General features: G+C 39.8%; 233 protein-coding genes, 5 tRNA genes and 1 pseudogene (2 of these 239 cut by a window edge). 154 read left to right on the forward strand and 85 right to left on the reverse strand.

Translation table 11 applies throughout. The annotated features are described in order from the left end of the window. The 3 genes from CVT08_RS03085 to CVT08_RS03095 form a co-directional block, all read left to right on the forward strand. A protein-coding gene (locus tag CVT08_RS03085; RefSeq protein ID WP_107856427.1) for a sensor histidine kinase crosses the window boundary here: on the forward strand, nt 1-279 show its 3' end. 1,071 nt of this gene lie to the left of the window's left edge; the window shows 279 of its 1,350 coding nt (coding positions 1,072-1,350); the start codon falls outside the window, past its left edge; its stop codon occupies nt 277-279. A gap of 119 nt (nt 280-398) precedes the next feature. After that, on the forward strand, nt 399-560 hold the full coding sequence (locus CVT08_RS03090; RefSeq protein WP_159071004.1) for a hypothetical protein: 162 nt from the start codon (nt 399-401) through the stop codon (nt 558-560). Nucleotides 561-861: 301 nt separating this feature from the next. Next, a complete protein-coding gene (locus tag CVT08_RS03095) occupies nt 862-4,503 on the forward strand; it encodes a S6 family peptidase (RefSeq protein WP_107856428.1) in 3,642 nt (1,213 codons plus the stop codon). 109 nt (nt 4,504-4,612) lie between these two features. Here CVT08_RS03095 and CVT08_RS03100 read toward each other — a convergent pair. The 5 genes from CVT08_RS03100 to aspS form a co-directional block, all read right to left on the reverse strand. After that, nucleotides 4,613-4,689: transfer RNA gene (locus CVT08_RS03100), tRNA-Ile, on the reverse strand. 123 nt (nt 4,690-4,812) lie between these two features. Then, nucleotides 4,813-5,331: an inorganic diphosphatase gene (ppa, locus tag CVT08_RS03105; RefSeq protein ID WP_107856429.1), complete on the reverse strand. Its 519-nt coding sequence runs from the start codon at nt 5,329-5,331 to the stop codon at nt 4,813-4,815. 69 nt (nt 5,332-5,400) lie between these two features. Next, nucleotides 5,401-5,739, reverse strand: a complete 339-nt coding sequence (locus tag CVT08_RS03110; RefSeq protein WP_107856430.1) for a NirD/YgiW/YdeI family stress tolerance protein — start codon at nt 5,737-5,739, stop codon at nt 5,401-5,403. A gap of 105 nt (nt 5,740-5,844) precedes the next feature. Continuing rightward, complete coding sequence (locus CVT08_RS03115; protein WP_107856461.1) at nt 5,845-6,414, reverse strand: adenylate kinase; 570 nt, start codon at nt 6,412-6,414, stop codon at nt 5,845-5,847. A 254-nt stretch (nt 6,415-6,668) separates the two neighbouring features. Then, entirely contained in the window at nt 6,669-8,426 is a 1,758-nt protein-coding gene (gene aspS, locus CVT08_RS03120) for an aspartate--tRNA ligase (protein ID WP_107856431.1), read from the reverse strand. 92 nt (nt 8,427-8,518) lie between these two features. Here aspS and CVT08_RS03125 point away from each other — a divergent pair, with 92 nt between their 5' ends. The 13 genes from CVT08_RS03125 to mrdA all read left to right on the forward strand — a co-directional run bounded on the left by CVT08_RS03125 (nt 8,519) and on the right by mrdA (nt 20,119). Beyond that, the gene (locus CVT08_RS03125) at nt 8,519-9,394 is read left to right on the forward strand and encodes an NAD(+) kinase (protein ID WP_107856432.1); all 876 of its coding nucleotides are present in this window, start codon (nt 8,519-8,521) and stop codon (nt 9,392-9,394) included. Further along, nucleotides 9,387-10,907 carry an AAA family ATPase gene (locus CVT08_RS03130; RefSeq protein WP_196381023.1) on the forward strand — a complete coding sequence of 507 codons (1,521 nt, stop codon included), beginning with the start codon at nt 9,387-9,389 and terminating at the stop codon, nt 10,905-10,907. The genes CVT08_RS03125 and CVT08_RS03130 overlap by 8 nt, the downstream gene beginning before the upstream one ends. Before the next feature lie 88 nt (nt 10,908-10,995). After that, nucleotides 10,996-12,252, forward strand: coding sequence for a diguanylate cyclase (locus CVT08_RS03135; RefSeq protein ID WP_107856433.1), 1,257 nt, complete (start codon nt 10,996-10,998; stop codon nt 12,250-12,252). Continuing rightward, entirely contained in the window at nt 12,249-13,034 is a 786-nt protein-coding gene (locus CVT08_RS03140) for a TatD family hydrolase (RefSeq protein WP_107856434.1), read from the forward strand. Before CVT08_RS03135 ends, CVT08_RS03140 begins: the two co-directional genes overlap by 4 nt. Nucleotides 13,035-13,099: 65 nt before the next feature. Next, nucleotides 13,100-14,311 (forward strand): lytic transglycosylase domain-containing protein, encoded by a 1,212-nt coding sequence (locus tag CVT08_RS03145; RefSeq protein WP_107856435.1) that lies wholly within the window; start codon nt 13,100-13,102, stop codon nt 14,309-14,311. Further along, the gene (locus CVT08_RS03150; RefSeq protein WP_009294185.1) at nt 14,298-15,158 is read left to right on the forward strand and encodes a septal ring lytic transglycosylase RlpA family protein; all 861 of its coding nucleotides are present in this window, start codon (nt 14,298-14,300) and stop codon (nt 15,156-15,158) included. The genes CVT08_RS03145 and CVT08_RS03150 overlap by 14 nt, the downstream gene beginning before the upstream one ends. 15 nt (nt 15,159-15,173) lie before the next feature. Next, a complete protein-coding gene (gene hisB, locus CVT08_RS03155) occupies nt 15,174-15,749 on the forward strand; it encodes an imidazoleglycerol-phosphate dehydratase HisB (RefSeq protein ID WP_196381033.1) in 576 nt (191 codons plus the stop codon). Continuing rightward, complete coding sequence (locus CVT08_RS03160; protein WP_004317467.1) at nt 15,746-16,234, forward strand: KdsC family phosphatase; 489 nt, start codon at nt 15,746-15,748, stop codon at nt 16,232-16,234. The genes hisB and CVT08_RS03160 overlap by 4 nt, the downstream gene beginning before the upstream one ends. Further along, nucleotides 16,225-16,752: an LPS export ABC transporter periplasmic protein LptC gene (gene lptC, locus CVT08_RS03165; RefSeq protein ID WP_107856437.1), complete on the forward strand. Its 528-nt coding sequence runs from the start codon at nt 16,225-16,227 to the stop codon at nt 16,750-16,752. Before CVT08_RS03160 ends, lptC begins: the two co-directional genes overlap by 10 nt. Beyond that, nucleotides 16,725-17,201: a lipopolysaccharide transport periplasmic protein LptA gene (lptA, locus tag CVT08_RS03170; protein WP_107856438.1), complete on the forward strand. Its 477-nt coding sequence runs from the start codon at nt 16,725-16,727 to the stop codon at nt 17,199-17,201. The genes lptC and lptA overlap by 28 nt, the downstream gene beginning before the upstream one ends. Further along, on the forward strand, nt 17,198-17,809 hold the full coding sequence (gene yihA / locus CVT08_RS03175; protein ID WP_004317590.1) for a ribosome biogenesis GTP-binding protein YihA/YsxC: 612 nt from the start codon (nt 17,198-17,200) through the stop codon (nt 17,807-17,809). Before lptA ends, yihA begins: the two co-directional genes overlap by 4 nt. A 1-nt stretch (nt 17,810) precedes the next feature. Beyond that, on the forward strand, nt 17,811-18,302 hold the full coding sequence (locus tag CVT08_RS03180) for a hypothetical protein (RefSeq protein WP_009294180.1): 492 nt from the start codon (nt 17,811-17,813) through the stop codon (nt 18,300-18,302). Then, entirely contained in the window at nt 18,299-20,119 is a 1,821-nt protein-coding gene (gene mrdA, locus CVT08_RS03185) for a penicillin-binding protein 2 (RefSeq protein WP_107856439.1), read from the forward strand. Before CVT08_RS03180 ends, mrdA begins: the two co-directional genes overlap by 4 nt. Before the next feature lie 228 nt (nt 20,120-20,347). Here the strand turns inward: mrdA and rpsR are convergent, their stop codons facing one another. The 6 genes from rpsR to CVT08_RS03215 form a co-directional block, all read right to left on the reverse strand. Then, a complete protein-coding gene (gene rpsR, locus CVT08_RS03190) occupies nt 20,348-20,608 on the reverse strand; it encodes a 30S ribosomal protein S18 (RefSeq protein WP_087582546.1) in 261 nt (86 codons plus the stop codon). Nucleotides 20,609-20,624: 16 nt separating this feature from the next. Beyond that, entirely contained in the window at nt 20,625-21,152 is a 528-nt protein-coding gene (locus CVT08_RS03195; RefSeq protein WP_021087759.1) for a single-stranded DNA-binding protein, read from the reverse strand. A gap of 13 nt (nt 21,153-21,165) precedes the next feature. After that, nucleotides 21,166-21,585, reverse strand: coding sequence for a 30S ribosomal protein S6 (gene rpsF, locus CVT08_RS03200; protein WP_004317779.1), 420 nt, complete (start codon nt 21,583-21,585; stop codon nt 21,166-21,168). Between the two features lie 77 nt (nt 21,586-21,662). Beyond that, nucleotides 21,663-22,661, reverse strand: coding sequence for a DNA polymerase III subunit delta (holA, locus tag CVT08_RS03205; RefSeq protein WP_107856440.1), 999 nt, complete (start codon nt 22,659-22,661; stop codon nt 21,663-21,665). After that, entirely contained in the window at nt 22,654-24,573 is a 1,920-nt protein-coding gene (locus CVT08_RS03210) for an RNB domain-containing ribonuclease (RefSeq protein WP_107856441.1), read from the reverse strand. The genes holA and CVT08_RS03210 overlap by 8 nt, the downstream gene beginning before the upstream one ends. Beyond that, complete coding sequence (locus tag CVT08_RS03215; RefSeq protein WP_012140069.1) at nt 24,570-25,388, reverse strand: HDOD domain-containing protein; 819 nt, start codon at nt 25,386-25,388, stop codon at nt 24,570-24,572. Before CVT08_RS03215 ends, CVT08_RS03210 begins: the two co-directional genes overlap by 4 nt. Nucleotides 25,389-25,535: 147 nt before the next feature. Here CVT08_RS03215 and ilvC point away from each other — a divergent pair, with 147 nt between their 5' ends. Genes ilvC through ruvX form a run of 4 tightly spaced genes read left to right on the forward strand, consistent with a single transcriptional unit; the run spans nt 25,536 to nt 29,157 of the window. Further along, complete coding sequence (gene ilvC / locus CVT08_RS03220) at nt 25,536-26,558, forward strand: ketol-acid reductoisomerase (protein WP_103602629.1); 1,023 nt, start codon at nt 25,536-25,538, stop codon at nt 26,556-26,558. 3 nt (nt 26,559-26,561) lie between these two features. Then, nucleotides 26,562-28,010 (forward strand): divergent polysaccharide deacetylase family protein, encoded by a 1,449-nt coding sequence (locus CVT08_RS03225; protein ID WP_107856442.1) that lies wholly within the window; start codon nt 26,562-26,564, stop codon nt 28,008-28,010. Then, a complete protein-coding gene (dprA, locus tag CVT08_RS03230; protein ID WP_107856443.1) occupies nt 28,007-28,777 on the forward strand; it encodes a DNA-processing protein DprA in 771 nt (256 codons plus the stop codon). Before CVT08_RS03225 ends, dprA begins: the two co-directional genes overlap by 4 nt. Beyond that, nucleotides 28,774-29,157 carry a Holliday junction resolvase RuvX gene (ruvX, locus tag CVT08_RS03235; RefSeq protein ID WP_107856444.1) on the forward strand — a complete coding sequence of 128 codons (384 nt, stop codon included), beginning with the start codon at nt 28,774-28,776 and terminating at the stop codon, nt 29,155-29,157. Before dprA ends, ruvX begins: the two co-directional genes overlap by 4 nt. Here ruvX and CVT08_RS03240 read toward each other — a convergent pair. The 6 genes from CVT08_RS03240 to CVT08_RS03265 form a co-directional block, all read right to left on the reverse strand. After that, nucleotides 29,152-29,946, reverse strand: coding sequence for a hypothetical protein (locus CVT08_RS03240; RefSeq protein ID WP_103598631.1), 795 nt, complete (start codon nt 29,944-29,946; stop codon nt 29,152-29,154). The two genes, ruvX and CVT08_RS03240, sit on opposite strands and share 6 nt — an antisense overlap. Continuing rightward, a complete protein-coding gene (gene queA / locus CVT08_RS03245; protein WP_196381034.1) occupies nt 29,943-30,965 on the reverse strand; it encodes a tRNA preQ1(34) S-adenosylmethionine ribosyltransferase-isomerase QueA in 1,023 nt (340 codons plus the stop codon). The genes CVT08_RS03240 and queA overlap by 4 nt, the downstream gene beginning before the upstream one ends. Continuing rightward, nucleotides 30,958-31,731, reverse strand: coding sequence for a twin-arginine translocase subunit TatC (tatC, locus tag CVT08_RS03250; RefSeq protein WP_107856445.1), 774 nt, complete (start codon nt 31,729-31,731; stop codon nt 30,958-30,960). Before tatC ends, queA begins: the two co-directional genes overlap by 8 nt. Continuing rightward, nucleotides 31,731-32,129, reverse strand: a complete 399-nt coding sequence (tatB, locus tag CVT08_RS03255) for a Sec-independent protein translocase protein TatB (RefSeq protein WP_012140063.1) — start codon at nt 32,127-32,129, stop codon at nt 31,731-31,733. The genes tatC and tatB overlap by 1 nt, the downstream gene beginning before the upstream one ends. Before the next feature lie 67 nt (nt 32,130-32,196). Further along, nucleotides 32,197-33,243, reverse strand: a complete 1,047-nt coding sequence (hemW, locus tag CVT08_RS03260; RefSeq protein WP_107856446.1) for a radical SAM family heme chaperone HemW — start codon at nt 33,241-33,243, stop codon at nt 32,197-32,199. A gap of 55 nt (nt 33,244-33,298) precedes the next feature. Beyond that, nucleotides 33,299-34,183 carry a helix-turn-helix domain-containing protein gene (locus tag CVT08_RS03265; RefSeq protein WP_107856447.1) on the reverse strand — a complete coding sequence of 295 codons (885 nt, stop codon included), beginning with the start codon at nt 34,181-34,183 and terminating at the stop codon, nt 33,299-33,301. 108 nt (nt 34,184-34,291) lie between these two features. Here CVT08_RS03265 and CVT08_RS03270 point away from each other — a divergent pair, with 108 nt between their 5' ends. The 12 genes from CVT08_RS03270 to cmoA all read left to right on the forward strand — a co-directional run bounded on the left by CVT08_RS03270 (nt 34,292) and on the right by cmoA (nt 46,487). Then, entirely contained in the window at nt 34,292-36,238 is a 1,947-nt protein-coding gene (locus CVT08_RS03270; RefSeq protein ID WP_107856448.1) for a TonB-dependent receptor domain-containing protein, read from the forward strand. Nucleotide 36,239: 1 nt separating this feature from the next. Further along, a complete protein-coding gene (locus CVT08_RS03275; protein ID WP_107856449.1) occupies nt 36,240-37,331 on the forward strand; it encodes a PepSY-associated TM helix domain-containing protein in 1,092 nt (363 codons plus the stop codon). 63 nt (nt 37,332-37,394) lie between these two features. Beyond that, nucleotides 37,395-37,859 carry an RNA pyrophosphohydrolase gene (locus CVT08_RS03280; RefSeq protein WP_107856450.1) on the forward strand — a complete coding sequence of 155 codons (465 nt, stop codon included), beginning with the start codon at nt 37,395-37,397 and terminating at the stop codon, nt 37,857-37,859. Beyond that, entirely contained in the window at nt 37,859-39,058 is a 1,200-nt protein-coding gene (locus CVT08_RS03285) for an aspartate kinase (RefSeq protein WP_021087776.1), read from the forward strand. Before CVT08_RS03280 ends, CVT08_RS03285 begins: the two co-directional genes overlap by 1 nt. Further along, nucleotides 39,058-39,597 carry a HobA family DNA replication regulator gene (locus tag CVT08_RS03290; RefSeq protein WP_107856451.1) on the forward strand — a complete coding sequence of 180 codons (540 nt, stop codon included), beginning with the start codon at nt 39,058-39,060 and terminating at the stop codon, nt 39,595-39,597. The genes CVT08_RS03285 and CVT08_RS03290 overlap by 1 nt, the downstream gene beginning before the upstream one ends. Next, on the forward strand, nt 39,598-40,218 hold the full coding sequence (locus CVT08_RS03295) for a DNA polymerase III subunit delta' (protein ID WP_107856452.1): 621 nt from the start codon (nt 39,598-39,600) through the stop codon (nt 40,216-40,218). Beyond that, nucleotides 40,215-41,354, forward strand: coding sequence for a dihydropteroate synthase (folP, locus tag CVT08_RS03300; RefSeq protein ID WP_107856453.1), 1,140 nt, complete (start codon nt 40,215-40,217; stop codon nt 41,352-41,354). The genes CVT08_RS03295 and folP overlap by 4 nt, the downstream gene beginning before the upstream one ends. Nucleotides 41,355-41,378: 24 nt before the next feature. Then, nucleotides 41,379-42,239: an NADAR family protein gene (locus CVT08_RS03305; RefSeq protein ID WP_107856454.1), complete on the forward strand. Its 861-nt coding sequence runs from the start codon at nt 41,379-41,381 to the stop codon at nt 42,237-42,239. 41 nt (nt 42,240-42,280) lie between these two features. Then, nucleotides 42,281-44,224, forward strand: a complete 1,944-nt coding sequence (gene ligA / locus CVT08_RS03310; RefSeq protein WP_107856455.1) for an NAD-dependent DNA ligase LigA — start codon at nt 42,281-42,283, stop codon at nt 44,222-44,224. Next, nucleotides 44,214-44,927: a 23S rRNA (cytidine-2'-O)-methyltransferase TlyA gene (gene tlyA / locus CVT08_RS03315; RefSeq protein WP_107856456.1), complete on the forward strand. Its 714-nt coding sequence runs from the start codon at nt 44,214-44,216 to the stop codon at nt 44,925-44,927. Before ligA ends, tlyA begins: the two co-directional genes overlap by 11 nt. Continuing rightward, nucleotides 44,893-45,786, forward strand: a complete 894-nt coding sequence (locus CVT08_RS03320; protein WP_107856457.1) for a bifunctional riboflavin kinase/FAD synthetase — start codon at nt 44,893-44,895, stop codon at nt 45,784-45,786. Before tlyA ends, CVT08_RS03320 begins: the two co-directional genes overlap by 35 nt. After that, the gene (gene cmoA, locus CVT08_RS03325; RefSeq protein WP_107856458.1) at nt 45,783-46,487 is read left to right on the forward strand and encodes a carboxy-S-adenosyl-L-methionine synthase CmoA; all 705 of its coding nucleotides are present in this window, start codon (nt 45,783-45,785) and stop codon (nt 46,485-46,487) included. The genes CVT08_RS03320 and cmoA overlap by 4 nt, the downstream gene beginning before the upstream one ends. Nucleotides 46,488-46,743: 256 nt before the next feature. Here cmoA and fdhF read toward each other — a convergent pair whose 3' ends face one another. Together fdhF and rpsO are read right to left on the reverse strand one after the other, a co-directional pair. After that, nucleotides 46,744-49,020 carry a formate dehydrogenase subunit alpha gene (fdhF, locus tag CVT08_RS03330; protein WP_107856459.1) on the reverse strand — a complete coding sequence of 759 codons (2,277 nt, stop codon included), beginning with the start codon at nt 49,018-49,020 and terminating at the stop codon, nt 46,744-46,746. Nucleotides 49,021-49,380: 360 nt separating this feature from the next. Further along, nucleotides 49,381-49,653, reverse strand: a complete 273-nt coding sequence (gene rpsO, locus CVT08_RS03335; RefSeq protein WP_004317763.1) for a 30S ribosomal protein S15 — start codon at nt 49,651-49,653, stop codon at nt 49,381-49,383. Nucleotides 49,654-49,799: 146 nt separating this feature from the next. On the opposite strand from rpsO, the gene CVT08_RS03340 reads away from it, so the two are divergent. Genes CVT08_RS03340 through CVT08_RS03370 form a run of 7 tightly spaced genes read left to right on the forward strand, consistent with a single transcriptional unit; the run spans nt 49,800 to nt 56,308 of the window. Next, nucleotides 49,800-50,204, forward strand: a complete 405-nt coding sequence (locus CVT08_RS03340) for an Rrf2 family transcriptional regulator (protein WP_004317794.1) — start codon at nt 49,800-49,802, stop codon at nt 50,202-50,204. 2 nt (nt 50,205-50,206) lie between these two features. Next, nucleotides 50,207-52,402: a flagellar biosynthesis protein FlhA gene (gene flhA / locus CVT08_RS03345; RefSeq protein ID WP_107857014.1), complete on the forward strand. Its 2,196-nt coding sequence runs from the start codon at nt 50,207-50,209 to the stop codon at nt 52,400-52,402. A gap of 9 nt (nt 52,403-52,411) precedes the next feature. Beyond that, nucleotides 52,412-53,437, forward strand: a complete 1,026-nt coding sequence (locus CVT08_RS03350; protein ID WP_107857013.1) for a DHH family phosphoesterase — start codon at nt 52,412-52,414, stop codon at nt 53,435-53,437. Then, entirely contained in the window at nt 53,434-53,661 is a 228-nt protein-coding gene (locus CVT08_RS03355) for a hypothetical protein (protein WP_002942640.1), read from the forward strand. Before CVT08_RS03350 ends, CVT08_RS03355 begins: the two co-directional genes overlap by 4 nt. Nucleotides 53,662-53,670: 9 nt before the next feature. After that, nucleotides 53,671-54,081: a tetratricopeptide repeat protein gene (locus tag CVT08_RS03360; RefSeq protein ID WP_002942627.1), complete on the forward strand. Its 411-nt coding sequence runs from the start codon at nt 53,671-53,673 to the stop codon at nt 54,079-54,081. A 17-nt stretch (nt 54,082-54,098) separates the two neighbouring features. Continuing rightward, a complete protein-coding gene (locus CVT08_RS03365; protein ID WP_107857012.1) occupies nt 54,099-55,028 on the forward strand; it encodes an aspartate carbamoyltransferase catalytic subunit in 930 nt (309 codons plus the stop codon). Nucleotides 55,029-55,030: 2 nt separating this feature from the next. Further along, entirely contained in the window at nt 55,031-56,308 is a 1,278-nt protein-coding gene (locus tag CVT08_RS03370; RefSeq protein ID WP_107857011.1) for a dihydroorotase, read from the forward strand. Between the two features lie 87 nt (nt 56,309-56,395). Here the strand turns inward: CVT08_RS03370 and CVT08_RS03375 are convergent, their stop codons facing one another. The 3 genes from CVT08_RS03375 to CVT08_RS03385 all read right to left on the reverse strand — a co-directional run bounded on the left by CVT08_RS03375 (nt 56,396) and on the right by CVT08_RS03385 (nt 57,425). Continuing rightward, nucleotides 56,396-56,746: an Aminoacyl-histidine dipeptidase (Peptidase D) gene (locus CVT08_RS03375; RefSeq protein ID WP_021092313.1), complete on the reverse strand. Its 351-nt coding sequence runs from the start codon at nt 56,744-56,746 to the stop codon at nt 56,396-56,398. 253 nt (nt 56,747-56,999) lie between these two features. Continuing rightward, nucleotides 57,000-57,179 carry a hypothetical protein gene (locus tag CVT08_RS03380; RefSeq protein ID WP_103573280.1) on the reverse strand — a complete coding sequence of 60 codons (180 nt, stop codon included), beginning with the start codon at nt 57,177-57,179 and terminating at the stop codon, nt 57,000-57,002. Beyond that, on the reverse strand, nt 57,180-57,425 hold the full coding sequence (locus CVT08_RS03385) for a DNA-binding protein (RefSeq protein ID WP_009294123.1): 246 nt from the start codon (nt 57,423-57,425) through the stop codon (nt 57,180-57,182). It lies immediately after the preceding gene. Nucleotides 57,426-57,793: 368 nt separating this feature from the next. Here CVT08_RS03385 and CVT08_RS03390 point away from each other — a divergent pair, with 368 nt between their 5' ends. From CVT08_RS03390 to dnaK, 3 genes are read left to right on the forward strand one after another with little or no spacing between them, the layout of a single operon-like run. Further along, nucleotides 57,794-58,588, forward strand: coding sequence for an HrcA family transcriptional regulator (locus CVT08_RS03390; RefSeq protein WP_107856715.1), 795 nt, complete (start codon nt 57,794-57,796; stop codon nt 58,586-58,588). Further along, nucleotides 58,585-59,127, forward strand: a complete 543-nt coding sequence (gene grpE / locus CVT08_RS03395) for a nucleotide exchange factor GrpE (protein WP_107856713.1) — start codon at nt 58,585-58,587, stop codon at nt 59,125-59,127. Before CVT08_RS03390 ends, grpE begins: the two co-directional genes overlap by 4 nt. Before the next feature lie 31 nt (nt 59,128-59,158). After that, nucleotides 59,159-61,030 carry a molecular chaperone DnaK gene (gene dnaK / locus CVT08_RS03400; RefSeq protein WP_103640104.1) on the forward strand — a complete coding sequence of 624 codons (1,872 nt, stop codon included), beginning with the start codon at nt 59,159-59,161 and terminating at the stop codon, nt 61,028-61,030. Nucleotides 61,031-61,172: 142 nt separating this feature from the next. Here dnaK and CVT08_RS03405 read toward each other — a convergent pair whose 3' ends face one another. After that, nucleotides 61,173-61,775: an MBL fold metallo-hydrolase gene (locus CVT08_RS03405; protein WP_107856712.1), complete on the reverse strand. Its 603-nt coding sequence runs from the start codon at nt 61,773-61,775 to the stop codon at nt 61,173-61,175. A 120-nt stretch (nt 61,776-61,895) separates the two neighbouring features. Between CVT08_RS03405 and CVT08_RS03410 the strand changes: the two genes are divergently transcribed. Genes CVT08_RS03410 through kdsB form a run of 6 tightly spaced genes read left to right on the forward strand, consistent with a single transcriptional unit; the run spans nt 61,896 to nt 67,219 of the window. Beyond that, nucleotides 61,896-62,633, forward strand: coding sequence for an NAD+ synthase (locus tag CVT08_RS03410; protein ID WP_107856711.1), 738 nt, complete (start codon nt 61,896-61,898; stop codon nt 62,631-62,633). A 10-nt stretch (nt 62,634-62,643) separates the two neighbouring features. After that, on the forward strand, nt 62,644-63,774 hold the full coding sequence (locus CVT08_RS03415; protein ID WP_107856710.1) for a DegT/DnrJ/EryC1/StrS family aminotransferase: 1,131 nt from the start codon (nt 62,644-62,646) through the stop codon (nt 63,772-63,774). Then, nucleotides 63,767-64,687, forward strand: a complete 921-nt coding sequence (locus tag CVT08_RS03420; RefSeq protein WP_107856709.1) for a tetraacyldisaccharide 4'-kinase — start codon at nt 63,767-63,769, stop codon at nt 64,685-64,687. Before CVT08_RS03415 ends, CVT08_RS03420 begins: the two co-directional genes overlap by 8 nt. A 50-nt stretch (nt 64,688-64,737) precedes the next feature. Then, a complete protein-coding gene (gene cutA / locus CVT08_RS10405) occupies nt 64,738-65,052 on the forward strand; it encodes a divalent-cation tolerance protein CutA (RefSeq protein WP_196381024.1) in 315 nt (104 codons plus the stop codon). Further along, nucleotides 65,049-66,512: a threonine synthase gene (gene thrC, locus CVT08_RS03430; RefSeq protein WP_107856708.1), complete on the forward strand. Its 1,464-nt coding sequence runs from the start codon at nt 65,049-65,051 to the stop codon at nt 66,510-66,512. The genes cutA and thrC overlap by 4 nt, the downstream gene beginning before the upstream one ends. Continuing rightward, nucleotides 66,509-67,219, forward strand: a complete 711-nt coding sequence (gene kdsB / locus CVT08_RS03435) for a 3-deoxy-manno-octulosonate cytidylyltransferase (protein WP_107856707.1) — start codon at nt 66,509-66,511, stop codon at nt 67,217-67,219. The genes thrC and kdsB overlap by 4 nt, the downstream gene beginning before the upstream one ends. A gap of 552 nt (nt 67,220-67,771) precedes the next feature. Here the strand turns inward: kdsB and dsbD are convergent. Then, nucleotides 67,772-69,499, reverse strand: coding sequence for a protein-disulfide reductase DsbD (gene dsbD, locus CVT08_RS03440; protein WP_107856706.1), 1,728 nt, complete (start codon nt 69,497-69,499; stop codon nt 67,772-67,774). Nucleotides 69,500-69,606: 107 nt separating this feature from the next. Here dsbD and ppk2 point away from each other — a divergent pair, with 107 nt between their 5' ends. Further along, a complete protein-coding gene (gene ppk2, locus CVT08_RS03445; RefSeq protein WP_103557913.1) occupies nt 69,607-70,416 on the forward strand; it encodes a polyphosphate kinase 2 in 810 nt (269 codons plus the stop codon). A gap of 52 nt (nt 70,417-70,468) precedes the next feature. Here ppk2 and CVT08_RS03450 read toward each other — a convergent pair whose 3' ends face one another. The 5 genes from CVT08_RS03450 to CVT08_RS03470 all read right to left on the reverse strand — a co-directional run bounded on the left by CVT08_RS03450 (nt 70,469) and on the right by CVT08_RS03470 (nt 74,082). Beyond that, the gene (locus CVT08_RS03450; RefSeq protein ID WP_107856705.1) at nt 70,469-70,900 is read right to left on the reverse strand and encodes a trehalose-6-phosphate synthase; all 432 of its coding nucleotides are present in this window, start codon (nt 70,898-70,900) and stop codon (nt 70,469-70,471) included. Between the two features lie 114 nt (nt 70,901-71,014). Beyond that, entirely contained in the window at nt 71,015-72,298 is a 1,284-nt protein-coding gene (locus CVT08_RS03455; RefSeq protein ID WP_107856704.1) for a major outer membrane protein, read from the reverse strand. Nucleotides 72,299-72,495: 197 nt separating this feature from the next. Next, nucleotides 72,496-73,035 (reverse strand): thioesterase, encoded by a 540-nt coding sequence (locus tag CVT08_RS03460; RefSeq protein WP_107856703.1) that lies wholly within the window; start codon nt 73,033-73,035, stop codon nt 72,496-72,498. An 8-nt stretch (nt 73,036-73,043) separates the two neighbouring features. Next, entirely contained in the window at nt 73,044-73,913 is an 870-nt protein-coding gene (gene cmoB / locus CVT08_RS03465; RefSeq protein ID WP_107856702.1) for a tRNA 5-methoxyuridine(34)/uridine 5-oxyacetic acid(34) synthase CmoB, read from the reverse strand. A gap of 1 nt (nt 73,914) precedes the next feature. Then, complete coding sequence (locus CVT08_RS03470; protein ID WP_002942642.1) at nt 73,915-74,082, reverse strand: hypothetical protein; 168 nt, start codon at nt 74,080-74,082, stop codon at nt 73,915-73,917. 91 nt (nt 74,083-74,173) lie between these two features. Between CVT08_RS03470 and CVT08_RS03475 the strand changes: the two genes are divergently transcribed. The 4 genes from CVT08_RS03475 to CVT08_RS03490 are packed head-to-tail and all read left to right on the forward strand — an operon-like array spanning nt 74,174 to nt 77,129. Then, complete coding sequence (locus CVT08_RS03475; protein WP_107856701.1) at nt 74,174-75,253, forward strand: transglutaminase-like domain-containing protein; 1,080 nt, start codon at nt 74,174-74,176, stop codon at nt 75,251-75,253. Then, a complete protein-coding gene (locus tag CVT08_RS03480; RefSeq protein ID WP_021090140.1) occupies nt 75,250-75,573 on the forward strand; it encodes a hypothetical protein in 324 nt (107 codons plus the stop codon). The genes CVT08_RS03475 and CVT08_RS03480 overlap by 4 nt, the downstream gene beginning before the upstream one ends. Then, nucleotides 75,566-75,823, forward strand: a complete 258-nt coding sequence (locus tag CVT08_RS03485) for a heavy-metal-associated domain-containing protein (protein WP_107856700.1) — start codon at nt 75,566-75,568, stop codon at nt 75,821-75,823. The genes CVT08_RS03480 and CVT08_RS03485 overlap by 8 nt, the downstream gene beginning before the upstream one ends. Before the next feature lie 16 nt (nt 75,824-75,839). Next, nucleotides 75,840-77,129: a M28 family peptidase gene (locus CVT08_RS03490; RefSeq protein WP_107856699.1), complete on the forward strand. Its 1,290-nt coding sequence runs from the start codon at nt 75,840-75,842 to the stop codon at nt 77,127-77,129. Between the two features lie 37 nt (nt 77,130-77,166). On the opposite strand, the gene nth is transcribed toward CVT08_RS03490, so the two are convergent. Beyond that, nucleotides 77,167-77,799, reverse strand: coding sequence for an endonuclease III (gene nth / locus CVT08_RS03495; RefSeq protein ID WP_107856698.1), 633 nt, complete (start codon nt 77,797-77,799; stop codon nt 77,167-77,169). Between the two features lie 94 nt (nt 77,800-77,893). Here nth and CVT08_RS03500 point away from each other — a divergent pair, with 94 nt between their 5' ends. From CVT08_RS03500 to CVT08_RS03530, 7 genes are all read left to right on the forward strand, one after another. Further along, the gene (locus CVT08_RS03500) at nt 77,894-78,712 is read left to right on the forward strand and encodes a peptidylprolyl isomerase (RefSeq protein ID WP_009294116.1); all 819 of its coding nucleotides are present in this window, start codon (nt 77,894-77,896) and stop codon (nt 78,710-78,712) included. Between the two features lie 15 nt (nt 78,713-78,727). Continuing rightward, nucleotides 78,728-79,792 carry a class II fructose-bisphosphate aldolase gene (gene fbaA / locus CVT08_RS03505; protein ID WP_107856697.1) on the forward strand — a complete coding sequence of 355 codons (1,065 nt, stop codon included), beginning with the start codon at nt 78,728-78,730 and terminating at the stop codon, nt 79,790-79,792. A gap of 4 nt (nt 79,793-79,796) precedes the next feature. After that, nucleotides 79,797-81,110, forward strand: coding sequence for a MotA/TolQ/ExbB proton channel family protein (locus tag CVT08_RS03510; protein WP_107856696.1), 1,314 nt, complete (start codon nt 79,797-79,799; stop codon nt 81,108-81,110). Beyond that, a complete protein-coding gene (locus CVT08_RS03515) occupies nt 81,107-82,198 on the forward strand; it encodes an OmpA family protein (protein WP_103639389.1) in 1,092 nt (363 codons plus the stop codon). The genes CVT08_RS03510 and CVT08_RS03515 overlap by 4 nt, the downstream gene beginning before the upstream one ends. Next, entirely contained in the window at nt 82,191-83,042 is an 852-nt protein-coding gene (locus CVT08_RS03520; protein WP_107856695.1) for a pyridoxal-phosphate dependent enzyme, read from the forward strand. The genes CVT08_RS03515 and CVT08_RS03520 overlap by 8 nt, the downstream gene beginning before the upstream one ends. After that, entirely contained in the window at nt 83,039-84,331 is a 1,293-nt protein-coding gene (gene hisD, locus CVT08_RS03525; protein WP_107856694.1) for a histidinol dehydrogenase, read from the forward strand. The genes CVT08_RS03520 and hisD overlap by 4 nt, the downstream gene beginning before the upstream one ends. Nucleotides 84,332-84,470: 139 nt before the next feature. Next, nucleotides 84,471-85,226, forward strand: coding sequence for a flagellin (locus tag CVT08_RS03530; RefSeq protein ID WP_196381025.1), 756 nt, complete (start codon nt 84,471-84,473; stop codon nt 85,224-85,226). 419 nt (nt 85,227-85,645) lie between these two features. On the opposite strand, the gene rpoD is transcribed toward CVT08_RS03530, so the two are convergent. Next, the gene (gene rpoD, locus CVT08_RS03535) at nt 85,646-87,499 is read right to left on the reverse strand and encodes an RNA polymerase sigma factor RpoD (RefSeq protein ID WP_107856692.1); all 1,854 of its coding nucleotides are present in this window, start codon (nt 87,497-87,499) and stop codon (nt 85,646-85,648) included. A gap of 150 nt (nt 87,500-87,649) precedes the next feature. On the opposite strand from rpoD, the gene CVT08_RS03540 reads away from it, so the two are divergent. Together CVT08_RS03540 and flgG are read left to right on the forward strand one after the other, a co-directional pair. Next, on the forward strand, nt 87,650-88,459 hold the full coding sequence (locus tag CVT08_RS03540; RefSeq protein ID WP_103620489.1) for a flagellar hook-basal body protein: 810 nt from the start codon (nt 87,650-87,652) through the stop codon (nt 88,457-88,459). A gap of 15 nt (nt 88,460-88,474) precedes the next feature. Then, nucleotides 88,475-89,263 (forward strand): flagellar basal-body rod protein FlgG, encoded by a 789-nt coding sequence (gene flgG, locus CVT08_RS03545; RefSeq protein WP_002942100.1) that lies wholly within the window; start codon nt 88,475-88,477, stop codon nt 89,261-89,263. A gap of 121 nt (nt 89,264-89,384) precedes the next feature. Here the strand turns inward: flgG and CVT08_RS03550 are convergent, their stop codons facing one another. From CVT08_RS03550 to CVT08_RS03560, 3 genes are all read right to left on the reverse strand, one after another. Continuing rightward, the gene (locus CVT08_RS03550) at nt 89,385-90,128 is read right to left on the reverse strand and encodes a tetratricopeptide repeat protein (protein ID WP_107856691.1); all 744 of its coding nucleotides are present in this window, start codon (nt 90,126-90,128) and stop codon (nt 89,385-89,387) included. Nucleotides 90,129-90,218: 90 nt separating this feature from the next. Then, the gene (locus CVT08_RS03555; protein WP_107805631.1) at nt 90,219-90,659 is read right to left on the reverse strand and encodes a sel1 repeat family protein; all 441 of its coding nucleotides are present in this window, start codon (nt 90,657-90,659) and stop codon (nt 90,219-90,221) included. 9 nt (nt 90,660-90,668) lie between these two features. Further along, complete coding sequence (locus CVT08_RS03560; protein ID WP_107856690.1) at nt 90,669-91,628, reverse strand: tetratricopeptide repeat protein; 960 nt, start codon at nt 91,626-91,628, stop codon at nt 90,669-90,671. 168 nt (nt 91,629-91,796) lie between these two features. Here CVT08_RS03560 and CVT08_RS03565 point away from each other — a divergent pair, with 168 nt between their 5' ends. From CVT08_RS03565 to CVT08_RS03585, 5 genes are all read left to right on the forward strand, one after another. Continuing rightward, the gene (locus CVT08_RS03565; protein ID WP_107856689.1) at nt 91,797-92,648 is read left to right on the forward strand and encodes an MBL fold metallo-hydrolase; all 852 of its coding nucleotides are present in this window, start codon (nt 91,797-91,799) and stop codon (nt 92,646-92,648) included. Nucleotides 92,649-92,742: 94 nt separating this feature from the next. Beyond that, complete coding sequence (locus tag CVT08_RS03570; protein WP_107856688.1) at nt 92,743-93,405, forward strand: AzlC family ABC transporter permease; 663 nt, start codon at nt 92,743-92,745, stop codon at nt 93,403-93,405. Next, nucleotides 93,402-93,737: a branched-chain amino acid transporter permease gene (locus CVT08_RS03575; RefSeq protein WP_107856687.1), complete on the forward strand. Its 336-nt coding sequence runs from the start codon at nt 93,402-93,404 to the stop codon at nt 93,735-93,737. Before CVT08_RS03570 ends, CVT08_RS03575 begins: the two co-directional genes overlap by 4 nt. A 115-nt stretch (nt 93,738-93,852) precedes the next feature. Then, a complete protein-coding gene (locus CVT08_RS03580; RefSeq protein WP_181001033.1) occupies nt 93,853-94,869 on the forward strand; it encodes a type II asparaginase in 1,017 nt (338 codons plus the stop codon). 81 nt (nt 94,870-94,950) lie between these two features. Further along, nucleotides 94,951-95,442 (forward strand): DUF1877 family protein, encoded by a 492-nt coding sequence (locus tag CVT08_RS03585; protein ID WP_107856686.1) that lies wholly within the window; start codon nt 94,951-94,953, stop codon nt 95,440-95,442. A 65-nt stretch (nt 95,443-95,507) separates the two neighbouring features. Here CVT08_RS03585 and CVT08_RS03590 read toward each other — a convergent pair whose 3' ends face one another. Beyond that, on the reverse strand, nt 95,508-95,681 hold the full coding sequence (locus CVT08_RS03590; protein WP_159071001.1) for a hypothetical protein: 174 nt from the start codon (nt 95,679-95,681) through the stop codon (nt 95,508-95,510). Between the two features lie 49 nt (nt 95,682-95,730). On the opposite strand from CVT08_RS03590, the gene CVT08_RS03595 reads away from it, so the two are divergent. From CVT08_RS03595 to glyS, 11 genes are all read left to right on the forward strand, one after another. After that, nucleotides 95,731-96,330, forward strand: a complete 600-nt coding sequence (locus CVT08_RS03595) for a LysE family translocator (protein ID WP_107856685.1) — start codon at nt 95,731-95,733, stop codon at nt 96,328-96,330. A gap of 10 nt (nt 96,331-96,340) precedes the next feature. Beyond that, nucleotides 96,341-97,234, forward strand: coding sequence for a DUF4299 family protein (locus tag CVT08_RS03600; protein ID WP_107856684.1), 894 nt, complete (start codon nt 96,341-96,343; stop codon nt 97,232-97,234). A 97-nt stretch (nt 97,235-97,331) separates the two neighbouring features. After that, entirely contained in the window at nt 97,332-97,817 is a 486-nt protein-coding gene (locus tag CVT08_RS03605) for a 3-isopropylmalate dehydratase small subunit (RefSeq protein WP_107856683.1), read from the forward strand. Between the two features lie 9 nt (nt 97,818-97,826). After that, nucleotides 97,827-98,909 carry a 3-isopropylmalate dehydrogenase gene (gene leuB, locus CVT08_RS03610; RefSeq protein ID WP_107856682.1) on the forward strand — a complete coding sequence of 361 codons (1,083 nt, stop codon included), beginning with the start codon at nt 97,827-97,829 and terminating at the stop codon, nt 98,907-98,909. Beyond that, complete coding sequence (locus CVT08_RS03615; RefSeq protein WP_021089560.1) at nt 98,890-99,135, forward strand: hypothetical protein; 246 nt, start codon at nt 98,890-98,892, stop codon at nt 99,133-99,135. Before leuB ends, CVT08_RS03615 begins: the two co-directional genes overlap by 20 nt. Next, on the forward strand, nt 99,117-99,539 hold the full coding sequence (locus CVT08_RS03620; RefSeq protein WP_196381026.1) for a CiaD-like domain-containing protein: 423 nt from the start codon (nt 99,117-99,119) through the stop codon (nt 99,537-99,539). Before CVT08_RS03615 ends, CVT08_RS03620 begins: the two co-directional genes overlap by 19 nt. Continuing rightward, nucleotides 99,499-100,665, forward strand: a complete 1,167-nt coding sequence (locus CVT08_RS03625; protein ID WP_107856680.1) for a CCA tRNA nucleotidyltransferase — start codon at nt 99,499-99,501, stop codon at nt 100,663-100,665. The genes CVT08_RS03620 and CVT08_RS03625 overlap by 41 nt, the downstream gene beginning before the upstream one ends. Nucleotides 100,666-100,763: 98 nt before the next feature. Further along, nucleotides 100,764-101,243, forward strand: a complete 480-nt coding sequence (locus tag CVT08_RS03630) for a tRNA (cytidine(34)-2'-O)-methyltransferase (RefSeq protein WP_012139996.1) — start codon at nt 100,764-100,766, stop codon at nt 101,241-101,243. After that, nucleotides 101,240-102,634, forward strand: coding sequence for an endonuclease/exonuclease/phosphatase family protein (locus tag CVT08_RS03635; protein ID WP_107856679.1), 1,395 nt, complete (start codon nt 101,240-101,242; stop codon nt 102,632-102,634). The genes CVT08_RS03630 and CVT08_RS03635 overlap by 4 nt, the downstream gene beginning before the upstream one ends. Before the next feature lie 3 nt (nt 102,635-102,637). Further along, the gene (locus CVT08_RS03640; RefSeq protein ID WP_196381027.1) at nt 102,638-102,790 is read left to right on the forward strand and encodes a hypothetical protein; all 153 of its coding nucleotides are present in this window, start codon (nt 102,638-102,640) and stop codon (nt 102,788-102,790) included. Beyond that, the gene (gene glyS, locus CVT08_RS03645) at nt 102,787-104,805 is read left to right on the forward strand and encodes a glycine--tRNA ligase subunit beta (RefSeq protein WP_107856678.1); all 2,019 of its coding nucleotides are present in this window, start codon (nt 102,787-102,789) and stop codon (nt 104,803-104,805) included. The genes CVT08_RS03640 and glyS overlap by 4 nt, the downstream gene beginning before the upstream one ends. A gap of 44 nt (nt 104,806-104,849) precedes the next feature. On the opposite strand, the gene CVT08_RS03650 is transcribed toward glyS, so the two are convergent. From CVT08_RS03650 to alaS, 6 genes are read right to left on the reverse strand one after another with little or no spacing between them, the layout of a single operon-like run. Then, nucleotides 104,850-106,424, reverse strand: coding sequence for a phosphoethanolamine transferase (locus CVT08_RS03650; RefSeq protein ID WP_107860950.1), 1,575 nt, complete (start codon nt 106,422-106,424; stop codon nt 104,850-104,852). A 57-nt stretch (nt 106,425-106,481) separates the two neighbouring features. Beyond that, on the reverse strand, nt 106,482-106,796 hold the full coding sequence (locus tag CVT08_RS03655; protein WP_107856250.1) for a helix-hairpin-helix domain-containing protein: 315 nt from the start codon (nt 106,794-106,796) through the stop codon (nt 106,482-106,484). A gap of 8 nt (nt 106,797-106,804) precedes the next feature. Beyond that, complete coding sequence (locus CVT08_RS03660; RefSeq protein ID WP_103611216.1) at nt 106,805-108,733, reverse strand: transglycosylase domain-containing protein; 1,929 nt, start codon at nt 108,731-108,733, stop codon at nt 106,805-106,807. Continuing rightward, nucleotides 108,730-109,272: a septum formation inhibitor Maf gene (gene maf, locus CVT08_RS03665; protein WP_107856251.1), complete on the reverse strand. Its 543-nt coding sequence runs from the start codon at nt 109,270-109,272 to the stop codon at nt 108,730-108,732. Before maf ends, CVT08_RS03660 begins: the two co-directional genes overlap by 4 nt. Continuing rightward, nucleotides 109,272-109,769: a 3-isopropylmalate dehydratase gene (locus CVT08_RS03670; RefSeq protein WP_107856252.1), complete on the reverse strand. Its 498-nt coding sequence runs from the start codon at nt 109,767-109,769 to the stop codon at nt 109,272-109,274. The genes maf and CVT08_RS03670 overlap by 1 nt, the downstream gene beginning before the upstream one ends. Then, the gene (gene alaS, locus CVT08_RS03675) at nt 109,766-112,324 is read right to left on the reverse strand and encodes an alanine--tRNA ligase (RefSeq protein WP_107856253.1); all 2,559 of its coding nucleotides are present in this window, start codon (nt 112,322-112,324) and stop codon (nt 109,766-109,768) included. The genes CVT08_RS03670 and alaS overlap by 4 nt, the downstream gene beginning before the upstream one ends. A gap of 170 nt (nt 112,325-112,494) precedes the next feature. On the opposite strand from alaS, the gene CVT08_RS03680 reads away from it, so the two are divergent. The 3 genes from CVT08_RS03680 to CVT08_RS03690 are packed head-to-tail and all read left to right on the forward strand — an operon-like array spanning nt 112,495 to nt 114,826. Continuing rightward, nucleotides 112,495-113,364, forward strand: coding sequence for a Gfo/Idh/MocA family protein (locus tag CVT08_RS03680; protein ID WP_012139985.1), 870 nt, complete (start codon nt 112,495-112,497; stop codon nt 113,362-113,364). Further along, the gene (hemH, locus tag CVT08_RS03685) at nt 113,364-114,317 is read left to right on the forward strand and encodes a ferrochelatase (protein WP_107856254.1); all 954 of its coding nucleotides are present in this window, start codon (nt 113,364-113,366) and stop codon (nt 114,315-114,317) included. Before CVT08_RS03680 ends, hemH begins: the two co-directional genes overlap by 1 nt. Nucleotides 114,318-114,364: 47 nt before the next feature. Further along, the gene (locus CVT08_RS03690; RefSeq protein WP_103558542.1) at nt 114,365-114,826 is read left to right on the forward strand and encodes a response regulator; all 462 of its coding nucleotides are present in this window, start codon (nt 114,365-114,367) and stop codon (nt 114,824-114,826) included. A gap of 88 nt (nt 114,827-114,914) precedes the next feature. Here the strand turns inward: CVT08_RS03690 and CVT08_RS03695 are convergent, their stop codons facing one another. From CVT08_RS03695 to sstT, 13 genes are all read right to left on the reverse strand, one after another. Next, entirely contained in the window at nt 114,915-116,747 is a 1,833-nt protein-coding gene (locus tag CVT08_RS03695; protein ID WP_107856255.1) for a peptidoglycan D,D-transpeptidase FtsI family protein, read from the reverse strand. Nucleotides 116,748-116,755: 8 nt separating this feature from the next. After that, the gene (gene fliE / locus CVT08_RS03700; protein WP_021089607.1) at nt 116,756-117,049 is read right to left on the reverse strand and encodes a flagellar hook-basal body complex protein FliE; all 294 of its coding nucleotides are present in this window, start codon (nt 117,047-117,049) and stop codon (nt 116,756-116,758) included. Beyond that, nucleotides 117,049-117,549 (reverse strand): flagellar basal body rod protein FlgC, encoded by a 501-nt coding sequence (gene flgC / locus CVT08_RS03705; protein ID WP_012139981.1) that lies wholly within the window; start codon nt 117,547-117,549, stop codon nt 117,049-117,051. The genes fliE and flgC overlap by 1 nt, the downstream gene beginning before the upstream one ends. Before the next feature lie 8 nt (nt 117,550-117,557). Further along, complete coding sequence (gene flgB, locus CVT08_RS03710; protein WP_107856256.1) at nt 117,558-117,992, reverse strand: flagellar basal body rod protein FlgB; 435 nt, start codon at nt 117,990-117,992, stop codon at nt 117,558-117,560. A gap of 62 nt (nt 117,993-118,054) precedes the next feature. Continuing rightward, nucleotides 118,055-118,651, reverse strand: a complete 597-nt coding sequence (locus CVT08_RS03715; protein ID WP_012139980.1) for a thioredoxin — start codon at nt 118,649-118,651, stop codon at nt 118,055-118,057. 8 nt (nt 118,652-118,659) lie between these two features. Beyond that, the gene (smpB, locus tag CVT08_RS03720; protein ID WP_035170093.1) at nt 118,660-119,112 is read right to left on the reverse strand and encodes an SsrA-binding protein SmpB; all 453 of its coding nucleotides are present in this window, start codon (nt 119,110-119,112) and stop codon (nt 118,660-118,662) included. A 14-nt stretch (nt 119,113-119,126) separates the two neighbouring features. Beyond that, nucleotides 119,127-119,870 carry a 4-(cytidine 5'-diphospho)-2-C-methyl-D-erythritol kinase gene (locus CVT08_RS03725; protein WP_107856257.1) on the reverse strand — a complete coding sequence of 248 codons (744 nt, stop codon included), beginning with the start codon at nt 119,868-119,870 and terminating at the stop codon, nt 119,127-119,129. After that, entirely contained in the window at nt 119,867-120,097 is a 231-nt protein-coding gene (csrA, locus tag CVT08_RS03730; RefSeq protein WP_002941828.1) for a carbon storage regulator CsrA, read from the reverse strand. Before csrA ends, CVT08_RS03725 begins: the two co-directional genes overlap by 4 nt. After that, nucleotides 120,091-120,912, reverse strand: a complete 822-nt coding sequence (gene truB / locus CVT08_RS03735) for a tRNA pseudouridine(55) synthase TruB (protein ID WP_107856258.1) — start codon at nt 120,910-120,912, stop codon at nt 120,091-120,093. The genes csrA and truB overlap by 7 nt, the downstream gene beginning before the upstream one ends. Further along, a complete protein-coding gene (locus CVT08_RS03740) occupies nt 120,909-122,978 on the reverse strand; it encodes an ATP-dependent helicase (protein ID WP_103647644.1) in 2,070 nt (689 codons plus the stop codon). The genes truB and CVT08_RS03740 overlap by 4 nt, the downstream gene beginning before the upstream one ends. A 51-nt stretch (nt 122,979-123,029) precedes the next feature. Beyond that, the gene (locus CVT08_RS03745; RefSeq protein WP_107856259.1) at nt 123,030-123,479 is read right to left on the reverse strand and encodes a hypothetical protein; all 450 of its coding nucleotides are present in this window, start codon (nt 123,477-123,479) and stop codon (nt 123,030-123,032) included. Nucleotide 123,480: 1 nt separating this feature from the next. Then, the gene (locus CVT08_RS03750; protein ID WP_107856260.1) at nt 123,481-125,202 is read right to left on the reverse strand and encodes a M3 family oligoendopeptidase; all 1,722 of its coding nucleotides are present in this window, start codon (nt 125,200-125,202) and stop codon (nt 123,481-123,483) included. An 87-nt stretch (nt 125,203-125,289) separates the two neighbouring features. Then, nucleotides 125,290-126,657, reverse strand: coding sequence for a serine/threonine transporter SstT (sstT, locus tag CVT08_RS03755; RefSeq protein WP_413784345.1), 1,368 nt, complete (start codon nt 126,655-126,657; stop codon nt 125,290-125,292). Between the two features lie 138 nt (nt 126,658-126,795). On the opposite strand from sstT, the gene metK reads away from it, so the two are divergent. Then, nucleotides 126,796-128,001 (forward strand): methionine adenosyltransferase, encoded by a 1,206-nt coding sequence (metK, locus tag CVT08_RS03760; protein ID WP_107856261.1) that lies wholly within the window; start codon nt 126,796-126,798, stop codon nt 127,999-128,001. 42 nt (nt 128,002-128,043) lie between these two features. Here the strand turns inward: metK and CVT08_RS03765 are convergent, their stop codons facing one another. Next, nucleotides 128,044-129,336 carry an apolipoprotein N-acyltransferase gene (locus tag CVT08_RS03765; RefSeq protein WP_196381028.1) on the reverse strand — a complete coding sequence of 431 codons (1,293 nt, stop codon included), beginning with the start codon at nt 129,334-129,336 and terminating at the stop codon, nt 128,044-128,046. Between CVT08_RS03765 and yajC the strand changes: the two genes are divergently transcribed. The 13 genes from yajC (at nt 129,312) to epsC (ending at nt 144,164) form a co-directional block, all read left to right on the forward strand. Then, a complete protein-coding gene (gene yajC / locus CVT08_RS03770) occupies nt 129,312-129,584 on the forward strand; it encodes a preprotein translocase subunit YajC (RefSeq protein WP_107856310.1) in 273 nt (90 codons plus the stop codon). The two genes, CVT08_RS03765 and yajC, sit on opposite strands and share 25 nt — an antisense overlap. Then, the gene (gene secD / locus CVT08_RS03775) at nt 129,584-131,164 is read left to right on the forward strand and encodes a protein translocase subunit SecD (protein ID WP_103558533.1); all 1,581 of its coding nucleotides are present in this window, start codon (nt 129,584-129,586) and stop codon (nt 131,162-131,164) included. Before yajC ends, secD begins: the two co-directional genes overlap by 1 nt. Before the next feature lie 2 nt (nt 131,165-131,166). Further along, complete coding sequence (secF, locus tag CVT08_RS03780) at nt 131,167-132,138, forward strand: protein translocase subunit SecF (RefSeq protein WP_021092267.1); 972 nt, start codon at nt 131,167-131,169, stop codon at nt 132,136-132,138. Between the two features lie 9 nt (nt 132,139-132,147). Then, nucleotides 132,148-132,486 (forward strand): DUF6394 family protein, encoded by a 339-nt coding sequence (locus tag CVT08_RS03785; RefSeq protein ID WP_002942000.1) that lies wholly within the window; start codon nt 132,148-132,150, stop codon nt 132,484-132,486. Nucleotides 132,487-132,494: 8 nt separating this feature from the next. Next, complete coding sequence (gene leuS / locus CVT08_RS03790; protein WP_107856263.1) at nt 132,495-134,960, forward strand: leucine--tRNA ligase; 2,466 nt, start codon at nt 132,495-132,497, stop codon at nt 134,958-134,960. A 3-nt stretch (nt 134,961-134,963) separates the two neighbouring features. Then, nucleotides 134,964-135,503 carry an LPS assembly lipoprotein LptE gene (gene lptE, locus CVT08_RS03795; protein WP_107856264.1) on the forward strand — a complete coding sequence of 180 codons (540 nt, stop codon included), beginning with the start codon at nt 134,964-134,966 and terminating at the stop codon, nt 135,501-135,503. Next, nucleotides 135,484-137,058, forward strand: coding sequence for a GGDEF domain-containing protein (locus tag CVT08_RS03800; protein ID WP_107856265.1), 1,575 nt, complete (start codon nt 135,484-135,486; stop codon nt 137,056-137,058). The genes lptE and CVT08_RS03800 overlap by 20 nt, the downstream gene beginning before the upstream one ends. Further along, nucleotides 137,055-138,257, forward strand: a complete 1,203-nt coding sequence (locus CVT08_RS03805; protein ID WP_107856266.1) for a Mur ligase family protein — start codon at nt 137,055-137,057, stop codon at nt 138,255-138,257. The genes CVT08_RS03800 and CVT08_RS03805 overlap by 4 nt, the downstream gene beginning before the upstream one ends. Continuing rightward, entirely contained in the window at nt 138,238-141,183 is a 2,946-nt protein-coding gene (gene mfd / locus CVT08_RS03810) for a transcription-repair coupling factor (RefSeq protein WP_107856267.1), read from the forward strand. Before CVT08_RS03805 ends, mfd begins: the two co-directional genes overlap by 20 nt. Continuing rightward, on the forward strand, nt 141,180-141,944 hold the full coding sequence (locus CVT08_RS03815; protein WP_107856268.1) for an ATP-binding protein: 765 nt from the start codon (nt 141,180-141,182) through the stop codon (nt 141,942-141,944). Before mfd ends, CVT08_RS03815 begins: the two co-directional genes overlap by 4 nt. Further along, nucleotides 141,941-142,609, forward strand: coding sequence for an endonuclease III domain-containing protein (locus CVT08_RS03820; RefSeq protein WP_107856269.1), 669 nt, complete (start codon nt 141,941-141,943; stop codon nt 142,607-142,609). Before CVT08_RS03815 ends, CVT08_RS03820 begins: the two co-directional genes overlap by 4 nt. Before the next feature lie 93 nt (nt 142,610-142,702). Further along, nucleotides 142,703-143,608, forward strand: a complete 906-nt coding sequence (gene cysK / locus CVT08_RS03825) for a cysteine synthase A (RefSeq protein WP_021087886.1) — start codon at nt 142,703-142,705, stop codon at nt 143,606-143,608. Between the two features lie 4 nt (nt 143,609-143,612). Next, nucleotides 143,613-144,164 carry a serine O-acetyltransferase EpsC gene (gene epsC, locus CVT08_RS03830; RefSeq protein WP_002941946.1) on the forward strand — a complete coding sequence of 184 codons (552 nt, stop codon included), beginning with the start codon at nt 143,613-143,615 and terminating at the stop codon, nt 144,162-144,164. Nucleotides 144,165-144,532: 368 nt separating this feature from the next. On the opposite strand, the gene CVT08_RS03840 is transcribed toward epsC, so the two are convergent. Beyond that, nucleotides 144,533-144,835, reverse strand: coding sequence for a c-type cytochrome (locus CVT08_RS03840; RefSeq protein ID WP_009294052.1), 303 nt, complete (start codon nt 144,833-144,835; stop codon nt 144,533-144,535). Nucleotides 144,836-144,927: 92 nt separating this feature from the next. Between CVT08_RS03840 and gmhB the strand changes: the two genes are divergently transcribed. From gmhB to CVT08_RS03865, 5 genes are read left to right on the forward strand one after another with little or no spacing between them, the layout of a single operon-like run. Further along, nucleotides 144,928-145,443: a D-glycero-beta-D-manno-heptose 1,7-bisphosphate 7-phosphatase gene (gene gmhB / locus CVT08_RS03845; protein ID WP_107856311.1), complete on the forward strand. Its 516-nt coding sequence runs from the start codon at nt 144,928-144,930 to the stop codon at nt 145,441-145,443. Next, complete coding sequence (gene rfaD, locus CVT08_RS03850; protein WP_107856270.1) at nt 145,440-146,429, forward strand: ADP-glyceromanno-heptose 6-epimerase; 990 nt, start codon at nt 145,440-145,442, stop codon at nt 146,427-146,429. Before gmhB ends, rfaD begins: the two co-directional genes overlap by 4 nt. Then, complete coding sequence (rfaE1, locus tag CVT08_RS03855; RefSeq protein WP_107856271.1) at nt 146,422-147,840, forward strand: D-glycero-beta-D-manno-heptose-7-phosphate kinase; 1,419 nt, start codon at nt 146,422-146,424, stop codon at nt 147,838-147,840. The genes rfaD and rfaE1 overlap by 8 nt, the downstream gene beginning before the upstream one ends. Then, entirely contained in the window at nt 147,815-148,384 is a 570-nt protein-coding gene (gmhA, locus tag CVT08_RS03860; RefSeq protein WP_107856272.1) for a D-sedoheptulose 7-phosphate isomerase, read from the forward strand. The genes rfaE1 and gmhA overlap by 26 nt, the downstream gene beginning before the upstream one ends. Nucleotide 148,385: 1 nt before the next feature. Next, nucleotides 148,386-148,781 (forward strand): SseB family protein, encoded by a 396-nt coding sequence (locus CVT08_RS03865; RefSeq protein ID WP_107856273.1) that lies wholly within the window; start codon nt 148,386-148,388, stop codon nt 148,779-148,781. Nucleotides 148,782-149,599: 818 nt separating this feature from the next. Here the strand turns inward: CVT08_RS03865 and tilS are convergent. The 3 genes from tilS to panC are packed head-to-tail and all read right to left on the reverse strand — an operon-like array spanning nt 149,600 to nt 152,717. After that, entirely contained in the window at nt 149,600-150,586 is a 987-nt protein-coding gene (gene tilS / locus CVT08_RS03870) for a tRNA lysidine(34) synthetase TilS (RefSeq protein WP_107856274.1), read from the reverse strand. Beyond that, nucleotides 150,583-151,893: a 30S ribosomal protein S12 methylthiotransferase RimO gene (gene rimO, locus CVT08_RS03875; RefSeq protein ID WP_107856275.1), complete on the reverse strand. Its 1,311-nt coding sequence runs from the start codon at nt 151,891-151,893 to the stop codon at nt 150,583-150,585. The genes tilS and rimO overlap by 4 nt, the downstream gene beginning before the upstream one ends. A gap of 2 nt (nt 151,894-151,895) precedes the next feature. Continuing rightward, nucleotides 151,896-152,717: a pantoate--beta-alanine ligase gene (panC, locus tag CVT08_RS03880; protein WP_107856276.1), complete on the reverse strand. Its 822-nt coding sequence runs from the start codon at nt 152,715-152,717 to the stop codon at nt 151,896-151,898. A gap of 119 nt (nt 152,718-152,836) precedes the next feature. On the opposite strand from panC, the gene prfB reads away from it, so the two are divergent. Then, the gene (gene prfB, locus CVT08_RS03885; RefSeq protein WP_107856277.1) at nt 152,837-153,937 is read left to right on the forward strand and encodes a peptide chain release factor 2; all 1,101 of its coding nucleotides are present in this window, start codon (nt 152,837-152,839) and stop codon (nt 153,935-153,937) included. 396 nt (nt 153,938-154,333) lie between these two features. On the opposite strand, the gene CVT08_RS03890 is transcribed toward prfB, so the two are convergent. After that, nucleotides 154,334-154,885 (reverse strand): tetratricopeptide repeat protein, encoded by a 552-nt coding sequence (locus CVT08_RS03890; protein WP_107856279.1) that lies wholly within the window; start codon nt 154,883-154,885, stop codon nt 154,334-154,336. A 77-nt stretch (nt 154,886-154,962) separates the two neighbouring features. Between CVT08_RS03890 and CVT08_RS03895 the strand changes: the two genes are divergently transcribed. From CVT08_RS03895 to CVT08_RS03920, 6 genes are read left to right on the forward strand one after another with little or no spacing between them, the layout of a single operon-like run. After that, on the forward strand, nt 154,963-155,280 hold the full coding sequence (locus tag CVT08_RS03895; protein ID WP_103620644.1) for a type II secretion system protein: 318 nt from the start codon (nt 154,963-154,965) through the stop codon (nt 155,278-155,280). Next, the gene (locus tag CVT08_RS03900; protein WP_107856280.1) at nt 155,277-156,617 is read left to right on the forward strand and encodes a dihydrolipoyl dehydrogenase family protein; all 1,341 of its coding nucleotides are present in this window, start codon (nt 155,277-155,279) and stop codon (nt 156,615-156,617) included. The genes CVT08_RS03895 and CVT08_RS03900 overlap by 4 nt, the downstream gene beginning before the upstream one ends. Before the next feature lie 10 nt (nt 156,618-156,627). Continuing rightward, nucleotides 156,628-157,287, forward strand: a complete 660-nt coding sequence (locus CVT08_RS03905; protein WP_087582363.1) for a tetratricopeptide repeat protein — start codon at nt 156,628-156,630, stop codon at nt 157,285-157,287. 12 nt (nt 157,288-157,299) lie between these two features. Next, a complete protein-coding gene (locus CVT08_RS03910; protein ID WP_103603107.1) occupies nt 157,300-157,923 on the forward strand; it encodes a tetratricopeptide repeat protein in 624 nt (207 codons plus the stop codon). A gap of 9 nt (nt 157,924-157,932) precedes the next feature. Beyond that, a complete protein-coding gene (locus tag CVT08_RS03915; protein ID WP_107856281.1) occupies nt 157,933-159,309 on the forward strand; it encodes an MBOAT family O-acyltransferase in 1,377 nt (458 codons plus the stop codon). Continuing rightward, nucleotides 159,278-160,345, forward strand: coding sequence for a hypothetical protein (locus CVT08_RS03920; protein WP_107856282.1), 1,068 nt, complete (start codon nt 159,278-159,280; stop codon nt 160,343-160,345). The genes CVT08_RS03915 and CVT08_RS03920 overlap by 32 nt, the downstream gene beginning before the upstream one ends. A gap of 4 nt (nt 160,346-160,349) precedes the next feature. Here CVT08_RS03920 and CVT08_RS03925 read toward each other — a convergent pair whose 3' ends face one another. Genes CVT08_RS03925 through CVT08_RS03955 form a run of 7 tightly spaced genes read right to left on the reverse strand, consistent with a single transcriptional unit; the run spans nt 160,350 to nt 165,201 of the window. After that, on the reverse strand, nt 160,350-160,886 hold the full coding sequence (locus CVT08_RS03925) for a hypothetical protein (RefSeq protein WP_107805056.1): 537 nt from the start codon (nt 160,884-160,886) through the stop codon (nt 160,350-160,352). Then, nucleotides 160,879-161,400 (reverse strand): membrane protein, encoded by a 522-nt coding sequence (locus CVT08_RS03930; RefSeq protein WP_002941847.1) that lies wholly within the window; start codon nt 161,398-161,400, stop codon nt 160,879-160,881. Before CVT08_RS03930 ends, CVT08_RS03925 begins: the two co-directional genes overlap by 8 nt. Continuing rightward, on the reverse strand, nt 161,397-162,401 hold the full coding sequence (locus tag CVT08_RS03935; protein ID WP_107856283.1) for a hypothetical protein: 1,005 nt from the start codon (nt 162,399-162,401) through the stop codon (nt 161,397-161,399). Before CVT08_RS03935 ends, CVT08_RS03930 begins: the two co-directional genes overlap by 4 nt. A 60-nt stretch (nt 162,402-162,461) precedes the next feature. Continuing rightward, on the reverse strand, nt 162,462-162,908 hold the full coding sequence (locus CVT08_RS03940) for a hypothetical protein (RefSeq protein ID WP_107856284.1): 447 nt from the start codon (nt 162,906-162,908) through the stop codon (nt 162,462-162,464). After that, nucleotides 162,898-163,677, reverse strand: coding sequence for a lysophospholipid acyltransferase family protein (locus tag CVT08_RS03945; protein WP_107856285.1), 780 nt, complete (start codon nt 163,675-163,677; stop codon nt 162,898-162,900). Before CVT08_RS03945 ends, CVT08_RS03940 begins: the two co-directional genes overlap by 11 nt. Then, nucleotides 163,658-164,959, reverse strand: coding sequence for a tRNA (N6-isopentenyl adenosine(37)-C2)-methylthiotransferase MiaB (miaB, locus tag CVT08_RS03950; protein WP_107856286.1), 1,302 nt, complete (start codon nt 164,957-164,959; stop codon nt 163,658-163,660). Before miaB ends, CVT08_RS03945 begins: the two co-directional genes overlap by 20 nt. After that, nucleotides 164,959-165,201 (reverse strand): HP0268 family nuclease, encoded by a 243-nt coding sequence (locus tag CVT08_RS03955; protein ID WP_002941786.1) that lies wholly within the window; start codon nt 165,199-165,201, stop codon nt 164,959-164,961. Before CVT08_RS03955 ends, miaB begins: the two co-directional genes overlap by 1 nt. Before the next feature lie 172 nt (nt 165,202-165,373). On the opposite strand from CVT08_RS03955, the gene nusA reads away from it, so the two are divergent. Both nusA and CVT08_RS03965 read left to right on the forward strand, forming a co-directional pair. After that, nucleotides 165,374-166,477 (forward strand): transcription termination factor NusA, encoded by a 1,104-nt coding sequence (nusA, locus tag CVT08_RS03960; RefSeq protein WP_012139939.1) that lies wholly within the window; start codon nt 165,374-165,376, stop codon nt 166,475-166,477. Next, complete coding sequence (locus tag CVT08_RS03965) at nt 166,477-166,956, forward strand: GNAT family N-acetyltransferase (RefSeq protein ID WP_021087887.1); 480 nt, start codon at nt 166,477-166,479, stop codon at nt 166,954-166,956. The genes nusA and CVT08_RS03965 overlap by 1 nt, the downstream gene beginning before the upstream one ends. A 48-nt stretch (nt 166,957-167,004) precedes the next feature. Here CVT08_RS03965 and CVT08_RS03970 read toward each other — a convergent pair whose 3' ends face one another. Continuing rightward, a complete protein-coding gene (locus CVT08_RS03970; protein ID WP_021087918.1) occupies nt 167,005-167,607 on the reverse strand; it encodes an outer membrane beta-barrel protein in 603 nt (200 codons plus the stop codon). 160 nt (nt 167,608-167,767) lie between these two features. On the opposite strand from CVT08_RS03970, the gene CVT08_RS03975 reads away from it, so the two are divergent. Continuing rightward, entirely contained in the window at nt 167,768-167,980 is a 213-nt protein-coding gene (locus CVT08_RS03975) for a transcriptional regulator (RefSeq protein ID WP_002941953.1), read from the forward strand. A gap of 58 nt (nt 167,981-168,038) precedes the next feature. Here CVT08_RS03975 and CVT08_RS03980 read toward each other — a convergent pair whose 3' ends face one another. From CVT08_RS03980 to CVT08_RS03995, 4 genes are all read right to left on the reverse strand, one after another. Continuing rightward, on the reverse strand, nt 168,039-168,509 hold the full coding sequence (locus tag CVT08_RS03980) for a hypothetical protein (RefSeq protein ID WP_107856287.1): 471 nt from the start codon (nt 168,507-168,509) through the stop codon (nt 168,039-168,041). 158 nt (nt 168,510-168,667) lie between these two features. Next, nucleotides 168,668-170,011: a transcription termination factor Rho gene (gene rho / locus CVT08_RS03985; protein ID WP_021092197.1), complete on the reverse strand. Its 1,344-nt coding sequence runs from the start codon at nt 170,009-170,011 to the stop codon at nt 168,668-168,670. A gap of 163 nt (nt 170,012-170,174) precedes the next feature. After that, entirely contained in the window at nt 170,175-171,260 is a 1,086-nt protein-coding gene (locus tag CVT08_RS03990) for a pyridoxal-phosphate dependent enzyme (protein WP_107856288.1), read from the reverse strand. Nucleotides 171,261-171,271: 11 nt separating this feature from the next. Beyond that, nucleotides 171,272-171,655: a RidA family protein gene (locus CVT08_RS03995; protein ID WP_107856289.1), complete on the reverse strand. Its 384-nt coding sequence runs from the start codon at nt 171,653-171,655 to the stop codon at nt 171,272-171,274. Between the two features lie 147 nt (nt 171,656-171,802). On the opposite strand from CVT08_RS03995, the gene CVT08_RS04000 reads away from it, so the two are divergent. The 3 genes from CVT08_RS04000 to ccoS are packed head-to-tail and all read left to right on the forward strand — an operon-like array spanning nt 171,803 to nt 175,067. Then, nucleotides 171,803-172,423: a helix-turn-helix transcriptional regulator gene (locus CVT08_RS04000; RefSeq protein WP_107856290.1), complete on the forward strand. Its 621-nt coding sequence runs from the start codon at nt 171,803-171,805 to the stop codon at nt 172,421-172,423. Then, entirely contained in the window at nt 172,420-174,798 is a 2,379-nt protein-coding gene (locus CVT08_RS04005; RefSeq protein WP_107856291.1) for a heavy metal translocating P-type ATPase, read from the forward strand. The genes CVT08_RS04000 and CVT08_RS04005 overlap by 4 nt, the downstream gene beginning before the upstream one ends. Beyond that, on the forward strand, nt 174,798-175,067 hold the full coding sequence (gene ccoS / locus CVT08_RS04010) for a cbb3-type cytochrome oxidase assembly protein CcoS (RefSeq protein WP_002941816.1): 270 nt from the start codon (nt 174,798-174,800) through the stop codon (nt 175,065-175,067). Before CVT08_RS04005 ends, ccoS begins: the two co-directional genes overlap by 1 nt. On the opposite strand, the gene CVT08_RS04015 is transcribed toward ccoS, so the two are convergent. Beyond that, the gene (locus tag CVT08_RS04015; protein WP_230855954.1) at nt 175,002-175,610 is read right to left on the reverse strand and encodes a LysE/ArgO family amino acid transporter; all 609 of its coding nucleotides are present in this window, start codon (nt 175,608-175,610) and stop codon (nt 175,002-175,004) included. The two genes, ccoS and CVT08_RS04015, sit on opposite strands and share 66 nt — an antisense overlap. A gap of 117 nt (nt 175,611-175,727) precedes the next feature. Between CVT08_RS04015 and CVT08_RS04020 the strand changes: the two genes are divergently transcribed. Next, nucleotides 175,728-177,389: a DNA polymerase III subunit gamma/tau gene (locus tag CVT08_RS04020; RefSeq protein WP_107856293.1), complete on the forward strand. Its 1,662-nt coding sequence runs from the start codon at nt 175,728-175,730 to the stop codon at nt 177,387-177,389. Nucleotides 177,390-178,156: 767 nt separating this feature from the next. On the opposite strand, the gene glnA is transcribed toward CVT08_RS04020, so the two are convergent. Both glnA and CVT08_RS04030 read right to left on the reverse strand, forming a co-directional pair. Continuing rightward, nucleotides 178,157-179,587: a type I glutamate--ammonia ligase gene (glnA, locus tag CVT08_RS04025; RefSeq protein WP_107856294.1), complete on the reverse strand. Its 1,431-nt coding sequence runs from the start codon at nt 179,585-179,587 to the stop codon at nt 178,157-178,159. Between the two features lie 87 nt (nt 179,588-179,674). Next, on the reverse strand, nt 179,675-180,454 hold the full coding sequence (locus tag CVT08_RS04030; RefSeq protein WP_107856295.1) for a histidinol-phosphatase: 780 nt from the start codon (nt 180,452-180,454) through the stop codon (nt 179,675-179,677). Between the two features lie 136 nt (nt 180,455-180,590). On the opposite strand from CVT08_RS04030, the gene CVT08_RS04035 reads away from it, so the two are divergent. From CVT08_RS04035 to CVT08_RS10410, 17 genes are all read left to right on the forward strand, one after another. After that, nucleotides 180,591-181,349: a chemotaxis protein gene (locus tag CVT08_RS04035; protein ID WP_107856296.1), complete on the forward strand. Its 759-nt coding sequence runs from the start codon at nt 180,591-180,593 to the stop codon at nt 181,347-181,349. After that, on the forward strand, nt 181,349-182,608 hold the full coding sequence (locus CVT08_RS04040; protein ID WP_107856297.1) for a peptidase U32 family protein: 1,260 nt from the start codon (nt 181,349-181,351) through the stop codon (nt 182,606-182,608). Before CVT08_RS04035 ends, CVT08_RS04040 begins: the two co-directional genes overlap by 1 nt. Continuing rightward, nucleotides 182,605-183,099 (forward strand): 5-(carboxyamino)imidazole ribonucleotide mutase, encoded by a 495-nt coding sequence (gene purE / locus CVT08_RS04045; RefSeq protein WP_107856298.1) that lies wholly within the window; start codon nt 182,605-182,607, stop codon nt 183,097-183,099. Before CVT08_RS04040 ends, purE begins: the two co-directional genes overlap by 4 nt. An 11-nt stretch (nt 183,100-183,110) precedes the next feature. Further along, nucleotides 183,111-183,584, forward strand: coding sequence for a DUF3972 domain-containing protein (locus CVT08_RS04050; RefSeq protein ID WP_103567334.1), 474 nt, complete (start codon nt 183,111-183,113; stop codon nt 183,582-183,584). Nucleotides 183,585-183,587: 3 nt separating this feature from the next. Beyond that, nucleotides 183,588-184,004 (forward strand): GyrI-like domain-containing protein, encoded by a 417-nt coding sequence (locus CVT08_RS04055; protein ID WP_103573267.1) that lies wholly within the window; start codon nt 183,588-183,590, stop codon nt 184,002-184,004. Between the two features lie 10 nt (nt 184,005-184,014). Next, the gene (gene glyQ / locus CVT08_RS04060) at nt 184,015-184,869 is read left to right on the forward strand and encodes a glycine--tRNA ligase subunit alpha (RefSeq protein ID WP_107856299.1); all 855 of its coding nucleotides are present in this window, start codon (nt 184,015-184,017) and stop codon (nt 184,867-184,869) included. A gap of 12 nt (nt 184,870-184,881) precedes the next feature. Next, nucleotides 184,882-185,604 carry a Nif3-like dinuclear metal center hexameric protein gene (locus CVT08_RS04065; protein ID WP_107856300.1) on the forward strand — a complete coding sequence of 241 codons (723 nt, stop codon included), beginning with the start codon at nt 184,882-184,884 and terminating at the stop codon, nt 185,602-185,604. 17 nt (nt 185,605-185,621) lie between these two features. Continuing rightward, the gene (locus CVT08_RS04070; protein WP_107856301.1) at nt 185,622-186,329 is read left to right on the forward strand and encodes a zinc ribbon domain-containing protein; all 708 of its coding nucleotides are present in this window, start codon (nt 185,622-185,624) and stop codon (nt 186,327-186,329) included. A 9-nt stretch (nt 186,330-186,338) separates the two neighbouring features. Then, nucleotides 186,339-187,475, forward strand: coding sequence for a lipid IV(A) 3-deoxy-D-manno-octulosonic acid transferase (gene waaA, locus CVT08_RS04075; RefSeq protein ID WP_107856302.1), 1,137 nt, complete (start codon nt 186,339-186,341; stop codon nt 187,473-187,475). Then, nucleotides 187,472-188,230, forward strand: a complete 759-nt coding sequence (locus CVT08_RS04080; protein WP_107856303.1) for an RluA family pseudouridine synthase — start codon at nt 187,472-187,474, stop codon at nt 188,228-188,230. The genes waaA and CVT08_RS04080 overlap by 4 nt, the downstream gene beginning before the upstream one ends. A 62-nt stretch (nt 188,231-188,292) precedes the next feature. Continuing rightward, nucleotides 188,293-189,633 (forward strand): signal recognition particle protein, encoded by a 1,341-nt coding sequence (gene ffh, locus CVT08_RS04085; protein WP_107856304.1) that lies wholly within the window; start codon nt 188,293-188,295, stop codon nt 189,631-189,633. Between the two features lie 71 nt (nt 189,634-189,704). Then, a complete protein-coding gene (gene rpsP, locus CVT08_RS04090) occupies nt 189,705-189,932 on the forward strand; it encodes a 30S ribosomal protein S16 (protein WP_009293992.1) in 228 nt (75 codons plus the stop codon). Continuing rightward, complete coding sequence (locus CVT08_RS04095; protein WP_009293991.1) at nt 189,932-190,174, forward strand: KH domain-containing protein; 243 nt, start codon at nt 189,932-189,934, stop codon at nt 190,172-190,174. Before rpsP ends, CVT08_RS04095 begins: the two co-directional genes overlap by 1 nt. After that, nucleotides 190,167-190,697, forward strand: coding sequence for a ribosome maturation factor RimM (gene rimM / locus CVT08_RS04100; RefSeq protein ID WP_107856305.1), 531 nt, complete (start codon nt 190,167-190,169; stop codon nt 190,695-190,697). The genes CVT08_RS04095 and rimM overlap by 8 nt, the downstream gene beginning before the upstream one ends. Further along, nucleotides 190,694-191,386 carry a tRNA (guanosine(37)-N1)-methyltransferase TrmD gene (trmD, locus tag CVT08_RS04105; RefSeq protein WP_107856306.1) on the forward strand — a complete coding sequence of 231 codons (693 nt, stop codon included), beginning with the start codon at nt 190,694-190,696 and terminating at the stop codon, nt 191,384-191,386. Before rimM ends, trmD begins: the two co-directional genes overlap by 4 nt. 8 nt (nt 191,387-191,394) lie before the next feature. Next, nucleotides 191,395-191,751, forward strand: a complete 357-nt coding sequence (gene rplS / locus CVT08_RS04110; RefSeq protein WP_002941851.1) for a 50S ribosomal protein L19 — start codon at nt 191,395-191,397, stop codon at nt 191,749-191,751. Between the two features lie 137 nt (nt 191,752-191,888). Continuing rightward, the gene (locus CVT08_RS10410) at nt 191,889-192,410 is read left to right on the forward strand and encodes a ComEA family DNA-binding protein (protein WP_107856307.1); all 522 of its coding nucleotides are present in this window, start codon (nt 191,889-191,891) and stop codon (nt 192,408-192,410) included. Nucleotides 192,411-192,572: 162 nt separating this feature from the next. Here CVT08_RS10410 and lepB read toward each other — a convergent pair whose 3' ends face one another. Continuing rightward, complete coding sequence (lepB, locus tag CVT08_RS04120) at nt 192,573-193,271, reverse strand: signal peptidase I (RefSeq protein WP_107856308.1); 699 nt, start codon at nt 193,269-193,271, stop codon at nt 192,573-192,575. 155 nt (nt 193,272-193,426) lie between these two features. On the opposite strand from lepB, the gene CVT08_RS04125 reads away from it, so the two are divergent. From CVT08_RS04125 to CVT08_RS04165, 9 genes are all read left to right on the forward strand, one after another. Then, nucleotides 193,427-193,502 (forward strand) — tRNA-Lys (locus CVT08_RS04125). Between the two features lie 14 nt (nt 193,503-193,516). Continuing rightward, nucleotides 193,517-193,592: transfer RNA gene (locus tag CVT08_RS04130), tRNA-Glu, on the forward strand. A gap of 16 nt (nt 193,593-193,608) precedes the next feature. Further along, nucleotides 193,609-193,684, forward strand: a tRNA-Val gene (locus CVT08_RS04135). 11 nt (nt 193,685-193,695) lie between these two features. Beyond that, a tRNA-Asp gene (locus CVT08_RS04140) sits at nt 193,696-193,772 on the forward strand. 563 nt (nt 193,773-194,335) lie between these two features. Continuing rightward, on the forward strand, nt 194,336-195,349 hold the full coding sequence (locus CVT08_RS04145) for a bifunctional 3,4-dihydroxy-2-butanone 4-phosphate synthase/GTP cyclohydrolase II (RefSeq protein ID WP_107856915.1): 1,014 nt from the start codon (nt 194,336-194,338) through the stop codon (nt 195,347-195,349). Between the two features lie 10 nt (nt 195,350-195,359). After that, nucleotides 195,360-196,913: a type I restriction-modification system subunit M gene (locus CVT08_RS04150; protein WP_107856916.1), complete on the forward strand. Its 1,554-nt coding sequence runs from the start codon at nt 195,360-195,362 to the stop codon at nt 196,911-196,913. Then, nucleotides 196,910-197,080 (forward strand): hypothetical protein, encoded by a 171-nt coding sequence (locus CVT08_RS04155; protein ID WP_021085054.1) that lies wholly within the window; start codon nt 196,910-196,912, stop codon nt 197,078-197,080. The genes CVT08_RS04150 and CVT08_RS04155 overlap by 4 nt, the downstream gene beginning before the upstream one ends. Before the next feature lie 10 nt (nt 197,081-197,090). Then, the gene (locus CVT08_RS04160; protein ID WP_107856917.1) at nt 197,091-198,284 is read left to right on the forward strand and encodes a restriction endonuclease subunit S; all 1,194 of its coding nucleotides are present in this window, start codon (nt 197,091-197,093) and stop codon (nt 198,282-198,284) included. A gap of 10 nt (nt 198,285-198,294) precedes the next feature. Then, nucleotides 198,295-201,390 (forward strand): type I restriction endonuclease subunit R, encoded by a 3,096-nt coding sequence (locus CVT08_RS04165; protein WP_107856918.1) that lies wholly within the window; start codon nt 198,295-198,297, stop codon nt 201,388-201,390. A 39-nt stretch (nt 201,391-201,429) separates the two neighbouring features. Here CVT08_RS04165 and CVT08_RS04170 read toward each other — a convergent pair whose 3' ends face one another. Then, nucleotides 201,430-201,888 carry a methylated-DNA--[protein]-cysteine S-methyltransferase gene (locus CVT08_RS04170; RefSeq protein ID WP_021089298.1) on the reverse strand — a complete coding sequence of 153 codons (459 nt, stop codon included), beginning with the start codon at nt 201,886-201,888 and terminating at the stop codon, nt 201,430-201,432. A 122-nt stretch (nt 201,889-202,010) separates the two neighbouring features. Here CVT08_RS04170 and CVT08_RS04175 point away from each other — a divergent pair, with 122 nt between their 5' ends. The 6 genes from CVT08_RS04175 to ilvA are packed head-to-tail and all read left to right on the forward strand — an operon-like array spanning nt 202,011 to nt 210,650. After that, nucleotides 202,011-204,596, forward strand: coding sequence for a bifunctional aconitate hydratase 2/2-methylisocitrate dehydratase (locus CVT08_RS04175; protein WP_107856919.1), 2,586 nt, complete (start codon nt 202,011-202,013; stop codon nt 204,594-204,596). A gap of 36 nt (nt 204,597-204,632) precedes the next feature. Continuing rightward, nucleotides 204,633-205,844 (forward strand): ankyrin repeat domain-containing protein, encoded by a 1,212-nt coding sequence (locus CVT08_RS04180; protein ID WP_107856920.1) that lies wholly within the window; start codon nt 204,633-204,635, stop codon nt 205,842-205,844. Between the two features lie 8 nt (nt 205,845-205,852). Beyond that, nucleotides 205,853-206,599, forward strand: a complete 747-nt coding sequence (locus CVT08_RS04185) for an SDR family NAD(P)-dependent oxidoreductase (RefSeq protein ID WP_107856921.1) — start codon at nt 205,853-205,855, stop codon at nt 206,597-206,599. Between the two features lie 9 nt (nt 206,600-206,608). Continuing rightward, entirely contained in the window at nt 206,609-208,312 is a 1,704-nt protein-coding gene (locus tag CVT08_RS04190; protein WP_103558210.1) for a Na+/H+ antiporter NhaC family protein, read from the forward strand. 2 nt (nt 208,313-208,314) lie between these two features. Further along, nucleotides 208,315-209,424, forward strand: coding sequence for a tRNA (uridine(54)-C5)-methyltransferase TrmA (gene trmA / locus CVT08_RS04195; protein WP_107856922.1), 1,110 nt, complete (start codon nt 208,315-208,317; stop codon nt 209,422-209,424). A gap of 14 nt (nt 209,425-209,438) precedes the next feature. Continuing rightward, nucleotides 209,439-210,650, forward strand: a complete 1,212-nt coding sequence (gene ilvA / locus CVT08_RS04200; protein WP_002942811.1) for a threonine ammonia-lyase — start codon at nt 209,439-209,441, stop codon at nt 210,648-210,650. 42 nt (nt 210,651-210,692) lie between these two features. Here the strand turns inward: ilvA and CVT08_RS04205 are convergent, their stop codons facing one another. Beyond that, nucleotides 210,693-213,884, reverse strand: coding sequence for a S8 family serine peptidase (locus CVT08_RS04205; RefSeq protein ID WP_107856923.1), 3,192 nt, complete (start codon nt 213,882-213,884; stop codon nt 210,693-210,695). 298 nt (nt 213,885-214,182) lie between these two features. Here CVT08_RS04205 and CVT08_RS04210 point away from each other — a divergent pair, with 298 nt between their 5' ends. The 8 genes and pseudogenes from CVT08_RS04210 (at nt 214,183) to CVT08_RS10420 (ending at nt 222,925) form a co-directional block, all read left to right on the forward strand. Further along, a complete protein-coding gene (locus CVT08_RS04210; protein ID WP_107856924.1) occupies nt 214,183-215,016 on the forward strand; it encodes an MBL fold metallo-hydrolase in 834 nt (277 codons plus the stop codon). A gap of 56 nt (nt 215,017-215,072) precedes the next feature. Further along, on the forward strand, nt 215,073-215,768 hold the full coding sequence (locus tag CVT08_RS04215) for a DUF4230 domain-containing protein (RefSeq protein WP_107856925.1): 696 nt from the start codon (nt 215,073-215,075) through the stop codon (nt 215,766-215,768). Between the two features lie 23 nt (nt 215,769-215,791). Continuing rightward, a complete protein-coding gene (locus tag CVT08_RS04220) occupies nt 215,792-216,715 on the forward strand; it encodes a Dyp-type peroxidase (protein ID WP_103611845.1) in 924 nt (307 codons plus the stop codon). Between the two features lie 51 nt (nt 216,716-216,766). After that, nucleotides 216,767-217,189 (forward strand): EamA family transporter, encoded by a 423-nt coding sequence (locus tag CVT08_RS04225; RefSeq protein WP_107856926.1) that lies wholly within the window; start codon nt 216,767-216,769, stop codon nt 217,187-217,189. A gap of 99 nt (nt 217,190-217,288) precedes the next feature. Further along, nucleotides 217,289-217,864, forward strand: coding sequence for a cytochrome C (locus tag CVT08_RS04230; RefSeq protein WP_107856927.1), 576 nt, complete (start codon nt 217,289-217,291; stop codon nt 217,862-217,864). 201 nt (nt 217,865-218,065) lie between these two features. After that, on the forward strand, nt 218,066-220,633 hold the full coding sequence (locus tag CVT08_RS04235; protein ID WP_107856928.1) for a molybdopterin-dependent oxidoreductase: 2,568 nt from the start codon (nt 218,066-218,068) through the stop codon (nt 220,631-220,633). 321 nt (nt 220,634-220,954) lie between these two features. Then, a pseudogene (locus CVT08_RS10415) lies at nt 220,955-221,755 on the forward strand (nitrate- and nitrite sensing domain-containing protein); the annotation flags it as partial. 579 nt (nt 221,756-222,334) lie between these two features. Beyond that, nucleotides 222,335-222,925, forward strand: a complete 591-nt coding sequence (locus CVT08_RS10420; protein WP_269059487.1) for a methyl-accepting chemotaxis protein — start codon at nt 222,335-222,337, stop codon at nt 222,923-222,925. A 343-nt stretch (nt 222,926-223,268) separates the two neighbouring features. Here the strand turns inward: CVT08_RS10420 and modD are convergent, their stop codons facing one another. The 7 genes in view from modD to CVT08_RS04275 are tightly spaced (at most 14 nt apart) and all read right to left on the reverse strand, a layout consistent with a single transcriptional unit that may run on beyond the window. Continuing rightward, on the reverse strand, nt 223,269-224,102 hold the full coding sequence (gene modD / locus CVT08_RS04245) for a ModD protein (RefSeq protein WP_107856929.1): 834 nt from the start codon (nt 224,100-224,102) through the stop codon (nt 223,269-223,271). 1 nt (nt 224,103) lies between these two features. Then, nucleotides 224,104-224,361 carry a hypothetical protein gene (locus CVT08_RS04250; RefSeq protein WP_021088499.1) on the reverse strand — a complete coding sequence of 86 codons (258 nt, stop codon included), beginning with the start codon at nt 224,359-224,361 and terminating at the stop codon, nt 224,104-224,106. A gap of 10 nt (nt 224,362-224,371) precedes the next feature. Then, nucleotides 224,372-225,835, reverse strand: a complete 1,464-nt coding sequence (locus CVT08_RS04255; protein WP_035170309.1) for an alanine/glycine:cation symporter family protein — start codon at nt 225,833-225,835, stop codon at nt 224,372-224,374. A gap of 14 nt (nt 225,836-225,849) precedes the next feature. Continuing rightward, the gene (locus CVT08_RS04260; RefSeq protein ID WP_413784350.1) at nt 225,850-227,940 is read right to left on the reverse strand and encodes a heavy metal translocating P-type ATPase; all 2,091 of its coding nucleotides are present in this window, start codon (nt 227,938-227,940) and stop codon (nt 225,850-225,852) included. Next, entirely contained in the window at nt 227,909-228,229 is a 321-nt protein-coding gene (locus CVT08_RS04265) for a hypothetical protein (RefSeq protein ID WP_012001864.1), read from the reverse strand. Before CVT08_RS04265 ends, CVT08_RS04260 begins: the two co-directional genes overlap by 32 nt. Further along, nucleotides 228,229-228,543 carry a hypothetical protein gene (locus CVT08_RS04270; RefSeq protein ID WP_021090128.1) on the reverse strand — a complete coding sequence of 105 codons (315 nt, stop codon included), beginning with the start codon at nt 228,541-228,543 and terminating at the stop codon, nt 228,229-228,231. Before CVT08_RS04270 ends, CVT08_RS04265 begins: the two co-directional genes overlap by 1 nt. Before the next feature lie 9 nt (nt 228,544-228,552). After that, nucleotides 228,553-228,596: the 3' end of a hypothetical protein gene (locus CVT08_RS04275; RefSeq protein WP_230855955.1), read on the reverse strand. 268 nt of this gene lie beyond the right edge of the window; only the last 44 of its 312 coding nucleotides appear in the window; its start codon lies off the right edge, out of view — the gene reads right to left on this strand; it ends in the stop codon at nt 228,553-228,555.

Below are 228,596 nucleotides of genomic sequence, written 5' to 3' on the forward strand. Positions count from 1 at the left end.
GTTGAGCTAAATTTAAGCCTCACAAAAACGCACGCACTTTTGTCTGTAAAAGACGATGGTGTCGGTATCTCTAAAAAAGATAGCGAGCTAATCTGGAATAAATTTTATCAAGCCGATAGCTCAAGAAACAAGAGTCTAAACACAGGCAGTGGGCTAGGGCTGGCTATCGCTGCGAATATCGCTAAAATTCATGACGCAAAGCTTGGCGTAAAGAGCGAAGCTGGAGCTGGAAGCGAATTCTGGGTAGAATTTGAGCTTGTAAATTTAAAACAAGCATAAATTTAAGCAGTTTGCTAAGATAAAATTTACGCAAGAGTAAAACAAATATAAGAGCGAATTTAAATTTCACACAAAATGGCGTCATCAAAGTTAAATTTATAAACTTTTACAGAAATTTAATGACTAAGTCGCTACAAAAGAGCCCTGAGGGTGTACCTCATATCATAAGCATCAACAAAGACTGTCAAAGATGTGAGATGGATGAAGATAAAATATTAAGATATTTATTTAAAAGCTCGCTTAAAGGGCTTTTGAAAGAATTTGTAAAAGATATTTTGTAAAGTAATGTAAAAGAAATTTTTGGCACGCGAAACTTGCGAAATTTGACTTTTAAAATTTGCAAAAATGGTAGTTGAAGGTAAATTTATGCAAATGTAAATTGCGACCGCAACATAAATTTGAGTGATTATAGCCAAATGCTAGCTTAAAAATCGAGATAAATTTTAAAGCGCAGCGGTAAATTTGCTAAAGTAAATTTATCGTTTAAAAAATAATTAAGATTTTAATCATCAAAAGGTTTAAAAAGGTATATAATGCCTTTTGCGATTTAAATGGAATTTATCTTAAAAATGGAGGTTTATCTTGAAAAATAATCTTAGCATTTCTCTTGTTGTATCAAGCATTTTATGTAGCTGCTTAGATGCTCAGGTCATGGATATAGGGACAAATTTTTATAGAGATTACCTTGATCTTGCGCAAAACAAAGGCATCTTTAAAGCCACAGATACTCCGCTAGAATTTACGCAAAGAAACGGCGCTAAATTTACGTTTAATAAGATCCCAAACAACAACGCAAGAAACAATAAAGGCAACTTCACCTCCATTGGGCGAAATTTTGTGGTGACGGCAAATCACACACTTCTTGCCTCAGCTGCTACAAATTTTAATGAAAACAGAGGTTGGTTTGGCAACACACTCTATGAGTACGCGACAAATTCTACGCAAAAGCTTTATGGTGCAGACACAACGTATCTGCGAACCTCAAAATACATAGTCGAAGGGCAGATCGATCCTTTGGATGTGCCAAATTTGGAGATCTCTAGCCAAGATCAAGCAAAAGATGAGGCTAATGCAAAAAAGATAGAAGATCGTTTTAGGGATATAAAAAATAGCGGTGGAGCTAGCGGTGAGAATATCCTTGCATACGAGGCTGGCACAGGGTCGCTTGCTCTTGAAAAGCCTAAAAGCGATACAGATGGTTTTGCTGAGGTGATGAGTGCTACTGAGTTTGAGAACCAAAATATAGTAAATAATGCACTTGGCGCAAGCGTAAATGAGATAGGAGTAGCGTATTCGGCAGTTTATAAGACTCATTACTCAAGTGTTAGTAAGCCCGGGGTTTATCTATTTATGACTTCAAACAGGGGCTTTAGAAATAGACTTTTGCCAGGAGATAGTGGCTCTGGGTTTTTTGTCTATGACACGGTAGCTCAAAAATGGGTCTTAGTAGGTGTTTTAACCGGAGTTGAGGACAATAAAAACTACGCATCTATCGTCACTGCAAGAGATTTTAACGACTATAAAAAAGAGTATGAAAATTTAGTAAGTGGCGTAAATGTCCTAGGTAGCGCGCTAGTGCAAAATAAAGATAATATATTTAGCAGCGTAAATGGCTCAAACATCACGCTAAACTCTAATCTAGACTTAGGATATGGCGGCATCGTCGTAAATAGCGGAGATCTTACGCTAAATAGCACAAATGGTAGCAAGATAGCAAAATTTGCAGGTTTTGACATAGCTCGTGGTGCTAGCTTAAATTTAAACGTCGTTTCAGACACAAGCGTGCATAAGCTAGGCAAAGGCAGCTTGATAGTAAGCTCAAGTGGCAACAAGCCACTAAGGCTAGGCGAGGGCGTGGTTGAGTTAAGAGCTTTAAATGCCTTTGATAAAATTTATCTAACAAGTGGCAGGGGGCTCTTAAGGCTTGGCGTGAATGAAAATTTAAATGATAAAATTTTCTTTGGCAATGGCGGCGGAGCGCTTGATCTAAATGGCTTTGATCAGACTTTTAACAACATATCAGCCAACTCAAGCGACGCGAAGATAACAAACGAAAACTCACAAAGAGCGACCCTTAAAATAAACGGCGAAAGTGGCAAAGATACGATATTTCACGCAAGCATCGATAAAAATATAGAGTTAAAACATAGCGGGCAGAGCAAGGAGCTTGTTTTTGACGGAGGATTTGACATTTATGGTGCTTTGAGCCTAGAAAACGCCAAGGTTACGCTCCAAGGTCATCCAAAGACGCACGCCATTGGCGATGCTAGCGTTTTAACTCCCCTAGCAAAGAGCAAGATAGCCGCAGCTGGTCTAAGCGAGCCAGCCTATATGGATCTAACTCGCCCATCCACACTCTCTCAGCCTGACTGGGACGAGAGAAAATTTAGTGCAAAAGATGGCATAAAGCTTAAATCATCAGAGCTTACCATAGGCAAAGATGCTAAGCTAAATGGCGACATCACGGCTAAAAACTCGGTCATAAATTTAAGTGGCGAGCTAACTCACTATATCGATAAATTTGATGGCTCAAATACCTATGATGACGGCTTAAAGTATCGCCAGGATATTGATAGTAAAAATTTGCTTGTTAAAGACGTTAAATTTGACAATAAAATCGTCATGGATAGCGATAGTCTGCTAAGAGTAGGAGGTGGCGTTACTAAGCTAAAAGAGCTAGTTATAAATGGCAAAGATATGCCTTTGGCTAAAGATGTGCTCTTAGGCGATGGTAAATTTGAGGTAGAAAATTTAGAGGTTAGTGGTGCACAAAAGCTTGGCTTTGAGCCTAATAGCCTCATAAAAAAGAGCCTAAAGATAAAGAGCTTTGGCAGTGAAAATGAGCCGGTACTTGACTTTAAAAAGGTCTTAACCCTTGGCGCTGGGATGAAATTTGATGTTGATTTTACTGCAGCACTTAAAGGCGGCATGGCACTTGATAAAACATATACTTTAGTAAGCGCGCAAAATATCATAAATGAGGGTGTTATCTTTAACAACGAGCAAAAACTTGGTGATTTGTTTATGACCTACGCCATAAGTGACGGCAAGATAGTGATGAAGCTAAGCGATAAAAAGGGAGAAAATCCGGCCGTTTCGTCCAATGTGGTGCAAGAGAGGGTTTCTAAATTTAGCCAAAGAGAAAATAAAATCCTAAGCATGCTAAAAGGCACGCCTGAATTTGTGCAAGCAATCTCAAGCGGTGATGACGAGGCACTAAGAAAACTAGCGCAAAAAGCAGATAAAGATATGAAAGAAATTTCTACTTCTTCGCTCAAAATGAGCATAAAAGCCTTGCAAAACAGCAACGAGCTGATGAACTCTAGGCTATTTCAGGTCACGCAGCTAAGGGCAAAGGCTGATATCTCGCAGTTTAAGCTAGCTGGACTTGAAAGTGACATCATGCCAAGCGCGAAGATGGCTTACGAAGCAGCAGAAGCTAGCAGGGAGAGAAACAACTTTTGGGCAAATGTAAATGGTGCTTATTTTAAAGATAAAAAAAGCGATGGCGACCTTAAATTTTATGGTACAAATATCGGCTATGACAGAGGTTATGACGAGTTTATCTTAGGTGTAAGCGCTGGAGTAAGCAAGGCTAAATTTAGCTCAGATATATTAAAAGATGATGCTAAAATTTATAGTTTTGGTGCGTATGGGCTTTTTGAAAGAGGAGCTCACGAGATACAAAGTAACTTAAATTTTGCCTTTATAAACTCAAAACGCAGCTTAGATGAGGCGCAAAAAGCTAGCGTAAAAGGCAGAGGCATCCTCTCAAGCAACTACTATAAATATAAAATTTCACTTTCTAAAAGTGGAGAGTTTGAGCAAAGCATAAAGCCACTACTCGCACTAGAGCTTGGCGCTAACGGCATTGATGGATTTAAAAATGACCGATATGATCAAAAGAGCATAAATGACTTTAATGTGGCTGTAGCAGCGGGGGTAGAATATGCTTTAAACAGTGATAAAAACGCCTTTAGCGTGCAATTTTTAGTAAAACAAAGTGTATATAACTCAGAAGATAAATCTTATGTTTCGCTTAATAATTCAAATGAGTATGTTGATTACAAACTTGATAACAATAAACTAAGCTATAAGCTTACTTTAAACTCAGACACCAAACTTAGCGAAAATTTAGTTCTCTCTTCTCAGCTAAGCGGCATGCTTGATAATGATAAAAACTACGGCATAAGTGGTGGTTTGAAGATCGAGTATAAATTTTAAATTTATGTCAAAGTGGATTTAAATTTCACTTTGGCGTTGGCAAAAATAGTTAAATTTAACTAATGTTTGAGATCTAATAAAAATGGTGAAATTTAAACTTGAAAGTAAGTGGTGGGTTCACCAGGACTCGAACCTGGGACCATCCGGTTATGAGCCGGATGCTCTAACCAACTGAGCTATGAACCCACAGTTGAAAGAAAATCGTATTATACAAGAAAAAGCTTATCTAAATATAAAAATAGCCTTTTTAATATGGCGTATAAAAACGAACAAATTTAAAAAGAAAAAGCCCTAAAATAGGGCTTAAAATTATTTATAATTTTTTATCGCAGCGTCTAAAATCTCTTTTGCAGCGTTTGCGTCTTTAAATTCTTTCACCTTTACCCATTTGTTTGGCTCAAGAATTTTATAAGTTTCAAAGAAATTTTTGATCTTATTTAGTGTCGCAGTTGGCAAATCTTTGTAACTTTTTATCGCCTCATACCTTGGATCAATCTTTGTAACTGGCACAGCCAAAAGCTTCTCATCCATGCCTGCTTCATCCTCCATCACTAAAACGCCTATCAAACGGCAAGGGATGACGCTACCAGCTTGGAGTGGATACTCGTTTAGCACCAAAATATCAGCTGGATCGCCGTCGGCTGCAAGTGTGTTTGGCACAAAGCCGTAGTTTGCTGGGTAGAACATCGCTGAGTAAAGCACGCGATCAACTACGACTGCACCGCTATCTTTGTCGATCTCGTATTTGATATTTGAGCCATAAGGTATTTCGATTACGGCATTGATTTTGTCTGGGTTTGAGCCAAATTTGATCTTTGAAACGTCCATATATTCGTCCTTTGTGTTAGAAATTTTCGTGATTTTAGTATTTTTTGCATTAAATACTCGTAAATTTAACTACTTTACAACCTCTACGCTATCTACGTCGATCTTCGTTTTTGTAAGCTCTTTATCCACCTCACCTATTATTCTTAAAGGCATGTCCTCGTTAGCTATTACATTGCCCCACTTGTTATTGTCGATCTCAACAACGATAGTGTCGCCATTTTTATCGGCAAATTCATACTTATCTGATTTGATGTGTGACTTTATCTTGCCCTCAATCACGACTTTGGCGTCATCATTTAGCTTTAAAGCTTCTTTTACACTTATAACATTTTCGCTTGGGCTCTTTGAGATAAAGCCTCCAGCCATTGCGATGCTAGCAGCCAGTGAAGCGATGAAGATTTTTTTCATTTTTATCCTTTTTGAAGGTTGTTAAATTTAAAGGATATTACATTTTTGGTGTTAATAAATGGTAAGTTTTAAGACCTTGCACCTTTTGATGCAAGGTCTGTAAATTTATATAAGTTTAGATAGTAAATTTTTGATGTCAGCTACGATTTCGTCGATGCCACGCTCGCCATTTACCACGTGAAGTAGCTCTTTTTCGCTGTAAAATTTGCGGATAGGCTTTATCGGATCAAGATAGACTTTCATGCGGTTGTTAAAGACTTCGTTGTTATCATCAGCGCCCCTTGCACGGCCAAGCACTCTAGCTCTTGCCACATCTTCGCTAACATCTACTTCGATGACACCTTTTAGAGAAATTTCATCTTGCTCGCTTAAGACTTTGTCAAGCTCGGTCATTTGCTCAACGCTTCTTGGATAGCCGTCGATTATGATGTTTGATTTATTTGAGCTTTTGATAGCTGAGACGATCGCATTTACGACAACGTCAAGTGGGACTAAATTTCCTTTTGAGATAAAGCCGTCTATCAGCTTGCCAAGCTCGCTACCGCTAGCTACTTCAGCTCTTAAAAGATCGCCAGTTGAAAAGTGAGCAAATTTCTCATCATGCTGTGCGATGATCGATGCGTCTGTTGTTTTGCCGCTACCTGGAGCGCCTATGATTAAAAATAAATTCTTCATTTTTTCCCTTTTGTTGCCTTTGTCTTTTGAGCGCTTTTTGCGGAGCTAGTAAAATTTAGCTTGATGAACTAAGTGTTCTATCTGCGCAAAATTTTACGTCGCAACCACAAAAATCATCTCAAACTACTTAGGCAAGTTTTGATTTAATTAGCCGCCAAGTTGGAGGCATCTTTTTATAAATTTAAATTTAGGATGGAATTTTGTCTAAGAAAAATGTTTAAAGACGAAATCCCATCTCTTTTTAAAGGCAAATTTTAAGCCTTTTGCTCTTTTTCTCTTATTCTTAGTCCTAGCTCCCTAAGCTGTTCGTTGCTAGCGTAGCTTGGTGCCTTTGTGAGTGGGCACTGAGCGCGCTGTGTTTTAGGGAAGGCTATGACGTCGCGGATCGAGCTTGCTTTATTTACAAGCATATTTAGTCTGTCAAAGCCGATCGCGATACCACCATGTGGAGGCGCACCAAATGTCAAGGCATCAAGCAAGAAGCCAAATTTCTCACGCTGCTCGGCTTCATTTATGCCAAGAAGCTTAAAGACTTTTTGTTGGATGTCATTTTTGTGAATTCTTATGCTTCCACCTCCAAGCTCAAAGCCGTTTAGGACGACGTCGTGAGCGATAGAGAGGATATCTTCAAGATCAGGCTCGTCTATATTTTTTGGCATTGTAAATGGGTGGTGCATCGCAGAGTAGCTACCATCGTCATTTTGCTCAAACATTGGGAAGTCAAGCACCCATAAAAACTCAAGTCTATCTTGATCGATGATGCCCATTTGCTCTGCTAGGAAAATTCTAAATCGTCCCATATAATCAAGCACGATTTTTTTCTTGCCAGCACCAAAAAATACGACGTCGCCAACCTTTAGCTCACATCTTGAGACGATCTCGTCAAGATCGCTTTGCTCGAAAAATTTGCAAAGCGGGCCTTTTAAGCCATCTTCTTTCATCTGGAAGTAGCCAAGACCTTGTGCGCCAAATTTACGTACAAACTCCTCAAATCTATTCATCTCGCGCTTACTAAAGATGTTGTCACCATTTGGCACTTTTAGCGCTTTTATGCGGTTTTTCTTCTTATCTTTTGCGATAGAGCTAAAAATTTCATTGTTTGATCGCTCGAAAATATCAATCACATCGATCATTTTTAGATCATATCTAAGATCAGGCTTATCTGAGCCGTAAGTCTCAGTCGCCTCTTTGTAGCTCATACGTCTAAATGGCGTTTTGATGTCGTGCCCGCAGGCTTTAAAGATATCTTTTAGCATCGTCTCAGCCATATTTATGATATCTTCTTGCTCGACAAAGCTCATTTCGATATCTATTTGAGTAAATTCTGGTTGGCGATCAGCCCTTAAGTCCTCGTCGCGGAAGCATTTTGCTATCTGAAAATACTTATCAAAGCCAGAACACATCAAAAGTTGTTTAAATAGCTGCGGGCTTTGTGGGAGCGCGTAAAATTGGCCTGGATACACGCGGCTTGGCACTAGGTAGTCTCTCGCACCTTCTGGAGTTGCACGTGTTAAAACTGGAGTTTCAAACTCGATAAAGCCCATTTTATCTAGGCTGTTTCTAGCTGCGATTGCTGCGCGAGAACGCATTTTAAAGATATTTTGCAAGCGTTCGCTTCTAAGGTCTAAAAAGCGATATTTTAGCCTGATGTCCTCATTTACGCTCTCATCGCCTATCATAAATGGTAGTGGCTCGCTTGGATTTTCGATGATGAGCTCGCTTACTATCACCTCTATCTCGCCAGTTTTTAGCTTTGGATTGGTTAGTCCTTCGCCCCTAGCTCTTACTTTTCCTTTTGCTTTTAAGACATATTCATCTCTTACTTTTGCAGCCACGTCGTGTGCTTCTTTGCTGTCAGCAGGGTCACAAACTAGTTGTATAAGCCCGCTAACGTCTCTTAAGTCGATGAAAACAACGCCACCGTGGTCTCTATATGTGTTTGCCCAGCCACAAAGTATTACTTCTTTGCCGATATCAGCTTTGCTAAGATCGGTGCAATAATGACTTCGCATAAAATGCTCCTTTGCAATGTTTTTTAGGCAATTATAATCGCTTTTTTCTTTTGAAAAGCTTTGTTAAAATAAAATATGTTACAATCATTTCTATGAAAAATGAACAAAAATTTAATACCAAAAGTGCCAAAAAAGTGGGACTTGTCGCGAAAGATTATCCTTTATTTAAGCAGGATTTAGCAAAGCTAGAAAAAATTTTAAAAAAGTATAACGCAGAAATTTTGCTTGAAAAAAGCTGCGCAAAACAGGTAGAAAAAAGTGGCTTTGAGCTGATAAAACTAGCCAAAGAGTGCGAATTTCTTATCACGCTTGGCGGTGACGGCACTATCATTTCAACTTGCAGAAAGCTAGCTCACATCTCGCCGCTAATACTTGGCATACACGCTGGCAGGCTCGGCTTTTTGACAGATATCACTATAAATGAGAGTGAGAATTTTTTTAAAGACTTTTTTGATGATAAATTTGAGGTAGAAACGCCTTTTATGTTAGACGTCACACTTCATAAAAATGATGGCAAAACCGAGCAAAAGATAGCATTTAACGACGCAGTCATCGTTAGTAAAAATGGCGGCTCGATGACGCATATCGAGGCACTTTTAAATGAAAAGTATTTTAACTCATATTTTGGCGACGGCGTCATAGTGGCAACTCCTGCTGGAACCACGGCTTATAATATGAGTGCAAATGGCCCGATTATATATCCGCTAAGCGAGGTCTTTGCGCTAACTCCCATCTGTTCGCACTCGCTCACGCAGCGTCCAGTCGTGCTTACCAAAAATCACACGGTTAAATTTAGAACAAAAAGCGACGCCATTTTAGTAATAGACGGTCAAGACCGCTTTGATATGAGTAAAATTTCAGCCGTCAGTATGAGCCTGAGCGACAAAAAAGCGAGGTTGATACGCCACATCGGCAGGGATTATTTTCAAATTTTAAAAGAGAAACTTCACTGGGGTTATAATGATTGATCGAATTTTGATTAAGGATTATCTAAATTTTAAAAATGTCGAGCTAAATTTCAAAGAGGGTCTTAGCGTATTTACGGGCGTTAGCGGCGCTGGCAAGTCGGTGCTAATGGGCGCTATAATGGCTGTTTTTGGGCTAAAAGATAGCGAGGCAAGGCTAATAGAAGCTGACGTGGAGCATAAATTTGAGCTTGATGAGTTTGGCATAGAAAACGAAGAGGTCAATATTTTCAAGCTTTTAAAAGATAAGAGCACGAGGTATTTTATAAACCAACAAGCCATCTCAAAGAGAAATTTAGCCCAAGTGGCGCGCGAGCACATCAAATATCTCTCGGCAAAAGAGGCAAATGAATTTGAAAATGAGAAATTTCTAAATTTGCTTGACAGGCTTGAAATTTCAAAAAATGAGAAATTTAAAGAGATAAAACAAGAATTTGAAGAGGCGTTTTTGGAATTTTCTAAAATTTCACGAGAGTTAGCCACTATAAAAGAGGAAGAGAAAAAGGTCGAGGAGCTAAAGGAGCTTGCTAGCTTTGAGATCGAGAAGATAAGAAGTGTCGGGCCTAAAAAAGGCGAGTTTGAAGAGCTTATGGAGACTAAAAAGAGGCTTAGTAAAAAGGATAAGATAAATGAGGCGTGGGCTAGAGCTGAGCGGATATTTGAGCTAGAGCACAGCGTAAATGAGGCGTTAAGTATCAGTGACCTTGATAGTGGCTTTTTTGAAGATGCGATGAATGAGCTAAGGGTGGCAAGAGATAGCCTAAATATGGAGGAGCTTGACGATATCGACGTGGAGAGCGTGCTTGATAGGATAGAAGCTCTTAATGCCATCATTAGGCGCTATGGCAGCGAAGAAGAGGCGTTAGAAGCGCTTGATAAAAAGGAAAAAGAGCTTGCTAGATATGAAAATTTAAGCTTTGAAAAGAGCGAGCTAGAGAAGAAATTTGAAATTTTAAGCAAAAAGGCAAATGAGCTAGCCAGCACTTTAAGCAAGGCAAGGAGCGTAAATTTAAAAGAGCTTGAGGCAATGATAAATTTATACCTAAAAGAGCTTTATATGCCAGATATCAAGCTAAAGATCGAGGCTAAAAAGCTTGATATCTTGGGAGTTGATGAGGTTTGTTTAAATTTAAATGAGACCTCGCTTAAAAATTTAAGCTCAGGCGAGCTAAACCGCTTAAGGCTAGCCTTCATAGCTGCCTCTAGCGAGATCACAAAAACGGGCGGTGATGTCATCATTTTAGACGAAATAGATGCAAATTTAAGTGGAAAAGAGGCGATGAGTATCGCAAATGTCTTGCTTAAGCTAGCAAATTTTTATCAAATTTTTGCCATTTCGCACCAGCCGCAGCTTAGCTCAAAGGCAAATTCGCACTTTTTAGTAGAGCGTCACGGCGAGAGCTCAGTCGTAAGAGAGCTTGACAAAGAGGAGCGTGTAAATGAGCTTGCGCGTATGATAAGCGGCGAGCATATCAGCGAAGAGGCGATAAATTTCGCCAAAGGACTTTTAAAATAGCTTGAAATTTAAGTTTTAAATTTAAGCTTTGTGATTAGGTTTATTTGTTAAAATCCGAGCTAGTTTAATAAAAAATCGCAGGAATAATATGGAAAGAATTCTAGTAGTTGATGATAATAAGGCACTTGCTAAGCTAATCGTCATGCAGATGGAAAAGAGCATTGAGGATATGGCGATCGACGTTGCGTATGATTTTGCCGAAGCTCAGATGCTTATTAGCGAGCACGGCAAAGATTATTTTATGACTATCTTGGATCTAAATTTACCTGACGCACCAAATGGTGAGATCGTTGATTATGTCCTTGCTCAAGGGCTCTGTGCTATCGTTTTAACTGGTAGCATCGATGATAAGACGAAAGAATTTTTTATAAACAAAGACATAGTTGATTACGTTTATAAGGGCAACATGGATGATATCAACTACATCTTTCAAATGATAAACAGACTAAGCAAAAATAGACAATACAAAGTTCTAGTTGTTGAGGACTCACTGCCTTTTAGAAATATGATAAAAAAAATCTTAACTAGCCTTCAGTTTAAGGTTTTAGCAGCGGCTCACGGCGAAGAGGCGATGAGCTATTTTGCTGATAATCCTGATATAAATTTAATCATAACTGACTATAGAATGCCTGTTAAAGATGGCTTAGAAGTCTTAAAAGAGGTTAGAAAAGAGAAAGATAAAAACCACCTTGGCGTGATCATCATGACCTCGCCTAGCGAAAAGACTGATGCTTCGATATTTTTAAAAAATGGAGCTAGCGACTTTATAGCAAAGCCATTTTCAAAAGAAGAGCTCATTTGCCGTGTGAATAACACCATTGAGGCGATGGAAAATATAAATAAGATAGCAAATTTTGCTAACCGTGACTTTTTAACTGGCGCTTACAATAGAAGATTTTTCTACCAAGATATAGAAGAGTACGTCCAAGCAGCTGAAGAGCTTGATGAACCTTATGCATTTGCTATGCTTGATATAGATCACTTTAAAAAGATAAATGACACATACGGACATGATGGTGGCGATAAGATACTAAAATCACTCGCAAAGATACTAATTGACAATACAAAAGGAAGAGATGTGGTCGCTAGGTTTGGTGGTGAGGAATTTTGTGTTGTTCTTAAAAAGATAGCAAAAGAGGAGGCAATTAAATTTTTTGTAAATTTAAGAGCAAAAGTGGCTGAAAATGAGGTGATCATAAAAGATAAAACCATAAAAGTGACCGTTTCTATCGGGGTTTCTTTTGGGAAAGGTCACTGCGAGATAGATGATATGCTTGAAGCTTGCGACTCAGCGCTTTATGTCGCAAAAGAAAATGGTAGAAACAGGGTAGAAATAGCTTTATGATTATAGATACGCATTGTCATTTGGATAGTAAAGTTTATGATTTTGACCTAGAGCAAATTTTATCTGAAGCTAGAAATTTAGGGCTAAAAGGCTTTATTATCCCTGGAGCTGATATTAATGATTTACCAAAAGCGGCTAAAATAGCGCACGAAAAAAGTGATATTTTCTTTGCCGTTGGAGTTCATCCCTATGATAAAGAGAATTTTAATATTGAAACTTTAAGAGAATTTGCCAAAGACAAAAAGTGCGTGGCTATCGGTGAATGTGGGCTTGACTACTACCGCTTGCCAAAAGATGAAGAAGAAAAGCTAAGAGAAAAGCAAGATCAAAAACGTGTTTTTTTAGCTCAACTTGATTTGGCTGTTGAGTTAAAAAAACCCGTTATCCTCCACATCAGAGAGGCTAATGAGGACTCTTTTAACATTTTAAAAGAGTATGCACCAAAGCTTGAAGCTGGAGCGGTTTTGCATTGTTATAATGCTTCGCCACTTCTTTTGGAGCTTTGTAAATTTGGGAATTTTTACTTTGGCATAGGCGGCGTTTTGACATTTAAAAACGCTAAGAATTTAGTTGAAATTCTGCCAAAAATTCCTTTTGATAGGGTATTGATAGAGACTGACGCTCCATATCTCACACCAGAACCAAATCGTGGTAAGAGAAATGAGCCGGCGTTTACGACATTTGTTGCTAAAAAGATAGCTGAAATTTTAAACCTTGAATTTGAAGTAGTTTGTAAAACGACTTCAGATAATGCCAAAAGGTTATTTAAGTGCTTTGCCTAAATTTTGGGCATTGTGCTTGCTTAAGATGCTAGCATCATTAAGCTTTGACACGAAAAAGGATAGAAATGAAAGCAATGCTTAAGATATTTTTATTATTTGCATGTAGCACCTTGCTACTAGCAAACGCCCCTGAGAAGAGCTCTTATGACACTCAGGTTAAAATTTTAAAAGAGCTAGACATCGATGCTAGCTTTATGAAAACTTCTCACTATGCAAAGATGAGACAAGGCATACAAAACTCACAGGTAAGAACATTTACAGATGCCTTGAAAAATGGCTATATGTATATACCAATGATTAAAGAGCAGATCAAAAAATCAGGCGTACCTGAGTCATTTTTCTACCTAGCGATGATAGAGTCAGGCTTTTCAAATCACACTGTCTCAAACGCTAAAGCTACTGGTATGTGGCAGTTTATGGAGCAAACAGCAAAAATTCACGGCCTAAAAGTAGGACAATACACCGATGAGAGAAAAGATCCGGTTGAATCAACTGTAGCCGCTACAAACTACCTAAGATCACTTAAAAATCAATTTGGCAAATGGTACTTGGCAGCAATGGCATATAACTGTGGCGATGGTGCGTTAAAAAAAGCTATACAAAAAGCTGGCACAGACGATCTTGTAACACTTCTTGATTCTGAGAAAAAATACCTCCCAGCTGAGACTAGAAATTTTATCATTAAAATTTTAAGAGCGGCATATATAGCAAAAGATGCGGACTTTTTGATATCTAAAGAGTCATCTTTGCTAAACATAAATGGTGGATTAAGACTTACGAAAGTAAAAGTGCCAGGCGGTACAAATTTGGCTCAGATAGGCGATAGCATCGGTCTTAGCACAAAAAAGATGAAAAGTAATAACCCACATTTAAAATTTGTATTTACACCTCCAACTTTAAAAGATTATTACGTTTATATCCCTGAAAATAAAAAGCAACTTTTCTCAGATAATTTCAAACCATTTAATGGCAAAAATAACTTCTATGCATACACTGTAAAAAAAGGCGAGACCTTGCTTTCTATCTCTAAAAAGACAGGCGTTAGCCACAGAGCGATCAAGGACTACAACGAGCTTAGCACAAACGCAGTAAGTTATAATCAAAAACTAATAATCCCTTTTTCTACTCAAAACAAATCTCACAACTACGTAGTTCAAACAGGCGATACAATCGCATCTTTATCAAAGAAATTTAATGTAAGTGAAAAAGATATAAAAGATGCAAATTCTTTGGCTAGTTCAAATTTAAATGTCGGAGCAAATATTGTCATACCGTAAGAGCCTAAATTTCTACTTAGGACTAAGTTTTACACTTCTAATCACTGGTTGTTCTTGGAGCGGGGCTCCATTTACTCCAAGTGGCCCAACTAATGTAAGAGGCAACAACTCCGCCTCAGTTCAAAAAGCAACAATGAGACCATACACCATAAATGGCAAAACCTACTACCCAACCGTCGTAAGTGTCGGCGATAAAGCTAGCGGAACGGCAAGCTGGTATGGTCCAAATTTTCACGGCAAAACGACCTCAAATGGCGAAGTTTATAATATGTATAATATGACTGCGGCGCATAAGACTTTGCCGATGAATACAATACTTAAAGTAACAAATTTAAGAAATCAAAAAAGTGTTATCGTGCGTGTAAATGACAGAGGACCTTTTGTGGCTGACAGGGTGCTTGACCTTTCAAAAGCAGCTGCGATGAAGCTTGATGTCATCGGCACTGGCACAGCTCCAGTTAGTATGGAGGTTATCGGCTTTAATGAAGACATCAACGCTGTTACAACCGCTAGCGCACAACCAACAAAACCAACAAGCACTGGCATAAAAGTGCCAAATCCAGTCTCTCCAACGGCCCCTGTTGGCGGCATCGTGATCTCATCAGAGCAACGCGTTGTGGGTGGAGATTTTATGGTACAAATTGGCTCGTTTAAAAACCTTGAAGGCGCAAACAGATACCAAAGAGAGCATAAAAGTATAGATGGTTATAGATCAGTCGTTAAGACATTTACGATAGATGGCTCAACCATTTATAGGGTATTTTTAAATGGTTTTAGAAGCGAGGACGAGGCTAGGGATTACGCAAGAAGCGGTAAATTCCAAGGTGCATTTATAGTAAGAGGTTAGGGCGTGAGAGAGGAAATTTTAGAACTAACTAGAAACACAAAAGAGACGCAAATCTCAATGAAGCTCAAAATTTACGGCTCTGGGGTTGCGAAGATAAGCACAGGCATTGGCTTTTTTGACCATATGCTTGAAGCATTTACAAAGCACTCTTTGCTTGATCTTGAAATTTCATGCAAGGGCGACACGCATGTGGATTTTCACCACAGCGTTGAGGATGTAGGCATAGTTTTGGGCCAGCTTTTAAAAGAGACCTTGTATCCTTTAAGCGGTGTTGAGAGGTTTGGCGAGGCGAGCGTTGTTATGGATGAGGCGGCTGTTTTTTGCGCGCTAGATCTTAGCAACAGAGCTTATCTTGTATATGAAAATTTTAATGAAAATGCCAAAGTTGGCGAGTTTGACACTGAGCTTGTAGAGGAGTTTTTTAGAGCTGTTGCTATAAATTCAGCCATAACTCTTCATCTAAATCAAATTCGTGGCAAAAATACTCATCACATCATCGAAGCAACATTTAAATCATTTGCCGTAGCACTCCGCAGAGCGCTTGCCAAAAACGCAAGGATCGGCACTCCAAGCACTAAGGGCGTTTTATGATAGAAATTATATTTTTAGACGTTGATGGGTGCCTCACTGATGGCAAGATCATCTACAATGCAAACGGCGAAGAGCTTAAATTTTTTGATGTAAAAGATGGCTACGCGATAGAGAGCTGGCTAAAGCTTGGCAAAAAGGTGGCTATCATCACTGGTAGAAAGTCGGCTATCGTTGAGCGAAGGGCTGAGGATCTAAAGATAAACCACGTCTATCAAGGCGTTGGCGATAAATTTGAAGTGGCAAGCGAGATACTAAAATTTGAAGGACTTAGCTTCAAAAACGCAGCAGCTATCGGCGATGACTATAATGACTATAAAATTTTAGACGCAGTTGCATGGAGCTTTAAGCCAAAAGATGCCATTAAAGAGCTTGATGTAAAGACAAAGCTAAAGCACAAAGGTGGCAATGGTGCTGTTAGAGAGATGATCGAGATGATCATAAAATCAGAAAATTTATATGACGAGTGGTCTAAGCGTTGGTTGTAAAAATTTTCTACTTCGTCGTGGCTATTTTTAGTGCTGTGATGATATTTTTAGCAGCTCAAGACCCATACTTAGCAAACGTGCTAAAGGTTGATACAAAGATATCAAATATGCAGGTAAATGACGTGGTTGATTACGAGATAAACTCAACTAAGATAAGCGGAGTTTATGAGAGTGACGAGCTAAACAGATATAGTGACAGGGATGAGTTTTTAGACTTTAAAGCGAGAATTATAAGGGGAAATTTAAGACATTTTCTAAGCTCAGACAAGGCTATCTCGCAAAACGATGAGATAATCTTTCAAAAAAATGCAAACTATGAAAACAACGATAGTTTGAAATTTAAAAGCGATGAAGTTATATATAACACAAAGACAAAAATAGTAAGATCAGAGGCAAATTTCACCATCACTAGAAATGGCGACAAAGCACTAGGCGATAGCGGAAGCTACGATCTTGGTAAAAAACAAACGCAGATAAAAGGGTTAAAGGCATGGGTAGAAGAGAAACAGCGATTTTAGCGATGATTTTGGGCTTTACATTTTTAAATGCAGAGCAGGTTGAAATCACTTCAAACGATTTTTTCGCAGATGAAAACAAGCAGATCAGCGAATTTGTAGGCAATGTAAATATCAAAAAAGGCTCATACGATGAGCTAAAGGCAAACAAAGTCGTTGTGCATTTTGATAAAAAGCGCCAACCAGTAAAATATGTAGCCACAGGCAACGCTAGAGCTAAAATTTTCATGAAAGATAAGCACTATGAAGGCAAGGGCGATACGCTCACATATGAGCCTGCAAAGCAGATATACACAGTAACTGGCAACGGCTATTTGCATGAGGTAGAGACTGATAAAAATGTCTATGGTGACAAGATCGTGGTTAATCAAAAAGATGGCACATATAGCGTAAATAGCGACGAGAAAAAGCCGGTTAAATTTATCTTTCAAATAGAGGATAAAACCAAGTGATAAGAGCCTTGAGCGCTAAATTTATCACTTCAAGCCCAAGCATAAAAGAGGCTCCAAGCTTTGTGACAAGCGAGGTGGTCTTTTTGGGCAGGTCAAATGTGGGTAAAAGCAGCCTCATAAACGCACTTGTCAATCAAAAAAATTTAGCCAAAAGCTCATCAACTCCTGGTAAAACGCAGCTTATAAATTTCTTTGAGGCTGAGTTTTGTGAGGAAAAAGAAGAGAGTGAAAAAGAGAAATTTAAACTCATCTTAGTCGATCTACCAGGCTTTGGCTACGCAAAAGTGGCAAAGTCAAAACATGATGAGTGGCGTAAAAATTTAGATGAGTTTTTGAAATTTAGAAGCGACATCAGACTTTTTATACATCTAATCGATGCCAGGCACTTTGACCTAGACATCGACGTAAACGTGGATTCTTACCTAAAAAGCTTTTTAAGAGCTGATCAAAAAATCTTAAATTTATACACAAAAAGCGACAAGCTAAATCAAAGCCAAAAGAGTGCGATAATGAAATTTGACCCAAGCGGCATTTTGGTCTCAACACTCAGCAAAAGCGGCATCGACAAGGCACGGGAAGCTATCATAAACCACGCTCTTGGTAGGTAAAATGCAAACCATAAGCAGCTTGGACATTAAAATTTTTAAAGGCTTTTGGTGGGCCATTTTTTTGCTATCTTATGAGATCGCAACTACGCAGTTTGGCTTCTTGCCACCACTTATTGGCATCTTTTTTACATATATGATTTTGGAGTATTCAAGAAAACAAAAGCAGTATGATGAGTTTAAGCCTTCATGGTATTTTTCACTCGTTTTCTTGGTCTTTGCCGAGCAAATTCATGGCTTTTATCTCTTTTCAACGATCATTGCGTTTTTGCTATTTTACAACTTCGTGCTAGATTGGCTCTATACGACGATGAAGTGGCGAAACTGCCTACTCATCATCTTTGTCGCCTCTGGCTATGTGCTAACTTTTCTTGTAAATAACCTTTTTGCCTACGTCTTAAATGAGCCAAATTTGACTTTTAGCGCAGAGTATCTATTTTTCATAGCGCTTGAAAGTGTGCTTGCTATCGTGCTTTTTAGGGACAAAGTGCTATGAGGATGCGTATCGTTTTTGGCGTGATCGCTCTTTTTTGGATCATGCTTTTGGGGCGGATTTACCACCTAAGTGTCAATTCAAATACCTACTACAACGAGATCGCCGAGCAAAATGCGATAAAAACTATCTACATCCCGCCAGTTAGAGGCATCATCTTTGATGCGCACGACAAGCCTATGGCGGTCAATCGTCTTGGCTTTTCTATCTATGTAAAGCCGCACCTTAGCGCAAACAAAAAGGTGAAAATTTTAGACGATGAGCTAGCCTACATCGGCTCGCTATTTGGTGATCTAAATGTCACCAAGCTTAAAAATGAATATATAAAAAACGACTCAGCCTACAACCAAGACTTTATAAACGTGGTCGAATTTGTTGATTATGATAAATTTTTGCCATTTTTTGCACCACTTTCTCTTCGTGAAAATTTAGAGATAAGACCCGCATCAAAACGCCACTATCCATACAATGACCTAGCTTCTCACATCATCGGCTATGTCGGCAGGGCAAACCAAAAAGATATGGAAAACGACCCCTTGACAAAGCTTACAAACTATATTGGCAGAAGCGGCGTAGAGCGCTTTTATAACCCGATCTTGCAAGGAATTCAAGGTTTTAAAAAGATCAAGGTAAATGCACTAAATGAAGAGATCGAGCAGGTGAGCTATCAAGCGCCACAAAGTCAAAACATAAAGCTCGCCGTAGATCTTGAACTGCAGCAGTTTGTCGCTGATGTATTTGGTAAAGATGCAGGAAGCGTCATAGTTATGAGCCTAAAAGATGGCGCTATAATCGCAGCAGGAAGCTTTCCTGAGTATGATCTAAATCCTTTTGTGCTTGGAATTTCTCAGGCTGAGTGGGAAGAGCTTGTAAAAAACGTCGATCACCCATTTACAAATAAGCTGATAAACGGCCTCTATCCGCCAGGATCTGTCGTAAAAATGGGTATGGCTCTTGCCTTTTTAGACAATGGCATGAGCAAATATGATAGCTTTTTTTGCAGTGGATCGTATGAGCTTGGAGGGCGTAAATTTCGCTGCTGGAACTCGCATGGTCATGGCACAGTCAATATGAACACTGCCATTAGAGAGAGCTGCGATGACTATTTTTACAAGGGTAGCCAAAAGATCGGCATAGATGCCATTGTGCCGATACTTGAGCGCATGGGCTTTGGTAGAAAAACGGAGGTTGATTTGCCAAATGAGTTTGTAGGGACGCTGCCAAGTAGGGAGTGGAAGATGAGGAAGTATGGCAAGGCGTGGTTTCAAGGCGAGACGCTTATCACCTCTATCGGACAGGGAAATTTTCTAGTCACGCCTATGCAGGTGGCTAAATACACAGCAGGCCTTGCAACTGGGCTAAATGTGACGCCACATTTTTTAAAGAGTATCGATGGCAAGGATGTTGATTTTACGCCAACAGATGATGCTTTTACGCCGTTTGAAAAGTCGCAGCTACCTGCCATTAGGCATGCAATGTACGAGGTGGCAAATCACCCAAGAGGTACGGCAAATAGGCACTTTGTGGGAAGTCTTGTAAAGGTTGCGGCAAAGACCGGAACAGCTCAGGTCGTTGGCATCTCGCAAACTGAAAAGAAACGTATGAAAGAAGAAGATATGGCGTATCTGCAAAGATCTCACGCGTGGATGACGACCTATGCACCTTTTGAGGATCCACAATATGTCATAACGATGGTTGTCGAACACGGCGGTCACGGCGGTAGCGCTGCTGGACCAAAAATCTCTCAAATTTATAACAAGCTAGTTGAAATGGGATATATAAAACTAGATAATGTTCAGGCTGAGAAAGAGAAGAAATAATAAATTCTATCTCTAAAAAAATTACTAAATATGTCTATGTGTATTTGTTTGCTCGCGAAACGTGAAATAGTTCTTAAAAGATAAAAATTATAATTAATGATTAGCTATCTTATGGGTGACATGTATTCTTAATTTTGATATTAATTAAAATGAATATTTAAATTTGTAATGAAGTGATTAAAAATAGTTTTTGAAATTTTAGCCCAAAATAGGGCTAAAATTTATGGATTATAGACCTTCAAAAGGGTTTGAAGCTACGTCTTTGCGATCAACTATGTAAGGTATGATAGCTGCGTGGCGAGCTCTCTTGATCGCTTTTTCTACCATCTCTTGGTATCTTTTTGATGTGCCAGTTAGGCGTCTTGGCATGATTTTAAATCTCTCTGACAAGCAATACTTTAAAAGTGAAGTATCTTTATAGTCTATAAAATCAATCTTTGCTTCTGTAAATTTGCAATATTTGCGTGAATATTTTCTTTTTTCTGCCATTTTTTATCCTTTAAAATTAAAACGGTATTTCTTCATTGTTGAAGCTATCAGCATCAACGTCTATATCAGGAACTTCTGAATAACTCTCTTGCTTTCTTTGTGGCGCAGCTTGTGGTCTAGCTTCTTGTTGGCGGTTATATTGGTTATTTTGATATCCGCCTTGCTGTCCGTAGCCGCCGCTATTTTGGCTATTCATAGAGTATCCGCCTTGTTGCGTTTGGTTATTTGAGCCAAGCATTTCCATGCTTTCAACGGCGATAGAGTGTTTTGAGCGATTTTGTCCGTTATTGTCGGTCCACTGATCAAATTTAAGTCTTCCTTCGATAAGCAGCTTTGATCCCTTGTTGAGATATTGGTTTGCTATCTCTGCACTCTTGCCAAAAAATGATATATCAATAAAGCAAGTCTCATCTCTTCTTTCCCCATTTGAGGTGATTTTGCGTGTCACAGCTATACTAGAATTTCCTATGGCAACGCCGCTAGTAGTATATCTAAGCTCTATATCTCTGGTTAAATTTCCAACTAATACTACTTTATTGAACATTTTTTATCCTTGATTATTCTTCTGTAAATGTTTGCTCGTCTACTTTTTCAGCTCTTGGCTCGCGTGGTGCTCTTGGCTCGCGAGGTTCTTTTTTTATAGTTTGCTTGATACCTTTGCAAAGTCTTTCCCAAGCTGCGATTTCGCGTTTGTTTTCATATTTAACGCTTAAAAATCTTATGATATCTTCTGTGATTCTTACGTTTCTTGTAAGCTCTGCAAGAAGTGCTGGTGGAGCTTTGTAGTAGATAACAAAATATGTTCCACGCTCATATTTTTTGATGGTATAAGCTAGTTTTCTAGTGCCCATCTCAACGACAGTAGCGATCTCGCCGCCGTTTTTTGTTATGACTTCTTTTACGAAATCAACCTTAGCTTTAACTTCCTCTTCCGTCAATGTCGGCTTAAGAATAAATAAAAGCTCGTAATGTTTCATTTTTTCTCCTTATGGATATTTAGCTCACTTTGTGAGCAAGGATTTTGCATTAAGCAAGGGTGGATTTTAGCTTAAATTTACTTAATATTTGCTGTTGATATGAGGTGCTGGAGGTTTAAAATGGTTGATAAAACGAAAATTTCTTTATCCATTTTTGTATTTGTTTTTAGCTCTAGTTCGGCTAAATTTAGCGTTTTAAATATCTCTAAATAGGCATTAAAACTTAGCTTTAAGCTATTTGCTTTTAGTAAATTTGCCACATTTACAGGTGGCTGATAGCCTATCGCTTCGTCTAAATTTAAGCGGCCATTTATCTTTATGTAAGAGTAAATTTTAAACAGCCTAAAAAATGCTTTATAAAGTGAGTTTAGAAGTAAAATTTCATTAAAATTTGGATCTTCTAAATAGGTAAAAAAGTCGTTTTTTATATCTTTTAGAGCCATAAATTTATTGAAAAAATCATCAAAATTTATCCCACCAAGTCCAAAAACAAGCCTTTTTACATCGTCTTGTTCGATGTGGGTGTTTAGGCTCTTTAGTTTTGTAAGTTCGCTTGCTGCAAGGTATAAATTTTCATTATGTGTAAAATAAAGCTCATAAAGTGCGTTTTTGGTTATGTTTAGGCCTATTTTAGCTGAGCTTTTGGCTAGTAAATTTATCGCTTCATCTGGGTTTGATGGCTTGAAAAATCTAGCAAAATTTGCCCCAAAAGCCTTTTGCGTATCAAAAACTAGCTTCATATCGGCCTCATAAAGCTCAAACAAAAAGTAGTTGTCATGGCTTTTTGAGCAAAGCGAGATGAGCTCTTTTAGCTCTTTTGATGGGATCTTTTTGTCGCTTTTTACATAGAGGATATTTTTGCCGCCAAAAAGCGACTGCTCGCTTAGGTGAGAGCTTGCTTGTGTGTAGTTGTACTCGTCAAAATAAAGGCTTAATAAATTTGCATCTTCGCTTGCATAAATGCTTAAAATTTCCTTGCCAAAAAGCTCTATCTGAAACTCATCCGCGCCAAAAAGCAAGAAGTAATTGCTTAAATTTGCATTTGCTAAATTTAGCTCCAAATCTTTTCTATACATCGATCTTTCTTACCACTTTTGCAAAAATTTTAGCGCTCGCGATGTCAGCCTCTGTGATCTTTACGACAAGCTTTTGAAGTAAATTTGCGCTGTATCCAGTGATGAAAATCCTAGCTCCAACAAAATGATCATCAAGCTTAGCGACCAAAACATTTTGGTTTTCACTCACGTAGCAACGCACCTCTTTGTCGATGTTTGCAACTGCCCAGCGTGCAAATTTCCTATCCATAAAGTCGTAGGCCACCTTGTCGGCCTCTCTTTCAAGCTCGCTTAAGGTTGCGCAGGTGCTTTGGATGTTTAAAAGTAAGAAGTTGTAAAGCTTCTCATCTTTTGAAATTTTAGCCTTTAAAAGCCTGTGCAAAATAAGATCAGAATAGCGTCTAATAGGGCTTGTAAAGTGCGTGTATCTATCAAATCCAAGCCCAAAGTGGCCTAAATTTTCACTTGAGTATTCAGCCTTTTTTTGAGACTTGATGATGAGCTTATCTATCTCTTCGCGGTTGCCCAGCTCATCGGCCTTTGCTTGGATCTTTCTTATCAAATTTGCAAGGTCGCTCTCGTAGGTAAAGTCAAGCCCCAAAAGCTGCAAGTCTTCAAGCAAGGTATCTATCTTTTTAAAATCAGGCGATGCGTGGTTTCTAAAAACGCCCTTTGTGATGAGCTTTGCAGCAGCTTTGTTTGCTAAAAGCATGCAGTCTTCAACTAGTCTGTGTGAGTCGGAGTCGCTTTCGAACCTAGTTTGCGAAATTTGACCCTCGTCATCAAGGCTCATTCTAAGCTCTTTTGTCCTAAAGTCAAATGCGTGCAAAAGCCTTTTTTTGCGAAGCTTCGTGGTGAGTTTAAAAAGTGGCTTGATCCATGAAATTTCACACTCTCTTTTGTCTTCTAAAATTTCATCGATCTCATCGTAGTTAAAACGTCTTTTTGAAAGGATGATAGCTTCAAAAAGCTCATCTTTTTTTACCTCGTTGTTTACATCGAGTGAAATTTTAAAACAAAATGCAAGGCGCGGCACGTCTGGCTTTAGCGAGCAGATATTTTCACTAAGCGCTCGCGGCAACATCGGCACTGAGATGTGCGGAAAGTAGATAGAAAAGCCTCTTTTTTTAGCCTCGCTATCAATGGCGCTATACGCGGTCACATACTCGCTTACATCGGCGATTGCTACGTAAATTTCGCGCTTTTTCTCATCAAAATATATGGCATCGTCAAAGTCTTTGGCATCGACTGGATCGATTGTGCAAAACTCTAAATTTCTTAGATCAACCCTGTTTGGATACATGCTAGCATCGACTTCGTCGCCAAATGCCTTTACTTCAAGCTCGCAAGCCTCGCTAAATTTATCATTTTTATTATAAATAGCAAGCGAAATTTTCTCATCGCTTAACGGATCTTCTAAATTTCCTAAAACCTCGACTATTTCGTTGTTTAGGTTATTTATCTTTAGTAGCGTCCCAAGTGGGAGCATCTTTAGGCTTTTTTGAGTTGCTTTTAGGGTTGTGCTTAGCCCAGTTTTTAAATTTACCCCTAAAATGGCCGCCCCAAAGCGTTTTGTATAGACCACGCTTGTCTCATTTGCAAGCTTTAGGCTCATCACTATCTTAGCGCTTTGGCGTTTTTTCTTAAGCGGCAAAAGCTTTGCTAACACGATATCGCCAAGGTGAGAGTTGTTTAAATTTTTATTTTCTACGATGATATCTTGTTTGAAGCGCTTGTCAAATGGCATGATAAAGCCAGTTGCGTTTTGGCTGATGTCTAGCTTGCCACAGACGTAGCCGTTGTTTAAGTAAAATTTATCTTTATGTAAGCTTACGGCACCAAGGTTTAGGAGATTACGTAAGACCTCTTTATCTTCGTTTGATATCTCTTTTTCTTTGATGCCAACGAGAAGTGATGTTAAAAATTCTTTCACAAATTGTCTTTGACTTTGCTAACAGCCATTAAAAATGTATCTCTCTCAAAGCCATATTCGTTTATAAGAAGTGTTGCGTTATTTACGCTCACATCATCAAGCTGGTTAAAGATATTAACCGCTGTTTTTACTACTTTTAGAGCCCTTGCGTACTCTTTTATATGATCAGGTGCTTCTTCTGGAGTGTTTGAGTAGAGGATAGAATTTCCAAGCTCGATCTCTAAATTCCACTGCTCAAAAATTTTAGCCGTGACCTCTTCGTTTGTGATGTCTAGAATTTCAGACTCTAAAAGCGCAAGATCATAGGTAGATGAAATTTGTTTTAACTTTGTTTTAAACTCAGCAACTTGGTTATTTTCTGTGAGTTCATGAGCTAAAACGATCTTGCCAACTTCAAGCATAAATGAAGCAGGAGAGAGAATTTCTAGATTTTTAGGTTTTATCTTAGAGTACCAGTGGTACATCAAAGCATTTTGCATGATTGAGATATTTAAAAAATCTTGTGCGGTAATGTCATATGGCTCTAAATTTATAGAAAAGGTCTTTTTAATGGCACTTGATAGCGCAAAACCGCGGATAGTAGCCATACCAAAAAGTGAAATGGCTCTTGCGATAGTTGTGATCTCTTGAGAAAATCCGTAAAGTGGTGAGTTTGCTGAACGCAAGATATTTGCTGTTAGCATAGGGTCTTTTTCGACCACTTTTGTGAGGTCATTTATCGAGCTATTTTCGTCAGCATGTAGGCGCTGGATCTGTATGACAGTGTCGTCTAGTGGCGGAAGCGCTTTGATTTTTTTAAAAATTGATTCATTCATGTAAAGTGACTCTTTAGGTTAAAAATTTTGTCACATTATAGCAAAAAGCTGCAGCATAAAACTTAAAGATACTTTTTTGCTCTTTTTCAGCAACGTTTTTGTTGCTAAAATGTATAATTTTGCCAAATTTTAACAACAGGAGAAACAATGGCTATAAATGTTTATTATGATAAAGACTGCGATTTAAGCCTTATTCAGAGCAGAAAAGTAGCAATCATCGGCTTTGGCTCACAAGGTCACGCACACGCTGAAAATTTAAGAGACAATGGCGTAAGTGTCGTAATCGGTCTTGCAAAAGGTGGCAAAAGCTGGGCAAAGGCTGAGGCAAAAGGCTTTGAAGTAAAAACTGTAAGCGAAGCTACAAAAGGCGCTGATGTAGTTATGATCCTAACACCAGATGAGCTTCAAGCTGAAATTTATAAAAATGAGATTGAGCCAAATTTAAAAGATCACGCTGCTATCGCATTTGGACATGGTTTTAATGTTCATTTTGGACAGATCAAAGCTCCAGCAAACATAGACGTCATCATGATCGCTCCAAAAGCCCCAGGACACACAGTTAGAAGCGAATTTTTAAGAGGTGGCGGCATACCTGATCTTATCGCTGTTGAGCAAAATGCAAGCGGAAAGGCTAAAGAGATCGCTCTAAGCTATGCTTGCGGTATAGGTGGCGGTAGAACTGGCATCATTGAGACAACATTTAAAGATGAAACTGAAACAGATTTATTTGGCGAGCAAGCTGTGCTTTGCGGTGGTCTTTGCGCACTTGTAAATGCTGGATTTGATACGCTTGTAGAGGCTGGATATGAGCCTGAGATGGCGTATTTTGAGTGCTTACACGAGCTAAAACTAATCGTTGATCTAATGTATCAAGGTGGCATGGCTGATATGCGCTACTCTATCTCAAACACAGCTGAATACGGCGACTATGTAAGCGGCGTAAGAGTAGTTGGCGAAGAGAGCAGAAAAGCTATGAAAGAAGTTTTAAAAGAAATTCAAAATGGTAAATTTGCAAAAGACTTCATCCTAGAGAGAAAAGCAGGATATGTTAGAATGAACGCTGAGCGCGGTATAGCCGAGAGAAGCTTGCTAAATAAAACTGGCAAAAAACTTCGCGCAATGATGCCTTGGATAACTAATGGCAAACTTATAGATCAAAGCAAAAACTAAGCCTTGAGCGAAAAAAAGACTACAAAGAAGCGTCCTGCAAAAAAGAGTGCAGGTCGCTCTCATAATAAAATTTTCATTGGTATCGGTGTTATCGCTGCTATTTTGATAGTAGCACTAATCGCAGCTCTTAGTATCAAAAACAAAGATGTTGAGCAGATAAGTAAAGTAAATGAGCCAAAGAGCGAGAAGCAAATTTCAAAAAAAGCTGAGCAAAAAGTTGCTAGCAAAGATAAAAAACAAGAGTATGAGAAGAGAAAATACCCTCTAAAATTTGATGAAGATGAAAATTTAAGTAAAATTTTTACCGATCCTAAACACAAAAGCGAACTTGCTCTAAAGCCAAAAACTGAGCCAAAAGAGCAAAAAAAGATAACTCCTGAGATAAAACCTGAAGTAAAAGTAGAAGCTAAAAAAGAAGAGCCAAAAAAAGAGCAAAACGATACGAAAAATTTGCTTGCAAATTTATATAAAAATATGCAAAGTAGCGTAGATGCAAGCCATGAAGCAAAGAGCGAAGAAAAACCTGAGCAAAAGGTCGAGCAAGTAATCGAGCCATTTTACGCAGGCAAAAATGAAGTAAAAGCAGATACAAAAACAGAGCAAAATAAAAGCGCTGAAGTAAATTTAAGCATAAAAGAAAATTTAAAGCATAGTGAAATTTTAAAACCAGAACCTGTTAAAAAAAGCGGGATTGAGCCTGGCAAAAAAGATAAGAAGCAAATTTACAGCGAAAAACCGCAAAAAGAGGGCGCGAAAAAAGATGACTTTGCGGTTGTGCCATTTACTCCAAATAGCAGCGTAAAAGGGCGTGCTAAGCTAGTGCTAATAATCGATGATGTGGCGACATTTGAGCATGCTAGCATGATAAAGTCGCTTGGTCTAAAGATAACGCCGTCTATTTTTCCAGCGACAAAAACTCACCCAGATACGCCAAATATCGCTAGGTCGTTTGAGTTTTATATGATACATCTGCCGATGCAGGCAAAGCACTTTGATAGCCCAGAGATAGGCACTCTAACGATAAATGAGAGCTTTGAAAGCATGCATGAAAAGATAAAAAAGATACGCAAAGACTTCCCGCGTGCAAAATATACAAACAACCACACAGGATCACGTTTCACGAGTGATTATGACGCGATGGACAAGGCTTATAGAGCGCTGATAGAGCAGGGTTTTATCTTCGTTGATAGCAAAACTATCGCTCAAACTGCGGTGGCAAGGGCTGCGAAAAAGTATAATCAGCCTTACATTTCACGAGATATATTTTTAGATGATGATCCATCAGCTAGTGCTGTCAGACGTGAGCTTGTGGCTGCTGTAAATTTAGCCAAAAAAAGAGGCTACGCGATCGCCATCGGACATCCAAAGAAAAATACGATCGCAGTGATAAAAGCTAGCAAAAACAACATCTTAAAAGATGTAGAAGTTGTTTATCTAAAAGATATTTTATGAAGCTTGAAATCATCCCAGAGGCGCTAAATAGGCTAAAAAATCCCCCAAAAGAGCTAAATTTCATAGGTGACACCTCGCTTCTTAGCATGCCAAAAGTAGCAGTCGTTGGATCAAGAAAGGCAAGTGTCTATACAAAAGAGTGCGTCACGGCACTTTGCGCAGCGCTAAAAAATGCAAATGTCTGCGTGGTGAGTGGTGGGGCTATCGGTGTGGATATCACAGCTCATAAAGCCGCCATGCCACGAACTATCGGTGTTTTTGCAAATGGACTTGATATCATCTATCCAGCTCAAAATAGGACGTCGATAAAAGAAATTTATGAAAAAGGCTTGGCTCTAAGCGAGTATGACGAGGGCGAGCCACCGATCGCTTATAGGTTTTTAGAGCGAAACCGCATAGTTGTGGGGCTTGCGCAAGCTCTGGTTGTCGCTCAGGCTGATCTAAGAAGCGGCTCTATGCAAAGCGCAAGGCTTGCAAATGAGCTTAAAATCCCTCTCTTTGTCCTGCCGCAGCGCATAAATGAGAGCAATGGGACAAATGCCTTGCTAGCTAGTAAAAAGGCCGAGCTTATCGATGATTACGTCAAATTTGCCTCGCTTTTTGGTGAGGTAAAAGAGCAAGAAAAAACAAGCGATGAGATCTTGAAATTTTGCAAAAACGGAGTTAGCCTTGATGAGGCATTGTCTAAATTTGGCGAGATCATCTACGAGTACGAGCTTGATGGGCTAGTTGAAATTTCAAATTTAAGAGTAAAAAGCGCGCTATGAGAGAGAAATTCATGGCGATCGATGTTGGACTAAAGCGCATAGGGCTTGCTTTTGGCTTTGGCGAGGTCGTGACGCCTCTTGAGCCAGTTCTTAGAAAAAATAGAAATCAAGCCGCAAGAGATGTAAGCCAAAAAGTAAATGAATACGCTCCAAACACGCTAGTGGTAGGCGTTCCGATCGGTGGTAGTAGTGAGGATGAGATGAGAAGGCGCATAGAGCACTTTGTCTCGCTTCTTGACGTGCAGGTTAATATCGTCTATCAAGACGAGGCATTTAGCAGCAGCGAAGCAAGTGAAATTTACACAAACACAAAGCGAGATGGCAGGCTTGATAGCGTCTCAGCTACCATCATCTTAAAGAGATACCTAAAAATTTTATAAATTCCTAGCCACTATCCCCAAAGTCTCGTGCAAACTATCGCTAGTAAATGGCTGTCTAAGCGTAGTCATTTTCTCGCTTTTGATGCTTTTTGCTTCATCCTTGCTGATGATAACAATGTAGAAATTCTTAAGCTTTTGATAAGTTAGCATCTCATCAAGCCTTGCTTTATCGCTTAGATACTCCTTTTGCACAAAGATGATGTCTGGCTTAAAAATAGCATCTTTTATGTGTAAATTTAAACTCTCAAAGCTCTTTTGCTTGCTGAGCTTCAGCCCAGTAAAGCTTAGCTCATGACTTAGCGTTAAAAATAAATTTTCATCATCGCAAGCTATTATCGCATTTTTGCCTAAGAGGCTTGCTATCTCGACGCTTTGCCTTTTAAATGTCCCGCTTTTTGGTAGTGGCACGCTTATGCTTATATTAAAGCCGTCCTCTGCTTTGCTCATCTTGGCATTTAGCTCTTTTAGTAGCTCGCCAGCTTCTTTTACTAGCCTCTCGTTTGGCTTTTGCGGGCATGAAGTGCATCTTATATGTATGTCAAAATGCACCAAACTTAGGCTATAGCTTACTAGAGTAAAGGATATGAGCAATTTTGAGTTGCTAACGCTATTTAGGTAAAATTTGCTTAAATTTTTGATCGCGCCTATTAGCTTGTGTGCTTCAAAGCTTAGATAGCGTGGGTAGTTTGGATTGTAGTTAAAGACGATGGCGTTATCTCTAGTGGTTGCGTCCTTAAAAAGTGCCTCTAAAAAAAGCTCCATTTGCGCGACAAAATCGACATTTTTCATATCACAAGCATCCCATCGCCATAAGAGTAAAATCTATACTTTTCACTAACCGCCGTTTCGTAAATCCTCATCGTCTCTTCAAGCCCTATGAAGCTAGTAACTAGCATTATCAGTGTTGATTTTGGTAGATGAAAATTTGTTAAAAGGTAGTTTTGTCTGATAGGTTTATTGTTTAGGTTTAAAAATAGCTTGCAAAAGCCACTTGGCTGCTTGCTTCTAGCAAATTCTTCAACGCATCTAGTAACTGTCGTGCCAACGCCAAGGATGGGCTTATTTGAGCTTATGATCTCTTGAGCTTTTTCGCTTAGCTCGTAAAACTCAGAGTGCATCTTGTGGTCATTTATGTTTTGGCACTCCACGCCCTTAAATGTCCCAGCGCCCACGTGAAGCGTGATGTAGGCAACCTCGTGCTTTGCCTTTATTCTCTCTAGCATCTGCTCGCTAAAGTGCAGACTAGCTGTCGGAGCTGCGACTGCGCCGCTATTTTTGGCAAATATGCTCTGATACCAGCTCTCATCGTCCTTTGTATCGGCTCTTTTTATGTATGGCGGAAGCGGGACATGACCGATCTTTTCAAGTTCGCTAAAAAGTCGCGCCGTATCTAAAATAACGCCATTTTTTGTGAAATTTACCACCCTTGAGCCATCATCATTTAGCTCAAGCACATTTACCTTTATATCATCAGCGAAATTTAAAACGCTACCGACACTTACTCTGCCCCTTATATAGACGCTAAATTTATTATCGCCAAGTGGTTGATTTAGCATCACTTCGCAGGCTCCGCCACTTTGTTTATGTCCTAAAATGCGGGCCTTAACTACCTTTGTATTGTTAAAAATGACCGCCGCGTCCTCTGGGATGAGGCTGGCTAGATCTTTAAATTTGAAGTGTTTTATCTCTTTTGTTTTTTTAAGATAAACAAGCAGCCTTGCCTCTTCTTTGGGCAAAACTGGCTCTTTTGCGATGAGCTTTTCTGGCAAAAAGTAGTCGTAGCTTGAGATATCGTTTATATCACTCATCGTCACTATCGGCGTCATTTTGCTCTTTGACGTCCTCTTTTTTCTCATCTTCGTCCTCATCGCTTTTGCCAGCTTTTTTAGCTACGATGATAGAAATTCCATAAAGTCCGATGAGTGGCACTGCCATTAAAATTTGGCTTATAACATCTGGTGGCGTGACGATAGCTGCAAAGATAAAGATGACGACTACTGCGTATCTAAAGTACTCTTTTAGCATTTTGTCATCAACAAGTCCTATCTTTGCCAAGAAAAATGTAATGACTGGCAGCTCAAATGAAATTCCAAAGCCGATCAGTAGTTTTGTAAAAAAGCCAACGTACTCGCCGATGCTTGGCAGTGCTGTAAAGAGCTGGCCGCCAAAATTTACCAAAAATGTAAAGCCAAGCGGGATGACCACATAGTAGCAAAACGCCGCCCCGCACGCAAACATGAATGAAGCAGAGAGGACAAATGGGATCACATATTTTTTTTCATTATCATAAAGTCCAGGTGCGACAAATAGCCAAAACTGCCAAAAAATGATAGGCAAAGCAAGCACCAGGCCAGCAAAAAATGCGACCTTCATCGCAGTGAAAAATGGCTCTTGAATTTGCGTAAAGATGATGTTTGAGCCAGCTGGCAAGACCTGCTTTAACGGCTCGCTCATCCATGCAAGCAGTGGATTCCAAAATGTAAAACAGATGCCAAAACAGACAAAAACGCTTACTATGCTTATAAAAAGCCTCTTTCTAAGTTCGATCAAATGGGGTCTTAGCTCTTCAAACATCACGCCTCTTTTTTATCGTTTAAGATCGCATCTTTAACTAAATTTGTTGGATTTTGTATATTTTCTACCGTTTTTTTGGTGTCGCTTACGACGTTTTGTATGCTTTCAGTGACATCGCTTGCACTTTTTTTGATCTCGTCAAGCTCTTCAAATGTGAGCTTTTTACGCACGCTTTGCGCACTTTGAGTTATGCTCTCTTTGTATTTTTGAGCGTCTTCTTTGAGCTCGGCTATCTTCATCTCTTGATCAAATGTTGATTTTGCGTCGTTTATACCTTTTTTAAACATCTTTAGAAATTTGGCGATCTGCACCATAGCGCTTGGCAGCTTGTCAGGGCCCAAAACTAGCACAGCGATCACAGCAATGACCAAAATCTCAGAAAAACTCATTCCAAACATTTTTGCCTCTGTTAAATTTTATTTAAGCTTTGTATTTTATCTTGACTTTGCTCAAATTTTTATAAATTTAGCCCTCGATAAAGAGTGCGATCTCGTCGCTTAATAAGAAATTTGGGTTGTAAAATTTGCCCTCTTTAAAGAGCAGCTTTTCATTTTCTACAAGTAAATTTGCCCTTTTTTTCTGAGCTTCATTTAAGCGCCCAGCCTCCACGCCTACGATGCTTCTAAGCCCTAAAAATATATGCTCTCTTGCTAGCTCGCTTGGGCTTAAAATTTCTCTTTCTCTATGTGTTGGCTGCGTGATATAGGCGTCTATGCTACTTTTGGCGTAGTATCTGGTGGCGTCCTTAAAGCCCACGCTAAAAGCCCCAACGCCAAGGTAGTTTTTGCCCTGCCAGTAGCCAAGATTGTGCTTGCAAATTTCTCCGAAATTTGAAATTTCATACTGCTTAAAGCCAGCCCTCCCGATCTGCTCTATCATAAATTTAGCCAAAGTGTCGCTATCTTTTTTATAGCTTTTTTTGCCAGAAAATGGGGTGTTTTCTTCAAGTGTGAGCGAGTAGGCGCTTAGATGCGTGATAGCAAGGCTTTTTAGATTTTCAGTCTCAGCCAAAAGACGCTTTTTGGTATCAAATTTAGTGTCATAGATGAGGTCTAAATTTATGCTCTTAAAGCCAGCTGCATGGGCATTTTCAACTGCTTTAAAAATTTGCTCCCTGCTGTGGATGCGCCCTAGAAATTTAAGCTTATCTTCAAAAAAGCTTTGAGCGCCAAAGCTTATGCGGTTTGCGCCTAAATTTTTTACATGCTTTAGCCAGGCTAAATTTGCTGAATTTGGATTTGCTTCAAAGGTGATCTCAGTTTTGGGCGTGCAAAGTGGAGCTAAAATGCTAAAAATTTCATCATAAAGCTTAGCATTTACCGCACTTGGTGTGCCGCCGCCAAAAAAAATGGTTGAAATTTCTTTTACATTTTGGCTTTTTAGCTGGAAATTTAGATCAAAGCAAAGCGCTTTAAAATAGGCGCCAACCTTGCTAAATTCGTCGTCGCTTGAGCCAAAGGCGCAGTAAGGACACTTGCTCTGGCAAAATGGCACGTGGATATAAACTTGCAAATTTCTCTCTTTTTTAAATTTTGGCGATTATAAGAAATTTGGCATTTAGCGCAGTTTAAAAGTAGCTTTTTTGCCTTATTAGCTCGCTTGGTAAAAAGCCAAAAGTGCCTTTAAAAATTTTTGCAAAATGCGCTGCATTTGTGTAGCCAACGATGCTGGCAGCCTCTTTTATGCTGATATCATTTTGTTTTAAAAGGGCAAATGCCAGCTTTAGCCGCTCTTTTGCTAAAAGCTGATAGATCGTATCTTTGAAAAAGAGTTTAAAATTTTTCTTAAGCCAAAAGTCATTAGTGCCGCAAAGATGGGCTAGCTCTTTGATGCTTGGGGGATTTTGCATGCGAGTAAGTAAGATTTTCTTAGCCTTTAAAAGCACTTTTTCTTCGTCACTGCTAAAATAAATTTTCTCATCTTTTAAAGCTTTACTCTTATAGATAAGCTCTAAAATTTTTGACTCTATAAAGATCTCTCTCATCGTGCCATCATATAAATTTGTCGTCTCAAGCTCGTTTAAAACGCAAATTTGAGCCTTATCTTTTTTGTATTTTATAAGATCAAATTTCTCTTCAAGCCTAAGCTCACTAAAAATTTCAAGCTTATTTGCATAGTTTTCTTCAAAAAGCAAGGTTTTGGTTTTATAAAATTTATTTTGATATTCAAAAACGCCTTTTAAGCTGTCATTTGCCAGTCCTATGCAAAACTCATCCCTGCTTAAAAGATACTCTTTTTTATCAAGCTTGAAGCAAAGATTATCTTTTGCTTCGTTAAACATCAAAAATAGATATTTTCTATCTCCCTGGCTCTCTCTTTTTATGATATCGTTGCATAAAATCTCGCTTTTTAGGTAGCTGATGCCATTAGCTTGTTTAAAAAAATCTACATTTATCCGCTTGTTGCTTTGTGAGATTTTACTTATGCCATATCTTTTATCTAAATTTATCATTTTATCCCTTGAGCGTTAAATTTAATCCCTCTAGCGTTATGTCTGATATTGATAACGATTATTTTATTTTAGTAAAATGTGATTTAAATTTTAATAAGGAGTTTTTTTGTGAGAAGTCTATTAAAAATTTCTATTTGTGCGGCAGTTTTTATAAATTTACCGCTTTTTGCAAATGAAGATAAAGTTCTGCCAGAGGTTAAAGTAGTGAGCGCAACTGGTTTTGAACAAAACATAAAAGACGCCCCTGCAACGCTTAGCGTCATCACTCAAGATGCGTTAGAAAAGAGAAATCACAAGGACGTTGAGAGCATGGTAAAAGACGTGCCAAGCCTTTTTGGAACGACTCCCGAAGCGGCAAATAGACGAGGAATTTCTATACGCGGATTCTCTCCAAGATTTACTAAAATTTTAGTAAATGGCATGCCAGTACCAGGAGATAACGCTTATAAGGGGCTAAGAAGCGTTGGAGGCTCATATAGTTTCATCCCGCCAGCAAGTGCGATAAGCCGTATCGAAGTGATACGCGGTCCTATGAGCTCGCTTTATGGCAGTGACGCACTGGGCGGTGTGATAAACATCATAACAGATGAGTTTAGTAATGAATTTAGTGCAAATCTTGGCTCAAGCTATAAATTTGCTAGAAATAAAAATATAAGCGGCGAGTTTTACAACAGCCTCTATCTGCACTCTGGGCTAATAGACGATCTTTTAAGCATCTCAGTTTATGGCAAAAATTTAAACAAGTCAGAGGATAAAATCTCATACGCAAACAGAGAGCAAAAAGATAGAAATTTTGGCACGAAGCTCTTTTTTAGACCAAATGAAAATAACGACATCACGCTTGAGCTTGCAAGAAGCGATGTGAAATATAAAAGAACTAAAGGCAAAACACTATCAACTGGTACTAACTCGGTTGCTAGCGAGAGAATAAAGGGCGATGTGATAAATTTAAGCCACGAAGCAAGGCTTGATAATATCTTGCTTCAAAGCTACCTGTCTTATGGCAAGATAAAAGAGATAGCACAACAAAATTTGACGCTAAAAACACTAAATTTCGACACAAAAGGCTCATATTTTACTGATAACAACGCCTTTACTTTAGGGTTAAACGCCAAAAAAGAAAAACTTGACGAAAAGGCTACCACAGCAGATGCGGCAAATGTAAAAAGATATGACATTTCGCTTTACGGCGAAGATGATTATCACCTTACAAAAGACTTTATATTAAGCACTGGCATTCGCTATAACTACGACGAGAACTACGGTTCGCACGTTTCACCAAGAATTTATGGTATCTATAACTTAAATGACTTTTTTGCCCTAAAAGGCGGAGTTAGCACAGGATACGCGACGCCTGACATCAAACAACGCACGCAAGATCTTGCATTGCCATTTGCTGGAGGACGTGGAGCTCAGCTTGGTAGAAGCAGCCTTAAGCCAGAGACAAGCGTGAGCTATGAATTTGGCGGCGTTTATAATGACAATGAAGGCTTTGAAGCATCGCTAACTGGCTTTTACACAAGTTTTAAAGATATGTTAAGCTATAGCCCTATCTGCTCAAGAGGCAGTGTTTGCAGACATAAAGGCAAAATTTATCCAAATGGTATTTGGGAGAGTGTAAATATCGGCAAAGCTGAAATTTACGGAGTTGAACTAACAAATGAGTGGCAAGTCACAAACGCTCTTAGGCTAAATCAAAGCTATGTCTATACAAAATCAAAACAAAAAGATGGAGCGGAGATCGGCAAAAGCTTAAACAACTATCCGCTTCATACATTTAAATTTGGAGCAAACTACGAGCTAAACAGATGGCTAAATTTCTGGTCACAGATAAATTATTATGGTAGGACTAAAAACTCATTTAGCTATGCTGATGATATGAGACCTTACGTGATCGCTGATCTTGGCATAAACTACAACGTAACTAAAAATTTCAGTCTAAATTTGAGCGTTTATAACCTCTTTAATGAGTATTTTACGACAAGATCTGGCAGATACGACATCTTGATAGCTGACGGACAAAAGATCGAGCTTGGTTTTAATCTAAAGTTTTAAAATGATAAAAATTTTGAAAAAATTTCATCTTATATTGGCTTTTATCTTTGCCTTGCCGCTTCTTGTGCTTGGCATTAGCGGGGCGATCATCTCGTATCACGATGAGATAATCGATATCTTTAGTAAAGATGAGGTCGTGGCTGGCAAAAAGCCTTTAGAGATAGATGAAATTTTAAAAATTTTTAGCAAGAGCGAGCCAAATTTTAATCTTAGCTATCTAAAGATAAAATCAGAGGCAAACAAGGCTTACGTCATAAGCGGAACTAACGAAAATGGCGAGTTTGAGTCGTTTTTCATAGATCCTTATACTGGAGAAATTTCAGGCAAAAATAGTGCAGAGAAATTTATAGGGCTGGTTTTAAATTTGCATAAAAACTTAGCCCTTTCGCTTTTTAAAAATGAAAATTTGAGTAAATTTGCAAGCGAGCTAGTAGCACTTTCTACGCTTGCGTTGCTTTTTATCTTGATAAGCGGCGCGGCGATATATTTTTGGAGGTTTAGAAGCAGGCTAGGGGATGCTTTTAAGCTAAATTTAAAAGCAAAAAAATTTGCGTTTTTGTATTCGCTACACGGCTTTTTGGGTATCTATCTTGGCGTTATTTTAAGCGTGATTTGCATTAGTGGGCTTTACTTTTCTTATGAGAGCTTTGCTAAGGTTATAAATCAAATTTGTGGCGAAGAAAAGGTCTTTAAAAAGCCAAATTTTACAAACAAAAATGGCTTTAGCTTAAGCGACGAGCAAAAGGTGGAAAACCTTAAAAAAGCTTATGAAATTTTCATCTCTAAATTTGGAGACGAGTTTGAGGCTTTAAATTTTATAGCAAATAGCGGCGGTGTCAAATTTATGCTCTTTTACCTGCCAAAAGGTGCTAGTGAGAGTGATGGCGTTAGGCTTTTAGTCGATACAAAAGGCGAGCAAATTTCAAAAAATGCCATGCCAAAGTCATTTGAAATTTATAAATTTATGCTTGATTTGCACGCTGGATATATCTTTGGTGAGCTTGGTAAATTTATATTTTGTCTAGCATCATGCGGTGTGGTTTTACTGCTTTTTAGTGGAGGTGCGATTTATTACAAACGGCGCAAAAACTAACTTCATTTATCTATCTCTTAACTCTTTTTCGTTATCATCTCAAATAAATTTTTTGGAAAAGACATGCAAAAAAAATATAGACCAAATGTAGCAGCTGTCATTTTGTCTAGTGCTTACCCTTTTAAATGCGAAATTTTCGTCGCCAAAAGGGTAGATATGGACGATATCTGGCAGTTTCCTCAAGGTGGCATAGACGAAGGCGAAAGCCCAAAGCAGGCACTAAAAAGGGAGCTCAAAGAGGAGATCGGAACTGATAAATTTGACTTCTTAGAGGAGTATCCTGATTGGCTTAGCTACGACTTTCCGACAAATGCGTCAAAGAAATTTTACCCATTTGATGGGCAGACGCAAAAGTATTTTTTGGTTAGGCTAAAAAATGGTGCGAGCATAAATTTAAAGACCGAGCATCCAGAGTTTAGCGAGTATAAATTTGTAGATATCAACAAGGCTTTAGAGGGGATAAATCACTTCAAAAAGCCTATTTATGACAAAGTTTTGAGTTATTTTAAAGAGAAAGGATATTTTTGATGTTAATCGTTCAAAAATTTGGCGGAACTAGCGTAGGCACGCTTGAGCGCATCGAAGCTGTGGCAAACAGGGTCATAGAGACTAAAAACAGCGGCGCTGACGTGGTTGTAGTAGTTTCTGCGATGAGTGGAGTTACAAATCAATTGGTCGAATATAGTGAGTATTTCTCAAAGCACCCAGACGGCGTTGCTACTGATATGCTTTTAAGCTCTGGAGAGCAAGTAACAACCGCACTTTTGACGATTGCGCTTAATGCAAAAGGCTATGCGTGCGTAGGTCTAACTGGTGCAATGGCTGGGATAATGACTGATGATGTGCATACAAAGGCTAGGATAGAAAAGATAGACACCACTAGGCTAAAAGCTGAGCTAAAAGCTGGTAGGATCGTCGTCGTAGCAGGCTTTCAAGGCATAGACGACAAAGGTGATATCACCACACTTGGTAGAGGCGGAAGCGACCTTAGTGCGGTTGCATTAGCAGGTGCGCTTGAAGCTGATCTGTGTGAAATTTTTACCGACGTTGATGGCGTTTATACGACTGATCCAAGGATAGAGAAAAAGGCAAAAAAGCTAGAAAAGATAAGCTATGACGAGATGCTTGAGCTTGCCTCTGCTGGGGCGAAAGTGCTTCAAAATCGCTCAGTCGAGCTAGCAAAAAAACTAAATGTCAAACTAATCACAAGAAGCAGTTTTAACCACAACGAAGGTACATTAATAGCAAAGGAAGATAATATGGAAGCGGTTTTAGTAAGCGGTATAGCACTAGATAAAAATCAAGCAAGAGTAACTTTAAGAGGCGTAGTCGATAAGCCTGGCATCGCAGCTGAAATTTTCACAGCTCTAGCTCATCAAAATATAAATGTAGATATGATCATCCAAAACGTAGGACACGATGGCACGACAAATTTAGGCTTTACAGTGCCACAAAACGAGCTTGACCTAGCAAAAGAGACCATGCAAAAGCTCTCAGCTGCAAAACATGTCGAGTATGACGATGCGATCGTGAAAGTCTCAGTTATTGGCGTAGGCATGAAGAGTCACAGCGGCGTAGCATGTCTAGCATTTGAGACGCTTGCAAAAGAGGGGATAAATATCCAGATGATCTCAACAAGCGAGATAAAAATTTCAATGATCGTCGATCAAAAATATGGCGAGCTCGCAGTTCGCGTGCTTCACGATGCGTATAAGTTAGATAAATAATGCAAGATTTTATCCAATGGACGCTTGAGACTATAAGAAGCGAAAGATATATGAGCTGGATGGAGGAGAAGCGCGTCGAATGGACGCCTTTGCTCGCATCTAGGCTTAAATTTTTGCTTGAAAGCAAGGCTTTTATAGTCATCTGCGATGATGAGAGAGAGTGGTTTGAAAACTACCTTTTAAGAAATATCAACCGCACAAAAAGCGAGCGTCCGTTTTTGCCATTTTTTAGCCTAAGATCGCTCTATCCAGCCTTTGACAGCATCGAGACAAACGAGCAAAAGCAGCTTTTAAAAGATATGCTAAGTCTTGCTTTTCCAAATGGCTACATATTTTTTTACATCGGCAAGAGCATAGATAAGCGCGCAAATTTAGCCAAGACTGACGAAAACAGCTATATGTGGCTCTTTGACGAGCAGGCGCAAAACAGCTTCACGCTAAGCTCGAGCGATGAAAACTTAGATATCAAACTTCTAAATTTATATAAACTTTTTGACAAGAGCATAGACGCCGTGCTCTTTGCAAAGGTGATGCTCTAAATGCTTAATAAAATCGTCATAACAAGCGATTTTGAAAATTTAAAAGCCAAGCTTGAAGCCGAGTTTGGCGTAAATAATCTAAGATTTTTTATAAGCGATGATTTTTTGCTTGAAAATTCAAAAGAGGTCATCGCCGAAGCCTACATCGCCGAAAAAGATGAGAAAATTTTAGTCATAGAGGCGAAGTCTTTTCGCACCGAGGCTCAAAACGCACTTTTAAAGATCATCGAAGAGCCCCCAAGAAACATCAAATTTATAATAGTAACGCAGAGTAAAAATTTACTTCTACCAACGATAAGATCGAGGATGCTCATAGAAAACAAGCTCACCAAAAAGCCAAAAATGAGTGTGGAGCTAAATTTAAAATCGCTCAGCCTAAAAGAGCTAACAAGCTTTATCGACCAAAAGATAGCAGAGGAGCAGGCGCAAAAATTTGGCAAAAACGAGCTAAAAGAGCTTGTCGGAGCCATCGTGACAAAGGCGGTTGATAGTGGGTATAAATTTAGCGGCGAGGAGATGGAGTATTTTTTCTCACTCATCAAGCTTGCTGATCTAAACGCCAAGTCTCACGCCGTTTTGACGCCACTCTTGCTTACTATCTTTGAGAAAGGACGACGTTGAAATTTTATAAGATAAATAACAAAAGCGACTTTGATCAAATTTGTAAGGCCGTCTCGCCAAGTCCGGCTGGTGCGAAGCTAATGCACGAAAAGAGCGAGATAATTTTTATCTTTATCGACGAGATAAAGACCCCAGCGGCAAATATCCTAAAGCAAGACGCCCTAAGTGTCGGCGCCGAGCTGGTGACGCATAATGATACGATCTTGGGGTGTGAGAGTCTAAATAAAGCCTTGCTAATGGCGACAAACGCGCAACTTAGGCAGTTAGCTAAAAAAGAGAAGCTACAAGACTTTGGACTTAAAAAGCTTGCAGGTTTTTTAGAAACTAAATTTACAAAGCCCGCAAAGCCTCTTATAATGGGCGTGGCAAATATAAATAGTGATAGTTTTAACGAGCAAAGCCGCATAAATACGCAAAATGGCATAGCAAAAATAGAAGCCATGATCGAAGCAGGCGCAGACTACATCGACCTTGGCGGTGTTAGCTCAAGGCCAGGGAGCGAGTATTGCGGCCGCGAGGAGGAGTTTAGACGTATAAAAGATATCGTGGAGGAAATTTACAAGCTAAATTTACATGAAAAGGCAAAATTTAGCCTTGATAGCTTTGATCCTTATTGCTTAGAATTTGCGCTAAACCACGGCTTTAAGATGATAAATGACATCACGGCAAATGCAAATTTAGCCCCGCTTGCTGCAAGATACGATGCGCAGTTTTGCATGATGCACATGCAAGGTGATCCTGCTACCATGCAGATCGCGCCAAAGTATAATGACTTAATTGGCGAAATTTCAGACTTTTTTGAGCAAAAGATTGCCCTTGCAAGGGAGCTTGGTGCTAAAAAGATAGTGCTTGACGTTGGCATCGGCTTTGGCAAGACGGCTGAGCAAAATTTACTGCTTATTAAGCATTTGGAGCATTTTTTGAAATTTGGCTGCCCATTGCTAATTGGTGCTAGCCGCAAATCAGTCATAAATTTTTATAGCCCGAGTGAGATAAAAGACCGCTTGCCAGGCTCGCTTTATCTACATCTAAAAGCCTTCGAAAACGGCGCACAGATCATAAGAACGCACGATGTGACCGAGCACAAGCAGCTTTTTGATATGCACGAGGCGATGAACCAAGCCACGCTTTGGTAGGGCGCTTGGCTAAAAAGAGGCTAGATGAAAAATTTACTTCCACCGCCTTGGATCAAATTTCCAAGTATAGATCCATTTTCCATCGGCTGGAGGATGGGCGCTGGCGAGGATTATAAGTTTAAATTTAATGGCTGGCTAAAAACGCTAAGCCAAGATGAGCGTAGCGAGTATCAGCAGCTCTTTGCCGAGCCTGCGACGTGGCGTGGATACTGGGACGAGAGACTAGGCTCTGATGAGAGCACGCTTTTTACTTATAATGATTTCATATTAGACCTTTGGGAGCGTGAGCCTAGATATGATCTAAAGTGGCTTAAAAAGCGCTATAACGCAGGTAAGTCGGATAAATTTCTCTTATTTTGGGGTCATCAAAAGAGCGCAAATTTAAGTGCAAGCTGCCTTAGTCAGTGGTACGGCTCTAGTTTTTGTGAAGATGAAACTAAATACATTTGCGCCGAGCAATATATGATGGCTAAAAAGGCTCAGTGTTTTGGCGATGACGAGGCTTTAGAGCAAATTTTATCCGCCAAAGATCCAACGCAGATGAAGGCGCTTGGTAGGCAGGTGCGAGGCTTTAACGATAAGGTTTGGGACGAGATAAAATTTAGCGTCGTGCTAAATGCGAGCTATTTAAAATTTAGCCAAAATGCCAAGCTGCGAGAGTTTTTGCTCTCAACAAAGGATAAAATTTTGGTTGAGGCAAGCCCTGTTGATAAAATTTGGGGTATAGGTTTGGCCGCAAGCGATGAAAATGCGCACAATCCTACGAAGTGGCGAGGGCAAAATTTGCTTGGCTTTGCGCTGATGAGAGCGAGGGACGAGATAGCAAAGGTCTATAAAAATGTCCATTTGTGCGATGAAAATGAGCTAAATTTGGATCATTTATAAAGTATGTTTAAGATAAAATGCGGTGTAAATTTGGAGCAAAAATGACAAAACAAGAGTACGAACGAGCGGTAAATACGCTAAATGCGTGGGCAAAGGCCTACTACGACGAGGACGAGCCACTTGCAAGCGACGAGGAGTATGACGCACTATATCACGCAGTTTTAGCCTTCGAGCAGGCAAATCCAAGTGAAATTTCGCTATTTTCGCCGACTAAGCGAGTGGGCGGAGGCGTAAAAGAGGGCTTTAGCAAGGCAAGCCACATAAAGCGCATGTGGAGCATGGAGGATATCTTTAGCCTTGGCGAGCTTGATGCGTGGCTAAAGCGTGGCGAGAAAGAAAATTTGACCTTTGTTGCAGAGCCAAAATTTGACGGAGCGAGTCTAAATTTACTCTACGAAAATGGCGTTTTAGTTAGGGCGATAACCAGAGGCGACGGCGTTACAGGCGAGGACGTGACGCAAAATGCAAGGACGATAAATTCTGTTTTAAAAAGCATTAGCTATAAAGGGCTCATTGAAATAAGGGGCGAAGTCGTTATAAAAAAAGATGACTTTGAGCTACTAAACGCAGAGCGCGCAAAAGAGGGCGAGGCGCCGCTTTCAAACCCTAGAAACGCAGCCGCAGGAAGCCTTAGACAGCTTGATAGTGCAGTCACTGCAAAAAGAAAGCTACTTTTTATACCTTGGGGCGTTGGCGAGCAGAGCCTTGGGCTAAAAGATCACAGCGAAGTGATGAAATTTGTGCGTGATCTTGGATTTGAGAGAGATGAATTTTTCAAAATTTTAAAAAAAGATGAGCTTGAGGCTGCGTATAACGAGCTCTTGGCAAATCGCGACGCAAAAAGTGTGATGATGGATGGCATGGTGATACGTGTAAATGACCTTGCGCGCTGTGAGCAGCTAGGATATACGGTCAAATTTCCAAAATTTATGGTGGCGTTTAAATTTCCAGCCATTGAAAAGGTCACAAGGCTAAGAGACGTGGCACTTCAGGTCGGTAGAAGTGGCGTAGTAACGCCTGTTGGCGTGCTTGATGAGGTAAATATAGATGGTGCTAATGTAAAATCCGCTACCCTTCATAACTTTGATGAGATCGAGCGCCTTGGCGTTATGAAAAACGACTACATCGGCATCATCCGCTCAGGAGATGTGATACCAAAGATCACAAAGGTTTTTAAAGATAGGCGAGATGGTAGCGAGCAAGCGATTGAGAGGCCTAAATTTTGTCCAGTTTGCGGTTCGCACCTGCTTGATGAAGGGGTCTTTGTAAAGTGCCAAAATTTAAGCTGCAGGGCAAGAGTGGTGGGCTCAATAATTCACTACGCATCGAAAAAGTGCCTAAACATAGACGGTCTTGGCGATGCGATCGTAAATTTGCTATTTGACAAGGGGCTGATCGCTTGCATAAAAGATATCTACAGCCTTAAATTTGATGATCTCATGGCGCTTGAGGGCTTTAAAGAGAAAAAGGTAAATAACCTTTTAAATGCGATCGAAGCTAGCAAAGGTGCGGAGCTATCGCGCTTTATCACAGGCCTTGGCTGCGAGCACATCGGCGAAGTGGCGGCAAAGAAGCTTGCAAGTAGCTTTGGACTAGGCTGGCTTGATGCTAGTTTTGAGGAGCTTGTCTCACTTGAGGGCTTTGGCGCGGAGATGGCAAATAGTTTAACCGACTTTGCTGAGGTAAATAGGGACGAAATTTTAGCTTTAAGCCAGATCGTGCAGCCAAGCGTGACGCAGGTGCAGAGCATCTCAAACGCGCTAAGTGGCAAGACGGTCGTTATAACTGGCACGCTAAGTCGCCCAAGAGATGAGATAAAGGCGGAGCTTGAGAGCTTTGGCGCAAAGGTTTCTGGCTCAGTTTCTAAAAAAACGGACTTCGTCCTAGCTGGCGAGGAGGCTGGCAGTAAGCTAGAAAAAGCAAATGAACTAGGCGTGCTGGTGATCGATGAGAGCGAATATGAGAGGCTAAAACTTGAGGTTTGATAACTACGTCGCAAGCGTTTTAAACATAAGTAGAAACAAGGCGAGTGAGCTTATAAAATCTGGCAAGGTGCTTTTAAACGGCGAAATTTGCACCAAGGTTTCAAGTGAGGTTAGCGAGGCTAAAATTTCACTACTTGATGAAATTTACGTTGGACGAGGTGCTTTGAAGCTAAAGAGCTTTTTAGAGGCGATGAAATTTGATCTAGCTGGCAAAAACGCACTTGATATCGGCAGCTCAACTGGCGGTTTTATGCAAATTTTGCTTGAGCGTGGCGTAAAGGGCGTGACTGGCGTCGATGTGGGTACTGATCAGCTAGATGCCAGTCTAAGAAGCGACGAGCGAGTAAAAATTTATGAAAAAACTGACGTCAGGGGGTTTGCCAAAACGCACAAAAATGAATTTAACCTCATAACCTGCGACGTGAGCTTTATCTCTTTGGCTGAAATTTTGCCAGCCATTTGTGAGCTTTCAGGCGAGAATTCGCTCATCATCACGCTTTTTAAACCGCAGTTTGAAGTGGGCGTTGGCGTAAAACGCAACAAAAAAGGCGTTGTCACCGACGCTAAGGCTGTAAATTTAGCGATGAAGCGCTTTGAAGTGCTAGCAAGTAGCTTGAAATTTGAACTGATAGCTTGCAAAGAGTGCGAGGTCAAGGGAAAGGAAGGAAATGCCGAATTTTTCTACGCTTTTAACAAAAGATAACATCACTGCCGTTGCGATCGGGCACTTTGACGGCGTGCACAGGGGACACAAGCAGCTTCTAAAGCAGCTAGGCGAGTTTGGTGGACTTGTCGTGATCGACAAAAACAAGGCAAACATAACGCCAAAGCTAAAGCGAGCCGAGTACTCAAACTATCCTTGCTTTTTGTATGATTTTGAGAGTATAAAAGGGCTTAGCGGCGAGGAATTTATCGCACTTTTGAAGAGGGATTTTAAAAATTTAAAAAAGATCGTTGTTGGGTTTGATTTTAGATTTGGCAGAAACAGAGCGTGGGACAAGCACGATTTGAAGAGGATTTTTGATGGCGAGATGGTCGTTGTTGATGAGGTTTGTTATGACGGCATGGGCGTGCATAGCTCATCAATCAGAGAGCTGATACGCCAAGGCAACATCGATGAGGCAAACAGGCTAATAGGCAGGGAGTACTCGATCGAGGGCGACGTGATAAAAGGGCAGGGCATCGGCGCAAAAGAGCTGGTTGCTACGCTAAATTTAGATATAAAAAGCTATCTTTTGCCGCGCGAGGGCGTTTATGCGACAAGAACTAGAATGGGCTCATACACCTATGGCTCGGTCACTTTTATAGGCAACAGGCTTAGCACGGATGGAAATTTTAGCGTCGAGACGCACATCTTAGACGAGGTCGCGCCAAAAGTGACAAAGCACGTCGCCGTTTGCTTCATAAAACGTTTGCGTGATAATAAAAAATTTAATAATCTTAGCGAGCTAAAAGAGCAGATAAAACGCGATATAAACGAGGCTAGGCAGTGCGTGGGCGTGTGCGATCTCTTTTTTGGAGAGACGATGAGATACTTTGACGGATATGGAGCTGGTATATGAGAGATGAAATTTTTAAAGAGCCTATAAGTAAGCAGTTTGAATTTGATGACTTTGTGGCGAGCGTTTTTGACGATATGATCTCGCGCTCGGTGCCATTTTACGACGTGAGCTCAAATTTAAATGCAAAGCTGCTTGCTAAAATTTTGCCAAAATCAGCAAAAGTGTGCGACCTTGGCTGTTCTACGGCAAATAGCCTGCTTTTGCTAAACAACCTTAGAAACGACCTCGTGCTAAGCGGCGTGGATAACTCTGAGGCGATGCTTGCAAATGCAAAAAACAAGGCAAAAGCTTATGGGGCTGATATTGAATTTATCTTAGACGACATCTTAGAGTGCGAGCTAGAGGGCTTTGATGCTGTTTTGGCAAACTACACTTTGCAGTTTATCAGACCGCCAAAAAGGGCTGATCTGGTGCAAAAAATTTATAACGGACTAAATGAAAATGGAGTTTTTTTATTTAGTGAAAAGATCATCTTTGAAGATAAAAAGCTTACTAAAAGCGTCATAGAAATTTACGAGGACTACAAGCAAGCTCAAGGCTACTCACGCTATGAGATCGCCCAAAAAAGAGAGGCACTTGAAAATGTGCTGGTGCCATACACCGAAGAAGAAAATAGAAACTTAGCCCTAAATGCTGGCTTTAAACGTGTCGAGAGCATGTTTAAATGGGGAAATTTTATGAGCTTTTTGGCGTTTAAGTAAAATTCTCTTTTAAAAAAGCTATTTTTATAGTGCGTGTTTTATAAAACTAAAGCCCCAAATTCTAATATAAATATGGCTTACATAATGAAAATTTAAAATTAAAGACTAAAAAAGCAGCTTTTGATCTACTAAGTAATCGCCTGAAGCTTATCAAATCAATCAAAACAAATATAAAAATAAGTGATATCTTTGGGTTTATAAAACTAGAAATTTAAATTTAATAATAAAGAAATTTAGCGGGAGTTACCCGCTAAATTTACTCATTTATCGCTGCATTTCCATGGTGGTGGAAGTCATCGTAGATGATCTTAGAAGTTTGGAATTTCTCGCGTTTTAGCTCGCGAACTCGTAAAAATTCCTCTTCATCGATCTTTTTGATCTGGATAGCTGCTTTAAATGTCGGAGTCTTACTGATGTAGTCCCAGCCGCTGCTTGTTAGCTCGTTGCAAGAGCTCTCCCAGTAGTGGAAGGTCATCTGGATGATGCCATCAGGCACGATGTCAGTCACTTCAGCTTTTACGACGATGTAGCCGTATCTACTCCAAGCTTTGATGAAGTCGCCTTGTTTTAGCCCGTATCTCTCTGCAAGCGCTGGGCTCATCTCAGCGATAGGTCCGATGCTATCTCCGCCCTCTTCGATGGCACGTGAGCGTCTTGTCATGGTGCCAACTGTGTATTGATAGACTTTTCTTGTAGTTAAAAGCTGTATCGGATACTCAGCGTCAGTCTTCTCATCGACTGAACCAGCCATGATAGGATACTCTGGTGACATATTCATCTTCTTAGCAAACTCAAGTTTTGCGCTCTCGATCTCATCAGCCTTATCCACAAATAGGCATGGCACGAAGCGGCCTTTACCATCAGGTGTAAAGAATTTCTTATCAAGATAGAGGCTCTGACCGCCCATATCATCTTCAGTTGGGCATGGCCAGTGAAGTCCGTGATATTTTTTAAGTCTATAATAGCTCATGCCGCCGTAGCGTCTAGGGTCGCATTTTCTAACTTCTTCCCAAATTTCTTCTGGTGAGTTAAAATTAAAACCCTCAGTTGCGCCCAAACGGCGTGCGATCTCGCAAACGATCCACCAGTCTTGTCTAGCATCTCCTGGAGGTGTTATGACTGCTTCGTTGTGCTGGACACGGCGCTCTGCGTTTGTGTAAAGACCCTCTTTTTCACTACTTGCCACGCCAGGCAGAACGACGTCAGCTTTTAGCGATGTCTCAGTTAAAAATAGGTCTTGAACCACGTAGAAATCGACATTTGCAATGCCTTTTAAGAAGTGGTTTGTATTTGGCTCAGAGATAACTGGGTTTTCGCCGATGGTCCAGAAGAAATGCACTCTGCCATCAAGGATCGCATCAGGCACTTCAGTCTTGTGGATGCCTATCTTTGAGTTTAAAAATCCAGGTTCTAGGTGCCACATTTTCTCAAACCAAGCTCTTTGCTCAGAGTCGGTGACTGAGCCAAGATTTGGAAAGATATTTGGCAAAACGCCCATATCGCAGCAGCCTTGAACGTTCTCTTGACCTCTAAGTGGCAAGTCGCCTGTGCCAAGCTCGCAGATATTACCAGTGATCAAGAATAAATTTGATACGTCGCAAACTCCGCCAACGCCGTGGTTGAAGTGAGTTACGCCCATGCCGTGAGTGATGACGGCTGGTTTTGTGGTGGCATACATTCTAGCAGCTGCTCTGATATCCTCTGGATTTAGCCTTGTGTATTTAGCTACAACCTCTGGGGCATAGTCTTTTACAGCTTCTTTAACGTACTCGATGCCTATTGTGTGATCTCTTACAAATTCCTCATTTACAAGGCCTTCTTCGATGATAGTGTAAAGAAGTGCGTTGATAACTGGGATGTTGTGCTCAGGCTCTAGCTGCAAGTGGATGTCTGCTCTACTTGCAAACTCAGTCTTGATAGGGTCGATAACGATCAGTTTTGCACCGCGGTTTAGCGCTCTTTGGATGTGCATAGCTGCGATTGGGTGACCATTTTCTGGGTTTGAGCCTATCATTAATATACAGTTACTATAAGTGCCAATCTCTGTAAAGCTATTTGTGGCAGCTCCGTTTCCGATTGTTTTAGCAAGTCCTGCTACTGTCGGAGCGTGTCAAATTCTAGCGCAGTGATCGACGTTGTTTGTGCCAATTACAGCGCGCATTAGCTTTTGAGCGACGTAGTTGTCTTCAAGCGTACAGCGTGCTGAGAAATTTCCTGCTAATGAGTCAGGGCCGTATTTTTCTTTTGCCTCTTTCATCTTTTCTACGACAAGATCAAGCGCCTCGTCCCAGCTAGCTTCTTCAAATTCACCATCCTTTGAAAAGACTCCGTTTTTCTTTCTAATAAGCGGCTTTGTAAGTCTGTCCGGACTTGCAACGTAGTCCCAGCCATAAAAGCCCTTTAAACATAAATTTCCTTGATTGACTGGATTGTCTTCGACGCCAGTAGCGGCACGAACGACGTTGTTTTCCACGTGCAAGGTTACTTGACAGCCTGTCCCGCAATAAGGACAGATGACTTTGCCTTCTTTCATCACTTTCTCCTTCTAATTATGCAGTTTCTGCATATTTATTTTGAGTAATATTACTAGCGTAAAACTTAATCTTTTATGAAAAATTCTTTATTTAAAAAATAAATTTTAATTTTAAGTTATATTTTATATAAAATTTAAAAAGCCGAATATATAGGAATTTAAAAAATATGCTAAATTTGCAGAAATTTCTAAAATTTATCAAATAAGAAATAAATTGTGTAAATTTGACACAGAAGCTGAAAGATGAAAAATTAAATTTAAATTTAGTTTGTGGCAAGATGTTTAAACTATAAAAATAAAAGAGAAATTTTGAAAGTAAAAAGTGAAATTTAAAGGGAGAGCAGATCGCTCTCCGTGAGATTATTTATCTCTTAAGCCAAGCTCAGAGATTAGTTTTGAATATGTAGTATAGTCTTTATTTTTAAGATACTTTAAAAGTCTTTTTCTTTGACCAACTAGTTTCAAAAGACCTAAGCGTGATGAAAAGTCTTTTTTGAAAATTTTAAGGTGTTCTGTAAGTTCAGTTATTCTAGCTGTTAAAAGAGCTATTTGAACTTCTGGAGAGCCTGTATCTCCCTCTTTTCTAGCGAATTTCGCAACTATTTGAGCTTTTTTAGCCGAATCCAAAGCCATGATGACCTCCTGATTGGTGAATTTTGGAAGAGCGATTATAGCATTTAAAACATAAAATTAGATAAAACGGCGCTTTTTAAAAATTAATGAAAAATGCAGTAAAAATTTTATAAAATAAGGGCTATTTAAAGAGTTAAGGAAGATAAATGCTTTTTACAAAGGCAAGCGAATACGCTCTACTTTCGCTTATTTTAATATCTCAAAAATCATCGCCAGTTGATGTCGATACGATCTCAAATGAGCTTAAAATTTCAAAAAGCTTTCTGGCAAAAATTTTACAAAATTTAGCAAAAGATGGAGTTTTAAAGTCATTTAAAGGGGCAAATGGCGGTTTTGCACTAAACGGCGAACCTGAAAATTTAAGTATAAAAAAGATAATAGAATGTGCTGAAAAACGCGAACTAAGCGTCTTTGAGTGCTCATCTTCAGCGCTTGGCTGCCCGTCAAATAAAGCCTCAAGCTGTCAAATTTGGTCGATGTTTAGTGGCCTTCAAGGCAAGATCGACGAGATGCTTGATGCGATCAAACTAAGTGACATCGTTAAGAAGTAAAGTTGGCAAAGCAAAAAAATAATATTTTGACTCTTGTCGCACCATTTCTTGCGCCAATTGTCAAATTTAAAAGTCTTAGCATCGTTGGCATCATCGTTGCCATCCTTGCTATCATCATCGTGCCGCTTCCAAGCGCGGTCCTTGACTTTTTCTTGGCACTTTCGATCTCGATTTCAGTGCTTATTATTTTGATCTCGATCTACGTGCCAAAACCAACTGACCTTAGTACGTTTCCGACGCTTATTCTCATCATCACGCTTTTTCGTCTCTCGTTAAACATAGCAACCACGCGTATGATATTAAGCGAAGGTCATAACGGCCCAGAAGCGGTCAGTGAGATCATCTCAAGCTTTGGAAATTTTGTCGTTGGTGGCAACTTCGTCATCGGCACCATCGTCTTTTGTATCTTGGTACTCATAAATTTCATGGTCGTAACAAAGGGTTCAACCCGTGTGAGCGAGGTGCAAGCTCGTTTTACACTTGATGCTATGCCTGGTAAGCAAATGGCGATAGATGCGGACCTAAACGCAGGTCTAATAGACGAAAAAACAGCGCGCGAAAGACGTCAAGCCATCATCGGCGAGGCAAATTTCTACGGCGCGATGGATGGTTCGTCTAAATTTATAAAAGGTGACGCCGTAGCCGGCATCATCATCACTATCATTAACATCATCGGCGGCTTTGCTATTGGCTCGTTTCAACACGGCCTTGATATGGCGACATCGGCCCAGTACTATACGATCTTAACTATCGGTGATGGCCTAGTTAGCCAGATACCTGGACTTATCACTTCAACAGCGACTGCTATCATCATCACAAGGGCTAGCAAAGATGACGAGGACTTTGCAGAAGGCACGCTAAATCAGCTATTAGGGGATTATAAAACCTTGCTAATAGTTGGCTTCATACTATTTATGTTTGCCCTTGTTCCAGGACTTCCGACGCTTTCGCTTGGCTTTATAGCACTGCTATTTTTGGGGCTTGGCTACATTGTCAAGCAGACCAAAGATGGCGGGCTAAATTTAAACCTTGCGCCAAAAGAAAAAGCAGCTGGCAAAAAAGCTGGCGGTGCTGCGCCAAGTGCGGCTGGAGCTGGCGGAGCAAGTGCAGGTGCTGCTAAAACTCCAAAAAAGAGCGACGAAGAGATCGCAAGAGAAGAAGAGACAAAGATAAATGACATCTTAAAGCTTGAAATTTTAGAGCTTGACCTAGGATATGGACTACTAAAGCTAGCTGATGTTGATCTAATCGAGAGAATTCGCGCTATGAGGCGAAATATCGCTTCAAGTCTTGGCTTTTTGATGCCAAAGATAAGGATCCGCGACAACCTTCAGCTACCGCCAAACGAGTACCGCTTCAAGCTAAAAGGTATCATCATCGGTCAGGGTGAAATTTATGCGGATAAATTTCTAGCGATGGATAGTGGGCTTGTTAGTGAGGATATCGAGGGGATACCGACAAAAGAGCCAGCTTTTGGGCTAGACGCTCTTTGGATCGATGCTAGCGTCAAAGAGGACGCCATACTTAGCGGCTACACGATAGTTGACCCTGCAAGCGTCATCTCAACGCATATGAGTGAGCTCATCAAGCAAAACGCAGCCGAGCTTCTAACTCGCCAAGAGACGCAAAATTTACTAGACAAACTAAAGATCGACTACCCAGTCGTGGTCGAGGATACGCTAAGGATCGCACCTATAAATTTGATCCAAAAGGTCTTAAAAACGCTGCTTAAAGACAATATCCCGATCAAAGACCTACTTAGCATACTTGAAGCCATCAGCGACATCGCCGAGGTTAGTAAAAATTTAGATATGATCATCGAGCACGTACGTGCAGCGCTTTCACGCGTCATCACCTCGCTTTATGTAGATGAAAAGGGACAGCTAAATTTCTACATCCTAGACACCGCCGCACAGCAAAAGCTCATGGACGCGGTGCAGTATAAAGACGGCGCATATCACTTGATGATAAACGTAGCGCAGACATCATCTATCGTGCAAGCACTTAGGCGTGAAAAAGAGAAGCGACCGATGAGCCAACACGGAGAAATGGTGCTTTGCGTGGAGCCAAGCTTGCGCAAATTTATAGCAAATATCTGCGCAAATTTCGCCATCGACATGGTGGTGCTAAGCTTTGCTGAGATCTCGGCAAATACGCCATTTGAAACAGTTGGCGTCATAGAAATAGAAAATTTATAAAGGAAAAAGATGAAAATTTATCACCTCTCGCACACCGATCTTGACGGATACGGCGCGCAATACATAACAAATTTTTACTTCAAAGATGTGAAATTTCTAAACTCAAACTACGGCAGAGAGATAGATGATAAATTTGCTCAAATTCTATCTGAGATAGATGCCTCAAATGATGATAAAAACGTTATCTTGATCACCGATATAAATTTAACTCCGGCTCAGTGCGAGAGCTTTACTGAGATGATAGAAGGTAAAAATATCAAGCTATTTTTGCTAGATCATCACCAAAGTGGTGCCGAGTGCGCGAGCACTTACTCATGGTATTTTTTAGATAGTTCAAGGTGCGCTACAAAGATCACTTATGACTTTTTTGCAGGCATTTTTGGCAAAAACAAAGAGCTTGAAATTTTTAGTGACGTCGTAAATGCCGTGGATATCTGGCTAAAAGATGATAAAAATTTCGAGATGGGCAAGGTCTGCTTGGGGCTTGTGGCAAACGCTAAAGAGATAAATAAGGTGATGTTTGAAGCCGAAAACAACCTTTATATGGATCACATCTTAAAAGAAGCGAGCAAATTTTTTAACGAGAAAAACGACTACATAGGCCTTGATATGCAGGTGCATGCTATTAAGAAGTCATTTTTCAAAGAGGATAAAGACGATACACTAAGCAACCTGATCTCAAACTACGTCGTAAAAAAACTTAGTGAAAATAAAGAGAAATTTAGCATAAGCTATAAAGATCATAAAGGAATTTTAACCTACAATGTCGGCAATGTTTCGGTCATCGGCAACGACTTTTTGGTGGCAAATCCTGAATTTGACTTCTTTATCGACGTGACAAATAAAAAAACACTAAGCTTTCGCGCAAATGGCAAGCTAGATGTTAGCGCCATGGCTAAGCACCTAGTTGGCGGCGGCGGACACGTCAATGCAAGCGGTGGCTTGTTTGCAAATTTCAAAGATGGCTTTAGCTATGAGCCGATCAAGGCGCAGATAGTTGATCTAATAACTAAAAAAACACAGGAGGAGATATGAAAGAAGAAGAGGTAAGCGTAGAGGAGCTTAGCTACGAGCTTAGCATGGTGCTTGAGGCGATGTTTTACTATGCTGGAGTGAAAAAAGATAAGCTTGAAGAGGCGGCAAATCTCTATGTTGAGTGCATCGACGATGCGTTAGAAAACTCTGACGCTAGCGGTAGCGACGAGGTCATAGAGATAGTTGAATATATGAAAAAACACCATCCAAAGTTATTTAAATAAGGAGAAAATATGAAGAAAATTTTAGTTTTAGCGGCGGCACTTTTTGCGCTAAATGCTATGGCAAATGAAAATTTAGACAAGGCAAATGAGCTTTATGCAAAGAAAAATTTTAACGAGGCCTATCTTGCTTTTAATAAAGCATGCGGAGAGGGTGAGAAAAAAGCTTGCACAATGAATGCGATCATGCTATTTAACGGCGATGGCGTGGCAAAAGATAAAGCTCAGGCTGAGAAAATTTTTACAAAAATGTGCGACGAAAATGAGGGCATGGCGTGCGAAAAGCTAGGCGAAATGACAGCTTATGGCCTTATAAAAGACAAAGATGATAATGAAGCAAAAAGCGAAGAGAAGGCAAAAGCTTTGTTTAAAAAAGCTTGCGACAACGGCTATAAACCAGCTTGCGACTTTGTAACAAAATAGATCAAAAAGGGCTTAAAATGGGCTACAAACATAAAGATTTGATAGGAACTAGAGAGCTTAGCAAGGAAGAAATTTTATATTTTCTAGAGGCGGCGAAAGAGTTTAAGGAGCTAAATTTAAGCCAAGTGAAAAAAAATGACTACCTTCGTGGAAAAACCACGATCAACGCATTTTATGAAAACTCGACAAGAACTAGAACTTCTTTTGAGATCGCAGCAAAGAGGCTTGGGGCTGATACGATAAATTTCAGCTCATCAAGCTCTAGCGTGACAAAGGGTGAGAGCCTAAATGACACGATGAATAACATGGCTGCTATGAGAACTGATATCATCGTGCTTCGTCACCCAAGCTCTGGGGCGGCGAAATTTGCAGCTGATAGGACAGAGGCTAGCGTCGTAAATGCAGGAGATGGTACAAATGAGCACCCAAGCCAAGCTCTGCTTGATCTTTTCACGCTAAGAGAGCATGGTAAAATTTTGGATAAAAACCTAAACGTGGCGATCATCGGCGACATCGCCAGAAGCCGCGTGGCAAGGTCTGACATCTGGGCGATGAAGAAATTTGGCATAAATTTAAAGCTCTTTGCGCCAAAGATGATGATGCCAAAAGATGCTGAGGTCTTTGAGTCTCAAATTTGCAAAAATATGGAAGAAGCTTGCGAGGGTAGTGACGTCATCATCATGCTTCGCATCCAGCTAGAGCGTGGCGGTGCGGACGTGGCATTTCCAAGCTCGAGGGAGTACTCGAAATTTTTTGGACTAAATAAAAATAGGATAAAGCTAGCAAAGCCTGATGCGATCGTGCTGCACCCAGGACCGATAAATAGGGGTGTGGAGCTAAACTCAGATGTGGCTGATGGCACACACTCAGTGGTGCTTAACCAAGTTGAAAACGGCGTTGCGATAAGAATGGCGATATTAAATACGCTTGCAAAAAATAGGGGCTAACGATGAAAATAGCAATAATTAACGGCACTATCGTAAATAGCGACGAGAAATTTAAGGCAAATATCCTAATAGAAAACGGCAAAATAGCCAAAATCGGAAGTAAGAAATTTGAGGCTGATAAGGTCATAGACGCCACAAACAAGCTAGTCATGCCAGGACTTATCGACATGCACGTGCATTTTCGCGATCCTGGTCAAGAGTACAAAGACGACATCATCTCAGGCTCGCAGGCCGCCGTGGCTGGAGGAGTGACCACCTGCCTTTGCATGGCGAACACAAATCCAGTAAATGACAATGCCTCGATCACAAGGGCGATGATAGAAAAGGCCAGAAACTGCGGACTGATCGATCTTTTACCAATTGCAGCCATTAGCAAAGGACTTGGTGGCAATGAGATCGTCGAGATGGGCGATCTTATAGAGGCTGGCGCAGTTGCATTTAGCGACGACGGCTTGCCAGTTACAAGCTCAAGCGTGATGAGAGCGGCACTTGAGTACTCAAGCATGTTTGGTAGCTTTTGCATAAGCCACTCAGAGGACTGCTCGCTTTGCAGGCAGGGCGTCATGCACGAGGGCAAGGTCTCGGCCATACTTGGACTTCGCGGCATGGCGAGAGAGAAAGAGGAGATCGCAGTGAGCCGTGATATGCTACTTGCAAAGCTCACTAAAGCGCACATCCACATCGCTCACGTAAGCTCAGAGTACTCGCTAAAGATCATCGAAATGGGTAAAAAAGAGGGCATAAACATCACTTGCGAGGCCACACCACACCACTTTAGCTTTAGCGATGATGAAATTTTGAAAAATGCCTACGATACAAATTTCAAAATGTCACCGCCACTTCGCGAGATAAGCGATGTAAAAGCGGTAAGAGAGGCGCTAAAAAGCGGACTTATAGATGTTATCGCTACCGATCATGCCCCGCACCACACGGACGAAAAGATAGTGGAATTTGACAAGGCGCCATTTGGTATCATCGGACTTCAAACCCTTGTGCCACTCACTCTTAAGCTCGTAAATGAGGGCGTTATAAGCTTAGAGCGCATGGTGGAGCTAACATCTACAAATGCGGCTAAGATGCTAAATTTAAAAGATAAAGGCAGACTTGCTGAGGGCATGCTAGCTGACGTCGCGGTGATAGACCCTGAGATCGAGTACGTTTATGACGAGAAGATAAACCGCTCAAAATCAGTAAATTCTCCACTCTTTGGCAAAAAGCTAAAAGGCGCAGCGACTACTACTATAAAAAGTGGCAAGATCGTTTATGAGTTTGGAAAATAATCTAAATTTGCTCGTGCGTGCGGGTGAATTTGTTTAGATGCTTTGAAATATAAAATTTGCTAGAAATTTCTAGCAAATTTTACTTTTTTATGAGTTATATTTTTTAACGATACCGCGAACGACTTTTTCTATAAAAAGCGCAGAGGCTACTTCGCAGTGCTCTCTAGTAGAGTGCGGTGAGTAGATGTTTGGTCCTATTGAACATGCACTAAGACCTGCTTTTTTTTCTAAAAGCACTCCACATTCAAGTCCAGCATGCACAGCTGTTATCCTAGCTTCTGGCTTATAAATTTTAAGCTCTTCTAAGATATCGTTTGCAAATTTATCATTTATAGGTTTCCAAGCTGGGTTTCTGTCTTTTGAAATAACATGAAAGCCAACTGCTTTTGCAAGCTCAGAAATTTCAAATTCCATCCTATTTAGGCCATCTTTACTCATAGATCTTGCAAAAAACTCTCCAAGTTTATATATAAGAAATGTAAAAAGAATACACAGTAAAGAAGTGATATAAAATATGATAGTGACATTAAATTTGTTAAATTTAGGCTACTAGAACTATCATTTATAGATATTTTGGTAGCTAAGTAAGATAAGCGGAGCAAAACCCTATATAAATAGGTAGGATGAAATTTATATGTCGGCCTTTTTGGCTACAAGCTTTATAAAATGTCTAAATTTCAAGCCAAAAATACTAAATTTTGGCTCTCTTTTCTCTTACTTTTTTGATCTTATTTTTAACTACATGAAATTTTGAAGCTGCAGCCGAGCATAGATCCTTGTAGGTAACTAAAATTTTTGACTCTTTTTTAGTGCAAATGGCTGCAAAAACGCTCTCAAGGTCGATTCTCTCTTTTTGTGTTAAATTTTCCATCTATTTTCCTAGCAATTTTCTCATCTTATTGACAACAAATAATATTTCATCATCGTCAAGCTCACATAGCAGTTTGCAAACGGCAGCAGCAGCTTGCGGCTTTGAGTTACCAAGTCTCCAGTCCTGATATGTCCTCATCGGCACGCCAAGATCTTCTGCCATTTTTGCTTGTGAAATTTTCTTACCGATATTTTTTGCCTCAACAGCATTGTGAAGCAAATTAAATATATCACTTGTTTCAATCATTGAAGAATTATACGTTTTATTTCATTAAATATACCTAAAATATTATATAAATAAAGTAAAATAGTATATAAATATCAAAATAAAGTATTAAACATACTAAAAATTATTTATAATATACGTTATAGCGTATAAAAAGCTTTTAAATTTTTGAATAAAATTAGAAATTTCGGATTTTTATGTTGAAGTTAAATTTCTTATTTTGTTTTAAATTTTATTTCTTTTTACGCAAAGCTTATATTATAGGCATTAGAAAAGTTTAGTTATATAGGCTAAATATATATAAATAAATTTTTTTAACTTATATACTTGACATTGATAAACTAAAGTTGTATAATCCGTTTAGCAATTAAAAAGAAAGAGTGCTAAAAGTGAGTAAAACAAATAAACGCGATTTGATACTAAATTCTATCATTGAAGCCTATTTGCAGAACAATGCGCCTATTGGCTCAAACGAGCTTGGCTCTCGCATGAGCGTGGCGATACCAGCATCTACGATACGTGTTTATTTCAAAAAGCTTTCAGATGAGGGCGAGATCACAAAACTTCACATCAGTGGCGGCAGGATCCCAACTATCGCTGCGATGAGGAGATATTGGAGTGAAATTTTTGCTGAGAGTGACATAAATTTAGAGATAAATGATCCAAGAAGCTTAAAGATGCTCTGTGATGAATTTGAGCTTTATTGTATGATTTTTGGCACGATCGACAAGGAGTTGCTAGAAATTTTAAATTTAGATGATAGATATCTGGTTTTAAATTTTAGCGGTGATGAGATCGTTATCAAATTTGATGCTAGGACTTATAAATTTTTAAGCAATCTCATCGGAGTTAGCTTAGACAAGCTTGAGCTTATCTGCTCTCAAGTTGGCTTAAGCGAACTAAAAAACAAGATAAGAGAGCTTAAAAGGACTAAAATTTACTTTCAAGAAAATGAAATTTTAGCCTTTGATATGTTTAAGGATAGACGCTTTAAGATGGTTTTTGACCCAAGTTTTAGCTTGCAGATGGATGAAGAACTTACATTTTCTCCTATGTTTGATGAAAATTACATGGGGCTTAAATTTAAAGCAAACTACCTTGGTAGCGAGGCGCAGATGATCTGCGCTGGCAGTGTTTATACTGATTATGTGAAATTTATAAATCTAATAAAGGAGGCCGCGTGAGCGAAGAGGTAAAAGAGCAAAATCTGCCTGAGGTCGAGCCAGTGCAAGAGGCAGCTAGCGATAGCGTAAATTTAGACGCACTTGGTGATATCTCAAAAGTTGATAAGCTTGAAAAAGAGCTTGGCGAGATCACTGATAAATATTACAGAGCAAATGCTGAGTTTGAAAATATCAAAAAGCGTTATGAAAAAGAGAAAGCAGACGTTGCAAGCTATGCAAATGAGAAATTTGCAAGGGACTTGCTACCAGTCATCGATGCGCTTGAGATCGCTGCGAATTTTGACCCAGAGGATGATGAATTTGCTAAAAAGATCAAAGAGGGCATTTTGATAACGATAAATCAGTTTAAGAAATGTTTTGAAAAGCATGGCGTGAGCGAGATCGCAACTGATGCCGAGTTTGATCCAAATGTGCATAATGCCGTTTTAAGGGTTGATAGCGAGGAGAAGCAAAGCGGTCAGATCGTGCAAGCTTTACAAAAAGGCTATATGATAAATGGCAGGGTTTTGCGCCCAGCTATGGTTAGTGTGGCAAACTAAATTTAAAAAATAAATCTAATAAAGGAAAAATATGTCAAAAGTTATAGGTATAGACTTAGGTACAACAAACTCTTGTGTGAGCGTTTTTGAGCGCGGTGAGAGCAAGGTTATCCCAAACAAAGAGGGTAAAAACACAACTCCATCTGTTGTTGCTTTTACAGACAAAGGTGAAATTTTAGTAGGTGATGTTGCAAAACGTCAAGCAGTTACAAACCCTGAAAAAACGATATATTCTATCAAACGTATCATGGGTTTGATGAGCAATGAAAAAAATGCTGAAGAGGCAAAGGCTCGCTTGCCATATCACGTTGTGGATAGAAACGGCGCTTGCGCGGTTGAGATCGCTGGCAAGGTCTATACTCCGCAAGAAATTTCAGCAAAAATTCTTATCAAACTAAAAGAAGACGCTGAAGCATACCTTGGTGAGAGCGTGACAGACGCGGTTATCACAGTGCCTGCATACTTTAACGATAGCCAAAGAAAGGCCACAAAAGAAGCTGGAACAATTGCAGGTCTAAACGTTCTTCGTATCATCAACGAGCCGACAGCTGCGGCACTTGCGTATGGTCTTGATAAAAAAGAGGCTGAGAAAATTTTAGTTTATGACCTAGGTGGTGGTACATTTGACGTTACAGTGCTTGAAACTGGCGATAATATCGTTGAGGTTTTGGCAACTGGCGGTAACGCATTCTTAGGTGGTGATGACTTTGATAACAAGATCATCGACTGGCTAGTAAGTGAGTTCAAAAACGAAACTGGTATCGATCTAAAAGGCGATATCATGGCACTTCAACGCTTAAAAGAAGCCGCTGAAAATGCTAAAAAAGAGCTAAGCTCAGCTCAAGAGACTGAGATAAATTTACCATTTATCACAGCTGACGCGACTGGTCCAAAACACCTTGTCAAAAAGCTAACTCGCGCTAAATTTGAAGGCATGATCGACTCACTTGTGGGCGAGACTATCACTAAGATAAATGAAGTCATCAAAGATGCAGGTCTAAGCAAGGGCGACATCAAAGAGGTCGTAATGGTCGGTGGTTCAACTCGTGTACCACTTGTTCAAGAAGAGGTTAAAAAGGCATTTGGCAAAGAGCTAAATAAGAGCGTAAATCCAGATGAAGTCGTAGCTATCGGTGCTGCGATCCAAGGTGCGGTTATCAAAGGTGACGTAAAAGACGTGCTACTTCTTGACGTTACTCCACTTAGCCTTGGTATCGAGACACTTGGCGGCGTGATGACAAAGATCATCGAAAAAGGTACAACTATACCAACTAAGAAAAGCCAAGTCTTCTCAACTGCTGAAGATAACCAAAGTGCCGTTACTATCATGGTTTTACAAGGCGAGCGTGAGTTTGCAAGGGATAACAAATCACTTGGCAACTTCAACTTAGAGGGCATCCCAGCAGCTCCAAGAGGCGTGCCTCAAATCGAAGTTGAATTTGACATCGACGCAAACGGAATTTTAACCGTTTCAGCAAAAGATAAAGCGACTGGCAAAGCCCAAAACATCACTATCTCAGGATCAAGCGGTCTTAGCGAAGATGAGATAAATAGCATGGTAAAAGATGCTGAGCTTCACAAAGAAGAGGATAAAAAGCGCAAAGACGCAGTTGAAGCTAGAAACCAAGCAGACGCACTAGTTCATCAAACTGAAAAGAGCATGAGCGAGCTTGGCGAGAAGGTGCCAGCTGAAGATAGAAGCAACATTGAAGCTGCGCTAAATGATCTAAAAGAGGTTCTAAAAGATGAAAACTCTTCAAAAGAGCAAATCGACGCAAAGGTAGAAGCTTTAAGCAAAGCTAGCCATAAACTAGCAGAAGCTATGTATAAAAAAGATGAAAACGCTGGCGCAAACGGCGGCAACAAAAAAGACGACGACGTCATAGACGCTGAAGTCGAGTAAAACTCCTAGAGCAGGGCATCAGCCTTGCTCTTTAAATTTAACTTATAAATTTAAATTTCTAAACACTTCTTGACACACGCTCACGACATCATCTTATAAGATGAAAAGTATAAATTTTTAAAATTTAGCCGCGCCTAAAAATTTAAGACCTTCTTACGATCTCTATCCACCTATCAAGCTCTTGTTGCTCGGCTTTTAGTGTGCTGCTTTCGCCGTGTCCTGGATAAAGTGCGAAGTCGCCCTTTAGATTTTTGCATTTTTCTAAGCTTTCTAGCATCTCATTTTTATCTGAAAATGGAAAGTCCCAGCGCCCAATGCTACCTTTAAATAAAAAATCCCCACTAAAGATCGCGTCTTCTATCTCTATCATCGAGCAACCTGGTGTATGTCCTGGAAAATGGTAAAATTTAAAAGAAAAATCACCCACCGCAAAGCTTTCATCGCCTTGAACTAAAATGTCTGGCACAAAGGTATTTTTCATATAGCCAAAAATGTCACTCTCACACATAAAAGCATCAAATTTATTGATATAAACTGGGATTTTTAGCTCATTTTTTAGCTCGCTCACGTCGTAAATATGGTCAAAATGCCCATGAGTGCAAAGTATCGCCTTTAAATTTTGTGCATTTTGCAAAACCCACTCTTTTGCGCCGTCGCCCGGATCTATCACCAAACTTGAGCCATTTTTGGTAACGATGTAGCAATTTGTCCCAAAATCGCCAAAATTTTTATGCATTACTCTCATTTTTTACCTTAAATTTATTATTTCTTAAATATTTACATCTTTTTACTTAAACTTAAAGAAAAATTTTAAATTTAATTAGTATAATTTTTGCAAAAGGAAGCAAATTTAGGCAAAGGGACAATGAAGGGGTATCAAAAAATAGAAGAAACCTTAGTTTTTAGCTTAAAAGATAAAACTAAAGGTAAAAAATTACTATTAGGCGTAAGCGGCGGTATTGATTCTGCTGTGGTTGCGACACTTTGTGCGAGAGCAAAGCCAGATGAAACTCATGCACTCATCATGCCAACAGCATCATCAAACAGACAAAATATGGACGATGCCTTAAAATTATGCGAAAAACTAAACATAAAATACAAGGTTTTATCTATAGAGGGCATTTTAAATGCCTTTTATGAAACGATAGATGCAAATTTAAGCAATTTAAGAAAAGGGAATTTAGCAGCTAGAGTTAGAATGAGCTTGCTTTATGATTATTCATCTAGTATAAACGCTCTAGTCATCGGCACAAGCAACAAAAGTGAGCTTATGCTTGGCTATGGCACGATATTTGGGGATTTGGCGTGCGCGATAAATCCTATCGGAGAGCTTTATAAGAGTGAAATTTTTGAATTTGCAAAACATCTTGGTGTTGATGAAAATTTTATCAAAAAAGCGCCTTCGGCTGATCTTTGGGATGGACAAAGCGACGAGGGCGACATAGGTTACAGCTATGCTGTTATCGATGAGATTTTACAAAATTTAGAAAATAACAAGGAGCAAGCCATCAAAAAGTTTGGATCAAAAGCGGTCTTGGATATAGAAAATAGAGTTGTTTCAAACAGGTTTAAACGACAAATGCCGTTGATAGTGAAAATTTAAAGGATTAAAGATGAGAGAAATTCCGTTTTACAAACCAACTATCACTGAGCGCGAAAGTGAGCTTATCGAAGAGGCTTTGCGTTCTGAAAATGCTACTGATACAGTTGCTAAATTTGAAGAAAAGCTAAAAGAGTACTTTGGTGCTAAATTTGTTATCACTACAAACAACATCGCAGCAGCGCATCATCTAGCGCTAAGTGCGATGGACACAAAGCGCGGCGATAAGGTCATCTGTTCGGTAAATGCCTTCCCTAGCGTGGCTCAAGCAGTTAGACATTTTGATGCTGAGCCTATCTTTGTCGATATCGATGAAGAGGACTTTAACATCAGTCCAGAAGCCCTTGAAAAGGTGCTAAAAGAGCAAAATCACAAAAAACTAAAGTGTGCTTTCATCTCACACATCGCTGGACAAAGTGCTAAGCTTGATGAGATAAAGGCTATCTGCGAAAAATATGGCATCGTCGTTTTAGATGATGCAAACCGAGGCATAGGACTAACTTATAATGGCAAAAAAGTTGGTTCAGACTCGTTTTTGTCATGCTTTCAGACAAACTCACGCGTGCAAAATCCTATCTCAACAGTTGGATTTTTCACGACAAATGACGAAGAGGTCTATAAAAAAGCAAAACTACTTCGTAACTATGCCCTTGTAAATGGTATAGATAAATTTGGTAGTTTAAGCTACATCTACGACGTTGTTGATATCGGTTTAAAATATGACATAAACTCGATAAATGCGGCATTTTCTATTGCTCAGCTTGAAAAGACAGACGAGCTTATAAAACGTAGAAAAAAGATCGCTGAAATTTATGATAAAGAGCTTAAAGAGTGTCACAACATCACAACTCCAGTCAAAAAACGCGAGCACATCTACACTCAGTACATCATCAAGATAAATAAAAACCGCGACAGCTTTGCTAGAGAGCTTTTGGAGCGTGGAATTCACACTTCGCTGCACTACATACCTATACATTTGCTAAGCTATTATAAAAATAAATATTCGCTTAAAGTAAATGACTTCCCAAATGCTCTAAAGACATATCAACAAGTCTTGTCGCTACCTATATATCATAGTTTGAGCGACGAAGAGGTGCAATACATCTGCAACACGGTAAAAGAAATTTCTAAATCACGTGTTTAAGAAATTTAACATCCTTTTACACTCTTGGGCGAATGACTACTTCTTTCGCCCAAATTTCTTTCAAATTTTACTAGCATTTTTACTTCTGCCACTAAGTCTTATCTACACTCTAGTCGTTATTTGCAAGAAATTTAGCGCGCAAAAAAAAGACTTTGGTATAAAAATAATAAGCGTTGGAAATTTGACCCTTGGAGGAAGCGGCAAGACCCCACTTTGCGTCGCTATCGCTAAGAATTTCGAAGGCGCTTTTATCATTCTTAGAGGATACAAAAGAAAGAGCAAAGGCATGCAGGTAGTCGCAAGAGATGGTGAAATTTTACTTGACGTAGCAGCGAGCGGTGATGAGGCGATGATATATGCCACAAGCATCAAAAACGCAAATGTGATCGTTAGTGAAGATAGAAAAGTAGCCATAAACTACGCCAAAGAGCATGGCGCAAAGTATATTTTGCTGGATGATGGATTTTCTAAATTTGATATAGCCAAATTTGACATCTTAGTGCGTCCAAACCCAGAGCCAAAGCTAAAGCTTTGCCTGCCAAGCGGGGCTTATAGATATCCATTTAGCTTTTATAAATTTGGAGATTTTATCGCACGTGAAGGGCAAACTCACTTTAGAAAGAGCGAAATTTTAAACAAAAGCGAAAAAATGGTGCTAGTAACCGCCATAGCAAACCCAGCGCGCCTTGAAGCATTTTTTGGCGAGTGCGTGGGGCAGGTCTTTTTCCCTGATCACTACGGCTTTTCAAAAGAAGAGCTAAGTGAAATTTTACAAATCTACGGCGCGACCTCGCTTTTGATGACGCAAAAGGACTATGTAAAGGTAAAAGACTTTGGGCTGAGAGTATCGCTTATCACGCTTGAAGTTACGTTAAGCGAGGAGTTTAAAAAGGTTTTAGCGCAGCAAATTTAAGCCCATTTTGTTATAATGAGCCACTTTTTAAAAGGAAAATTTAGATCAAAATGAGAATTTTAATCACCTCAGTCGCAAAGAAAAAAGAGGCAAAAAAACTAAGCAAAAAGCTCGTGAAAAAGGGACTTGCAGCTTGCGTGAGTAGCTTTAGTGCAAAGAGCATTTATCTTTGGCAAGAGAAGCTTTATGATGAAAAAGAGCAAATTTTACTCATAAAAACGGATGCGAAATTTAAAAAAGTAGCTAAATTTATAAGAAAGCACCACAGCTACGAAACCCCAGAAATTTTGGCGCTTAAGCCAAAAGATGTTTTTAAAAAATATGAAAATTGGATAAAAAAATCAACCAAAAAAGGCAAAAAATGAGACTAACACCAACTAGAAGCGTAAAAGATGAAAAGGTAAAAAATGTAAATTTAAGCACAGCCATGCTTAGCCCAAGCTCCGCTCACGGCGGACTTTACGCGCCAAAGAAGCTACCAAAGATCACAAAGGCAAAGTGGCAAGAGCTCTCAAGCCTAAGCTACGAAAAGCTTGCACTTCACATCATTTCGCTGTTTAAATTTGACGTGCCAGAGGCATTTTTCAAAAAAGCGCTCAAGAGATATGCAAGCTTTGATGACCCAAAGCACCCAGTCATTTTTAAAAAAATAGATAAAAATTTATACGTAAATGAGCTCTACCACGGTCCCACAAGGGCATTTAAGGACATGGCGCTTCAGCCTTTTGGCTCGCTGCTTAGCCAGCTAGCAAAGGAAAGGGGCGAAAGATACCTTATCATGTGCGCAACTAGCGGCGACACGGGCCCTGCTACACTTCAAACCTTTGCAAATGATGAAAATATCAAGGTCGTCTGCCTCTATCCAGATGGCGGTACGAGCGAGGTGCAAAAGCTTCAGATGCAGACCATGCAGGGTGAAAATTTAAAGGTTTTTGGCATAAAAGGCGACTTTGACGACGCTCAAAGAGCGCTAAAAACGCTGCTTGCAAATGATAAATTTAAGGCCGAGCTTAAGAAAAAGCGCCTTAAACTAAGTGCGGCAAACTCAGTAAATTTTGGCAGAATTCTCTTTCAGATCATCTACCACGCCTATGCTTACGCAAATTTGCTAAAACAAAAGGCGCTTAAGGCAAACGAGAGCTTTGACATCATCGTGCCAAGCGGAAATTTTGGCAACGCACTTGGGGCGTATTACGCTAAAAAAATGGGCGCAAAGATCGGCAAGATCAAGATCGCCTCAAACGCAAACAACATCTTGACGCAGTTTTTCACCACTGGCGTTTATGACCTAAGAGATAAAAAGCTGGTTAAGACGATAAGCCCAGCCATGGACATTTTGATCAGCTCAAACGTCGAGCGATTGCTATTTGATAAATTTGGCAGCGTTAGAACCAACGAGCTCATGCAAAGCCTTGCTAAAAATAAATTTTATAAGCTTAGCAAGCAAGAGCTTGAAGTGCTGAAAGAGGACTTTGAGGCTAGCTGGTGCGATGATAAGGAGTGCGAGGCATATATCGCAAAGCTCGCAAAGAACGGCTACGCGATCGATCCGCATACGGCTACTTGCTTTAAAATGGTGGATACTAGCCGAGTAAGCGTCATCACATCGACTGCGCACTGGGTGAAATTTACGCCAAGCATGATCAAGGCGTGTCAGATAAAAGACACAAAAGATGAAAAAGACGCCTTAGCAAAGACTGCTAAAATCTTAAATGACAGCGTGCCAAGCTCTATAAACTCGCTATTTAGTGCGAAAATTTTACACAAAAACATCATAAAAGAGGACGAGATCGAAAAGTGCGTCCTAGAATGGATCGAGCGATGATAATCATCCCAGCCCGCCTTGCCTCAACAAGGTTTAGTAATAAAATTTTAAAAGAGATAAACGGCGTGCCGATGTTTGTGGCGACGGCTCTTAGGGTAAGTGGCGTGGACGATGTGGCGGTTGCTGTGGATGAGCCAAGCGTGCTGGAGATCGCCAAGGCTCATGGCATAAAAGCGGTGCTAACTAGCAAAGATCATCAAAGTGGCACTGACAGGATAAATGAAGCGGCGCAAATTTTGGGGCTAAGAGAAAGTGAGATCATCATAAATGTTCAGGCTGATGAGCCATTTATAGAGCCTGAAAATATCGCTAAATTCAGGGCATTTTGCGAGCAAAATAAGGGAAAAGCCTTTATGTTTTCTTGCTATAAAAAGATGGACGATGAGTTTGCGGATGATAAAAATTTAGTCAAAGTGGTGACTGATTTTGAGGGCTATGCGCTCTATTTTTCAAGATCAAGGATACCATTTAACAGAAGCGAGTGCAAAAGCTATAAGGCGCACCTTGGCATCTACGGATACAGCGTAAAGAGCCTAAAAGAGTTTTGCGAGCTCATGCCTTCAAGCCTTGAAAACACCGAGAAACTCGAGCAACTGCGTGCCCTAGAAAATGGCAAAAAGATAGCGATGCTAGAGGTTGAAAGTCAAAGTATCGGCATCGATAGCGAAGAGGACTACCAAAGAGCGTTAGCTAAATTTGGCAAATGAGCCTAAATCTTGCTCTACTTGGGCGTTTTTGCTGTGGTGGAGCAAATTTTAAAATTTTATAAATTTGGGTAATGGTTTGGCTGATATTTTGTATTTGATTTTGTGATCTAGCTCGCTTACACGTGATTTTGATTAAGCTCTTGCTGTGTTATTTGTTAAATTTACTACGAACTTCATATTTTTAATTTATTTAAAAAATTTTGTCTATTTGCTGAGATGTTCTAAATTGCAAACTTGACTGAAGTTTTTTGACTTCGCGGTCTTGTCAGCATACGAGTGACGCAAAAATTGATTAAATTTTAGTTGCGTTACTACCTTGGTGTAAAGCTAAATTTAGCTTCTATTTCTATTTGTTGGCATGTTTTAAAATTTGATAAATTTAAGATAATTTGCAAGTTTTGACTTTACGATTTTACTTATGTCGCCGCACGATATAAATTTGATAGCCCAAATTTATTTTTTTGCTAGATTTCTAGTTAGTCGCAAGGTCTGCAAAGCCTAGAGAAATTTGGCTGATAAATTTAAAAATCCAGCCAAATTTACTATTAAGATCTAAATTTTCTCAAGCTTTGCTATGAAATTTTTAGCATTTATAAAGCCGATTGTTCTAAGTGATTTTTGCTCTTCGCCGTTTTTAAAAAGTAGAAGTGCAGGTGGATCGATGAGGCCAAAATTTCTTAACATCTCATCATTTTGCGCCCCGCCACTTGTCACGTCGATGCGAATAAGCGTAAAATTTGCCAAAGCATTTTTCACGCCAGCGTCTTTAAAAGTGATATGCTCTATCTCTTTGCAGCTCGCGCACCACTCGGCGTAAAAATCCACCAGCACTGGCTTGCTTGAGCTTTTTATCATCTCATTTAGTTCGTTTAAATTTCTAGCTTGTTTAAAATTTAGCTCACTCTCGTTTTTGGCTAAATTTAGCCCAGAAAGCGGCAAAAATGCGTCTTTTGAGCCTAAAAATGCGCCAATTATTAACATGAAAGAGTAGATAAAAACTAGCATGCAAAGTGCTTTTTTAAATTTAGCCCAGCCGTTATTTGCTGCCTCAAACGCCCCAAGATAAATGGCTGCAAAGACGCCTATGACGCCATAACCTAGCAGCTCAAAAAACGCTCCAAGCACGCGTGCAAGGATCCAAACGGCCATGACGAGCATCAAAAAACCAAAGAGTTTTTTAATTTCGTCCATCCAGCCACCGGGTCTTGGTAGGAGTTTGCCAGAGCTTAGCCCTATCACGAGAAGCGGTGCGCCCATGCCTAGCCCCATGATAAAGAGCATGATGCCCCCATAAATGGCGTCTCCGCTTTGCGCGATGTATAGAAGTGCGCCTGCTAGCGGTGCTGCCACGCATGGCGAGACGATGAGCGCAGAGGCAAAGCCCATGATGAAAACGCCGATGAGACCCGAGCTGTTTTGTGATTTTTTGCTGATTGAGTTTTCAAATTTAGAGGGCAGCTTGATGTCGTAAAAGCCAAACATACTAAAGCTTAAGATGACAAAAATAGCCGCAAATGCGCCGAGCACGTAGATGTTTTGCAAAGCCCCTGCGATGCCAAAGCCAAGTAGGCTTGCTCCTACGCCAGCAAGCGCATAAGCAAGGCTCATCGCAACTACATAAACTAGCGAGAGCAAAAAGCCTTTTTTAGCATTTAGGCTGCCGCCCTTTGAGACGATGATGCTTGAGAGTATCGGTATCATCGGAAATACGCAAGGTGTGAGCGAGAGTAGGAGGCCGTAGCCAAAAAAAGTGGCAAGCGAGATAAAAAAGTTTTTGCTACTTAGCTCGTTTGCAATGCTTTGATCTTCTGAAAGCTCGGTAAATTCAGGATTGGTTTCATCCTTTTGCTCTTTTTCAAAGGCTATGATGCTAAATTTGCCAAATTTCTCAAAGATGTCATAAATTTTAGTTTGCGGACGGTAGCAAATGCCATTTTTAGCGCAGCCTTGATAGCTTAAATTTAGCCTAGCATTGCCGTTTTTAAGATGCTCTTTTACTAAATTTAGTGGGATAAACAGCGAAAAATCTTTTGGATAAATTTCGTATTCGCCAGTGTTTTCACTCTTTGGCATATTTAGCAAAGAATTTATCTTCTCTTCGCCAAGCTTAACCTCAAAGCTATCTTTATAAAGGTAGATATTTTCGCCAAATTTAAACTTGATCTCAACGCCTTGTTCGTCGATACTTGGGCTTAAAACAAATGCCTTACTGACGTCTAAAACCTCGGCAAAAAGTGAGCTTGCAAATAAAATGAGAGAAAAAATAAATTTAAAAAACATGCTAATCCTTGCTAAATCAAAAGAGATGATTTTAGTATAAATTCTTAAATTTATTCTATTTTATAGTAAAATCGTGAAAAAGCGTGAAATTTTTAAAAGGAGCGATGATGTCAAAAGATAAAAAGCACCAAAAATCCGATAAACTCGGCTACGAAGATGAGCTAAGACTGCTTCAGATAGAACTTTTAAAATTCCAAAATCATGTCAAAGACAAGGGACTTAGAGTGCTTATGCTAATGGAGGGGCGAGACGCAGCTGGCAAGGGTGGCACGATAAAGCGCCTAACTGAGCATCTAAATCCGCGCGGTTGCCGTATCGTGGCGCTTACAAAGCCAAGTGATGTCGAGAAGACGCAGTGGTACTTTCAAAGGTATGTAACACATCTGCCAAGCGCTGGCGAGATCGTCATCTTTGATAGGAGCTGGTACAACAGAGCTGGTGTAGAGCCAGTGATGGGCTTTTGCACGCAGGCTGAGCATAAAGAATTCCTGCGTGAAGTGCCAAAATTTGAAGAGATGATCATAAACTCAGGCATCATTTTTTTTAAAATTTACCTCTCGATCACAAAAGAGGAGCAAAAAAAGCGCTTCAAAGAGCGTCTAAATGACCCGCTAAAGCAGTTTAAGATCTCTCCAGTAGATCAAAAAGCGCAAGAGCTTTGGGATCAGTACTCTATCGCCAAATACTCGATGCTACTTGCCTCTCACAACAGCATCTCGCCGTGGGTGATCGTCTCAAGCGACAATAAAAAAGAGGCTAGGCTAAATGTCTTTAAATTTATCCTAACTCATGTCGAGTATCCAAAAAAGATAGATGAGTATCTAAAATACGACAAAAGCGTCGTAAGAGATGGAAGCGAGGAGATCAAGCGCATAGAAGAGGGGCTTAATAAAGATAAGCTAAAGAGTATCGACTGAAAATTAGACTTGGCTGCAAATTTGGGTTTAAATTTACAGCCAAATTTTACTGCTAAACCCACCACATAAATTTAGCCAAAACGACCATTATCAGACAAAGAATAAGAGCTATGAGGTGCGAAAATTTACCAAATGGATCTGGCTTTTTTAAGATAGTGACATTAAAAACAGAGATGAAAGTGATAAGACACATAAGAAGCAAAACTGCAATCTTTGCTAGCAGTAGCTTTTGAAAGTCGCTTTGCCACCAACCATGCTCGCCTCCAAGATAGTCCTTTGCCATATATGCCCCACTTATCAAAAGTAGTAAAAATGCCGTGCCAAAAACCTTTGCACTACCTTTTGTATAGGCTTTCTTGACAGCTTCAAGGGTTTGTGGATTTATCGTTTTTTTGGCAAATGGATATATGCAAACATCAAAAAATACATAACCTATAAAGATAATTGCGCAAACTAAATGCGTAATGAGAAAGAAAAGATGCATTTTTTGCCTTTTTTGTTTGCATTATATAAATTTTATTAGTTATATTTGCTGATTTTGATTAAGTATTGAGAAGTTTAGAAGATCCGAGCGAAGGCTCGCTCGGATAAATTGTTTTTAGAAGCTATATTTTGCTTCAAATCTGATACGATCTTGTTTAAAGCTTTCGCCGTCTTTTTTATCTTTAGCAGCTGCATACCAAGAAAGGAATGTAAGTTTTTTGCTGTACTTGTAGCTAGCATCAAGAGACCATTCGTTTCTTTTTGCTCTCTCTTTACCAAGAGCCCAGCTATAGCCTTTACCTTGAGTATATCCAGCACCAAAGCCAAATTTATCTATATCGTAACCAGCTTTAACAAACCAATAGTCGTTGTTTCCTTTGATGTTATTGTAGTATTGTCTACCACCACTCATTACGCCATTTAGGATTTTTGCCGGGTTGATAAGTTCGCCATTTGCATCAAGCGTTACAAATGAAATTTTATTATTGTCTTTGTTTTTAGCGTCAAAGTCTAAATAACCAGCATTAAGTTTAGCACCAAATAGTTTTGTGCCAGCTTGAATTGCCCAGAAATTTGCATCAGCTACATCTTTGTGATCTGAGTCATTATGAACAAATTGACCTTTTAAGTTTAGGTTAACATCATCAGTTACATTAAAGCTTACACCAGCATCAGCACCGTAAAGTGTAGCTACTTCTTGAACATTTGCAATAGCTGCTTTAAATGATACTGGATCATAGCTGCCAGCTGCACCTAAATAGTATATATTGCCAGGAGCGTCACCGATACTTCCTGTAAGTGTTTTTAGTAGCGGACCATCTATCTCATAGCCATCACTTTGTACAGCATCAAATGCAGCTGCAGCTAAAGTAAGACCTTGAACATCAGTATTTACTACTTTTAGACCTGTGCCAGCTACATCTTTGTCATCAAAGAAAGTACCTAGTAGTTGTTTACCAGCTATAACAGTAGTGTTGCCTACTTTGTAGCCTAGATACATCTCATATACACCAAATGATCCAGTTGTGTTTGTTTTATCCGTTCCATTATATGTAAATTCGTCTACAGTACCAGTTTTTTGATTTATTGCATATGCTTTTGAATTTGCATTATCACCTGAACCATCAGTTCCTTGATATCTTAAATGTAAAACACCAAAGAAATTATCGTCAATTGCAGCCTTAAATGATGTTTCCATTCTAAAAACATGGTTTGATGTACTTGATTTTTGAGTATCTGATTTATCACTATCTTTTAAGTGATCATTTGTATAGCGATATCTTGCAAATCCTGAAAGATCTACGTTTTTTATAGCTTCTTCAAGCGGAGTTGCACTTGCAACACTTGAAAATGCACCTAAAGCAACCAAAGCAGCTAAGCTAACTTTTGTAAGTTTCATCTAAATCTCCTTTTGATAAATATGTTTTGAAAGAATATTATCATAGAAAATTAATTTCATTGCTTAAATTTCGTTAAAAATTTCAAAAATTATTACCGATCGTTTACCAAAATAAGATAATGAGATAAAATTTGTCTTTAAAAATTTGAGTTTATTTGAAGTTAAAAGATGAGAAAATTATATCTCATCAGTTAAATTTAGCCGTTGTTTTTGGCCTGCGCCTCTTCGCGCTCTCTCTTTTGTCTTATGGCGGCTTCTTTTTGGATATTTTTTTGCTGGGTGACAAAGATATGCTCTTCAAGCGTCACTAGCTGAAATGTCCCTTCAAAAATTTTCACCTCTTTAACGTGTCCAACTACCTTGACTTCTTTTTTTCTGCTCTCTTCAAACCTTGCACGCGCGTCAAATTCTACTATGTCGCCAAGTTTGAGCGGTCCATAGAAATTTATCCTAGCGCCGATGCTAACGCAAAATTCTTCATTTACTGCTAAAAGTGCCGCATAGTTTGCTCCCATAAAGACAAAACCGCTATGTATAAGACCTTCTGCGTCGCTTACCATGTCAGTCGTGGTAAAAAATCTAGTTTTTGCGTGATTTTTCTCAAGTAAAAATGCCGTTCCACTAAAATTTAGCTTTGTTAAAGGTGCTGTTTTTATCTCGTTTCTTAGCGGGTTTTCGTCCTCTGGGAGGATTATTTGCGACTCGTCTTTTGCTTCAAAAATATTTTCATCTGCCATATTTATCCTTAAATTTTAACTCTTACATAGGCTCTTTTTGGGGCTGGATAGCCCTCGATGGTCTTTGTGTTGTCATCTGGGTCTAGGAAATTTCCAAGACTCTCTCCGTCTATCCACTGTGTTTTTCGCTGTTCGTTTAGATCAGTTGCCTTTGTATCAAGCAGGGTAAAATCCTTAAATTTAGCCCTCTCACACCAGTTTTGAAGCGCGCTAAGCGTTGGCACAAAGTAGATATTTGGAATTTTGGAGTATCTATCTTTTGGCGTAAGTGCAAAGTCGCCCGCCATATCTATATACATCGTATCTAAAAATAGCTCGCCGCCTGGATTTAGCGCGGTTTTTAGCTCTTTTAGCATCTTTATAGGATCGCTTCTATGGTAGATGACACCAAGGCAAAAAATGGTGTCAAATTTCGCTGCGTATTCTGGCAAGCTCTCTACCCCAAGAAGCTCATAGTTGATATTTGAGCGGATAAATTTATTTAAAAACTTAAACTGCAAATATGTATGCACGCTAGGGTCAAAGCCAGTTATACTTTTTGGGCCGTACTCAAGCATCTTAAACATATAATATCCATTGTTACAACCCACGTCAGCCACGCACTTGCCAGCTAAATTTAGATGAGGAGCTAAGATATTAAATTTAACAAAGCTTTGCCACTCGCTATCTATATATATATCATCAAGTAAAAATGGCCCTTTTCGCCAAGGCTTTAGACTAAGGGCGAGGTTGTAAATTTCATCTTTTTTAGCTTGGTCTAAATTTTTAAATTTGACATTTACGCTGTCAGAGAGGCTAAATTCGCAATAAAAATTTGCTAAATTTTCTATCCTATTATAAATTTGCTTTTGCTGCTCGTTAAATTTGCTAAGATCCACGCTATTTCCAGTCTACGATGTTATGCGGACACTCTTTTTGGTAGGTGCCAGTCGCGTCATAATACTCTTTACAATCATTATAATATTGAGTCGAAACTCCACGCTCATTCATATAAAGACAACCGTTGCAAAATAGTGCTATAAAGCCTAAAAATATAATCTTTTTCATGTGGCGGATTTTATCATAAATAAAAATTTTATGCTAGAATAGCAGGCAGTTTTAGAGCCAAGTTTGGCTAAGATTAAGCAAAAGGTATTTTATGCAAAGAAGAGATTTTTTTAAATTCAGTAGTTTTTTAGGTGCAGCAAGTCTGCTTCCAAGTGTCACTCTAGCTAACGACGAGCCAGCAAACCCAGTAGTTAGAAATTTCGACGTAAATTTCAAACACCAGCTGCTTGAAAAGGGCAAAAGCTCAAGAATTTGGCTGCCGCTCCCACTAAGCACCACTTATCAGCAACTAACCCAAGACTACGTCATAAACACAACCGCTAAAAACGTCTATATCTCAGACACGCTAATACCAACAATGTATGGCGAATTTGAAGAAAATGAGCAAAGACCTATTTTAAATATCCAGTTTAAGATCCAAACAACAGAGCGCAACACCGACTTTAGTAAGGTAAATTTCGATCCAAATGAGAAGGTCGATCCTGCTGTTTTGGAGTTTTTAAAACCAACTTCACACATCCCAACAGATGGCGTCGTAAGGGCAAAAGCGCTTGAGATCGTTGGAAATTTAAAGGGCGATTTGGAGCGCGCAAAAGCGATCTATACGTGGGTTGCAAACACTATGCAGCGTGATAACAGCGTCCTTGGATGTGGTACTGGCGATGTTAGAGCGATCCTAGAAAGTGGCAAACTAGTTGGTAAATGCACCGACATAAACTCAGTTTTTGTGGGACTTTGCAGATCAGTTGGCATCCCAGCAAGAGAGATCTTTGGTATCAGGGTTGGTCAGTCTAGATTTTCAGACCAGATGGGTAGCGCAAAAGATGGCGTGGCTAAAATTTCAGGCGGACAGCACTGCAGGGCTGAGTTTTACCTAAAAGGCTATGGTTGGATACCGGTTGATCCAGCTGATGTTACAAAGGTAAGACTTGGTGAAAAGCTTACAAACGACGACGCTAAAATCGTAGCTGTTAGGGACTATTGCTTTGGCAACTGGGAGATGTGCTGGATAGGCTTTAACTACGGACGTGACTTTATCTTAAAGCCAACTCCAGAGCAAACACCGCTAAATAACTTTGGCTATCCATACGCTGAGGTTGATGGCAACACGCAAAACTACTATTCGCCAAAAGAATTTAGCTACGACTACGTCTCAACAGAGCTAAAATGAGAGCCTTTTGGCTGATACTAACATCCATAGGTAGTGCTATCGGCGCTACCTTGTGCTGCTTGCCGGCACTTCTTTTCTTGCTTTTTGGCACTTCTTTTTCATTTCTATCTTGGACACAAAATTTATACGAGTACCGCGTCCCTTTAAGCGTCGTGGCAGTCATTTGCTTTGTGATCTCAGGTATCGCTCTGTTTTACAAGCCAAAAAGCTGCAACCTAAGCTATAAAAAGAAAAAATGGATACTTATATATATACTTTTTGGAGTGATTTTGCTTTTACTCCTTACATATCCGGAGCTTTTAGGAGAAATTTATGCGTAAAATTTTAGTTTTAGCCCTTCTTCTACTTAGTTGCTATGCTGAGAAAACGATAGAGATTTCAGTACCCAGCATGCACTGTCCGCTTTGCACGGCGATAGTAAGAAAGGCCGCACTTAGTGTTGAGGGCGTAAAAAAGGCAGACGTGTCGCTAAAAGAGCGAAAAGCTGTTGTTGTAGCAGATGACAAGGTCGATGAAAAAGAGCTTTTAAAAGCGGTCGATGCGACTGGCTATAAGGGTGAGATAAAATAAATTTATGGAGGCAAATATGTCAAAGAGTGAAATTCTAACGAAATTTGAGACACTTGCGACGATACCGCACTGCAGTTACGATACTGATAAGATGCGTGATTTTCTGGCTAGCTATGCAAAAGACAAGGGCTGTGAGGTCGTGGTCGATAGCTTTGGCAACGTTCATGCATTTAAAGGCAAACCAAAAATTTGCTTGCAGAGCCACTACGATATGGTCTGCATGGGCGATGCGCCAAAGATAGAGATAGTTTATGGCGTTGATGGCTATATGAGAGCTAAAAACTCATCTTTAGGCGCAGATAACGGCATAGGCGTAGCTATAATGATGCAGATGATAAGTGAATTTGATGACATTGAGTGCCTCTTTACAAACAACGAAGAGGTCGGCATGGTCGGAGCTGCTGGTTTTAATGGCGAGTTAAAATCAGACAAACTTCTAAATTTAGACAGCGAAGAGGATGACCGCGTAACTATCGGCTGCGCTGGCGGTGTAAATTTGTTTGCTACTATCGCGCTAGATAGTAAAAAAACAAAAGAGAGCACGCTTTACGAAGTAAAAGTGAGCGGCCTACCTGGCGGACACTCTGGCAACGAGATACATAAAAATATCCCAAATGCGATCAAGGTTTTGGCTACATTTGTGACTAAAAATGGCTGCAAGCTTGTTAAATTTGAAGGTGGCGAGCGAAGCAACTCTATCCCAAGCGGCGCAACTGCACTGGTTTTAAGTGATAAAGAGCTAAAGAGCGAATGTGAAAATTTAAGCGTGAAAAAGCTTGGCACGGGAGATGAAATTTTAGAAAATGGCGAGAAAATTTTAGCTTTAATAAACTCATTTTCACAAGGTGTAAGAGCCTACAACTGCGAGCTAGGCATACCGCAAGATAGCGTAAATCTCTCTTTGGCAAAGATCAAAGATGATGGCACACTTGAAGTGGAGTTTTTTGCAAGATCTATGAGTAAAGATGGCCTAAATAGGATGGAATTTGAAATTTCTGAGCTTGCAAAAGCAGTTGGCTTTCATGTTATTTCAAAAGACAGAAACCCAGCTTGGAAACCTATAAATGATAAATTTGCAAACGATATCTTAGAAGAGCTTAAAATTTATAAGCCAGAAGCTAGGATAACAGCTGTGCATGCTGGACTTGAATGTGGAGTGCTTTTAGAAAAAAAAGCAGGTCTTAGTGCATGTTCAATAGGACCAAACATCTACTCACCGCACTCTACTAGAGAGCACTGCGAAGTAGCCTCTGCGCTTTTTATAGAAAAAGTCGTTCGCGGTATCGTTAAAAAATATAACTCATAAAAAAGTAAAATTTGCTAGAAATTTCTAGCAAATTTTTCTATATCACCTTGTCCTTGCTCTTACAAAGATCACTTAATATACACTCATGGCAAAGCGGTTTTTTAGCCTTGCAGGTGTAGCGCCCAAAAAGAACCATGCCTTGATGAAGCTTGCCAAGGTCGGTTTTAAAGGCGCGGCTTAGATCATCTTCGGTCGCTTCTGGCGTCTTTGCACTGCTTAAGCCAAGTCTATGTGATACTCTAAAAACATGCGTATCAACAGCCATTACATTTGCGTTTGTGGCCTCTAAAAGCACGACGTGAGCGGTCTTTTGCCCAACTCCAGCAAGCGCTTTTAGCTTCTCTTCATCAAGTGGAATTTCTCCGTTATAGAGCTCAACTACGCTGTTTGCCATCTTGATTAAATTTACGGCTTTGTTGTTAAAAAAGCTGCATGAGTTTATCATCAGTTTTAAACTGGCTAAATTTGCGCTAGCTAGCTCAAAAACATCTTTATATGCCTCAAATAGAGTAGGGGTGATCAAATTTACCCTTTTGTCGGTGCACTGAGCTGAGAGCATGACACAAACAAGTAGCTCATATAAATTTCTAAATTTAAGCTCGCTTTTTGCGTCCTTAAACTCGTCCAAAAGTCTTCTTTTTATCTCTAAAATATCTTTTTTTGTTCTCATCTGGCTATTTTACCTAAAATTACAAGTTAAACGAAAAGTTACCGCATTATTTGATATAATTTTGCCCATAAAATCAATTTTTTAAAGGATTTATATGAAAAAATTTTTGTTTCCAGCAGTTTTAAGTTTAGCTGCAGCTGTCACTCTAAACGCAGCAGTAGTTGCAACAGTAGATGGCGATGCTATAAACGATAGCGATATCTCAGCACTTTTATCAGCGGCTATGCCAGGATTTGACGCTAGCAAGCTTCAACCAAATGAGAAAAAACGTATAATCGACGATCTAATCAACAGAAAACTTCTTTTAAAAGACGCAAAAGCGACAGGCATTGAAAAAGATGTTGATTACATCAAGGCAGTAAAAGCTGCACAAGAGGGCATCGCAGTTGAGCTTTATATGAGAAAACTATTTGACGGTATAAAAGTAAGCGATAGCGATTTAAGAGATTTTTATAACAAAAACAAAGCTAGCATGAACCAACCAGCTCAAGCAAGAGCAAGACATATCTTAGTTGAAGATGAAAAAACAGCAAACGACATCATCGCTCAACTTAAAAATTTAAAAGGCGAGGCGCTAACTAAGAAATTTGCAGAGCTAGCAAGCCAAAAATCAATCGACAAAGGCTCAGCAGCACACGGTGGCGAGCTTGGCTGGTTTGGTCAAAGCCAAATGGTAAAACCTTTTGCAGACGCAGCATTTTCAATGGCTAATGGCACAGTTTCAACTAAGCCAGTTAAAACTCAGTTTGGCTACCATGTTATCTTAAAAGAAGATGGCAAAGCTGCTGGTACTGTAAGCTTTGAGCAAGCAAAACCAGAGATCGAACAAGCTGTAAAAATGGAGAAATTCCAAGCTGCTGTTAGACAAAAAAGTGAAGCTCTACGCCAAAAAGCAAAGATAGAATACAAATAAAATTTGGAGGATAAAATGGGCGTTTTAGATATCGTAAAACCTGGTGTTTTAAGCGGAGATGATGTAACAAAACTTTATGCTTATGCCAAAGAGCAAGGTTTTGCAATACCTGCTGTAAATGTCGTAGGCAGCGACTCAGTAAATGCTGTTTTAGAAGCGGCAAAGGTTGCTAACTCGCCTGTTATCGTTCAGTTTAGTAATGGCGGTGCAGGTTTTTACGCTGGTAAAGCCTGCGAAAACGCAGCCGTTCTTGGTGCGATCGCTGGAGCAAAGCACGTTCATCTACTTGCCAAGGCTTACGGTGTGCCAGTCATTTTACACACTGACCATGCCGCTAGAAAGCTTTTGCCTTGGATAGATGAGCTAGTAAAAGCAAGTCATGAGTATAAAAAAACTCACGGCGTGCCACTTTTTAGCTCTCACATGCTTGATCTTAGCGAAGAGAATATCAACGAAAATTTAAGCACATGCGAGAAGTACCTAAAAGAGCTTAGCGAGCTTGGTATCAGCCTAGAAATCGAGCTTGGCGTCACTGGTGGCGAAGAAGATGGCGTAGATAACACAAGCGTTGATAACGCGCTTCTTTACACTCAGCCAGAGGACGTCGCGCTTGCTTATGAAAGACTAAGCAAGATAAGCGATAAATTTAGTATCGCAGCTAGTTTTGGCAACGTCCATGGCGTCTATAAACCAGGCAATGTCGTGCTAAGACCAGAAATTCTTAAAAACTCACAAGCCCATGTCGCTAAGAAATTTAACACAGAAAGCGACAAGCCAGTAAATTTTGTATTTCACGGCGGTAGCGGCAGTGAGCTAAAAGATATCAAAAATGCTGTAAGCTATGGCGTTATCAAGATGAACATCGATACCGATACGCAGTGGGCATTTTGGGACGGCGTGCGCGAGTATGAGGCTAAAAATAGAGCGTACTTGCAAGGGCAGATCGGCAATCCAGAGGGTGAGGATAAGCCAAATAAAAAATACTACGATCCAAGGAAATGGCTAAGAAGTGGTGAGGAGAGCATGGTTAAGCGTCTTCAGACTGCTTTTAGCGACTTAAACTGCCTAAATAGGAACTAATCCTATGCAAAATCAAAATGATTTTAGTGAGCTAAGCGTGCCAAAAGAGCACCAAGCTCACTCTTTCTTTGTCTTTTTTAAAGTTATCTTTATCCCTTTAGCTATCTACATCTTGGCGATACTAGCGTATCTTGGCGTTATAAATTTTCAGATGAAGCTTCACACCATCGTGATGATGGGCGTTATACTTTTTGTCGCTTTTATATTTTCTCGTCACAGTGCTTTGGTAGCTTACTCAAATTTCTTAGCAAATGCCAAAGACTACAAGATAAGGCTAAAAGAATTTATCATCGCTCACCTTTTTGAAATTTCAAGCGTCAAAAAGGCAAACGCTAAATTTGAAGACTTTTTCGAGAGCTATACAAGAAATTTTAGAAATGACAACCTAGCAAACATCGGACAAGCAGTCTTTCCTATGCTTGGAATTTTGGGCACATTTATCAGTATCGCTATCTCGATGCCAAGCTTTAGCTCAAGCACCGCAAATGGCCTAGAAAAAGAGATCGCTATACTGCTAAACGGCGTGGCTACGGCGTTTTATGTATCGATATACGGCATATTTTTAGCACTTTGGTGGATGTTTTTTGAAAAGATTGGCATTAGTAAATTTGAGAGATTTTACAGCGAGCAAAAAGAGCTAAGCCGAGAGTTTTTCTGGCAGGAAAATGAGCTAAATGCAAATTTCATGAAAGCAAGTGTAGGCTACTTTAAAGATAGTCACGACGCCTTTAAAATGGTGCTTGACGATAAATTTGTAAGAAATTTAAACGAGCAAGTAAATGAGAAATTTAACAGCCTAAAAGAGCTTTGCGAGGTTGAAAAAAATATCATCAATCAAAGCAAGGCAGAGCTTAGCGCAAGTTTAAAAATGCTAAATGAATCTGGGCTAAAACAAGATGAATTTGTAAAAATCCACTCCGATATATTAAAGGCAGTTGGCGCGTTTTCTAATGCCTTTAAAGATATGGAGGTTAAAATTTTAACCGAGCATGCAAAGCTTGGCGAAATTTTTAGTAGAAATTTAAACGCTACAAAAGAGAGCCAGCTTAAATTCGAGCAGACTATCAAGAGTTTTGATGCCATTTTAAAAGAATTTTCTCTCTCTTTGATGAAAGAGCAAAACGAGGCACTAAAGGCATTTAGAACCTCGCTAGTGGAGAGTGCAACGATATTTAAGGCAGCCTACGAGCAAGAGGGTAGGAGCTTGGAGCGTGAAAAAGAGCGCGAGAGCCTCATTGCTGAGCTTAAGAAGAACATAGACGAGATCGATAAAGAAGCAAATTCTGTAATAGAAAAAATCGAAAATCTAGTGCAATGAAAATAGACAAAAATAACGAGGATCAATCGAGCTTTTGGGTTTCGTACGCAGACTTGATGGCGGGTCTGCTCTTTGTTTTTATGCTGCTAATCGGCGCTGTCGTCGTAAAATACGTCCTAACTCAAAACACTCTTGAAAATAAAGAGCAAGCTATCATCGCAGCACTAGCAAATTTAAAAGACGCTCAGGGCAAGAATTTCACCCTTGAAGAGCTAAATGACGCCCTAAAAAGCGAGCTTTCAAAGATAAGCGACGAAAACATAAATTTAAAAAAATCAAATGAAATTTTTGTCATCCAAATAGACGCTTTAAAAGAAAAATTAGCCCAGCTCATAGATGAAAACAAGGACGCAAATGCGAGCATAAAAGAGCTAAATGCTAGCATTTTTGATCTAAACCAAAAGATGATCGTGCTAAATGATGAAATTTCATCAAAAGATAGAGCGCTTAGCGATGCAAATGCAAGTAGCGAGAAAAATTTAGCCAAGATCGCCTTTTTACTCGAGCAAGTAAGCAAAAAAGAGGCTAGATATGACGAGCTTTTAAGGGATCTAAACGTTACTCGTGACAGGGTCAAAAACCTAACTGGCATAAGAGTAAAAGTGATCTCCGCCTTAAAAGATAGGCTAGGATCAAGCATCGAGATCGATCCAAACTCGGGCGCGCTAAAGCTTAGCTCCTCAGTGCTTTTTGATAAGGGTAGTGCGGTCTTAAAAGAAGAGGTCAAAGAGGAGCTAAAGGCCACGCTTAGTAAGTATTTTGACGTGCTTTTAAATGATAAAGAGATTGCCTCAAACATCGATCAGATCGTCATAGAAGGCTTTACAGATAGCGACGGAAGCTACATTTACAACCTAGAGCTTTCGCAAAAAAGAGCCTACGCGGTGATGGAGTTTATAAACTCATTTAGTGACGATGCACGCCTTAGAAAGCTGCTTGTCGCAAGTGGCAGAAGCTACAACGAGCTAGTTTTTAAAGACGGAGCCGAGGACAAGGACGCTTCAAGGCGCATAGAGATCAAATTTTCACTCTCAAACAAAGAGGCTATCAACGAGATAGAGAAATTTTTGGAGTTTAAGGGTGATTGATAAAATTCGCTTAAGAGAGCGAGAATTTTGGCTTTTAAGGGACGATCTGCTTGGTGAGTTTAACGGCAACAAAGCAAGAAAGCTAGAGTATTTTTTAAAGGCTGATCTAAGCGGCTTTGATGCCATCGTATCTCACGGCTCAAGCCAGTCAAATGCCATGTATAGCCTGAGCCTTTTTGCCAAGCTAAAAGGGCTTAAATTTTACTATGTCGTCTCTCATCTTAGCTCAAATTTAGAGCAAGATCCAGTTGGAAATTTCAAATTTGCACTTGAAAATGGCATGGAAATTTTTGTAAAAGAGGAGCGTGAGAAATTTGCTAAAGAGCTAGCAAAGAGTAAAAACGCGCTCTTTATAAACGAGGGCGTAGCGCAAAGTGAGGCTGAGCTTGGCTTTATCACGCAGGCAAATGAGATAAATGAGTGGAGCAAAAAAAGTGACATAAGGCCTGACATTTTCTTGCCATCAGGCACTGGCACAAGCGCATGCTACCTAGCAAAGCACACCGATCTTAGGGTCTTTACAGCCCCTTGCGTAGGGGATAGCGACTATCTAAAAAAGCAAATTTACGAGCTAGATAAAGATAGCAAAGTGCAAATTTTAAATCCCCCAAAGAAGTATCATTTTGGAAATTTATACAAAGAGCTTTATGAAATTTGGCTTGAAGTGTGCAAAAGTGGCGTGGAGTTTGAGCTTATTTACGACTCAGTGGGCTTTATGACGCTTTTTGCAAATTTAGATAAGCTTGGGAGCGAAATTTTATATATCCACCAGGGCGGAATTTTGGGTAACATTACACAAAAGCAAAGATATGAGAGAAAACTAAAAATAAAGGATCATAAATGAAGTTTTTACACAGCAGCGACGCTGACTTTGAGAGTAAATTTTCGCAGCTTGTTAGGCGAAGTGACAATGATATGAGTGCCGTGATGCCAGTGGTTACAGGTATCATAGACGAGATAAGAAAAGATGGCGATAGCGCGCTTTTTACTCAGATAGCTAAATTTGATAAATTTAATGTCACAGGCAAAAACGACATAATAATCGACGTAAAAGAGATGGAAGCGGCCTACAACTCGCTAGATAATGCCCTAAGAGTGGCTCTAAATTTAGCCCACGACAGGATAAAAAGCTATCACGAGCGCACAAAGCCAAGCGACTGGACCTATAAGGACGAGCATGACATCTTACTTGGCGCAAAATACACCCCAGTTGATCGCGCTGGCCTTTATATCCCAGGTGGCAAGGCTGCATATCCTAGCTCGCTTCTCATGAATGCTATCCCAGCAATCGTAGCTGGCGTAAAAGAGATCGTAGTTTGCACCCCAGCGCCAGGCGGCAAGGTAAATCCTCTGCTTCTTGCAGCGATGCATCTATGTGGCATCAAAACAGCCTTTAAAATAGGCGGTGCAAGCGCGATCGCAGCGATGGCTTACGGCACAGCAACCGTGCCAAAGGTCGATGTCATCACAGGACCTGGCAACATCTACGTAGCGACTGCTAAAAAGCTAGTTTATGGCGACGTAAATATCGATATGATCGCAGGTCCAAGCGAGATAGGCGTGATCGCTGATGATAGTGCGGACCCTCGCCATATAGCGATCGATCTACTCTCACAAGCCGAGCACGACGAGATCGCAAGTGCCTTTTTGATAACGCCAGTGGAGGCCTTTGCAAGGGCAGTGCAAAGACACATAGAGGACGAGCTAAAAACTCTAAAACGTGAGCCTATCGCTAGTGCTAGCATGAGAAATAAAGCCGCTATAATCGTCGCAAAAGACTTGCAAGAGTGTTTTAAACTGATGAATGAGCTTGCTGTGGAGCACCTAGAGATCGCTACAAACGACTCTTTGAGCTATATGGACGAGGTAAAACACGCTGGAGCGATATTTTTTGGACACTTCACGCCTGAAGCGATGGGCGACTACATCGCTGGACCAAATCACACCCTGCCAACTGGCGGAAGTGCGAGATTTTACTCGCCGCTTGGAGTTGAAAATTTCATGAAGCGAAGCTCTATCATCTCAGTTAGCAGAAAAGGCATAATGCATCTTGGCAAACCATGCATGCAGCTAGCCGAAGCCGAAGGGCTAACAGCTCATAAAAGATCAATCGCCGTGAGGTTAGAGGATTAAAAAATGAAATTTGATTTTAGAAAATTTAAAATTTTCTAAAATCTTTTTAAAAATATTTTTTGCTTTAAGAAATATTTTTGCAACTTTTTATGAAATTTATAGTAAAATCCATCACAAAACTACTAAAAAAGGAGTTGATATGAAGTTAGGAACTTATACTGCAAACCAGGCTTCAGGAAACTATTATTTAGATCAAGCTAAAAATAGCGAGAAAAAGGCGCTAAACGCCATCTCTGCAAATAGCGAGATCAAAGCATCAGGTGCAAATTTGCAAATCGCAGAGAGCTTACTTTCGCAAACAAATGTCCTAAATGAGGGCATGGCAAATGCAAACGATATGATCGGTATGCTTCAGATCGCCGACTCAACGCTTTTAAATTTAAGCGAGAGCGCGGATAAGATCGGTGAGCTATCAAGCAAGCTTTCAAACCCAGCTCTTTCAGCTAACGAGCAAAAGGGCATAAAAGGCGAGATAAATGCGCTAAAAAATGCGATGAGCGACAGCGTAAAAGAGGCTAAATTTAACGGTAAAAACGTTTTTGACGCCGAGCTTGGCTTTTTCACAGGCGAGGGCACAAAAAATATAAATTTAAGCACAAATGCTTTTTTAAATATTAAAGAGGATGGCTCAAATTCTGGCGATATTTTGAAAAACATAAATTCACTTCGCTCAGAGATCGGCTCGACACAAAATGCTGTGTTTAAGGGTATGAACGCTCTAGCTGCTAGAAGCGTAGCAAATGCTAATAGCGTAGAAAACCTTGATAGTAGCGACATCGCAAAAAGCTTGGAAGAAAATTTACAAGCAAATTTAAAGCTACATGCTGCCTCTTTGGCTAAAGCTCACGATACTACGAGCTTGGCTGCAAAACTAGATAAACTTCTAGGCGAATAAATTTTTACCGGTCTTTGGCCGGTAAAACTCTTTTTTTATTTCTATTTTTTTTAACTTATAAAATATATTTGTAAATTAAAATTTTATGCTTCTTTGGTTATTGTTTTTGGAATTTGATTGAAATTTTATAGCAAGTGTACCCTCAAAGCGAAGGTTGAGTTAATTATGCTTTAAGATGAGAGTTGTATGTAATGTTTAAAATAATTTTTGGTATAGATGCTAATAAATTTTCCAAATAAAAGCTGTCTAAACAAGGGTATATACACCAAGGCAGGGCAAAGCATACAAAAGCATTAAATTTTTTGCTTTTCTTTTTTGGTGCTTTGAATGTAAAAATAACATAATTATAGGCTAGTATATAAATTTGATTTTAGAAATTTAAAGAATTTGGGTGCAGATGCCCAAAAGGGTAGGGCTTGTTAGCCCTCGATGTAGTTTTTAAGTTTTCTACCAACTTTTGGGTGTTTTAGTTTTTTAATAGCCGAGCTTTCTATCTGGCGGACGCGCTCACGAGTGACGTTTAGTGCCTTGCCGATCTCTTCAAGCGTGCGGTCGCTCTCATCTTCAAGCAGACCAAATCTCATCGAAATAACCGCCTTTTCGCGCTCATTTAGCTGCGAAAGCACATCGTCGATCTGCTCTCTAAGGTCACTTTTTAAAATTTGATCTATCGGTGATAGCGAAGTTTTGTCTTCAACAAAATCTCCAAATTTACCGTCTTCTTCGTTTGCGATCGGAGCTTCAAGGCTGATAGGCTCTTTTGTGATCTTGATCACTTGTTTTACTTTATCAACGCTTAGTCCGACCTCTTTTGCGATGACACTTACGTCAGGCTCTTTTCCCTCTTCTTGGAGGTATTTGCGGTTGATTTTGTTGATACGATTGATCGTCTCTATCATGTGGATAGGTATCCTAATCGTCCTTGCCTGATCGGCGATCGCGCGCGAGATAGCCTGGCGGATCCACCATGTGGCGTAGGTTGAAAATTTATAGCCTTTTCTATACTCAAATTTATCAACCGCCTTCATAAGGCCGATGTTGCCCTCCTGGATGAGATCAAGAAATGGCAAGCCCCTGTTTGTATAACGTTTTGCGATACTTACGACTAGACGGAGGTTTGACTTAGCCATTCTAGCTTTTGCTTCGTCTGAAATTTTCTTTCCGCGTTTGATCTGCTCTAAAATCTCTTTTAGTCTTGCTGGCTCAAGGTCAAAGCCCTGTTTGCTTGCCTCTTTTGTAGTAAAAAGCTTTTTGATCTCGACGTAGGTTGAGACCATCGTAGCCTCTGGCACGCGAGCCGCGATCTCCTCTTTGCTAAGTTTGATGATATCTTTTAAGATGCTTTTGTGATTTTTCTTTAGCTCGTCGCTAAACATCGGCAAGCGATACTCCAAGCGTTTTAGCTCTCTATCAAATTCATCGTCGCTTTTAAGAGCCGTCTCCATTGATTTTACGATCTCACTGATTAGCTTGCTTGTTGGACCAAGGTCCATCAGCTTCTCTTTTAAAATTTTCTTTTTAAATGCAAGCGTCATCTTTGAAGCTGTGTCGTCGCTTTCAACTTTATCTTGCTTATTTGCGGTCTTTAGCCACTCTTTTTTAGCCTTTTCAAGGGCTTTAAAGCTTTCTATAACTTTTTCTGCACGCTTGTCGTTTTTGGCTGATTTCTTAGGAGTTTCGTTCTCTTCGTTATCCTCATCCTCTTCGTCTATATCCTCTTCGCTCTCTTCATTTTCATTTTCGCTCTCATCCTCAAAGCTTTTAAAAAGCTCTTTTACACGGCGCTCTCTGTTGATAAGCGGCTCTTTGTAATCAAGTATGAAATCGATCAAAAACGGCACCGAGCAAAATGCGTCGATGATGATATCTTCGCCAAGCTCGATCCTCTTGCTGATCTCGACCTCTTCTTCTTTTGTAAGAAGCGCGATCTGACCCATCTCTCGTAGGTACATTCTTACTGGACTATCTGATCTTGACCACTCTAAAAGGTCGCTTTCGCCTGAAAGATCGAGATCCTCGTCGATATCTTGGTCGCTTTTTTGAGCATTTTCTTGACGTTTTTTAGCATCAGCTAAATTTCTAAGCTTTGCAGCTTCAGCAGATGTGATGAGCTGGACTTTGTTTGTTTTTGCTAGTTGTTCTATCTTTTTTACTATCGTAGCCGTCGGAGCTTTGTCTAATAATTTTACTAATTTTTCGTATGTCAAAAAGCCTTTTGCATTTTCAACAAAAAGCTCTTCTACCTGAGAAAAAGAGTCTTTTGCGGCACTCATAAATTTCCTTTCAAATCGTATCATTGTGATTTAAGTGTTGGTTAAAAGAAAGTGGATTATACCCAAAATTTTTTAAAAGTGTATAAAAAGAAAGTTGGAACGATGATTGCTTAGTAATTCTAAAAAATCAAATTTTGATTAGGAAAATTTATGCAAAATGGTTATTATCAAGCCACTGCTGGCATGGTAACGCAGTTTAATAGACTAAATGTCATCTCAAACAACCTTGCAAATGTAAATACGATCGGCTACAAGCGAAACGACGTAGTCATCGGCGACTTTGCGAGAATTTTTAAAGAGACGCAAGATGAGCTTCCGCTTAAAAATCACACAAAAGACGGAGCTAAATTTCTAAACAGAACGCTTGATCGCGTGCCACAAGTGAGCGAAGAGTACACTGATTTTAGCGCTGGTGGCTTTAAATACAGCTCAAACACGCTTGACTTTGCGATAAAAAGAGACGATGCTTTTTTCTTAGTTGATACTCCAAATGGCGTAAAACTAAGCAAAAATGGCTCTTTTAGCCTTGACGGCGACGGATATATCGTCACAAAAGAGGGTTATAGGGTGCTGCCAAGTGGCTATGAGGCGCAAAATCCTGGTCAAAGAGGCATCCAAGTGCCACAAGGCGAGGTGCTAACCGTTGATAAAAATGGAAATTTATACTCAAATAACAATCAATTTTCTAAATTTTACATCGCTCAGCCAAGAGAGATAAGGGATCTAAAAAAGGTCGGCGACAATCTCTTTGAGAGTAGAAATTTTGACGATATAACCGAGCTTGACGAGGCTGATAGCGTGATGCAAGGATACGCTCAGATGTCAAATGTAAATCCAGTCTTAGAAATGGTGGGTCTAATAGAAACCCAGCGCTTAGTTGATATGTATCAAAAGGTTATGACAAGCCACATGACTGACCTTAACCAAGATGCTGTTCAAAAACTAGCCCTAAAAGCTTAATAAAAGGATAAAACTATGATGAGATCACTTTACACTGCGGCCACTGGCATGATCGCCGAGCAGACGCAGATAGACGTAACCTCACACAACATCGCAAACGTAAATACCTATGGATATAAGAAAAATAGAGCCGAATTTGCCGATCTTATGTATCAAGTCATGGAGTATGCAGGCACGGCTACGAGCCAAACTACCACAAGCCCGACAGGCATCGAAGTAGGTCTTGGCGTGCGCCCAACAGCGATAAATAAAATTTTCTCTCAGGGCTATTTTAAAGAGACTAGCAACAACCTAGATATGGTCATAGCTGGCAACGGCTTTTTTCAAATTCAACTCCCTGATGGCACGACAGCTTACACTAGGAATGGCGCATTTAAGCTTGACGCAAACGGCACGATCGTAAATAGCGACGGCTACCAGCTCATCCCTCAGATCACAGTCCCTGCAAATGCGACACAAATTTCAATAGGTACAGATGGCACCGTCTCAGTTTTGCAGGCTGGTGAAACCGACATGGCTCAGATAGGTCAGATCGAGCTGGCAAATTTCATAAACCCAGCCGGTCTTCACTCGATGGGTGATAACAACTACCTTCAAACAAGCGCTAGCGGCGACGTGGTAGTAGGTGTAGCAGGCCTTGACGGGCTTGGCACCATTAGACAGGGCTTTGTCGAGATGAGTAACGTGCAGCTTGTTGAAGAGATGACTGATCTTATCACTGGTCAGCGCGCATACGAGGCGAACTCAAAGGCGATAACTACGAGCGATTCGATGTTAGAGATAGTAAATGGACTTAAAAGGTAGGTGATATGGACGCGACTTTGGCTATTGTTGGACTTATACTCGTTGCTTTTACGCTTGATGTTTTTTACTTTTCACATAAGACCCCAAAGGGCAAGGGTCCAAAAGGGCAGGTGCATTAAATTTATAGGCCATTGTAAATTTGGCAGTCTTCGTCGTTGCCTAGCTCGCAGGACTTGCCAAAGTATTTTTTGGCTAAATTTTTATCGCCTTTTGCTTCAAAATAGATAACCCCAAGGTTGTGGCAACCATCGCCAAAGTCCATTTCGCAAGCTTTTGTGAAGAGTTTGCTAGCTCTTTTTTGATCTTTTTCTACGTATTTTCCGCTATGAAGCATCATGCCAAGGCTGTTGCAGCCAGCAGCATGACCAAGATCGCAGCTCTTTTCAAAGAGCTCTTTTGCCTTTTTGGCGTCTCGCTCTACGCCATTTCCGTCATAGTATAAAAGCCCACGTCCGTAGTATCCGTCGCCATCTTTTAGCTCGCAAGCTCTTAAAAATAGCTCTTTTGACTTTTGATAGTTTTTATCAAGAGTATAGACAAAGCCGAGCCTTGCGCAGCCAAAGCCGTCGTTTAGCTCGCAGCCCTTTTGGTAAAATTTGGCTGCATTTTTGTTATTTACATCTTTTATGTAGTCCATGTCATAAAGCACGCCCATGCTACTGCAAGCGCCTGCGTGTTTTAGCTCGCAAGCTTTTTTGTAAAACTCGCCCGCTTTTTGGTAGTTTTTGCTCTCTTGATAGATAGCTCCAAGCTCGTAGCAGCTTGCGGTATCAGCCTTTTCGCACTTTGTCTCAAGCGCTTTTTGGTCTAAATTTGCACTCCACAAAAGAGCTGTAGAAGATAAAAGTAAAACGATCTTTTTCATTGCCTGCCTTTTTAAAAATTTAAATAAGTTTAGATAAAAAGGTCTAAATTTATAGTAAATATATTCTCATTATCGTTTAGGATGTGAAATTTAATACCCAAGCTTATCTAATAAATTTCTCATATCGCAGCCCTTTTTAAAGCCTAGCTCGCATGATCTTTGAAAGTAGCTTTTGGCAGTCGTTTTATCCTCTTTTTTGCCGTTATCTAAAAGCGCGTAGTTTAAAAATCTAGCGTATCTATTTAATATGATAGTTTGATTAAGCTCACTACTAACATCGTTGTAGCTATTTAGATAGATGAGTGCAGCGCTGTAGCAACCCTCTTTCATATCATTTTCGCAAGCTAGTAAAAATATCTTTTGTAGCTTTTTGAAATCTTTATCATCGCTTGAAGAGTTATAAAATTTTGTAGCAGCCTTGTAACAGCTCGTTAAATTTGCTCTTACCTCACCCTCGCTTTGGCACATCTCGTCTAAATTTTCTGCATTTAGAAGCAAAAAGAGAGATAAAGAAAAAATTAGCTTTTTCATAAACGCTCTTTAGTGAAAATCTCTAACTATCTCGCAAGCCTCTTTAAGGCCTAGTTTGCAAGCTTTTTTAAGCTCTTTTTTTGACAGCTTTTTATCCTTTTTTATCCCTATGCCATGATAGTAAAAGTATGCAAGATGTTTGCACCCACTTGCGCTATCTAGCCTGCACGCTTTGTTGTAGTATCTAAACGCCACTTCATCATCTTTTTCTACGCCAAGAGCGTCGTCGTAAAGGCTGGCTAGGTTATTACAAGCATCGGCAAAGTCAAGCTTGCAAGCTTTAAAATAGAGCTTACTGGCCTTTTCATACTCTTTTTGCTCTTGATATAAGCTCGCTATGTTGTAGCAAGATATGCTAAAGTTGTTATCACAAGCCTTTTTGTAAAGCTTTACCGCTTCTTTGTAGTCGCGCTTTACGCCTGGCGTGTTGTGGTATAAAACTGCCAGGTTGTAGCATCCTTCATAGAAATTTTGCTCGCAAACTTCTTTGTAAATTTTAGCAGCCTTTTTGTAGTCCCTTTTTACGCCGCCGCCGTTATTATATAAAACTGCGACGTTAAAACAGCTTTGTATAAAAGCTAGATCGCAGCCTTTTTTAAAAGCTTCTAAAGCCATTTTGTGATCTTTCATCTCTTGATACTCAACACCAAGGTTGTGACAGGCAAATTTGTTATTTTCATCGCAAGCTTTGTTAAGAATTTCTAGTGATTTTGTCACGTCTTTTTTTACGCCAAGCCCATTTTTATAAAACTCAGCCAGATAGATGCATGCGTCTAAATTTTTAACCTCGCATTCACTTTTATAAACTCCAAATAGCCTTTTATACTCATCATCGCTGTATCTGCGGCTAAAATCAATGCAGTTATCCTCGATGTTGCAGCTATTTGCTTGAGGGATTTTGATATTTGGATTTGTTGTTAAAGCTATTAAATTTAGTGTTAAAAATATTAGTAAAACTATCTTTTTCATAGAAATTTTCTTTATAAATTTTGTTGTTATTTTATAAAATTTAGTTTTAAAATGCGAAAAGGTCATTAAATTTATAAGAACAAAATCTATTCTTTAAATTTAACTCTTTTAAATATATTCTTAGCTTTTTTTGGTATTTTTAGTTAGTAAATTTTACAAGGAGAAATAATGAAAATAAACAAAATTTTATTTTTAGTCGCCCTATTTTTGGGCTTTGGCGTGGCAAACGCACAAGACAGCTTTCAACATATCAGAAACGCTACCGCAAAGATAAACTATGCGGGAGTGAACTTTTTGCTCGACCCGTATCTTGCACCAAAGGGTAAATATCCTGGCTTTGAGGGGACGCTAAACTCACACCTTAGAAATCCTTTGATAGAACTTCCTATGGATGCAAAAGAGGTGTATAAGGGCGTCGATGCGATCATCGTTACGCACACGCATCCTGATCACTGGGATGAGGTCGCGGCTGAAATTTTACCTAAAAATATCGTTATCTTTGCTCAGCATAACGATGATGCGGCGCTAATCAAAAAGCAAGGCTTTAAAGACGTAAGAGTGCTAGACGAATCGGCTGAATTTAAAGGAGTGAAACTATATAAAGCAGGCGGCGCTCATGGCACAGCAGAGATGTATGAAAATAAGCAGCTTGGTGCTATTTTGGGCGATGCGATGGGCGTCGTGTTTGAAGCAAAGGGGCACAAAACGCTTTACGTCATGGGCGATACGCTTTGGACTGCGGACGTAAATAAGGCTCTAAACAAATTTAATCCTAGTGTAGTCGTGATGAATACGGGCGACGCTCGTGTGCTAGCATTTCCTGACAACGGTATCATAATGGGCAAAGCCGACGTAGCTCACGCTGCAAAAGTGCTTAATGGCGCGACTATCATCGCAGTGCATATGGATGCCGTAAATCACACAAGTGTAAGCCGTAAGGATCTTCGTGAATTTGTTAAAAAAGAAGGCATAGAGAGCAAGATCACTATCCCAGATGACGGCGAGATCATCAAATTTTAATCTCAAATTTTACCCTGCAAGGCTAGAATTTCTAGCCTTTATCCTAAAATTTTTAAATTTTTGCTAACATCTTGGCTTTTATTAAGGTAAAAATTTGACATTTAACTATGTTTTTAAACTATCTATTCCTATCTTTATGGGCTATTTTCCGCTTGGTGTCGCTTTTGGCGTGCTGGCAAAAAGCATGGGAGTGAGCGCATTTATCGCTGTGGCACTTAGCACGCTAGCATACGGTGGCGCAGCGCAGTTTATGATGCTCTCGCTCTTTAGCGTCGGCACGAGCTATGTTGAGGTCTTTATCGTGAGCTACCTTGTAAATTTGCGCCACACTTTTTATGGAATTTCGCTTTTAAAAGAGTATAGCGGGATCAAATTTAGGCTTTTAAACATCGCGCTACTAACAGATGAGACCTTTGCGATATTTAAAAATTTAGGGCTAAAAGATGCAAGTGAGCGAAGTTTTATCTTTACCTGGCTAAATTTACTTGCTTGGTCTTACTGGGCGGCTGGAACGCTATTTGGAGCGATACTTGGTGATCTTATAAAGGCCGATACAAAGGGGCTTGAGTTTAGCCTCACCTCGCTTTTTATAGTGGTCGTCATTGAGATGTTTAAAAATGATAAAAACTACCGCGTGCTCTTTGCGGCGGTCTTTTTTGGCGTGCTTGGAATGAGCCTATTTCCAGCTAAATTTGTGCTTGTTGGCTCGATGGCGCTTTGTTTTATATTTTTACTTTTGTTTAAGGATAAAATTTGATAAGTGTAAGTTCAAGCGAGATGGTGCTTTTTGTGGCGGTGCTTTTAAGTGCCTTGGCTACTTTTATAACGAGAGCGACGCCATTTTATGCATTAAGAAACTATAAGCCAAATCCTTATTTAGACGCCATAGAAAAGCATATGGGTATGATGATAATGGTCGTTTTGGTCTGCTATGGGTTAAAAGATACGAAATTTAGCGAGTTTCCATATGGCTTAAGCGAGATAGTGGCGGTTTTTACGGCTGTTTTGGTGCATTTAAAGTTTAAAAATGCCCTTCTTAGCATAGTCATTTCAACTGGAATTTATATGCTTTTGATAAGAATTTTTTAAATAAATATAAATTTAAAAAATTAATAATTTTTTTAAATATATGACGTTATAATGTTCTAGCAAATTTTAATGCAAAGGAGTTAAAATGCGTTTAATCTTTAAGGCGGTGTTACTCATGATTTTAGGTGCTACTTTAGCGGTTGCAAAGCCAACCATCTACATCCTAGCTACTGGTGGAACGATAGCAGGAAGCGGCTCAGGTTCGCTTGATTCAAGCTATACTTCTGGAACTGTTACGGTCGATAAACTAATAGCAGCCGTGCCAGATATCAACAAGATCGCTACCATAAAAGGCGAGCAAATTTCAAATATCGGCTCACAAGATATGAACAACGAAGTTTGGCTTAAGCTTGCAAATAGGATCAACGAGCTTCTAAATAGCGGCAAAGCTGATGGTATCGTCGTTACTCACGGCACAGACACTATGGAAGAGACAGCTTACTTCTTAAATTTAGTCGTTAAAAGCGACAAGCCAGTTGTGCTTGTAGGTGCGATGAGAAATAGCGGCTCACTAAGCGCAGACGGCCCACTAAATTTATTTAACGCTGTAAATGTAGCTATCAGCAAAGATAGCGTAGGCAAGGGCGTTGTAGTTACTATGAATGACGAAATTCACGCTGGCAGAGAGGTGACAAAAACTAACACAACAGGCGTTGATACATTTAAATCACCAAATAGCGGCAAGATCGGCACAGTCTTTTATGGCAACGTAAAATACTATATGAACCCAATCAGAAAACACACAGCAAGCTCAGCTTTTGACCTAACTGGCGTAAAAGAGCTTCCAAGAGTTGATATCATCTACTCTCACGCAAATGACAACCCTGACTTTGTAAATGTAGCTGTCAAAAACGGCGCAAAAGGTATAATTAGCGCTGGTCTAGGCAACGGCAACCCTTACTTTAGCGTGTTAGAGGCTCTTGGTGAGGCTTCAAAAGCTGGCGTAGTGGTAGTTCGTGACTCACGTGTGGGAAGCGGCGAGACAACTATGAATGGCGAAGTTGATGACGCAAAATACGGCTTTTTAACAAGCGACAACCTAAACGCTCAAAAAGCTAGAGTACTTTTGATGCTTGCTCTTACAAAAACAAGCGATAAGGCTAAAATTCAAGAGTTTTTCTTAACTCATTAAAATTTAATTTTGTGCGGAACTATTAAATTTATAGCTCCGCCCTCTCTTTTCTCAAATTCACATTAAATTTAAGGCTCTAAAATGGGTATTAGCGCGCACTACTATGCCTACTCGCAAGATGATATAGAGATGATCAAAAATGGCGGTGGCGGCGAACTTTTGGACGAATACGACATGGACAAGATGTGGGACGCGATGTGTAAGATGCTAATTGGCACAAATTTTCAGGAGAGGCTTAATGCTGGCGATATTTTTAGCTCAAATGAGCCTTTTAGCTGGGCTATTTTTGGGCATAGTGCGCTAAACGAAGAGCTAAGCGAGATGATCTCTTATGCTAACGCTTCGGATGTAAAAGAGGTGGCTGAGGCGTTGAAAAATGTTGATATCAACGCACTTTTGGCAAAGATAAATTTAAAAGAATTTGCTAGTTCAAAGACATATCCTGATATTTTTGGGCGGCAGAGCGAATTTGAAGATATAAAAGCGAGTTTAAAAGAGCATTTTGCCGGGGTTTTAAATTTTTATCAAAATGCCGCTAGCAATGGGCTTGGCGTGCTGATAGTAATAGCCTAAATTTCTAAATTTTTAGTGTGGCTATTTTGTGGTTTAAATTTAGCTAGCTTTTGTGGCAAATAAATTTATAGAGTGCCTACGTGGCAAAAGATAAATTTGCCATCTAGGCTGTGAAATACACACAAAATCGCCCTTGTTTTTGCACTAAATTTATTAAATTTTATATGTCTAGCACCAAAAGCCAAATTTCTCACGTCCAAAAGCAGGCTAAATTTACTAATAAAGCGCTCTTTTATCATAAATTTATAGATTTTGATTTAGCATTTCACTAAATTTTTAAGGCGCTTCATGAATTTCTTGCTCTTTTTTATCACGATTTTTCCGATCTCGATGATGCCAGGTATCAACATGACTTATGCGATGAGCGTTGGCATGAGTCTTGGATACAAACACTCATTTTTCGTGATGGCTGGGCAGCTTTTGGCGATCGCTTTTGTCTCGTTTAGCTGTATGCTGGGTGTAGGCGCGGTGCTGCATCATTTTGAGTACGCATTTAAGGCGCTAAATATCATCGCAGGCCTTTATATGCTCTATCTTGGCGCTATGCTCTTTTTTGGCAAGGGCGAGCTTAGCATCACAAATGTCTCAAATTTGCCAAGCAAAAAGCAGATGTTTATAAATGGCTTCATCGTTAGCGCCTCAAACCCAAAGGCGTGGATATTTTTATCAGCCTTGTTGCCTACATTTTTAGACAAAGACGCCCCATTTAGCCTAGTTCGCATGTGCGTTATCGCCGTAACACTTGTTTTCATCGAGTTTTTATCGCTAAATATCTACGCACTTGGCGGAGCTATGCTAAAGAAATTTTTACAAACGCACCTAAGACTACTTGAAATTTGCACCGCCGTCATAGTCTGCACGATCGGCGTGCTTTTACTATTTAGATAAAGGAGAATTTATGAGTTTGACATTTAGTGTAAAAAATAAAAAGAAGCTACTTGGCGGATACGCAAAGGCGCTAAGCGAGCGTGAAATTTCAGCTCTTGTAGAAGGGCTTTTCTTTTTTAACAGCGAGCAAGAAGAGCCAAGCGCAAATGAGCTGGGCGCTGACGTGATGATAGCAGGCGTGTGGCAAAAGAGCGTTCGTGGCTTTGAGCTAAACTACGAAGATGGCTGCTATATCGTGCGTGTTTATACTCCAAGTGGCGTCGGCGACTGGCAGATCGCACTTGAGCTACTCTCAAAGCTCTCGGCTCAAACTGGCTCAAAAATAGAGTGCGACAACGAAAAAATTTATGATAGTGAGCAAATTTTAAAATTTGACTACGTGGCTGACATCATGTGGGGGCTTGAAGCGTTAGAAGATATAAAAGAGAAAAATCAAACGCTTTACATCTCTGGCGTGGAGCGAGAAGTGGCGTTTGACGCGGTTATGGTAGATGAAATTTTTGCTAGTGTCAGCCCTGCGGCTAAATTTGATGAGATGATGAGACAGGTGCAGTATCTTGACGCATATAGCGCAAAAGAGCACCTCTATCAAGACAAAGACGGCAACGAAATTTTTGGCGCATATACTCTTAGTGAAAATTTACCGACCATCTTGCCTTATGCTCCATCTCCGTCGTGGCAGGCGCAAGAGGCGCTTGGGGATCGCAAAGTCTCACGCTGGGTGCTTACGCTAGTTGTGGGCGTGGATGATAGTGACGCGTACGTGCTTGATGAGTGTGAATATGGAGCTTTCATGACAAATTTGCCAAAAGAAAAATACCACTTCATCGACGCTGCAAACGTGCTTGTTGAGCCACTCAGTGAAGGTGAGATGAGAGAGATTTTGCAAAAGGCAAAGGCTTAAATTTAGGGCTTTCGGGGCGATAAATTTGGCTTTTTGATTATTTATTTAGCTTCTTTTGGTTAAAATCAGCCCAAATTTACAAAACTAAAGGTTAAAAATGAAACAAGGCAAAGTTTGGAAATTTGGCGATAATATCGACACTGACATCATCATCGCCGCAAGATATTTAAACACTTCAGACGAAAAAGAACTAGCAAAACACATCATGGAAGACGCCGATCCTAAATTTAGCTCTAAAATTTCAAGAGGCGACATCATCGTAGCTGGTGAAAATTTTGGCTGCGGTAGCTCAAGAGAGCACGCCCCGTTAGCGCTAAAAGAAGCTGGCATAGCGGCTGTTGTGGCTAAAAGCTTTGCTAGGATTTTTTATAGAAATAGCTTTAACACAGGGCTTTTTATACTTGAGATCAAAGAAACCGACGAGATAAACGAGGGCGACACGCTAAAGATCGATGTAGATAACGGCGTTATCGTAAATGAAAGCACAAAAAAAGAGTATAAATTTAAAGCTATTCCGCCATTTATGCAAGAGCTTTTAAACGCTGGCGGCCTTATCGAGTACGCAAAAGCGAAGATGAACTAAAGGGCGGCGATGAAAAACTATAGAATTTGCGTTATAAAAGGCGATGGCATCGGCCCTGAGATCATCGACGAGGCGATAAAGGTTTTAGACGTCGTAAGTGCCGAGTTTGGTATCAAATTTGAGTATGACTATAAGCTAATGGGCGGCGCAGCCTACGACGTTTTTGGCGAGCCGTTGCCAGATGAGACGCTAAGCTCAGCGCTTAGTAGCGACGCTGTGCTCTTTGGTGCGATCGGTGGCGAGAAATGGGATAGCCTGCCAAGACACCTAAGGCCAGAGAGCGGGCTTTTAAAGATCAGAAAAGAGCTAGAAGCTTATGCAAATTTACGCCCAGCCATCATCTTTGACGAGCTAGTTGATGCTAGCACGCTAAAGCCAGAGGTTTTAAAAGGAGTTGATTTTGTCGTGGTTCGTGAGCTAACTGGTGGGCTTTATTTTGGCCAGCCTAGAGAAAAAGGCGAAGATAGAGCGTTTAACACGATGGTTTATACTAAATTTGAGATCGAGCGCATCGCAAAGATCGCCTTTGAGACGGCTATGCTTCGCAAGAAAAAGGTCTGTATGGTCGATAAGGCAAACGTGCTTGAGACAAGCCAGCTTTGGCGCGAGGTGACTAGCGAGGTGGCAAAGGGCTATCCTGAAGTGGAGCTTAGTTTTATGTATGTCGATAATGCAGCGATGCAGCTAGTAAGAGCGCCTGCAAATTTTGACGTCATACTTACTGAAAATTTATTTGGCGATATTTTAAGTGACGAAGCGAGCATGGTTTGTGGTTCGATAGGACTTTTACCAAGTGCTAGCATGGGTGGCAAAGTGGGAATTTATGAGCCTATTCACGGCTCAGCACCAGACATCGCAGGGCAGGGCATAGCAAATCCGATCGCGACCATTTTAAGTGCAGCGATGATGCTAAGATACGCATTTGGCGAGAGCGAGGCGGCAGACGCGATAGAAAATGCCGTAAAAACAGCTCTTGCAAAGGGATATAGGACAAAAGATATCGCCGCTTTTAACGCAGTTGAAATTTGTTCAACAAGCGAGATAGGCGACGTGATAGCAGGATTTATCAAAAATGAAAAACACAATCACTGAAGCACTGATCTACGAGGCTCAAGGGCTAAAAGACGATGCGCTTGAAATTTACAAGAACATCTTAAAACAAGACCCATCAAACAAGGATGCCCTTAGCGCGATAAACCGCCTGAGCGGACTTCGCAAGGAGCGCGCGATAAAAAACGAGCAGATGAAAGAGTTTTTTATCAGGATGAAAAGTGACGAAGAGATAAATGAATTTAAAAGGTGGTTGATAAGATTATGAAGCTTGATGATATCGCTAGGATGGCCATTAGTGAGGTTAGTGCCGAGCTTGAAAAGATAGAGGCACTGCAAAACAAAAAGCAAGAAGAGCTTGAAAGAGAGAATTTAAAAAAAGAGCTTTTGGCTATGGAGACTAGTGAGCAAGAGGCGTCTGATGAGCCAGAGATAGAGACAAATTTGCAAAGTGAGCCAGAGCCAAAGGTGGCGCAAATTTCGCCAAAGAGCAGGGAGATAAGCGATGAGGAAATTTTCTTAGCAAACCTTGCTGAACGCATCGAGGTACTTTTTGAAGGGCTTAAGCAAACTAGCGAGCAAGATCTTAGCCAAAGGCTAGAGCTAACGACTAAATTTTTAGAATTTACCCTTGCAAACATCGAAAATAGACTACAAAATCTCTCAAAATAATAAATTTGAGGCAAAAACTGGGACAGAAATTTACAAAAATAGCGAGCTAGACTTTTTTAGATCGCTATTTGCCCCTTTTAGTAAGCGTGTCTATCTAGTCGGTGGTTGCGTGAGAGACGCGCTTTTGGGACGAGAAATTTATGACTACGACATCGAAATTTATGACATAAAGCCTGCTAAATTTGACGAGCTAATGGCTAGCATAAAGGCTAGTGGCGTTGGCAAAAGCTACTTCATCTACAAATACAAAAACTACGATCTTGGCTTGCCACGAAGCGAGAGTAAGACCGGAAATTCGCACAAAGACTTTGCTGTAAGCTACATAAATGATCCAAGTCTTGCAAGTCTTAGGCGTGATTTTACGGTAAATGCTATGATGATGAACATTTTTGACGGCGAAATTTTGGACTTTCATGGCGGCAAAAAGGACCTTGCGAGCAAGACGCTAAGACACATCGATAGTGAGAAATTTAAAGAAGATCCGCTAAGGGTGCTACGTGGCGTGCAGTTTAGCGCAAGGCTTGATTTTAGCATAGCTGATGATACGCTAGAGCTTATGAAAACGCTTGATCTAGCGCATCTAAGTAAGGATAGGATAAATACCGAGCTTATTAAATTTTTTAGGGCAAAAGAGCTTGAAAAAGGGGCGTTTTACCTTTTTAAGCTTGAGCTTTTTAGGGAAATCTTTGGCGTGGTGATTTGCGAGAATGATGATTTTTTGGCTGAGCTAAAGAGCGCTAGAAATTTCGTGGATGACGAGAGGCTGTTTTTGTATATGCTTTTTGGTAAATTTGAGCTTGACGCAAAGGAAATTTTAGAGAAAATGCGCCTGCCAAAGAGCTATTTTTCTATCCTGAAAGAGCCATATTTTAAAGAGATGCCAAGTGACAATGAGCTACTGCAAATCGCGCTAAATATGCCCTTAAAATCATGGCTGGGAGCTTATAATAAAGAGCGCATAGAGCGTGCAAAAGAGCTTGGAGTTTATGAAGCTAAATTTGACGCAAAGGTCGATGTGAACGAGATATTGGTGGCTGGCTTTAAAAATGAGATGATCGCTGCTGAGATAAAACGAAGGCAGTTGCTTGCTATCACAAAGCACCTTGAAACTCTTGCAAAACGCTAAATTTATAGACAAATAAAATTTAAATTTTAAAACTCTTAAAAGCCCATTTTGGCTAGAATAAGGCAGTTTATAACACTTTTTAAGGCAAAAATAAATTTATGTTTAACATAGTTCTAGTCCATCCTCAGATACCACAAAACACCGGAGCTATCGGCAGAATGTGTGTAAATGCAAATTTAAAGCTTCACATCGTTAAGCCAACCGTGTTTGACCTGAGCGAAAAGGCTGTTAGACGTGCTGGGCTTGATTATTGGAAAATTTTAGATCCAAAAATTTGGGAGAGCCTAGATGAGTTTTTAGAGGCAAATTTAAGCCACAAAGAGCGATTTTTCTTTGCTACGACTAAGACAAATAGGCTTTACTACGACGCTAAATTTGAGCCAGGAGATTTTATATTTTTTGGTGGAGAGAGCACGGGACTGCCAAGGGAATTTATGGATATAAATTTTAAAAATGCCATAACGATCCCGATGGGAAAAGAGGGCAGGAGCTTAAATTTAGCCATGAGTGCTGGCATCATCGCGTATGAGGCGATCAGACAAAACATCTCTAAATTTGACTTTAGGAGCGAGGTTTGAGAGCGCTTTTTGCATTAGTTTTTGCCGTTTTGATTGCGTTTGCAAGCGATATAAGCATCGCAACTTATAATGTGCAAAATTTATTTGACTGCAAGGATGATGGTAGCGAATATCCTGACTTTAAATCTAGCACTTCAAAATGGGACTGTGAGGCGGCTAGCTCAAAACTAAAAAGAACAAGGCAGGTCATAGACGCTATAAATACCGACATCATCGCACTTGAAGAGGTTGAAAACGAGCAGGTTTTAAGGGCTTTGGTTGATGGCAGTGAGTATAAATTTATAGCCTTTAGCAAGGCAAAAAACTCTCCAGTCGGACTAGCTCTTGTGTCAAAAATAAAGCCAAATGGCAGTGAAATTTTTGAAGTGCCAAATGTAAAAACTAGAAACATTTTAAAGGTCGTTTTTGAGGTGGAGGGTAAGAAATTTAGCGTTTTTGTTAATCACTTCCCAGCTTATAAAAACGGCATAAATATGCAAAAAAAGGCCGAAAGAACGCTAAGGGCAGCTCTTGGCGATGAACAAAACGCCATTGTTTTAGGTGATTTTAACTCACCTTATGGGCAAAAATCCATCTTAAACGATATCATTGCAACTCGTGGATTTTACGATCTTTATAGCTTTTTAGCCCCAAAAGATAGATACTCTCATTCAGTCCATGGCAAAAAGCGGGCCATTGATCACGTTTTGCTATCGCCTAGCTTTATGGCAAATGGCGATCTAAGCTATGTTGATGGCAGTTTTGAGGTCTTTAAACCAAGCTTTGTGGTTGATGAGCATGGCTTTGCAAAGAGCGATCTTTACTCAGATCACTTTGCACTTAAATTTAAAATCTCAACCAAACCAAGTCCTGCTAAAAGTGGTATGCTTGCGAATGAAAATTTGAAAAAAGAAGCTAAAAAAGTAGAGGATCAAAACTATAAAAAAGCTGACATAGAGACGCTTTTTGAGCATCCTGAGGATATGCCAGCGCTAGTTAAAAGAGCCGTTGTCATCTTAAAAGATAAACATGGCTTTATCATCTCGAAAAATCGCCGTGGAATTTACGTTTTTGATCCTAAAAATAGCGTCGGCGTCGGCGATGAGCTTGACATCTTGGTCAGGCGAGTGAAATTTTACAAAGAGGCGCTTGAAGTGAGCTCTTATGAGATCATAAATGAGCATGGTACAAAAGATGTGAGTGAAAATTTACTTGATAGCTCGAAACTAAGTGAGGTTAGAAGTGGCGACGTGATCGCTAAAATTTCAGGCAAGCTAGAGAGTGGCTACTTGCATACGTCACATGGCAAGATCAGAGTTTATAGCAAAAAAAGGCTAAAAGATGGCGAGTATAGCTTTGAGCGGGCGAGGGTGAAAATTTATAAAAACGAAAAAGATATCGTTGTGGAGTAGATGGTGCAAATTTTAGATATTTTTATGATCGCAGTGTTTGTTTTGTTTGTGATATTTATGATAAGAGGCGTCATTTTGCAGGCGCAAGAGAAGGAGAGAGCAAGAGAGATGATAAGAGAAAAAAGAGAAAATTTTAATAAAAAGAGTGAGATATGAAAGAGTTGTTACTAGAGATCGGAGTCGAGGAGCTTCCAGCGATACCATTTTTAAGGGAGCTGCCAAACATCAATGCTAAATGGCAGGCTGTACTTGAAAAATACAACATCAAAAGCGAGTTTAAATTTTACTACACGCCGCGCCGTTTGGTCTTTTTTCATGAGAAATTTCCGCAGGCTCAGCCAGATAGCGTGGCTAGTTTCGTTGGCGCACCAAAGCAAGTAGCGCTAAAAGACGGAGCTTTTACAAAGGCTGCGCTTAGCTTTGCAAATAAATGCGGCATAAGCGAGAGCGAGCTTAAATTTAAAGAGATAGATGGCAAAGAGGTGCTTTATCACGAAAAAGAGGTAAAGGGCGAGCCAGTCGCTAAGATAATGGGTGACATGGTCGAGGAGTTTTTAAATAGCCTTAGCTTTGGCAAGTCTATGCGCTGGGGCAACGGCGAGTTTGAGTTTATCCGCCCGATAAGATCGTTTTTGTGTTTGCTCGGCGATGAGGTCATTAAATTTAACAAATTTGGCGTAGAGAGTAGTAACTCTACGTATCCTCACAGAAGTGTTAGCTACGACAAGATAAAAATTTCAAATATAAAAGAGTATTTTGATGGCTCAAAGAGCCGTGGCGTCGTGCTTGAAGCGGATGAGAGAGAGAAAATAATCCTTGATGAGTTTGAAAAGATCAGTCAAAAAAGTGGGCTAAAGATCGAGACCGATAAAGAGCTGCTAGCTGAAGTCGTGGCGATCACCGAGTATCCAACAGCGCTTCTTGGCTCGTTTGAAGAGGAGTTTTTAGAGGTGCCAAGCGAGGTCATCATCACTTCTATGAAAGAAAATCAGCGCTACTTCCCAGTCTTTAAAAATGACAAGCTCGCAAATGGCTTTGTGGTCGTTAGTAACGCCATAACACAGGAGCATTCGCTCATCATCAAGGGCAACGAAAAGGTGCTAAGAGCAAGGCTAAGTGACGCGATGTTCTTTTGGCAAAGCGATCTTAAGGCAGAATTTAGCCCAGAAAAACTAAAAAATATAACCTACCTAAAAGAGCTTGGAAGTATCTACGAAAAAGAGCTTAGAGAGCTAAAAGTGGCTAAAAAACTAGCTAGCAACTACGACGAGCTACTTAAAAAAGAGGCTGGTGAGTACGGGGCTAAGCTAGAGCGAGCTGTGATGCTAAGCAAGGCCGATCTTACAACGCAGATGGTTTATGAATTTACCGAGCTTCAAGGCGTCATGGGTGCTTACTACGCAAAGGCTAAAAATGAGGACGAAAATGTCGTTTTAGCCATAAAAGAGCAGTATCTGCCAGACGGCGAGGAGGCGCAGTGCCCAAGCAAGGTTTTTAGCTCGGTTGTGGCGCTTTCAAATAAGCTTGATACGCTAATGGGACTTTTTAGCATCGGCAAAATCCCAAGCGGCACGAAAGATCCATACGCTCTAAGGCGCGCGGTAAATGGCGTGATAAAGATCGTTTTGGCGCACAATCTAAAATTTAACGTAAAAGAAATTTTAGAAGATATCGCAAAAGAGTATAAGAAATTTGACGTTGAGGTGCTTATAAATTTCATCCTTGATAGGCTCTATACCTTCTTTGATGCAAACGCTTCTATCGTAAAAGCGTGCATAAAAAGCGGCGAAAAGGACATCCTGGAGCTAACTAAGATGATAGAGGCACTTGCTAAAATTTCAAGTGAGCCAAATTTTAGGGAGAATTTCTCGACATTTAAGCGCCTTGCAAACATTATAAAAGATGATAAATTTAGCAAGGTCGATGAGAGCCTCTTTGAGATAGATGCTGAAAAGGCTTTAAATGATGCATTTAAAGCGGTCGATAAGAGCTTGGCATACGAGCCAAGGCTAAAAGCGCTATTTGCTCTAAAACCGCAGATAGATGAGTTTTTTGACAAAGTCATGATAAACGTTGAAAACGAGAAAGTGCGAAATAACCGCGTCGCGATCATTGGTCAAATTTATAGTGAGATACTAAAAGTAGCTGATATAAAAGAGATCAGCTTTTAAATTTGTGCCAGCTTCAGGTTTTACACTTGAGCTGGCTTTTAAATTTACTCCCTAAAAATATCAAATTCTGGCTCGTAAGCCTTAGTTTTTACCCCAAAATATCCAAGCACTGAGCTAAAGACAAAATCATGCGAAAGACTTTCGTCTTTTCTAGATTTTAGCCTTTTTAAAAGCTCGCTATCGCTTGAAAAGATGATGGCTGGGATGTGCTTTTGCTCGTCTGGAGCGATGGAGTAAGGCAGTCCGTGTAAATATATGCCATTTTCGCCCAGGCTCTCTCCGTGATCTGAGAAAAAGAACATGGCAACTTCAAATTTATCTTTTTTTGCTTCAAGGGCGTTTATTAGCTCGCTTTGCAGATAGTCCTCGTATAAAATGGTGTTGTCATAAGTGTTTGCTATCTCATCTGGCGTGCATTTGTTTAGCTCGGCAGTGTCGCAGGTTGGGGTGAATTCTTTAAATTTGCTTGGGTAGCCTTTGTAGTAGATAGGACCATGCGAGCCTTGCAAATGTAGCACGATAAAGGTAGTGGAGTTTGCATCTTTTATGACCTTTTTTGCCTCGTCAAATATTACTTCATCAAAGCCAGCTGCTCTGTGATCTGAAGAGTGGTTTTGATCAAGATTGTCGCAAACGCCCTTGCAGCCGCCACTATTGTTGCCAAAAAAGTATGTTTTTATGCCAAGTTTATTGATGATATCAACTAAATTTTCACGAGCTTTAGCCTCGCGGTTACTAAAATTTTTTCGCTTTAAATCTGAAAATAGGCAAGGCACGCTAGTCTCTGTGGCAGTCCCGCATGAGTAGAAATTTGTAAAACTTACTACATCTTTTTGCTTGGTAAATTTGTTTGTATCGTTTTTAGCGTAGCCATTTAATGAGTAGTTTTTGCTCCTTTGTGTCTCGCCAACTATTAAAACTAAAATTTTCTTTTTATCGTTAGTAAGCGTTGCGTCATCTGCCACGTAGGTAAAAGGGAGCGGTTTTTGAAGCAAAATTTGAGCTAACTTTATGGCAGAATATACTGGATAAGACGGAAGTAAGACCGTTTTTAAGTAAATGTGTTCTCTAAAAAATGGTATGAAAATTTTTGAAGTTAATGAAAAAATAATAGCGATAGTAACGATCGAAAAAGCGATAATCTTTAATCTAATTTTTAGACTATTTTTAAAACTACCATAATTGATTTTTACGAAAACAACATAAATGCATGGCAAAATAGTTGCAAAGACAAACCACAATACTAAATTTATGCTTAAATAGCTAAAAGCTTCTTTATTATCAGTATGAAGGACGTTTAGTAGCATCTCTTTGTTTATGATAACGCCGTAATTTGACATAAAATAAGAACAAATCGAGCTAACAATAATTACAAAAATAGCAAAGGGTTTTAATAAATAAGGCAGAAATACAATGCAAAATACGCTTGCAAAAAGTGACGCAAGAAATATGCACATAATTGCGAAAAATAGGGTAGAAAAAGAAAATGAATTTGTTTCTAAAAATCCTAGAAAAATGCCCTTATATAAAAATATATGATTTATAAAAAGCATATATATTATAAATAAAGTTAAAAATTTAAAAAAACTTACTTCTATAAATTTATTGATATTAATCATTTAAAGATTCCTTTCACTTAAAGCATTTTTTGAAAAATTTAAATTTTTAAACTAAAACTATTTTTTCTTTTTCTTGCTTTTTAGCTTCTTGCTTTTTGACTTCTTTTCAGGCTCAGCCTTTTTCGTCTTTTGACTATCTTTTACACTAAGCTTTTCTTTGACCTTTTGCATGTCGTTAAAGCCGATGCCTTGAACCTTCTCAAGCTCCTCGACACTTGTAAATTTATGAGCTTTTCTATACTTTATGACGTTTAGTGCCTGGCTCTTGTTTAGCCCAAGGCTCATTAGCTCGCTCTTACTAGCTGTGTTTAGATCAGCGCCGTATGCAAGGCTTGCAAGCGCTAGACAAAGTAAAATTTTTAATCTTTTCATCTTATCTCCTAAAATAATAATCCATCGTTTTCTTGATCTTGAATGATGTCATTTGTTGGCGTATTTTGCGGCAACGGCGAGTCGTTTGTGTAGTACTCATCAGCGCCATTATAGTATCCTTTATAGACGCCATCAGGCTGCTCAAACGCACGCCTTAGGGTAGGGTAGAGCTTGATGTAGCCCTCCATAAATTTCTTAAAGACCGGTGCAGCTGTCCTGCCACCACCCTCGACCTTTTTCATAGGGCTGTTATCGTCGTTTCCGTACCAGATGATGGCCTCGATATCAGGCGAATAGCCGCAAAACCACGCATCGATGTTGTTGTTCGTCGTGCCAGTCTTGCCAGCGATCTGGATGCCATTTACCTTTGCGTTGCGTCCGGTACCGTTGTTTACGACATTTTGAAGCAAGGTAGTCATCAAAAATGCCTGCTCAGGTTTTAGCACCTGCTTCTTTTGAGGCTCATAGTCCATCGACGCGCCAAAGCTATTTTCTATATGCTTAATGAGCGTAGGCTCGACCACTTCGCCATCGTTTGGAAACATCGAGTAAAATTTCGCAAAGTCAAGTGGCGAAATCCCAAAGCTACCAAGTGCGATTGATAAATTTTCAGGGATGTCGTTAAAGCCCATATCCGTAAGCTGTTTGCGAACCGAGCTAAGACCAAGATCGTTTAGTAAATTTATGGTTGCGAGGTTGCGAGACTGGGTTAAGGCTGATTTTATCGTGATGTAGCCTTGAAAACCACCGCTATAGTTCTTTGGCGTCCACTCTTTGCCATTGCCCATGTCAAACGTCCTAGCGATATCAGCTACTTGAGAGACGACTGAGTAGCCGCTATCAAGGGCTATTTGATAGATAAATGGCTTAAAGCTAGATCCTGGCTGACGCTTGCTCTGGGTGGCGCGGTTGTAGCTACTTTTTGCGTAGTCGATGCCGCCAATTAGAGCTAAAATTTGTCCGCTTTGTGGATGAGTGACGACGATAGCGCCATTTAGCATCTCTGGATTTGCCTTTTTATCTCTTTTTAAAATTTCATTGTAGCCATAGACTAGAGCGTCCTGAGCGATCTTTTGCACGTTTAGATCGACTGTGCTTTGTATCTTGTAACCGCCAGTTTTTATATCGTCAAATTTCTTTGAAGCCTCTTTTATGATCTCATCGACCACGTAAGGAGCTTTATTACGTGTTAGCGTATCGTCAAAGACTGCTGGCTCTTCAAGTACGCCCTTGCGGTACTCATCCTCGTTTATCCAGCCGATGCTATACATCCTTTCAAGCACCCTATTTGCGCGGCTAAGCGAGAGGTCAAGGTGCTTTGTAGGGTCATAGGTGCTTGGCGCTTTTGGCATGCCAACTAGCATCGCTATCTCTTTTATGCTTAGCTCATTTAGCTCTTTTCTAAAGTATCCCTCCGCAGCCGTTTTGATACCGTAGTAGCCATGCCCAAAATATACGTGATTTAGGTATCTTTCGATGATGTCCTCTTTGCTAAGTTCGCTTTCAAGCTTCATAGCAAGCACGACTTCTTTTATCTTTCTTGTAAATTTCTTCTCGCGGCTTAGGGCTAGGTTTTTTATGAGCTGCTGAGTTAGCGTGGATGCGCCCTCGACTAGCTTTCTAGCTTTGATGTCCTTTATCGCAGCTCTTGCCATGGCTTCTACGTTGATACCGCCGTGCTCAAAGTAGCTCGTGTCCTCGATAGCCACGAGCGCTTCGATGACACGTGGTGGGATGTCGTTATACTTTACGTAAATTCTGTTTTCTTCAAAGATATTTGCGATAAGCTCGTTGTTTCTATCAAAAATTTGTGTCGCAAGCTTTGGCTTGTAGTCGATGATGGTATAAGCGTCAAATCTCACCTGCGAATAAAAGTATAAAAACGCTCCACCAAGTGCGACGGCAACTACAAAGATAAATGCCAAGATATATTTCATAAAAATGCCTTTAATATTTTTAAATTTAGCCCCATTGCCGTGCTTGTCTCGCCGTGCTGGGAGGTGATGTATTTTTTATTAAAATTTTCTATCGTCATGGCTCCAGCTTTGCCTCGCCACTCGCCACTTTCTAGGTAGCTTTTTAGCTCTTGCTCGCTAAATTTATCAAATTTATATGTAGTCTTACTCACATTTATAAGCTCAAATTCGCCTAAAAATATCATCGCCGTATAGACGCTACACTCATTGCCACTTTGTAAATTTAGCATAGCAAGTGCTTCGTTTTCGTCCTTTGCCTTGCCTAAAATTTTATCCCAGCAAGCCACGCAACTATCTGCAAAGAGTAAATTTAAAAGCTTGCCATTTGCCTTTAAAAATTGCTCTTTTTTAGCTTTTACGACGTTTTGGACGTAAATTTCTGGTTTTATGCTCTTTGCTATCATGCTCTCATCAAAACTGCAAGAAATTTGTTTAAATTCTATCCCAGCATCTTTTAGTAAATTTGCCCTTGTTGGCGAGCTAGAAGCAAGAGTGATCATCAAAAGCTCCTATAGCTCACGCCAAGATAAACAGCCGCGAGTGAAGCTAGTAAATTTAGCGGCGTGAAGTAGTAGATGATGACGATTAGGCTTTCGTTTAGCTCGATCATCTCGTGTGATCTTAGAGTTTTTAAAGCTTTTTTGTATCGATAAAAGATGTAGCTTAAATTTAAGAGTAAAAATAGCTCTATCGCCCATTTGGTCGCTACTATGGCACTTGCCATCGGATTTTGCATTTTGCCATCATCAAAGTAAAAGATCATCACTAGGCTAGTTAGTGCGATGCCAAGAACTAGCGCAAAGATGGCTAGCCCAAAGCGTCTTATGATGTGAAGCAAGATGTGATAGCGCTCTTTATCTTCAAATTTATTTTTTATAAAATAGCTTCCAGTAAGCACCAAACCAGCTTGTAGCCCTATAAAAAGAGCTACGAAGCTAATGTGCAAGAAGATGATTAATTGATCAAATTTAAAAAAAGCGATCTCTTGATGAATCATTTTTCTAAAGCTTGCCTTGCATACTCAAGTGAGCTTTTTATGGCATCTTCGATGGCTAGAGCGTTTTTGCCGCCAGCTGTTGCAAAGTCGTCTTTTCCACCGCCATTACCGCCTAGAATTTGCGCTGCAAATTTAACCCAAGCGCCAGCTTTTAGTGGAGCATTTTTTACGCCAGCTGCAAGAGAAATTTTACCCTCTTCATCTGTTTGGATCAGTAAAATAGCAGCTTTTTCGTGCTTGTTTTTAAACTCATCTATCAAAGTTTTTATGTCGCCACCATCGATGTGTGCCACACAAAGCTTGGTATCATCTACATTTATAAAGGCTAGCTCCTCAGAACTTTTAGCGTTTTTTAGCTTATCTTTTAAGCCTTTTATTTCGCCTTTTAGCTTTTTAACGGCATTTAGTGGTTCTGTGCTCTTTAGCTCATCTTTTAGCTCTTCAAGCTCAGCTCTAAATGACCTTGCTAAATTTAGCGCAGCTCTTGAGCAAACAGCCTCTATACGCCTAACGCCAGCACTTACGCCACTCTCTTTTGTGATGAAAAACGATCCGATCTCATCTATATTTTTCACGTGTGTGCCACCGCAAAGCTCTTTGCTGACATCGCCAAAGCTCACAACCCTTACTTTGTCGGCATATTTTTCATTAAATAGTGCGATCGCTCCGCTTTTTTTAGCCTCTTCAAGCTCCATAACCTGCGTTTTTGCATTTGCACCGTCTAAGATCCACTCATTTACAAGGTTTTCGATCTTTGAAATTTCTTCGCTAGTAAGCGCCTTTGGATGAGAGAAGTCAAATCTTAGCCTATCTGCCTCGACGTTTGAGCCAGCTTGAGCGATGTGTGTGCCAAGCACGCTTCTAAGGGCTGCGTGAAGCAAGTGTGTAGCGCTGTGATGTCGCGCAGTCTCTGCTCTGTCGCTGCCCACTTCAAGCTCAACTTCGTCGCCAACTTTTAGCGCCGCGCTAGTTTTTACTAAAGATAAATTTAGCCCGTGGAATTTTTGCGTATCAAGCACATCTGCTTTGCCTGCTATCTTACCGCTATCGCCGCACTGACCGCCACTTTGAGCGTAAAATGGAGTGACATCAAACATCACCCAGCCCTCTTTGCCAGCGTCTAAGCTATCAACGTTTTTAAATTCTTCATCAAGTAGGGCTAGAATTTTGCTTTTACTCTTAAGCTCTTCATAGCCTACAAATTTATTCTCGCCAAATTTCTCAAGTAGCTCTTTAAAATCGCCCTTCGCGCTCTTGTCGCCACTGCCTTTCCAAGCAGCTTTTGCACGTGCTTTTTGCTCGCTCATAAGCTCATCAAACCTTGCCTCATCGACTTTTAAGCCCTTTTCTCTAAGCATATCAGCTGTTAGATCAAGTGGGAAGCCAAATGTGTCATAGAGCTTAAACGCAGCCTCTCCGCTAAAAATTTCTTTTGTATTTTTAAGCTCACTCTCAAATAGTTCAAGTCCGCTTGCGATAGTCGCTAAAAATCTCTCTTCTTCAAGTTTGATCTGCTCTTTTACAGCCGCTTTTTTATCGTTTAGATAGGTGTAGTGTCCTCCCATAAGCTCGCAAACTTTATCGACAAGCTTATACATAAATGGCTCTTTTATGCCTAGCAAGTATCCATGGCGGATCGCACGGCGTAAGATACGGCGAAGCACGTAGCCACGGCCTTCTTTGTCAAATGTCGTGCCTTGAGCTAGCAAAAATGTGACTGAGCGGATGTGGTCGCTTATAACGCGGTAGCTAGCGCCACTTTCATAGACGTATGGCTTGCCGCAAAGCTTTGCCACTTCGTTAATTAGCGGCATAAAAAGTGTGCTGTCGTAGTTGCTAAATTTACCCTGCAAGATAGCAGTAACACGCTCAAGTCCCATGCCAGTATCGATGCTTGGTTTTGGTAGTGGGCTTAGTTTGCCATCCGCGCTTCTTTCATATTGCATGAAAACAAGGTTCCAGATCTCTAAAAATCTATCTCCATCGCCGCCCATGTAATCTTCTGGTGTGTTAAAGTGTTCAGCGCCTTGATCGTAAAAAATTTCACTGCAAGGGCCGCATGGTCCAGTATCGCCCATTTGCCAGAAGTTATCATGGTCGCCAAAGCGGTAAATCCTCTCTTTTGCGATGTGAGTGCTCCAAATTTCAAAGGCCTCATCGTCGCTTTCGTGAACGGTTACATAAAGCTTATCTTTTGGTAGTTTTAGCACCTCTGTGACAAATTCCCAAGCGTAAGAGATCGCCTCTTTTTTGAAGTATTCGCCAAAGCTAAAGTTACCAAGCATCTCAAAAAATGTGTGGTGGCGCGCTGTGTAGCCGACATTATCAAGGTCGTTGTGCTTGCCACCAGCTCTTATGCAGGTCTGACAGCTAGTGCGGATAGGTGGTGTTGGGCGTGGCACTTCGCCTGTGAAAATGCTCTTAAATGGCACCATGCCAGCATTTGTAAAAAGTAGTGTTGCATCGTTTGGCACGAGTGGTGCAGAAGCTACGACTTCGTGACCTTTTGATTTAAAAAAATCAAGATATGCCTTTCTTATATCTAAATTTTGCATTTTTATCCTCGTTAGTTTTAAAATTTTGCTTGATTTTAGCCAAAATTCGTTTGTGAAATTATAAAAAGAGAAAAAATAGTGATATTTTGAAAACTATCTCTTGTTTTATCTATTTAAAAGCGATTTGTAAATAAAATAATTAAAAATTTCTAAAGTTTTAAAGGGTGAATGTGAAGCTAAAAATCGGCATTATCGGCTATTGCAGCACAGGTAAAAAACATTATTTAGAGCTTAGACGCTCAAACGAGTTTGAAATTTGTGGCATTTTTGACAAAGACAATGTTGATGAGTTTTGCAGAGCTGATTTTTATACTGATTTTAAAGAATTTATAGAGGTTGCCCAGCCTCAAGCAGTCGTGCTTTGCTCACCAAGAGAGGAGATGGTGGAGGCATTTTGTCAGTGTGCAAAATATTGTCAAAATATCCTCATCTCACGCCCAGTTTTTAAAAGTATCGCAGATCTTAAAGAGATAAAATATGCCGCTAAAACAAACAAAACTAGGGTTTGCACAGGAATTTCAGAGCGTTTTAATCCAACTATCTTGTCACTTAAAAAAGCACTTTTAAAAGAAGAGGAAATTTATAGCATCTCTATCGCTCATTTTAAGCCACTTTGCGATGGAAATATCATAAATGAGCTCTCAGTTTCTGACATCGACCTAGCAAAAAATATCATAAATTCTGAAGTCAGCGACTTTTACTACACTCAAACAAACAAGACAAATGCCAAAAGTGCCGATAACGCGGCGATAAGCTTTAAGAGTAAAAATCAAATTCTAGTGCATATCACTGACTCATTTTGTGGCTCACTGGAGCGCTTTAAGATAGAGGTAAATGCAAAAAATGGCGTCTATTTTGGCGATCTCATAGATCATAAGCTTCATCAAGTGAGCGAAAATGGACAGATGAATTTAAAGATAGATACAAATAATAGCGAACTAAAAGCGCAATACGAAGCCTTTTATGATCTTTGCCAAAGTGGCGAGAGCAGCGAGCTTTCAAACATCGATGATGCGATAAAGATAAGAGAACTATTTTGATGAAAAAAGCTCTTTTGCTTTTAAATATGGGCGGTGCAAACAGCCTTGATGATGTCGAAATTTTTTTAACAAATATGTTTAATGACCCGTATATTTTGGGTATAAAAAATAAAATTTTAAGAAAATTTGTAGCTTTCATGATCACAAAAGGCAGGCTAAAAACTGCAAAACACAACTACGAGCAAATAGGCGGAAAGTCACCACTTTGCGAGCTTACTGCTAAGCTTTGTGAGAAAATTTCAAGCTTGCAAAATGAATTTGAAGCGGTTGATTTTGCGATGAACTACACTTCGCCATTTGTAAAAGATGTGCTTAAAAAGTATGAAAAATTTGATGAGATAGTGCTTTTGCCACTCTACCCTCATCACTCACAAACTACGATAACTTCGAGCTTAGCTGATTTTAAAAAGGCAAAAGAGGAGCTTGATTTTAAAGCTAAAATTGCACTTTGCGAGCCATTTTATGATGATGACGCTTACAATAAGATCATTATCTCTCATATCCAGGGAGCGGTAAAAGATATCGATATAAGCGATATTAGCCTCATCTTTTCAGCCCACTCTTTGCCTCGCAAGATCATAGAAAAGGGTGATATCTACGAAAAACACATAAACGAACATGTGCAAATTTTAGGCAAAATGCTAAAAGAGCAGGGGCTAAATTTTAAAGATGTGAGCCTTGCTTATCAGTCACGTCTTGGCCCAGTTAAATGGCTAGAGCCATCACTAAACGAGGCTTTGGCAAAGTGCGAAAATAAAAAAGCGCTTATCTATCCGCTCTCTTTTTGTATAGACAACTCTGAGACCATTTTTGAGCTAGTTATCGAGTATGCTAAGCTTGCAAAAGAGCTAAATTTTAGCTTTTACAAAGTCGTTCAGTGTCCAAATTTTAGTGATGAATTTGCTAGTTTTATCATGCAAAAGTCAAAAAACGCTAGAGAATTTAGCCTTTAGGAATAAATCTTGCTTATAAAAAGCATCTCAAATTTAAAAGGAGATGTATGAAGGTTCAAAATAACGATATTATCGATTATTTGTTGCAGTCAGGCTCAGGCAAAGCTAAAGATAAAAAAAATAGTTTTGATGAAATTTTAAGTCTGACGCTTGATAAGATCACAAGCGAGGCAAAGGTTTCAGACAAGCTTGAGCAGTTTAAGAAAAGGCTTACAGAAATTGGCGCTGCTGGCTTTATAAATGAGCTAAATTCAAACAAGATAGAAGAGAAAATAGCTCAGAAAAAAGAGGAGCTAACTGAGCTTTTAAGCATAAATGATCCGACTAAAACACAGGATCAAAAAAATGAGCTACTTAAAATAATGGATAAAATTTTAAGTGACTACCGCAAAGAGCTAAACATGGCACTTACTAGCCAAACGCTGCTTGAGAAGCAAAATAGCCTTGGCAAAAATACAAATAATTCTGTAAATTTAAGCTCTGTCTTAAATGAACTTGGACTTGCATAAATTCTGGATTTAGGCCGCTTGCCTAGATCCAAATTTCTACTTTAAACTCTAAATTTGAAATTTAATATTTTTATCTTAGAAGTTAAATTTAATCTAACGCTGGTTTTTGCTTTGCTTTATCATTTTTAAGCTTATCTTTTTTAGCTTCAAACTCAGCTATGACATTAGGATCTGGAAACAAATAACCATCTTCAACCATAAGATCAACGGCCTTTTTAAATGTCGGTAACGCACTTTGCGCACCAAAGTAGTAGTAAGGCTTTTTAGGATCTCTTGCTAAAACGCCTATCGTGTAGCTGTTGCCTCTCGTGTCATTTACGAAGCCAAAAAAGGAGCCATTATAGGTGTTGCTATATCCGCCTTTGCCAGAAGCGATGTGTGCGGTGCCAGTTTTTCCGCCTATCTCAAGACCTGGCGTAAATGCCTTTAGACCAGTGCCTTTTTCAACTGTTTTTATCAAAATTCTCTTCATTATCTTTGCGGTCTCTTGCGAGATAACCTGAGCTGGCTCTGCTTTTGGCAGATCGTAGCGCTTGCCATTTCGCTCAAGATATGCCACCATGTGCGGCGTCACCTCGATACCTTTGTTGTTAAAGGTGTTATAAGCTTTCAAAAGCTGCATAAATGTCGCTTGAAGACCGTATCCGTAGCTAACTGTCGCTTTATAGGTCGATGAGTTTAGCTTCGTAACCGTTGGCATCATACCCACTTGCTCGTATGGCAGGTCGATGCCAGTCTTTCTTGAAAAGCCAAAATTTAAAAGTCCCTGATAAATTTGTGGGCCATTTAGTCTATCTACTAGCTGGATCATACCGATGTTTGAGCTGTGCACGATGATGTCTTCAGCACTCATAAAAGGCTCTGGGTGGGTGTCCTTGATGATCCTTTTGCCTAGCTGATAGCGGCCGTTATAGGTATTTACTAGCTCAAAAGGATTTACCTTTTTTTCTTGAAGTAGTATGGAGAAGATAAAAGGCTTAAAAACCGATCCAACCTCGTATGCATACTCGCTTGCGCTCGAATTTAGCGCGCTGTAATCTTGCTTTCTTATGTTTGAAGGATCATACCTTGAGCTAGAAGCTAGGGCTAGAATTTCTCCATTTTTGCTATTCATTATGCAGATGATTAGCTCTTTTGCATCTAGAAATTCACGCTTTTCATCTAAAATTTGCTCTAACTTGGTTTGAAATTTAAGCTGTACAGAAAGCACCGCGTTGTAGCCATCAACCCTCGTTGCTAAATTTGAATCGCTGGTTAAGATTATATTGTTGCCAATATCACGCGGGCCAAGGATTTTGGCGTTTTGTATCGGAGCTAGGTAGTCCTCGTAGTATCTCTCAAGCCCTTTTACACCTTTGCTTTTGGTAAGTGCGTCGCTCTCTGTTTTGCTCACGTAGCCAATGGCAGGTGTAAGAGCATCTTTTGACATAAATTTACGGTTTTGACCGCTCTCCATCACGCGCATGCCTTGAAACGAAGCAAGCCCAGTCTTTGGATCAAGATACGAGATCAAAATGCCCTTACGGTTTAGCTTTCTAGAGAGCTCTTGAAGGTAGGTAGTGCCCTTTGCGTCGATGCTGTAAGAGAGCGTGACAAGGCCTTTTGTGCCATTTATGATCTTTCTTACTTTGTTTGGATCGTCGCCGCTATAAAGCGAGTAGAGCTTGATAAACATCTCTTTTTTGTTTGGATCGATGTTTCTGGTGTCAAGCATCACTTTGTAGAGTTTTTGGCTTGATGAGATGCTAAAGCCGTCTTTTGTGACGATGTTGCCTCGGATTGCGGTATTTACGTCGCTTGTTTGAAGCTTAGGAAGCTTTCGCTCGATGCTTGCTCTATAAAATATAACGAGCACAAAGATTGAAATTCCAAAAGTAATTAATAAAAAAAGTATGGTTATTTTTGATTTTCTGGAATTCATTCAATGGCTTAAATTTGCGTTCTTGAAATTTCTTTGTATGCGCTTAGTGCTTTGTTGCGAATTTCTAGCATAAGCTTCATGCTAGTCTCTGCTTTGCCTATGGCGATAGCTGCTTGGTGTAAGTCTTTTACTTCGCCAGTTGCAAGATCAGCGATGGCTTTATCAGCATTGATTTGAACCTTGTTTAGCTCTTTTAAAGAGTCGTTTAGTGCATTTTCAAAGCCGCCTTCTTCGCCTGCTTTTGCTATTTTGCTTGAATTTTCGTTTTTGTTTAGCTTATCTAAATTTATACTATTTATCATTATGCTTGTCCTGAAATAAGTGATATCGCACTTTGTGCTATTGTTTTTGCGTTTTGAAATGACGCTACATTTGCTTGATAAGCCCTTGTCGCCTCAAGCAAGTCAGCCATCTCGATGACTGGGTTTATATTTGGAAATGCGACGTAGCCATTTGCATTTGCGTCTGGGTGGCTAGGGTCGTATTTTAGCTGAAAGTCCTTGTCGTCGCGCACCACTTTATCTACGATCACGCTAGTTAGGGCAGGGTGAGCGTTTTTGGGTGAGCTTGGGTCATCGAGTGGATTTTCATAATCAAGTAGGCTTTGTGAGTTTTTAAGTTGATCGTTTAAAATTTTATCAAAGTTCATCTCTTTAAAAATTACCTCTTGCCTTCTGTAAGGGCCGCCCTCAGCCGTTCTTGTGGTTTGAGCGTTTGCGATGTTTGAGCTGATGACGTTCATTCTGAAGCGTTGCGCGCTTAGTCCGTATCCGCTAATATCAAAATCATTTAAGTATGACATCATCTCTCCTAGTTCTTAGCACTTGCGTCTATTACGCTTTTAAAGATATTGCCCTGAGCCTTGTAGGCGCCATCAAGGGCGTTTATCATAACTGTGTTTTTGCCCATTTCTGTTGTTTCAACATCAAGATCAACCGTGTTTGCGTCATTTCTAGCCATGTGACCATCACGCAAGAAAATTTGAGCTGTGTCGCTTTTTGGAAAATCAACCGCAGCCATGTGCGCTTCGTTTGTTTTAGCTAAATTTAGTTTTTTGCTCTCTGAAACGTTATAAATTTCATTTGCTTTTTCTCTTAAAATATCTTCAAATCTTACATCTCTAGCCTTGTAAAATGGCGTATCAACATTTGCAAGGTTACCAGAGATGAGCTTTTGGCGTAGTTCTCTGCCTGCAAGGGCTGATTCGACGAGTGGGCTAGATTTTGATCTATCTAAAACAAACATTTAAAGTCCTTCTAAAATTTCACACATTTATAAGCAAATGATGTTCCAAATGTAAGGCAAATTTACTTTGTTTCATAGATTTTTGCCAAATCTTCTTTCATTTTTGTGACTTTTATGCCACCAAGATAGTATTTTACTCCGTATTGTCCGCTATCTACGTCTGTTAAAATTTGATATTCGCCGTTTTTTATCACCACTTTAAAAGGTAGTGCGATCTCATGTTTGTATTCGATATCTCTTACAATTTGCTCGGCAAGTCTGTCATTTATCTTTTGATCATTTGTTATGAAGTAGTAGGCATTAAATTTTTGCATAAATTCATGCAAAACATACTCATTTGTGACATTTTCAAAGTGGGTTAGCCCAATTAGCGTAAATTTATCTTTGTTTTCAAGCTGATATTTTGTAAGCTCGGCTGCCTCTTTTTGGCAAGGTGGGCAAAATGTGCCAAAAATGTCGATCATCAAAACCTTATTTTCATCATTTTTGATAGCAAAGCCGTGATCTTTTCTAACCAAAGTAAGCTCTTTGCCGCTTACATCTACGAGCTTAACCTCTTCGTTTGGGCTAAATTCTTTAAAATTTGCACTGCTACTCTCATCATCGCCGCACCCAAAAAAAGCAAATAAAGCGATTATTAAAACAAGTAAATTCTTCATCTTATCCCTTAAACATATCTTTTTATGGCAGCTCTTGCCTCTTTGTCTGCCTCGCGTCTTTTTAAAGTCTCGCGCTTGTCGTGTAAATTTTTACCTTTTGCAAGAGCTAGCCTTGCTTTTACGATGTTTTTATCGCTTAGATAAAGTGCTAAAACAACTAGAGCAAGCCCATCTTGTGAGACTTGACCGAAAATTTTATCGATCTGCTTTCTGTGCATCAAAAGTTTTCTGGCTGCTCGCTCATTTGGACGAAATGCGCTATGTGTAGTCTCAAGATAGCTGATATGGGCGTTTAGTAAGAAAAGCTCACCCTTTATGACACGCACAAAGCTATCTTTTAAATTTGCTCTGCCAGCCCTTAGAGCCTTGACTTCGCTGCCTTTTAAAACGATGCCGGCCTCAAAGGTCTCAAGTATGCTAAAGTCATGCAAAGCTTTCTTGTTTTTTGCTAGATCTTTTATCAAAATTTTACCTTTTAATTTACGCTAAATACGCTACTGCCGCTGCCGCTTAGAAATTTATCCCTAAACTCGTTCATCTGTGGATAGAGCTTAAAGCATGGGGCAAAAAGATCGTTTAGCTCCTCGTTTTTATAAATTTCAAGTAGCTCTTTGCTCTTTAAATTTTGCATCTTTTTTGCAGCATTAACGTCTATGTATTGTAAGAAATTGCTTCTAAATTCTTGATAAACCATCGGTGTAGAGCAAAAAACATTTGGCGTGAAAATACTTAAATTTGGCACTTCATCGTCAAATTCTTCTATGATCTCGCCTATGCCACTCACATTTGCTGCCTTGTAGCCACTTACAAAAAAGGCCACATCTGCGCCGATTTTAGAGGCTATTTGCATCAAATTTTCGCGTTTTATATTTAAATTTAGCTCGTCATTTACCATTAGTAAAAAGGTGGCGGCGTTTGAACTGCCTCCTCCTAGACCAGCACCTATTGGGATTTGTTTGTTGATGATGATTTTATGAGAGCTAAAAAACTCATCTAGCTCGTTTGAAAAGCCAGCTTTTTTTAGCTCGTCTATCGCTTTTTGGATGATGTTTTCTTTTATCTCTTTGTTGTCGCATTCGATAGCAAAAGAATTTGACTTTTCAAAATAAATTTCATCAAAAAGCTGCTCGCAAAGAACAAAACGTGACAAAATTTCGTGGTAGTTGCCTCTGGTGCCAACTACCTTCAAAAATACGTTGATCTTTGCAAAGCTTTTCATTTCTCTATTTTTTTCGCAAGTTCGTGGATATCGGCTTCGCTTGCTTTTTTAGTGGCGTGGATATTTTCGTTTTTAATATCGTTTGCCAGCTCGCTTCTTAGTATCATTGTGTTGCGCGGAGCCTCGATACCAAGCTTAACGGTGCTTTTTGAGATACTTACTACGACGACTTTTATGTCGTTACCTAGTAAAATTTCTTCGTTTTCTTTTCTTGCTAAGATTAACATTTTTCTACCTTGTTTAAAGTGTAATTTATAGTATCATCCATGATTTGGATTACGCTCATAAATTTATCATAATTTAGCAAATAAATTCCTTGTGTTTGTGTTTCAAAATCGTTAATTTTTAATTTCTTGCCGTCTAGTATGTTGTTAATATCCCCAAAATACGTGTTTTGCTCAATATTTAAAAAATTGCAAATATTTAAAAATTTTTCATTTTCATAGCGAAATTTACCCTCGCTTACCCTCTTTAATGAGCTTAAAGTTACATTATAACCAACTTTTTGCCCAAAAATTTCTGCATAAGAGCGGATGTAACTCCCCTCACTTACACTTAAACGAAGTGTCAAAAAAGGGTGTGAATAATTCAAAATTTCACTCTCATAAATTTCCATTGTCTCTAGCTTTAGCTCAAATTCCTCGCCACTTCTTGCTAGTTTGTAAGCCCTTATGCTATTTACATGTTTGGCGCTAAATTTTGGCGGGACATAGCTTATCTTGCCCATTAGCTCGCCTCTAATGGCTTCAAGTTTTTCTAAATTTAGCTCTTTTACATTTGAAATTTCAGTGATATTTTCATTATCCATGCTAGGACTACTCGCCCCAAGCCAAATAGTCGCCTCATAGACCTTTGGGCTTTTGTCTAAAAATCTAAAAAATTTCGTATACGAGCCAAAAGCGACTATCAGACAGCCACTCGCAAATGGATCAAGCGTGCCTGAAAATCCAGCCTTTTTAACGCCATACTTTCTCTTTAGTCGTCCTAAAAAGTGGTTTGAGCTCATGCCAGCAGGCTTGTTTGCCACGAAAATGGCGTTCATACGGCCTTTTCCACGAAGCTTGACATTATCTCTCTTACATTGCCACCAAAATTTATAGTTAGTTTAAATTCTTTTTTGATCTTACTAACCGCGCTCACCCTGCCGATACCAAAAATTTTATGCTTAACAAGGTCACCTTTTTTAAATTCATTGCTCTGTTCGATAACTAGCGAGCCATGCGTGATACCGCTCTCGCTTAAAAATCTACTCTTATTTAGCCTCGTGCGCTGACCTTTGTAAAAGCGCGAATTTGCAAAGCTTAGGCTAAGTGTCCTCTTAGCTCTTGTTATCGCCACGTAAGCGAGCCTGCGCTCCTCTTCGATGTCGCTACCGTCGCCAATGAGCGGGAAAAATCCCTCTTCAAGGCCGATCACAAAAAGATGCTCAAACTCAAGCCCCTTGCTCGCATGCACACTCATGATGCTAATAGCCTCATCGCTAATGCCGTCTTGTTCGCTTGTTAGCGTGATCTCGTTTAAAAACTCCTCCAGATCAAAGCTTGGATTTTGCTTGATCTGATCTTTTAAAACAGCGTAAAACTCGTCGATGTTCGCCGCTCTTTCAGCTCCATCTGGTAAGCTCTCGTAGTATTTTTTCACGCCAAATTTAGCTTCAAATTTATCTATGAGGTCAAAAACTGAGCTGCTTTCTTGAAGCTCTTTAAGGTTGTTTGCAAACTCAAGAAGGGCTGATTTTACCTTTTTACTAAAGGCTTCATCGTTATCAGAGATATTTGAGATCGCCTCAAAAATAGAAATTTTACCCTCAAAGGCCATTTTTTCGAGCTTATCAAGGCTCACTTTACCAAGGCCGCGCTTTGGGCGGTTTATGATGCGTCTTATTGAAAAGTCATCGTTTGGATTGTTTATGAGCCTTAAGTAGCTTATGATATCTTTGATCTCGGCTCTTTCATAAAATTTAACGCCGCCGACCATTTTATAGGCGATCTGCTCTTTGTTTAGCCCATCTTCAAGCGAGCGAGAAAGCGCGTTTATGCGGTATAAGATCGCGATATCTTTTGCCTGCACACCTTTGCTTAAAAGCTCTTTTATGTTTTTTGCGATCTTGCCAGCCTCTAAATTTTCATCAAAGCTCTCTATCAAATTTACAGCTTCGCCTTCGCCTTTTGTGCCTACAAGCTTCTTGCCAAGGCGGTTGCGGTTATGATCTATTAGCTCGTTTGCAGCCTTTAGTATCGCTTCACTTGAGCGGTAGTTTTTCTCAAGTCTGATGATCTTTACGTTGCTAAACTGATCCTTGAAATTTAAGATATTATCGATCTTTGCACCTCGCCAGCCGTAGATGCTTTGATCATCATCGCCCACCACGCAGATGTTTTCGTGGCATAGACAGAGTTTTTTTAGGAGCTTATACTGAAGATCGTTTGTATCTTGATACTCATCGACCATTATGTATTTGTAGCGGTTTGAGATATCTTTGGCTAGCTCTTCGTTTTCGTCTAAAATTTTATATGTAAGACCTAGCAAGTCATCAAAATCAACGAGGTTGTTTGCCTTTAAATAGTCCTCGTATTTTTCATAAATTTGCGCTGCTTGCTTGTAAAAGTTGTCTTTGCTCTTGTCAAAAGAGGAGAAATTTGCGTTTTTATAGACCTCTTCTACGCTTAAAAGCGAGTTTTTATAGTTTGAAATTTCACTTGAGAGTATCGCCGTGGCGACCGGACTTTCAAAGCTTTTGATGATGCGCTTTTTATCGTCTGTGTCGATGATGACGAAGTTGTTTTTTCTGCCAAGTTTTTCTATGTAGAGCTTTAAAAATAAAAGTCCAAATTTGTGAAATGTGCAAAGTAGCGGCGAGTAGTTTTTGCCGCTTTGACTCAGCATCGCCATGGCTCTGCTACGCATCTCGTTGGCGGCTTTGTTTGTAAAAGTAAGAGTTAGCGTGTTTGCCGCGTCTATGCCGACCTCGCCGATGAGATAGGCAAGTCTAGTCGTGATCGTCTTTGTCTTGCCGCTGCCAGCGCCTGCAAGTATGAGCATCGCACCGTCTATGTGAGTGGCTGCTTCGCGCTGGGCTTCGTTTAAATTTGATAGTAAATTTTCCATTTTTCGCTTTTTAAATTTTCTTTTGATTTTAGCCAAAAATGCTTAAAATTACTATTTTTTCTTAAATATATCTTTATTTTTTGGGTTTTGCAAAAAGACTGAGGCTGATTTTTTAGCGTGATCGACTTGCTTCTCTTTTGGCTTGTAGATAGAGAAATTTACAAGGATCGGGCTATTTTCAACCAAAATTTGAACCACCGCTCCAAGTGGAAAAGAGACCACTGAGGCGAAATTTTCACTACCAAAGCCAGCCTCAAAGCTAAGCTCATCTTGCGTTAGCATGGTACTCTCAAGCGTGTAGCCACCAAGTGAGAACATAATGACTGGCATACTAAAGCTCCTACTTATCTCATCTGGCAAGCTAGGCTCAAAGCTAACCAGCGGTAAATTTGCCATAACTGAGAAATTTACCCCCTTTTCAAGCAAAAAATCAATGCACTCATAGACGTGCATCTTCATCAAAAGTGCAAATTTCTCATCGTCTAAAATTTCGTCTAACATCTTAATCCTTTGAAATTTCTAAAAACTCATCTACTAGCTTTTTAACCTCGTTTATGCCGATCTGCCAGAAATTTTTATCATCTATATCAAAGCCAAATTTACCCACAAGCTCCCTTGGGCTAAGGCTCCCACCAAGGCTCAAAAACTCGGTGTAAATTTGCACAAAATTTTTGCATTTACCGCTTTTGTAAAGCCCAAAAAGTGCAAGCACAAGAAGCTGCGCGTAAGAGTAGGCATAGCAGTAAAATGGCGTGTGGATGAAGTGCGGGATGTAGCTCCACCAAATTTTGTAGTAGTCGTTTAGCGTGACGCTTTTGCTAAACATCTTTTTGCTCTCTTTTAGCCAAATTTTATTTAGCTCATCTAGGCTGATCTCGCCCTCGTGTGCATGCACAGCCCTTTCAAAGGTGGTGAAATTTATCTGGCGGTAAAGCGTGGCAAATATATCCTCGATCTTGCCAGCAAGCAGTGAAATTTTCTCTTTTTTGCTAAGGTTTTCTTTTACGTGGTCAAAAACTAGCATCTCGCAAAAGACTGAAGCCGTCTCAGCCGTGGTTAGCGGAGTGTCTGAGTTTAGGTAACTTACGCTATATGAGAGCTTTTGATGCACAGCGTGACCAAGCTCGTGAGCAAGCGTGAAAAGGTCTCTTCGCTGATTTGTGTGATTTAGCAAAACATAAGGGTGCGTGTCGCTTGATCCTGAGTGAGAAAATGCGCCACCTCGCTTGTTTGGCGCTGGATAAACGTCGATCCAGCCGTCATTAAAGGCGCTTTTGGCTATATCGCCAAATTTAGGTGAAAATGTCCCAAACGCCTTTAAAACTATCTTTTTGCACTCATCAAATTTATACTCGCCCTCACTGCTAAGAGGCGCGTATCTATCGTAGTCATAAAGCTTTTTAAGGCCTAAAATTTCTCTTTTTCGCTCGTAAAATTTAGCAACTAAATCAAAATTTTTCTCCGTTACGGCAATTAGCGAATCAACGCTTTTTTTAGTGATTTGATTTTCAAGGTGTCTTGGCTCTTCAGGAAGCTTGAAATTTCGCAGCTCGCAGCTCGTTTTTAGATCAGTTTTTATCATATTATATATGTAGCCAAGAAGGTGCTGGTGCTTGCTAAGCTCGCTTGAAAGGCTTTTGGCGGCTAGTTTTCGCACGCTTTGGTCGCTCTCATGAAGCTTGGCTAAAATCTCTTCTTCATTTAAAAGCTCGCCTTTAAATTTAAACCTCATCTTGCTCATGCTCTCATCAAAAAGCCTTGAAAAGCCCTCTGCTCCGGTGCTTGCCGTGCGAAGTAGTACTCTCTCTTCGGCAACGCTAAGTTGGTGCGGTTTTGCTTTGGCGAGATTGCTTAGATAATAGCCGTATTTTTTAGAGCTTTTTATGATCTCTTCTTGTTTTTTAGGGCTAAACTCATTAAATTTAATCTCAAAAAATATCAAATTTTCATTTGCTTTTGTCGCTATATCATCGATTTTCGCGTAAAATGCGCCCCTGCTTGTATCTTTGGCAAAATTTAAAAAAGCATAGGTCATTACTTTTGAAATTTTAGCTATCAAACTTTCATATTCGCCAAATGCCTTTAAAAACTGGTCTGTTTTTAAATTTTCATAATTTTCAAGGTATTTATCTTTAAATTTCTCGCACTCTTTTTGTAAATTTAGTGCGTTTTGCTCGCACTCTTTTTCGTTTGCAAAAAGTGCTTTTAGATCCCAAATTTGCATATTTATCCTTTAAATTTTTGGGACATTTTACAAAAAAATGGATAAAAGTAAAATTTCAGCCAAAATTTAGCTGAAATTTTATGAAGGTTAGTTTGAAGTCTCTGATGCCACGGCTGTAAAAAGCACGTCTGATGAGCTATTTAGCGCAGTTTCAACTGAGTCTTGGATGACGCCTATCGTAAAGCCAACTGTGACAAACTGCATAGCGATGTCATTGCCGATGCCAAAAAGTCCGCACGCTAATGGCACTAGAAGTAGTGAGCCGCCAGCCACGCCTGAAGCGCCGCATGCGCCAAGGGCTGAGATGAAGCATAGAAGAAGCGCATCGCCAAATGTAACTGTGATAGATGGGATAGAATTTACCGCAGTAAGCGCTAGGATGCTAATGGTAACTGCTGCACCACCCATGTTTATAGTAGCTCCAAGTGGGATAGAGATCGAGTAGAGCTCCTCTTTTAGGTTTAGTTTTTTGCAAAGTGCCATATTTACAGGGATGTTTGCAGCCGAGCTTCTTGTAAAAAACGCTGAGATCGCGCTCTCTTTTAGACAGATCATCACAAGTGGATAAGGATTTTTCCTAGTTAGTGCAAAAACCATCGCTGGATAGACGATAAATGCCACTACAAGCATCGCTCCAACAAGAACCAAGATCAGTTTGAGATATCCTGCAAGTGTCTCAAATCCAGTGTCATGAATGCTAATTGCAACCATACCAAATATGCCAAATGGAGCTAGTCTAATGATAAATTTAACGATATGAGTTACGCCGTCGCTTATATCTTTAAATACCTTTTTGGTCTCAGGTGTAGCATATCTCATAGCGATGCCGCCACCTATAGCCCAAGTGATAATGCCTATATAGTTGCCATTTGCTAGGGCGGTTATTGGGTTTTCAACCATTTTATAAATAAGATCTTTTAGCACGTTTGTGATGCCTTGTGGGGCAGACATATCAGCGCTTTGCAGACCTTTTAGCGGTATCTCGATAGGAAATAAAAAGCTTGCAATAACCGCTACAACAGCTGCTAAAAAAGTGCCAACGAGGTAGAGTGTGATGATCTTTTGCATGCCTTTTGTATGACCAAAATCTTTTAAAATGATAGAGGTTGCAACTAAAACAAATACAAGAATAGGTGCGATCGCTTTTAGAGCGCCTTTAAACAAATCTCCTAAAACTGAGGCTGAAGCAGCGATAGAATCAGCCGAACTAGCCTTTTCTTTGGCTTCATCAAGCTGTTTTGCTTCATCTTGGCTAAGACGAGTTTTTATAACTTCATCTACGCTTAAGCCACTCTCTTTTTGAATGGTTTGAATTTTGGCTGAGATTTGGTTGTAAGGGGCTGCCTGATAGTGTGTGTAAAAGCCAACTAGGGCACCTAGGATGATACCAACTAAAATTTGAACGATCAAATTTCCGTCGGCGTATCTTCTTGCAATGTTTTTAAACATATTCATTTGACACCTTAATAAATTAGTTTTTTGTTGATTCTAGCTAAATGATTTTTAAATATAAAGAAATTTAAAAAGATTAATTGGCTTTTTATATAGATTTGTTACAATTGCACGAAAATTTAACCAAGGAAAAGGACTAAAATGTATCTATTTACTTCTGAAGTTGTAAGTCCAGGTCATCCAGATAAATGTGCTGATATTATCGCTGACAGCATTGTTGATACTATTTTAACGCAAGATCCAAATGGACGCGTCGCAAGCGAAGTTTTTGTCGCTGGAAAAAATATAGTAATAGGTGGAGAGATAAACTCAAAGGTAAAACTCTCTTATAAAGACTACGAAAAGATCGTAAAAGATGCTCTTGCGCACATTGGATATGATGGAAAGAGCAACTTTACAAAAGAGCAGTGCTTGCACCCAGACGATATCGAGGTCAAAGTCTGCTTAAATCAACAAAGTCCAGATATAAATCAAGGCGTTGATCAAAGTGATGGCGAGATCGGAGCAGGTGATCAAGGCATCATGTTTGGCTTTGCGAGCTGCGAAGCGAAAGAATTTATGCCAGCAGCTATAACTTATGCAAGAATGCTTTGTGAAAAAGTCTATAAATTTGCCAAAGCAAACCCTGATAAGCTTGGTGTTGATATAAAAACGCAAGTTACGATTGATTACGGTAGTAAAGACAACTTTGAAAACTGCAAACCTCAAAGTATCCACACTATCGTCGTATCTGCTCCTTGCGTGGAGAGCATGAAGATAGAAGAGCTTCGCGCACTAATACAAAATTTAATAGACGAAACTGGCCTTCCAAAAGAGCTATATAATAAAGAAAAAACGATCATTTATATAAACCCAACAGGCAGATATGTAAACCACAGCTCGCTTCACGATAGTGGTCTAACAGGCAGAAAACTAATCGTCGATAGCTTTGGCGGATATAGCCCAATAGGCGGTGGCGCTCAGTCAAGCAAGGACTACACAAAGGTTGATCGCAGCGGACTTTACGCAGCGCGCTGGATAGCTAAAAATATCGTAGCAGCTGGCCTTGCTAAAAAATGTATCGTTCAGATAAGCTACGCTATCGGCGTTGCAAAGCCAACTTCAGTTAGTGTTGATACCATGGGAACTCACGCAAACAGCGTAAATGACGATATGCTTTCAAATTTTGTAAGCGAGCATTTTTCTCTAACTCCTCGCTGGATAACAAATAAATTTGGTCTTGATAAACCAAGCAAAGAGACATTTTTATATGCAAAAGTAGCTGCAAAAGGTCAAGTGGGAAATGCAAAATATCCTTGGGAAAAGCTTGATGCGGTTGATACTTTCAAGGCTTTACTAAAAAAATAATCAAAAAAGTGGCTTTATTTAAAAAGCCACTTTAAATTTCTTTTATAACTCATCCCAAAATGCTTTTTTAGGCTTTATAATCTCGCTTTTTGAGGCATTTACGCTGTGATAGACCGCTTTATTATATTTTGTGGCAAGGTGTTTTATTAATAGTCTTTGAAGCACAGGTTCGCTACTTGGCACAAACCAGCCGTTGTTTGTGATGGCCACGACCACGTCAAATTCGCCCCTATAAAGCTCCTCTCTTGTTGCCTCGTAGCAGATAGCGTTTCTGATTTTAACTTCATCTATCTCATAGTCGCTAAAATTTTCAGCCTTTTTAAAGTCGCTAGCCCCACCAAAAAATAGCTTATTTACCGCATCTTGCATAAATTTTGGCAAAGGAATTTCTTCTCCAAATGGCACTAAAAATTTCTTATCCATTCGCCTAAGAGTGCCGTCTTGAAACAAAAATGCAGAGTTATAAATTTGTTTATTTTCATAGGCAAGTGCGCCAGCTACGATGGTTATCTTTTTTGAAAGCTCTTTTAGCTCATCAACAAGCAGTGGCTCATTTGTCATAAATAGTGGAAACGCACTCTCTGGAAGTACGATGAGGCGTTTTTGCTCGGCTATGGCGCTGCTTATCAAGTCTAAATTTTCATTTGTAAATTTCATGCGCAAGCTTTTATCCCAGCGCACCCTTTGAGCGACATCGGTGTTTATTAGCTCCACGTCAAATGGCAGAGTCTTTGCCTCGCTACTTTTAAACTGCAAAGCGGCGATCAGGCAGATAAAAGCTAGGATAAATTTAAAAATTTTGCCTTTTAAACTCAAAAAAATAGCTGCTAAAAAAACAAATATAAGCCCTCTAGTATTTGGCTCAAAAGCGCCCAAAACAAGCGTTGCTTCAAGGTTAAACCAGTTAAAGCCAAATGGGTGCACGTAGCTTATTAAAAATAACAAAACAGCTCTTAGTGCTATAAAGCTTGGGAAAGAGGCTATCCAAAATAAAAGTCCATAAACAAGGGCTACAAAGAGGACGACAAATGGTATAAGCCAGACTAGTTCGTAGTAGATAAAGCTAAAGCCGATCCAGTAAAACCACAAAATTCCAGTGAAAAATCCAGCCGTGAAAAATCCAGCCCTGCTTAAATTTATGATGACGTAAATTCCAGCTAACGTAAGAAAAGGTGAGATGAAATTTAAAATTTGATTTTCTGCCATAGCTAAAAAAATGAAATTAGAAAGCAAAAAAGCACCGACAAAGGCTTTTATTATAATTTTAGTGCTAAAATGTCCGTTTAAAAATCTTACAAATAAGGAAATCCATGCAAAACGCTGATTTTTTAACATCATTACTACCTCTTGTTGTGCTTTTCGCCATATTTTACTTTTTGGTTATCAGACCTCAACAAAAACAACAAAAAGCCCATGCAGCGATGCTTGCAGCTCTTGATAAAGGCGATAAGATAATAACTAATGGCGGACTTATATGCGAAGTGATTAAGGCCGAAAGCGATTTTATCAAAGTTAAACTTAACGATGATGTAATCGTTCGTATAGCACGCGAGTTTGTAGCTAAAAAGATCGAAGATAAATAATGCGTAACGCAAGAGTTACATATAGGCTGATTATCTTAATATTAGCCTTGATTTTTGGTTTTGGCTTTTCGGTGCCATCTTTTTTTCAGACTCAAAGTGGAGCTAAAATTTCATTAGGACTTGACCTTCAAGGTGGTCTTCATATGCTTCTTGGTGTTGAAACTAACGAGGCTATCCACTCTAAGATCAAATCAATCGCTGGAAGTATAAATTATTATGCTAAAAAAGAAGATGTGCTTATTGATAAATTTAAGATAAAAGAAGATAGTGTTGATTTTGCGCTGCTTGATAGTGACGAGGCTCCAAAAGTTGATAAGGCACTTGCTGAGATAAAAGGGCTTGATATCAAAAAAGATGGTCTAAACTATCACATCACTCTAACAGAGCAAGAGAGGCTTGATACGATCGAGTATGCGATCTCTCAAGCTGTTGAGACCATTAGAAACAGACTTGATCAGTTTGGTTTAGCTGAGCCAACAGTTGCTAGACAAGGTAAAGACAATATCCTAGTCGAACTTCCTGGCATAAAGACTGAAGAAGATGAGCAAAGAGCGAGAGATCTTATCGCAAAGGCTGCTCACTTGCAGCTTATGGCAGTTGATGACAAAAGACAAGATCAGGCAAATACGATGAGCGAGGCTGAGGCCGAAAGCTATGGTGATGTGATCTTTAAAGATGCTAAAAATGACCGCGTAAAATACGTCGTTAAAAATATCCCAGTGCTTGATGGCTCGATGCTAACTGATGCAAAGGTCGCATTCTCTCAGCAAAACAACCTACCGATCATAAATTTCACACTAAATTCAGAAGGCGCTAGAATTTTTGGTGATTTTACTGGCGCAAATGTGGGTAAAAGGCTTGCTATCGTGCTTGACGGCAAGGTCTATTCAGCTCCAGTTATAAACGAAAGAATAGGTGGCGGCAGCGGCCAGATTAGCGGTGGTTTTACCCTTGATGAAGCTCACGACGTAGCGATCGCACTTAGAAGTGGCGCACTTTTAGCACCTGTGAAGATGCTAGAAAAAAGAAGCGTTGGCCCATCTTTAGGCCAAGAGAGCATCAATCAAAGCATGGTTGCTCTTGCTGCTGGATCTATTTTAGTCGTGCTATTTATGCTAGTTTATTACGGAATTTCAGGCGTTTTTGCAAATATCGCACTAGTTGCGGATGTCGTTATATTGGTCGCTGTCATGGCGCTTTTTGGAGCGACGCTTACTCTGCCAGGTATGGCTGGTATCGTGCTAACTATCGGTATGGCTGTTGATGCAAACGTCATCATAAATGAGCGTATCCGCGAGCTTTTGCGTGAAGGCGTGGCGATAAGAACAGCTGTTCAAAAGGGATATGAGCACGCTATGAGTGCGATCATCGACTCAAACTTGACTACTATCATCACAGTTGCGGTGCTTTATGCTTATGGCACTGGTCCAGTTAAGGGCTTTGCTGTGACAATGGCGATAGGAATCATGGCGTCGATGCTAACGGCCATTTTAGGCACTCACGGCATGTTTGATGCAGTCATGGATAAGATAGAAAAAAGCGGAAATACCAGACTTTGGTTTGGTTATAAAAGGAGCTAGAGATGCAAATTTTTACTAAGGCAAAAGTTTATGATTTTATGCGGTTTAGATTTGCTTCATTGGCACTTTCTATATTTTTATTTGTTGGCTCGATCTTTTTGCTTGCAACAAAGGGTCTAAACTACGGCATCGACTTCTCTGGTGGTACGCTTATACAGCTAAAATACGACACCAAAGCGCCACTTGATAAAATTCGCGATGCTTTTGGCACAAATGAAGTGCTTAAAAACGCCTCTGTTACTGAGTTTGGAAGCGAAGATGAGGCTGTTATTAGATTTTCAGGATCAAGTTCAAATTTAACTGGCGACATCGGTACTGAGATAAAACAAATTTTAAAAGATACTGGAAATTTTGAAGTAAGACGTGTTGATATCGTTGGTCCAAAGGTTGGTGACGAGCTTAGGCAAAAGGGCTTGATGGCTCTTGGAATTTCACTAATTGGCGTGCTTCTTTATATCACATTTAGATTTGAGTGGAGATTTGCGCTTGCTGCGATCGCAACTGAAATTCACGATATAGTCATAACTGTTGGTGCTATTTCGCTATTTGACATTGATGTAAATTTGGACACGCTAGCAGCTGTTTTAACGGTGCTTGGCTACTCGCTAAACGATACGATCATCATTTTTGACAGGATCAGAGAAGGCATAAAAGAGAGCAAGAGGACTGATATCGAGGGCGTTATCAACGAGTCAGTCTCAGCCACACTTTCAAGAACCATCCTAACTTCAGCCACTACGATGATGACTGTTGTTGTGCTATTTTTGTTTGGCGGAGATATGATACATGGGTTTTCATTTATTCTTATCGTTGGTATAGTTATAGGAACGATCAGCTCGATCTACATCTCATCACCATTTCTTATCTGGTTTAAATTTAGCATCGAGCATTTTAGAGCTAGAGAGGCTGAAAAGCAAAGGATCAAAAAAGAGCGTGATAAAGAGCGTGCTATGTTTGAAAAAGGCGTTGTGTAAGGAGGGATAATGAACTGGGGAAAAGTTATCTACATATTTTTTGCGTTGATGAGTCTTACGACTACGGCGGAGTTTTTATATGATAAAAACGAGATCGCCCTTTTTGTGGCAGCTAGTATAAATTTAGTTTCTACGCTACTTAAGATTGGCGTTAAAAATTTACTATCAGCTGAGCTTTTTGCTAGCTCGCTGGTTGCTGATTTGCACCTTATACCAGCTTTTGTCATTTTGCAAGTATCTGAAAATGCAACGCTTAGCTATTCATTAGCTATTGGCGCAGTCATTGCAAATATATTTTCACTAGCCTTGGTACTAATAGAATCAAGCAAATCACAAGAAGAATTTTAGGAGAAAAAATGGCTGAGAAGAGAAAATATGAGCCTTTAAAGATAGAAAAAAAATGGCAAGAAATTTGGGATAAAAATGAAGAATTTGAGCCAAAAGACGACTTAAGCTTGCCAAAAAAATATATCCTAAGTATGTTTCCATATCCAAGCGGACGCATACATATGGGGCATGTGAGAAACTACTCTATCGGCGATGCGCTGGCTAGATCATATAGAAAAAGCGGCTACAACGTGCTTCATCCTATCGGATTTGATAGCTTTGGTATGCCAGCTGAAAACGCAGCCATAAAACATAAAATTCATCCTAAAATTTGGACTTATGAAAACATCGACTATATGAAAAAAGAGCTTGCAAGCCTTGGCTTTTCGTTTTCTAAAAAGAGAATTTTAGCCACATCTGACCCACTTTACACAAAGTGGGAGCAAAGCTTTTTTATAAAGATGTTTGAAAAAGGGCTTGTTTATAGAAAAAACGCCATCGTAAACTGGTGTGAATACGATCAAACCGTGCTTGCAAACGAGCAGGTTGAAGACGGCAAATGCTGGAGATGCGGTAATGATGTGGTGCAAAAAGAGCTTCCAGGATATTACTTTAACATCACAAAATACGCTAGCGAGCTACTTGATGATCTAAAGCTTCTTGAGGGCAAATGGCCAAATCAAGTCATCACAATGCAAGAAAACTGGATCGGTAGAAGCTACGGCTTGGAGTTTAAATTTAGCCTTGATGAGGCATCAAAAGAGACTTTGGGTGCTAAATTTGATGGCTTTGAGGTATTTACAACAAGACCTGATACGATTTATGGCGTTAGCTATACAGCCCTTGCGCCAGAGCATCCTATCGTAAAAGCGCTTCTTGAAAGTGATAAATTTGATGAAAGCAAGAAGGCAAAGATAAAAGCAATACTTAATCAAAGCCCAAGAGAGCGCCAAGCAAGCGATAAAGATGGAGAATTTTTAGGAATTTACGTCGTTCATCCACTCACAAATGAAAAGATCCCAGTTTGGGTTGCAAATTTCATCCTAGCTGACTACGGCAGTGGCGCTATCATGGCTGTTCCTGCGCACGATCAAAGGGACTTCGAGTTTGCAAGCAAATTTAATCTACCTATAAAACTTGTCGTAAAGCCACTTGAGGGTGAGAGTGATGGCTCTAAGGCATATTCGGAGTATGGAATTTCTATAAATTCTGAGCTGATAAATGGTCTTGGCTCAGAGGAGGCCAAAAGCTTTATAATAGAGAAATTTGAAAAAGATGGTCTTGGCAAAAGGATCACAAACTATAAATTAAGAGATTGGGGAATTTCTCGCCAAAGATACTGGGGTGCGCCAATACCTGTCGTGCACTGCAAATGCTGCGGCGTAGTGCCTGAAAAAGAGGAAAATTTACCTATCGCACTGCCTGAAGATGTCGAGATCACAGGCGAGGGCAACCCGCTTGATAAACATCCAACTTGGAAATTTACAAAGTGTCCAAAATGCGGCCAAGACGCGATCAGAGAGACTGATACGATGGATACATTCGTAGAGAGTAGCTGGTATTTTGCTAGATTTGCAAGTGATGAGAAGAGTTGGGAGCAAAAAGCACTTGATGAAAAGAGCGTGAATTATTGGATGAACGTAGATCAGTATATCGGCGGTATCGAGCATGCGATCTTGCACCTTTTGTACGCTAGATTTTTCCAAAAGGTCTTAAGAGACCTTGGCTATCTAAGAGACGATGAGCCGTTTGAAAATTTGCTAACTCAAGGCATGGTCTTAAAAGATGGCAAAAAGATGAGTAAAAGCAAGGGCAACGTCGTAGATCCTGATGATATCATAAATAGATACGGCGCTGATACAGCAAGGCTCTTTATCCTATTTGCTGCTCCTCCTCAAAAAGAGCTTGAGTGGAACGACAGCGCAGTTGAGGGCGCATTTAGGTTTTTAAATAGGCTTTGGGAGAAGGCGCAAACTATCAAAAAGATAGATAAACTGCCTGAGATAGATCACGAAAGCTTAAGTAAAGATGAAAAATTTGCAAGGCTTAAAATTTATGAAGCGCTTAAAAAATCAACCGAGGTTTTTGGCGATACATTTGCTTTTAACACTTTAATCGCTGCTTGTATGGAGGCACTAAACGCTATAAATGCGCAGGATAATGAGAATGTAAATGCTGAGGGCTTTTTCATCATCTTAAATTTACTAGAGCCTATCGTGCCACATATTGCAAATGAGCTTAGCGAAGAACTTTTTGGCAGAAAAAATTTCACAAAGATAGCTGTGAAAGAAGAGGTCTTTGTAAAAGATAGCATCGCTCTTGCAGTTACAGTTAATGGCAAGAAAAGGGCTGAGTTTGAAGTAGCAGCAAGCGAAAGTGAGAGTGAAATTTTAAAACAAGCTAAGCAAAATGTGGCTAAATGGCTTGAAGGAAAAGAAATTTTAAAAGAGATTTATATAAAAGGCAAATTAGTAAATTTTGTCATTAAAGGATAAATTTTGAGATATTTTTTAGCGTTTTTTATTGCTATATTTATCTGCGGATGTGGCTATAAACCAGTTTCAAAGATCTCGCAGGATTTGGTGGGAGATAGAGTTTATGTTGATGTTATCATCAGCAAAGAAGAGCCAAAAAATAGTGTCTGGATAAAAGATGCAGTAAAAGAGGGCATGGTCGCAAGGTTGCATAAATCACTATCAAGCAAAGATAGCGCTGATACTTCGATAATTGTCTCAGTGCAAAATTTAACCTATGAAGCGATAATCTATGATGAATACGGCTATATCACATCTTATAAAGCTCTTTTAACTCTAAACTATAAAACCAAATTTAAAGATGGTCGCGTCATAGATATACCTGCTACTGGCGAGTATGATTTTAGTGTGGCAAGACGTCAAAAGAGCGTAAGATACGCAGATAGTGTCATTAGCGATACTCAAAAGTATGAAGCTATAAAAGAGGCTTCAAAAGAGGCGTTTGATGAGTACATCGCAAATTTAGCTGTAAAAGGATATAAAAATGGCAGCAGTAACCGTTAGTCAAATAGTCAAGGAAGCCTTAAGCGAGATAAAAGATCGCCATTTGATGCTAACGCCAGAAAATTACACCGAAGTTTATAATGAAATTTCTAAAAAATATGGATTTACAACCGAAGAGAGCAAAAAGATAGAAAAATATATCTCAAGGCTTGGTGATGACTACAAGGCGCAAGCTATAAGTCTTCATATAAAAACGGTTGATGAGTTTGTAGCTTTTATGACCGCTAGGCTCTCTCATGGTGCTAAAAATGGCGCAACCCAAGTGGTCGATGATAAAAAGTTAAAGTCACTAAATGCCTTTGCAAGAAGAATTCTCCAAGCCATCTCTATGCTTCACAACAAAGACGCAAAAGCTCTAGCGGAGCAGGGCATGCAGCTACTTGCTAGAAGATATGATGAGAAAAATCTTGAAGAGATGTGCCTTAAATGGTTTGACTTTGTAAGCTCTTATGACACTGATTTTTTGGACTTTTTGAAATATTATGGCGTGAGAGACTTTGACGATCTAAGGACTATGAGCGCTGAGCTTGAGAAATTTCTCTCTCAAAAAAATGAGAGCGGCGAAGAAAACGCTTTAGTTGAGCTTTTAAATTTTGCCCTTGAGCCTTCTATCACAAAAGAGCTTGGCGAAGAGCTTAGCACCATTAGAAACGTTTTAAAACAAAATCCACAAAGCCTAAATAGCAAAGAATTTCAAGAGAAGATAAAAACCTTTGTCGATCGCAGGATCGAAGAAGATAGAACCGAGATCATCGAAAAAGTGGGCTCGATAAATAACATCTTGCAAAACATAGGCGATAGAATTTCTGACATCGCAGCTAGCTCAAAAAGTAGCTCAGCTAAGGCGCAAAGCATCAAAAACGACCTTAAAAAGGTAAATTTAAATGAAAATAGCATAGATCATGTAAAAAACATGCTCATTGAGATCGCTAGTGCTTTGGAGATCGAGAGCAAGGAGCTTGGCCTTGAGATGAACAGCAAGCAAGCGACCATTTCTGAGCTTCAAAACAGGGTCACAAGCTTAGAAAAAGAGCTTGAAGCTGCTAAGCTTGAGAGTAAAGAGGACTTTTTAACTAAAGTGGCCACAAAAAGAGCTTTGATGAGTGAAATTCAGCGTATCGAAGAAGCCTATAAGCGTTATGGCACGGACTATTCTATCTGCTTTGTTGATATTGATTTCTTTAAAAAGATAAATGACACCTATGGCCACGAAGCTGGCGATGTGATCCTTTCAGCCGTGGCTCAAGTGCTTAAGAAAAATGCTAGAAAGGTTGATTTTGTCGGTAGATATGGCGGTGAGGAATTTGTCATTTTGCTACCAAGTACGAGCCTAAAAGATGGAGTTAGATTTGGCGATAAGCTAAGAAGTATGATAGAAAATTTTAAATTTATCTATAAAAATGAGCGCATCAAAGTTACCATTAGCTCTGGTGTGGCTACAAGAAGCGCAAATTTAAGCGACACGATGACACTTGAAGGCGCTGATAAGATGCTCTATCTCTCAAAAGAGGGCGGCAGAAACCAAGTCATGCCAAAGATAATCGAGGAAAAATGAGCCTAGCTAAATTTCTTGATGGCAAGCCACTTTACTACAAAGAGATCGACTATGGTAGGATCATAAGGGCTTATGATACGATCAAAGGTCATCTAAAGCCTTTTAAGATAATCCACATCATCGGCACAAATGGCAAAGGTAGTACAGGTCGCTTTTTAGCACAAATTTTAAGCCAAAATGGTGCAAAAGTAGGCCACTACACGAGCCCACATATATTTAAATTTAATGAGCGATTTTGGCTAAATGGCGAGGTCGCTAGTGATGAAATTTTAGAGAGAGCTCACGAGCGTTTGCAAGCTCTTTTAAGCGACGAGTACAAGATAAAAACGAGCTATTTTGAGTATATGACGCTGCTTTCTGCGGTGCTTTTTGAGGGTTGCGACTACTTTGTCTGCGAGGCTGGCATGGGCGGTGTGCTGGATGCGACAAATGTCTTTGAAAAAGAGCTAAGCATATTTACTCCGATCGGCTTTGACCACACGGCGATATTAGGCAATAGCTTAGAAGAAATTTCACGCACGAAATTTGAAGCCATGGGCAAAAGAGCTATTTTAAATGATGAGATGAACGAGATAAGTGTGGCTATCGCAAAAGAGATCGCAAGCGAAAAAGGCGCAACTCTGAGCTTTCCAAGAGAAATTTTAACCAAAGAGAATTTAAACGAGATCGCAAACTACGCAGATAAATTTAATCTACCAGAGTTTTTACGCTCAAATTTAACTCTAGCCTACGCCGCAGCTAAAATTTTAGATAGCAGCATAGATATCAAAAGGCTTGGCGCTTTATCGCTTCGTGGTAGATGTGAAAAGATCGCTTCAAATTTATATGTTGATGTCGGTCACAACGAGCTTGGCGCAAAGGCTGTGGCTAAGAAATTTAGTCAAGAAGAGTTTAGCGGCAAGAAGCTAACGCTAGTTTATAACTCGTTTTTAGATAAAGATTTCAAGGCAGTTTTGGCAGCTCTAAAGCCAGTCATTGAGGACGTGCTGCTTTATCACTACCACTGCGAGGGCAGGGAGCTTGGCGGAGAGCTCATAAACAAAGCGTTAAATGAGCTTGAAATTTCGCATAGAGAGTTTGAACCAAGCGATATGAACGATACAAAAGAGGCAAAAAACGGCAAAATTTACCTAGCATTTGGCTCGTTTCACCTAGCCGAAGCCTTTTTAAAAGAGTACTATGCAAGCAAAGGTCTATGAGTATCTTTTAACACACATCCCACAAATTCTCATCTGCGAAGATGACAAAGAGGCGGCACTCTGCGCTGATGCGGCTAGTTTTGCTGGCTTTAGCGCCTTTAAACTACCTGATTTTAGAGCTAAAAAGGGTGATGATCTAAGAAGCTTTAATGAAGAGCTTTTTGAAATTTCATCGGTTCTTAGCAAATACTATAAATTTGATGGCAAAAAGATCATCATAAGCCCATTTAGCACGCTTTTAAACCCACTTCCAACGCAAAAAAACTTAGAAAGCTCAACGATCAAGCTAAAAGATAATCTAAATTTAAACGAATTTGCCGACCTACTCATACGCTTTGGCTACGAGTGCGTCGATATCGTTGAGAGCGTTGGCGAGTTTAGCATACGTGGCGAAGTGGTGGATATTTATGGCGTAAATATGGATGATCCTGTTAGAATTTTACTCTTTGGCGATGAGGTGGAGAGTATAAGAAATTATAACACCGCCACGCAAATTAGCAATAAAGCCGAGCTAAGCGAAGCCGAGATCGTGCCATTTATCGCAAATCTTAGCAAAGATGAGTTTGAAAAAGTGAGCCAAAAGATCGAGGATATGCAAAGCGATGCCTTGGTGAGCGATATAAATTCGCTTGGATTTTGGGCGATAGATAGCTTTAGCGACTACTTAAAAGAATTTGACTCAAAGCTGGTTAAGAAGATCGATTTTGAAATTTATGATGCGCCAGAGGAGAAATTTAAGGGCATTGAAATTTTGCCTGAGCCAAAGGTTTATAAAGACCTAGAAGTTACTTTAAATTTTGACTTTTTTGAACTAAATAAGAGCAAAAATATAACCGTTCTTTCAAGAAACGAGGGGCTTTTTAAGGGCTATGAGCTTGATGGCTTTGCCAACGTAAAGCTTGAAATTTCGCCCCTTGTAGTAAATTTAACCTCAAGCGACAAGATCGTAGTATCACTAAATAAATTTGAGAAAAAAAGGCGAGTTAAGCGCTCAAGCCTCGTGGTGGACGAGCTAAAAGTAAATGACTATGTAGTGCATGAAGAGTATGGCATAGGCCGGTTTTTAGGGCTTGAAAAGATCAAGGTTTTGGGCGCTACTAAAGAATTTGTGGTTATCGCCTATCAAAATGATGACAAGCTTCTTTTGCCAGTTGAGCATCTAAATTTGATAGACCGCTACATCGCGCAAAATGGCTCTATGGCGGTGCTTGATCGCCTTGGCAAGGCGAATTTTGCCAAGATAAAAGAAAAAGTTAGAGAAAAACTCTTTGCGATCGCCTCAAAGATCGTAGCAATGGCAGCAAAAAGGGAGCTAATCGCAGGCAAAATTTTACAAAAAGAGGACATCTCTTATCTAAATTTCGTCCAAGACGCTGGTTTTTCATACACGAGCGATCAGCAAAAGGCGGTAAATGATATAAAAGATGAGCTAAAAAGCGGCAAGGTTATGGATAGGCTGCTTAGTGGAGATGTTGGTTTTGGCAAGACTGAAGTTGCGATGAATGCCATATTTACCTGCATAAAATCAGGCTTTAGCGCGTTTTTCTTTGTCCCAACGACACTTCTTAGCTCGCAGCATTACAAGACACTAAGCCAAAGATTTAGCAAATTTGGTATAAAGGTCTTTAGGCTGGATCGTTTTTCAAGTGCCAAAGAAAAATCAAGCTTGCAAAAAGCGCTAAAAGAAAATGAGCCCATAGTTTGCGTGGGTACGCATGCGCTTCTTGGCGTAAAGGCTGAAAATTTAGGCCTTATCGTGGTTGATGAAGAACATAAATTTGGCGTTAAGCAAAAAGAGCAGCTAAAAGAAATTTCTCAGCACTCACACATCTTAAGCATGAGCGCCACGCCGATACCAAGAAGCCTAAATATGGCGCTTAGCAAGATAAAAACATATAGCATTTTAGCCACTCCGCCAAGCTCAAGGCTGGATGTGAGAACAAGCGTGAGAGAGTGGGACGAAAAGGTCGTCAAAGAGGCTATCATGCGTGAGCTAAGGCGCGGCGGGCAGACCTTTTACATCCACAACCACATCGCAGACATCGAGCAGACGGCAAATGATCTAAGAAAAATTTTGCCAAAGCTTAGAATTTTGATACTTCACTCAAAGGTAAATGCGAAAGTCACTGAAGATGAGATGATGAAATTTGAGCGGGGCGAGTATGACTTGCTGCTTTGCACCAGCATCGTTGAAAGCGGCATCCACTTGCCAAATGCAAACACCATAATTGTAGAAAATGCTAATAAATTTGGCATGGCTGACCTGCATCAGCTGCGTGGTCGCGTGGGCAGAAGCGACAAGCAAGCTTATTGCTACTTTTTGGTTGAGGATAAAGACGCCATTAGCAAAGACGCTCTAAAACGCCTTGTGGCACTTGAGGGCAACTCATTTTTGGGCGCTGGCTCAGTGCTAGCCTATCACGACCTTGAGATAAGAGGTGGTGGTAACATCATCGGCGAGGCGCAAAGCGGTCACATCGAGGCTATCGGCTACTCGCTATATCTAAAAATGCTAGAAGATGAGATAAACAAGCTTCTTAATCAAGACTCCGCAAAGCTTGACAAGATCGATCTAAAGCTTAGTGTGAGCGCCTTTTTAAATCAAGAATTTATAAGAGAAGATAGGCTAAGGCTTGAAATTTACAGGCGCCTTAGCAAGTGTAAAGAGGTCGCCGAGGTCTATGAGATACAAAGCGAGCTTGAGGATAGATTTGGCAAGATAGATACATTTACAAAGCAGTTTTTAGACCTTATCATCATCAAAATTTTAGCTCTAAAAGCTGGCATAAAGACGATCTCAAACAGCGAACAAAATATACTAATAACGAAAAATGATGACGAGAAGATCAGGCTAAAGTCACGTAGCAAGGATGATGACGATGTTTTGGCTGAAATTTTGGTCTATCTAAGAAAGGATAAGAGATGATAGATTGGGGTGTGAAGTACGCAGCGATTTATAAGAGCACAAAAGGGATGTTAAAGCCAGTTGAGGATATCGATTTTGTCGATATCGACTCACTTTATGGGCTTGAAAAACAAAAAGAAATTTTGCTAAAAAATACTAGAAATTTTATAGCTGGCAACGAGGCAAATCACGTGCTTCTTTGGGGCGAGAGAGGATGTGGCAAGTCAAGCCTTGTAAGGGCTGTTTTTACTAAATTTTATAAAGAGGGACTTCGCATCATCGAGATCGGCTGCGAGGATCTAAAATACCTTGGCGACATCATCGACGAGATCAGAAAGAGCGAGTTTAAATTTATCATTTTCTGCGATGATCTAAGCTTTGAAAATGGCAGCAATGAGTATAAATTTCTAAAACCTATCATGGATGGCTCTATCCAAAAGCCGCCAAAAAACGTCCTTTTATACGCTACATCAAATCGCAGACATCTAATAAGCGAGTTTAAGAGTGAAAATGAAAACTCAGAGCTAATAGACGGAGAAATTCACTACAGCGACGCAGCTCAGGAGAAAATTTCTCTCTCAGATCGCTTTGGTCTTTGGATCAGCTTTTATCAAGGCAACTACGACGAGTACCTAAAAATGGTTGATTTTTACTTTAAAGACTACACTGGCGACAAAGATGAGCTTCACACGCTTGCTAAAAATTTCGCCACGCTAAGAGCTAGCAGAAGTGGCAGGACTGCAAAGCAGTTTTATCTAACTTTTAAAGAAAATTTAAAATGAGATCAACTGATCTGTTTTTAGCCTTGCTAAATCACAAAAAGAGAAATTTAGACGAGCTAAAATGGCCAGGCGAGGGCACTTTTGAGGTTATTTTGGGTGCTATTTTAGTGCAAAATACCAACTGGAAAAACGTAGAAAAAGCACTAACTAATCTAAAAAATGCCAGCAAAGATAGCCTGCAAGGCATTTGCGCGCTTGAAAACAGCGAGCTTGCCACGCTCATAAAGCCAAGTGGTTTTTACAACACAAAGGCAAAACGGCTAAAGACGCTTTGTCTAGCTATAAAAAATGAATTTGGTGACTTTGAAAACTTTAAAGAAAACGTAGGCCGCGAGTGGCTCATAAGCATAAGAGGTGTTGGCGCTGAGACTTGCGACGCGATACTTGCTTATGCTTGCGGCAAGCCTTACATGGTCGTTGATGCTTATGCACTTAGGATAATGGCATATTTTGACTACATTTTTGAGAGCTACGACGAGGCGGCTGAGTGGTTTAGTTCGCTTGATTATGATGAAATTTATAAATTTCTTGATAGCGTGAAATTTGACGAGAGTGAGGTTTTAAAGCTCTATCATGCGCTTATTTTGGAGTTTTGCAAAGAGAATTTCAAAGGCAAAATTTTAAGCCAAAGCGGACAAGAGGTGCTTGATAGCATTAAAAACTAAATTTTTATTTTAAATTTAGCGCAAATTAGGACTTTTTATGTTTTATTTTAAATTCTATGCTAAATTTACGAGAAATTTATTTTAGGAGGAGTGATGATCTACGATAACATCGTAAAAACGATCGGTAATACACCTATCGTAAAGGTTAAAACAGGTGCTGATGAGGCTGAAATTTACGTAAAATTAGAGTTTTTTAACCCAGGCGGCTCTGTAAAAGATAGGATCGCATTTAATATGATCACTAAAATGCTAGCTGATGGCACGCTAAAACATGGCGACACTATCGTTGAGCCAACAAGCGGAAATACAGGTATCGGCGTAGCTATGTGCGGTGCTGCACTTGGCTTTAAAGTGATCCTTTGCATGCCTGAGAGCATGAGTATCGAAAGACGCAAGATCGTGGCTGCATATGGCGCTCATCTTGAGCTAACTCCTGCAGCTGGTGGTATGAAAGCAGCGATCGCAAGAGCTACTGAGCTAGCTTCTCAGCCAAATCACGTAATGCTAAGCCAGTTTGAAAACAAGTATAACCCACAAGCTCACGAGCTAACAACAGCTGCTGAGATCGTGGCTGATTTTAGCAAGCTTGATGCCTTTGTAGCAGGCGTTGGTACAGGTGGCACGATAAGCGGCGTGGCAAAGGTTCTAAAAGAAAAAGGCTATGACACTAAGATCATCGCAGTAGAGCCTGAGGCATCACCGGTTTTAAGTGGCGGCAACCCAGGACCACATAAAATTCAAGGCATCGGAGCTGGATTTTTACCAAATACGATGGATATGAGCCTAGTTAGCGAAGTAGAAAAAGTAAGCAACGATGACGCACTAAACGCAGCTAGAGCGATCGCAAAGAGCGATGGCTTGATGATAGGCATAAGTGGTGGCGCTTCTTACGTGGCTGCAAAAAGAGTGGCTAAAAGACTTGGCGCTGGCAAAAAAGTGCTTTTCATAGCTCCAGATAACGGCGAGAGATACCTAAGTACAGAGCTTTACGGAGCGTAAAAATATGTGGGAGAGTCTAAAAGAGCTAGTTCAAACCGTCCGTGAAAAAGACCCATCGGTGCATAGTTGTTGCTTTTTGGCGATACTTATAAACACTCCTGGCATCCATGCGGTTTTGTTTCATAAAATTTCACATTTTTTATATGAAAAAAAGTGGTTTTTTCTAGCTAGACTCATCTCGCAAATAGCAAGATTTCTAACAGGCATCGAGATCCACCCAGGGGCCAAGATCGGTAGGAGATTTTTCATAGATCACGGCATGGGCGTGGTTATCGGCGAGACGGCCGAGGTTGGGGATGATGTGATGATGTATCATCAAGTGACACTTGGAGGCACTGGCAAAGAGTGTGGCAAGCGCCATCCAACCGTTAAAAATGGCGTGACTATCGCCGCTGGCTCAAAGATACTTGGGGCTATAACGATCGGCGAAAATGCCAAGATCGGCGCAAACTCAGTCGTGCTAAAAAACGTCCCAGCAAACGCAACAGTAGTAGGCATACCAGCAAGAGTTGTCAGAGTAAATGGGACAAAATTTGAACCAGAATTTATCATTTAAAATTTAAATTTACTCTCACTACACCATAAAAATGCAAATTTTTGATACGGCAAATTTACTATCCACTATGCTGCCAACGTTTTTTAACTTTGCGCTGCCTATTATAATATTTGTCATTTTAGTAAATTTGATAACAAAATTTATCAGGCGAAAGATGCACCAAAAAACTTACGTAAAATTTAATCAAAGAAATATAGCTGATACGTTTAGCGCAAACTTTTATTGATGGCATAGCCTACGCGCTTATGAAAAAAGAGTGCCGATAAAAGAAGATGTATATTGTGATTTTATATACCAAATGCTAAGAGAGCTTTTAAAATTTGGTGTGAGTTTAAATTTGTAGAAAAAAGGGGCGAGCGCCCCTGTGATTATTTTAAAGTTTGGATGTATTCAGCTACTGCTTTTGCATCTTCATCGCTCATTGGAGTAGCGATAGGTTTCATCATAGCACCAAGACCAAATTTATTTGCTCCTGTTTTGTAGCCTTTTAGAGCTGCTTCGATAGCTGCTGCATCAAGTGATGTTAAAGCTGGAACTTTGTTATTGAAAACTTTTTCAGCTTTAGCGCCATGACAGGCAACGCATTTTTTATAGATAGTAGCGCCATCTGCAGCGAAAGCAGCAGTTGAAAGTAGTGCTGCAACACTTGAAACGATTAGTAGTTTTTTCATTTGTCATCCTTTTTAAAAAACGTGCCGGCATTATAATACAAAAATGTAAATTTGCAAGGGGTGGGTTAAAATATTTTGGCTATAATCACCAAATGATAAAAGAAACAGCTAACAAAGCACTTTTTTTAGACCGCGACGGCGTCATAAATGAAGACGCTGGATACGTTTGCGAGATTGAGGACTTTAAATTTATTGATGGCATTTTTGATGCGTTGAGGGAATTTGCTGAGGCTGGCTACAAGCTCTTTGTCGTGACAAATCAATCAGGCATCGGCAGGGGCTACTACACGCAGGAGCAGTTTGACGCTCTAAACAAATTTATGCTAGAAAGCTTTAAAAAAGAGCAAATTTTTATCACCAAAGTCTATTTTTGTCCGCACGCTCCAGAGGTGGATTGCGCTTGCAGAAAACCAAATCCAAAAATGATACTTGATGCTTGTAAAGAGTTTGACATAGAGCTTGAAAACTCGCTCATGATAGGCGATAAGCCAAGCGACGTCGAGGCTGGCAAAAGGGCAGGTGTGGGTAGAAATTTCTTGCTTGATGGCATAAATTTTAAAGATATAAGAGATGTTTTAAATAAGCTAAAAAAGGAAAAATCACTATGAATTTAAACGAAAAAAAGATAGTTATAACTGGCGGCGCTGGCTTTATCGGCTCAGCTTTGGCGCATTATTTTGATGAAAACTATAAAGACGCTCACGTGCTTGTCGTGGATAAATTTAGAAACGACGAGACATTTAGCAATGGCAACCTAAAAAGCTTTGGACATTTTAAAAATTTACTTGGCTTTAAGGGTGAAATTTACGCTGGTGACATCAACGATCGTAGCACGCTTGAAAAGATAAAGAGCTTTGCTCCAGACGTCATCTACCACGAGGCAGCGATCTCAGACACGACCGTAAAAGAGCAAGACGAGCTAATAAAAACAAATGTAAATGCCTTTGTAAATTTACTTGACATCTGCGAGAGTTTGGGCGCAAAGATAATCTACGCAAGCTCAGGGGCGACTTATGGCAATGCAAAGAGCCCACAAACTGTTGGCGAGTGCGAAGCGCCAAATAACGTCTATGGCTTTAGCAAGCTAAGCATGGATAATATCAATAAAATTTATGCAAAGCGCGGTGTGAGTGTAGTTGGGCTGAGGTATTTTAATGTCTTTGGTAAAGGCGAGTTTTTCAAAAACAAGACCGCCTCGATGGTGCTGCAGTTTGGTCTGCAAATTTTAGCTGGCAAGACCCCAAGGCTCTTTGAGGGTAGCGACCAGATCAAGCGTGACTTTGTCTATATAAAAGATATCATCGATGCAAATATAAAAGCACTTGATGCGCCAAGTAGCGTCTATAACGCAGCTACTGGCAAGGCTAGAAGCTTTCAAGATATCGCTAACATCTTGCAGCGCGAGATCGGCGTAAATTTAGGCAACGAATATATCAAAAACCCATTTATCGGCTCGTATCAGTTTCACACTGAGGCCGACGTCGCCCCAGCTCGTGAGGCATTTGGCTTTAGTGCGACTTGGAGCTTGGAAGATGCGATAAAAGATTACTTACCAGAGATAAAGAGAATTTATAAGGAAGAGATAAATGGCTAAGAGGGTTAAAATTTTAGTCGTTGGCGATCTCATGCTGGACCACTATATCTGGGGCAGTTGCGAGCGCATCTCGCCTGAAGCACCAGTGCAGGTGGTAAAGATAAATAACGAAACCTACACGCTTGGCGGCGCTGGTAACGTGGTGAGAAATTTACTTTCCCTTGGCGCAAACGTGAGCGTAGCTAGCGTCTTAGGAGATGACGAGGCTGGCAAAAAGATAAAAGAGAAGCTTAGCGAGCTAAATGTAAAAGATGAGCTCATACTTACCGAAAAAGGGCGTGAAAGCTCGATAAAAAGCCGTATCATGGCATCTCATCAGCAGGTTGTCAGAATCGATAAAGAGAGCGTTGTCAAGATAAATTTAGAAGATGAGCTTGTCTTAAAAGTCAAAGAAAATCTTGCAAATTTCAAGGCCGTCTTACTAAGTGACTACGGCAAAGGCGTGCTTAGCGAAAAGGTCTGCCAAGAGATCATAAACGAGTGCGTGAGGCTTAATATCCCAGTGCTCATAGACCCAAAAGGCAGCGACTACTCAAAATACAAAAACGCAACCCTGCTCACGCCAAATAAAAAAGAGGCGAGCGAGGCTACAAATTTAAAGATAAAAGACAAAGCCGAGCTTGAAAAAGCGATAAAACAGCTAAAAGACGAGCTAAATTTGACCTATTCGATCATCACGATCTCAGAAGAGGGCATCGCGCTTTATGATGATAGGCTACACATCTTTGCTGCCAAAGCAAAAGAGGTCTTTGACGTCACTGGTGCTGGAGATACGGTGCTTGCCACACTTGGCTACATGCTAGCAAACGGAGCTGATATAAAAGAGGCGATAAAGATAGCAAACCTCGCAGCAGCCGTAGTCGTGGCTAAGATAGGCAGCGCAACGGCTAGTTTTAGCGAGATCGAGCAGCTGCTAAATAGCTCATTTGGGGCAAATTTCGAGCACAAGCTTAAAAGTGTTGAGGAGCTAGAGGAAATTTTGAGCCAAAAGGGTAAGAAAAAGGTCGTTTTTACAAATGGCTGCTTTGATATCTTGCACGCTGGGCACGTAAAATACCTAGCCCGAGCAAGGGAGCTTGGCGATCTTTTGGTCGTTGGGCTAAACTCGGACGCTTCAGTTAAGAGGCTAAAAGGCGATGAGCGTCCTATAAATTCGCAAAATGATAGAGCCTGCGTGCTAAGCGGGCTTGGATTTGTCGATTATGTCGTGATATTTGATGAGGATACGCCTTTAAATTTGATCACCAAAATAAAGCCAGATGTGCTTGTAAAAGGGGCTGACTATAAAGGCAAAGAGGTCGTTGGCAGCGAGATCGTAAAAGAGGTCAGGCTGATCGACTTTGTCGAGGGCAAAAGCACAACGGGGATAATAAAAAGGATAAAAGATGCTAAAAATGATGATAAAAAATGAGCTCGAGGCTCACCAAAAGACATTTAGCGAGCATGTAAATTTGCTGGGCAGCCTAGAGCGCGCTTGTCAGATGGTGGCTGAGACGCTAAAAAATGGCAAAAAGGTGCTGATATGCGGTAACGGCGGCTCTGCGGCGGACGCACAGCACTTTGCAGCCGAGCTAACTGGCAGATATAAAAGCGAGCGTCAAGCACTGCCAGGCATCGCGCTAACTACCGATACTTCGGCACTTACGGCTATTGGCAATGACTACGGCTTTGACTATGTTTTTTCACGCCAGTTTGAGGCTTTGGCACAGGAGGGCGACTTGCTCGTGGCGATCTCAACAAGTGGCAACAGCAAAAACGTCCTTGAGGCGATAAAAAGTGCCAAGAAAATGGGCGTATCGGTGCTTGGACTTAGCGGTAAAGGCGGTGGCGCGATGAATAAAGGATGTGATCTAAATTTAGTCGTTAACTCAAGCGATACAGCAAGAATTCAAGAGTCGCATATTTTTTTCATCCACACGATCTGCCAAGCCGTAGATGAGGCTTTTAGGGGCTAAAATGCAAGAAGCGATGGATAAATTTTTAAATGATCCTTGCCAGAAAAATGAGATAAATTTGATATCAGCTTTGAAAAAGGCCACATTTTTTGCTCCGGTGCTTTTAAACCAAGCGCTTGCAAAGCCTGATGGTGGCGTCGTCTATGAAGAAGAGGGCTCAAATATCAAATTTATCCTCCTTGAAGATGAGGGCGAGAAGCTTAGCTATTTTCCGGCATTTACAAGCAAAGAGGCGATGAAGCTTTGGCGAAACGACAGCGAGCAAGAGAGCATAGAGATAGGGCTAAAAGAGTATCTTGCGATGCTAAAAGAGAGTAGTTACGCTGGCGTCGTGGTGGATGCTTTTAGCTATGACTTTGTGCTAAAAAGAGAGCTGATAGAAAAAATCCTCGCCTAGTGCGTAATAAAATTTATAAAATTTTACGCATTATTTTATGCAAATGGCTTTGATGAGGTAAATTTAGACTGCTGGCTTGTTTAAATTTGTTTTATAGGCTATCTTTTGTTGTGAGTTTTGCTAAATTTTACTTTTTGCACGTTTTCTAAATTTGGCACAGCAGACGAGCTGAGGCTAAATTTAGGCTCGTGTTTGATCTTAATAATCTGCAAATTTCATTATCTCGTTCGCAAAATTTTGTTGCGTATATCAAATTTATGCTTTTATTATTTTGTTTAATGGCTTGTAGGCAATGTGATTAAATTTGCAGCTTTAGTGCCATATTTTGCTAAGGCTAGAGCTATAAATTTGACTTTAAATTTCTAGTTTTTGCCACTCCAAATTTAACTTCAAAAAGCAGCTATGACAAAGCAAAAAAGAGCTGGAGTAAATTTGCTGATAAAATTTCAAATTTGCACACTTGTCGCCTCGGTGTTAATACCGTAAGGGTAAAATTTAGCGTTAGAAACTTTAAATTTGCTCTTTTGTGGATTAAATTTATAGCCTTTATACTCTAAATTTAAATGCAAAAGCAGTTTATCTCAGAGATGAAAAAGCTAAAAAACCAAATTTGCAGTTTTTTTCTAAATCCTAATTGATGCTTTAGCTTGAAAACTGGAGCAAAGTTTAGTTTTAAATTTGACCTTTGTATATTAAATTTACAGATAGAAATTTTAAATTTTTGCAGACTTGTTAAGATTGTTGTAGAAAATTTGGTGATAAAAAGTTTAAAATTAGCCTTTAGTAGATCAAATTTCTAGCCTAAAACGCTCTATTTGCTAAAAAAATTTAGAAAGATTTTCTATTTGAATGCTATTTGTAAATAAATAGCCTCTATTTATCGCTGGGAGCCTTAAAATTCTAGCTCTTTCTTTGAACTTTTTTGGCATTACGGCTTTGCAAAATGGTGTTACTAAGATGTATTCATTAGCGTAGCCAACGGCGATCTTGCCACTTAGCACCACGCTTGTTTGCTTTGCTAAATTTGCACTTAGCTCATCTTTTTGAGCCTTGCTTAAAAGCACATTTAGCTCTTTTGCTGCCATATCGACGCCCCGAACGACGTTACTATCATTTTTTATAATGAAAATTTCATCATCCATTTTTGTGATATTTGGCAGCAGGTTTTGCCTATCAGCCTCCAAAAACTCAAAGCTTTTTTTTACGCCGCTAAAATATTCGTCCAAAAAGGGCTCGCTAAAATTTAGCCTTACAAAGCTTCTTTTAAGCTTGCCTTCTAAATTTGTCTCATCGACAAAGTAGCGCAAACCTCGCTCGTCAAGATAGTTTTGTAGCTCTTTTTTGCGCAAATTTAAAAGCGGTCTAACCAGCCAAAAGTGATTTCTTTTCTCAAGCTCGCTCATGCCAAAGAGCTCTTTTAGCCCAGCGCCCTTGCCAAGCTGCATCAAAAACCACTCAAATTTATCGTCAAATTGATGTGCTAGGATCAAATTTTCATAGCCATATTTTTGGCAAATTTCGCTAAAAAACTCATATCTTGCTTCGCGCGCGTTTTTTTCAAAATTTGGACCAGCTAAATTTACACTTTTTACGTAGATATTTTTGCCAAATTTACTGGCAAGCTCCTTGGCGCTTTCAACTTCAAATTTGCTCTCTTTTCTGGCGTTGTGATCGACTATGGCTAGATCAAATTTGGCCCCAGCTTCTTCTAAAATGTAAAAAAGTGCAGTGCTATCGATGCCGTGCGAAAAGGCTAGCAGGTTTGCGCCTGCGCTTAGCCTACCAAGCACATTTTGGCTTATCATTTTGCTTTTTTGATGATGGTGGCGACTAGTTTTTGATCAACCACGTCGCTGACCTCGCAAAGGTAGAGCGAGCCGATCTCAAGCTCTTTTACGTCGCTTTCATTGATCAAAATTTCGCCGTCTATATCTTTATCCCAGATATCTTTTTTGGCAGCGTAAAACATCTCGCCCTCGCTGCTAATGCCCTCAAGAGATGCGTAAATTTGCTTGCCAAGCTCTTTTTGCAAGCTCTCATTTATCGCTTTTTTAGTGATCTTTTCTATCTTGCTTAGCCTTTTTGAGATTATTTTAGCTGGGATTTGCTCCATTTCAAAAGAGGCTGTGTCCTCTTCTTTTGAGTAGGCAAAGGCGGAAATTCTATCAAATTTAAACTCTTCTAAAAACTCGCAAAGCTCATCAAAATCCTCCTCGCTCTCGCCTGGGTGTCCCACGATGACACCAGTTCGCAAGAATGAATTTTTGGCATTTCTCATCAAATTTAAAAGCTCTTTTATCTTTTTAGCGCCACTTCCACGCTTCATTATCTTTAGCATATTTTCGCTGATGTGTTGGATTGGCATGTCAAAGTAGTTGTGAAAGATAGGCGAGGCGATGATACGCTCTATTAGCTCCTTGCTGGTCGTGCTTGGGTAGAGATAAAGTATCCTAGCGCTTCTTACGCCTTTTATCTTTTCTATCTCGTCTATTAAATTTATTAGCCCGTCGCTAACGCCGTGATCGCGCATATATGAGCTTGAGTCTTGTGATAAAAAGCTAAAGTCGTAGTAGCCTTTTTTGACTAGATTTTTGACCTCATTTACGATGTTTTCAAGCGAGCGTGATTTTAGCTTGCCTTTAAATGTCGGTATCGCACAAAAGCTGCACTTTTGGTTACAGCCCTCTGAAATTTTGATGTAGGCGTGGTAGTTTGAGCCAGTTATGACGCGTTCTTCGTTTGCCTGCAGATAAGTCTGCGGGCTAAATAAATTTTGCTTTTTCAAGATGATCTCATCGATCTTGTCATAATCAGCCACGCCGGTAAAGAGATCGACCTCTGGCAGTTCTTTCATCAGCTCATCTTTGTAGCGCTGCATAAGACAGCCAGTCACTACTAGCAAAGAGCCATTTTTACGAGCTTCGTGCATCTCAAGTATGGTTTGTATGCTCTCTTCTTTGGCAGACTTGATAAATCCGCAAGTATTTACGATGATGACGTCTGCGTCGCTGATATCGTCCGTGATATCGTAGTTTTGCAAGCGTCCTAGCATGATCTCAGAATCAACTAAATTTTTATTACAACCAAGCGAGATTAGATGAAGTTTTGGCATTTTTAGATCCAGATGTTGTCTATTAGCCTAGTTTTGCCTACAAAGGCGGCTACTAAGATGATGGTGTTGCCTTTTTCTACCTTTGAAATTTCGTTTAAATTTCTATCTGTAACCGCGACGTAATCGACCTTTAGTGGCTCAAGCACCTCAAGCATGCTTGCCTTGATCTCGCTTGCATCTTCTTCGCCATTTTGGATCAAATTTTGTGCTTTATTTAGCGATCTTGAAAGTCTTAGCGCGTTGCACTTATCTTCGTCGCAGATATAGACGTTTCTGCTTGAAAGCGCTAGGCCGTCAGGCTCTCTAACGATATCGCAGGCAACTAGCTCGATGTTTAGGAAAAATGTCTTTATCATATTTTGCACGATGATGAGCTGCTGAGTGTCTTTTTTGCCCATATAGACGCTATTTGCACGAGTTAGGCGAAATAGCTTGTTTAGCACTCTTAAGACGCCATCAAAGTGTCCTGGTCTAGTTTTGCCCTCTAAAATGGCTGAAAGCTTCTTTGGGGCAACGATGAGCGGCTCATCTTCAAAGTAAAGCTCATTTTCGTCTGGTATAAAGATAGCGATAACGCCGTTTTGCTCGCAAATTTGGATGTCGCTTTGCTCTTTTCTTGGGTATTTTTCTAGGTCTTCGCCTGGTAAAAACTGAGTTGGATTTACAAACGTTGAGACGATGCTTATCTCATTTTCGCTCACACATTTTTTGATGAGGCTAACGTGTCCGTTGTGAAGTGCGCCCATTGTCGGCACAAAACCGATCTTACCACTTGCGTTTTGGACAAAATTTTCAAGCTCTTTTATAGTTCTTATGATCTGCATATTTACTCTTTTTATCTAAATTTTAACTTGGCATTGTAACAAAAAAGGATTAAAAGGGCGTAAATTTAAAAATGTAAGCAACTTTTGGCTAAAATCGGCAAAAATTTATGGAGAAAAACTTGGATAGTTACGAATACAACGAGCTTTTAAAGAAGCTACAAACAAAAGTTGAAAACATAGGCTCTATCGTAAAGCCTGACGAGATAAAGGCTAGGCTAAAAGAGATCGAGGCCATAGAGCAAGACCCTAGCTTTTGGCAAGATATCGCAAGAGCTGGGGCATTAAATAAAGAAAAGACAAAAATTTCAAACATGCTTGCTAAATTTAGCGACGCTCACCAAGCAGTTAGTGACGCAAAGGAGCTCTTTGAGCTAGCAAATTCTGAAAATGATGAGGAGACTATAAATTCTCTATTTGAAGATGCTAAAAATTTAGATGAAAAGATAGTAAATTTAGAAATTTCTATGCTTTTAAGTGGCGAAGATGACGGCAAAAACGCGATCGTATCGATCCACCCTGGAGCTGGTGGCACTGAGAGCAACGACTGGGCGAGCATGCTTTATAGGATGTATCTTAGATTTTGCGAGCGTGAGGGCTTTAAGGTCGAGACTTTGGACTTTCAAGAGGGCGAAGAGGCTGGACTAAAGGATGTGAGTTTTATCGTAAAGGGTGAAAACGCTTATGGATATTTCAAAGCAGAAAATGGCATCCACAGGCTCGTTCGTACAAGCCCATTTGATAGCGCAGGACGCCGCCACACAAGCTTTACAAGCGTTATGGTGAGCCCTGAGATAGATGACGATATAGAGATCGAGATCGAAGAAAAAGATCTAAAGATAGACACTTATAGAGCTAGTGGTGCAGGCGGTCAGCACGTAAATAAAACAGAATCAGCCATCCGCATCACGCACATACCAACAGGCATCGTCGTGCAGTGCCAAAACGACCGCAGTCAGCACAAAAACAGAGCCACAGCGATGAAGATGCTAAAGTCTCGCCTTTACGAGCTTGAGCTGATGAAGCAGCAAGAGGCGAGCAACAGCGTCGAAAAGAGCGAGATCGGCTGGGGTCATCAGATAAGATCATACGTGCTTTTCCCATATCAGCAGGTAAAAGACAACCGCAGCGGCGAGGCATACTCACAAACTGATGCGATACTTGATGGTGATATCAAAAAGATGATAGAGGGCGTCTTAATCGCTCAAAAGGCTGAGGCGTAGGAGCTAAAATTATAGCTAGCTGTTAAATTTATGCGTTAAAATGCTATAATCACAAAAAACAAAAAGGAAGAGAATGCCAAAATTGGACGAAGCCAAAGAGCGCTTGGGCATGCTAAAATTTTGGCTCGGAATTTTTGTTACAATATTGGTTGGTCTTATTAGTTGGATTTTTACACACTACAAAGACTATACTGATAATCTAGAATTTTATAGTGTTTGCATGTGTGCAGCTCTTTTATTGATTTTGATATTGCTTGGCAATGCAAAGTCTAAAAAGAGATAAAAGATTTAAAAAAATAAAGGATAAAAATGGGAATTTTTGTATCTATTCTTATGATAGCAAGTGTGATTTTGATCGGATATTCGGCTCTAAATTCTGTTGAAACTAATTAAGAGCTAAAATTTCATCTCTTTTAGCTTCATACATGCCTCTTCTTTGCCGTGATAGCAAGCCTCATCAAGATAAATTCTCGCTTTCTTATAGTCGTTTTTACCAAGATATATAAGCCCTAGATCGTAGCTAGCCTCGCTTGAGCCAAGGCTTGTGGCTTTTTCGTAAAAATATATCGCTTTTTCTAAATTTTTATTGACCCCAAGGCCATATTCGTAGATATATCCAGCGCTTCTAAGACCATCTATGTTGCCGTAACTGCCAGCTGTTTCAAACCAAAAAAGTGCCCTTAAGATATCCTTGCTAAAGCCTTTGCCGTCACGAAAACAAACGCCAGTTTGCTGCATGGCTAGGACATTGCCATCTTTTGCGTAGTCGTAAAATCTCTTGCAAGCCTTTGGGTAGTTGCCCTCGTTATATAAGTAGATAGCGTCTGCGATCTGCTCTACTTCAGGATCAAGTGGTGGCTCGCTAAGACCTAAATTTTGCGAAATTTGCTCTGCTGAACAGCCCCAAAATAGCAAAAAGCTAAATAGAAAAATGATAAATTTTTTCATATTTGTCCTTGAAAATTTAGGCGATTTTATCGAATTTTATCTTATAATGATCGCAAATTTAAGCAAAAAGGAACGATATGGATCATAACGCACTTTTGACACAGCTTGGCTACAACGTAGATGAAACGACCACTGAGCATATGCGTAGAATTTTAAACAACACTGACGGCCTTTTGCCAAAGAGTGTGATCGAGCTAAACGATCATCTAAAGCCGCACCTTTGCTTCGTAGCGATGAGTGGGAGCGAGGATAGGTTAAAGATAAAAAACGTTGCGACCGTCAAAGAGATAAAAGAGCGAGTTGATGAGATCATCAAAAGCTGGGCAAATAAATACAAAATGGATATCAAAAAGATAAACGAAACTACATACTACATAATAGGAAAAATTAAATGAAATATGACATTGTTATTATTGGATTTGGTAAGGCTGGCAAAACGCTAGCTGTAAAGGCTGCTGCGCTTGGCAAAAAGGTCGCGCTAATCGAGAGATCGCCAAAGATGTATGGAGGCACTTGCATAAACGTGGGCTGCATACCGACAAAACGCCTAATCACAGCTGCAAAAGAGGCGATATATGCAGACAATAGCGTTGAAAACGAGTATTACACGCTTAGCATCGAAAACAAAAATAAGCTAATCTCAGCTTTAAATTCTAAAAACTACGCGATGCTAAATGATAAAGAAAATATCGATGTGATCGATGGTGTTGGCTCATTTAAAGATAAAAATAGCGTCCTAGTTACAACCTCAAACGGCGAGCAAAAAGTCGTTGAAGGCGAGTTTATCATCATAAACACTGGCTCAAAAGAGGCGTATGCACCATTTGAGATAACAAACTCAAACGTCTTTTCAAGCAAAACTTTGCTCGATCTAAAAAATATGCCAAAGCATCTTGTCATCGTTGGCAGCGGATTTATCGGCATCGAGTTTGCATCGATGTTTGCAAATTTTGGCTCAAAAGTGACCATCGTTGGACGCTCACCACTTCTAAAAAACGAAGATGAAGATATAGCTAAAAGCGTAAAAGATGCGCTAAACGTGCAGGGCATCGAAATTTTAGAGGGCTGCGAGATAGAGAGCTTAAAATACAATGCGCTAAATTTCAAACAAGACGGTGAAGACAGGATCATCAAGGCAGATGCATTCTTAGTAGCGCTTGGCAGAGTGGCAAATTTAGATGATCTAAATTTAAAAGAAGCTGGCGCCGAGCTAAATGAAAAAGGCTTTATAAAGACAAATGAGCGCCTTCAAACAAATGTGTCAAACATCTACGCAGTGGGCGACGTGCGCGGCGGAGAGCTTTTTACTTACACTAGCTTGGATGACTTTAGGATAGTTTTTTCACAAATTTTTGGCGATAAAAAACGCACTACACAAAATAGAAGTATCCACGCAAATGTGCTATTTACCGACACTCCGCTAGCAAGAGTTGGCGTAAATGCAAAAGAAGCTAGCAAGCTTGGGCTAAATTTCAAGGAGCTAAAGCTTAGCATGGCGGCAGTACCAGGAGCAAAGGTGCTAAATCACGATGTGGGCATGCTAAAAGCGATCGTTGAAGCAAGTAGTGGCGAAATTTTGGGGGCGAGCTTTCACTGCATCTACGCAAATGAGATCATAAATGAGATCGCGATCGCTATGAATTTAAAAGCAGATGCAAATTTCTTTAAAAACCAAATTTTCACTCACCCAAGCATCAGCGAAGCCCTAAATGACTTGTTTGGACAATACTAAAAGGACAAAAATGAAAAAATATCTACTACTTTTAACTGCTCTATTTTTCACAGGCTGCTTAAATGTCATCGGCATCGGGGATACGCCAAAGCAAGATGACTCATGGCAGCAGCCAAAGGACGAAAAGGTGGTGCAAAACAAAGAGCAAATTTCAAAAAATGCTATTGATCTTTTAACACCAAAGTGCGAGAGCGGCGATGCTGAAGCGTGCAATGATTTGGGCGTAAATTTTGAGCTTATGAAAGAGTATGATAATGCCTATGCAAACTACAAAAAGGCTTGCGATGCGAAAGTGCAGCTTGCTTGCTCAAACCTTGGCACGCTCTATGAAAACGGTCTTGGCGTAAAAAAAGATCCAAAAAAAGCGGTCGAAATTTACAAAGATAGCTGCAACAGTGGCGGTGTGCAAGCTTGCTATCATCTAGGCAATGCCTACCGCAAGGGTGAGATCGTCAAACAAGACTACTACCTAGCGATGGAGGCCTACACAAACGCTTGCAACGCTGGAGATCTCCCAAGCTGCGCAAATATCGGTGCGATGTATGAGCTAGGGCTTGGCATGAACAAGGACGAAAAAAGAGCTTATGGAATTTACAAAGTCGCTTGCTTTCGCGGTCTAAACAAGGCGTGCCCGCAGATGAAAAGACTAGGCGCAAAGCTTGGCATGTAAGCAGGAAAATAAGTGAAAAAAGTTTTAAATTTTGGGCTTATCGTGGCTGCTAGCTTTATGCTAAGTGGTTGCTGGTCGTGGCAAAAGATGGTGAGCTTTGGCTTTTGGCAAAGTGATGAGGAGGCTAGGGCGGAGCGTCTTGAGCTTGAAAAAGAGAAGATGGTGCAAAACTGCGAGAGCGGAAATAGCATCGATTGCAACAATCTAGCTGTAAATTTTAGCAACGAAAAGGACTTCGTAAAGGCAAAAGGCTACTATGAAAAGGCTTGCAACGCTGGGCTTGCGACTGCTTGTTCAAATTTGGGTCAAATTTACGAGCAAGGGCTAGTCGATGAGCAAAAAGATATCGAAAAAGCTCTAAAGCTTTATAAACTAGCTTGCGATAGTGGCGACGGCGTTGGCTGCTACAACGAGGCTATGGGGCTAAAGTCCTACATCGAAAGCGAAAATTTAAAAACTCATAAGATAGATAGAACTAAGGCCGAGGCTAGAGTTTTAAAGCTTTTGGCAAAGAGCTGTGAGCTTGAGTATGCGCAGTCGTGCTTTTTGCTTGCAAAGCTAAGCGGCGATGAAACAAAGGCAGACGCACTTTACAAAAGAGCCTGCCAACTTGGCAAATGTGTGGATAAAAGGTAAGGGATAAATTTGCTTTTTAACTCATATATTTTTATATTTGCATTTTTGCCGCTTGTATTTTTTGTATATTTTTTTCTAAACAAAAAGAGACTAAGCACTCTTGCAAAAGCTTTTTTGGTGAGTGCTAGTTTATTTTTTTATGCTTATTGGAGCGTTTATTATCTGCCGATTTTGTTAGGAAGTATTGTTTTTAACTTCTTTGTTTCAAAATTTCTTGCAAAACATCAAAGCAAAGCTGTTTTGATTTTTGGTATAGTTTGCAACCTTGCTTTACTAGGATATTTTAAATATGCTGATTTTTTAATTTCAAATTTAAACGCTATAGCAAATACAAATTTGGGTCTACTTCATATCGCTTTGCCGCTTGCACTTAGTTTTGTCACATTTCAGCAAATAGCATATCTGGTGGATAGCTACAATAAGCAAACAAAAGAGAATAGTTTTTTAAACTACTGCCTTTTTATAACATTTTTCCCACAGCTTATTGCTGGTCCGATAGTGCATCACAAAGAGATGATGCCACAGTTTGCAAATAAATTTAATCTTATAAAAAACTATAAATTTATAGCCCTTGGGCTTTTTGTTTTTAGCATGGGGCTATTTAAGAAGAGTGTGGTTGCAGATACTTTTTCTATTTTTGCAAATGCTGGATTTGATGTGGAGAGAAATTTGACTTTTCTGCAAGCATGGGCGACATCGCTTTCATATACTTTTCAGCTTTATTTTGATTTTAGTGGTTATTGCGATATGGCAATAGGTCTTGCTCTGTTTTTTAACATAAGACTTCCTATAAATTTTAACTCCCCGTATAAGGCTTTAAATATTCAGGATTTTTGGCACAGGTGGCATATTACATTGTCGCGTTTTTTAAGGGACTACATCTATATCCCGCTTGGAGGTAATAGGGGGGGGCAGGGCCGCACTTATCTAAATTTGTTTTTGGTATTTTTAATAGGCGGTCTTTGGCATGGGGCTGCTTGGACATTTGTTGTTTGGGGTGCTTTGCATGGCTTTGCTATTGTCATTCACAGATGTTGGCAAAAGTTAAATTTTAAACTAAATAAAATCATTGCTTGGATCATTACCTTTAACTTTGTAAATTTTACATGGATATTTTTTAGGGCAAAAAGCTTTGAAGATGCTATGAAAGTGATCCGAGGGATGTTTTTTGGTGAGTTTAAAATAGATGTTAATTATCTTGAGATGTTTTTTATCGTTTTGGCTTTTTTGGTTGTTTTGCTTTTTAAAAACTCTATGCAGATAGCATTTGATAAAAAATTTAAATTTACTATCTGGCAAATATTTGCAACATCTTTCTTTTTATTTATATCAATTTTAGCAATTAGGCTTAATAATGCGAGCGAATTTTTATACTTTAGATTTTAAGAAAAAAATATTTCTATGCCTGTTTCTAGTAACATTTGCTATGGTTGGACTTGATATTGTGCTGTATTTTTTTTTAAATAATGGAGTGACAAGTAAGGTAAAATTTGATGATAATAAAATTTCAAAAGCTGAGCATTTTAAACTAAATAGCGAAAAACAAAAGGATATTGTTTTTGTTGGAAGTAGTAGAACTCTTCATCATATATCAACAAATATTTTTAGCAAAAATAATATTAGTATTTATAATTTTGGAGTATCTGGTAATTTTATTAGAGACTATCCATTTATTTCAAATGTCATCAAAAAAACTGGTACAAATGAGGTTGTTATTAGTATAGGTCCTAGTCATCTTTTTGACGACTATTCCAATAACGGATTTAAAATTTATACTACTGATGAATTTATTGCAAATTTTGGTACAGATAAAATGATCTTTTTAAAAACATTGCCTGATTTTTTTGCAAGAGTACATCTGTTTTTGAGATATTCTGAAGGTATATATAATAGGATAGTTGGGTTTTATGGGAAATTTGCTCCAGATAATAAAGCTAAATCAAGCAATTTTGAAGCTAAAAACACTTTTGATGTAAAAGCACATAGCGATTGTGATTTAATCAATATAAATGAGATAAATTCAAATGCTACAAAAAATAAAAAAATCATTGTTGCAAAATGTAGTAATGGAGATATTATTCTTTTTTCAGATGCGCTTCCAAGGGAAAATTATGGTAAGACGATCGAGTTAAAGGGGTTAAATCAAAACACTATAAAATATTTTCAAAATTATGTAATTGATCCACTTGTAAAAAGTGGTATAAAGGTTGTTGTTATATTAGAGCCTATGTTTGATGGCTCCACTATAAAGTATGATATAAATGAGATAATGCCAGCTATTAAAAATGCTAAGGTTATTGATCTTACAAATTTCAAATTTGATGATAATGAGCTATCAGATATGGGGCATCATTTAAACTATCTTGGTAGAAAAAGATATAGCGAGTTTTTGGTTAAACTTTATCTTACTGGTAAACTTTAAGTTCTTACTTCAATCCAAAAACTTTTATATTAAAAGTTGTGTGGATTTTATCGTTTTCACCCTTCATGACGATAGGAAATTCGGCTTTTATGATGCTGTCGTAGCTACTAAGCGCGTCTAAAAAGTCATAAAATTTTTGCGGGGTTTTAAGTGAGCTAGTGACATTTAGGTGGTATCTAAAGAACTTCTCAGTTGCGTTATTTTCACCTTCTTCTATCTTGCTAAGACTCACTTCGCTAAAAAATTGCGATGCGAAATTTATAAATTTATCCTTATCAAAAGCTGTATCATAAGCCAAGATGATAGCACCATCTTTTTGTCTTGTCGCCTCAAGTGCTTTAAATTTAGCTTCAAATTCATTTTTTACCTTCGTGTATGATGAGGTTTGCGAGTAGTTTTGCCTTGAGAGGCTTTTAAATTCTTTTATATTTGGCACGATAAAGCCAAATATCATAATGAAGCAAACTATGATAAAAGCAAATATAAAAAGTAAAAGCTTTACTGGGTCGATTTTTTCTAAGCTCGTATCTTTTTTACTCATTATATCCCTCAGAATTATCAATCTTATTTGTGCTTATAAAGCCGTACCAGCCGTTTTTGCTCTGATAAAAGCTAGTGTTTGACGTGGTGAAAATCGACCTTAGCGGCGACGCTAAAAGCTGGTTAAAGACATCTTTTGTTGGCGTTATACCGCGGATGATGAGTGAGTTTTTATCCATAAAGACCTCTTCAAGCGTGATGCTATCAGGCACAAGGTCAAAGAGGTTGTGCAAGCTTTGCTTTAGGATAGAATTTGACGTAAAGATGTCGTTTGCTGAGTCTATCTGCACGGCAAGTTTGGCTGAAATTTCATCCGTAGTGACTATCTTTTGGCTAAGCTCTTTTTGCTCATTTGCTAGAAATTCTATATTTTTCTTGGTTGAGTAGTTTTTATAAACGATGAAGAAATTTGCCACCAAAAGCACCACAAAGACAAAGCCGATGAGGCTTAGCCAGAGCTTACTAAAGATAGAGAGAAGCGGTCTTGGTTCTGGAGTGATGAAGCTAAATTTCATAGTGTTATCTCTTCTTGCATGATCTCATTCATGATGTGATTTGTGTTGATCGGATAGCTTGATGTCTCCACAAATAGCTCAGATTGCAGGTATTGTAAAAATGTCGCGCTTGTCTTTGTATTTTCAAAAACGATGATCTGCTCGATAAAATCGCCGCCGTAGATCGGATTTTCATAAAATTCTTTCATAGCTTTTGCTATGTAGTCAAACATCTTCATATCGCGCCCAAATATCGCTACTGACTTCTCGACATTGGTCGAAGTTGGCATGTTTAGCTCGTAGTTTAGATCTTCAAATTCTTTTGGCTTATCGTCGCTTAAGAAATCATCCAAACTCTTGAAATCATCAAGCGCCGTTGCGCCATCTTCTTCTTTGACGATAAGGTTGTCGATGTCTGTTATATCCTCTTCTTTTAGGCTTTCGATCTCTTCGTTGCCCTCTTCAGCGTCACTCATATTTAAAAACGTAGAGAGCTTCATCTGCTTATCTTTAAATATCGCAAGCGCAAAAGAGTGCGAGTGGATGTAGAGATATAGCGTGGTTTTTGGCGAAATTCCACGCTTTAAAAGCTCGTGAAAGAGCAGGGCGATAGGCGAGTAGATAAGATCGACGCTACCTTGCCCAAAGAGGTTTTTGTATCTTCTTATAGCGTTTAAATTTGCATATATGCTCCAGCTATCTTGCATCACAAGGCTGGTTAAATTTTGCGTGTTTATGCTAAATTTTTTGTACTCGTCAAAGTTAGCAGTAGGCAGCGCACCTTGTGAGTCATCGTTAAAAAAGAGCGAAACATAGACGCCAAAATAGGCCTTCTCTTGCTCTTCTATGTATTTTATGACCTTTTCATCGACATTTTCGATGCTTATGTCGGTAAATTTAGCATTTGTGGTTTTTATAAGCTTGCCATTTCTAAAGACCTGACCGTAGAAAATGCACTCGTTGCCCTCGATCACGACGCTCAAGAAAAGGTTTGAAAAAAGCTTTCTGATGCTAAAAGACATAACTCTCCTAAATTTAAGTGCAAATTTTTGTTATGTTAGCTAAAAAGGGATTAAATAAGTTTAAAACAGCTCATTTTTGAGCTTAACAAAAACTTCTTTTGTGCTTAGTGCTTCGTCTTTTAGGGCGTTATCGAGCAGGGCAGAATTTCTTAAGCTCTCAAAATCCTCTATCATCACATCACACATCATTTTGATGCGCTCATTATCAGCCTTACTGACACCATTTTGGCTCATTTTTTTGATGCGTTCAAGATACTCTTTGCCGTTTTTTATGTATGAGCTAAATTTTATCGCTGCCTTGCTTTGATTAAGCGTGGTGGCAGCCATTTTGTTGTAGGCGTCAAGATCAAGGGCTTTTTGGCTTAAATTTAGAGCCTTTTCGTACTCTTTGCTCTCGTAGTAAAATTTCGCTTCAAGGGCGAGCTTATAAGAGTTGTCGCTATAAAAAAATAGCCCAAACAAAGCTATTATGAAAATGGCTATAAAGATAGAGAGTTTATTTTTCATAAATTTCGTCCAAAATTTCTCTTATTTCGTCGCTTATTTGCGGATTTTTATGCGCATATTTTTTCCACCAAATTTTTAAATTTGACCTAAAGTCCTCTTTATTTTGTAGCACGCTCTTGCCGCCGTCATTTTGTGAGGCCTGCCAAAGCTCGTTTTGTATCTTCTCTTTTGCCTCTTTTTGCTCTAAATTTGCCACACTAAAAGGTGCTGAGAGGCTAAAATTTATAGTTGAAAATGGCTTTGGAAGTATCATCTTATCCCAGCTTTTAAACTCCCAAAACGAGTTTGCTTCAAAATTTAGAGCATAAATTTCACAAGATGACTTTTGCGCGATCACCGCAGCTCCGTCTGCTACGCTATGTCTTGGTCCGCGTGGGCCATCTGGTGTGATGATGACATCGTGACCTTGTTTTATCTCTCTTAGAGCCTCTATAAGCGCCCTTGCGCCGCCTTTTGAGCTGCTGCCTCTAATGGTACCGATGCCAAAAAATTTGATTACTTTGGTGATGAGCTCGCCATCTTTGTGGTCGCTTATTATCACCTTGCCTTGTTTTCTATTTTGTCTGCTCCACCACTGCCTGTAAGCAAAGCTCATAAAGCTAAGTCTGCCGTGCCAAAAGACGACGACGCAGCCATTTTGTGGTAGGAAATTTGGAGTGTAGCTCTTTTTGCAGGTTAGAAAAATGAGCCACATCAAAATGTATATGAAAAAGACGCCAACATTTAGGGCGACCTTTTCAAGGGTGTTTTTAAATTTGCAGCTCGCCATACAAAACCATTCGTTTTGGGTTTGTGATCTTTACTTTTTGCGTAGTGCCAAGAAGCTCTTCGCTGCCATCAACTTGAACCAAAAAGTTGTTAAAACTTCGCCCAGCAACGCCGCCATTTGCCCTTAGCTCTTCAAAATAGACATCAAAAATTTTATCTTTTTGCGCCGCCACGATCTCGTCTAAAATTTCGCTGTGGCGATTTTGCAGGCGTGTTAGCCTTTCTGAAGCTGTTTTATCATCTATTTGATTTGTAAAAGTAGCTGCCTTTGTGAGCGGACGAGGTGAATACTTAAAGCTAAAAATTTGCTCAAATCTAACTTGCTCAAGCACGTCCATCGTATCTTCAAATTCATTGTCGCTCTCGCCTGGAAATGCGACGATGATATCAGTTGAGATGCTAACATCTGGGCACATCTTTCTAAGTTTTAGCGCGCGGTCTAAAAACCACTCTTTTGTGTATCCGCGCTTCATCTCGCGCAAAACTTTGGTGTTTCCGCTTTGAAGTGGCATGTGCATCGACTTGCAAATTTTTGGGTTATTTGTAAAAATTTCAAGAAATTTATCATCCATGTGAAGTGGATGTGGGCTTGTAAATCTTATCCTCTCAACGCCCTCTATCTCGCTTATCTTCACTAGAAGGTCGCTAAAATCGATATTTTCTTGCGCGCCTGAAAATCTTTTGCCGTAGTTATTGACATTTTGCCCTAGTAAAAATATCTCTTTTGCACCGCTGTTTGCAGCCTTTTCTACCTCTTTTAAAATAAGGCTTGAAGGGATGGAAATTTCATCGCCTCTGGTGTGTGGGACGATGCAGTAGGTGCATTTTTTGTCGCAGCCGATCGAGATGTTGATGTGGCTTTTGTATGGCGAGCCTCTAAACTCGCCAAATGCGTATTCGCTCTCGTCGTGGTTGATGTCGGTTGAGATAAATTTAGGCGTATTTACCGCCTTTGTGATCTTGCTGACGTTTCTTGCGCCAAGGACAAAATCAACATAAGGTGCGCGCTTAAAAATTTCACTACCCAAATGGCTTGCAGTGCAGCCGCAAACGCCTATCTTTGCACCTCTTTTTTTGGCTTTTTCAAAGGCTCCAACCTCGCTAAAGAGCTTGTGAACTGGCTTTTCACGAACCGAGCAGGTATTTATAAGGATTAAATCAGCTTCTTCGATGTTTTGTGTTAAGGAGTAGTCTTCTTTTTGTGAGAGCTCGGCTATGATATGCTCGCTGTCACGAACATTCATAGCACAACCTAGAGTTTGGATAAAGAGTTTTTTACTCATTAAAGTATATGCACTTCATACATATAATCGCTATCATCAAGCCCGTATTTCACGGTTCTGTGATAAACGCTTAGCCCTTTTTCTTCAAAGTGCTCGACTAAGGCGATTAGCTGTTTGTGCGTGTTTTCTTTATCAAAATAGAAAATTTTCTGACCCTCTTTTTCGACAGCTGCCTCTATCTTTTCTAGTGAAATCGTTTTTGGTTTTGCGTCTAATTCGGCTCTTGCAAGTTTTAGCTCCATTTTTAATCCTTTCAAAATCTTAAATTTTAATCGGTCAATATACCCAAATCATCATAAAAAAAGGATTAAATAAAAGTTAATAACAAGCTTAAAGTTATTAAAAGTATGGCTTATGTATAATTTCAAAACTTCACGAAAAATCCCCGAAATTTATCGTCACAATGGAGAAAAAATGGAAAGAATTTCAGATATCATCGAGTCAATTGCAAATGAGAAAAATTTAGAGATAGAAGATGTAAAAGAGCGCGTCATAAGAGCCTTAATAAACACTGCAAAAAGGGTTTATGGAGAAAATTATGAGTATGACGTGAGCATCGATGCTAATAAAAATTTAAAGCTTTATCAAAAAATTTCAATCGTAGCAAACGACGATGAGAGGCTTGCTGAAGACAATGAGCACTTTTTAAGCTTAAAAGAGGCTAAAAAGATAGATAGTGGCGTAGAGATCGGCGATGAGCTAACTTACGAGCTAAGCCTTGATAACCTTGGTAGAACAGCCGCCCAAACGCTTCACAAGGAGCTTGAGTATCACATCCAACGCCTAGTAGAAGAGAAAATTTTACAAAAATATAATGAGATGAGCGGTCACATGGTTTTTGGTCCGGTTGTTAGGGTGGATAACGATGAAAACACATTTATCGAGATAGACGAGCTTCGTGCCATCTTACCACGTAAAAACCGCATAAAAGGCGAGAAATTTAAAGTAGGCGACGTGGTAAAAGCGGTCATTAGAAAAGTTTTTACAGATAAAAATTTAGGCATAAAGGTCGAACTTTCAAGGACTTCGCCTAAATTTCTTGAAGCACTGCTAACTTCAGAGGTGCCTGAGATAAAAGATGGCGGCATCATCATCCAAGGAAGTGCGAGGATCCCTGGCGAAAGGGCTAAAGTAGCGCTCATCTCAACCACTCCAAACATCGATCCAGTCGGTGCAACTGTCGGCACAAAGGGCGTTAGGATAAATGCCGTAAGCAAAGAGCTTCATGGTGAGAGCATCGATGCGATCGAGTACACCACTGAGCCAGCGATATTGGTAGCTCGCGCTATGGCACCTGCGATCATCACATCTGTAAAGATCGAAGAAAACAAGGCGATCGTGACACTTGCGAGCGAGCAAAAGAGCAAAGCTATCGGCAAAAATGGCATAAATATCCGCCTTGCAAGCATGCTAACTGGCTATGAGATCGAGCTAAACGAGCTTGGCTCAAAAACTAGCAGCAGTGGCGAAAATGGCGAAATGGTTAAAGATCTAAAAGCACTTTTTGGTGATAACTAATGAAATTTGAAATAAGAAAAGCGACTGAGGGCGATATAGACGTGATCTGTGAGCTTGTAAGAGAGCTTGCAAGCTATGAAAAGATGAGTGATCAAGTCACTTTTACAAATGAAATTTTTGCAGACTCCATCTTTAATAAAAATCACGCAAAAGCCCTTATCTGCGAAAGCGAGGGCAGGGCGATAGGATATGCTATCTACTTTTACACATTTTCTACATTTTTGGGGCTTGGCGGGATGTACCTTGAGGACATCTACGTCAAAAAAGAGTTTAGAAATCAAGGCATCGGCAAGGCGTTTTTTAAATTTCTAGCTCAAATTTGCAAGGATGAAAATTTAAAAAGGCTTGAGTGGTGCTGCCTAAACTGGAACGAGCCAAGCATCAAATTTTATGAAAGCATGGGCGCTAATAATCAATCTCTTGAGTGGAGAACCTACCGCTTAGACGGCGAAAATTTAGAAAAACTGGTAAATTTATAGTTTCTAGTAAAAGCTCAAATTTGCTTTGAAATTTGAGCTTGTGAGTGATTAAAATTTATATGTATATCCCATATAAAGACCGACATTTGTCTCTTTAATATCAACTAAATTAAATTTACTGATCTTGCCGTAGTCGGTTCTATCAGCTTTTAGACCAAACTCAACTGCATTATTTTCATTTATAGAGTACTCAGCACCAAATCTTGCACCTAGTATCCAGCCAGTTGCGTTGCCTTTTTCAGAGCCATCATGTGTGTCAAATACATCCAATTTAAGTTTTGAAAAACCAGTGTAGCCACCAAGAATTAGTTTAAGATCTTTTGCTACGCTTGGAGTGTAGTCAGCTCCAACTATAAATTTATGTGTATTCCATTTTACTACTGTGCCATCTTCGTCACCAAGTGACTTTTTGGCTTGAAAGTCATATATGTAAGCACCATAAACTCTAGCCACATCAAAGTCATAGCCAGCTTTTAGACCAAGACCTGGTTGTGCTTTTTTAATGCTATCTTTTGATCCATCACCTCTTTTTACTTTTAATTTTGATCCAAAAGAGTAGTCTCCTTCAACTCCTACAAAGGCTCCTTGTGCTAAAGCAGCGGCACTAGCTAGGCTTAAACCTAAAGCAACTTTTAAAACTACATTTTTCATTTTTACTCCTTATTTAAAAAATGTTACGCGACTATTTTAGGTTTTCTTATATTAAATAAAGTTTAAATATTCAATGAAATTAATAAAAAAAATAAAATAATTCAATTGTTTTCTTATCAGAATAAAATTTATAAAATCACTCAAAAAGAAGGAGTGTAAAGTGGCTAAGATGACAAAACGTGATATGGCTTATCATTTAGACGTTGATGTCGCAACGCTTTACAACTGGCGAAAACACAAGCCCAACCTTTATCGTATCGTGATGCTTGGATTTAAATTTGACGAGCTTATCGAGCAGAGCAAGAAGACTTGCAACGAGCTTTGCGAATATGAAAATTTAATCAATCAAGACATAGAAAAATTTAGTAAGTGATTTATAAATTTAAAGTGAGATGATGTAAGGTTTTAAAAGGTGGTTAGCCCACCTTTTGTTATTTTATTGCAATTATTTTTGTATCTTTTTGTTTGAGCTCTAGACTACCATCTACATTGCATCTCGGATTTAAAGTTTCTAGGGTTGCTAAAACTTCTGTTTTATTACCTTCGCCTATGTCATCATATCTTTTTAAGATATACATATGTGGTGTATTTTCGGGTATGCTACCTTTTGGCATACTAAAAGCAAAAGCTTTTACGTTAAATTTTTCTAGATCAACCTTTGTATCTTTATCGACTATTAGATAGCCTTTAATTCCATCTTCTTTTAATTCTTTTTTGTTTGTATCACTATTGTATTCTAGGTCATAATTTACCCTTTTATAGACTTTGGCTTCACCTTTAAAGTGCTTGATACTTCCCATGTCAGCTTTGCAAATTTCAGCCAAAGTAGTTGGCTCACCACATCCAGTTAGAGCAAGAGCAAGTGTTGCTGTAATGCCTGAAAGAACGACTTTTGTTTTCATATTTTTCCTTTTTATAGAAGTTAGAAATTCGGATTTTACAAAAAAAAAAAAAATAAAACTGAAAAATTTAAATTAGTATAACTATGAAAGATTTATTGAGAAATTTGATGTAAAAAAGAAATTTGAGCTCAAAGCCACTGCTTCAAGCTCAGCTAAATTTACTCGTTTAGGATAGAGAGAAGCTCTTTGTTGTCTTTTGTTTTTAGCATCTTTGCGTATAAAAATTTAAGTGCTTCGACGTCGTCCATTGTAGCTATCGCAGAGCGAATAGCCCAAATTTTTTGAAGCTCATCAGGCTTTTGAAGTAGCTCTTCTTTTCTGGTGCCTGATTTTAGCACGTTGATAGCTGGATAAATTCTGCGGTCTGAGATGTTGCGATCAAGCACGATCTCGCTGTTTCCAGTGCCTTTAAACTCTTCAAATATAACTTCGTCCATACGTGAGCCAGTGTCGATAAGTGCGGTTGCGATGATGGTTAGAGAGCCGCCGTGCTCGATGTTTCTAGCTGCGCCAAAGAAGCGTTTTGGCTTGTGAAGTGCGTTTGCATCCACGCCGCCTGTTAGCACCTTGCCGCTTGGCGGGGTCACTGTGTTGTAGGCGCGTGCTAGACGGGTTATGCTATCAAGCAAGATGATGACGTCTTTGCCCATTTCAACTAGACGTTTTGCCTTTTCGATGACTAGCTCTGCTACGCGGACGTGGTTAAGCGCTGGCAGGTCAAATGTCGAGCTAAACACCTCGCCTTTTACGCAGCGCTGCATATCGGTAACTTCTTCTGGTCTCTCATCGACTAGAAGCACCATGAGCTGGGCTTCTGGGTGGTTTTTAGCGATGCCGTGAGCTAGCTCTTTCATAAGCTCTGTTTTACCGCTTCTTGGAGGTGCGACGATGAGGCCACGCTGACCCTTGCCAATAGGCGTGAAAAGGTCAAGCACACGGCCTGTTAGCTTCATCGGATCATACTCTAAATTTAGCTTTTCGGTTGGGAAAAGTGGGGTTAGGTTGTCAAAAAGTGGCCTCTCTTTTGCGTCTGCTAGAGGCATATAATTTACCGCTTCGATCTTTAAAAGAGCGTAGTATTTTTCTTGATCTTTTGGCTCTCTTACTTGGCCGGTGATGATGTCGCCCACACGAAGTGCAAATTTGCGGATTTGAGAGTTTGAAACATAAGCGTCGTTTGAGCTGTCGCTTAAATTTGCATCGACAGCCCTTAAAAAGCCGTAGCCCTCGTTTGTGATCTCTAAAATCCCAGTAAATAGTATAAAGCCGCCTTGTTTTGTCTGGGTTTTTAGTATCTCAAATATCAAATCCTGCCTGCGAAATTCGCGCGGATTTTCGACGCCAACGCCATTTGCGATCTGCACTAGTTCGTCTAAGCTAAGCGTTCTTAGCTCTTCGATCTTGTGTCCGTCGACTGGTACGTGGGTTCTTGATGCTTGATGTTTTTTTGTAGTTTTTGTGCTTTGAGCAGCACTTTGCTCGGTTTGGTTATTGTTTTCCATTTTTCCTCTTTAAATGCGGGGATAAGATTGTAGAATTCTGGGCTTCAAAAGTTTTTTGAAAGTTTTGGCATTTTATAAAAATAAAACTTTGTTGTCAAGAAACGCCACAACCAAAGTCGCTAAAATAGGCAAATTTGCAGGCAAAATGACCTGCAAATTTAAATTAGTGCTCGCTTTTTAGCCCAGCACCACACATCGAGATGATGCTTTTGCCCTCTATCTTGTGCGATTTTGCGTAGCTTGCATAGGCGGCGTAGATGGCTGCTGTGGTGTGCTCGACGTAAAAGCCGCAGCTTGCTAGGAAATTTCTAGCTGGCTCAATATCCTCTTCTTTTATCGTGATTACTTCGCGCTCGCCAGCGTAGTCACTAGATAAAATTTCAGCGCCACGAGCAGGTTTTGCGATCGCTATGCCCTCAGCTAGTGTAGGCTGCGCCTTTATCGCAACTGGCTCGCTTGTTGCCCCTAAAAATGGCGCACATTTTTCACTTTGGACTATAAAAATTTTAGGTAGCTTTTTGATCACTCCAGCCTCAAAAAGTTCTTTTAAAGCGATCTCGCAGCCTATTAGCAAGGTGCCGTTGCCAACTGGCAGAAATAAATTTTCAGGGACAAATCCAAGCTGCTCGTAAATTTCATATATATATGTTTTAGTGCCTTGATAAAAAAGCGGGTTAAAGACGTGGTTTGCGTAAAATATGCCCTCATCTTTTGCCCTTTTTCTACAAGCATCTGCCGTCTCGTCGCGTGTGCCGTCAAAGACAACCGCCTTTGCGCCGTAGTACTCAAGCATCTTTATCTTTTTCTCGCTAGTACCTTTTGGGACGTAAATTTCACACTCTATCCCAGCTCTTGCAGCGTAGGCAGCGACTGAGTTTCCAGCGTTTCCGCTGCTATCTTGCAAGATCTTTTTGATGCCATGAGTTTTACAAAACCAAATAAGCATCACAGCACCCCTATCTTTAAAGGAAAGCGTTGGCATCGCGTAGTCCATTTTAAGATAGAGTGAGTCATCAAATTTCACGCTCTTTGTTAGCCCTTCGCCAAGGCTGATATCGCGCCAAAGATCGTTTTTGATAGGGAAAAACTCGCGGTATCTAAATAGACTAAACTCGTGCAGGTCGATCAAATTTAGATCAAATTTGGTTGGCTTAAACTCCAGATCATAAAGCCCGCCACACTCGCACGTAAATATCGCCCTTTCAAATTCTGCGCTCTTGCCGCACTTTGAGCAGATAAATTTAGGCATTTTTGCTCCTTTTAAATTTTTCTATCAAGTATCGCTGTGGCTTCGATCTCGATGAGGCAGCCAAAGTGAAGTTTGTTTGTCGGCACTACGACACGAGCTGGCTTATGCTCGCCAAAAAATAGCGCATACTCGTCATCTATCTCATCCCAAAAGTCGATATCTGGCGTATAGATGCGGCACATCAAGATGTCATTTCTTGTTGCATTTGCTAGTTTTAGCACATTATCAAGGTTTTTTAAAGCCTGTCTTGTTTGTGCCTTTAGCCCCTCTGGGATCTGCCTAGTCTCAGGGTCCATGCTAAGCTGACCTGAGATGTAGAGGATGCCGTTGTGCTCGGTCGCCAAAGAGTAGTGAGCCTTTTTCTTTTTTGAAATTTCGGTCTCATAAATTTTCATATTTTCTCCTTAAAAATTTAAAGGATTATAGATAAAAAATTATTATTACCACTTAAATTTCACAAATTTTCATAAAAAATTATATTTTTTCTTATCGAAATTTTAAAAATATTTTGGCTAAACTTAAACAAAAACAAAAGGCGCCTTATGCATCCTATATTAAAGGCATTTATCCCAACGGCAAATCTCATACAAAAAAGCTCGCCATTTGCCTGCGAAGTCGTGCTACACGATCTCTCGCACCCGCAGCGCTCAGTCGTCTACGTAGCTGGCGACGTCACTGGCAGAAAGGTCGGACAAAGCTTTGACCACCTTGTAAGTGAGGTCTTAAATAGTAAAAATTTCAAAGACGATTACGTGGCAAACTACTTTTTTACAAAGGACGAAAAGCTAGTGAAGTCCTCAACAGCTTTTATCAGAGATGAAGCAGGCGAGATCATAGGGGCGATATGCGTAAATGTCGATGCAAGCGTGGCAAAGAGCCTTTTTGAAATGGCTGGGAATTTCTTAAAAACGAGTGAAAATGAGCCAGATGGCGAGCAAAATGACGACGTAACAAAGATTGTCTTAGGCTTAATCGACAAGATCATCGCCAAAAACGAGGGTAAAAAGCTCAAAAAAGAGCAAAAGCTCGAGCTTGTTGGCTTTATGAACGAAAAGGGCATTTTTAACATCAAGGGCGCTATCGAGGTCGTAGCAGCCAAGCTAAACGTCTCAAAGATCACGATATATGGCTATTTAGACCAGCTTAAAAAGAAGCGTCCGTGAAGTGTAGGTGCTCTCACTGCAAGCAAAGCTTTGATGAAAGCGCGATGATAGAGGCTAAGGGTGGGCTTAAATTTTGCTGTGTCGGCTGCAAGGGCGTCTATGAAATTTTAAATGAAAGCGGCCTTGGCGAGTTTTACGAGAGGCTTGGCAAAAACACGCTAAATCCTGCAAGTAGCGGTGCAAATGTCAAAAATTTAGCTGCAAATTTTAGCGAGCTGGTGACAAAAGAGGGCGAGTTTTCTAAAATTTCACTTCTCATTGACGGCATAACCTGCTCGGCGTGCATCTGGCTGCTTGAAAAGGCGCTTTTTAGCCTGCCTGGCATCTTGGAGGTAAATATCAACTCGCTTAGCCAAAAGGCGGTCATCGTTTTTGACGAGCAAGAGCTTTTGGTGGAACAGATAATTGAGAAAATTTACGCCGTTGGCTACACTCCAAAGGCCTACGCAGCGAGCCAAAAAGAGGACGAGCTAGTCAAAAAAAGGCGAAATTTCTACGCAAAAGCGCTTGTTGGCGTCTTTGCCACGATGAATATCATGTGGCTGGCGATCGCGCAGTATGGCGGCTACTTTAGCGGTATCAGAAGCGACGTGAAGGACCTACTAAGCTTCGCGCAGTTTGTGCTGGCAACACCTGTGCTTTTCTACACCGGCAGCGAGTTTTTTAAAGGGGCAAAAATCGCCATTAAAAACGCCTCGCCAAATATGGACCTGCTTGTCATCACGGGGGCTAGCATAACCTATATCTACTCGATATTTGCGATGCTTACAAGAAGCGGCGAGAGTTATTTTGACTCGGTTGCTATGATCATAACCTTTGTTTTTATCGGTAAATTTTTAGAAATTTTAGGCAAGAAAAAGGCACTTGAGACTTCAAATTTCTTAAGCGACATGCTGCTTGCAAAAGTGTGCGTTTTAGAGGATGGCAAAGACATTTTAAAAGAGCCAAAGGATGTAAATTTAGGCGAAAAGATCGTGCTAAGAGCTGGCGAGAGGGCGCTACTTGACGGAGTGGTGCTTAGTGGCGAGGCAAGCATCGATAGTTCAAGCCTAACAGGCGAGAGTTTGCCACTTTTGCTAGGCTCTGGCGGCGAGGTCAAAAGCGGTGTTGTCTGCCTAAACGGGCAGATCGTCTATGAGACAGGGCAAATTTTTAAAAACTCATATCTTAATAAGCTTATAAATTTACTCCAAAACGCAGAGCTAAAAAAGCCAAATATCGAGCTAGCAGTCAATAAAATCGCCTCGAAATTCTCTCTTAGCGTGCTAACTCTAGCTTTTTTTACATTTTGGTTTTGGTATTTTAAATTTAGCTTTTCAGAAGCGGTAGTGACAGCTGTGAGCGTCATCGTGATCGCTTGCCCTTGTGCGCTTGCCCTTGCCACGCCAGTTAGCAGCGTTTGCGCCCTTGGGGTTGCCTTTAAAAACAAGGTGCTTTTTAAGGAGGCTAAATTTTTTGAAAGCCTTGCAAAGTGCGATGTGGCGGTATTTGACAAGACTGGGACGCTCACAAAGGCTAAATTTGAAGTGAGCGAGTTTTTTATAAAAGAGGGCGTGAGTATTGATAAAATTTACTCGCTTTGTCTCATCTCAAACCACCAAATAAGCGTGGCGGTGGCTGAGTTTTTAAAGCAAAAAGGCGCAAAAAAAGTTGAGCTTGAAAATGCAAATTTAAGCGTGGCAAAGGGAGTTAGCGCTGATATCGCAGGTGAGCGTTTTGTGGCTGGAAGTAGGCGCTTTTTGGCTGAAAACGGGGTGAAATTTGAAGAGAGTGAAGAAAATGTGAGCTTTTTTGTTGGCAAGCATGGCGAGCTGGTGGCTAAATTTTACCTAAAAGATAGCGTAAAGCCCGAGGCAAAGGCTTTGATAGACGAGCTAAAGAGTGCTGGCATGAAGGTGTGCATCCTAAGTGGCGACGTGCAAAATGTGGTAAAAAACGTAGCAGACGAGCTTGGCGTGAGCGAGTTTGGAGCAGGGATGCTGCCTGATGAAAAGGCTAAATTTATAGCTGGTCTTAAGCAGCAGGGCAAAAAGGTGCTGATGGTAGGGGACGGCATAAACGACGCAGCCGCACTTAGTCTTGCTCACGTGTCTATTTGCATGGGAAGTGGCGCTGCGGTGAGCTTAGAAAAAAGCGACGTGGTGCTACTTGATGACAGCCTTCAAAGCCTTGCAAAAGCGGTGAAAATTTCAAAATTTACTTATAAAACGATAAAGCAAAATTTACTCTTTTGCCTGCTTTATAACGCCCTTAGTCTGCCATTTGCCGTGTGTGGCTACGTCATGCCGCTATTTGCCGCGTTTTTCATGTCGGCAAGCTCGCTAAGCGTCATACTAAACTCGCTTTTTATAGTTAGAAAATTTAAGGACAAATAGTGGATACAACGACTCTTGCGATGCTTGTTTTTATCTCGGTTTTGATGGGGGCGGCCCTGCTTTTTGGCGTGCTTTGGGGGATAAAAAATAGGCAGTTTGAAGACTACCGCAAATTTTTAGACGGAGCGAATTTAGATGGCGAAGATGCGCTAAATGAAGCCTATGCACTCGAACTTCGCAAAAAAGAGGCACTAAAAAAGAGGCTAGAAGCTAGCAAAAATGAGCATGAAAGCAAGGGCGAGCATGATGAGGCCGACAAAAAACTCTAAAATTTTCCAAGAGATGGGCCTTGCAAAGATGGGCGCTAAAAATCTAGCCAGATAGCCAAGTGCAAAGAAAAAACAAAACGAGGCAAGACTGGCTCCCACGCCAAATATCAAATTTTCATCTTTAAATTTAGTAGAAACCGAGCCTATTAGGATCATGGTGTCAAGATAGACGTGAGGATTTAGCCAAGTAAATGCGAGCGTTAAAAGGATGTTTTTCTTTAAATTTGATCTGGCATAATCGCTGCTGGTATCCATGCTAAGATCCTTAAAAAAGCACGCATGAAAGCTCTTTAGTGCGTAAAATAGTAAAAATAAAAAGCCACCATATAGGGTGATTTGCTTGATGATAGAAAAATTTTGCACGAGGCTACCAAGCCCAAAAACTCCTGCAAAGATCAAGAGGGCGTCGCTAATAGCGCAAATAAGGCAGATGATAAAGATATTTTCTCTTTTGATGCCCTGTTTTAGCACAAATGCGTTTTGCGCGCCAATGGCTAAAATGAGCGATAAAGAGGTGAAAAATCCAGATATAAACGCTTGCAAATTTATCCTTTTCGCTAAAGTTTGGCTTAAATTTAGCAAAATTTAACTTTATCATAACCATAAATTTATGCCTTTTTTTATAAAATCAGCAAATTAAAATTGCAAAAAGGAAAGCAGTTGCAAGCACTAGCCCTAAAATATCGACCAAAAAATTTTGACGAGCTCATCGGACAAGAAGCCGTAAGCAAGAGCCTAACCCACGCACTTGATGAGAACAGAGTGAGCCATGCCTATTTGTTTTCAGGCCTTAGGGGAAGCGGCAAGACATCGAGCGCTAGGATATTTGCAAAGGCTTTGGTCTGCGAGAAAGGGCCAACTTCTAGGCCTTGTGAGGTCTGCGCGCAGTGCGTGATGGCAAACGAGTCGCGCCACATGGATATCATCGAGATGGACGCAGCCAGCCACAGAAAGATCGACGATATAAGGGAACTCATCGAGCAGACAAAATACGCTCCGACGGCTGCTAGATATAAAATTTTCATCATCGACGAAGTGCATATGCTAACAAAAGAGGCGTTTAATGCGCTCTTAAAGACGCTTGAAGAGCCGCCAAGCTACGTTAAATTTATCCTTGCAACCACCGACCCTTTGAAGCTGCCAACAACGGTGCTTTCAAGGACGCAGCATTTTAGATTTAAGCAAATAAGCAGATATGAGATCGTAAAACACCTTGAATTTATCCTTAGCAAAGAGGGCGTGAGCTACGAGAGGGAGGCGCTTGAGATACTAGCTAGAAGTGGCGGCGGCTCGCTAAGAGATACACTAACACTGCTTGATCAAGCTATTATTTATGGCGCTGGCAATATCACAAAATCAAGCGTGGCGGAGATGCTTGGTCTTCTTGATCCAAGTAGGATCGAGCAGATCATCGAGCACGTTGCAAATGCCGATAAAAACGCCATAAGAGTGCTAGTAACCGAGCTTGAGACCTATGAGCCAGAGATGATCATAGATGAAATTTTGGCAAATTTAAAGCAGAGATTTTTAGATAACGACCCAAAATTTTCACTTCTTATATATGAGAGATTTTTTAGGATATTGGCGCAGGCAAAGTCGATGTTAAGCGTATCAAGCGACAATGGCTTTGTGCTGATGCTTATGCTTTTTATGATGATAGAGGCGCTAAATTTACAAGATATCGATGAAGCCATAAAGCTTGCTAAGAGCGAGCCTAGTGTGGCTATAGAGCCAAAAGCTGGCGTGAGTGAGCAAATTTTAGCCATAAAAGAAGCGCCAAAGTCGCCCTACGAGCAGTTTGTGGCAAAAATTTATGATAGAAGCTTTGAGCTTGGAGAAATTTTTAAAAATCACATAAGTTTTAGCTTTTTAAATGAAAATGAGCTTGGCTTGGTCGTCAATGCAACTGGCGATGAGCTCGCGTTTTTCAAAAAAAGCTGGGGCGTAATGCATGAAATTTTACATACAATTTTTGGTAAAAAAATAAAGATCGTAAATGCCAAAACTCAAATTCCTGCCGCAAAGCCAGAGCCTCAAACTCCGCCACAAGAGCCACAGGATAAATATAGCTACCTTGATGAGGAGATCGCCAAGATAAAGGCTAGACAGCAAGACGAGCAAAAAGATGAGCCAGCAAGCAAGCCCGAGGTAGTGCCTGAAACTAGTGTAAATACGCTATCTCAGCCACAAAATGACTTTGCAAAAGAGCTGATGTCGCTAAGTCAGAGCAAGAGCCCAGAAGAGCTTAAAAAGCAAAGAGAAGAGGGCGTTATAAAAGAGGCAAATAGGCTCTTTGGACAGCCTGAAGTGCAAAATAGCTAGGGATTTGGCTCTTTTGTAAATTTGCTTGATTTAGCGCTTTAAATTTGACTTTTCTGGCGTAAATTTTTAAATAAAAGTGGTCAAATTTAGCTTTTTTAATAAATTTATCTGCGGTGGCAATATTGGCTAAATAAAATCCTAAATTTATATTGCAAATTTAAAAGAGCTAGGGCTTGTTAAATTTAAACTTTTAATGATGTAGATAAATTTAAAATTCTGGTAAATTTGCCCCTTATTTGCAAAATAAAATTTAGTTCAAAATTTATCCGCCATGGCTTTTTTGGATATGGGCTTAAATTTCTAAATTTGCATGAACTTAGGCTTATTAAATTTAACCTTTCTAAAGCAAAATTTCTAAATAAAATTAGTCAAAATTTAGCTTGTTGTTTTGTTTTGATGCTTAAATTTAAAGCCAAAATTTATCTGCTATGACCATTTTTGCTAGGCAAAATATCTAAAATAAAAAACAAATTTACAATGGTTATAACTTGTTAATTTTTAAATTTATCCTTTTGGACAAAATTTCTAAACAAAAGTAGCCAAAATTTAGATAGGTGTTTTTGTTTTTATGTTTAAAGCTTGAAGTCTTAAATTTATCCGCCATGGCTTTTTGGATATGGGCTTAAAAATCTAAATTTGCATGAGTTTGGGCTTATTAAATTTAAAATTTATTCTTGTGCGTAAAGCTAAATTTAGCTCAAAATTTAACTATATAGACTTTATATTTAAAAAAGTCCCCAAGCCCAAAAAAGCTTGGAGATTGCGTTTTAGCAAGAGAAGCAAGTCTTAAATTCATAAGCGGTTGGACGTGCTTCGTAAGGCCAAACCTGAGTTTCAAATTTCATGTGCTGATAAGTGTCGATGAAAAGATCGGTCATTATCGGTTTTAGGTATTCGTTATCGCGGATAAGCGCTTCAAGGCTGCCACGAAGTGTGTGTGGTAGCTGCTCGATGCCACGCTCTCTGATCTCATCTAGGTGAAGTTTAAATAAATTTTCATCCATCGGACCAACTGGCTCGTATTTGTTTTTAACGCCGTCAAGCCCTGCCATTAACATCGCTGAGAAGGCTAGATAAGGGTTTGCTGTGCTATCTGGAAATCTCATCTCAGCTCTAACTGACTTCTCGCCAGCTCCGTAAGGTATGCGGATGCTCGCTGAGCGGTTTTGGCTTGAGTAGGTGAGGATAGATGGCGCTTCAAAGCCTGGGATTAGGCGTTTGTAGCTATTTGTGCTTGGGTTTGTGAAAGCTGCAACGCTTCTTGCGTGTTTTAAAACGCCACCGATGTAGTGCCTTGCAAAGTCACTTAAATTTGCGTAGTTGCCCTCTTTGTAGAATAAATTTTTGCCATCTTTCCAGACTGATTGATGCACGTGCATGCCGCTGCCGTTGTCGCCGTAGAGTGGTTTTGGCATAAATGTAACTGTCTTGCCGTTTAGGTGAGCGACCATGCGAACGACGTATTTGTAAATTTGAACGTTGTCAGCAGCCTCGACTAGGTTGCCAAATTTCACGCCGATCTCGCCTTGACCTTGTGCGACCTCGTGGTGTCCTAAAAATACTTCAAGACCAACTTGCTCTAAAACTTGCATCATTTCAGCTCTTAGATCGACCATGCTGTCGATTGGCTGAGTCATCAAGTAGCCGCCTTTTCTTCGTGGGCGGTGACCTGTGTTGTAGCTATCTTTGAAGTCTGCAGCGTCGTTCCACTCGCCTTCTTCGCTATCTACTTGATACATCGCGCAGTTTGGGCTGTCGATGATTTTTACATTATCAAATACAAAAAATTCGTTCTCAGGGCCAAAATAAGCCTCATCGCCAAGGCCGCTATCTTTTACATATTGCATCGCTCTTTTTGCGATCGAGCGAGGGCATTTTTCATAAATTTGACCTTTGTAGATGTCGAAAATGTCGCAAAAAACAACGACTGTGATATCAGAGGTAAATGGGTCCAAAAACGCAGATGTCGCTTCTGGCTTCATTATCATATCGCTCTTGTCGATAGGCTGCCAGCCGTTCATCGAGCTAGCGTCCATCGGGATGCCGTTTGTGAAATTCTCTTTTGTAACAGCTTTTATGTTGTAGCTTATGCTGTGCCAAGCGCCGTTTAGATCGGTAAATCTAAAATCTACAAATTTAACTTCATTTTCTTTGCAAAAATCAAAAAAATGATCGATGTTTTGGACAAATTTTCCCATTTTTTATCTCCTTCTGGTTTTTAATTTTCGTATTGTATCACAAAATTTTATATTTAAGATTATCTTTATATTTTATTTGACCCCAAACTAAAATTTTACTAATTCTCTATCTCTATTTTTAAATATCGCACACTTTGAATATCCCAAATTTCTAGCTATCTGCTCGCAAATTTCGCCGTTTTTGCCGATATCTTCTTTGGCGTGAGCGTCTGAGCCAAAGGTGATGGTTATGTCATTTTCAGCGATAAGCTCAAGTAAATTTATGCTTGGATATTGCTCGCCGATAGGCTTTCTAAAGCCAGCTGCGTTTATCTCAACCACCAAATTTGCCTCTTTTATCGCTTTTATGGCGTTTTTGGCTAGGATCCTGACATCTTTTTTAGGTAAAAATTTAAAGAGTTTTAAAAGATCGATGTGCCCCATGATGTCAAATTTACCAAGTTTGGCTGATCTTTCTATGTGATCAAAATACTCCTGCCAAATTTGATCCAAGTCTTTGCCCTCGTAACCACCGATAAATTCAGGGTTGTCAAACGCCCAGCCGTTAAAAAAATGCACAGAGCCTATTAGATAATCAACCTTTCTAGCAAAAACTCGCTCGTCCATAAAGCCATCTAAAAAGTCCATCTCGTAGCCAAGTAAAATTTCTATCTCACCGCCAAATTCCTCTCTTAAACGTAAAATTTCGTCTTCGTAGCTTTGCATCTCTTCAAATTTCATCCTATAAGCTTCATCGTAGTTCATCGGCGCGTGATCGCTAAAGCCAAAGTATTTTGTGTTAGCTTTTATAGCGCATCTCACAAATTCTAGCGGTTCGCCAACTGCGTGGTTGCAAAGCGGTGTGTGGTTGTGAAGATCGACGGTCATTTTTAGCCTTTTAAAGTCGTTTATTTTTCAAAAATGCTACCTAAAATTTGATAAATTTAAAGATAAACGCATACTTTTTAAACTTTCTTTTTATTTAAATCCTATATAATCAAGGCAAATTTTATTAGGAGCTTTTATGACCCAAGAGGAACTTGACGCGCTTATGGCAGGCGGATTAGAGGATGATTTAGGTGATACTAAAGATGCCAGCCAAGAGGTCGCGGACGTCAAAGAGGAAACAGACGAGGTAGCAGAAGTTGCAGAGGCAATGAGTGCTAAAGCAGATGAGCCACAAGCAAAGTCAGAGAGTAGCTCAAAACAGAGCGAAAACTACAGAGTGAGTGCAGACGGCGTTTGGCCACCACCACCACCGACTGAAGACCATAAAATGGTACATCAGCTTGACGACGTGACAAGAGATAGCGAAGAGAAAGCTACTCAGATGTTTGACAAGCTTGAGACGATAAATAACTTTTTCATGGACGCCGAGAGCGACTCAAATAGCCTAAAAGACGCAATAAACTCAAACGTTGAGCTATTTACGACACTAAGTGAGAAATTTCCAAATATCGCTGCATTTAGCGAAGCTTTAGAGAAAAACAACTCGCTTCTTGGCACGATCGATAATATCATCTCAAATTTACAAATGGGACAAGATGAGATCATGATGGCTATGGATATGATGCAGTATCAAGACATCCACAGGCAAAAGATAGAGCGTGTTATCAACGTTATGAGGGCACTTAGCAAATATATGAATACATTGTTTGAAGGCCGCATTGACGATGAAAAACGTGTTGGTTCTGCTGTTCATATCGCTGGTGATACAACAACAGAAAACCTTGTCAGTAACGACGACATCGAAGCCTTGATAGAAAGTCTGGGTAAAAAATAGTGCTAAAAAGGCCTGAGCTTTTATCTCCAGCTGGAAATTTAACAAAACTTAAAATCGCCCTTGAATACGGAGCCGACGCTGTTTATGGCTCTGTGGCTAGCTTTTCACTAAGGACTAGATCAGCAAGGGAGTTTAACCTTGAAACATTCAAAGAGGCGATAGACTACACACACGAAAGAGGAAAGAAATTTTATGCGACCATAAATGCTTTTCCTTTTAACTCTCAGATAGAGCCACTAAAACGCCACCTACAAACCATCTCGGCGATGAAGCCAGATGCCTTTATTATCGCAACTCCAGGCGTCATGAGCCTAGCAAAAGAGATCGCTCCAGATATCGAGATACACCTATCAACTCAGGCAAACGTTATGAACGTGCTGGATGCTAAAATTTATCACGATATGGGCGCAAAACGCATTGTTGTGGCTAGAGAGATGAATTTAAAAGATGTTATAAAGATAAAAGAGGAAATTCCAACCCTTGATATCGAAATTTTCGTCCATGGCTCGATGTGCTTTGCCTACTCTGGTAGGTGCTTGGTAAGCTCAGTGCAAAGCGGTCGTATGTCAAACCGCGGCAGCTGCGCAAATGACTGCAGGTTTAAGTATGAACTCTATGCCAAAAATGAAGAGAGCGGCGTGCTTTTTCGCTTAGAAGAGGACGAAAACGGCACTCACATCATGAACTCAAAGGATCTTTGCCTCATCTCACACATCAAAGAGATCGTTGATAGCGGCGTAATAGATAGCTTTAAGATAGAGGGCCGCACAAAGAGCGAATACTACGCAGCCTGCACGGCAAGAGCCTATAAAATGGCGATAGATGACGCCATGGACGATAAATTTGACGCGCAAATTTATGAAAATGAGATAAATACGCTGAAAAATCGCGGCTTTACGGACGGCTACTTGGTACATAGACCCTATGAGCGAACCGATACGCAAAATCACGTTAGTAGCCTAGAAGAGGGCACACATCAGGTAAATGCAATAAGTGAAGATGGTGAATTTTTTAAGTGTAAATTTAAAATTTTCCCAGATAAGGGCTACGAGATCGTAGCACCTACTGGCTCACATATAGATGATGGTGAAAATGAAATTTCAAAGGTCTATTCACAAGATGGCAAGAAATTTATCAAATTTAAGCAGCTCATCACCAAAAAAGGCAAGGTCATGAGCGAAATTCACAGCGGTAATGAAAATGAGATAAACCTCGGCGTTAAGCTGCCAAAATTTAGTTTTTTAAGGGAGAAAATATGAAATTTGTTTCTATTATAATGGGAAGTAAAAGCGACTATGAGATCGTTAGCGAGGCGGCAAAGACTCTGGAGAAATTTGGCGTAAAATATGAACTGATAATCAGCTCAGCCCACAGAAGCCCAAAAAGAACTAGCGAATACGTCGCAAATGCCGAGAAAAAGGGTGCAAAAGTCTTCATCGCAGCTGCTGGCATGGCAGCTCACTTAGCTGGTGCGATCGCCGCAAACACAACAAAACCAGTGATCGGCATACCAATGGCTGGCTCAGCTCTAAGCGGCGTTGATGCACTTTACTCAACCGTGCAAATGCCAAGTGGCATGCCAGTGGCAACCCTAGCTATCGGCAAGGCTGGTGCGATAAATGCAGCCTATCTTGCGGTGCAAATTTTAGCCCTTGAAGATGAGGGGCTAGCAAATGCGCTAAAAGCCGACAGAGAGGCGAAGATAAAGGCTTTAGAGGATGATTCTTCAAAGATTGAAGTGATACTATAAAAGGAGAAGCGGTGCAGACCTATCTTGGAGTTGATGAATTTTGCAAACTTGTGCACTTGGAGCGCGAAGTTATCGAGGATATGATAAATCGTGGCGTTTTGAAAACCAAAGAGGAAAATGGAGAAATTTTGATAGAAGCGAGCGAGGGAACGATGAGCGTGGTGCCTAGTGTTTCGCAAAATTTATCTTTGCAGCCGCAAAGTCAAGATGGTTTTACCTTTGTTGAAAAGACGATCGGCACGATACTAAATTTACACGAAAAGGTGCTTGACGCAAAAGATGAGACGCTTGAAACCTTAAGAAATGAGAATAAATTTTTAAAAGAGGCGCTCATTTCGATGCAAGAGCTCTATGACGAGGATAGAAAAACGGTCGAAACACTTACAAAACAGCTTAAAATTTCACAAGATGAAGTTGAATTTCTAAAGCGAAAATACAAGCTCATGTGGAACCAAGCGGTTGAAAATTTTAACGGACAAAAGTAGTTTATGAAGACTATAAATTTAGAAGATAGCTTTGAAATTTATGGAGTAAAAACTCGCACTAAAAATGAAGATGAAATGGACGGCAACGGTAAAATTCCAGCTTTATGGTCCAAATTTATGAGTGAATACTATGATGGCAAGAGTGAAATTTATAGTGTTTACTGTAACTACGAAAGTGATTTTAATGGACATTACGATAACTTCATCGGCACAATATCACGCCAAAAAGATAGTGAAAATTTAAATATACAAAGCGGAAAGTACGCTCTTTTTAGCTTTGCAAATGAGCCACAAAATGTTGCAAAATTTTGGGATGAAATTTGGAGATATTTTGAAAGTAGCGAGCTAGAAAGAACCTATAAAACAGACTTTGAAAAATACCTAAAAAATAAAATAGAAATTTATATATCAATAAAATAAAAGGCAAAAAATGACATTTTCACAAATAATACTAACGCTTCAAAACTATTGGCAAGAGCAAGGCTGCGTCATACTTCAGCCATACGACATGCCAGCAGGTGCGGGCACATATCACCAAGCGACATTTTTAAGAAGCCTTGGACCAAAGCCATGGGCGACCGCATACGTAGCTCCAAGTCGCCGTCCGACTGATGGTAGATACGGCGAAAACCCAAACCGCCTTGGCGCTTACTATCAGTTTCAAGTGCTCATAAAACCAAGTCCAGAAAATATCCAGGAGCTTTATCTAAAAAGCCTTGAAAGACTTGGTTTAAATTTGAAAAATCACGACATCCGCTTTGTCGAAGACAACTGGGAGAGCCCGACGCTGGGCGCTTGGGGGCTTGGTTGGGAGGTCTGGCTAGATGGCATGGAAGTGACGCAATTTACCTATTTTCAACAAGTTGGCGGCATCGCATGCGAGCTCATATCTGGCGAGATAACATACGGCCTTGAGCGCTTAGCGATGTACTTGCAGGACGTAAATAGCGTCTACGACATCGTTTGGGACGACTCTAATGGCAACATCGTAACCTACGCCGACGTGCACAAACAAGGCGAGTACGAGTGGAGCAAATATAACTTTGAAGTGGCAAACGTTGATATGCTTTTTAACCAGTTTGAAAACGCATTTGGCGAGTGCAAACGCTGCTTGGAGGCCAAAATTTCACTGCCAGCGTATGATTACTGCATGCTTGCAGCTCATACGTTTAACGTCCTTGACGCGCGCGGAGCGATCAGCGTGACGCAAAGACAAGACTACATCTTGAAAATTCGCGAGCTTGCAAAAGAGTGCGCGCTAACATATAAAGAGAGCTTAGAGTAAAAGTAAAATTTGATGAAAATAGCTGAAATTTATAAAATCTTAGATGAAATTTGCCCGTTTGCGAGCCAAGAGGGCTGGGATAATAGTGGCCTGCAGGTTGGCTCATTTGACAGCGAATTTGAGCGAATTTATCTAAGCCTTGATCTTGATAGCGAGCTTTTGCAAAATGTCTTACCAAACTCGCTCATTATTACGCATCATCCGCTCATTTTTAAAGGGTTAAAGTGCCTAGACTACAGCCTCTATCCAAGCTCGCTCATAAGAGAGATGGTGATAAAAAATATCTCGCTCATCTCACTTCACACAAATGCCGATCTTGCATTTTTAAATGAAAAATTTGTAACGCAGGTTTTGGGGCTTGAAATTTCAAGCAAAGAGGGCTTTTTGATCTACGCTGATGTGAATATGAAATTTAGCGAGCTTTGTAAATTTGTAAAAGAAAAACTTGGGCTAGAAAATTTAAGAGCCGTTCATGCAAAAGATGAAATTTCTAAAATTTGTATCTGTACTGGAAGTGGCGCAGATCTCATGCAAGATGTCAAAGCAGACGCCTTTTTAACGGGCGATCTAAAGTATCACCAAGCCCTTTATGCAAAGGAAAATGGACTAAATTTGATCGACATAAACCACTATGAAAGCGAGCGTTATTTTAGTGATTTTTTAGCAAAATATTTGCAAAATCTAAAAATTGAAGTTATAATAAGCAATTCTAAAAACCCATTTACATATTGCTAACAAAAAAAGGAAACATTATGAATAAATATTTACAACAATTAGTTGAATTATCTGATCTTGACAAACAAATAGACGGCTTCACGCCGCGTATACAAGAAGTAGAAAAAGCCTATAAAAGCATAGAAGAAGAGTGTGAAACTATAGCGGTTAATGCAGAAAGACTTGACGAAGAGGTAAATGATCTAAAATCACAAAAATCAGGCACAAACGCCCATATCGCAGAATTTAGCGCCAAGATCAAAGACGTAGCCAAAAAAAGCTCGAGCGCTAAAGGCGAAAAAGAGATAAAAGCGCTAGGTCTAGAAGAAGATATCGCAAAAGAGCAGCTTGAAGCAGCAAACGAAGAGATCGCTAGACTTGAAAAACTAATAGACAATAAAAATGCTCAAAAAGATGAGCTAAATGCTAAAAAAACAGAGCTTGAAGGAAATTTAGAAAAGATAAAAAGCGAGGTTTCCTCTGAGCTTGAAAAGATCGAAAAAGAGCGCAAAGAGGTATATGCTAAAAAAGATAAACTTGTCGCTGCGATGAATCAAAAGATATTAGCATTTTACGAAAAGATCAGAAAATGGGCTCACAACACAGCCGTTGTGCCTGTTAAAAAACAAGCTTGCTATGGTTGCTTTATGCAGATAAATGATAAAACTTTCTCTGCGGTTGTAAAAGGCGAAGATATCGTCACTTGCCCGCATTGTGGCAGAATTTTGTATAAACAAGAGCAATAACACACTTTCGTGATAATAATATATTATTTTTTAGCCTCAATACTCTATTTTTTTGGGGCTATTTTTCTACTTTTATTAAGTTTTAAAAAAAAGTATCGCAGATCGATCCCAGCACGTTTTTTTATCTTTAATAACCCCAAATTTCAAGACGCAGATGTGCATTTTCACGCTTGCTCGTTTGGCGAGGTGCAAGCGCTTAAGCCTTTGATGCAAAAATTTGACAGCAAGGCCATAAGCGTGGTGACAAATACTGGCTTTGAAGCGGCAAGTAAAATTTGTTCTAACACAAGATTTTTGCCATTTGAAATTTTCTTGCCATTTTGGTTAAAAAAGAGCAAAATTTTAGTCATTTTTGAGGCAGAACTTTGGCTTATGCTAGTTTTTATGGCGAAGCTAAAAGGCAGCCGCGTGATCCTTATAAACGCAAGAATTTCAGATAGAAGCTACAAAAGTTATTTAAAATTTGGTTTTTTTTACAAATATCTTTTTAAATTTATAGATACAATTTACGCCCAAAGCGAGCTTGATAAAGAGAGGCTAAAGTCGCTTGGAGCTGGCAAAATAGAGGTCGTTGGCAACATAAAAGCTGCATTTTTGCCAAGCGTGAGTAAAATTTATGAAAAGCCAAAAGCTAGGGTGATAGTACTAGCAAGCACGCATGCGGGCGAAGAAGAGATGATTTTAGATAATTTAAATTTAAAAGAAAACGATCTATTAATCATCGCACCACGCCATCCTGAGAGATTTGCAGAGGTGGAAAAGCTAGCTAGCGACTACGCTAAAAAGCATGATTTTAGCTTTGCTAAATTTAGCCAAACGCATAAATTTGATGCTAAAGTAAATTTGCTTGATACTTTAGGCGAGCTTGTAAATGTCTATGCCATTAGCGATATAGTCGTGCTTGGAGGCAGTTTTGTGCCAAATATCGGCGGGCATAATCCAATCGAGTGCGCTAAATTTAACCCAGTGATAATTAGCGGCGAGTTTATATTTAACCAAAAGGCGTTATTTGGCTTAGTTGAAAACATCTACATCGCAAAAGCAAGCGAGATCGGCGGCATAATGGGTAGTGACGCCAAAAAGAGCAAGATCACCGTGCAAGCAAGCGCTGATGCGATCATAGAAGATATAAGGAGCACTTTATGAGTGAAGAAAAAGCGTATAAAATTTTAGCCAAACAAAAAAATATCTCAAACAACGAGGCAAAGGAGCTAATCGACAGCGGACTAGTCTATGCCAAGGGGCAAAAGGTGATGATAGCTCGTGCCTTGATGAGTGAAAATACTAAATTTAACGTCGAAGATATGCCAAAGCCAAGCGTTATCTTTGAAGATGAAAATTTAATAGCCATCAATAAACCAGCTGCAATAACTAGTGAAAAAATCAGCCAAATGTATAAATTTCCACTCCTTCATAGGCTAGATAAAGACACAAGCGGCGTGCTGCTTCTTGTAAAAAATGATGAATTTGCAAGCCTTGCCATAAATGAGTTTAAAAAGATGAAGGTTGAGAAAATTTACGTGGCCGCAGTTAGGGGCATCATGAGCGAGGAGGTTGTCGTAAATGAGCCGATCTTAACGATAAAAAATAAAAATGGCGCCATTTCGAAGATATCAAAAGATGGCAAAGAGGCGATCAGTGAAATTTCACCGCTCATGGTTGTGGGCAAAAAAACGCTGGTAAAAGTTGCCATAAAAACAGGTAGGACGCATCAGATAAGGGTGCATTTGGCTAGTTTAAATTTACCTATCGTTGGCGATGAGAAATACGGCAAAAATAGAGCAAATAGAATGTTTTTACATGCTTATTCTATCGCGCTTTTAAATTATAAATTCAAAGCGCCGATTCCAAAAGAATTTAACTCTCTTGGATTTGAGATATCTAATAAATTTGAAATTTAAAGAGCAATAAAGAAATTATTTAGTAATATACGCCCTTTAATAACAACTTAGAAAGGTGATTAGTGTTCGAACAAATTAGCGAGTCTTTTAGATTAGCCGTTAGTAAGATACGTTTTGTAGATGACGAGAAAGCTCTAAAAAACGCACTTGACGTGCTTAAAAAAGCTCTTTTAAAAGCTGATGTTCACCATAAAGTCACCAAAGATCTACTCGCGTCTATCGAAAGCGAACTAAAGCAAACTGGCGTTGGCCAAAAGAATTTCCTAGATGCGATTAAGTCAAATTTAACGACTATCTTAACAGCACCTGGCAACCAAGGCTTTGTCTATGCGCCAGTTGCACCGACTATCGTTTTGATGGCTGGTTTGCAAGGTAGTGGCAAAACAACAACAACTATCAAGCTTGCAAACTATCTAAAACTAAGAAAGAAAAAAGTTTTAGTTGCGGCCTGCGACTTGCAAAGATTAGCGGCGGTTGAGCAGCTAAGACAGCTCTGCGTTGCAAACGAGATCGATCTTTTTTATATAGAAAATGAAAACAACCCTATAAAAGTAGCAAAAGAGGCACTAGAAAAGGCAAAAAGTGGCCTTTATGATGTACTTTTGGTGGATACTGCTGGCCGTCTTGCGATCGATGAAAAGTTGATGCAAGAGATAAAAGATGTAAAAAATGCGATAAATCCACATGAAATTTTCTATGTGGCTGACGCCATGAGTGGTCAAGACGCCGTAAAGACAGCTACAAGTTTTAATGAAATTTTAGGAATTTCTGGAGTTATTCTTTCTAAATTTGACTCTGACTCAAAGGGTGGCGTAGCTATTAGTATCGCTAAACAGCTAAATATCCCACTAAGATTTGTTGGTACTGGTGAGAAAGTAGCTGATATCGAGAGCTTTATACCAGACCGCATCGTAAGTCGTATAATGGGCGAGGGTGACTTAGCCACTTTGGTTGAGAAAACATCGACTATTATAGATGAGAAAGAGGCAAAACGCCTAAATCAAAAGATAAAAAAAGGCCAGTTTAATTTTAATGACTTTTTAGATCAAATGGAAAGCGTTAAAAAGCTTGGTAGTATGAAATCTTTGATGGGGATGATACCTGGACTTTCAGGACTTGCAAATCAGATAAAAGATATAGATCTTGATAATTCAAAAGAAATTTTGCATATTAAGGCTATGATAAATTCTATGACGCAAAAAGAGCGTGAAAATCCAGACCTTTTAAACAATAGCAGAAAAAGGCGTTTAGCAGCTGGCTCTGGACTATCTCAAGTAGAGGTAAATCGCTTTTTAAAGCAGTTTGAAAATGCCTCAAAGCTTGCTAAGAAATTTTCAGGAAAAGGCGGAGCAAAAGGACTTGCAAATATGCTTTCTCAAGTAAATTTAAAAAGACCTGTTTGATAAAAGGGTTTAAATTTGGATATTTGTTATCTAAATTTAAGCTTTATTTAAAAACAAGAGGAGAATATAATATGGCAACAGTAGTAAGACTAACAAGAATGGGACGTAAAAAAAGACCTTTTTATCGTATAGTTGTTACAGATAGCAGAAAAAGACGCGATAGCGGTTGGATAGAGAGCATTGGTTATTACAACCCTATGGTTGAGCCAAATGTTATAAATTTCAACAAAGAGAGATTGGATTACTGGAAAAGCGTCGGTGCTAAACTTAGCGACAGAGTTGCGCAAATTACAAAATAATGGTTGAAAATTTTTTATACGAATACGCCAAGCTGATAGCTGATTTTCCTGAAAAGGTAACTATTGAGCGTCAAGAGCTTGGTGAAAATTTTGTCGAGATCATTATAAGTGCCGATAAGGTTGATACCGGAAAGCTTATCGGTAAAGACGGCAAAATGATAAATGCCATAAAGACCGTTATTATCGGCTGTAAAGCCAAAGACAATACAAGTTATAGAGTAACGGTAAAAGCTATTGAATAGTGATATTGTTGAAGTCGCTACCATCGGGAGATGTGTTGGTTTAAAGGGCTATTTAAAGCTTCACAACAAGAGCGACTTCCCAGAACAATTTAAAAAAGGCGCAATCTTTTTTGATAAAAACAATGATCAGCTCATCATAAAAGACTATAATAGGCAAAAAGAGCTGGTTTTGTTTGAAAATTTTGATGACTTAGACCTTGCCAAAACACTCGTAAATAGAACTATCTACACTACAAAAGAGCTCACTAGAAAAAACTGCAAGTTAAAAAAAGATGAATTTTTTCAGTTTGATATTATTGGATTAAAAGTTGTAGAAAATGGTGAAATTTTGGGCATTGTAGAAGATATCCAAGATAATTTTGCAAATTCACTTTTATACATAAAAACAGACGAAGAGCTTATCGTAGACGGCAAACCAAAGAATTTCTACATTCCATATTTGGAGCATTTTATCGAAACTGTAAATTTGGAAAGCGGAGAGATTTTGGTAAAAGGCGCTAGAGATATCTTAGAAAATTCATGAAATTTACATTTATTACACTTTTTGAAAATTTAGTCAAACCTTACTTTTGTGATTCTATTTTAAAACGTGCGATTAGTAATAAATTTATAGAAATTGATTTTATAAATCCAAGAAATTTTACCAACGATAAGCATAATAAAGTTGATGATTACATGATCGGAGGCGGAGCAGGGCTTTTGATGTTTCCACAGCCTTTGGATGAGTCGATCAAATTTGTAAAAGAAAAAGATAAAAATGTTCACGTGATCTTTTTGACACCAGCTGGTAAAAAATTTAACCAAAATGACGCAAAAAGACTTTCCAAAAAAGATCATGTTTGCTTTGTTTGCAGCAGATATGAAGGTCTTGATGAGAGAGTTGTTGAGCTTTGGGCGGACGAAGTTTTTTGCATAGGTGATTTTATTTTAACTGGCGGAGAGCTTCCAGCGCTTTGTATGAGTGACGCGATATCAAGAAACGTGCCTGGTGTTTTAGGAAACGACATGAGCCTTGAAGTAGAGAGCTTTGAGGACAATCTACTTGAAGCTCCATCTTTTACAAAACCTGATAATTTTAAATCTATCTTTGTGGTTTCAGAGTTTTTAAAGGGTAATCATGCTAAAATCCACAATTTAAAAAACAAGATGGCTCACTGCAAAACAAGGTACTTTCGCCCTGATTTATATCAAAAGCTAAAGCCACATAAATAAGGAAAAACATGAGAAATAAATACATTGAAGCGTTTGAAAATGCTCAAATTGCTGGTAAGAATATCCCTGACTTCCGTGCAGGTGATACATTGCGTGTGGCTACTCGTATTCATGAGGGCGACAAAACAAGAATTCAAAATTTTGAAGGCATTTGTATAGCTAGACGTGGTAGCGGTACTGGCGAAACATTTATTATCAGAAAAATCGGTGCTAATAGTGTTGGTGTTGAGAGAATTTTCCCAATATTTAGCGACTCTATAGAAGAGATAAAGGTTCTTAGAAAAGGTCGTGTTAGAAGAGCTAAACTATTCTATCTACGCGAACTACGCGGTAAAGCAGCTAAGATCCGCGAACTTAGAAAATAAAACTTTTTCCCTGAAATTTTTCAGGGATTCTCTTCTCTAAACCATTTTAAAATAATTTTTATATTACTCCATATTTATACTTCATTAATCACTCTTTGCTAGAATTTTACCTCAAATTTTACTTTTAAGGAATGGAAATGAAAAAGATTTTGATTTCACTTGCAGCTATTGCATCTTTGGCTATGGCAGCAATCAATCTAAACACAGCTACTAAAGAGGAGCTTATGAGCCTTGATGGCATTGGCAGTGCGAAAGCAGATGCGATCATTGAGTATAGAAAAGCAAATAAATTTAACTCAATCGACGATCTCAAAAATGTAAATGGCATCGGCGATAAAACTTTTGATAACCTAAAGGGTGAAATTTCTACTACTGGCAAGAGCGAAGTAAGCGAAAAAGCAAAAGCTAGTAAGAAGAAAATGGATGAGGCAAAAGACGAGATGAAAGAAAAAATTTCTGATAAAAAAGATAAATTTAAAAAGAAAGCTTCTAAAAGTAAAGAAGAGCTAACTTCTAACAAAGAAGGTGAAACTAGCATAAGTGAAAAAGCAAAAGATGAAAAAGATAAAGTTGTTGATAAAGTAAAAGAAAAGAAAGAAAAAGCCGCTTCAAAAGCTAAATCTAAAAAAGAAAAACTTAAAGAGAAACTAGAGAAATAAAATATTTTAAACCTGCTTGTTTTTACAAGTAGGTTTTATAAAATCATATATTTTTTGTTTTAATTGTAATTGACAAAAAAATATTACAACTTTCTTCAAATTTTATTGATCCGATAATTTGCTTAATTTTCATCTTCAGCCAAGGTGTTTTGCTAATTTGTGTCAAAATACTTGCCATCTAGCTTTACCAACTAAAAATTTGTACGGAATTGCTCCAAAAAAACGACTATCAAAAGAGTGATTACGGTTGTCGCCAACCATGAAAAACGTATCTTTTTCTAACTTCCATATAAAAGCATTTTGACAATCTTGAGTATCAAAATTTGATTTAGATGAAGGTATTTCTGAAGTATCTGCGTCATTAAGAGTTTCTTTTAACTCTTTTTGATACTCATGTTCTAAGGTATTAAATATTATTACACTATCTTCATCATAGTGTATGCCCGCAAATTGTTCTTTATACGGATCAAAAATAAATTCTTTATCTTGCGGACGTTTTAAATAAAGACCATCGCAAGCGAACCGAACCTCGTCACCGCCAACAGCAAAGACGCGTTTCATAAGGTGAGTTTTTGGACTTAGTGGATTTCTAAAAATTATCACTTCTCCACGCTCTGGACGAGCAGTAGAATCTAATATGTGCCCATTATCGGCTTTTGATGATATAAGAGGTGTCTGCGAGAAAGGGCTATATGGGTTTAATATACCGTAGTCAAAAAGAGTTGCAACTATAACCGAATCAATCTTATATGTTGGTTCCATTGAGCTTGTTGGAACAAAGTATATCCTTAAGAAAAACACTTGTGTTACAATAAATACTACAATGATACTAAGTGTAAATTTTATAAAAAAAATTTTCATAAAGAGAGCATCCTTTATCTACTAAGCTGGATGCAATTGTATAGTATTTTTTTGGTTTTGACCTTAATATATCAAGACGATCGGATATAGCAGGTTTTTTTCTTGACATATAATAATGTTTTTTGTATAATCTCAATTCTTTTTTAAATAATCATGTCTTGCTAGCTCAGTCGGTAGAGCATCTCACTTTTAATGAGGGGGCCGTTGGTTCGAATCCAACGCAGGACACCATTTTTTGGGTTTATGACCCTTTCGTCTAGTGGCTCAGGACTCTACTTTCTCTGTGTAGGAACAGAGGTTCAAATCCTCTAAGGGTCGCCAGATATTTTAAATTTTAGGTCGCTTAGCTCAGTTGGTAGAGCGCCACCCTTACAAGGTGGATGTCATAAGTTCGAGTCTTATAGCGACCACCATTACTTTAGGTGCAGCGGTAGTTCAGTTGGTTAGAATGCCGCCCTGTCACGGCGGAGGTCGCGGGTTCGAGCCCCGTCCGCTGCGCCATCTACTTTAAATTTTTCATATCCATTTTTATTTTTTTGTTTTTTTAAATTTAATGCAAAATTTTTATAAAAATATTCTATTAAATAATATGTAAAATAATACATAAAATATTGTCTTTAAAACAGATTGAATATATTTTCTCTATTAAAATTTTTTACTTTTATAGCTAAAATAACGATGAGAGCCTAATTTGCCTCGCGTTTTTAAATAAAAATATTTAAATTTTTAAACCTACTTATCAAACTCTACTTTTTTATTTAATGTAAATTTCAATTATCTTTCATATAGTCATTAGCGAACTAAAATAGCAATTTGTCTTTGTCTAAGGCATATTTTAAAATTTAAAGTCAAAATTTGTTTTATCACGAAATATACATATAAATTTTATGCCTATATGGGATAAATTTATCCTACCAAATGGCTAATATCAACCTCAAGAGCTTAAATTTTGGTGTAAATTCTATTTTTTCTCAAAAGTGATTACCGGCAAAGAAAAAATATGGTTTTTATCTTTTGATTATCAAAATATCAATATAATCGTAAAAATTTATAAAAGGATAATTATGGCACTTGAAAATGTATTAAGAGCGATTGAGGATATAAAAAATGGGAAAATGGTCGTTATGGTCGATGATGAGGACCGCGAAAATGAGGGCGATCTAGTCTTTTCGGCAGCTAGTAGCGACATGCAAAAGGTAAATTTTGCTATCACTCATGCAAAGGGCGTGCTCTGTCTCGCGATGGACGAGGCAAACGCTAAAAGGCTTGATCTGCCGCTAATGGTAGCTAAAAACACTTCAAGCCATGAGACAGCTTTTACGGTTACGATCGACGCAAAAGACGCAACAACGGGCGTTAGCGCATATGAGCGCGATATGACGATCAGGCTTGCAGCAGAGGCCAGCTCAAAGCCTGAGGACTTTGTGCGCCCAGGACACATTTTCCCACTCATCGCAAAAAATGGCGGCGTGCTAGTTCGCACAGGCCACACCGAGGGCTCAGTCGATCTTTGCAAGCTTGCTGGCGTTAGCCCGATGGCTTCGATATGTGAGATCGTAAAAGAAGATGGCACAATGGCAAGGCGCGACTATCTAGAGGAGTTTTGCAAGAAATTTGGGCTAAATATGATCAGCGTTTCCGATCTGGTTGAGTATAGGCTAAGTCATGAAAGCCTCATAAGAGTTGGCGAAAAAAGTGACGTCAAGATCGCAGACTGCGCGGCTATAAGATACGATATCACCGATCACAAAGGCAAAATCCACTCAGCCTATCTTTTTGGCGAGCCAAAGAGCAAGGCAAATGTCAAATTTCAAAAGATCCTTGCCGATCACGAGCTTTTAAGCAGTCCAAAATACGAAGAGCTTTTAAAAACTATCAAATTTCTAAGCCAAAATGGTGGAATTTTGATCTTTTTAGATAGCGACAACTCAAACACAAGCAAAGACTACGGCATCGGAGCGCAAATTTTAAATCACTTTGGCGTAAAGGATATCGAGCTTCTAAGCTCAAATAAAAATAAAGAATTTGTAAGCTTAGCCGGTTTTGGACTAAATATAGTCGGTTATAAGGAAATTTAAAGGAGATAAAATGAGCGAAGAGGCACAACGCAGAGCCTTACAAAATCAAATTTGGAGCATCGCAAATGAAGTAAGGGGTGCTGTTGATGGATGGGACTTTAAGCAGTATGTCCTCGGAACTTTGTTTTATAGATTTATCAGTGAAAATTTTACCGACTACATAGAGGCCGGGGATGATAGCATCGACTACGCTAGCATGGGTGACGATGAGATAGATGACGAGCAAAAAAGGGTCATTATAGAAGAAAAGGGCTACTTCATCTATCCTAGCCAGCTTTTTAAAAATGTCGTAAAAAATGCCTCAAGTAATGCAAATTTAAATACCGATCTGGATCAAATTTTTAAAAGTATCGAGGGTTCAGCCGCAGGGTTTGAGTCAGAGCAAGACATCAAAGGACTTTTTGCTGACTTTGATACGACAAGCAACAGGCTTGGCAATAGCGTCGCAGATAAAAACAGAAGGCTTGCTGCTGTTTTAAACGGAGTTGCTGGGCTTGATTTTGGTGACTTTAAAGATAACCACATCGATCTTTTTGGCGATGCTTATGAGTTTCTCATCTCAAACTACGCTGCAAATGCCGGCAAGTCAGGCGGCGAGTTTTTCACTCCGCAAAATGTCTCAAAGCTCATCTCTGAGCTAGCCATGCACGGACAAGAAAGTGTAAATAAAATTTACGATCCAGCTTGTGGCTCTGGTTCGCTACTTTTGCAAGCTAAAAAGAGATTTGACAAGCATGAGGTAGAGCAGGGCTTTTTCGGACAAGAGATCAATCACACGACATTTAACCTTGCTCGCATGAATATGTTTTTACACAACATAAACTACTCTAAATTTCACATCGAGCTTGGCGATACGCTTTTAGACCCAAAGCTTCAGGACGACAAGCCGTTTGACGCCATCGTCTCAAATCCTCCTTACTCTATAAACTGGATCGGCAGCGATGACCCCACACTTATAAATGATGCTAGGTTTGCTCCAGCTGGCGTGCTAGCGCCTAAAAGCAAGGCAGACTTTGCCTTTATCATGCATGCTCTTAGCTACCTCTCTGCAAAGGGGCGAGCCGCTATCGTTAGCTTTCCTGGCATTTTTTATAGAGGCGGCGCAGAAAAGAAGATACGTGAGTATCTAGTAAAAGAAAATTTCGTAGAAACCATCATCGCCCTAGCGCCAAATCTCTTCTACGGCACATCGATCGCTGTAAATATCCTTGTGCTCTCAAAGCACAAAAGTGAAAACAAAACGCAGTTTATAGACGCTAGTGAGTTTTTTGAAAAAAGAACAAACAATAACGTTTTAACAAATGAGCACATTAAAAAGATAGTAGAAATTTTTGCCAGTAAAGAAGAGATCGCTCACGTAGCTACATCGGTGGATAATGACACTATCGCCAAAAATGACTACAACCTAGCAGTTAGCTCCTACGTCGAGCCAAAAGATACACGTGAGAAGATAGATATAAATGAGCTAAATTTACAGATAAAAGAGACCGTGGCTAAGATATCAAATTTACGCTCGCAGATAGATGATATCATCGCGCAGATAGAGCTGGACGGCGAGAGATGAGTAAAATTTTTGATCTGATAAATGAGCTTTGCCCTGATGGTGAGCAAAGGGGCAAGCAGGACATCAACTGCTTGATGTCCGTCCCTTTGCGAGTGAGTGGAGCATATTGCGTAGCAATGCGAACGATGGCTCCGAAATTTCACTCGCGAAGCCGAGCAAAATTTTAAAAGGCTTGAAATGAGTAAAATTTTTGATCTGATAAATGAACTTTGCCCTGATGGGGTTGAATTTAAAGAGCTTGGAGAGATTGCGGATATTGTTAGAGGTCAAAGGGTTACAAAAGCGGAACTGCAAAATGATGGCAAATATCCTGTTGTAAGTGGAGGTATAAAGCCGCTTGGATTTTTGAATAAATTTAATCGTGAAGCTAATACAATAACTGTTGCGCAATATGGAACTGCTGGATATATCAATTTTATTGAGGAAAAATTTTGGGCTAATGATGTTTGTTATTGTATTTTTCCGAAAAAAGAAATATCTAATAAATTTTTATTGTATTGCTTGATGAAAAATCAAGAATTCATATATTCATTAAGGACAAATGCAATTCCAGCTCATTTGCCACAAAAATTATTGAGTGAGATTAAACTCCCTGTACCTCCGATGGAAGTGCAGCGTGAAATAGTCCGTATCTTGGACTCTTTCACGCTTCTTACAGCAGAGCTTACAGCAGAGCTTACAGCAGAGCTTACAGCTAGGAAAAAGCAGTATGAATTTTATCGCGACTTTCTTTTAAGCTTTGACGAGCTTGATAAAAATGGAGGGTGTGAGCTAAAAACGCTTGGAGAAATTTGCGAGCTGATACGTGGCAATGGGTTGCAAAAGAAGGACTTTGTGGAGCGTGGAGTTCCTGCGATACATTACGGTCAAATTTATACGTATTATGGAACGTTTGCTAGCAAGACTAAATCTTTTGTTTCGGTTGATACGGCAAGAAGGTTAAAAAAAGCGACAAAGGGTGACGTTCTTATTTCTGGAGTTAGTGAAAATATACAAGATATTCTTAAGCCTCTTGGTTGGTTAGGTGAAGAAGTTGCCATATCTGGCGATATGTTTGCTTTGCGTCCAAATAAGGTCGTCAATACGAAATTTTTAACATATATGTTGCAAACTAATAGCTTTTATAAATTTAAAGAAAAGCACGCTCAAGGGGCAAAAGTAACTCGTGTTAAGTCAGATAGATTTTTAAAATTTAAAATCCCCGCCCCATCACTTCAAACACAGCAAAAGGTCGTTGAGATATTAGATAAATTTGATACGCTTGTAAATTCTATAACTGAGGGTTTGCCACGAGAGATAGAGCTAAGGCGCAAGCAGTATGAGTATTACAGAGAGCTACTTTTAAATTTCAAACCAAAAATGAGAGCATAAAGGCGTAAAAATGATAGAGAGTAAAACCATACTTGAGTCAGAAAATTTCATCGTTTTAGATAAATATGAGAGATTGCCTCAGTCTTCAAGCTACCAAAGCGAAGCGGATATGGAGCGTGAGCTTATAGATGATCTTGCAAAACAAGGCTATGAGTATAAAAAAGATATAAACTCTCAAACGGAACTTTTACGAAATTTAAAAGAGCAGCTAGAGAGGCTAAATAACGTTAAATTTAGCCCCTCAGAGTGGAAAAGGCTAGTTGAAGAGTATATCGACAAGCCAAACGATGGCATAATAGAAAAGACCCGCAAGATACAAGATGATCATATATATGATTTTACTTTTGAAGATGGGCATATACAAAATATCTGCCTTATCGATAAAAAAGATATCGCTAAAAACAGCTTGCAGGTGATAAATCAGTTTGAGCAAACTGGCTCATCGCACAACAGATATGATGTCACTATACTTGTTAATGGCTTGCCGCTTGTGCAAATAGAGCTTAAAAAGCGAGGCGTGGCGATAAGAGAAGCCTTTAATCAAATTCACCGCTACTCCAAAGAGAGCTTTAACTCATCAAATTCGCTCTTTAAATACTTGCAAATTTTTATCATCTCAAATGGCACAGATACAAGATACTTTGCAAATACAACCAAACGAGATAAAACCAGCTTTGACTTTACTATAAACTGGGCAAATTCAAAAAACGAAGCCATAAAAGATATAAAGGACTTTACAGCTACATTTTTGGCGAAAAATACACTTCTTAGCATACTGAGCAAATACTGCATCTTTGACACAAATAATACCTTGCTTATAATGCGTCCTTATCAGATAGCGGCGACTGAGCGCATACTTTGGAAGATAAATAGCTCGCATAATGCTAAATGCTACTCAAAGCCAGAAGGTGGCGGCTTTATATGGCATACGACAGGATCTGGCAAGACGCTAACTAGCTTTAAGGCAGCTAGGCTTGCTACACAGCTTGAATTTATAGATAAAGTCTTTTTTGTGGTGGATAGAAAAGACCTTGACTATCAGACTATGAAGGAGTATCAAAAATTTTCAAAAGATAGCGTAAATGGCTCAGCTAGCTCAGCAGAGCTAAAGCGAAATACTCAAAAAGATGACGGAAAGATCATCGTAACAACCATACAAAAGCTAAACAATCTGATGAAGAGCGAAGATGATCTAAGCATATATCAAAAAGAGGTTGTTTTTATATTTGACGAGTGCCACAGGTCTCAGTTTGGCGAAGCGCAGAAAAATTTAAAGAAGAAATTTAAGAAATTTTATCAGTTTGGCTTTACCGGAACGCCGATATTTCCTCAAAATGCCATCGGAGCAGAGACTACGCAAAGTGTCTTTGGAAGCTCGCTTCATGAATATGTAATAGTCGATGCCATAAGAGATGAGAAGGTGCTTAAATTTAAGGTTGATTATAACAATGTCGTGCCTAAATTTAAGAGTATAGAGACAGAAAAAGACGAGCTAAAGCTAAGTGCAGCTGAGAATAAAAGTGCATTTTTGCACCCTGAGCGTATCAAAGAAATTTCAGAGTATGTGCTAGAGAAATTTCATCAAAAAACTCACCGTTTAAACGCAAGTGGCAAGGGCTTTAACGCTATGTTTGCAGTAAGCTCGGTAGATGCAGCGAAGCTTTATTATGAAGCGTTTAAAAATTTACAAAGCAACAAAGAGCGAGCTTTAAAGATAGCGACAATATTTTCTTTTTCACAAAACGAAGAGCAAGATATGGTTGGCGAGATAGCTGATGAGGGCTTTGAGCCAGAGTCGATGGACGTTAGCTCAAAAGAGTTTTTAAACAGCGCGATAAAAGACTACAATGCCTACTTTAAGACAAACTTTAGCGTTGATGGTGGGTCGTTTCAAGACTACTACCGAGATCTAAGCGAGCGCACAAAGAAGCAAGAGATCGATCTGCTCCTAGTTGTGGGTATGTTCTTAACTGGATTTGACGCGCCTTGTCTAAACACGCTTTTTGTGGATAAAAATTTACGCTATCACGGGCTCATACAAGCATACTCTAGGACAAATAGAATTTATGGTGCTACAAAAACTTTTGGCAATATCGTAACATTTAGAGACCTAGAAAAAGCGACAGAAGATGCTATAACTCTTTTTGGTAAAGGCAGCACCAAAAGCGTCATACTCGAAAAAAGCTATAAAGAGTATATGGATGGCTTTACAGATGCGGTATCTGGAGAGGCAAGAAGGGGCTTTGTAGATATAGTAAGCGAGCTAGAGGCAAAATTCCCTGATCCTACTAAGATAGAGACGCAAAAGGATAAGAAAGAATTTGTAAAGCTTTTTGGAGAGTATCTAAGGGTGGAAAATGCTTTGCAAAACTACGATGAATTTGTTGCTCTAAGGGCTTTGCAAGAGGTAAATTTAGACGATGAAAAAGCAGTTTGTGAGTTTAGGGATAAATTTGGCTTAAGTGATGAACAAATCAAAGAGATGCAAAGCATAAAAGTGCCAAATGCAAGGGCTTTGCAAGACTACCGCGGAACGTATAATGATATAAGAGAGTGGCTAAGAAAAGAAAAGGCTGGCGAAGAGAAGGAAAAAGAGAGGATAAACTGGGATGATGTGGTATTTGAGGTTGATCTACTAAAGTCTCAGGAGATAAATTTAGACTATATTTTGGGTTTGATATTTGAGCATAATAAAAAGATAAAAGATAAAGCAGCCCTTACTGATGAGGTGCGTCGCATCATCCGCTCGAGCTTGGAAAACCGCTCAAAAGAGGGGTTGATAGTTGATTTTATAAACCAAAGCGACTTGGATAAATTTAAAGACCGAGCTAGCGTGATAGAAGAGTTTTTTAAATTTGCAAAAGGTGTGATGAAAAAAGAGGCGGACGAGCTTATCACTTCTTTAAATTTAGATGAGGCTGGAGCAAGAAGGTTTATAAGTTCGTCTTTAAAGAGTGGCTTTGTAAGTCAGAGCGGAACGCAAATAGGCGAGATACTGCCTAAGATCAGCCCTTTAAATAAAAACTATCCAATAATCAGACAAAAAGTTATCGACGAGATATCGCATTTTGTTGATAAATTTAAAGAGGTTGGCTCATCGGTTTAAGAGGCGCTTTTAAGCAAAATTTATAGTTTTGCATTTGGCTTATTTATGCTTTGCTTCGTGCTCTAGTAGCCAAATTTTAGTTGGCAAGCCTTCGCCGCCTGAGTAGCCACCAAGCCCGCTGTGAGAGAGCACTCTGTGGCAAGGGATGATGATAGGCAGTGGGTTTTTGGCATTTGCAGAGCCTGCTGCTCGGTAAGCGTTCTTGTGACCTGCAGCAAGTGCTAGAGCTGCGTAGGTGGTCGTTTCGCCGTATGGCACTTTTTGTAAAACGTCATAAATTTTGGCTCTAAATTTGGTTGTTTTTATATCAAGTCTAACGCTAAATTTTTTAAGTTCGCCCTTAAAATAAGCCTCAAGTTCATCTAAACAAAGCTTTAAATTTTCATCTTTTACCGCAACTTTTTCAAATTTATCTACAAAATTTATCTCGCAAATTCCATTTTCACTAGCAACGATCTCTAAAATTCCAATGGGTGATTTTAGGTAGGCTTTTGACACATTTACTCCTTGAAATTTGAAATTTTGGGCAAATTTTACTTTAGATTGTTTTGCTTTTTGATAAAATGCAAGCAAAATCAGCGATTTTAGACTAAAAACGAGCAAAATCACAAAGGAAATTTATGAGCTTTTTTACCGACTACGAAAAACACGTGAGTGAGCGAGAAAAAGAGGGCGTGCCACCGCTTGCGCTAAACGCCAAGCAAACAAGTGAAATTTGCGAGCTTATAAAACTTGCTGGCAGCTCTAGTGGCGATGAGAAGGTGCAAAACGAGCTAAAATTTCTTATAAATTTGCTCACAAATCGCGTAAATCCTGGCGTTGATGACGCGGCAAAGATAAAGGCAGAATTTCTTGGCGAGGTGATAGAAGGTCTTAAGATAGACGGACTTGATGCGGTTCGTGCCATTAAAATCTTAGGCAAGATGCTTGGCGGATATAATGTAGAAATTTTAGTGCGAGCGCTAAAAAATAGCAATGATGTTATCGCGCGTGCTGCGGCAAATGAGCTAAAAAACATCATTTTGGTGCATGAGCATTTTGACGAGATCGCAAAGTTAGCAAGCAGTAATAAATTTGCAAAAGAGGTGCTTGTTTCTTGGGCGAATGCCGAGTGGTTTATGCATAAAAAGCCACTTGATGAGTGCATAAAGGCAGTGGTTTTTAAGGTGCCTGGCGAGACAAATACAGATGATCTAAGCCCTGCTAGTGAGGCCTATACAAGGGCTGACATACCGCTTCACGCAAAGGCTATGCTCGTTAAAAAGATGCCTGAAGGTTTAGAAATCCTAAAAGAGCTAAAAAGTCGCGGTAAGAGCGTGGCGTATGTTGGTGACGTGGTTGGCACTGGCAGCAGCAGAAAGAGCGGTATAAACTCTATCCAGTGGCACCTTGGCGATGAGATAGAGGGCGTGCCAAACAAAAAAACCGGTGGCATCGTGATCGGCACGACCATAGCTCCGATATTTTTTAACACCGCTGAAGATAGCGGCGCACTACCGATAGTTGCAAACGTAAATGAGCTAGAAATGGGCGATGAGATAGAAATTTGGCCATTTAAAGGCGAAATTTACAAGCTTGCAGGCAATGAAAAGAAGCTCGTGGCAAATTTTAAACTAAGCCCAAACACCCTAAGCGACGAGATAAGAGCAGGCGGCAGGATACCGCTGATGATAGGTAGGCAGGTCACCAAAAAAGCTAGGGAGGTCTTGGGGCTTGACGAGGAGCAGATATTCATAAAGCCAGATCAGCCAAAAGAGCTGGGCGGTGGCTATACGCTGGCTCAAAAGATGGTCGGCAAGGCTTGTGGCGTGGACGGCGTGAGAGCTGGGGCCTACGTAGAGCCTGAAATTTTGACCGTTGGCTCGCAAGACACCACTGGGCCCATGACTAGAGATGAGATAAAAGAGCTTGCTAGCCTTAGTTTTGGGGCGGACTTTGTCTTGCAAAGCTTTTGCCACACGGCTGCTTATCCAAAGCCAAGCGACCTTGTGATGCACGAGAGCCTGCCAAAATTTATAAATTTACGTGGTGGCGTGAGCCTAAAACCAGGTGATGGCGTCATCCACTCGTGGCTAAACCGCATGGTCTTGCCTGACACGGTTGGCACGGGTGGCGATAGTCATACGAGATTTCCTATTGGCATTAGTTTTCCAGCAGGCAGCGGCCTAGTGGCGTTTGCGGCAGTGCTTGGAATGATGCCGCTAAATATGCCAGAGTCAGTTTTGATCAAATTTAAAGGCGAGCTAAAAGAGGGCGTGACGCTTAGAGATCTAGTCAATGCGATACCATATTTTGCTATCAAAAAAGGGCTTTTAAGCGTTGAGAAAAAGAATAAAAAGAACATTTTTGCGGGTAAAATTTTAGAGATAGAAGGGCTTGAGAGCCTAAAAGTGGAGCAGGCATTTGAACTAAGTGACGCTTCGGCTGAGCGCTCGGCGGCTGCTTGCGTGGTAAATTTAAGCGTTGAAAGCGTCGCGGAGTATGTTCGCTCAAACGTTGCGCTAATAGAGGCAATGATAAAAGCAGGCTATGAGAGCCATGAAACGCTTGCTAGGCGAAAAGAGAAGATGCAAAAATGGCTAGAAAAACCAACTCTCTTAAGAGCCGACAAGGACGCAAGCTACGCTGAAATTTTGGAGATTGATTTGTCGCAGATAGATGAGCCGATCCTCGCCTGTCCAAACGACCCAGACGACGTGGCGACGCTAAGTGAAATTTTAGCTGATAGCAAAAGAGCGCATAATATCGACGAGGTCTTCGTGGGTAGCTGTATGACAAATATCGGCCATTATAGGGCGCTAGCTAGAATTTTGGAGCGTGAGAGCAAGCTTACTACTAGGCTTTGGATCGCACCGCCAACAAAAATGGATAAAAAGACGCTCGAAGATGAGGGCGTTTATGAGATATTTAAGAGGCTAAATGCTAGGACTGAGGTGCCAGGCTGCTCGCTTTGCATGGGTAATCAAGCAAGGGTGAACGATAACGCCGTCGTTTTTTCGACCTCGACTAGAAATTTTGACAACAGAATGGGCATGGGCGCAAAGGTCTATCTAGGAAGTGCCGAGATAGCCGCTGTATGCGCACTGTTAGGGCGTTTGCCAAGCGTTAGTGAGTATAAAAAGATAGTAAGAGATAGTCTTAGTTTAAACAAAGATCAAATTTATAAATACCTAAATTTTAATGAAATAAGCGAGTTTAGTATATAAATTTGTTACAATATCGCGAAATTTTAAGGAGCTTTGATGAAAAAAGTAGCTTTTTTTCTCTTTTTTAGCAGTTTTCTTTTTGTAAATTTACACGCATTAGAGTGCAGTGACCTTGCTAAAAAAGAGATCTTTAAAACTACTCCAAACGAGCTTGCTTACGCGAATGAGTGGTTATTTTATTGTGATGGCTCGCTTTTAAATTTAAAAGAGGTAAAAGAGCTTTTTGATGCGAGTGTGGCTGTTAGAAGCGAGTCTCAAAGTTGCGTTGGAGAGGGCGTTTATAGAGAAAATTTAAATAAATTTAGATGGATATTGCTAAAAGCTTCATTTGCCCCTGATATCTATCAAAAAGAGCTTGCAAAGCCAGAGATAGCTGAGGCTCAAAAAGATGCTCAGATGGAGTATTTTAGGTACTGGGCGAATGAGAGCTTGTTTAACTTCTTAAAATATAAAAAATTCAGCGAAGCCTATAAAAACGCTCAAACTCCGCTAGTTAAATTTTACGAGGCTTTGGGCGTTGATAGTGCAAGTGCCGCTTACTACGCAACTAGCGTGATAAATGAGTTTTTAAGCTTTAGTGTCGGCAAAAAGGTAAATAAGGCTAAGGCTCTAACTTCTGAGCAAAAGATGATGGCTCAAAAGCTAAGCCAAGACGAGCTTGCAAATTTACTCTACTCAAAAAATTTCACCACCGCAGAGCTTACAAATTTACTTGATATCGCACTGCTAAATGACAAAAGTAGCGATATGATAGAAGAGATCATAAGGCGTGGGGCGGATCTAAATTTAGGCGATGAGACGCCGCTCTTTTTTGCTCTTAGAAATTTAGAAAATGTAAAAATTTTGCTTAAAAATAGAGCCGATGTGAATCACAAAAATTTCTTTGGTAAAAGTGCGCTTTTTTACGCTGTGCAGTTTGAGGATGCGCCTCTTTGCGAGCTTTTGCTAAAGAGTGGGGCAAATGCGAACGAGAGCTATATCGACGAGCAGTCTAAGATGAATATGATAAATTTAGGCATGATGCAAGTAGAGGATACGTGCGGCCTAGAGCATACAAACAGAAGCGTTTTTATGCATGCAGCGGCTCACGCGACGCCAGAAATTTTAAAGCTTTTGATAGATAGCGGCGCTGATATAAACGCGACTGACGATGCTGGATTTAACGCGCTTGATTATGCGATTAAAGATAAAAACGAAAAAAATATTAAATTTTTAGAAGAGCTTGGTTTAAAGCCAAATTTTAATTAGGAAGAGATATGAAAAAGACAGCTTTTGTGACAGGTGCAACATCTGGATTTGGCGAGGCGATCGCTAGAAGACTTTCAAAAGAGGGCTACAAGATAGTCGCTCTTGCAAGGCGCGAAGATAGACTAAAAAAGCTTGCAAGTGAGCTTGGCAATACGCACATCATCGTAGCTGACATACGCGATAAAAAGGCTGTTTTTGACGCAGTTGATAGCCTGCCTGATAAATTTAAAGACATCGAAGTGCTTGTAAATAACGCTGGACTTGCCTTGGGACAAGAAAAGACGATAGATGTGAAGGTTGAGGACTTTGAGACGATGATAGATACAAACGTAAAGGGTCTTATCTACTCTACAAAGGCCGTTTTGCCGCTACTTTATAAGCAAGAAAAGGGCTATATCTTTAACCTAGGCTCGACAGCTGGCTCGTGGCCATATCCTGGTAGCAACGTTTATGGCGCTACAAAGGCCTTTGTAAAGCAGTTTAGTCTAAATTTAAGAAACGATCTAGTTGGCACTAATATCAGGGTGACAAACATCGAGCCAGGGCTTTGCAAGACTGAATTTAGCGAGGTTAGATTTAAGGGCGATAAGGCAAAGGCTGATAGCATTTATGAAAATACAAATTTCATCACGTCTGAGGATATAGCGACCATTTTGCTTAACTGCCTAAATATGCCTGAGAGCGTAAATATAAATAGGGTCGAAGTCATGGCAAATACGCAGACTTGGGCTGGACTTGCGATAGAAAAATTTTAAGGAGTTTATGTGAGACAAATTTTATTATTACTATTTTTTAGTGTCGCGCTTTTTGGAGTTGATCCAGAAGTCGCCAAAAGAAACGCACAAATTTACGGCGTATTCACGCTTATACCGCCTGTTGTGGCAATAGCGCTTGCTTTTATCACAAAAGATGTCATCTTGTCGCTATTTATCGGTGTTTTTAGCGGAACTTTTCTTATAAATATCGTTAATGAAAATGTATTTATGGGCATCATCAAAGGCTTTACAGGCATCGTTTCAAGAGTGGTTGAGTCGATGGCTGATAGCACTGATGCAGGCATCTTGCTTCAAGTGCTTTGTATAGGTGGCGTGGTCGCACTTATTACAAAGATGGGCGGCACAAAGGCGGTTGCTCTTTGGCTTAGCAAAAAGGCAAAAACTGGCGTCTCAGCTCAAATTTCAACTTGGCTTATGGGTATCTTTGTATTTTTCGATGACTATGCAAACGCCCTAATCGTTGGTCCTATCATGAGGCCAATAAGCGATAAATTTAAAATAAGCCGCGAAAAGCTAGCCTTCATCATCGACGCTACTGCAGCACCGATCGCTGGTATCGCTATCATCTCTACATGGGTCGGACTTGAGGTTTCGCTCATCGAAAAGGGCTACGAGCTTATCGGCGAGACTGGCATAAACGCTTATTCTATATTTATCGAGACCATTCCATATAGATTTTACAACCTCTTTATCTTATTTTTCATCGTCTGCACAGCCTTGATGCAGCGTGAGTACGGACCTATGCTAGCAGCTGAAAGACGCGCTAGAAAGGGTGAGCTTCACTCTGGTAAAACTCAAATTCAAGACCTTGAAGATAAGACTCTTGAGCCAAAAGAGGGCGTAAAACTAAGCGCTTCAAATGCTATCGTGCCGCTTCTTGTACTAGTTATCGGCGCATTTACTAGCTTTTATTTTAGCGGTCTTGCTGCACTTGAGGGCGATACTCTTAAAAATGCACTTGCAAATCCACTTTCGTTTTCAACATTTAAAGATACTTTTGGTGCAGCAGACTCTGCTACATCGCTATTTCAAGCAGCATTGCTTGCTAGCATAGTAGCTATCGTCATGGGCGTTTGGCGCAAAATTTTTGATGTAAAAGAGGCTATTAGCACATGGGTAAAGGGCTGGAAAACTATGATCATCACAGTTGTTATCTTGCTTCTTGCTTGGAGCCTTAGTGCGGTTATCAAAGAGCTTGGCACTTCAAGATATTTAGTCGATCTATTAAGTGACTCAACGCCTAAATTTATCCTGCCAGTGGCTGTTTTCATCCTTGGCTCATTTATCAGCTTCTCAACTGGCACCAGCTATGGCACGATGGGCATTTTGATGCCTCTAGCTATCCCGCTAGCTTACGCAGTCGGCAAAAACTACGGCTTAGATGGTGACGCGATGCACGCTTATATGATCGTAAATATCTCAAGCGTTCTAACGGGTGCTATCTTTGGTGATCACTGCTCGCCGATCTCAGATACTACGATACTTTCATCAATGGGTGCAGGATGCAGCCACATCGATCACGTCTCAACACAGATGATCTATGCACTTAGCGTTTGCGCGGTTTGTGTGCTTGTTGGCTACTTACCTGTCGCACTTGGTCTTAGCGTTTGGATCGCACTTCCTTGCGGATTTTTAGCGATCTGGGCTTTGGTTAGATTTGTAGGCAAAAAAGTCGAAGAGAAAGCGGTTTAAATTTGGACTGCAAATACCTAAAAGAGTGCGGATCATGCACTCTTTTTACCCCTTATAGTGAGCAAATTTCATTTAAAACTGATCTTATCAAGCAAAATTTCTCCCCATTTTATGATGGCAAATTTGATGTTTTTAGCTCAAGTCCAAAGCACTACCGCACGAGGGCTGAGTTTGGTATCTGGCACGATGGTAGCAAGCTTAGCTACACGATGCACGCAAGCGAGAAGGGCAAAAGGGTCTTTATAGATGAGTGTCCAAAGGTTTGCGAGCAAATTTCACATCTCATGCCAAGGCTACTTGAAAATTTACAAAATGATGAAATTTTACGCACAAAGCTCTTTGGAGTGGAGTTTATCGCCTGTAAAAGTGGCACTTTAGTCACGCTTCTTTATCATAAAAGGCTTGATAGTGAGTTTGAGGCAGCGATGAAAATTCTAGCTAGCAAGCTTGATGTGATGATCTTAGCTAGATCTCGCGGTCAAAAGCTGCTAAGTGGCGAGCTAAATTTAGTTGATGAGCTAAATGTCGATGGGCAAATTTATAAATTTAGCCTAAGTGAAAATGCCTTTATCCAGCCAAATAAAGCGGTAAATGAGAAGATGATAGCTTGGGCAAAAGAGTGCGTGCAAGGTGGCGCTGACCTGCTGGAGCTTTACTGCGGACATGGAAATTTTACTATCCCGCTTTCGTTTAAATTTAAAAATGTCCTTGCCACTGAAATTTCAAAAAGCTCGATCGCAAATGCCCTTAAAAACTGCGAGCTAAATGGGGCAGAAAATATCAAATTTTTGCGTATGGACGCTGATGAGCTGATGAGCGCATTTGCTGGCGTTAGGGAATTTAACAGGCTAAAAGAGATAAATTTAAGCGACTTTAACTTCTCGCACGTCCTTGTCGATCCGCCTCGCGCTGGACTTAGTGAAAGCGTCATAAATTTCATTAGAAATTTCAAAAACATCATCTACATCTCGTGCAACCCAGAGACGCTAAAAGAAAATTTAAATGAGCTTACTAAAAGCCATAAAATGATAAAATTTGCGCTCTTTGATCAGTTTGCCAACACTCATCACATCGAGTGTGGCGTGCTACTAGAGGCAAAAGATAAATTTTAAAAGGAAAGTTGAAAATGGTTTCATTAAACAAAATAATCCAAGCAAAGATAACGATCGGTCACTTTGTAAATAAAACTCCGTTTGCGCTAAGTGCAAAACTTAGTAAAATTTTGGGCGCAAATGTCTATTTGAAAGAGGAAAATTTACAGCGAACCGGAGCTTACAAGATAAGAGGCGCTTACAATAAAATAGCTAGCCTAAGTGATGAGGAGCGAAAACGTGGCGTCGTGGCTGCAAGCGCTGGCAATCACGCTCAAGGCGTGGCGATAAGTGCAAAAGAATTTGGTGTGCATGCTTGCATCGTCATGCCAGAATCAACCCCACTTCTAAAGGTAGCTGGCACGAAGGATCTTGGTGCTGAAGTGATCTTAAAAGGTGATAACTTTGATGAGGCGTATGAATTTGCAGTAAATTACGCCAAAGAAAAAGATATGACCTTTGTTCATCCATTTAACGATGAGTACGTCATGGCAGGGCAGGGCACTGTGGGTCTTGAGATGCTTGATGAGATAAGCGACCTTGATATGGTTGTAGTGCCAGTTGGTGGCGGTGGCTTAGCTAGCGGTGTGGCAAGCTGTATAAAACAAGTAAATCCAAAAACTAAAGTCGTTTGCGTCGGCGCAAAGGGCGCTCCAGCGATGTTTAATAGCTACGGCGCTAAAAAGAGCATAAACTCAAAGTCAGTTCGCACAATAGCTGATGGCATCGCTGTGCGTGATGCGAGCGAGATAACACTTAAAAATATCGTTGAGTGCGTGGATGAGTTTGTGCAGGTCGATGATGAGGAGATCGCAACTGCGATTTTGTTTTTGCTAGAGACGCAAAAGATCGTAGTTGAGGGAGCTGGCGCAGCTGGCGTGGCAGCACTTATGCATGATAAGATCAAATTTAAAAAAGGCGCAAAGATAGGTGTGGTGCTAAGTGGCGGAAATATCGATGTTCAGGTGCTTTCTATCATAATTGAAAAGGGTCTTATCAAGTCTCACCGCAAGATGACCTTGCAAATCACACTTGTAGATAAGCCAGGAGCGCTCATGAGCCTAACTGATAGCTTAAAATCAGCAAATGCAAACATCGTCAAGATCGACTACGACCGCTTCTCTACTAAGCTTGACTACGGCGATGCAAGCATCACTATCACGCTTGAGACAAAGGGTCTTGAGCATCAAGAAAAGATCAAAGATACGCTTAATAAAAACGGCTTTTCTTTCACTCAACTCTTCTAAATTTACAAGCTCGCTACCTTTTAAAGTAGCGAGCATTTCTAACTAAAACAATATCTCAAATTTAGCATTTACGCTGTTTGATCTTACATCTTTAGCAAAAGCTCCAGTGTAAGAAAGGCCTAAATTTACATTTTTATAGACATTTGCTTTTATGCCAAGGCTAGCTGTGCCAAGGTTTTTAACCTCTTTGCCCTCTAGCTCTAGATATCCAGCATTTGCGACATTTACACCGATAGTTGGTTTTGTGTCGCCAACTAGTCTGTTGTATGCTAGATCAGCTTCAAATTTCATCTTAGTGCTACCTAGGCTAAATGGTACGCTAGGGTTTAGACCAAGGCTAAAAATGCCTAAATTTCTAGTTTTTTCATCAACATCCATTTTGAAAATTCCTACATTTTGGCTTGTGCTATCAGTTTTCATGCGTAGATAGCTTGCACCCACATAAGGATTTAGCGAGAAATTTTCTGTGTTAAAGCTAGTTAGGGCTAAATTTGCATAAGCATTAAGCGCTTTTTCTTTGCTTTTTATATGATCGTTTGAGTAAAAGCTTGCGATTGTTGCACCATTTTGAGTTTTGCGCTTAGCATCTGTGTATAGTACTCCAAGGTCTAGTTTAGTGCTAGCGATCTCGCTTTTGCCGTAGATGCCGATGCTTTTGCCTTTTGTCTTATAAGCATCATCGCCGTCTTCTTTTACTTTTTCTGTGCTAGCACCAAGAACACCGCCAAGTACAAATGCGTCATTTACACTGCCGTCAAATCCAAAAAGCTGTGTCATAGAGTTTGCTTTTATGTCATTAAATTTCATAGCATCAAACATGGTATTTGACCAAAATTTCATGCCATTTGAGTCGCTTGCTCTTATGCCAAATGGGTCAGATTCGTGGTTGATAATTGCATTTTTTAGCATGATACTTTCTAGTAAAAATGCATTGTGCTGAGCTAAATTTGCCTCATTTGCAAATGTTTTTAGAGTTTGTTTTGCCTCCTTTGGTGTAGTGTAGATGAAGTGTCTATAAAGATCGCTTGTGATAACTGCTGGCCTGCTTCTAAATGGCGAAGGAAGTAGTGCTGGCTGGCTTGCTGTACTTTCTATGAGCTGTGCAACTTTCTTTTGGTTGTCATTAGCTGCGATGCTTGTCATTGTATTTTTTGATTTTTTAAGAGTAAGCTCTAGCTTGTTGTCGCTATAGCTTTTGCTAAGATCAAAAAATGCATACTCTTTTGAAAGGGTATCTTCATAGCCTTTGAAATTTCCAGTTGCTGTAAATGTTTTTGATTTTGTGCTGTCGTTATAGAGCCTTTGCATGATCTCTAAGCTTGGCTCACTTATGTTTATAAATGAGTTTTTCTCGAAATTTAGATCTAAATTTGAAGCGCCGTTTGAGACGATGTAGCTACCGCCTGATTTGATAGTGGCTTTTACTACGTCATTTGAGCTTTTTTTGGTCACTTCTCCTAAAGATAGTTGCAAGGTAAATTTATTTCTACTAATCTTTGGCACGCTCATTTCTCTTACAATTTCTAGTGCGCCGCCATTTTCTACTATCACGTCGCTTGATTTTATAGATTGATTAAGAGCTGTGATCTTGCCGCCTTTTATTATGGTCTTGCCAGTGTAAGAGTTGTCTCCTGCTAGGCTTAGTGTGCCTTGACCTCTTTTTATAAGAGTACCTTCGTAGCCCTCACTTGCCCTTAGCTCTCTTGCTCTTTCTCTAGCGTTACCTATCTCAAGTTCGGCTTTTTGCTCTGGTGTTAAATTTGCTATTTTCTCTAGCTCAGCCTTGCGCTCGGTCCAAATTTTAGCCTCTGCATCATCTTCTGTTTTTCTAAATTTGATAGCCACATCGCTTATGTTATTTGAGTAGATATCATCGCTATTTAAATTTACATCAAACACTCCTAGAAGCTGACCTGGTCCAAACATCGCCTTATATAGATCCACTACGCCCCAACCCCAGCGCTCATCAGGCACTCCAAGCGCAGCAGTAAAGCCTGAAATTTTTCTAGTATCTGCTGGCTCTTTGAAGTCATCATGAACTTGCCTTGCAGTAGTTAGTAGCACCTCTCTTATCTGAGCGTTATTCATATATGGGTATCTTTGCATGATGACACCAAGTGCGCCAGTGACGTGTGGAGCTGCCATTGATGTGCCGCCTTTTGTGTCGTAGTCTGCTTTGCCAGTTTTTAGATCAACGACGGTTGAGTATATAGGTTTTGCAGGTGCTGCCACGCTCCACCATTTTGAGTGGCCAGGTGTGTTATAGCGCTGCGTGTCACCCTCTAGCTGGCCAGTGACGTTTAGCCAGTACTTCTCAGCATCAGGTCTAAAGTAAGGAAGCATCGCTCTTGTATATGACTCTTTCATCCCGTCTCTGTTGCCAGCAGTAAAAATTTGGATGACGCCATATCTTGTAGCGACCTCATAGGCTGCATCTAAGAAATTTTTGTCATTTACTACAAATGGATAGTAGCTTTTATATGCAGCATCAATATCTTTGATATCTAGGTTATTGCCGCCATCATACCCAGTAGCACCTTCGTAGGCTTTGTAAAATTTACGGTTTGAACCCCAGCTGTTATTTATCGCTCTAGCTCCACTCTTTGCTAGCCCTTCGTAAGAATTTAAAAAGAAGTTGTAGTCTTGATTTGGACCATATGTCATGCCGTCAGTGCCGCCGGTATTGCCCATTATAAGTCTTGCATCAAATGCTACGCCGTGCATGCCCACACCATCTCTTGACGCAGCTATCGTGCCAGCTACGTGAGTGCCGTGAGAGTCATTTACTCCAGCTATCCAGTCACCATCTATGCTAAATTCTTCACCTTTTTTAAAGTCACCAAAGTCTTTTTTATTTTTATCTACGCTGCCTTTTTTAAGAAGAGGTGAGTTGCCATACGCTGTGTCAGGGTATCTTTGACCATCTTTATAGTAGCTACCAGAGACTTTTAGCGCGCTTACTCTGCCATCACTAAATTCTGGATGGCTAAGTAGCACACCAGAGTCCATAACGCCAAGCGTTACGCCTTTGCCAGTTGCTCCAAGAGCATATGCAACGGCTGCGTTCATGCTCACTAAACCCCAGTCGGCTTTGTACTCATCGCTCTGCCAGCTTTTTATATCGCCAAATTTACCTCTGTTTTGCTCACTAGCACTTAGCTGATTAGCAAGTAAAAGAGTGCAGCAAGCAACACTTAAAAGGATGCACTTTTTGCTTGAAACGGATCTTTTCATATCTCGTCCTTTACATAAAATTTAAACCAATTCTAAAATTCTTAAAATAAATTATTAATTAAAATAATAATAATTTAATGAAAAATAGTAGGCTAAATTTACGAAAATATACGTTATTTACGCTAGTTTTACATTTAACGAGATATTTTATAAAAGACTTAATCTAAAATTAGTTATTTAAATATAATTTTTTTTATCTCTATTTTTAAAACTATTATTTATATATTTTTTTAAAGGATTATTATTTTTCATTAAATTTACAGGACTAAAATTTCGCAAATTTATTCAAGGATGAGATATGAAAAAGAGTTTATTGAGCCTTGCGTTGTTTTGCACTTTAGCTTTTTGTGCCGATGATGAGGTGGTTGGCAAACAAAATGATCAAGTATGGATAGGAGCTATGGGCGGATGCAAGCTTTATGTATTTTCACTAAAGACGACTGACGCGCCAGTAGATAAGCTAATAGCCAAAGATGAGGCGCAAAAAGAGCTTGTGGCAAATACTAAAAATTTACCAAACAAACACAACGTAATGTTTGCAAAGTGCGATGACTACACGGCACTCATAGATAGCGGTTATGAAGATAGCTTGAAAATTTTAAAGTATGATCTGCAAACTTTTGGCAATATAAAGCCAGAGGATCTAACCTACGTCATCATCACGCACGCTCATCCTGATCACATAGGTGGGCTCATAGATGGAGGCAAAAAGACATTTAAAAACGCCAAGCTTCTTATAGATGAAAAGGAGTGGGACTACTGGATGAAGGGCAAAGATGAGAGGATAAAAGAAATTTTATCGCTTTATAAGGACGATAAGAGCTTTTTTGATCATAAAAAGCCGCTATTTGACGGGGCACTAAAGATCATGGCTATCCCAGCCTACGGCCACACTCCAGGGCACAACATGATAAGCTTTGAGGCAGATAACGACAAGATCATCTTTATAGCTGATCTTCTTCACGTCCTAGCAGTGCAAGAGGTCGAGCCAAGCATATCTATCACTTATGATGTAGATCCAGTGCAAGCTGCCAAAACAAGAGAAAAGGTGCTTGATGGCTTGGAGGACGAGACTACTAAGATAGTGGGAGCTCACATGCCTTATAAGAGCCCTATCACCTTGCCAGAGTGATAAATTTCTTTTGCTTTACAAATTTAGGATAAAATGCGGGCTTTAAAGGAGAAAATATGAGTGAATATGTAAATTTGATATTAGCCCTTTTGCTTGCGGTCCTTGCATTTGCGTTTTATAGGGCTAGCAGGGCTTTAAAAAAGGCCAAAGATGAGAGCCAAAATGTATCTGTAAGTACTGAAATTTCACAGCTTAAAAGCATCGGCGAGCTATCTGTTTTTCAGGTGTATAGCAAAGAGATCGTCACAAAAACCGATCATGCGTTTGGAAATTTTGGCAAAGAGTATCTAAGGTGGCTAGTGAGTGAAAAGAAGCTTTCGATGATATTTGAGTTTGAGATAAATTTCATTTACGATCTAACCAGTCCAAAACTCGAGATCATGCAGATCGCAAACTCTAGCTATAAGATAAAAATGCCCCCATGTAAGTATAAATTTTCAATCGCCGATATGAAATTTTACGATGAAAAAAATGGCAAATTTATACCATTTTTGCTGCCTGACTCGCTAAATGGCTTTTTTGGTAGCACATTTACAGAAGAGGACAAAAACAGGCTCATAGAAGAGGCGAGAAATGAAGTGAAAAAGATGAGCGTTCGCCTTATCTCACAGCTTCAAAGCAAAATTCACAAATCAGCTCGCGATACGCTTGAGGCTATAGCTAAGAGCTTTGGTGCAAATAAGGTCGAGTTTGCCTTTGACGATAGTGACGAGCAGATAAATGAGCAACTAAATTTAGAAAATATCGCATAAAAATTAAATTTAAAGGAGAAAAAATGAGTGTAAATTCACAAGAGGTCACACAAACACCTGGTAACAACACAGTCTTTCAAACATGGGTCTTAAAAGGCGACAAAAAGGCATGTAAAGAGGGCTTTGCTAAGCTTTGTGCTTTGGTTGTAAATTTAAATAAAACTGCCAAAGTTAGATTTGGCGCAAATGAAAATGTAAATTGCGTCCTTGGCGTGGGTCATGATGCTTGGAAAAAGCTTGAAATTTCAAAAGAATTGCCAAAAGAGCTTGTAAATTTTAAAGCTATCAAAGGCGATAAACATGAAGCCGTTAGCACAAAGGGCGATATCCACATCCATATCCGCGCGCTAAATGCGGCTGATTGCTTTGACATGGCTCAAAATATCAAAGAAGTTTTGTTTAAATTTGCAGAGCTTACAGATGAGACTCAAGGCTTTAAGTATCACGACGGCAGGGCGATAATTGGCTTTGTTGATGGTACTGAAAATCCTGATGGCGAAGATAGAGACCTTTTTGCAAAAGTTGGCAAAGAGGATGCTAAATTTAAAGGCGGTAGCTATGTTTTTGTGCAAAAATACTTTCATAAAATGCAAGAGTGGAACGCCACAAGCGTGAGCGAGCAGGAAAAAGTTATAGGTCGCTCAAAAGAGTATGACATCGAGATGGACGAGAGCGTAAAACCTACAAATTCACACTCAGCTGCTGCAAATGTAGGCGACGATAAAAAGGTCGTGCGTGGCAATATGCCATTTACTGAAGGTAGCAAAACAGGCACTTACTTCATCGCTTATGCTAGCACCTTTTCAACGGTTGAACTTATGCTTAAAAAGATGTTTATCGGCGAGCCAAAAGGCAACTCAGATAGGCTGCTTGACTTTAGTACGCCAGTGACTGGGGCTTTATATTTTGCTCCTACGCTTGATATGCTTGGTGACTACGAGGGATAAATTTAGCTTGGGGCGAAGCAAATTTGCCCCTTTAAATTTATAAGGAAAAAGATGCCAGAGTGGTTTATCTATGCAGCTCTTTCGGCTGTTTTTGCTGCACTTACCGCGATCTTTGCAAAGCTTGGTGTAAAGGACATCGACAGCGATTTTGCGACATTTATAAGAACGGTCGTTGTCGTTTTTATGCTTATTTTACTTCTAAGCGTGGCTAAAAAATGGCAACCACTAAGCTCACTAAGCCCTAAAAACTGGCTCTTTCTCATACTAAGTGGCATGGCAACTGGGATGTCTTGGCTTATGTATTTTAAAGCGATGCAAGCGGGCAAGGTCTATCAAGTGGCACTAGTTGATAAATTTAGCGTTGTGCTAGCTGTCATTTTGGCTGTCATATTTCTTGGTGAGAGGCTAAATTTAAAAGAAATTTTAGCCCTCTGTCTCATCGTATCTGGCGTGTTTCTACTCATTTTTAAATAAAATTTTCTACATTATTCTTAAAGTATATTTTTAATTTTAATTTGTAATTAATCAAAAAGCCCCTAGAATTTGAACGATTTCATTTTTAAAGGGAGAAATATGAAAAAAATTATTCTATCAGCCATCGTAGCTTGTGCTGCATTTGGTGCTGGGCTAAACTACACAGATGTCGTAAAAGACGTTTATGGTGACGCTAGCTCAAACAAAAGTATAGGCAGACTGCTACCAACCAACGCAGTTGAAATTTTGCAAACAAGTGGCGACAGAGCGCAGATCAAAGTAAAAGGCTATCAAAACCCAGCCGTTAGCAACGTAATTTATTTTGCTGATGGCGCGAGGATCATCTCAGTAGCATTTGCAAAAACTGCACCTTTTGATATCAAAGTGATAAAAGAGGGCAAAAACGGCAAATGGAACGAGGTAGAAACGACAGTTTTCGTTCAAAAAGATGGCTTTAGCACCGATGTAAATGCGATGTTTGCAAAAGCTGATAAGATGTATAAAGAGAGCTGTGGCGTTTGCCATGCGTTGCCTCAAACTACGCACTTTAACGCAAATCAATGGCCGTCACTTCTAAAATCAATGATCGGCAGAACCGCAATAGAGAAAAAAGACGAGTGGCTAGTTATCGAGTACCTACAAAAACACTCATCTGACGTAAATTTAGGCAAATAAGTAAAACCTAGCAGGGCTAAATTTAACCAATTTTAGCAAGGCAAAGGGTTTAAATTTAATGGTTTTACTTAGGGAGAAAACCAAATTTAGTCCGCGTAGTCGGACAAGTAACTTTAGGTGGGTGCAGGGAGTGCTTGCACTTCCGCTCGCAGCCCAGGCTTTGCCTAGGTGAGAAGTTAAAGATAATAAAAGGAGAACACGATGAACGAGAACAGACGAGATTTTCTAAAAAAAGGTGCAACAGCACTTGCAGCTACACCTTTGCTTTCAGGTGTAACAGCTTCAAATTTGTTTGCTGATGAGGTTAAAAAGGGCGTTGTAAAAAATGGCGAAACTCTTACAGCTGCTCACTGGGGCATGCTAAAAGTGACAACCAAAAACGGCATCGCTGTAAAGTCAGAGCCTATCCAAAAGACAAGTGAAATTTACAACCCACTTCAGCACTACACACCAGATATGATCTATAAAAGTCGTATCAAACACACAATGGTAAGAAAGAGCTACTTGCAAAACCCAGATAGCCCAAAACCAGAGCTTCGTGGCATTGATGAGTGGGTTGAGGTGCCTTACGAAGAGGCGATCAAGCTAGTTGCTAGAGAGCTTAAAAAGACAAGAGCACAAAAAGGCTTACAAAGCGTTTTTGCGGGCAGCTATGGCTGGAAGTCAAGTGGAAACGTGCATAACTCAATAATTTTGCTTCATAGATTTATGAACCTTAGTGGCGGCTTTGTTGGCTCGCTAGGTGACTACTCAACAGGCGCTAGCCAGATCATCATGCCTCACGTTGTAGGTAGTATCGAGGTCTATGAGCAGCAAACTAGCTGGCCAGTCGTGCTTGAAAACTCAAAAGTCGTAGTCATCTGGGGCGCAAACCCACTTGCGACACTTCGCATAGCTTGGACAGCGACTGATGAGCAAGGCTTTAAATACTTTGAAGAGCTAAAAAACAAAAAAGATATCAAAGTTATCGTGATCGATCCTATCAGATCTGAAACAGCACAATACTTCGACAAAGCTCAGTGGATCGCTCCAGTGCCAAACACCGACACAGCGATGATGCTAGGTATGATGCACTACCTATATGAAAGTGGCAAATACGATAAAGAATTTATCGAAAACTACACTTATGGCTTTGATAAATTCCTCCCATATCTACTTGGCAAGACAGACAACACTCCTAAAAATTTAGAGTGGGCGAGCAAAATTTGTGGCATCGACAAAGGTACTTTAAAAGAGCTAGCTGATACATTTGTAAGCAACCGCACAATGCTAATGAGTGGCTGGGGTATGCAGCGCGCTCATCACGGCGAGCAACCACACTGGGCGATGGTGACACTTGCAGCTATGATCGGTCAGATCGGACTTCCTGGCGGGGGATTTGGCTTAAGCTATCACTACTCAAACGGCGGCGCACCAACATGCAAAGGTGCAGTCATCGGCGGTGTAAATAGCGCAAGTGTGGGTAAATTTAACGAAAAAGGCGAGTTTATCGGCACTGATACAGGTGAGTTTGACAAACGCGGTCGCTTCGTCGCAAAGGCAGCCGCAGTAGCGGGCACAGGTCAAAGCTGGCTACAAAAAGCAACCAACTACGCTTTCCCAGTAGCTCGTATTGCTGATGCGTTGCTTCACCCTGGCAAAGTGATAGATCATGACGGCAAAAAGATCACCTATCCAGACATCGACTTTATCTACTGGGTCGGCGGCAACCCACTTGTGCATCACCAAGATACTAATACAAATTTAAAAGCGTGGAGAAAGCCAAGAACCGTAGTTGTTCACGAAGCCTACTGGACACCGACAGCAAAGATGGCTGATATCGTCTTTCCAGTCACCACAGAGTATGAGAGAAACGACATTACGATGACAGGTGACTACTCAAATATGAATATCGTGCCAATGAAACAAGTCGTTGAAAAATACCGCGAGGCAAAAGATGACTATCAAATTTTCACTGATCTTTGCAAGGCTTATGCTAAAAATTTAGTCGTTGCCTACACAGATAATGGCAAGGATGAGTTTGACTGGATCAAAGAGTACTACGACGCAGCCTACGCTCAAGTAAAGGCCGTCCCTGAGCTTGCAAGCGATATGAAGCCATTTGAAGAGTTTTGGAATGAAAACAAACCAGTCACGTTTGCCTCATCTCAAGATAGTGATAATTGGGTAAGACTTGGCGAATTTAGAGAAGATCCTGTGCTAAACGCTCTTGGAACGCCTAGCGGTCTTATCGAAATTTACTCAGATACGATCGAGAAAATGGGCTATGATGACTGCAAGGCGCACCCAACTTGGTTTGAGCCGATCGAGTGGCTAGGCATGAAAGATAAACCTGCAAAATACCACATGATAAGCGCTCACCCAACTGACCGCTTGCACTCACAGCTAAGCCAAACTTCACTTCGTGAGAAGTACGCTATCGCTAACCGCGAGCCAGTGTGGATAAACGAAAATGACGCAAAAGAGCTTGGCGTAAAAACAGGCGATTTGGTGTGTGTATTTAACGCTCGTGGCGAGGTACTAGCGGGTGCTTATGTCACCAAAAACATCAAAGAGGGCGTTGTAAAACTAGCTGAGGGCGCTTGGTATGACGGCTTTGATAGTGGTATCTGCAAAAACGGCTCTGCAAACGTGCTAACCATAGATATCCCAACAAGTAAGCTAGCAAACGGCAATATCAGCCACACAGCTCTTGTAAATATCAGAAAATATCAAGGCGATGAAGCACCAAAACTTACAGCGTTTTCTGAGCCAAAATTTTCTAAATAATTTCAAAGCAGGGGAGTGATCTCCTGCTTAAATTTATCTTTGCTTATAAAATATCTTTAACTACTTTTTCAAATTTATCTATTCATTTTCGTAAATTTTAGAGAAAATTTGAATAATTTTTATTAATTTATATTATTTATTTGTAATTTAAATTTTCTTAAATCACCTAAAATAGGGCATTTACTTAGTAAAGTAAATTTATTGTTACTTAAATGTAATTTATATTTTCAAGTTATATTTAATTATTAAAGTAATAAAATCCGCTTCGTTTTTTGGAGAAACAGCCAATATAACGTATCTTGTAATGCAAAGGAATGAAAAATGAATAATCTAAGTATAAAAATAAAGATCCTACTAATTGTAATTTTAAGTCTTATTTGTTTAAGTGCAACAAGTATTTATATTTTAAATGGTGTTTTTAAGACTAGAAGCCAAGCTGTATCAAGCCTTAATACAGCTGAAGATATCATAAAACAAAGTGAATTTATCCATGAACTTCAAAAAGAGCGTGGTTATAGCGCAGGCTTTATAGCTAATGGCAAAGATGCTGATAAAAATTTAAAAGAGCAAAGAGCTAAAGTTGATGGCGTTTTGTCTAAACTTTCTAACAAAGATGAACTTTCAAGTGAGCTTAATAGCATAAGAGCAAAAGTAGATAGTAAAGAAAGTTTTGCTCTCATAGCTCCAAAATTTCACGATATGATTGAAAATACACTTATATTTGAAAATTCCCTCGCAAGCAGCTCTGAGCCTGATATGAAAGATAACTTGGCTAGAATTTTTAGCATCTCAAAGATCAAAGAGTATTTTGGTATCACAAGGGCGGTGTTAAATGCTGCCTTTATAAAACATAACATCGATAAAAATACATACGTAAATTTGGTTTCATTTAATGCAAATATCAAAAATCTCATAAATGACTACGTGAAATTTAATGCAGGCACATACGCAGATAGTTTGCAAAAAGAGATCTTGCAAAGTGATGAGTTTCAAAAGATAGATGATATCATCAAAAGTGCTATCACTACTCCAGATGAGACAGCTGGCAAGATCGAAGCGGCTAGTTGGTTCCAAAGCATCACAAATTTGATCGATAACTTTAGAAACTATGAGCTTTACTTGTTAAATGATATGAAAGATAAAGCTTTACAAGATATGAGCGAAGCTGGTAACTTAGCTGTTTCTATGGTTATTTTGCTTGCCTGTTTTATACTCTTGCTTGTTTTGGTTTCATTTTTTGTTGGTAAAAATATCATTTCAGGCATCGATAGCGTAAAGGGCGGGCTAAGCGAGTTTTTCTTATATCTAAACAACAAGACAAATTCTGCCAAACTTCTAAGCTTAAAAGGTAAAGATGAAATTTGCATCATGTCGTCGCTCATCAACGACAACATCCAAAAGATCCAAACATCTAAAGAAAAAGAGAACACCTTCATCCAAAAAGCCAACACCTTTGTAAATGAGATAAAAGATGGCAACTATGAAGCAAGCTTAGAAGCAGATACTAATAACCCAGCTCTAAATCAACTAAAAAGCACATTTAAAGATCTACAACTTGCTCTTAAAAATGCAATCTCAAGTAATGGTAAAGATGTACTTGATCTACTAAACACTTATAAAAACCAAGACTTTACAAAAAGACTTGATGATGATGGTAAGATAGCAAGTGGTATAAACTCTCTAGGTATAGAAATATCTAAAATGCTAAATGACAATCTAAACCAAGCCCAAACCCTTGAAGAAAAAGCTAAACTTCTAGCAAGCTCAGTTTCTAAAGTAGCAAGCTCAGCAAACACTCAAGCAAATAGCTTACAAGAATCTGCAGCTGCAGTTGAACAAATGTCTAGCTCAATGAATGCCATCTCTCAAAAGACAGCTGATGTTATAAGACAATCAGATGAAATTAAAAACATCATAACTATCATTAGAGATATAGCAGATCAAACAAACCTACTAGCTCTTAATGCTGCTATTGAAGCAGCTAGAGCTGGAGAGCATGGTAGAGGATTTGCAGTTGTTGCTGATGAAGTTAGAAAACTAGCAGAAAGAACTCAAAAATCTCTAGGTGAGATAGAAGCAAATACAAATGTCCTAGCTCAATCAATAAATGAGATGAGTGAATCAATCAAAGAGCAAAGTGAAGGCATAAATATGATAAATCAATCAGTTGCTCAAATAGATAATCTAACAAAAGAAAACGTTGTAATTGCAAACCAAGCAAATGAAGTAACATCAGAAGTAGATGAGATGGCTAAAGCTATAGTTGAAGAGGTTAGGAAGAAGAGGTTTTAAAAACACTTCTTTCTTAGAGTTTTAACAAACTAAAATTTGTTTAATGCAAACTACTGAATTTAATAAACTCCAATCTGGTTTAAGCTGGATTGGGGTTTAGTCTTTTTAAATTCTAAACTTTAAATTTAATACTCAAGAAACTTCAAGTAAATTTTAAAATTTCATGAGCAAGTAATTTCGGCTCTGATTTTAGTGGCAAGCTTTGCGAAACCTAAAATCAGTAGTCAATTCTTGCGAGTGAGTGAAAGTTTAAAATTTGATAGACGCTTACTAAAATACTTAGCAGATTTAGAGATATTTATTATTTGATATATAAATTATATGTATTTTTATTTGTAAAATTTTACAAAATTTCAAGTCTTGCGCTGATGTCAGCAACGCCTTTTGAATACATTGCAGAAGTTACTATCGCATCGGCATTTGCAAATTCTTTTGCATTTGATAAATTTACGCCGCCAGCTGCTAGGATTATGGTATTTGGCGAAATTTCATCTCTTAAAGCTAGCACGTTTTTGATAAGCTCTGGGCTAAATTTGTCACACTGCACGACGTTGCATTTTGCCTTTAAAAGCTTACTTGCTTCTTCTAAAATTTCAGCCTCTACACAGATCTTTCGCTCGACCATTTTAGCTTTAAATTCTGACAAATGCGAGATAAATTCATCAAAACTAGCATAGGCTTTTATGTGGTTTTTAAAGAAAAGAATGCTATCACTTAGTCCAAGTCTATGCATGCCACCACCGCCTTCAAGCACGGCTTTTACACAAAATTTCTTTGCAAATGGGAAGCTCTTTCTGGTTGCTAAGACTTCGCATTTTTCATTGACGCTTTTTGCAGCTTTTACCATTTTGTTTGTGTAGGTTGCGATGGCGCTGGCGTATTCTAGTGCGACTTGGGCTAGTTTCCAAGCCTTATGCACATCTTCGTAACTGCCATAAATTTTTATGATCACATCGCCAGCCTTGCAAATTTGAGAGTTTTTGACAAAAATTTCGCTCTCGCAGCCAAGTAGCCTTGCCACACTTGCTGCCACATCTACGCAGCTTACGCAAATTTCATCACGCGAGTAAATTTCAAGTGAGGCGTTTTTATCGATATTTTGAAGCGACGTTGTGAGGTCAAAGTAGGGTAGGTCCTCATTTATGTAGTCTAAAATTTCAGCGTCGCTTAGTCTCATTTTACGCCTTTTTTGAAGCGGTTTTTGCTTTTACGATCATCTTTTTAAAGATGCCGTTATCGTAAAGTCCAGCGTGGTAAAGCGCAAAGCATGTAAATGCTATGCCAGAAACTACGTGGAATTTTTTAACAGATCTATTTTTCATAAAAAGTGCGCTTAGGCAAACAGATGCCAAAGTGACGCTCATGCCAACCTTTGCTACTTGTCTATGAGTGTTTAGATCTAGTAGTTTGCCGCTTATCTTTATATCTTTTCCCAAATTTTCTCCTTTAGTTTTTGCTCCAGCAGCTTGTATTTTTGATGCCAAGGCTCTCTGGGTCAAATTCTGGGTTTTTACCAGCTTTTCTTTGAGCTTCGTAGTCTTTTATAGCTATTATCACCACTTTTGATAGTAAGAAAATGGCGATGATATTTATCGTAGCCATGGCTGCCATCGTGATATCAGCGATGTTCCAAGCGAGCTTTAAGTTCATCTGAGCGCCTATAAATATCATAATCACTGCTGTGATCTTAAATGCAAGCGTTAAATTTTTACTCTTAGTTAGAAATTTCATATTTGCCTGTGCGTAGTAGTAGTTGCCGATGAGTGATGTGATGGCAAATAGCACTACTGCAAGGGTCGTAAAGTGTAGCCCAAAGTCGCCAAAATACTCTTTCATCGCTGCTTGAACGAGAGGTAGGGCGGTTAGCACTTCGCCACTTACTCCAGTTTGTTTTGTAAGATATGCCTGAGAAAAAAGCACGATCATACCAGAGGCGATGCATATCGTCATATCGATAAAGACCGCCATTGCCTGAACTAGTCCTTGCTTGACTGGGTGGCTTGTGTGAGCCGCAGCCGCTGCATTTGGCGCTGAACCCATCCCAGCTTCGTTTGAAAAAAGTCCCCTTTTTATGCCTATTACGATCACGCTTCCAGCAAATCCGCCAAAGATCGCTTTAAAATCAAATGCACTTTCTATGATCATCTTGATAACGGCTGGAATTTCTTTGAAATTTAAAACGATCGCGATGATAGCTAGCAAGATGTAAGTAAGCGCCATGAAAGGCACTATATATGAGCTAACTTTGCCGATGATGTGGCTCTTGCTAAAAAACATCACAGCCGTAAATGCTGTAAGGATAAGTCCGATGCCAATAGGCAAGCCACTTTGCGCAAAGGTGATGTTGCTGCCTGCTTGGTCGTAGTAAATTTCAAAGGCAGAGGTCATGGTGTAGCTTTGAAGCCCGTTAAAGCCGTATGCATAGGTGATGATGAGGATGATAGCAAACAAAGAGCCAAGCCACTTTATGCCAAGCCCATTTTTGATGTAGTAAGCTGGACCGCCTTTAAAGCCAAAAACATCTTTTGTCTTATAAATTTGAGCTAGCGTGCTCTCTATAAAGGCTGAAGCTGAGCCTAAAAACGCCATCAAACACATCCAAAAAAGCGCCCCTGGACCACCTGCGACGATGGCAGCTGAAATTCCAGCGATGTTACCGATACCAACGCGTGAAGCAGTCGAGATCATCAGCGCTTGAAATGGTGTTAGATGGTGCTTGTTATACTTGTCCTTTTTCTCTACCAGAACTCTGCAAGCTTCAAAGAACATCCTAAACTGCACAAAACGGGTAAGATAGCTAAAGTAAATTCCTGAAGCTACAAGGATGATAACCAAAAAATATCCATATAAAAAGTCGTTGGCTACATCCATTTTGCCGTTTAAAAAGTTTAAGAAATTCTCAAACACCATCTATCCTTTCAAATTTATTTCGACTTGATCTTCACGCCCTTCATTGAGTTGAGCAGAAGCCAGATCGTCGTGCCATTGTGAAGCATAGCAGTTGCTATTGGATTTAGCATGCCAAGTGTTGCGGCACTTAGTATGGCTGTATTTACGCCAACGGTTGAGCGGAAATTTGAGCTTATTAGCTTCATCGTCTTATTTGCGAGCTCTTTTGCAAGCGCCACGCTCATAATGTCATCTTTTAAAAGGCTTATATCAGCCGTTGCTTTAGCGATATCTGCACCTTTGTGCATGCTTATGCCAACATTTGCTTTTGTTAGACTTGGCGCGTCATTTATACCATCTCCGACAAAGGCGACCTTTTTGCCTTCATTTTTTAGCTCTTCGATGATCGCTGCTTTGTCCGTTGGTAAGCACTCAGCATATACTCTATCAAGCCCTAGCTCGCGCGCTACCTCTTCAGCCTTGCTCTTGATGTCGCCACTTAGCATAACTATCTCTTTTACGCCAAGATTTCGTAGTTTTGCCACCATATCTTTAGCGTTTGCTCTCATATCATCTTTCATAGCTATGACGCCAACAAGCTCTTTGTCATATCCTACATAAAGCAAGGTTAGACCGCTTTGCAAAGCCTTATTTATGAGCGTTTCGTGAGCTTTAAAGCTTATCATCTCATCATCTTCTAAGAAGTGCCTACTGCCGATGACCACCTCTTTGCCGTTCATAGCAGTTTTTACGCCGTGGGCCACGATAAATTCGACCTCGTCATGGTGAATGTGGCTAAATCCACGCTTGTTTGCAGCCTCGACTATCGCTTCAGCTACTGGGTGGAAGTAGTGCTCCTCGGCACTTGCGGTTAAATTTAAGATATCAGCCTCTGAAAATCCATCTTTAAAAGAGTAAATTTCAACCACACTTAGGCGTCCATGAGTTAGAGTGCCGGTTTTGTCAAAGACAAAGGTATCAACCGAGCTTAGAGCCTCGATCGCCTTTGCACCTTTTATAAGGATGCCGTTTCTGCCGGCTTTTGAGATGCTTGACTTAAACGCAACTGGCGTAGCAAGCTTAAGCGCGCAAGAGTAATCAGCCTGAAGCACGCTAGCAACGCTGTTCATATTTTTATTTATAACATACGAAAGCCCAGCAAGAGAGAGCGTGACTGGCACAAGTTTATCAGCTAGTTTTAGAGCTTTTACGCCGATAGCTGACTTTTCATTGAGCGAGCTTTGGATGTACTTTTTGATCCTTGCGGTTGCGGTGTCGTTACCTACGTTTTCAGCCCAAATTTTGATCCTGCCCTCATCGACAACAGTACCACTTATGACGCGGTCGCCTCTAGCTTTTGCCACGGGTTCTGCTTCTCCAGTCATTGAGACTTGATTGACATCAGCATTACCCTCGACGATGTAGCCATCAACGCCTATCGTCTCGCCAGCTCCCACGACTACGATGTCACCTTTTTTTAAATTTTCGGTTTTTACCTTTTCAAGCGTCTTTTCACCGTTTAAATTTCGCTCGACCCATACCTCTTCGATGTTTGGTTTGGCTAGCTCTTTTATTAGATCATCACTTCTGTGGCTAGCACTTTCTTCCATGTATTCGCCGATATTTATCATCAAATTTGTGCTATTTGCAGCCAAATGATCGCCCATTGCAAGGCTAGTGCCAATAGCAGTTGCCTCAAGCACTTTTGAGGTGATGCCATCGTACCTTAGCTCTTTTGCACCTTCTATTAAATTTGGAGCTGTTGCGTAAAGAGTTACGGCTGATTTTAGAGTTTTGTTACTCATAAACGGCGTTACACCAAGTGCAGCAGCAGCTTTGTAGATATTTGCTTTGCTAGGCAGGCTCTCATCTTTTGGCTTGGTTGGAAAATCATAGCTCTTTATAAAATCTAAAATTTTCTCATAGCTCTTATCAAACTCGACGACGATGCTTTTTGCATATTTATTTACGCGCACGCTTCTTGCATCGGTTCGCTCTGAGATCGCAGCCTCGATAGCGCTGACATCGCTTCTGGCATTTATGCTCTCGCAAATAAACCTCGCTCTATTTTTGCTCTTATGAGCTAGAGTGACCTTATTTTTGTGAGTCAAGTTCAGCTTTGACATCTTCAAAACGCTCTTTTAGTTCTTCTATGCCAGCGTTTATTAGCTCGCCACCTTTGATGATCGCTTTAAATACGCACTCTTGTGCTTTTGGATTAGTTAGCACATAAGCTGCTATGCCGCCTAAAAGTAGGCCTTTTACAAAGCCAGCTGCGTTAAAATTTTCAGGTACAAATGGTAAATTTTGAGCTGCATTGTTTATTGCATTATCAACTGCACTTGGCTGAGTTGCTGCTGCGTCATTTGCTGCTACTTCGTTTGCGTTTTCTTCATTGATATAAGGGTTATTCATTATTTGCTCTCCAATTTTATTAGTTCTTCAGCTATCAAAAGACCGCCGATGCCAGCTGCTGTGAAAGCTGCTGCGTTTAGATATTTTTTTTGCGCTATCAAATTTGAAGCGTGAATGCCAACAGCACCTACAAAACCGCCAGTTACAGCGTATTTTACTATCTTCTTAGCGACATCTTTTTTAGTTGCTCTGTTGTTTAGATAGTCGTTAAAGCCAAGTGCAGCCGCACCCATGCCAGCGATTAAGGCTCCGCTGATGAAGTGATCAAACGGAAGCCTTGTATTTGAAAGCGTAAAAAGACTATTTTCTTGCATTCTCTATCCTTAAGCTATATCGTTTGGTGCGATAGCTTTTGGAGCTGCTGGCT

Source organism: Campylobacter concisus, assembly GCF_003048835.2.
GTDB classification, from domain to species: Bacteria; Campylobacterota; Campylobacteria; order Campylobacterales; family Campylobacteraceae; genus Campylobacter_A; species Campylobacter_A concisus_D.

Coding starts and splice junctions, on each gene's coding strand:
- CVT08_RS03090 (WP_159071004.1), top strand. CDS start 399: ATGACTAAGTCGCTACAAAAGAGCCCTGAGGGTGTACCTCATATCATA.
- ppa (WP_107856429.1), bottom strand. CDS start 5,331: ATGGACGTTTCAAAGATCAAATTTGGCTCAAACCCAGACAAAATCAAT.
- CVT08_RS03110 (WP_107856430.1), bottom strand. CDS start 5,739: ATGAAAAAAATCTTCATCGCTTCACTGGCTGCTAGCATCGCAATGGCT.
- CVT08_RS03115 (WP_107856461.1), bottom strand. CDS start 6,414: ATGAAGAATTTATTTTTAATCATAGGCGCTCCAGGTAGCGGCAAAACA.
- aspS (WP_107856431.1), bottom strand. CDS start 8,426: ATGCGAAGTCATTATTGCACCGATCTTAGCAAAGCTGATATCGGCAAA.
- CVT08_RS03125 (WP_107856432.1), top strand. CDS start 8,519: ATGAAAAATGAACAAAAATTTAATACCAAAAGTGCCAAAAAAGTGGGA.
- CVT08_RS03130 (WP_196381023.1), top strand. CDS start 9,387: ATGATTGATCGAATTTTGATTAAGGATTATCTAAATTTTAAAAATGTC.
- CVT08_RS03135 (WP_107856433.1), top strand. CDS start 10,996: ATGGAAAGAATTCTAGTAGTTGATGATAATAAGGCACTTGCTAAGCTA.
- CVT08_RS03140 (WP_107856434.1), top strand. CDS start 12,249: ATGATTATAGATACGCATTGTCATTTGGATAGTAAAGTTTATGATTTT.
- CVT08_RS03145 (WP_107856435.1), top strand. CDS start 13,100: ATGAAAGCAATGCTTAAGATATTTTTATTATTTGCATGTAGCACCTTG.
- CVT08_RS03160 (WP_004317467.1), top strand. CDS start 15,746: ATGATAGAAATTATATTTTTAGACGTTGATGGGTGCCTCACTGATGGC.
- lptA (WP_107856438.1), top strand. CDS start 16,725: ATGGGTAGAAGAGAAACAGCGATTTTAGCGATGATTTTGGGCTTTACA.
- CVT08_RS03180 (WP_009294180.1), top strand. CDS start 17,811: ATGCAAACCATAAGCAGCTTGGACATTAAAATTTTTAAAGGCTTTTGG.
- mrdA (WP_107856439.1), top strand. CDS start 18,299: ATGAGGATGCGTATCGTTTTTGGCGTGATCGCTCTTTTTTGGATCATG.
- rpsR (WP_087582546.1), bottom strand. CDS start 20,608: ATGGCAGAAAAAAGAAAATATTCACGCAAATATTGCAAATTTACAGAA.
- CVT08_RS03195 (WP_021087759.1), bottom strand. CDS start 21,152: ATGTTCAATAAAGTAGTATTAGTTGGAAATTTAACCAGAGATATAGAG.
- rpsF (WP_004317779.1), bottom strand. CDS start 21,585: ATGAAACATTACGAGCTTTTATTTATTCTTAAGCCGACATTGACGGAA.
- holA (WP_107856440.1), bottom strand. CDS start 22,661: ATGTATAGAAAAGATTTGGAGCTAAATTTAGCAAATGCAAATTTAAGC.
- CVT08_RS03215 (WP_012140069.1), bottom strand. CDS start 25,388: ATGAATGAATCAATTTTTAAAAAAATCAAAGCGCTTCCGCCACTAGAC.
- ilvC (WP_103602629.1), top strand. CDS start 25,536: ATGGCTATAAATGTTTATTATGATAAAGACTGCGATTTAAGCCTTATT.
- dprA (WP_107856443.1), top strand. CDS start 28,007: ATGAAGCTTGAAATCATCCCAGAGGCGCTAAATAGGCTAAAAAATCCC.
- ruvX (WP_107856444.1), top strand. CDS start 28,774: ATGAGAGAGAAATTCATGGCGATCGATGTTGGACTAAAGCGCATAGGG.
- CVT08_RS03240 (WP_103598631.1), bottom strand. CDS start 29,946: ATGAAAAATGTCGATTTTGTCGCGCAAATGGAGCTTTTTTTAGAGGCA.
- queA (WP_196381034.1), bottom strand. CDS start 30,965: ATGAGTGATATAAACGATATCTCAAGCTACGACTACTTTTTGCCAGAA.
- tatC (WP_107856445.1), bottom strand. CDS start 31,731: ATGTTTGAAGAGCTAAGACCCCATTTGATCGAACTTAGAAAGAGGCTT.
- tatB (WP_012140063.1), bottom strand. CDS start 32,129: ATGTTTGGAATGAGTTTTTCTGAGATTTTGGTCATTGCTGTGATCGCT.
- CVT08_RS03265 (WP_107856447.1), bottom strand. CDS start 34,183: ATGATAAATTTAGATAAAAGATATGGCATAAGTAAAATCTCACAAAGC.
- CVT08_RS03275 (WP_107856449.1), top strand. CDS start 36,240: ATGATAAAAATTTTGAAAAAATTTCATCTTATATTGGCTTTTATCTTT.
- CVT08_RS03280 (WP_107856450.1), top strand. CDS start 37,395: ATGCAAAAAAAATATAGACCAAATGTAGCAGCTGTCATTTTGTCTAGT.
- CVT08_RS03285 (WP_021087776.1), top strand. CDS start 37,859: ATGTTAATCGTTCAAAAATTTGGCGGAACTAGCGTAGGCACGCTTGAG.
- CVT08_RS03290 (WP_107856451.1), top strand. CDS start 39,058: ATGCAAGATTTTATCCAATGGACGCTTGAGACTATAAGAAGCGAAAGA.
- CVT08_RS03295 (WP_107856452.1), top strand. CDS start 39,598: ATGCTTAATAAAATCGTCATAACAAGCGATTTTGAAAATTTAAAAGCC.
- CVT08_RS03305 (WP_107856454.1), top strand. CDS start 41,379: ATGAAAAATTTACTTCCACCGCCTTGGATCAAATTTCCAAGTATAGAT.
- ligA (WP_107856455.1), top strand. CDS start 42,281: ATGACAAAACAAGAGTACGAACGAGCGGTAAATACGCTAAATGCGTGG.
- CVT08_RS03320 (WP_107856457.1), top strand. CDS start 44,893: ATGCCGAATTTTTCTACGCTTTTAACAAAAGATAACATCACTGCCGTT.
- cmoA (WP_107856458.1), top strand. CDS start 45,783: ATGAGAGATGAAATTTTTAAAGAGCCTATAAGTAAGCAGTTTGAATTT.
- rpsO (WP_004317763.1), bottom strand. CDS start 49,653: ATGGCTTTGGATTCGGCTAAAAAAGCTCAAATAGTTGCGAAATTCGCT.
- CVT08_RS03340 (WP_004317794.1), top strand. CDS start 49,800: ATGCTTTTTACAAAGGCAAGCGAATACGCTCTACTTTCGCTTATTTTA.
- CVT08_RS03350 (WP_107857013.1), top strand. CDS start 52,412: ATGAAAATTTATCACCTCTCGCACACCGATCTTGACGGATACGGCGCG.
- CVT08_RS03355 (WP_002942640.1), top strand. CDS start 53,434: ATGAAAGAAGAAGAGGTAAGCGTAGAGGAGCTTAGCTACGAGCTTAGC.
- CVT08_RS03360 (WP_002942627.1), top strand. CDS start 53,671: ATGAAGAAAATTTTAGTTTTAGCGGCGGCACTTTTTGCGCTAAATGCT.
- CVT08_RS03365 (WP_107857012.1), top strand. CDS start 54,099: ATGGGCTACAAACATAAAGATTTGATAGGAACTAGAGAGCTTAGCAAG.
- CVT08_RS03370 (WP_107857011.1), top strand. CDS start 55,031: ATGAAAATAGCAATAATTAACGGCACTATCGTAAATAGCGACGAGAAA.
- CVT08_RS03375 (WP_021092313.1), bottom strand. CDS start 56,746: ATGAGTAAAGATGGCCTAAATAGGATGGAATTTGAAATTTCTGAGCTT.
- CVT08_RS03380 (WP_103573280.1), bottom strand. CDS start 57,179: ATGGAAAATTTAACACAAAAAGAGAGAATCGACCTTGAGAGCGTTTTT.
- CVT08_RS03385 (WP_009294123.1), bottom strand. CDS start 57,425: ATGATTGAAACAAGTGATATATTTAATTTGCTTCACAATGCTGTTGAG.
- dnaK (WP_103640104.1), top strand. CDS start 59,159: ATGTCAAAAGTTATAGGTATAGACTTAGGTACAACAAACTCTTGTGTG.
- CVT08_RS03405 (WP_107856712.1), bottom strand. CDS start 61,775: ATGAGAGTAATGCATAAAAATTTTGGCGATTTTGGGACAAATTGCTAC.
- CVT08_RS03410 (WP_107856711.1), top strand. CDS start 61,896: ATGAAGGGGTATCAAAAAATAGAAGAAACCTTAGTTTTTAGCTTAAAA.
- CVT08_RS03415 (WP_107856710.1), top strand. CDS start 62,644: ATGAGAGAAATTCCGTTTTACAAACCAACTATCACTGAGCGCGAAAGT.
- cutA (WP_196381024.1), top strand. CDS start 64,738: ATGAGAATTTTAATCACCTCAGTCGCAAAGAAAAAAGAGGCAAAAAAA.
- thrC (WP_107856708.1), top strand. CDS start 65,049: ATGAGACTAACACCAACTAGAAGCGTAAAAGATGAAAAGGTAAAAAAT.
- kdsB (WP_107856707.1), top strand. CDS start 66,509: ATGATAATCATCCCAGCCCGCCTTGCCTCAACAAGGTTTAGTAATAAA.
- dsbD (WP_107856706.1), bottom strand. CDS start 69,499: ATGTTTTTTAAATTTATTTTTTCTCTCATTTTATTTGCAAGCTCACTT.
- ppk2 (WP_103557913.1), top strand. CDS start 69,607: ATGTCAAAAGATAAAAAGCACCAAAAATCCGATAAACTCGGCTACGAA.
- CVT08_RS03450 (WP_107856705.1), bottom strand. CDS start 70,900: ATGCATCTTTTCTTTCTCATTACGCATTTAGTTTGCGCAATTATCTTT.
- CVT08_RS03455 (WP_107856704.1), bottom strand. CDS start 72,298: ATGAAACTTACAAAAGTTAGCTTAGCTGCTTTGGTTGCTTTAGGTGCA.
- CVT08_RS03460 (WP_107856703.1), bottom strand. CDS start 73,035: ATGGCAGATGAAAATATTTTTGAAGCAAAAGACGAGTCGCAAATAATC.
- CVT08_RS03470 (WP_002942642.1), bottom strand. CDS start 74,082: ATGAAAAAGATTATATTTTTAGGCTTTATAGCACTATTTTGCAACGGT.
- CVT08_RS03475 (WP_107856701.1), top strand. CDS start 74,174: ATGCAAAGAAGAGATTTTTTTAAATTCAGTAGTTTTTTAGGTGCAGCA.
- CVT08_RS03480 (WP_021090140.1), top strand. CDS start 75,250: ATGAGAGCCTTTTGGCTGATACTAACATCCATAGGTAGTGCTATCGGC.
- CVT08_RS03485 (WP_107856700.1), top strand. CDS start 75,566: ATGCGTAAAATTTTAGTTTTAGCCCTTCTTCTACTTAGTTGCTATGCT.
- CVT08_RS03490 (WP_107856699.1), top strand. CDS start 75,840: ATGTCAAAGAGTGAAATTCTAACGAAATTTGAGACACTTGCGACGATA.
- nth (WP_107856698.1), bottom strand. CDS start 77,799: ATGAGAACAAAAAAAGATATTTTAGAGATAAAAAGAAGACTTTTGGAC.
- CVT08_RS03500 (WP_009294116.1), top strand. CDS start 77,894: ATGAAAAAATTTTTGTTTCCAGCAGTTTTAAGTTTAGCTGCAGCTGTC.
- fbaA (WP_107856697.1), top strand. CDS start 78,728: ATGGGCGTTTTAGATATCGTAAAACCTGGTGTTTTAAGCGGAGATGAT.
- CVT08_RS03510 (WP_107856696.1), top strand. CDS start 79,797: ATGCAAAATCAAAATGATTTTAGTGAGCTAAGCGTGCCAAAAGAGCAC.
- CVT08_RS03515 (WP_103639389.1), top strand. CDS start 81,107: ATGAAAATAGACAAAAATAACGAGGATCAATCGAGCTTTTGGGTTTCG.
- hisD (WP_107856694.1), top strand. CDS start 83,039: ATGAAGTTTTTACACAGCAGCGACGCTGACTTTGAGAGTAAATTTTCG.
- CVT08_RS03530 (WP_196381025.1), top strand. CDS start 84,471: ATGAAGTTAGGAACTTATACTGCAAACCAGGCTTCAGGAAACTATTAT.
- rpoD (WP_107856692.1), bottom strand. CDS start 87,499: ATGAGTGCCGCAAAAGACTCTTTTTCTCAGGTAGAAGAGCTTTTTGTT.
- CVT08_RS03540 (WP_103620489.1), top strand. CDS start 87,650: ATGCAAAATGGTTATTATCAAGCCACTGCTGGCATGGTAACGCAGTTT.
- flgG (WP_002942100.1), top strand. CDS start 88,475: ATGATGAGATCACTTTACACTGCGGCCACTGGCATGATCGCCGAGCAG.
- CVT08_RS03550 (WP_107856691.1), bottom strand. CDS start 90,128: ATGAAAAAGATCGTTTTACTTTTATCTTCTACAGCTCTTTTGTGGAGT.
- CVT08_RS03555 (WP_107805631.1), bottom strand. CDS start 90,659: ATGAAAAAGCTAATTTTTTCTTTATCTCTCTTTTTGCTTCTAAATGCA.
- CVT08_RS03560 (WP_107856690.1), bottom strand. CDS start 91,628: ATGAAAAAGATAGTTTTACTAATATTTTTAACACTAAATTTAATAGCT.
- CVT08_RS03565 (WP_107856689.1), top strand. CDS start 91,797: ATGAAAATAAACAAAATTTTATTTTTAGTCGCCCTATTTTTGGGCTTT.
- CVT08_RS03580 (WP_181001033.1), top strand. CDS start 93,853: ATGATTTTAGGTGCTACTTTAGCGGTTGCAAAGCCAACCATCTACATC.
- CVT08_RS03585 (WP_107856686.1), top strand. CDS start 94,951: ATGGGTATTAGCGCGCACTACTATGCCTACTCGCAAGATGATATAGAG.
- CVT08_RS03590 (WP_159071001.1), bottom strand. CDS start 95,681: ATGATAAAAGAGCGCTTTATTAGTAAATTTAGCCTGCTTTTGGACGTG.
- CVT08_RS03595 (WP_107856685.1), top strand. CDS start 95,731: ATGAATTTCTTGCTCTTTTTTATCACGATTTTTCCGATCTCGATGATG.
- CVT08_RS03600 (WP_107856684.1), top strand. CDS start 96,341: ATGAGTTTGACATTTAGTGTAAAAAATAAAAAGAAGCTACTTGGCGGA.
- CVT08_RS03605 (WP_107856683.1), top strand. CDS start 97,332: ATGAAACAAGGCAAAGTTTGGAAATTTGGCGATAATATCGACACTGAC.
- leuB (WP_107856682.1), top strand. CDS start 97,827: ATGAAAAACTATAGAATTTGCGTTATAAAAGGCGATGGCATCGGCCCT.
- CVT08_RS03615 (WP_021089560.1), top strand. CDS start 98,890: ATGAAAAACACAATCACTGAAGCACTGATCTACGAGGCTCAAGGGCTA.
- CVT08_RS03630 (WP_012139996.1), top strand. CDS start 100,764: ATGTTTAACATAGTTCTAGTCCATCCTCAGATACCACAAAACACCGGA.
- glyS (WP_107856678.1), top strand. CDS start 102,787: ATGAAAGAGTTGTTACTAGAGATCGGAGTCGAGGAGCTTCCAGCGATA.
- CVT08_RS03650 (WP_107860950.1), bottom strand. CDS start 106,424: ATGATTAATATCAATAAATTTATAGAAGTAAGTTTTTTTAAATTTTTA.
- CVT08_RS03655 (WP_107856250.1), bottom strand. CDS start 106,796: ATGAAAAGATTAAAAATTTTACTTTGTCTAGCGCTTGCAAGCCTTGCA.
- CVT08_RS03660 (WP_103611216.1), bottom strand. CDS start 108,733: ATGAAATATATCTTGGCATTTATCTTTGTAGTTGCCGTCGCACTTGGT.
- maf (WP_107856251.1), bottom strand. CDS start 109,272: ATGATCACTCTTGCTTCTAGCTCGCCAACAAGGGCAAATTTACTAAAA.
- CVT08_RS03670 (WP_107856252.1), bottom strand. CDS start 109,769: ATGATTCATCAAGAGATCGCTTTTTTTAAATTTGATCAATTAATCATC.
- alaS (WP_107856253.1), bottom strand. CDS start 112,324: ATGCAAAATTTAGATATAAGAAAGGCATATCTTGATTTTTTTAAATCA.
- hemH (WP_107856254.1), top strand. CDS start 113,364: ATGAAAAAAGCTCTTTTGCTTTTAAATATGGGCGGTGCAAACAGCCTT.
- CVT08_RS03690 (WP_103558542.1), top strand. CDS start 114,365: ATGAAGGTTCAAAATAACGATATTATCGATTATTTGTTGCAGTCAGGC.
- CVT08_RS03695 (WP_107856255.1), bottom strand. CDS start 116,747: ATGAATTCCAGAAAATCAAAAATAACCATACTTTTTTTATTAATTACT.
- fliE (WP_021089607.1), bottom strand. CDS start 117,049: ATGATAAATAGTATAAATTTAGATAAGCTAAACAAAAACGAAAATTCA.
- flgC (WP_012139981.1), bottom strand. CDS start 117,549: ATGTCATACTTAAATGATTTTGATATTAGCGGATACGGACTAAGCGCG.
- flgB (WP_107856256.1), bottom strand. CDS start 117,992: ATGTTTGTTTTAGATAGATCAAAATCTAGCCCACTCGTCGAATCAGCC.
- CVT08_RS03715 (WP_012139980.1), bottom strand. CDS start 118,651: ATGAAGAATTTACTTGTTTTAATAATCGCTTTATTTGCTTTTTTTGGG.
- CVT08_RS03725 (WP_107856257.1), bottom strand. CDS start 119,870: ATGAAAAGCTTTGCAAAGATCAACGTATTTTTGAAGGTAGTTGGCACC.
- csrA (WP_002941828.1), bottom strand. CDS start 120,097: ATGTTAATCTTAGCAAGAAAAGAAAACGAAGAAATTTTACTAGGTAAC.
- truB (WP_107856258.1), bottom strand. CDS start 120,912: ATGAACGCCATTTTCGTGGCAAACAAGCCTGCTGGCATGAGCTCAAAC.
- CVT08_RS03740 (WP_103647644.1), bottom strand. CDS start 122,978: ATGGAAAATTTACTATCAAATTTAAACGAAGCCCAGCGCGAAGCAGCC.
- CVT08_RS03745 (WP_107856259.1), bottom strand. CDS start 123,479: ATGTTAGACGAAATTTTAGACGATGAGAAATTTGCACTTTTGATGAAG.
- CVT08_RS03750 (WP_107856260.1), bottom strand. CDS start 125,202: ATGCAAATTTGGGATCTAAAAGCACTTTTTGCAAACGAAAAAGAGTGC.
- sstT (WP_413784345.1), bottom strand. CDS start 126,657: ATGAATATGTTTAAAAACATTGCAAGAAGATACGCCGACGGAAATTTG.
- metK (WP_107856261.1), top strand. CDS start 126,796: ATGTATCTATTTACTTCTGAAGTTGTAAGTCCAGGTCATCCAGATAAA.
- yajC (WP_107856310.1), top strand. CDS start 129,312: ATGCAAAACGCTGATTTTTTAACATCATTACTACCTCTTGTTGTGCTT.
- CVT08_RS03765 (WP_196381028.1), bottom strand. CDS start 129,336: ATGTTAAAAAATCAGCGTTTTGCATGGATTTCCTTATTTGTAAGATTT.
- secD (WP_103558533.1), top strand. CDS start 129,584: ATGCGTAACGCAAGAGTTACATATAGGCTGATTATCTTAATATTAGCC.
- secF (WP_021092267.1), top strand. CDS start 131,167: ATGCAAATTTTTACTAAGGCAAAAGTTTATGATTTTATGCGGTTTAGA.
- CVT08_RS03785 (WP_002942000.1), top strand. CDS start 132,148: ATGAACTGGGGAAAAGTTATCTACATATTTTTTGCGTTGATGAGTCTT.
- leuS (WP_107856263.1), top strand. CDS start 132,495: ATGGCTGAGAAGAGAAAATATGAGCCTTTAAAGATAGAAAAAAAATGG.
- CVT08_RS03800 (WP_107856265.1), top strand. CDS start 135,484: ATGGCAGCAGTAACCGTTAGTCAAATAGTCAAGGAAGCCTTAAGCGAG.
- CVT08_RS03805 (WP_107856266.1), top strand. CDS start 137,055: ATGAGCCTAGCTAAATTTCTTGATGGCAAGCCACTTTACTACAAAGAG.
- mfd (WP_107856267.1), top strand. CDS start 138,238: ATGCAAGCAAAGGTCTATGAGTATCTTTTAACACACATCCCACAAATT.
- CVT08_RS03815 (WP_107856268.1), top strand. CDS start 141,180: ATGATAGATTGGGGTGTGAAGTACGCAGCGATTTATAAGAGCACAAAA.
- CVT08_RS03820 (WP_107856269.1), top strand. CDS start 141,941: ATGAGATCAACTGATCTGTTTTTAGCCTTGCTAAATCACAAAAAGAGA.
- cysK (WP_021087886.1), top strand. CDS start 142,703: ATGATCTACGATAACATCGTAAAAACGATCGGTAATACACCTATCGTA.
- epsC (WP_002941946.1), top strand. CDS start 143,613: ATGTGGGAGAGTCTAAAAGAGCTAGTTCAAACCGTCCGTGAAAAAGAC.
- CVT08_RS03840 (WP_009294052.1), bottom strand. CDS start 144,835: ATGAAAAAACTACTAATCGTTTCAAGTGTTGCAGCACTACTTTCAACT.
- gmhB (WP_107856311.1), top strand. CDS start 144,928: ATGATAAAAGAAACAGCTAACAAAGCACTTTTTTTAGACCGCGACGGC.
- rfaD (WP_107856270.1), top strand. CDS start 145,440: ATGAATTTAAACGAAAAAAAGATAGTTATAACTGGCGGCGCTGGCTTT.
- rfaE1 (WP_107856271.1), top strand. CDS start 146,422: ATGGCTAAGAGGGTTAAAATTTTAGTCGTTGGCGATCTCATGCTGGAC.
- gmhA (WP_107856272.1), top strand. CDS start 147,815: ATGCTAAAAATGATGATAAAAAATGAGCTCGAGGCTCACCAAAAGACA.
- CVT08_RS03865 (WP_107856273.1), top strand. CDS start 148,386: ATGCAAGAAGCGATGGATAAATTTTTAAATGATCCTTGCCAGAAAAAT.
- tilS (WP_107856274.1), bottom strand. CDS start 150,586: ATGATAAGCCAAAATGTGCTTGGTAGGCTAAGCGCAGGCGCAAACCTG.
- rimO (WP_107856275.1), bottom strand. CDS start 151,893: ATGCCAAAACTTCATCTAATCTCGCTTGGTTGTAATAAAAATTTAGTT.
- panC (WP_107856276.1), bottom strand. CDS start 152,717: ATGCAGATCATAAGAACTATAAAAGAGCTTGAAAATTTTGTCCAAAAC.
- CVT08_RS03890 (WP_107856279.1), bottom strand. CDS start 154,885: ATGAAAAAATTTATCATTTTTCTATTTAGCTTTTTGCTATTTTGGGGC.
- CVT08_RS03895 (WP_103620644.1), top strand. CDS start 154,963: ATGGATCATAACGCACTTTTGACACAGCTTGGCTACAACGTAGATGAA.
- CVT08_RS03900 (WP_107856280.1), top strand. CDS start 155,277: ATGAAATATGACATTGTTATTATTGGATTTGGTAAGGCTGGCAAAACG.
- CVT08_RS03905 (WP_087582363.1), top strand. CDS start 156,628: ATGAAAAAATATCTACTACTTTTAACTGCTCTATTTTTCACAGGCTGC.
- CVT08_RS03920 (WP_107856282.1), top strand. CDS start 159,278: ATGCGAGCGAATTTTTATACTTTAGATTTTAAGAAAAAAATATTTCTA.
- CVT08_RS03925 (WP_107805056.1), bottom strand. CDS start 160,886: ATGAGTAAAAAAGATACGAGCTTAGAAAAAATCGACCCAGTAAAGCTT.
- CVT08_RS03930 (WP_002941847.1), bottom strand. CDS start 161,400: ATGAAATTTAGCTTCATCACTCCAGAACCAAGACCGCTTCTCTCTATC.
- CVT08_RS03935 (WP_107856283.1), bottom strand. CDS start 162,401: ATGTCTTTTAGCATCAGAAAGCTTTTTTCAAACCTTTTCTTGAGCGTC.
- CVT08_RS03940 (WP_107856284.1), bottom strand. CDS start 162,908: ATGAAAAATAAACTCTCTATCTTTATAGCCATTTTCATAATAGCTTTG.
- CVT08_RS03945 (WP_107856285.1), bottom strand. CDS start 163,677: ATGGCGAGCTGCAAATTTAAAAACACCCTTGAAAAGGTCGCCCTAAAT.
- miaB (WP_107856286.1), bottom strand. CDS start 164,959: ATGAGTAAAAAACTCTTTATCCAAACTCTAGGTTGTGCTATGAATGTT.
- CVT08_RS03955 (WP_002941786.1), bottom strand. CDS start 165,201: ATGGAGCTAAAACTTGCAAGAGCCGAATTAGACGCAAAACCAAAAACG.
- nusA (WP_012139939.1), top strand. CDS start 165,374: ATGGAAAGAATTTCAGATATCATCGAGTCAATTGCAAATGAGAAAAAT.
- CVT08_RS03965 (WP_021087887.1), top strand. CDS start 166,477: ATGAAATTTGAAATAAGAAAAGCGACTGAGGGCGATATAGACGTGATC.
- CVT08_RS03970 (WP_021087918.1), bottom strand. CDS start 167,607: ATGAAAAATGTAGTTTTAAAAGTTGCTTTAGGTTTAAGCCTAGCTAGT.
- CVT08_RS03980 (WP_107856287.1), bottom strand. CDS start 168,509: ATGAAAACAAAAGTCGTTCTTTCAGGCATTACAGCAACACTTGCTCTT.
- rho (WP_021092197.1), bottom strand. CDS start 170,011: ATGGAAAACAATAACCAAACCGAGCAAAGTGCTGCTCAAAGCACAAAA.
- CVT08_RS03990 (WP_107856288.1), bottom strand. CDS start 171,260: ATGCCTAAATTTATCTGCTCAAAGTGCGGCAAGAGCGCAGAATTTGAA.
- CVT08_RS03995 (WP_107856289.1), bottom strand. CDS start 171,655: ATGAAAATTTATGAGACCGAAATTTCAAAAAAGAAAAAGGCTCACTAC.
- CVT08_RS04000 (WP_107856290.1), top strand. CDS start 171,803: ATGCATCCTATATTAAAGGCATTTATCCCAACGGCAAATCTCATACAA.
- glnA (WP_107856294.1), bottom strand. CDS start 179,587: ATGGGAAAATTTGTCCAAAACATCGATCATTTTTTTGATTTTTGCAAA.
- CVT08_RS04030 (WP_107856295.1), bottom strand. CDS start 180,454: ATGACCGTCGATCTTCACAACCACACACCGCTTTGCAACCACGCAGTT.
- CVT08_RS04035 (WP_107856296.1), top strand. CDS start 180,591: ATGACCCAAGAGGAACTTGACGCGCTTATGGCAGGCGGATTAGAGGAT.
- purE (WP_107856298.1), top strand. CDS start 182,605: ATGAAATTTGTTTCTATTATAATGGGAAGTAAAAGCGACTATGAGATC.
- CVT08_RS04055 (WP_103573267.1), top strand. CDS start 183,588: ATGAAGACTATAAATTTAGAAGATAGCTTTGAAATTTATGGAGTAAAA.
- glyQ (WP_107856299.1), top strand. CDS start 184,015: ATGACATTTTCACAAATAATACTAACGCTTCAAAACTATTGGCAAGAG.
- CVT08_RS04065 (WP_107856300.1), top strand. CDS start 184,882: ATGAAAATAGCTGAAATTTATAAAATCTTAGATGAAATTTGCCCGTTT.
- CVT08_RS04070 (WP_107856301.1), top strand. CDS start 185,622: ATGAATAAATATTTACAACAATTAGTTGAATTATCTGATCTTGACAAA.
- CVT08_RS04080 (WP_107856303.1), top strand. CDS start 187,472: ATGAGTGAAGAAAAAGCGTATAAAATTTTAGCCAAACAAAAAAATATC.
- rpsP (WP_009293992.1), top strand. CDS start 189,705: ATGGCAACAGTAGTAAGACTAACAAGAATGGGACGTAAAAAAAGACCT.
- CVT08_RS04095 (WP_009293991.1), top strand. CDS start 189,932: ATGGTTGAAAATTTTTTATACGAATACGCCAAGCTGATAGCTGATTTT.
- trmD (WP_107856306.1), top strand. CDS start 190,694: ATGAAATTTACATTTATTACACTTTTTGAAAATTTAGTCAAACCTTAC.
- rplS (WP_002941851.1), top strand. CDS start 191,395: ATGAGAAATAAATACATTGAAGCGTTTGAAAATGCTCAAATTGCTGGT.
- CVT08_RS10410 (WP_107856307.1), top strand. CDS start 191,889: ATGAAAAAGATTTTGATTTCACTTGCAGCTATTGCATCTTTGGCTATG.
- lepB (WP_107856308.1), bottom strand. CDS start 193,271: ATGAAAATTTTTTTTATAAAATTTACACTTAGTATCATTGTAGTATTT.
- CVT08_RS04145 (WP_107856915.1), top strand. CDS start 194,336: ATGGCACTTGAAAATGTATTAAGAGCGATTGAGGATATAAAAAATGGG.
- CVT08_RS04150 (WP_107856916.1), top strand. CDS start 195,360: ATGAGCGAAGAGGCACAACGCAGAGCCTTACAAAATCAAATTTGGAGC.
- CVT08_RS04155 (WP_021085054.1), top strand. CDS start 196,910: ATGAGTAAAATTTTTGATCTGATAAATGAGCTTTGCCCTGATGGTGAG.
- CVT08_RS04160 (WP_107856917.1), top strand. CDS start 197,091: ATGAGTAAAATTTTTGATCTGATAAATGAACTTTGCCCTGATGGGGTT.
- CVT08_RS04165 (WP_107856918.1), top strand. CDS start 198,295: ATGATAGAGAGTAAAACCATACTTGAGTCAGAAAATTTCATCGTTTTA.
- CVT08_RS04175 (WP_107856919.1), top strand. CDS start 202,011: ATGAGCTTTTTTACCGACTACGAAAAACACGTGAGTGAGCGAGAAAAA.
- CVT08_RS04180 (WP_107856920.1), top strand. CDS start 204,633: ATGAAAAAAGTAGCTTTTTTTCTCTTTTTTAGCAGTTTTCTTTTTGTA.
- CVT08_RS04185 (WP_107856921.1), top strand. CDS start 205,853: ATGAAAAAGACAGCTTTTGTGACAGGTGCAACATCTGGATTTGGCGAG.
- ilvA (WP_002942811.1), top strand. CDS start 209,439: ATGGTTTCATTAAACAAAATAATCCAAGCAAAGATAACGATCGGTCAC.
- CVT08_RS04205 (WP_107856923.1), bottom strand. CDS start 213,884: ATGAAAAGATCCGTTTCAAGCAAAAAGTGCATCCTTTTAAGTGTTGCT.
- CVT08_RS04210 (WP_107856924.1), top strand. CDS start 214,183: ATGAAAAAGAGTTTATTGAGCCTTGCGTTGTTTTGCACTTTAGCTTTT.
- CVT08_RS04215 (WP_107856925.1), top strand. CDS start 215,073: ATGAGTGAATATGTAAATTTGATATTAGCCCTTTTGCTTGCGGTCCTT.
- CVT08_RS04220 (WP_103611845.1), top strand. CDS start 215,792: ATGAGTGTAAATTCACAAGAGGTCACACAAACACCTGGTAACAACACA.
- CVT08_RS04225 (WP_107856926.1), top strand. CDS start 216,767: ATGCCAGAGTGGTTTATCTATGCAGCTCTTTCGGCTGTTTTTGCTGCA.
- CVT08_RS04230 (WP_107856927.1), top strand. CDS start 217,289: ATGAAAAAAATTATTCTATCAGCCATCGTAGCTTGTGCTGCATTTGGT.
- CVT08_RS04235 (WP_107856928.1), top strand. CDS start 218,066: ATGAACGAGAACAGACGAGATTTTCTAAAAAAAGGTGCAACAGCACTT.
- CVT08_RS10420 (WP_269059487.1), top strand. CDS start 222,335: ATGCTAAATGACAATCTAAACCAAGCCCAAACCCTTGAAGAAAAAGCT.
- modD (WP_107856929.1), bottom strand. CDS start 224,102: ATGAGACTAAGCGACGCTGAAATTTTAGACTACATAAATGAGGACCTA.
- CVT08_RS04255 (WP_035170309.1), bottom strand. CDS start 225,835: ATGGTGTTTGAGAATTTCTTAAACTTTTTAAACGGCAAAATGGATGTA.
- CVT08_RS04260 (WP_413784350.1), bottom strand. CDS start 227,940: ATGTCAAAGCTGAACTTGACTCACAAAAATAAGGTCACTCTAGCTCAT.
- CVT08_RS04265 (WP_012001864.1), bottom strand. CDS start 228,229: ATGAATAACCCTTATATCAATGAAGAAAACGCAAACGAAGTAGCAGCA.
- CVT08_RS04270 (WP_021090128.1), bottom strand. CDS start 228,543: ATGCAAGAAAATAGTCTTTTTACGCTTTCAAATACAAGGCTTCCGTTT.